Origin of the sequence: Mycobacterium sp. 2-64, from assembly GCF_035918375.1 — a bacterium.
Lineage (GTDB): Bacteria > Actinomycetota > Actinomycetes > Mycobacteriales > Mycobacteriaceae > Mycobacterium > Mycobacterium intracellulare.
Map to the genome: position 1 here is coordinate 455,418 of NZ_CP142361.1, position 224,909 is coordinate 680,326.

General features: G+C 68.8%; 216 protein-coding genes, 4 pseudogenes and 2 riboswitches (2 of these 222 cut by a window edge). Of the genes and pseudogenes, 122 read left to right on the plus strand and 98 right to left on the minus strand.

The features are described 5' to 3' along the window. Positions 1-283, plus strand: the 3' end of a protein-coding gene (gene rfbA / locus QGN31_RS02125) for a glucose-1-phosphate thymidylyltransferase RfbA (protein WP_014943052.1). Its footprint begins 593 nt before the window's first position; the window shows 283 of its 876 coding nt (coding positions 594-876); its start codon lies beyond the left edge, outside the window; its stop codon occupies positions 281-283. Here the strand turns inward: rfbA and QGN31_RS02130 are convergent. The 5 genes from QGN31_RS02130 to QGN31_RS02150 all read right to left on the minus strand — a co-directional run bounded on the left by QGN31_RS02130 (position 280) and on the right by QGN31_RS02150 (position 8,395). Further along, a complete protein-coding gene (locus QGN31_RS02130) occupies positions 280-1,545 on the minus strand; it encodes a YibE/F family protein (RefSeq protein ID WP_014943051.1) in 1,266 nt (421 codons plus the stop codon). The two genes, rfbA and QGN31_RS02130, sit on opposite strands and share 4 nt — an antisense overlap. Positions 1,546-1,577: 32 nt before the next feature. Next, the gene (locus QGN31_RS02135; protein WP_008261567.1) at positions 1,578-2,882 is read right to left on the minus strand and encodes a pyridoxal phosphate-dependent aminotransferase; all 1,305 of its coding nucleotides are present in this window, start codon (positions 2,880-2,882) and stop codon (positions 1,578-1,580) included. 32 nt (positions 2,883-2,914) lie between these two features. Beyond that, the gene (locus tag QGN31_RS02140; RefSeq protein ID WP_083863025.1) at positions 2,915-5,827 is read right to left on the minus strand and encodes a (Fe-S)-binding protein; all 2,913 of its coding nucleotides are present in this window, start codon (positions 5,825-5,827) and stop codon (positions 2,915-2,917) included. A gap of 249 nt (positions 5,828-6,076) precedes the next feature. Further along, the gene (locus QGN31_RS02145; protein ID WP_014943049.1) at positions 6,077-7,753 is read right to left on the minus strand and encodes an Hsp70 family protein; all 1,677 of its coding nucleotides are present in this window, start codon (positions 7,751-7,753) and stop codon (positions 6,077-6,079) included. A 96-nt stretch (positions 7,754-7,849) separates the two neighbouring features. Continuing rightward, positions 7,850-8,395, minus strand: a complete 546-nt coding sequence (locus QGN31_RS02150) for a hypothetical protein (protein WP_014381310.1) — start codon at positions 8,393-8,395, stop codon at positions 7,850-7,852. 505 nt (positions 8,396-8,900) lie between these two features. Here QGN31_RS02150 and QGN31_RS02155 point away from each other — a divergent pair. Beyond that, the gene (locus tag QGN31_RS02155) at positions 8,901-10,448 is read left to right on the plus strand and encodes a sugar porter family MFS transporter (protein ID WP_014943048.1); all 1,548 of its coding nucleotides are present in this window, start codon (positions 8,901-8,903) and stop codon (positions 10,446-10,448) included. Between the two features lie 47 nt (positions 10,449-10,495). Here the strand turns inward: QGN31_RS02155 and QGN31_RS02160 are convergent, their stop codons facing one another. The 5 genes from QGN31_RS02160 to QGN31_RS02180 all read right to left on the minus strand — a co-directional run bounded on the left by QGN31_RS02160 (position 10,496) and on the right by QGN31_RS02180 (position 14,448). Continuing rightward, positions 10,496-11,233, minus strand: a complete 738-nt coding sequence (locus tag QGN31_RS02160; RefSeq protein WP_014385939.1) for a hypothetical protein — start codon at positions 11,231-11,233, stop codon at positions 10,496-10,498. 19 nt (positions 11,234-11,252) lie between these two features. Further along, a complete protein-coding gene (locus QGN31_RS02165) occupies positions 11,253-11,972 on the minus strand; it encodes a hypothetical protein (RefSeq protein WP_014943047.1) in 720 nt (239 codons plus the stop codon). Then, positions 11,972-12,514 carry an LpqN/LpqT family lipoprotein gene (locus QGN31_RS02170; RefSeq protein ID WP_041785263.1) on the minus strand — a complete coding sequence of 181 codons (543 nt, stop codon included), beginning with the start codon at positions 12,512-12,514 and terminating at the stop codon, positions 11,972-11,974. Before QGN31_RS02170 ends, QGN31_RS02165 begins: the two co-directional genes overlap by 1 nt. Positions 12,515-12,524: 10 nt before the next feature. Then, on the minus strand, positions 12,525-13,742 hold the full coding sequence (locus QGN31_RS02175) for a putative alpha/beta hydrolase (protein ID WP_014385936.1): 1,218 nt from the start codon (positions 13,740-13,742) through the stop codon (positions 12,525-12,527). A gap of 112 nt (positions 13,743-13,854) precedes the next feature. Further along, complete coding sequence (locus tag QGN31_RS02180) at positions 13,855-14,448, minus strand: hypothetical protein (protein WP_008261546.1); 594 nt, start codon at positions 14,446-14,448, stop codon at positions 13,855-13,857. A 318-nt stretch (positions 14,449-14,766) separates the two neighbouring features. On the opposite strand from QGN31_RS02180, the gene dnaK reads away from it, so the two are divergent. Genes dnaK through QGN31_RS02200 form a run of 4 tightly spaced genes read left to right on the plus strand, consistent with a single transcriptional unit; the run spans position 14,767 to position 18,887 of the window. Further along, the gene (gene dnaK / locus QGN31_RS02185) at positions 14,767-16,626 is read left to right on the plus strand and encodes a molecular chaperone DnaK (RefSeq protein WP_014385934.1); all 1,860 of its coding nucleotides are present in this window, start codon (positions 14,767-14,769) and stop codon (positions 16,624-16,626) included. Then, positions 16,623-17,264, plus strand: coding sequence for a nucleotide exchange factor GrpE (gene grpE, locus QGN31_RS02190; protein ID WP_014943046.1), 642 nt, complete (start codon positions 16,623-16,625; stop codon positions 17,262-17,264). The genes dnaK and grpE overlap by 4 nt, the downstream gene beginning before the upstream one ends. Before the next feature lie 49 nt (positions 17,265-17,313). Then, positions 17,314-18,492 carry a molecular chaperone DnaJ gene (dnaJ, locus tag QGN31_RS02195; RefSeq protein WP_008261532.1) on the plus strand — a complete coding sequence of 393 codons (1,179 nt, stop codon included), beginning with the start codon at positions 17,314-17,316 and terminating at the stop codon, positions 18,490-18,492. Beyond that, complete coding sequence (locus QGN31_RS02200; RefSeq protein ID WP_008261523.1) at positions 18,492-18,887, plus strand: heat shock protein transcriptional repressor HspR; 396 nt, start codon at positions 18,492-18,494, stop codon at positions 18,885-18,887. Before dnaJ ends, QGN31_RS02200 begins: the two co-directional genes overlap by 1 nt. A gap of 138 nt (positions 18,888-19,025) precedes the next feature. On the opposite strand, the gene QGN31_RS02205 is transcribed toward QGN31_RS02200, so the two are convergent. From QGN31_RS02205 to QGN31_RS02215, 3 genes are read right to left on the minus strand one after another with little or no spacing between them, the layout of a single operon-like run. Beyond that, a complete protein-coding gene (locus tag QGN31_RS02205) occupies positions 19,026-19,937 on the minus strand; it encodes an aldose 1-epimerase (RefSeq protein WP_014943045.1) in 912 nt (303 codons plus the stop codon). A 2-nt stretch (positions 19,938-19,939) separates the two neighbouring features. After that, positions 19,940-21,130, minus strand: a complete 1,191-nt coding sequence (locus QGN31_RS02210; RefSeq protein ID WP_008261520.1) for an FAD-binding oxidoreductase — start codon at positions 21,128-21,130, stop codon at positions 19,940-19,942. Between the two features lie 32 nt (positions 21,131-21,162). Then, the gene (locus QGN31_RS02215; protein ID WP_420029136.1) at positions 21,163-21,597 is read right to left on the minus strand and encodes a DUF3060 domain-containing protein; all 435 of its coding nucleotides are present in this window, start codon (positions 21,595-21,597) and stop codon (positions 21,163-21,165) included. 133 nt (positions 21,598-21,730) lie between these two features. Between QGN31_RS02215 and clpB the strand changes: the two genes are divergently transcribed. The 9 genes from clpB (at position 21,731) to QGN31_RS02260 (ending at position 32,407) form a co-directional block, all read left to right on the plus strand. Continuing rightward, positions 21,731-24,277, plus strand: coding sequence for an ATP-dependent chaperone ClpB (clpB, locus tag QGN31_RS02220; protein WP_008261516.1), 2,547 nt, complete (start codon positions 21,731-21,733; stop codon positions 24,275-24,277). Positions 24,278-24,394: 117 nt separating this feature from the next. Further along, positions 24,395-25,678: an acyl-CoA dehydrogenase family protein gene (locus QGN31_RS02225; protein ID WP_009954035.1), complete on the plus strand. Its 1,284-nt coding sequence runs from the start codon at positions 24,395-24,397 to the stop codon at positions 25,676-25,678. A gap of 89 nt (positions 25,679-25,767) precedes the next feature. After that, complete coding sequence (gene ttfA, locus QGN31_RS02230; RefSeq protein ID WP_014385929.1) at positions 25,768-26,646, plus strand: trehalose monomycolate transport factor TtfA; 879 nt, start codon at positions 25,768-25,770, stop codon at positions 26,644-26,646. A 50-nt stretch (positions 26,647-26,696) separates the two neighbouring features. After that, positions 26,697-27,470 carry an SDR family NAD(P)-dependent oxidoreductase gene (locus tag QGN31_RS02235; protein WP_043955881.1) on the plus strand — a complete coding sequence of 258 codons (774 nt, stop codon included), beginning with the start codon at positions 26,697-26,699 and terminating at the stop codon, positions 27,468-27,470. Then, complete coding sequence (pyrE, locus tag QGN31_RS02240) at positions 27,457-27,996, plus strand: orotate phosphoribosyltransferase (protein ID WP_008261506.1); 540 nt, start codon at positions 27,457-27,459, stop codon at positions 27,994-27,996. Before QGN31_RS02235 ends, pyrE begins: the two co-directional genes overlap by 14 nt. A 226-nt stretch (positions 27,997-28,222) precedes the next feature. After that, entirely contained in the window at positions 28,223-29,125 is a 903-nt protein-coding gene (locus QGN31_RS02245; RefSeq protein ID WP_014943041.1) for a hypothetical protein, read from the plus strand. Continuing rightward, a complete protein-coding gene (locus tag QGN31_RS02250; RefSeq protein WP_014381302.1) occupies positions 29,122-29,769 on the plus strand; it encodes a TrmH family RNA methyltransferase in 648 nt (215 codons plus the stop codon). Before QGN31_RS02245 ends, QGN31_RS02250 begins: the two co-directional genes overlap by 4 nt. Before the next feature lie 152 nt (positions 29,770-29,921). Next, a complete protein-coding gene (locus tag QGN31_RS02255) occupies positions 29,922-31,061 on the plus strand; it encodes a glycoside hydrolase family 76 protein (RefSeq protein ID WP_014943040.1) in 1,140 nt (379 codons plus the stop codon). Next, positions 31,058-32,407, plus strand: a complete 1,350-nt coding sequence (locus QGN31_RS02260; protein WP_009957192.1) for a 3-oxoacid CoA-transferase — start codon at positions 31,058-31,060, stop codon at positions 32,405-32,407. Before QGN31_RS02255 ends, QGN31_RS02260 begins: the two co-directional genes overlap by 4 nt. Positions 32,408-32,422: 15 nt before the next feature. On the opposite strand, the gene QGN31_RS02265 is transcribed toward QGN31_RS02260, so the two are convergent. Further along, positions 32,423-33,115: a DedA family protein gene (locus QGN31_RS02265; protein ID WP_014943039.1), complete on the minus strand. Its 693-nt coding sequence runs from the start codon at positions 33,113-33,115 to the stop codon at positions 32,423-32,425. Between the two features lie 92 nt (positions 33,116-33,207). Between QGN31_RS02265 and fbaA the strand changes: the two genes are divergently transcribed. Continuing rightward, positions 33,208-34,239 carry a class II fructose-bisphosphate aldolase gene (gene fbaA, locus QGN31_RS02270; protein ID WP_014943038.1) on the plus strand — a complete coding sequence of 344 codons (1,032 nt, stop codon included), beginning with the start codon at positions 33,208-33,210 and terminating at the stop codon, positions 34,237-34,239. Positions 34,240-34,315: 76 nt separating this feature from the next. Here the strand turns inward: fbaA and QGN31_RS02275 are convergent, their stop codons facing one another. Next, complete coding sequence (locus QGN31_RS02275; RefSeq protein WP_009957195.1) at positions 34,316-35,197, minus strand: Rv0361 family membrane protein; 882 nt, start codon at positions 35,195-35,197, stop codon at positions 34,316-34,318. Between the two features lie 123 nt (positions 35,198-35,320). Here QGN31_RS02275 and QGN31_RS02280 point away from each other — a divergent pair, with 123 nt between their 5' ends. Next, a complete protein-coding gene (locus tag QGN31_RS02280) occupies positions 35,321-35,734 on the plus strand; it encodes a DUF3151 domain-containing protein (RefSeq protein ID WP_014381301.1) in 414 nt (137 codons plus the stop codon). Positions 35,735-35,738: 4 nt separating this feature from the next. Here QGN31_RS02280 and QGN31_RS02285 read toward each other — a convergent pair whose 3' ends face one another. From QGN31_RS02285 to QGN31_RS02295, 3 genes are read right to left on the minus strand one after another with little or no spacing between them, the layout of a single operon-like run. After that, positions 35,739-36,635: a cation diffusion facilitator family transporter gene (locus QGN31_RS02285; protein WP_014943037.1), complete on the minus strand. Its 897-nt coding sequence runs from the start codon at positions 36,633-36,635 to the stop codon at positions 35,739-35,741. Positions 36,636-36,675: 40 nt separating this feature from the next. Further along, the gene (locus QGN31_RS02290) at positions 36,676-37,458 is read right to left on the minus strand and encodes a site-2 protease family protein (RefSeq protein WP_009957199.1); all 783 of its coding nucleotides are present in this window, start codon (positions 37,456-37,458) and stop codon (positions 36,676-36,678) included. Between the two features lie 9 nt (positions 37,459-37,467). Beyond that, positions 37,468-38,115, minus strand: coding sequence for a hypothetical protein (locus QGN31_RS02295; protein ID WP_043955442.1), 648 nt, complete (start codon positions 38,113-38,115; stop codon positions 37,468-37,470). Positions 38,116-38,400: 285 nt separating this feature from the next. Here QGN31_RS02295 and QGN31_RS02300 point away from each other — a divergent pair, with 285 nt between their 5' ends. The 6 genes from QGN31_RS02300 (at position 38,401) to QGN31_RS02325 (ending at position 44,593) form a co-directional block, all read left to right on the plus strand. Next, positions 38,401-39,315 (plus strand): histidine phosphatase family protein, encoded by a 915-nt coding sequence (locus tag QGN31_RS02300; RefSeq protein WP_193375524.1) that lies wholly within the window; start codon positions 38,401-38,403, stop codon positions 39,313-39,315. 208 nt (positions 39,316-39,523) lie between these two features. Next, on the plus strand, positions 39,524-40,822 hold the full coding sequence (locus QGN31_RS02305; RefSeq protein WP_014385923.1) for an adenylosuccinate synthase: 1,299 nt from the start codon (positions 39,524-39,526) through the stop codon (positions 40,820-40,822). Beyond that, positions 40,819-41,466, plus strand: a complete 648-nt coding sequence (locus QGN31_RS02310; protein WP_009956038.1) for a PaaI family thioesterase — start codon at positions 40,819-40,821, stop codon at positions 41,464-41,466. Before QGN31_RS02305 ends, QGN31_RS02310 begins: the two co-directional genes overlap by 4 nt. 139 nt (positions 41,467-41,605) lie before the next feature. After that, a complete protein-coding gene (gene purT / locus QGN31_RS02315) occupies positions 41,606-42,802 on the plus strand; it encodes a formate-dependent phosphoribosylglycinamide formyltransferase (protein WP_014943033.1) in 1,197 nt (398 codons plus the stop codon). A gap of 116 nt (positions 42,803-42,918) precedes the next feature. Further along, positions 42,919-43,359: a rhodanese-like domain-containing protein gene (locus QGN31_RS02320; RefSeq protein WP_008261475.1), complete on the plus strand. Its 441-nt coding sequence runs from the start codon at positions 42,919-42,921 to the stop codon at positions 43,357-43,359. A gap of 7 nt (positions 43,360-43,366) precedes the next feature. Next, on the plus strand, positions 43,367-44,593 hold the full coding sequence (locus QGN31_RS02325; RefSeq protein WP_009952489.1) for an O-succinylhomoserine sulfhydrylase: 1,227 nt from the start codon (positions 43,367-43,369) through the stop codon (positions 44,591-44,593). Here QGN31_RS02325 and QGN31_RS02330 read toward each other — a convergent pair. The 6 genes from QGN31_RS02330 to QGN31_RS02355 form a co-directional block, all read right to left on the minus strand. Continuing rightward, positions 44,590-45,984, minus strand: a complete 1,395-nt coding sequence (locus tag QGN31_RS02330) for an NAD(P)/FAD-dependent oxidoreductase (protein WP_009952488.1) — start codon at positions 45,982-45,984, stop codon at positions 44,590-44,592. The genes QGN31_RS02325 and QGN31_RS02330 overlap by 4 nt on opposite strands. A gap of 809 nt (positions 45,985-46,793) precedes the next feature. Then, positions 46,794-47,420, minus strand: a complete 627-nt coding sequence (locus QGN31_RS02335) for a hypothetical protein (RefSeq protein WP_043955880.1) — start codon at positions 47,418-47,420, stop codon at positions 46,794-46,796. Positions 47,421-47,425: 5 nt separating this feature from the next. Continuing rightward, positions 47,426-48,097, minus strand: coding sequence for a TetR/AcrR family transcriptional regulator (locus QGN31_RS02340; RefSeq protein WP_014383403.1), 672 nt, complete (start codon positions 48,095-48,097; stop codon positions 47,426-47,428). A gap of 9 nt (positions 48,098-48,106) precedes the next feature. Beyond that, the gene (locus QGN31_RS02345; RefSeq protein ID WP_014943030.1) at positions 48,107-49,252 is read right to left on the minus strand and encodes an acyl-CoA dehydrogenase family protein; all 1,146 of its coding nucleotides are present in this window, start codon (positions 49,250-49,252) and stop codon (positions 48,107-48,109) included. Next, complete coding sequence (locus tag QGN31_RS02350) at positions 49,252-50,436, minus strand: acyl-CoA dehydrogenase (protein ID WP_014943029.1); 1,185 nt, start codon at positions 50,434-50,436, stop codon at positions 49,252-49,254. Before QGN31_RS02350 ends, QGN31_RS02345 begins: the two co-directional genes overlap by 1 nt. Positions 50,437-50,452: 16 nt before the next feature. Further along, positions 50,453-51,196 carry an SDR family NAD(P)-dependent oxidoreductase gene (locus tag QGN31_RS02355; RefSeq protein ID WP_043955439.1) on the minus strand — a complete coding sequence of 248 codons (744 nt, stop codon included), beginning with the start codon at positions 51,194-51,196 and terminating at the stop codon, positions 50,453-50,455. 70 nt (positions 51,197-51,266) lie between these two features. Here QGN31_RS02355 and QGN31_RS02360 point away from each other — a divergent pair, with 70 nt between their 5' ends. From QGN31_RS02360 to QGN31_RS02370, 3 genes are read left to right on the plus strand one after another with little or no spacing between them, the layout of a single operon-like run. Further along, entirely contained in the window at positions 51,267-51,638 is a 372-nt protein-coding gene (locus QGN31_RS02360; protein ID WP_043955437.1) for a DUF3054 domain-containing protein, read from the plus strand. 7 nt (positions 51,639-51,645) lie between these two features. After that, on the plus strand, positions 51,646-52,527 hold the full coding sequence (locus QGN31_RS02365) for an SAM-dependent methyltransferase (RefSeq protein WP_014943026.1): 882 nt from the start codon (positions 51,646-51,648) through the stop codon (positions 52,525-52,527). 7 nt (positions 52,528-52,534) lie between these two features. Then, positions 52,535-53,038: a GNAT family N-acetyltransferase gene (locus tag QGN31_RS02370; RefSeq protein WP_008261457.1), complete on the plus strand. Its 504-nt coding sequence runs from the start codon at positions 52,535-52,537 to the stop codon at positions 53,036-53,038. Positions 53,039-53,156: 118 nt separating this feature from the next. Here the strand turns inward: QGN31_RS02370 and QGN31_RS02375 are convergent, their stop codons facing one another. After that, on the minus strand, positions 53,157-53,906 hold the full coding sequence (locus QGN31_RS02375) for an MBL fold metallo-hydrolase (protein ID WP_014943025.1): 750 nt from the start codon (positions 53,904-53,906) through the stop codon (positions 53,157-53,159). 191 nt (positions 53,907-54,097) lie between these two features. On the opposite strand from QGN31_RS02375, the gene fgd reads away from it, so the two are divergent. The 3 genes from fgd to QGN31_RS02390 are packed head-to-tail and all read left to right on the plus strand — an operon-like array spanning position 54,098 to position 58,432. Beyond that, positions 54,098-55,108: a glucose-6-phosphate dehydrogenase (coenzyme-F420) gene (gene fgd / locus QGN31_RS02380; RefSeq protein ID WP_008261452.1), complete on the plus strand. Its 1,011-nt coding sequence runs from the start codon at positions 54,098-54,100 to the stop codon at positions 55,106-55,108. A gap of 11 nt (positions 55,109-55,119) precedes the next feature. After that, positions 55,120-57,279: a phosphate acetyltransferase gene (gene pta, locus QGN31_RS02385; RefSeq protein ID WP_014943024.1), complete on the plus strand. Its 2,160-nt coding sequence runs from the start codon at positions 55,120-55,122 to the stop codon at positions 57,277-57,279. Continuing rightward, positions 57,269-58,432: an acetate kinase gene (locus QGN31_RS02390; protein ID WP_014383396.1), complete on the plus strand. Its 1,164-nt coding sequence runs from the start codon at positions 57,269-57,271 to the stop codon at positions 58,430-58,432. Before pta ends, QGN31_RS02390 begins: the two co-directional genes overlap by 11 nt. Positions 58,433-58,507: 75 nt before the next feature. Here the strand turns inward: QGN31_RS02390 and QGN31_RS02395 are convergent, their stop codons facing one another. The 4 genes from QGN31_RS02395 to glnX all read right to left on the minus strand — a co-directional run bounded on the left by QGN31_RS02395 (position 58,508) and on the right by glnX (position 64,311). Next, on the minus strand, positions 58,508-59,371 hold the full coding sequence (locus QGN31_RS02395) for an endonuclease domain-containing protein (protein WP_036389707.1): 864 nt from the start codon (positions 59,369-59,371) through the stop codon (positions 58,508-58,510). 355 nt (positions 59,372-59,726) lie between these two features. Further along, positions 59,727-62,015 (minus strand): serine/threonine-protein kinase PknG, encoded by a 2,289-nt coding sequence (locus QGN31_RS02400; RefSeq protein ID WP_014943023.1) that lies wholly within the window; start codon positions 62,013-62,015, stop codon positions 59,727-59,729. Continuing rightward, entirely contained in the window at positions 62,015-62,992 is a 978-nt protein-coding gene (locus QGN31_RS02405) for a glutamate ABC transporter substrate-binding protein (protein WP_009952605.1), read from the minus strand. Before QGN31_RS02405 ends, QGN31_RS02400 begins: the two co-directional genes overlap by 1 nt. Next, a complete protein-coding gene (gene glnX / locus QGN31_RS02410) occupies positions 62,992-64,311 on the minus strand; it encodes a protein kinase G-activating protein GlnX (RefSeq protein ID WP_008261439.1) in 1,320 nt (439 codons plus the stop codon). Before glnX ends, QGN31_RS02405 begins: the two co-directional genes overlap by 1 nt. A gap of 153 nt (positions 64,312-64,464) precedes the next feature. Here glnX and QGN31_RS02415 point away from each other — a divergent pair, with 153 nt between their 5' ends. Beyond that, the gene (locus tag QGN31_RS02415; RefSeq protein ID WP_009952604.1) at positions 64,465-65,097 is read left to right on the plus strand and encodes an NUDIX hydrolase; all 633 of its coding nucleotides are present in this window, start codon (positions 64,465-64,467) and stop codon (positions 65,095-65,097) included. Here the strand turns inward: QGN31_RS02415 and thiE are convergent. Then, on the minus strand, positions 65,069-65,740 hold the full coding sequence (thiE, locus tag QGN31_RS02420; protein WP_009952603.1) for a thiamine phosphate synthase: 672 nt from the start codon (positions 65,738-65,740) through the stop codon (positions 65,069-65,071). The two genes, QGN31_RS02415 and thiE, sit on opposite strands and share 29 nt — an antisense overlap. A gap of 48 nt (positions 65,741-65,788) precedes the next feature. Continuing rightward, positions 65,789-65,907: riboswitch (TPP riboswitch) on the plus strand. Between the two features lies 1 nt (position 65,908). Between thiE and thiO the strand changes: the two genes are divergently transcribed. From thiO to QGN31_RS02440, 4 genes are read left to right on the plus strand one after another with little or no spacing between them, the layout of a single operon-like run. Next, a complete protein-coding gene (thiO, locus tag QGN31_RS02425) occupies positions 65,909-66,928 on the plus strand; it encodes a glycine oxidase ThiO (RefSeq protein WP_043955876.1) in 1,020 nt (339 codons plus the stop codon). Next, positions 66,928-67,137 (plus strand): sulfur carrier protein ThiS, encoded by a 210-nt coding sequence (thiS, locus tag QGN31_RS02430; protein WP_008261432.1) that lies wholly within the window; start codon positions 66,928-66,930, stop codon positions 67,135-67,137. The genes thiO and thiS overlap by 1 nt, the downstream gene beginning before the upstream one ends. Further along, positions 67,130-67,888: a thiazole synthase gene (locus QGN31_RS02435; RefSeq protein ID WP_014385911.1), complete on the plus strand. Its 759-nt coding sequence runs from the start codon at positions 67,130-67,132 to the stop codon at positions 67,886-67,888. Before thiS ends, QGN31_RS02435 begins: the two co-directional genes overlap by 8 nt. Next, positions 67,885-68,652, plus strand: coding sequence for an SGNH/GDSL hydrolase family protein (locus QGN31_RS02440; RefSeq protein ID WP_014385910.1), 768 nt, complete (start codon positions 67,885-67,887; stop codon positions 68,650-68,652). The genes QGN31_RS02435 and QGN31_RS02440 overlap by 4 nt, the downstream gene beginning before the upstream one ends. 3 nt (positions 68,653-68,655) lie before the next feature. On the opposite strand, the gene QGN31_RS02445 is transcribed toward QGN31_RS02440, so the two are convergent. Then, positions 68,656-69,177 carry a hypothetical protein gene (locus tag QGN31_RS02445; RefSeq protein WP_014381282.1) on the minus strand — a complete coding sequence of 174 codons (522 nt, stop codon included), beginning with the start codon at positions 69,175-69,177 and terminating at the stop codon, positions 68,656-68,658. Positions 69,178-69,237: 60 nt separating this feature from the next. Beyond that, the gene (locus QGN31_RS02450) at positions 69,238-69,768 is read right to left on the minus strand and encodes a hypothetical protein (RefSeq protein WP_008261424.1); all 531 of its coding nucleotides are present in this window, start codon (positions 69,766-69,768) and stop codon (positions 69,238-69,240) included. A gap of 336 nt (positions 69,769-70,104) precedes the next feature. On the opposite strand from QGN31_RS02450, the gene QGN31_RS02455 reads away from it, so the two are divergent. The 6 genes from QGN31_RS02455 to QGN31_RS02480 all read left to right on the plus strand — a co-directional run bounded on the left by QGN31_RS02455 (position 70,105) and on the right by QGN31_RS02480 (position 76,260). Beyond that, a complete protein-coding gene (locus QGN31_RS02455) occupies positions 70,105-70,437 on the plus strand; it encodes a CD225/dispanin family protein (RefSeq protein ID WP_008261422.1) in 333 nt (110 codons plus the stop codon). 15 nt (positions 70,438-70,452) lie between these two features. Beyond that, on the plus strand, positions 70,453-70,878 hold the full coding sequence (locus tag QGN31_RS02460) for a DUF2752 domain-containing protein (protein ID WP_026071162.1): 426 nt from the start codon (positions 70,453-70,455) through the stop codon (positions 70,876-70,878). A gap of 52 nt (positions 70,879-70,930) precedes the next feature. Beyond that, the gene (locus tag QGN31_RS02465; RefSeq protein ID WP_014383389.1) at positions 70,931-72,415 is read left to right on the plus strand and encodes a M28 family metallopeptidase; all 1,485 of its coding nucleotides are present in this window, start codon (positions 70,931-70,933) and stop codon (positions 72,413-72,415) included. Beyond that, complete coding sequence (locus QGN31_RS02470) at positions 72,412-73,884, plus strand: M28 family peptidase (RefSeq protein WP_014383388.1); 1,473 nt, start codon at positions 72,412-72,414, stop codon at positions 73,882-73,884. Before QGN31_RS02465 ends, QGN31_RS02470 begins: the two co-directional genes overlap by 4 nt. A 212-nt stretch (positions 73,885-74,096) precedes the next feature. Next, a complete protein-coding gene (locus QGN31_RS02475; RefSeq protein WP_014383387.1) occupies positions 74,097-75,080 on the plus strand; it encodes an NAD-dependent epimerase/dehydratase family protein in 984 nt (327 codons plus the stop codon). Between the two features lie 145 nt (positions 75,081-75,225). Next, entirely contained in the window at positions 75,226-76,260 is a 1,035-nt protein-coding gene (locus QGN31_RS02480; protein ID WP_225331013.1) for a hypothetical protein, read from the plus strand. Here the strand turns inward: QGN31_RS02480 and QGN31_RS02485 are convergent. The 5 genes from QGN31_RS02485 to QGN31_RS02505 all read right to left on the minus strand — a co-directional run bounded on the left by QGN31_RS02485 (position 76,244) and on the right by QGN31_RS02505 (position 82,528). Continuing rightward, complete coding sequence (locus QGN31_RS02485; RefSeq protein ID WP_014943021.1) at positions 76,244-77,464, minus strand: peptidoglycan DD-metalloendopeptidase family protein; 1,221 nt, start codon at positions 77,462-77,464, stop codon at positions 76,244-76,246. The genes QGN31_RS02480 and QGN31_RS02485 overlap by 17 nt on opposite strands. 25 nt (positions 77,465-77,489) lie before the next feature. Next, positions 77,490-78,413: a class I SAM-dependent methyltransferase gene (locus QGN31_RS02490; RefSeq protein ID WP_043955433.1), complete on the minus strand. Its 924-nt coding sequence runs from the start codon at positions 78,411-78,413 to the stop codon at positions 77,490-77,492. A 401-nt stretch (positions 78,414-78,814) separates the two neighbouring features. Continuing rightward, positions 78,815-80,071, minus strand: coding sequence for an HNH endonuclease signature motif containing protein (locus QGN31_RS02495; protein ID WP_043955875.1), 1,257 nt, complete (start codon positions 80,069-80,071; stop codon positions 78,815-78,817). Positions 80,072-80,133: 62 nt separating this feature from the next. Then, entirely contained in the window at positions 80,134-81,033 is a 900-nt protein-coding gene (locus QGN31_RS02500) for a class I SAM-dependent methyltransferase (RefSeq protein WP_014943017.1), read from the minus strand. Positions 81,034-81,097: 64 nt separating this feature from the next. Next, on the minus strand, positions 81,098-82,528 hold the full coding sequence (locus QGN31_RS02505) for a serine hydrolase domain-containing protein (RefSeq protein WP_233425342.1): 1,431 nt from the start codon (positions 82,526-82,528) through the stop codon (positions 81,098-81,100). A 277-nt stretch (positions 82,529-82,805) separates the two neighbouring features. Here QGN31_RS02505 and QGN31_RS02510 point away from each other — a divergent pair, with 277 nt between their 5' ends. Then, on the plus strand, positions 82,806-84,254 hold the full coding sequence (locus QGN31_RS02510; RefSeq protein ID WP_043955874.1) for a peptidase: 1,449 nt from the start codon (positions 82,806-82,808) through the stop codon (positions 84,252-84,254). A gap of 16 nt (positions 84,255-84,270) precedes the next feature. Here QGN31_RS02510 and QGN31_RS02515 read toward each other — a convergent pair whose 3' ends face one another. The 5 genes from QGN31_RS02515 to thiC all read right to left on the minus strand — a co-directional run bounded on the left by QGN31_RS02515 (position 84,271) and on the right by thiC (position 88,927). Continuing rightward, complete coding sequence (locus QGN31_RS02515; protein WP_014943013.1) at positions 84,271-85,146, minus strand: LLM class F420-dependent oxidoreductase; 876 nt, start codon at positions 85,144-85,146, stop codon at positions 84,271-84,273. Positions 85,147-85,164: 18 nt separating this feature from the next. Beyond that, positions 85,165-85,599 carry a MarR family winged helix-turn-helix transcriptional regulator gene (locus tag QGN31_RS02520; protein WP_014943012.1) on the minus strand — a complete coding sequence of 145 codons (435 nt, stop codon included), beginning with the start codon at positions 85,597-85,599 and terminating at the stop codon, positions 85,165-85,167. A gap of 46 nt (positions 85,600-85,645) precedes the next feature. After that, positions 85,646-86,281, minus strand: coding sequence for an alpha/beta hydrolase family protein (locus QGN31_RS02525; RefSeq protein ID WP_009952579.1), 636 nt, complete (start codon positions 86,279-86,281; stop codon positions 85,646-85,648). Continuing rightward, positions 86,281-87,108 carry a bifunctional hydroxymethylpyrimidine kinase/phosphomethylpyrimidine kinase gene (thiD, locus tag QGN31_RS02530; RefSeq protein ID WP_009952578.1) on the minus strand — a complete coding sequence of 276 codons (828 nt, stop codon included), beginning with the start codon at positions 87,106-87,108 and terminating at the stop codon, positions 86,281-86,283. Before thiD ends, QGN31_RS02525 begins: the two co-directional genes overlap by 1 nt. 178 nt (positions 87,109-87,286) lie before the next feature. Then, positions 87,287-88,927: a phosphomethylpyrimidine synthase ThiC gene (gene thiC, locus QGN31_RS02535; RefSeq protein ID WP_008261381.1), complete on the minus strand. Its 1,641-nt coding sequence runs from the start codon at positions 88,925-88,927 to the stop codon at positions 87,287-87,289. After that, positions 88,919-89,029, minus strand: a riboswitch (TPP riboswitch). (Overlaps the previous gene by 9 nt.) A 104-nt stretch (positions 89,030-89,133) precedes the next feature. On the opposite strand from thiC, the gene QGN31_RS02540 reads away from it, so the two are divergent. Beyond that, a complete protein-coding gene (locus QGN31_RS02540; RefSeq protein WP_014943011.1) occupies positions 89,134-89,817 on the plus strand; it encodes a PAS and ANTAR domain-containing protein in 684 nt (227 codons plus the stop codon). Positions 89,818-89,871: 54 nt separating this feature from the next. Here QGN31_RS02540 and QGN31_RS02545 read toward each other — a convergent pair whose 3' ends face one another. Then, on the minus strand, positions 89,872-90,147 hold the full coding sequence (locus tag QGN31_RS02545; RefSeq protein ID WP_008261377.1) for a hypothetical protein: 276 nt from the start codon (positions 90,145-90,147) through the stop codon (positions 89,872-89,874). Between the two features lie 72 nt (positions 90,148-90,219). On the opposite strand from QGN31_RS02545, the pseudogene QGN31_RS02550 reads away from it, so the two are divergent. Then, a pseudogene (locus QGN31_RS02550) lies at positions 90,220-90,288 on the plus strand (Rv1535 domain-containing protein); the annotation flags it as partial. Here QGN31_RS02550 and QGN31_RS02555 read toward each other — a convergent pair. The 5 genes from QGN31_RS02555 to QGN31_RS02575 all read right to left on the minus strand — a co-directional run bounded on the left by QGN31_RS02555 (position 90,269) and on the right by QGN31_RS02575 (position 97,625). Then, entirely contained in the window at positions 90,269-94,708 is a 4,440-nt protein-coding gene (locus QGN31_RS02555) for a cation-translocating P-type ATPase (RefSeq protein WP_014381267.1), read from the minus strand. The pseudogene QGN31_RS02550 and the gene QGN31_RS02555 sit on opposite strands and share 20 nt — an antisense overlap. Positions 94,709-94,729: 21 nt before the next feature. Further along, the gene (locus tag QGN31_RS02560) at positions 94,730-95,203 is read right to left on the minus strand and encodes a hypothetical protein (protein ID WP_014943010.1); all 474 of its coding nucleotides are present in this window, start codon (positions 95,201-95,203) and stop codon (positions 94,730-94,732) included. A gap of 127 nt (positions 95,204-95,330) precedes the next feature. Next, positions 95,331-96,137 (minus strand): exodeoxyribonuclease III, encoded by an 807-nt coding sequence (locus QGN31_RS02565; RefSeq protein WP_009952573.1) that lies wholly within the window; start codon positions 96,135-96,137, stop codon positions 95,331-95,333. 1 nt (position 96,138) lies between these two features. Next, on the minus strand, positions 96,139-97,032 hold the full coding sequence (locus QGN31_RS02570) for an N-acetylglutamate synthase, CG3035 family (RefSeq protein WP_014943009.1): 894 nt from the start codon (positions 97,030-97,032) through the stop codon (positions 96,139-96,141). After that, complete coding sequence (locus QGN31_RS02575) at positions 97,032-97,625, minus strand: peptide deformylase (RefSeq protein ID WP_008261364.1); 594 nt, start codon at positions 97,623-97,625, stop codon at positions 97,032-97,034. The genes QGN31_RS02570 and QGN31_RS02575 overlap by 1 nt, the downstream gene beginning before the upstream one ends. Positions 97,626-97,827: 202 nt before the next feature. Here QGN31_RS02575 and QGN31_RS02580 point away from each other — a divergent pair, with 202 nt between their 5' ends. The 7 genes from QGN31_RS02580 to QGN31_RS02610 all read left to right on the plus strand — a co-directional run bounded on the left by QGN31_RS02580 (position 97,828) and on the right by QGN31_RS02610 (position 103,064). Beyond that, on the plus strand, positions 97,828-98,136 hold the full coding sequence (locus QGN31_RS02580; RefSeq protein WP_008261362.1) for a DUF3263 domain-containing protein: 309 nt from the start codon (positions 97,828-97,830) through the stop codon (positions 98,134-98,136). A gap of 19 nt (positions 98,137-98,155) precedes the next feature. Beyond that, complete coding sequence (locus tag QGN31_RS02585) at positions 98,156-98,629, plus strand: LytR C-terminal domain-containing protein (protein ID WP_043955429.1); 474 nt, start codon at positions 98,156-98,158, stop codon at positions 98,627-98,629. A gap of 133 nt (positions 98,630-98,762) precedes the next feature. Next, complete coding sequence (gene sodC, locus QGN31_RS02590) at positions 98,763-99,446, plus strand: superoxide dismutase[Cu-Zn] (protein WP_009952568.1); 684 nt, start codon at positions 98,763-98,765, stop codon at positions 99,444-99,446. Beyond that, positions 99,436-100,566, plus strand: coding sequence for a glutamate--cysteine ligase (locus QGN31_RS02595; RefSeq protein WP_008261359.1), 1,131 nt, complete (start codon positions 99,436-99,438; stop codon positions 100,564-100,566). The genes sodC and QGN31_RS02595 overlap by 11 nt, the downstream gene beginning before the upstream one ends. Further along, positions 100,566-101,204 carry an LON peptidase substrate-binding domain-containing protein gene (locus tag QGN31_RS02600; RefSeq protein WP_009952566.1) on the plus strand — a complete coding sequence of 213 codons (639 nt, stop codon included), beginning with the start codon at positions 100,566-100,568 and terminating at the stop codon, positions 101,202-101,204. The genes QGN31_RS02595 and QGN31_RS02600 overlap by 1 nt, the downstream gene beginning before the upstream one ends. 22 nt (positions 101,205-101,226) lie before the next feature. Further along, complete coding sequence (locus tag QGN31_RS02605; protein ID WP_008261357.1) at positions 101,227-102,249, plus strand: TIGR03617 family F420-dependent LLM class oxidoreductase; 1,023 nt, start codon at positions 101,227-101,229, stop codon at positions 102,247-102,249. Next, positions 102,246-103,064, plus strand: a complete 819-nt coding sequence (locus QGN31_RS02610; protein WP_014385892.1) for an enoyl-CoA hydratase-related protein — start codon at positions 102,246-102,248, stop codon at positions 103,062-103,064. Before QGN31_RS02605 ends, QGN31_RS02610 begins: the two co-directional genes overlap by 4 nt. Before the next feature lie 5 nt (positions 103,065-103,069). On the opposite strand, the gene QGN31_RS02615 is transcribed toward QGN31_RS02610, so the two are convergent. After that, positions 103,070-103,990 (minus strand): SDR family NAD(P)-dependent oxidoreductase, encoded by a 921-nt coding sequence (locus QGN31_RS02615; RefSeq protein ID WP_014943007.1) that lies wholly within the window; start codon positions 103,988-103,990, stop codon positions 103,070-103,072. A gap of 109 nt (positions 103,991-104,099) precedes the next feature. Here QGN31_RS02615 and QGN31_RS02620 point away from each other — a divergent pair, with 109 nt between their 5' ends. Continuing rightward, positions 104,100-105,476 (plus strand): tetratricopeptide repeat protein, encoded by a 1,377-nt coding sequence (locus QGN31_RS02620; protein ID WP_233425293.1) that lies wholly within the window; start codon positions 104,100-104,102, stop codon positions 105,474-105,476. Here QGN31_RS02620 and QGN31_RS02625 read toward each other — a convergent pair. Together QGN31_RS02625 and QGN31_RS02630 are read right to left on the minus strand one after the other, a co-directional pair. Then, positions 105,418-105,981, minus strand: coding sequence for a hypothetical protein (locus QGN31_RS02625; protein ID WP_036454036.1), 564 nt, complete (start codon positions 105,979-105,981; stop codon positions 105,418-105,420). The genes QGN31_RS02620 and QGN31_RS02625 overlap by 59 nt on opposite strands. Further along, positions 105,978-106,373, minus strand: coding sequence for a hypothetical protein (locus QGN31_RS02630; RefSeq protein ID WP_014381261.1), 396 nt, complete (start codon positions 106,371-106,373; stop codon positions 105,978-105,980). Before QGN31_RS02630 ends, QGN31_RS02625 begins: the two co-directional genes overlap by 4 nt. A gap of 21 nt (positions 106,374-106,394) precedes the next feature. Here QGN31_RS02630 and QGN31_RS02635 point away from each other — a divergent pair, with 21 nt between their 5' ends. Continuing rightward, positions 106,395-106,991 carry a TetR/AcrR family transcriptional regulator gene (locus tag QGN31_RS02635; protein ID WP_009952557.1) on the plus strand — a complete coding sequence of 199 codons (597 nt, stop codon included), beginning with the start codon at positions 106,395-106,397 and terminating at the stop codon, positions 106,989-106,991. Here the strand turns inward: QGN31_RS02635 and QGN31_RS02640 are convergent. The 3 genes from QGN31_RS02640 to QGN31_RS02650 are packed head-to-tail and all read right to left on the minus strand — an operon-like array spanning position 106,965 to position 110,772. Further along, on the minus strand, positions 106,965-109,136 hold the full coding sequence (locus QGN31_RS02640) for an AAA family ATPase (protein WP_036455285.1): 2,172 nt from the start codon (positions 109,134-109,136) through the stop codon (positions 106,965-106,967). The genes QGN31_RS02635 and QGN31_RS02640 overlap by 27 nt on opposite strands. Before the next feature lie 56 nt (positions 109,137-109,192). After that, positions 109,193-110,053 carry a CDP-diacylglycerol--serine O-phosphatidyltransferase gene (pssA, locus tag QGN31_RS02645; protein WP_008261338.1) on the minus strand — a complete coding sequence of 287 codons (861 nt, stop codon included), beginning with the start codon at positions 110,051-110,053 and terminating at the stop codon, positions 109,193-109,195. Then, positions 110,050-110,772 carry a phosphatidylserine decarboxylase gene (locus QGN31_RS02650; protein WP_179945046.1) on the minus strand — a complete coding sequence of 241 codons (723 nt, stop codon included), beginning with the start codon at positions 110,770-110,772 and terminating at the stop codon, positions 110,050-110,052. The genes pssA and QGN31_RS02650 overlap by 4 nt, the downstream gene beginning before the upstream one ends. A 65-nt stretch (positions 110,773-110,837) precedes the next feature. Here QGN31_RS02650 and QGN31_RS02655 point away from each other — a divergent pair, with 65 nt between their 5' ends. After that, positions 110,838-112,055, plus strand: a complete 1,218-nt coding sequence (locus tag QGN31_RS02655; protein WP_043955426.1) for an MFS transporter — start codon at positions 110,838-110,840, stop codon at positions 112,053-112,055. 26 nt (positions 112,056-112,081) lie between these two features. Here the strand turns inward: QGN31_RS02655 and moeA are convergent, their stop codons facing one another. From moeA to QGN31_RS02670, 3 genes are read right to left on the minus strand one after another with little or no spacing between them, the layout of a single operon-like run. Continuing rightward, positions 112,082-113,287, minus strand: coding sequence for a molybdopterin molybdotransferase MoeA (gene moeA, locus QGN31_RS02660; RefSeq protein WP_014943003.1), 1,206 nt, complete (start codon positions 113,285-113,287; stop codon positions 112,082-112,084). A 19-nt stretch (positions 113,288-113,306) separates the two neighbouring features. Next, positions 113,307-114,257 carry an SDR family NAD(P)-dependent oxidoreductase gene (locus tag QGN31_RS02665; protein WP_014943002.1) on the minus strand — a complete coding sequence of 317 codons (951 nt, stop codon included), beginning with the start codon at positions 114,255-114,257 and terminating at the stop codon, positions 113,307-113,309. A 42-nt stretch (positions 114,258-114,299) separates the two neighbouring features. Next, positions 114,300-115,358, minus strand: coding sequence for an alpha/beta fold hydrolase (locus QGN31_RS02670; protein WP_014943001.1), 1,059 nt, complete (start codon positions 115,356-115,358; stop codon positions 114,300-114,302). Positions 115,359-115,449: 91 nt separating this feature from the next. Between QGN31_RS02670 and QGN31_RS02675 the strand changes: the two genes are divergently transcribed. Next, complete coding sequence (locus QGN31_RS02675) at positions 115,450-116,070, plus strand: TetR/AcrR family transcriptional regulator (RefSeq protein ID WP_043955424.1); 621 nt, start codon at positions 115,450-115,452, stop codon at positions 116,068-116,070. On the opposite strand, the gene QGN31_RS02680 is transcribed toward QGN31_RS02675, so the two are convergent. After that, complete coding sequence (locus QGN31_RS02680) at positions 116,058-116,549, minus strand: cupin domain-containing protein (protein WP_014385885.1); 492 nt, start codon at positions 116,547-116,549, stop codon at positions 116,058-116,060. The two genes, QGN31_RS02675 and QGN31_RS02680, sit on opposite strands and share 13 nt — an antisense overlap. A gap of 29 nt (positions 116,550-116,578) precedes the next feature. Between QGN31_RS02680 and QGN31_RS02685 the strand changes: the two genes are divergently transcribed. The 3 genes from QGN31_RS02685 (at position 116,579) to QGN31_RS02695 (ending at position 120,188) form a co-directional block, all read left to right on the plus strand. After that, on the plus strand, positions 116,579-117,271 hold the full coding sequence (locus tag QGN31_RS02685) for a M24 family metallopeptidase (RefSeq protein WP_014385884.1): 693 nt from the start codon (positions 116,579-116,581) through the stop codon (positions 117,269-117,271). A 175-nt stretch (positions 117,272-117,446) separates the two neighbouring features. Next, positions 117,447-119,072 carry a chaperonin GroEL gene (groL, locus tag QGN31_RS02690; RefSeq protein ID WP_008261313.1) on the plus strand — a complete coding sequence of 542 codons (1,626 nt, stop codon included), beginning with the start codon at positions 117,447-117,449 and terminating at the stop codon, positions 119,070-119,072. 291 nt (positions 119,073-119,363) lie between these two features. Further along, positions 119,364-120,188 carry an SDR family NAD(P)-dependent oxidoreductase gene (locus QGN31_RS02695; protein ID WP_043955423.1) on the plus strand — a complete coding sequence of 275 codons (825 nt, stop codon included), beginning with the start codon at positions 119,364-119,366 and terminating at the stop codon, positions 120,186-120,188. Here the strand turns inward: QGN31_RS02695 and QGN31_RS02700 are convergent. The 4 genes and pseudogenes from QGN31_RS02700 to QGN31_RS02715 all read right to left on the minus strand — a co-directional run bounded on the left by QGN31_RS02700 (position 120,177) and on the right by QGN31_RS02715 (position 123,669). After that, positions 120,177-120,740 carry a carboxymuconolactone decarboxylase family protein gene (locus QGN31_RS02700; protein WP_009953506.1) on the minus strand — a complete coding sequence of 188 codons (564 nt, stop codon included), beginning with the start codon at positions 120,738-120,740 and terminating at the stop codon, positions 120,177-120,179. The genes QGN31_RS02695 and QGN31_RS02700 overlap by 12 nt on opposite strands. 74 nt (positions 120,741-120,814) lie before the next feature. Continuing rightward, positions 120,815-121,216, minus strand: coding sequence for a hypothetical protein (locus tag QGN31_RS02705; protein WP_008261307.1), 402 nt, complete (start codon positions 121,214-121,216; stop codon positions 120,815-120,817). 170 nt (positions 121,217-121,386) lie between these two features. Next, positions 121,387-121,899 (minus strand): annotated as a pseudogene (locus QGN31_RS02710) (PPE family protein); the annotation flags it as partial. Positions 121,900-121,938: 39 nt separating this feature from the next. Next, positions 121,939-123,669 (minus strand): N-acyl-D-amino-acid deacylase family protein, encoded by a 1,731-nt coding sequence (locus QGN31_RS02715; protein ID WP_014712450.1) that lies wholly within the window; start codon positions 123,667-123,669, stop codon positions 121,939-121,941. Positions 123,670-123,716: 47 nt separating this feature from the next. Between QGN31_RS02715 and QGN31_RS02720 the strand changes: the two genes are divergently transcribed. The 3 genes from QGN31_RS02720 to QGN31_RS02730 are packed head-to-tail and all read left to right on the plus strand — an operon-like array spanning position 123,717 to position 125,482. Beyond that, positions 123,717-124,088: a VOC family protein gene (locus tag QGN31_RS02720; protein ID WP_014942998.1), complete on the plus strand. Its 372-nt coding sequence runs from the start codon at positions 123,717-123,719 to the stop codon at positions 124,086-124,088. Between the two features lie 10 nt (positions 124,089-124,098). Continuing rightward, positions 124,099-124,617, plus strand: coding sequence for a mycothiol transferase (locus tag QGN31_RS02725; RefSeq protein WP_009953511.1), 519 nt, complete (start codon positions 124,099-124,101; stop codon positions 124,615-124,617). Positions 124,618-124,627: 10 nt separating this feature from the next. Continuing rightward, positions 124,628-125,482, plus strand: a complete 855-nt coding sequence (locus QGN31_RS02730) for a hypothetical protein (RefSeq protein ID WP_014942997.1) — start codon at positions 124,628-124,630, stop codon at positions 125,480-125,482. A 9-nt stretch (positions 125,483-125,491) separates the two neighbouring features. Here the strand turns inward: QGN31_RS02730 and QGN31_RS02735 are convergent, their stop codons facing one another. After that, entirely contained in the window at positions 125,492-127,234 is a 1,743-nt protein-coding gene (locus QGN31_RS02735) for a cytochrome c biogenesis protein DipZ (RefSeq protein ID WP_014942996.1), read from the minus strand. 112 nt (positions 127,235-127,346) lie between these two features. Here QGN31_RS02735 and QGN31_RS02740 point away from each other — a divergent pair, with 112 nt between their 5' ends. From QGN31_RS02740 to QGN31_RS02750, 3 genes are all read left to right on the plus strand, one after another. Then, entirely contained in the window at positions 127,347-128,033 is a 687-nt protein-coding gene (locus QGN31_RS02740) for a TetR family transcriptional regulator (RefSeq protein WP_085976859.1), read from the plus strand. A gap of 77 nt (positions 128,034-128,110) precedes the next feature. Then, positions 128,111-128,659 carry an MmpS family transport accessory protein gene (locus QGN31_RS02745; RefSeq protein ID WP_008261293.1) on the plus strand — a complete coding sequence of 183 codons (549 nt, stop codon included), beginning with the start codon at positions 128,111-128,113 and terminating at the stop codon, positions 128,657-128,659. Beyond that, positions 128,656-131,586 carry an MMPL/RND family transporter gene (locus QGN31_RS02750; RefSeq protein ID WP_014942995.1) on the plus strand — a complete coding sequence of 977 codons (2,931 nt, stop codon included), beginning with the start codon at positions 128,656-128,658 and terminating at the stop codon, positions 131,584-131,586. The genes QGN31_RS02745 and QGN31_RS02750 overlap by 4 nt, the downstream gene beginning before the upstream one ends. Positions 131,587-131,619: 33 nt before the next feature. Here the strand turns inward: QGN31_RS02750 and nrdF are convergent, their stop codons facing one another. The 6 genes from nrdF to QGN31_RS02780 form a co-directional block, all read right to left on the minus strand. Further along, positions 131,620-132,588 carry a class 1b ribonucleoside-diphosphate reductase subunit beta gene (gene nrdF, locus QGN31_RS02755; RefSeq protein ID WP_014942994.1) on the minus strand — a complete coding sequence of 323 codons (969 nt, stop codon included), beginning with the start codon at positions 132,586-132,588 and terminating at the stop codon, positions 131,620-131,622. After that, positions 132,585-133,232: a superoxide dismutase gene (locus tag QGN31_RS02760; RefSeq protein WP_014942993.1), complete on the minus strand. Its 648-nt coding sequence runs from the start codon at positions 133,230-133,232 to the stop codon at positions 132,585-132,587. Before QGN31_RS02760 ends, nrdF begins: the two co-directional genes overlap by 4 nt. Positions 133,233-133,479: 247 nt before the next feature. Further along, the gene (locus tag QGN31_RS02765) at positions 133,480-133,932 is read right to left on the minus strand and encodes a DUF5078 domain-containing protein (protein WP_014383367.1); all 453 of its coding nucleotides are present in this window, start codon (positions 133,930-133,932) and stop codon (positions 133,480-133,482) included. Positions 133,933-134,011: 79 nt separating this feature from the next. Further along, positions 134,012-134,923, minus strand: coding sequence for a crotonase/enoyl-CoA hydratase family protein (locus tag QGN31_RS02770; protein ID WP_008261283.1), 912 nt, complete (start codon positions 134,921-134,923; stop codon positions 134,012-134,014). A 7-nt stretch (positions 134,924-134,930) separates the two neighbouring features. Then, the gene (locus QGN31_RS02775) at positions 134,931-135,242 is read right to left on the minus strand and encodes a hypothetical protein (protein ID WP_008261279.1); all 312 of its coding nucleotides are present in this window, start codon (positions 135,240-135,242) and stop codon (positions 134,931-134,933) included. 10 nt (positions 135,243-135,252) lie between these two features. Further along, entirely contained in the window at positions 135,253-137,433 is a 2,181-nt protein-coding gene (locus QGN31_RS02780) for a prolyl oligopeptidase family serine peptidase (protein WP_326544668.1), read from the minus strand. 65 nt (positions 137,434-137,498) lie between these two features. On the opposite strand from QGN31_RS02780, the gene exaC reads away from it, so the two are divergent. The 6 genes from exaC to QGN31_RS02810 all read left to right on the plus strand — a co-directional run bounded on the left by exaC (position 137,499) and on the right by QGN31_RS02810 (position 142,251). Further along, the gene (gene exaC / locus QGN31_RS02785) at positions 137,499-139,022 is read left to right on the plus strand and encodes an acetaldehyde dehydrogenase ExaC (RefSeq protein WP_008261276.1); all 1,524 of its coding nucleotides are present in this window, start codon (positions 137,499-137,501) and stop codon (positions 139,020-139,022) included. A gap of 28 nt (positions 139,023-139,050) precedes the next feature. Beyond that, positions 139,051-139,557: a DUF779 domain-containing protein gene (locus QGN31_RS02790; RefSeq protein WP_050782791.1), complete on the plus strand. Its 507-nt coding sequence runs from the start codon at positions 139,051-139,053 to the stop codon at positions 139,555-139,557. Positions 139,558-139,576: 19 nt separating this feature from the next. Continuing rightward, a complete protein-coding gene (locus tag QGN31_RS02795; RefSeq protein ID WP_026071173.1) occupies positions 139,577-139,855 on the plus strand; it encodes a putative holin in 279 nt (92 codons plus the stop codon). Continuing rightward, positions 139,848-140,420 (plus strand): hypothetical protein, encoded by a 573-nt coding sequence (locus tag QGN31_RS02800; protein ID WP_008261270.1) that lies wholly within the window; start codon positions 139,848-139,850, stop codon positions 140,418-140,420. Before QGN31_RS02795 ends, QGN31_RS02800 begins: the two co-directional genes overlap by 8 nt. Positions 140,421-140,564: 144 nt before the next feature. After that, positions 140,565-141,962: a dihydrolipoyl dehydrogenase gene (gene lpdA / locus QGN31_RS02805; protein WP_014383364.1), complete on the plus strand. Its 1,398-nt coding sequence runs from the start codon at positions 140,565-140,567 to the stop codon at positions 141,960-141,962. A 7-nt stretch (positions 141,963-141,969) separates the two neighbouring features. Further along, complete coding sequence (locus QGN31_RS02810; RefSeq protein ID WP_008261268.1) at positions 141,970-142,251, plus strand: hypothetical protein; 282 nt, start codon at positions 141,970-141,972, stop codon at positions 142,249-142,251. Here the strand turns inward: QGN31_RS02810 and QGN31_RS02815 are convergent. Both QGN31_RS02815 and ramB read right to left on the minus strand, forming a co-directional pair. After that, positions 142,246-142,806: a carboxymuconolactone decarboxylase family protein gene (locus tag QGN31_RS02815; RefSeq protein WP_008261267.1), complete on the minus strand. Its 561-nt coding sequence runs from the start codon at positions 142,804-142,806 to the stop codon at positions 142,246-142,248. The two genes, QGN31_RS02810 and QGN31_RS02815, sit on opposite strands and share 6 nt — an antisense overlap. Beyond that, positions 142,803-144,218: an acetate metabolism transcriptional regulator RamB gene (gene ramB / locus QGN31_RS02820; RefSeq protein ID WP_008261266.1), complete on the minus strand. Its 1,416-nt coding sequence runs from the start codon at positions 144,216-144,218 to the stop codon at positions 142,803-142,805. Before ramB ends, QGN31_RS02815 begins: the two co-directional genes overlap by 4 nt. A gap of 158 nt (positions 144,219-144,376) precedes the next feature. Here ramB and QGN31_RS02825 point away from each other — a divergent pair, with 158 nt between their 5' ends. From QGN31_RS02825 to QGN31_RS02840, 4 genes are all read left to right on the plus strand, one after another. Then, positions 144,377-145,174 carry an acyl-[acyl-carrier-protein] thioesterase gene (locus QGN31_RS02825; RefSeq protein ID WP_008261265.1) on the plus strand — a complete coding sequence of 266 codons (798 nt, stop codon included), beginning with the start codon at positions 144,377-144,379 and terminating at the stop codon, positions 145,172-145,174. A gap of 268 nt (positions 145,175-145,442) precedes the next feature. After that, a complete protein-coding gene (gene aceA / locus QGN31_RS02830) occupies positions 145,443-146,729 on the plus strand; it encodes an isocitrate lyase (protein WP_008261263.1) in 1,287 nt (428 codons plus the stop codon). A gap of 267 nt (positions 146,730-146,996) precedes the next feature. Continuing rightward, complete coding sequence (locus tag QGN31_RS02835) at positions 146,997-147,860, plus strand: 3-hydroxybutyryl-CoA dehydrogenase (protein WP_014381237.1); 864 nt, start codon at positions 146,997-146,999, stop codon at positions 147,858-147,860. Between the two features lie 99 nt (positions 147,861-147,959). Next, positions 147,960-148,820 carry a cyclopropane mycolic acid synthase family methyltransferase gene (locus QGN31_RS02840; RefSeq protein WP_009953526.1) on the plus strand — a complete coding sequence of 287 codons (861 nt, stop codon included), beginning with the start codon at positions 147,960-147,962 and terminating at the stop codon, positions 148,818-148,820. A gap of 60 nt (positions 148,821-148,880) precedes the next feature. Here the strand turns inward: QGN31_RS02840 and pcaA are convergent, their stop codons facing one another. Then, the gene (pcaA, locus tag QGN31_RS02845) at positions 148,881-149,747 is read right to left on the minus strand and encodes a cyclopropane mycolic acid synthase PcaA (protein WP_008261257.1); all 867 of its coding nucleotides are present in this window, start codon (positions 149,745-149,747) and stop codon (positions 148,881-148,883) included. Positions 149,748-149,928: 181 nt separating this feature from the next. Then, a complete protein-coding gene (locus tag QGN31_RS02850; protein ID WP_026071174.1) occupies positions 149,929-150,615 on the minus strand; it encodes a TetR/AcrR family transcriptional regulator in 687 nt (228 codons plus the stop codon). Between the two features lie 177 nt (positions 150,616-150,792). Here QGN31_RS02850 and QGN31_RS02855 point away from each other — a divergent pair, with 177 nt between their 5' ends. From QGN31_RS02855 to deoC, 6 genes and pseudogenes are all read left to right on the plus strand, one after another. Then, entirely contained in the window at positions 150,793-152,175 is a 1,383-nt protein-coding gene (locus tag QGN31_RS02855) for a DUF445 domain-containing protein (RefSeq protein ID WP_085978356.1), read from the plus strand. 82 nt (positions 152,176-152,257) lie between these two features. Then, positions 152,258-152,696: pseudogene (locus QGN31_RS02860) on the plus strand (helix-turn-helix domain-containing protein). Between the two features lie 189 nt (positions 152,697-152,885). Beyond that, positions 152,886-153,503, plus strand: coding sequence for a heparin-binding hemagglutinin HbhA (gene hbhA / locus QGN31_RS02865; RefSeq protein WP_008261246.1), 618 nt, complete (start codon positions 152,886-152,888; stop codon positions 153,501-153,503). A gap of 87 nt (positions 153,504-153,590) precedes the next feature. Then, entirely contained in the window at positions 153,591-153,878 is a 288-nt protein-coding gene (locus QGN31_RS02870) for a DUF2516 family protein (RefSeq protein ID WP_008261234.1), read from the plus strand. Positions 153,879-153,882: 4 nt separating this feature from the next. Beyond that, on the plus strand, positions 153,883-154,287 hold the full coding sequence (locus QGN31_RS02875; protein ID WP_008261232.1) for a DUF2599 domain-containing protein: 405 nt from the start codon (positions 153,883-153,885) through the stop codon (positions 154,285-154,287). Then, complete coding sequence (gene deoC, locus QGN31_RS02880; protein WP_008261230.1) at positions 154,284-154,961, plus strand: deoxyribose-phosphate aldolase; 678 nt, start codon at positions 154,284-154,286, stop codon at positions 154,959-154,961. The genes QGN31_RS02875 and deoC overlap by 4 nt, the downstream gene beginning before the upstream one ends. Before the next feature lie 19 nt (positions 154,962-154,980). Here the strand turns inward: deoC and QGN31_RS02885 are convergent, their stop codons facing one another. From QGN31_RS02885 to QGN31_RS02895, 3 genes are read right to left on the minus strand one after another with little or no spacing between them, the layout of a single operon-like run. Further along, complete coding sequence (locus QGN31_RS02885) at positions 154,981-156,036, minus strand: LmeA family phospholipid-binding protein (RefSeq protein WP_193375522.1); 1,056 nt, start codon at positions 156,034-156,036, stop codon at positions 154,981-154,983. Next, on the minus strand, positions 156,033-156,860 hold the full coding sequence (locus QGN31_RS02890; protein ID WP_008261221.1) for a carbon-nitrogen hydrolase family protein: 828 nt from the start codon (positions 156,858-156,860) through the stop codon (positions 156,033-156,035). The genes QGN31_RS02885 and QGN31_RS02890 overlap by 4 nt, the downstream gene beginning before the upstream one ends. Positions 156,861-156,894: 34 nt before the next feature. Then, complete coding sequence (locus tag QGN31_RS02895; protein WP_014385873.1) at positions 156,895-157,419, minus strand: DUF2505 domain-containing protein; 525 nt, start codon at positions 157,417-157,419, stop codon at positions 156,895-156,897. A 26-nt stretch (positions 157,420-157,445) separates the two neighbouring features. Between QGN31_RS02895 and QGN31_RS02900 the strand changes: the two genes are divergently transcribed. Continuing rightward, entirely contained in the window at positions 157,446-158,564 is a 1,119-nt protein-coding gene (locus QGN31_RS02900) for a UDP-N-acetylmuramate dehydrogenase (protein WP_014385872.1), read from the plus strand. A gap of 32 nt (positions 158,565-158,596) precedes the next feature. After that, a complete protein-coding gene (locus tag QGN31_RS02905; RefSeq protein WP_193375569.1) occupies positions 158,597-159,970 on the plus strand; it encodes a L,D-transpeptidase in 1,374 nt (457 codons plus the stop codon). Here QGN31_RS02905 and QGN31_RS02910 read toward each other — a convergent pair. Then, positions 159,954-160,703, minus strand: coding sequence for an SDR family oxidoreductase (locus QGN31_RS02910; RefSeq protein WP_014942985.1), 750 nt, complete (start codon positions 160,701-160,703; stop codon positions 159,954-159,956). The genes QGN31_RS02905 and QGN31_RS02910 overlap by 17 nt on opposite strands. Before the next feature lie 260 nt (positions 160,704-160,963). Between QGN31_RS02910 and QGN31_RS02915 the strand changes: the two genes are divergently transcribed. The 6 genes and pseudogenes from QGN31_RS02915 to regX all read left to right on the plus strand — a co-directional run bounded on the left by QGN31_RS02915 (position 160,964) and on the right by regX (position 167,085). Then, positions 160,964-162,214: an ROK family protein gene (locus QGN31_RS02915; RefSeq protein ID WP_233425341.1), complete on the plus strand. Its 1,251-nt coding sequence runs from the start codon at positions 160,964-160,966 to the stop codon at positions 162,212-162,214. Between the two features lie 22 nt (positions 162,215-162,236). Further along, the gene (mshA, locus tag QGN31_RS02920; RefSeq protein ID WP_014942983.1) at positions 162,237-163,511 is read left to right on the plus strand and encodes a D-inositol-3-phosphate glycosyltransferase; all 1,275 of its coding nucleotides are present in this window, start codon (positions 162,237-162,239) and stop codon (positions 163,509-163,511) included. Continuing rightward, positions 163,508-164,048, plus strand: a pseudogene (locus QGN31_RS02925) (YbjN domain-containing protein); the annotation flags it as partial. The gene mshA and the pseudogene QGN31_RS02925, both read left to right, overlap by 4 nt. A gap of 130 nt (positions 164,049-164,178) precedes the next feature. After that, positions 164,179-164,928, plus strand: coding sequence for a phosphoglyceromutase (locus tag QGN31_RS02930; protein WP_014942982.1), 750 nt, complete (start codon positions 164,179-164,181; stop codon positions 164,926-164,928). A gap of 153 nt (positions 164,929-165,081) precedes the next feature. Beyond that, on the plus strand, positions 165,082-166,311 hold the full coding sequence (locus QGN31_RS02935) for a sensor histidine kinase (protein ID WP_008261206.1): 1,230 nt from the start codon (positions 165,082-165,084) through the stop codon (positions 166,309-166,311). Positions 166,312-166,401: 90 nt separating this feature from the next. Continuing rightward, positions 166,402-167,085: a two-component sensory transduction protein RegX gene (regX, locus tag QGN31_RS02940; protein WP_008261205.1), complete on the plus strand. Its 684-nt coding sequence runs from the start codon at positions 166,402-166,404 to the stop codon at positions 167,083-167,085. Positions 167,086-167,088: 3 nt separating this feature from the next. On the opposite strand, the gene QGN31_RS02945 is transcribed toward regX, so the two are convergent. After that, entirely contained in the window at positions 167,089-167,892 is an 804-nt protein-coding gene (locus tag QGN31_RS02945) for a hypothetical protein (protein WP_008261204.1), read from the minus strand. Between the two features lie 119 nt (positions 167,893-168,011). On the opposite strand from QGN31_RS02945, the gene QGN31_RS02950 reads away from it, so the two are divergent. The 9 genes from QGN31_RS02950 (at position 168,012) to QGN31_RS02990 (ending at position 175,611) form a co-directional block, all read left to right on the plus strand. Next, entirely contained in the window at positions 168,012-169,028 is a 1,017-nt protein-coding gene (locus tag QGN31_RS02950) for a Ppx/GppA phosphatase family protein (protein WP_008261202.1), read from the plus strand. Next, positions 169,025-169,981 (plus strand): hypothetical protein, encoded by a 957-nt coding sequence (locus QGN31_RS02955; RefSeq protein ID WP_014942980.1) that lies wholly within the window; start codon positions 169,025-169,027, stop codon positions 169,979-169,981. Before QGN31_RS02950 ends, QGN31_RS02955 begins: the two co-directional genes overlap by 4 nt. 15 nt (positions 169,982-169,996) lie before the next feature. Beyond that, entirely contained in the window at positions 169,997-170,839 is an 843-nt protein-coding gene (locus QGN31_RS02960) for a sugar phosphate isomerase/epimerase family protein (RefSeq protein WP_020188428.1), read from the plus strand. Positions 170,840-170,864: 25 nt separating this feature from the next. Further along, positions 170,865-171,758, plus strand: a complete 894-nt coding sequence (locus QGN31_RS02965) for a thioesterase family protein (RefSeq protein ID WP_008261191.1) — start codon at positions 170,865-170,867, stop codon at positions 171,756-171,758. A 27-nt stretch (positions 171,759-171,785) separates the two neighbouring features. Next, the gene (gene proC / locus QGN31_RS02970) at positions 171,786-172,661 is read left to right on the plus strand and encodes a pyrroline-5-carboxylate reductase (RefSeq protein WP_172417541.1); all 876 of its coding nucleotides are present in this window, start codon (positions 171,786-171,788) and stop codon (positions 172,659-172,661) included. Positions 172,662-172,800: 139 nt separating this feature from the next. After that, on the plus strand, positions 172,801-173,058 hold the full coding sequence (locus QGN31_RS02975) for a cell division/environmental response transcriptional regulator (protein ID WP_026071177.1): 258 nt from the start codon (positions 172,801-172,803) through the stop codon (positions 173,056-173,058). Between the two features lie 146 nt (positions 173,059-173,204). Continuing rightward, entirely contained in the window at positions 173,205-173,306 is a 102-nt protein-coding gene (locus QGN31_RS02980) for a 30S ribosomal protein bS22 (protein WP_003402602.1), read from the plus strand. Positions 173,307-173,413: 107 nt separating this feature from the next. Continuing rightward, complete coding sequence (locus QGN31_RS02985) at positions 173,414-174,541, plus strand: SDR family oxidoreductase (protein WP_014385867.1); 1,128 nt, start codon at positions 173,414-173,416, stop codon at positions 174,539-174,541. Next, positions 174,523-175,611, plus strand: a complete 1,089-nt coding sequence (locus QGN31_RS02990; protein ID WP_172417540.1) for a lysophospholipid acyltransferase family protein — start codon at positions 174,523-174,525, stop codon at positions 175,609-175,611. Before QGN31_RS02985 ends, QGN31_RS02990 begins: the two co-directional genes overlap by 19 nt. Positions 175,612-175,700: 89 nt before the next feature. Here QGN31_RS02990 and QGN31_RS02995 read toward each other — a convergent pair whose 3' ends face one another. The 7 genes from QGN31_RS02995 to QGN31_RS03025 all read right to left on the minus strand — a co-directional run bounded on the left by QGN31_RS02995 (position 175,701) and on the right by QGN31_RS03025 (position 182,243). After that, positions 175,701-176,627, minus strand: coding sequence for a cyclopropane mycolic acid synthase family methyltransferase (locus QGN31_RS02995; protein ID WP_008261174.1), 927 nt, complete (start codon positions 176,625-176,627; stop codon positions 175,701-175,703). Then, entirely contained in the window at positions 176,628-177,149 is a 522-nt protein-coding gene (locus tag QGN31_RS03000) for an FAS1-like dehydratase domain-containing protein (protein ID WP_009955042.1), read from the minus strand. Between the two features lie 44 nt (positions 177,150-177,193). After that, positions 177,194-178,105 (minus strand): HAD family hydrolase, encoded by a 912-nt coding sequence (locus QGN31_RS03005; protein ID WP_008261172.1) that lies wholly within the window; start codon positions 178,103-178,105, stop codon positions 177,194-177,196. 275 nt (positions 178,106-178,380) lie between these two features. Then, positions 178,381-179,058 (minus strand): hypothetical protein, encoded by a 678-nt coding sequence (locus tag QGN31_RS03010; protein ID WP_232065623.1) that lies wholly within the window; start codon positions 179,056-179,058, stop codon positions 178,381-178,383. 27 nt (positions 179,059-179,085) lie between these two features. After that, complete coding sequence (locus tag QGN31_RS03015; protein WP_014942978.1) at positions 179,086-181,647, minus strand: TNT domain-containing protein; 2,562 nt, start codon at positions 181,645-181,647, stop codon at positions 179,086-179,088. 4 nt (positions 181,648-181,651) lie between these two features. After that, on the minus strand, positions 181,652-181,942 hold the full coding sequence (locus tag QGN31_RS03020; protein WP_014942977.1) for a WXG100 family type VII secretion target: 291 nt from the start codon (positions 181,940-181,942) through the stop codon (positions 181,652-181,654). Continuing rightward, on the minus strand, positions 181,935-182,243 hold the full coding sequence (locus QGN31_RS03025) for a WXG100 family type VII secretion target (RefSeq protein ID WP_014942976.1): 309 nt from the start codon (positions 182,241-182,243) through the stop codon (positions 181,935-181,937). The genes QGN31_RS03020 and QGN31_RS03025 overlap by 8 nt, the downstream gene beginning before the upstream one ends. A gap of 59 nt (positions 182,244-182,302) precedes the next feature. Between QGN31_RS03025 and QGN31_RS03030 the strand changes: the two genes are divergently transcribed. The 7 genes from QGN31_RS03030 to QGN31_RS03060 all read left to right on the plus strand — a co-directional run bounded on the left by QGN31_RS03030 (position 182,303) and on the right by QGN31_RS03060 (position 188,585). Next, positions 182,303-182,572, plus strand: coding sequence for a glutaredoxin family protein (locus QGN31_RS03030; protein ID WP_014712432.1), 270 nt, complete (start codon positions 182,303-182,305; stop codon positions 182,570-182,572). 115 nt (positions 182,573-182,687) lie between these two features. Beyond that, positions 182,688-184,067, plus strand: a complete 1,380-nt coding sequence (locus QGN31_RS03035) for a glutamyl-tRNA reductase (protein ID WP_008261158.1) — start codon at positions 182,688-182,690, stop codon at positions 184,065-184,067. Between the two features lie 13 nt (positions 184,068-184,080). Next, complete coding sequence (gene hemC, locus QGN31_RS03040; RefSeq protein ID WP_008261156.1) at positions 184,081-185,028, plus strand: hydroxymethylbilane synthase; 948 nt, start codon at positions 184,081-184,083, stop codon at positions 185,026-185,028. Positions 185,029-185,051: 23 nt separating this feature from the next. Then, a complete protein-coding gene (locus QGN31_RS03045; protein ID WP_014381218.1) occupies positions 185,052-186,707 on the plus strand; it encodes a uroporphyrinogen-III synthase in 1,656 nt (551 codons plus the stop codon). Between the two features lie 45 nt (positions 186,708-186,752). Then, positions 186,753-187,742, plus strand: a complete 990-nt coding sequence (gene hemB, locus QGN31_RS03050; RefSeq protein ID WP_083863023.1) for a porphobilinogen synthase — start codon at positions 186,753-186,755, stop codon at positions 187,740-187,742. A gap of 55 nt (positions 187,743-187,797) precedes the next feature. Then, positions 187,798-188,328 carry a DUF3093 family protein gene (locus tag QGN31_RS03055; RefSeq protein WP_008261142.1) on the plus strand — a complete coding sequence of 177 codons (531 nt, stop codon included), beginning with the start codon at positions 187,798-187,800 and terminating at the stop codon, positions 188,326-188,328. Further along, positions 188,325-188,585 carry a hypothetical protein gene (locus QGN31_RS03060; protein ID WP_008261140.1) on the plus strand — a complete coding sequence of 87 codons (261 nt, stop codon included), beginning with the start codon at positions 188,325-188,327 and terminating at the stop codon, positions 188,583-188,585. Before QGN31_RS03055 ends, QGN31_RS03060 begins: the two co-directional genes overlap by 4 nt. Here QGN31_RS03060 and QGN31_RS03065 read toward each other — a convergent pair. After that, positions 188,569-189,009: an STAS domain-containing protein gene (locus QGN31_RS03065; protein WP_043955401.1), complete on the minus strand. Its 441-nt coding sequence runs from the start codon at positions 189,007-189,009 to the stop codon at positions 188,569-188,571. The two genes, QGN31_RS03060 and QGN31_RS03065, sit on opposite strands and share 17 nt — an antisense overlap. Before the next feature lie 356 nt (positions 189,010-189,365). Between QGN31_RS03065 and QGN31_RS03070 the strand changes: the two genes are divergently transcribed. Together QGN31_RS03070 and QGN31_RS03075 are read left to right on the plus strand one after the other, a co-directional pair. Further along, positions 189,366-190,604: an acyltransferase family protein gene (locus QGN31_RS03070; protein WP_014381214.1), complete on the plus strand. Its 1,239-nt coding sequence runs from the start codon at positions 189,366-189,368 to the stop codon at positions 190,602-190,604. 90 nt (positions 190,605-190,694) lie between these two features. Further along, positions 190,695-191,381, plus strand: a complete 687-nt coding sequence (locus QGN31_RS03075; protein ID WP_026071180.1) for an Rv0518 family GDSL lipase — start codon at positions 190,695-190,697, stop codon at positions 191,379-191,381. Positions 191,382-191,572: 191 nt separating this feature from the next. Here QGN31_RS03075 and QGN31_RS03080 read toward each other — a convergent pair whose 3' ends face one another. Both QGN31_RS03080 and QGN31_RS03085 read right to left on the minus strand, forming a co-directional pair. Then, on the minus strand, positions 191,573-193,696 hold the full coding sequence (locus QGN31_RS03080; RefSeq protein ID WP_014942973.1) for an acyltransferase family protein: 2,124 nt from the start codon (positions 193,694-193,696) through the stop codon (positions 191,573-191,575). 49 nt (positions 193,697-193,745) lie between these two features. After that, positions 193,746-194,609, minus strand: a complete 864-nt coding sequence (locus QGN31_RS03085; RefSeq protein ID WP_179300164.1) for an alpha/beta hydrolase — start codon at positions 194,607-194,609, stop codon at positions 193,746-193,748. Positions 194,610-194,955: 346 nt separating this feature from the next. Between QGN31_RS03085 and QGN31_RS03090 the strand changes: the two genes are divergently transcribed. The 3 genes from QGN31_RS03090 (at position 194,956) to QGN31_RS03100 (ending at position 198,897) form a co-directional block, all read left to right on the plus strand. Beyond that, positions 194,956-196,101 carry an LLM class flavin-dependent oxidoreductase gene (locus QGN31_RS03090; RefSeq protein ID WP_014942971.1) on the plus strand — a complete coding sequence of 382 codons (1,146 nt, stop codon included), beginning with the start codon at positions 194,956-194,958 and terminating at the stop codon, positions 196,099-196,101. Positions 196,102-196,106: 5 nt separating this feature from the next. Continuing rightward, positions 196,107-197,459, plus strand: coding sequence for an MFS transporter (locus QGN31_RS03095; protein ID WP_014385860.1), 1,353 nt, complete (start codon positions 196,107-196,109; stop codon positions 197,457-197,459). A 79-nt stretch (positions 197,460-197,538) separates the two neighbouring features. Next, positions 197,539-198,897, plus strand: coding sequence for an amino acid permease (locus tag QGN31_RS03100; RefSeq protein WP_014942970.1), 1,359 nt, complete (start codon positions 197,539-197,541; stop codon positions 198,895-198,897). A 22-nt stretch (positions 198,898-198,919) separates the two neighbouring features. Here QGN31_RS03100 and car read toward each other — a convergent pair whose 3' ends face one another. From car to QGN31_RS03120, 4 genes are all read right to left on the minus strand, one after another. Next, positions 198,920-202,486 (minus strand): carboxylic acid reductase, encoded by a 3,567-nt coding sequence (gene car / locus QGN31_RS03105; RefSeq protein WP_014942969.1) that lies wholly within the window; start codon positions 202,484-202,486, stop codon positions 198,920-198,922. A gap of 71 nt (positions 202,487-202,557) precedes the next feature. Beyond that, the gene (locus QGN31_RS03110) at positions 202,558-203,475 is read right to left on the minus strand and encodes a ketopantoate reductase family protein (RefSeq protein WP_014942968.1); all 918 of its coding nucleotides are present in this window, start codon (positions 203,473-203,475) and stop codon (positions 202,558-202,560) included. Next, positions 203,472-204,653 carry an enolase C-terminal domain-like protein gene (locus QGN31_RS03115; protein ID WP_043955396.1) on the minus strand — a complete coding sequence of 394 codons (1,182 nt, stop codon included), beginning with the start codon at positions 204,651-204,653 and terminating at the stop codon, positions 203,472-203,474. Before QGN31_RS03115 ends, QGN31_RS03110 begins: the two co-directional genes overlap by 4 nt. A gap of 11 nt (positions 204,654-204,664) precedes the next feature. After that, positions 204,665-205,060, minus strand: coding sequence for a nitroreductase family deazaflavin-dependent oxidoreductase (locus QGN31_RS03120; RefSeq protein ID WP_008261103.1), 396 nt, complete (start codon positions 205,058-205,060; stop codon positions 204,665-204,667). A gap of 73 nt (positions 205,061-205,133) precedes the next feature. Between QGN31_RS03120 and QGN31_RS03125 the strand changes: the two genes are divergently transcribed. The 8 genes from QGN31_RS03125 (at position 205,134) to QGN31_RS03160 (ending at position 212,877) form a co-directional block, all read left to right on the plus strand. Beyond that, on the plus strand, positions 205,134-205,475 hold the full coding sequence (locus QGN31_RS03125; RefSeq protein ID WP_008261101.1) for a hypothetical protein: 342 nt from the start codon (positions 205,134-205,136) through the stop codon (positions 205,473-205,475). Between the two features lie 69 nt (positions 205,476-205,544). Beyond that, the gene (gene hemL / locus QGN31_RS03130) at positions 205,545-206,894 is read left to right on the plus strand and encodes a glutamate-1-semialdehyde 2,1-aminomutase (RefSeq protein ID WP_014942966.1); all 1,350 of its coding nucleotides are present in this window, start codon (positions 205,545-205,547) and stop codon (positions 206,892-206,894) included. After that, positions 206,894-207,502: a histidine phosphatase family protein gene (locus QGN31_RS03135; protein ID WP_008261096.1), complete on the plus strand. Its 609-nt coding sequence runs from the start codon at positions 206,894-206,896 to the stop codon at positions 207,500-207,502. Before hemL ends, QGN31_RS03135 begins: the two co-directional genes overlap by 1 nt. Positions 207,503-207,519: 17 nt before the next feature. Continuing rightward, on the plus strand, positions 207,520-208,104 hold the full coding sequence (locus tag QGN31_RS03140) for a TlpA disulfide reductase family protein (RefSeq protein ID WP_009952542.1): 585 nt from the start codon (positions 207,520-207,522) through the stop codon (positions 208,102-208,104). After that, positions 208,101-208,880, plus strand: coding sequence for a cytochrome c biogenesis CcdA family protein (locus QGN31_RS03145; protein ID WP_014942965.1), 780 nt, complete (start codon positions 208,101-208,103; stop codon positions 208,878-208,880). The genes QGN31_RS03140 and QGN31_RS03145 overlap by 4 nt, the downstream gene beginning before the upstream one ends. 47 nt (positions 208,881-208,927) lie before the next feature. Then, the gene (resB, locus tag QGN31_RS03150; RefSeq protein WP_008261091.1) at positions 208,928-210,523 is read left to right on the plus strand and encodes a cytochrome c biogenesis protein ResB; all 1,596 of its coding nucleotides are present in this window, start codon (positions 208,928-208,930) and stop codon (positions 210,521-210,523) included. Further along, positions 210,520-211,497, plus strand: a complete 978-nt coding sequence (gene ccsB, locus QGN31_RS03155; protein WP_014942964.1) for a c-type cytochrome biogenesis protein CcsB — start codon at positions 210,520-210,522, stop codon at positions 211,495-211,497. Before resB ends, ccsB begins: the two co-directional genes overlap by 4 nt. 72 nt (positions 211,498-211,569) lie before the next feature. Next, positions 211,570-212,877, plus strand: a complete 1,308-nt coding sequence (locus QGN31_RS03160) for a MinD/ParA family ATP-binding protein (protein ID WP_008261087.1) — start codon at positions 211,570-211,572, stop codon at positions 212,875-212,877. 21 nt (positions 212,878-212,898) lie between these two features. Here QGN31_RS03160 and QGN31_RS03165 read toward each other — a convergent pair whose 3' ends face one another. Next, positions 212,899-213,060 (minus strand): hypothetical protein, encoded by a 162-nt coding sequence (locus QGN31_RS03165; protein ID WP_014383339.1) that lies wholly within the window; start codon positions 213,058-213,060, stop codon positions 212,899-212,901. Positions 213,061-213,106: 46 nt separating this feature from the next. Here QGN31_RS03165 and QGN31_RS03170 point away from each other — a divergent pair, with 46 nt between their 5' ends. Further along, entirely contained in the window at positions 213,107-213,478 is a 372-nt protein-coding gene (locus QGN31_RS03170; RefSeq protein WP_009952547.1) for a DUF4229 domain-containing protein, read from the plus strand. Between the two features lie 4 nt (positions 213,479-213,482). On the opposite strand, the gene QGN31_RS03175 is transcribed toward QGN31_RS03170, so the two are convergent. Both QGN31_RS03175 and QGN31_RS03180 read right to left on the minus strand, forming a co-directional pair. Beyond that, positions 213,483-214,490 (minus strand): beta-ketoacyl-ACP synthase III, encoded by a 1,008-nt coding sequence (locus QGN31_RS03175; protein WP_008261082.1) that lies wholly within the window; start codon positions 214,488-214,490, stop codon positions 213,483-213,485. An 82-nt stretch (positions 214,491-214,572) separates the two neighbouring features. Beyond that, on the minus strand, positions 214,573-215,445 hold the full coding sequence (locus QGN31_RS03180; protein WP_014942963.1) for a 1,4-dihydroxy-2-naphthoate polyprenyltransferase: 873 nt from the start codon (positions 215,443-215,445) through the stop codon (positions 214,573-214,575). Between the two features lie 78 nt (positions 215,446-215,523). Between QGN31_RS03180 and QGN31_RS03185 the strand changes: the two genes are divergently transcribed. Continuing rightward, positions 215,524-216,300, plus strand: coding sequence for an S-methyl-5'-thioadenosine phosphorylase (locus tag QGN31_RS03185; RefSeq protein WP_233425292.1), 777 nt, complete (start codon positions 215,524-215,526; stop codon positions 216,298-216,300). After that, a complete protein-coding gene (locus QGN31_RS03190; RefSeq protein ID WP_043955394.1) occupies positions 216,297-217,325 on the plus strand; it encodes an NAD-dependent epimerase/dehydratase family protein in 1,029 nt (342 codons plus the stop codon). The genes QGN31_RS03185 and QGN31_RS03190 overlap by 4 nt, the downstream gene beginning before the upstream one ends. Before the next feature lie 4 nt (positions 217,326-217,329). Here QGN31_RS03190 and QGN31_RS03195 read toward each other — a convergent pair whose 3' ends face one another. Continuing rightward, complete coding sequence (locus QGN31_RS03195; RefSeq protein ID WP_014942960.1) at positions 217,330-219,039, minus strand: DUF7937 domain-containing protein; 1,710 nt, start codon at positions 219,037-219,039, stop codon at positions 217,330-217,332. A gap of 306 nt (positions 219,040-219,345) precedes the next feature. On the opposite strand from QGN31_RS03195, the gene QGN31_RS03200 reads away from it, so the two are divergent. From QGN31_RS03200 to QGN31_RS03210, 3 genes are read left to right on the plus strand one after another with little or no spacing between them, the layout of a single operon-like run. Further along, positions 219,346-221,067: a hypothetical protein gene (locus tag QGN31_RS03200; RefSeq protein ID WP_014942959.1), complete on the plus strand. Its 1,722-nt coding sequence runs from the start codon at positions 219,346-219,348 to the stop codon at positions 221,065-221,067. A 3-nt stretch (positions 221,068-221,070) separates the two neighbouring features. Further along, positions 221,071-221,733 carry a glycosyltransferase family 2 protein gene (locus QGN31_RS03205; protein WP_014942958.1) on the plus strand — a complete coding sequence of 221 codons (663 nt, stop codon included), beginning with the start codon at positions 221,071-221,073 and terminating at the stop codon, positions 221,731-221,733. Beyond that, positions 221,730-222,395: a TIGR04282 family arsenosugar biosynthesis glycosyltransferase gene (locus tag QGN31_RS03210; RefSeq protein ID WP_014942957.1), complete on the plus strand. Its 666-nt coding sequence runs from the start codon at positions 221,730-221,732 to the stop codon at positions 222,393-222,395. Before QGN31_RS03205 ends, QGN31_RS03210 begins: the two co-directional genes overlap by 4 nt. A gap of 152 nt (positions 222,396-222,547) precedes the next feature. Here QGN31_RS03210 and QGN31_RS03215 read toward each other — a convergent pair whose 3' ends face one another. Both QGN31_RS03215 and menE read right to left on the minus strand, forming a co-directional pair. Further along, positions 222,548-223,888 (minus strand): hypothetical protein, encoded by a 1,341-nt coding sequence (locus QGN31_RS03215; protein ID WP_014942956.1) that lies wholly within the window; start codon positions 223,886-223,888, stop codon positions 222,548-222,550. 35 nt (positions 223,889-223,923) lie between these two features. After that, positions 223,924-224,909, minus strand: partial view of an o-succinylbenzoate--CoA ligase gene (menE, locus tag QGN31_RS03220; protein WP_014942955.1) — the 3' portion only. The gene runs 100 nt beyond the window's last position; the window shows 986 of its 1,086 coding nt (coding positions 101-1,086); the start codon falls outside the window, past its right edge; its stop codon occupies positions 223,924-223,926.

The following is a 224,909-nucleotide window of genomic DNA, read 5'->3' on the forward strand; positions in this document are numbered from 1 at the left end:
GGTCAACCAGATCTATCTCAACCGGGGCCGGCTCTCGGTCGAGGTGATGGCCCGCGGCACGGCCTGGCTGGACACGGGCACGTTCGACTCGCTGCTGGACGCCAGCGACTTCGTCCGCACGCTGGAACGACGCCAGGGCCTCAAGGTCAGCGTGCCCGAGGAGGTGGCGTGGCAGCAGGGCTGGATCACCGATGAGCAATTGGCGCAGCGTGCGCACAGCCTGCTCAAGTCCGGGTATGGCTCCTATCTGCTGAACCTGTTGGAGCGGAGCCGGTTTCACTAGGCCGGTGGCGGCGGCCCGCTGCGCGCGGCTTCGCCGCGCTTGCGACCGCCGCTAGGCTTCGCCAGCACCGCCGCGATCCCCGTGGTCAGTGGCACCGACAGCGCCAACGCCATCCCGCCCACCGCCGAGCGGGCGATCTCGATGGCCACGCTCTCCCCGGTCAGCACGTCCGTCAGCGAGCGGTTGGCGACGCTGAACAGCAACAGCAGCGGCAGCGAACTGCCCGCGTAGGCCAGCACCAGCGTGTAGACCGTGCTGGCGATGTGATCGCGCCCCACCCGGATGGCGCCCACGAAGATCGCTCGCCGCGAGCCCCCGAGGCGGGCGAGCTCGAACACCGTCGAGGACTGGGTCACCGTCACATCGTTGAGCACACCCAGCGACCCGATGATGAAACCGGCCAGCAGCAGGCCACCGATCGACACGTTGCCCAGGTACGCGCTGACGGTGGTGTTCTGCTCGTCCGACAGACCGGTGAGATGCGCCAATTGTATTGCCGCCCAAGATAATCCGGCTGCAAGCAGCAGAGCCGACAGGGTGCCCAGCAGCGCGGCGCTGGTCCGCAGGCTGACCCCGTGGGCAAGATAGATGACCGCGTAGAGGATCGCCGCCGACGCCACCAGCGCCACCGGCACCGCGGGGGCGCCGTCCCGCAGGGCCGGCAGCAGAAACATGACCAGCACCACGAACGCGACCAGGATGCCCACCAGCGCGAGCAGCCCGCGCCAGCGCGCCACGGCCACGATCACCACCGCGAACGCGATCGCCAAACCGACCAGCGCCCAACCCCGTTCGAAGTCGTAGAACGCGTAGCTGGTGGCGCCCTGGTCGTCGACCTGGCGCACGACCCGAATGCGGTCGCCCACCGCGAATTTCGGTTGACCCGGCCCGGGGGAGGACTCGAGCAGGGTGGTGGCGCCCGCGTTGGGTCCGGAATCGACGGCGACTTGGGTCAACACGCAGCGCCCGGCGCCGGGCGCTGCGGGCTGGGGCGGGCCGGTGAGGACCTGACTGACCGACGGGCTGCCGCAGTCGCCCAACCCGCTGGACAGCACGTGCCCGGCCTGCGTGCTCACCGCGCCGCCGGACGCGTTCTGCAGCGGCATCGGGATGTCGACGCGCTGCCGACTGGGCCACAACAGGATCGCGCCGACGGCCACCGCCACACCGATCGCGACCAGCAGCCCGACAACGATCCTGGCGGGCAACGGATCGATGCCGGACGGGCCCGGCGGCAGGCTGTGCGAGTGGGAGTGCGTCACCCGGTCGAGCGTAGAGGCGGTTTCCTGGGTGCTTACTGGCGATAGGCGACGAGGAAGTTGCCCAGCCGCTCGATGGCCGCCGCCAGATCGCGGGCCCACGGCAGGGTCACGATGCGCAGGTGATCCGGTGCGGGCCAATTGAAGCCGGTGCCCTGGGTGACCAGAATCTTCTCCTGCAGCAGCAAATCGAGGACGAGCTGCTCGTCGTCGTCGATGTCGTAGACCTCGGGGTCCAGCCGCGGGAAGGCGTAGAGAGCGCCGTCCGGCTTGACGCAGGACACCCCCGGAATCTCGTTGAGCTTGGTCCAGGCGACGTCGCGCTGCTCGAGCAGCCGGCCGCCGGGCAGGACGAGGTCGTCGATGCTCTGGTAGCCGCCCAGGGCGACCTGGATCGCGTGCTGCGCCGGGACATTGGGGCACAGGCGCATGTTGGCCAGCAGGTTGATCCCCTCGATGAAGCTGCCGGCGTGGTCCTTGGGCCCGGTGATCGCCAGCCAGCCGGCCCGATACCCGGCCACCCGGTAGGCCTTGGACAGCCCGTTGAACGTCAGGCACAACATGTCCGGCGCCAGCGAGGCCAGGTTGATGTGCTTGGCGTCGCCGTAGAGGATCTTGTCGTAGATCTCGTCGGCGAGCAGCAGCAGCTCGTGCTTGCGCGCCAATTCGACGATCTGCGTGAGCACTTCGCTGGTGTACACCGCGCCGGTCGGGTTGTTCGGGTTGATCACCACCAGCGCCTTGGTGCGGTCGGTGATCTTGGACTCCATGTCGGCGATGTCGGGCTGCCAGCCCTGCGTCTCGTCGCACAGGTAGTGCACCGGGGTGCCGCCCGCCAGCGACGTCGACGCCGTCCACAGCGGGTAGTCGGGTGACGGGATCAGCACCTCGTCACCGTTGTCGAGCAGGGCCTGCAGCGTCATCGTGATCAGCTCGGAGACCCCGTTGCCCAGGTAGACGTCGTCGACGTCGAAGCGGGGGAATCCGTCGACCAACTCGTAGCGGGTGACCACCGCGCGGCGGGCCGGCAGGATGCCCTGCGAGTCGGAGTAACCCTGCGCGTACGGGAGGGCCTGGATCATGTCGCGCATGATCACGTCGGGCGCCTCGAAGCCGAACGGCGCCGGGTTGCCGATGTTGAGCTTGAGGATGCGATGACCCTCGGCCTCCAGCCGCGCGGCCTGCTGATGTACCGGGCCGCGGATCTCGTACAGGACGTCCTGGAGCTTCGACGACTGCGCGAAAGTGCGCTGCTGCCGGTGATGGGCCGACGGGTGCGGTGGCAGCTGATGGGGCAGCTGGTGGGTGGTCACATCACCAATGGTGCCATCACTGTCCACTGAAATTTGCTGTCAAGCGCAAAAACCGCAGGTCAGCGCTTGCCCGGGGGTCGCGCCCCGCGGGCGATGCCCAGGCCTTTGACCGGCGGCTGCGACGGTGCGTCGTCGCCGTCGGCCTGCTTTGCCGGCTCCGCTTTCGGTGCCGGCTCGGCCGGCGCCTGTTCGGCGGGCTCGGCTTCTGCTTTCGGCGCCTCGGCTTTCGGGGCCGCCTTCTTGGCGCCGGGTCGCTTGGCGCCCGCGGCCAGGCCCAGGCCCTTCACGGGCGTGGCGGCGGGTGCCTTGGCCTCGGGTTCGGCTTCCGGTGCCACTTCCGCCTCGGGTGCTTCGGCCTTGGGGGCCTCGGCCTTCGGGGCCGCCTTCTTGGCGCCGGGTCGCTTGGCGCCCGCGGCCAGGCCCAGGCCCTTCACGGGCGCGGCGGGCGCCTTGGCCTCGGTCTCGGCCTCGGGCGCGGCCGCTTCGGCAGGTGCCTCGGCCTTGGCCGGTGCCGCCTTCTTGGCCCCGGGTTTCTTGGCGCCGCCGGCGATGCCCAGCCCCTTGACCGGGGCGGCCGCTTCGGCCTTGCCTTCCGCGGCGGGCGCGGCTTTCTTGGCCCCGGGTTTCTTGGCGGCGCCGGCGATCCCGAGCCCCTTGACGGGAGCGGCGGGTGCGGTCGCCGTGGCCGTCGCGGCCTTGGGCGCCGCGGCCGCCCGCTTTTCGGCTTCCTTGGCGGCCGTGCCCTTTTCGGGCAGCGTCGCCTTGTCGTATTCGAGGGACGCGAGCAGGATCTGGGCGACGTCGAGCACCTCGACACCGCTGCGCCCGGCCTCCTCCTGCCGGTCGTTGACGCCGTCGGTGACCATCACCCGGCAGAACGGGCACGCGGTGGCGATGGTGGTGGCCCCGGTGGCCAGCGCCTCGTCGACACGCTCGTGGTTGATCCGCTTGCCGATGTGCTCTTCCATCCACATCCGCGCGCCGCCGGCGCCGCAGCAGAAGCTGCGCTCGGCGTGCCGCGGCATCTCGGTCAGGTTCGCCCCCGACGTACCGATCAGCTCACGCGGCGCCTCGTAGACCTTGTTGTGCCGGCCCAGGTAGCAGGGGTCGTGGTAGGTGATGTCCTGCGACACCGGCGTCACCGGCACCAGCCTGTTGTCCCGGACCAGCCGGTTGAGCAGCTGGGTGTGGTGCAGCACCGAGTAGTTCGCGCCGAGCTGGCGGTACTCGCGGCCCAGGGTGTTGAAGCAGTGCGGGCAGGTCACCACGATCTTGCGGTCGACGGTCTCGGTGCCCTCGAACAGCCCGTCCAGGGTCTCGACGGCTTGGGCGGCCAGCTGCTGGAACAGGAACTCGTTGCCCGAGCGGCGCGCGGAGTCGCCGTTGCAGGACTCGCCGGTGCCGAGCACCAGGTACTTCACCCCGGCGATGGCCAGCAGCTCGGCGACGGCCTTGGTGGTCTTCTTGGCCTTGTCGTCGTAGGCGCCGGCGCAGCCGACCCAGAACAGGTACTCGTAGCCGTCGAAGCTGTCGACGTCCTCGCCGTAGACCGGCACGTCGAAGTCGACCTCGTCGATCCAGTTGGTGCGGTCCGACGCGTTCTGGCCCCACGGGTTGCCCTTGGTTTCCAGGTTCTTGAACAGCACCGACAGTTCCGAGGGGAACTCGGACTCCATCATCACCTGGTAGCGGCGCATGTCGATGATGTGATCGACGTGCTCGATGTCCACCGGGCACTGCTCGACGCAGGCGCCGCAGGACACGCAGGACCACAGCACGTCGGGGTCGATGACGCCGCCCTGCTCCTCGGTGCCGACCAGCGGCCGGGCGGCCTGCTCCGGGCCGGAACCCATGACGCGGCCGAAGCCCGACTCGGGAACGTGGTGGGCCTCGGCGTGCTCTTCGCCGGACAGCTCCTCGCCGAGCCCCCCCGCCGGCGTGCTCTCCAGTGAGCTCTCCTTGTCACCCAGGATGTAGGGCGCCTTGGCCATCCAGTGGTCGCGCAGGTCCATGATGACGAGCTTGGGGGACAGCGGCTTGCCGGTGTTCCACGCCGGGCACTGCGACTGGCAGCGCCCGCACTCGGTACAGGTGGCGAAGTCCAGCATGGCCTTCCAGCTGAAGTCCTCGACCTTGCCGCGCCCGAATGTCGCGTCGTCGGGCGGGTTTTCGAAGTCGATCGGCTTGCCGTCGTGCTCGAGCGGCAGCAGCGGGCCGAGCCCGTCGGGCAGCCGCTTGAAGATGACGTTGATCGGCGCCGTGAAGATGTGCATGTGCTTGGAGTGCAGCACGATGATCAGGAAGGCCAGCATGACCGCGATGTGCAGCAGCAGGGCCACCGTTTCGATGATCTCGTTGGCGGGCTGCCCCAGCGGCCGCAGGATCGCGCCGAACAGTTGCGACAGGAAGGCCCCGTTGCCGTAGGGCAGCGTGCCGTTGTTGACCGCGGATCCGCGCACCAGCACGTAGGTCCACACGACGTTGAAGATCATGAACAGCACCAGCCAGGCGCCGCCGGTGTGCGAGCCGTAGAACCGGGATGAGCGGCCGATCTCCTTCGGGCTGCGCATCAACCGGATGACGGCGAAGGTGGCGATGCCGAGGAAGACGGCCGTGGCGAAGAAGTCCTGCAGGAAGCCCAGCGCGTCCCACCGCCCGATGAACGGGATGTGGAAGTTGTCCTGGAACAACAGCCCGTAGGCCTCGATGTAGACCGTGAGGAGGATGAAGAAGCCCCACATGGTGAAGAAGTGCGCCAGGCCGGGGATCGACCACTTCAACAGCTTGCGCTGCCCGAAGACCTCGGAGAGCTCGGCCCAGATTCGTTTGCCGGGTTCGTCGGTGTGCCCCGGGGCCGGCTTGCCGGACGTGATCAGCTTGAACAGCCACAGGACCCGTCGTGCGGCGAGCGCGGCCACGACCAGCGTCATGCCCATGCCCACGACCAGCCTGATGAGCATCTGCGTTGTCACAGAAGGTCTCCCCAATGCATAGATAATTCGGCCTGTGCTTTATTTGCCTGCTTAAGCCCCGCTCATAGTTACATCTTCGCGGCTTTCGGCGCGAGAAAGGCTGCCCTAACTTCGGGTTCGTCGGCGCCTCTGGCCTGCTAGTTGATACCCGCTCGCCGGGTGTGACGTTTGTCGGAGTGACCAGCGCCACCAAATTTCGTTAAATGACCCTTTTCGGAGCCCTTTTCCGGCCAGACGCAATCGTTCGCGTCAGCGCCCGAATGGGGGCTGGAAGATCGGCGGCAGGGGTCGCACCCGGGTGGTCGTCGTCGGCGCCGCGGACGTGGTGGTCGCCTGCGATGTCGTGGTGGGCGGCGCGGTGGTGGTCGTCGTGGTGCTCGGCGGGGGTGTCGTCGTCGTGGTCGACGGCTCCGGCGGCGGTGTCGTGGTGGTCGTGGTGGCCGGCGCCTCGCTGGACGGTGGCGGCGGAGCCGGAACGACGGTGACGGTGGTGCTGTCGTTCGGCCCGGTGATGGTCACCGTTTGTGGTGGTGGCGGTGGGTTGGGCGAGGACGTCGGGGGGGCCGGGGTGGACCTCGTCATCAACAGGCCGATCGCCAGCGCCGCGGCCACCAGCACCGCCACCCCCGCCCCAACGACGGTCAACACCAGCGCCGTGCGCTTGTACCAGGGCAGCCCGCCCTGCTCGGCGTACTCGAATTCCCGTGCCTCGCTGGCATATTCGCCGGTTGCGTCGCGGCCGGTATAGGGGACCGGCTCGTCGGAATCGGCGTCTTGCGACCACGCCAGGGCGTCATCCACATCGGTGGCCTGGGCGGCCCACGCGGCCTGGGTGGCCCCGATTCCCGCGGTGCCGACCATTTCGGTCGGCGTCTCCACGGCGGCGGCCGCGGTGGTTTCGGCGCCCCCCGCTGCGTACTGCGCACCGAGCGCCGCGGCGCCGAGTGCGGCGAGTGACGCCGGCTGCGCCGCGCTGCGGACCGGAACCCCGAAGCGCTGCGACAACCGCGCGGTGATCAGCGGGATGCTTGCGCCCCCGCCGACGATCGCCACGGCGCGCAGGTTGGTGTTCGGAATTCCGTTGCGCCGCAACGTGTCTTGCAGCGAGGTGACAAACCGGTCCAGCGGTGGGGAGATCAGTTGCTCGAACTCGGTGCGGGTCAGTTGGGTGGACTCCCCGGACGCCCCCGCGACGGTGCTCACCGCGGCGGTCGACAGTTGTTCCTTGGCGCGCCGGCAGGCGGCCAGCAGGCGGGTCTGCGATCCCATCCGCGCGCCGCCGCCCAGGACGGCGGTGCTGACATCGGAGGCCAGCAAGTGATCGACGATGAGCTGATCGATCGCGTCGCCGGAGAAGTCGGTGCGCCGCATGGCCGGGGCGACGGGTGCAAAGCCGGCATTGGCGTCCAGCACCGTGACGGTGGTGCCGCCGGCACCGAAGTCGCACAGCGCGACGACGCCGTCGGCGGGAAACCCCGGCGTGCCGCGCAGGGCCGCCACCGCGGCCGTGGCGTCGGAAACCAGCATCGGCGCGACCCCACCACGCGCGAGATCCGACTGGGCGAAGAACTCGTCGCGCAGCGCCGCGAACTGTTCGTCGGACCAGTAGGCGGGGACCGCGATGCTGATCGGTGTCCCGTAGCCGACCGTGCGGGCCATCGCCTCGATCGCCTCGACCGTCAGCGCCGCGCCCAGGTACTTGGTGCCGTCGGCCGCCACCAGCGGTGCCCGGTCGCCGACCCGCTCGACGAACCCGCGCAGCACCAGGCCGGGTGCGGTCAGGTTCGGATTCTCTTCCGGCAGGCCGACTTCGGTGGGACGGTGCTCGAACAGGGTGACCACCGAGCTGCGGGTGACCGGGGCGCTGCCGGCGCGGGCCGCCACCAGGTTGGCCACCCCGATCGATAGCCCGAGCGACTGGCTCATGTCCGCACCCCTGTGTCAGTAGTCCCGTGGATTGCAGCGAGTCTAGGGCGCCGCCGGCGCCGCGTCGCCGAGCGTGATCGGCCTGCCGCCGACTCGCTAACGCAGGCCCGGCGGAACCGTGATGACCGTCGGCACCTGCGGAATGGTGATCACCGGCGGCAGCTGCGGCAGATGGTGGCGATGCGTGGGCTGCTGCGTTTGTTGCCCGGTGGGCTGCTGCTGCGTCGGCTGCTGGGCCGGCGGCTGCTCTTCGGCGCTGCTGCTGGACTCAGTGGTGGTCGTGGTCGTCGTGGTCGACGGCGTCGTTGTTGTCGTTGTCGTGGTGGTGCTCGTCGTCGACTTGGGGACGTGGTTGACGGATTGGTCGTCGTGAATGAGCTCGATGATCCCGAAGACGATCAGGCCGATCAGGATGACGACGGAAATCAACCAGGCGATGAGCATCGCGGGCCTGCGGTACCAGGGCGTGGGCTCGGGTTCCTGGTCGAACGGGTCGAAGCCCTGGGGTTGCTCGAACCCGTGGGGCGGCTGGGGCGGGAAGTTCGGTGGCGGGACTTCACCGGTCGGCGGCTCGCTCATGCCGAAATCGGCATGCTGGGTCGGCCGATTGTGGAAGTCATCGCGTGGACCGTTGGATGCCACGGCACCGATGGTACTGACCGCACCTGCCAGCCTGCTGATGCCAACCCCTAAGGGGCGGTCGCGTCGCTCAGAAGGAGGGGTGCGGGTTCCCACACAGAGCGTGCACTCAGGGTCCACAGCCTACCGCCAGACTGTGGCGCTCAACACACCCGCCACACCATTTCCGGACGAATGATATTGCAGTACAGCACAGTTCGACCGCCCCATCGCTTTTGACTTACCAACATATTCGTGACAGTCTCTTTTCCCGAATCGATGTGGAGGTCGAACGGCAAGCCCACATCAACTGCGGCGCCTCCCGGGCTGGGCAGGCCGGCGAGTGAGCCGCCAGCGACCGACACGTACCCGCCGTCACAGCAGCGACGCCCGGTATGACATTGGGTCCTGGCGCCGCGGCGAGCGGCCATGCAATCCGAGCGCAGGGTAGGGAGGCGATCACGATGCCCGGCCGGCCCGCCCATGCGCCCCGGGTTCGTCGTCTCTGCTACAACGATCGGCCCTGCTAATGGCCGCCGATCCCACAGACCGCGAATGGTGGTCAGAAGCCGGCGACGACGCCCCGACCGCGGCGAGCCAGCACCGTCGCGCGGCGGAGTCGCCCGATGGGACCGACCCGGCAAAGTGCGCAGCTGCGGCTCACGAGGGAGCGTCGCAGCGTGCAGTCGGCGCCGTCGCGGAGGCGGGAAACCAACTGACGAGCGCCGTGGTCGTCATTGCGCTCGTCTCGGCGATCTCGGGCTTGCTCTACGGCTACAACACCGGTGTCATCTCCTGGGCCCTATTGCAGCTCACCGAGGAGTTCAACCTCACCGCGGCCTGGAAGCAGGTGGTCGCCGCCAGCATCCTGCTCGGCGCCATCGTCGGGGCCTTGGCGTGCAGCTGGCTATCCGACCGGTTCGGCCGGCGCGGCACGCTGTTGATGCTGTCGGTGCTGTTCATCGTCGGCGCGCTGTGGTGTGCCGACGCGCCGGATGTCGTAGTGCTGTCGCTGGGAAGGCTGGTCCTGGGCTTCGCCGTCGGCGGGGCGACCCAGACGGCCCCGATGTATGTCGCCGAGCTCTCGCCGTCGGCCTACCGAGGGCGGTTGGTGCTGTGCTTCCAGATCGCCATCGGGGTGGGCATCCTCGCCGCTAACCTCATCGGGGTCTTCGACTCGGTCTCCTGGCGGGGGCCGACCGGAATCGCGTGCGTACCCGCCGCGATCATGCTGTGGCTGTTGCTGCGCCTCCCGGAAAGTCCGCGCTGGCTGGTCAAGCAAGGTGATCGAAACGCCGCGCGAGCCGTGTTGGAGCGGGTCCGGCCCGACGGCTACGACGTGGGCGCCGAGCTGGACGAAGCGACCGAACTCGCGCGCATGGAACGCAAGGCCAGCACCCGCGGGTGGAGCGGGCTGCGCGACTCCTGGGTGCGCCCGGCCCTGGTCCTGGGTTGTGGCATCGCGGTGTTCACCCAGCTCAGCGGCATCGAGATGATCATCTACTATGCGCCGACCATCCTGACTGACGACGGCGTGTACCGGTCCGTGGCTCTGCTGGTGTCGGTGATGTTGGGTGCGACGTACGTGATCGCCCAACTAGTGGGGCTGGCCATTATCGACCGGGTCGGCCGGCGCCGGCTCACCCTCATCATGGTGCCGGGCGCGGCGATCAGCCTGTTCGCGCTCGGCCTGATCTTCGTCACCGCCGACAGCGGCCACGATGTGATCGCCTACATCATGATTTCCATGATCGCCTTCATGGTGTTCAATGCCGGCGGCCTGCAGCTGATGGGATGGCTGACCGGCTCGGAGACCTATCCGCTGGCGGTGCGACCGGAGGGCACCGCCGTGCATTCGGCGACGCTGTGGGGGACCAACCTGCTCATCACGCTGACGCTGCTGTCGCTCATCAATGCGATCGGGGTCGGACCCTCGATGTGGCTCTACGCGTTGTTCAACGTGGCGGCGTGGATCTTCGTATTCTTCCGCATGCCCGACCTCACCGGTAAAAGCCTGGAAGAAATCGAAAAGAACCTGGCGGAGGGGAAATTCCGACCGTCTGACTTCGCACGCTGACGAATACGCTTGCGCGGCACGTCTTTTCGGGCAGCAGTGCGGCGCGGTCACACGCCAGCCATTGACCGGCCCCGAAGGATCCGTTCGATCCGGTCGAGCAGCTCGCTGGGGTTGTCGTGGGCGCCGTTGTTCCAGGCCGCGAGGGCGTCGAGGAGGTTGCTCGGTTGAACACTCAGATACATCCCGAGCATCACCGTCGCGGTCGCCTCGCCGCTGACATCGGCTGGCTGGTAGGCGACTTCGACTTGCAACCGCTCGGTACCGGCCGCCACGCTCGGGACGAGCTTTGGCTCGATCGAACGGACATGCTCACGCCGGATGTCGGTCAACTCACTGCCGCGCTCTGCGATCCGCACGGTCAACGCCGCGGGGGTGATACGGAGAAGGGATCGGCGCCAGATCCAGAGGGAGACTCCCACCAATAAGGCAGAGATGGCCAGCAGAATGACCCCGCCGTACCACAGCCACGCCGGATTACCGGGTGCACATCCTGCGCCAATCATGGCGAACGCGATTAGGGGGAACAGCAAGGTCGCCATGTATGGGTTGCTCTCGTACCACGGAAGATAGCGGCAGACAATCTCCTGCCCGGTCCGCCTGACCCCGGCGCCGAAAATTCGGCGGCCGCTCCCATAAATGATGCCGACGCCGACCGCAGCGGCGCCGACAGGCAGATACCAAGCCGACCCAACCAGCACATTTATGCCCGCCAATAGGCACAGCGCGCCGCCGAAGGAATAGCGCAGCACGCGCCACCAACGGCCTTTTGCTTCGCCGCCGGCCATCAGTGACCGCCTCGTGTGGTCACTGTCGATTGCCCCGAAGGATCCCTTCGACCCGATCCAGTAGCTCGCACGGGTTTTCGTGGGCGCCGTCTTTCCAGGCGATTAGTGCGTTAAGAAGGTTAATCGGCTGGATGGTCAACTGCAGGCCGAGCAGCACAGTCTTGGACTCGCTGCTCAAACCCGTTGCGCGGTAGCTGATTGCGACTTGCAGCGACTGGCCGCTCACACCATTCGGGACGATCTTGGGCTCGATCGACACGACACACTCACGGCTTATTTCGGTCAACTCTTCTTTCGGCGCAGTCAGGCGCACCGTCAACACCGAGGGCGAAATGCACAGAAGGCACCGGCGCCACATACATACCGCGCTGGAAACGAAGATGGGCGTCAGAACCAGCAGAAGGATTCCGATGAACCGAAGCCACGCGGGATTGCCGGGTGCACTGCCCGCGCCGATACCTGCGACAGCGAGCAATGGGAACAGCACGTTCAAGACGTACACATTTCCCTCGTACCACGGGATGTATCTACAAATAATCTCGTCGCCCGCCCGGGTGACTCCCGCCCGAAAAATTCGGCGTCTTCCGAGGATGAACATGAGTGCCGCGCAGAATGCGATCAGGGACAGGTACCACTGAACTCCGACCGAAGTTGCTACCGCCGCAAGAAGGAGTAGAGCCGCGCCAAAGATGTACCGCAGTCCCCGCCGCCACTGGCCGCTCGTCTCGCCGTTGATCATCAGTGACGGTCTCGTGTTGCGGTGACGGGCGCCGGACCTGCCGGCGCGGCACCCAGTTGTACAGACAGCCAGACGTTTTCCCGCCGCACGGGTGAATCATCTAGCGCGGTCACCGTAAGTTGCGCAATCAGTGTCTCCTGTTCAGCCGAGATGATCCGCGATCGTGACACACTGTCGATGGCGCCGAGCTCATGGATAATCTTCATCGCCAGCAACCCCTGAATTCCGATGGATTCAGCTGCCGGGCCGAGTTCACGGCGCACCTCGTGACATCCCGGAGTCGACTGCAGCTGCTGCTCCACCAGCATCGCGAAAACTTCGGCGGGGTCCAAAGCGGCCTCGACACGATGCATCGTCAACACCGCGTTAGCGCCGAATGTGTCGATGCACGGGTCGGCGCGACAAACCCATACCCGGGCTCCGACTGCGGAATCGAACGGTTCCCAGCCCTGTGGTACCCCGACCTCCACGACAAGCCCGGCGAATCGGTCGACCGGGGATACTGCAACGCCGTGCTTCTCTATGAACTCATCAAATCGCATCGTCGCCGACCTACCCGAATCCGAAAACCGATTCCACGCCGTGCACCGCACTCCCGACCGCATCCGCGACCGGATGCCAGACTTCTCCGACCACCTTCGATCCACCCCAAGCGGCGATAGCTCCCACGCCCGCGCCCACCACCAGGCCAAGGGCCGTCCCCGCCCCCGGAATGACCGAACCGATCGCTGCACCAGCAGCCGCGTCTCCTGCCAATGTGCCCAGGCCCAGCCCTAACACGGTTCCGACAGACTCCCGGGTGACGGCCTCGGAAACCGAGTTGCCGTCATGGATGTCGGACATGACGGCGGGCACCGCGCTGGCCGCAGCGACCACCCCGCCGACGCGGGAGAAGCCTTTCAGCTCGATGCCGCCGATCTTCGGATCCTCGAACCATCTCAACAAGCCCGGATCAGCCTTGCCGGGACCCGTACCGGGGGACTCGGCGATCAATCTGGTCGTCGCCCCGCGCACACCGTCGGCGGTACCGCCGGCGATCGCGCCCGCGGCGCCGGTCAGCACCTCGCCCTTCGTCGGGGCCAACGCGGGACCGCCGCCGGGCTGCTCGGCCGCGCCGCCGCTGGGCTGCTCGGCCGCTCCCTGGGCGGGCCCGGCCTGGGGGGCCGTGAGGTCGTATCCGTCCGCGTGCAGGGTCCCCATTGCGTTCTGGAACGAGTTGGCGTAGCCGTTGCGGGTGGATTGCAGCTGGCCCAGCGCTGCTTTGGTGTCGCGGATGGCGTCGTCTTCGCGGCCGCTGATAAACGCATCCAGCGCGTGTCGGTCTTCCGCGGTCAGTGTGGGATCTTTTTCCAGCTCCACCGCTTGGCCGATGAAGCCGTCCAGCTGCTGCAACTGACTTTCTAGGGCCGCGATCTGCCCGGCCGCCGTCTTTTGCGCCTCGGCCAGATTGGCAGCGATGTTTTCCAGGTCCGCACCGATCTTGGGCAGCTGCAAGGACTGCGCCCCAAGGGATTTCGTCACGCGCTGCACTTCGGCGGAGCCGTTGATCGGATGATCCCCATTCTGATGGTTCCACGCGGCGTCGAAGCGGCTACGGGCCTGGTCGAACGCATTGGTGGCCTCGGCGGTGCATCGGCCCGCCTTGAGAAACGCCTCCGCCAGCTGAGCAATCTGAAACGGGCTACCGGCCTGCAGGCTCTGATTGATCGCCCACGGGTCGCCACCGGCTTCGGCGATCAGCGCCGCGACGCTGATGTAGCGCAGTTGCATGGAGTCGTGAGGTCTTCTTGGTTAGGCCGGGACTGAGCGAGCACCGGTAGCTGGTCGGCGACATCACGCGGCAGACCGATCCCCCCGCCACGCCGTCGACAAGGTTACCGCCCTAGAACGTGTTGACCTTGTCGATGCTGACGAACATGCCGTGCTTGGTCTGGTCGTTGGTGAAGCGGGTGCCGTCGACGTTGGCGATGATCGTCCAGCCCTGGGCGGCGTAGGTCTGGTAATCGATCTTGACGGTCGGGATGGCTCCGAGGTTGCCCAGCACCCACTGCACCTTGCCGCCGGTGGTGACGCTGACGCCGTTGGCGTGCTCACCGTCCTGCAGCGGGGAGTTGGTGAAGGGCGCCTCGCAGCCGACGGTGTCCTTGTTGATCTGGCAGCGCGTCACGCCGGATTTGGTCTCGATGAAGACGTAGCCGTTCTGGTCGGGCGGCAGGGGGATGGCGCCGGCCGGATTCGTGGGGCCCGTCGGCGCGGCCGGAGCCGTCGGGGCCGGAGCGGCGGTGGCCGACGGCGGCGACGGCGTGGATCGCGGCGTGGGGAAGGACGGTTCGCTCGCGCCCGCCCCGGGCGAAGCCACCGGCCGGCCGCCGATGACGGAGCTGCAGCCGGACACCAGCCCGGAGCCGGCGAACAGGGCTACGAGCAGCAGCGAACCACCGGCCAGGCTCCGCCGCGCATTATCCGAAAACCGCACCCGCCGCTCCCCAGACGATTCGAATGGCGGCACTCAGGTTACCCACCCTCCGACGACAGTCGCTGCACTCGAGTGCCTATCGATGCGGCGCCGATGGTGAAGCTTTACCGCCGCGTGACCGACTCGCGGGGCGACTGTGCGCCGCCACCGCTGGCCCCGGGAACAACACGGGACCGCGGGCCGTTAACATGATCGACAAGTTGAGTGAACCAGGCTCAAGACTGGGTTGACAGCCTATCGCCCTCAGGGGCAGGCTTGAGCGGGGTTCACTCAGCATAGTGGCACCAGACAAGCTCTACACAATCAGGAGGAATCACTATGGCTCGTGCGGTCGGTATCGACCTCGGGACCACCAACTCCGTCGTCGCAGTCCTCGAGGGCGGTGACCCCGTCGTCGTCGCCAACTCCGAGGGCTCGCGGACCACCCCGTCCATCGTCGCGTTCGCGCGCAACGGCGAGGTGCTCGTCGGCCAGCCCGCCAAGAACCAGGCGGTCACCAACGTCGACCGGACCATCCGTTCGGTCAAGCGGCACATGGGCACCGACTGGTCCATCGAGATCGATGACAAGAAATACACCGCCCAGGAGATCAGCGCCCGCGTGCTGATGAAGCTGAAGCGCGACGCCGAGGCATACCTGGGCGAGGACGTCACCGACGCGGTGGTCACCGTGCCGGCGTACTTCAACGACGCCCAGCGTCAGGCGACGAAGGAAGCCGGCCAGATCGCCGGCCTGAACGTCCTGCGCATCGTCAACGAGCCGACCGCCGCCGCACTGGCCTACGGCCTGGACAAGGGCGAGAAGGAGCAGACCATCCTGGTCTTCGACCTCGGTGGCGGCACGTTCGACGTGTCGTTGCTCGAGATCGGCGAGGGCGTGGTCGAGGTCCGCGCCACCAGCGGTGACAACCACCTCGGTGGGGACGACTGGGACGACCGTGTCGTCGACTGGCTCGTCGACAAGTTCAAGGGCACCAGCGGAATTGACCTGACCAAGGACAAGATGGCGATGCAGCGGCTGCGTGAGGCCGCGGAGAAGGCCAAGATCGAACTCTCGAGTTCGCAGAGCACCTCGATCAACCTGCCTTACATCACCGTCGACGCGGACAAGAACCCGCTGTTCCTCGACGAGCAGCTCACGCGCGCCGAATTCCAGCGCATCACACAGGATCTGCTGGACCGCACCCGTCAGCCCTTCCAGTCCGTGATCAAGGACGCCGGCATCTCGGTCTCCGAGATCGACCACGTGGTCCTGGTGGGTGGTTCCACCCGGATGCCCGCGGTGACCGAACTGGTCAAGGAGCTCACCGGCGGCAAGGAGCCCAACAAGGGTGTCAACCCCGACGAGGTGGTGGCCGTGGGTGCCGCTCTTCAGGCTGGCGTGTTGAAGGGCGAGGTGAAAGACGTTCTGCTGCTTGACGTTACGCCGCTGAGCTTGGGTATCGAGACCAAGGGTGGCGTGATGACCAAGCTCATCGAGCGCAACACCACCATCCCGACCAAGCGGTCGGAGACCTTCACCACGGCCGATGACAACCAGCCGTCCGTGCAGATCCAGGTGTACCAGGGTGAGCGCGAAATCGCTTCGCACAACAAGCTGCTCGGCTCCTTCGAGCTGACCGGCATCCCGCCGGCGCCCCGCGGCGTCCCGCAGATCGAGGTCACCTTCGACATCGACGCCAACGGCATCGTGCACGTCACGGCCAAGGACAAGGGCACCGGCAAGGAGAACACGATCAAAATCCAGGAGGGCTCCGGCCTGTCCAAGGAGGAGATCGACCGGATGATCAAGGACGCCGAGGCGCACGCCGAGGAGGACCGCCAGCGTCGCGAGGAGGCCGACGTCCGCAACCAGGCCGAATCGCTGGTCTACCAGACGGAGAAGTTCGTCAAGGACCAGCGCGAAGCCGAGGGCGGGTCGAAGGTTCCCGAGGACACGCTGTCCAAGGTCGACGCCGCGATCGCCGAGGCCAAGACGGCCCTGGGCGGCACCGACATCACCGCGATCAAGTCGGCGATGGAGAAGCTGGGCCAGGAGTCGCAGGCGCTCGGGCAGGCCATCTACGAGGCCACCCAGGCCGCGGGCGAACAGGCCGACGCGACCGGTGGCGGGCAGGCTGGCTCCGCTGACGACGTCGTGGACGCGGAGGTGGTCGACGACGACCGGGAGTCCAAGTGACAGAAGGAAACCCACAGGAACAGGTGACCGTCACCGACAAGCGGCGAATCGATCCTGAGACCGGTGAAGTACGGCAGGCCCCTCCCGGCGATACGCCGGGAGGGCCGGCCCCGGCCGACGAGCCGGCGGTTCAGGGCGAGGGCAAGCTCGCCGAGCTGACCGCCGATCTGCAACGCGTGCAGGCCGACTTCGCGAACTACCGCAAGCGGGCGCTGCGCGACCAGCAGGCCGCGGCGGACCGGGCCAAGGCCGCCGTCGTCAACCAATTGCTGGGCGTGCTCGACGATCTCGACCGGGCGCGCAAGCACGGCGACCTCGAGTCGGGCCCGCTGAAGGCGGTGGCCGACAAGCTGGAGGGCGCGCTGACCGGGCTCGGCCTGACGGCGTTCGGCGAGGAGGGCGAGGACTTCGACCCGGTGCTGCACGAAGCCGTCCAGCACGAGGGCGACGGATCTCGCCCGGTGATCGGCACCGTCATGCGGCAGGGCTACAAGCTCGGCGATCAAATCCTGCGCCACGCCATGGTCGGCGTCGTCGACACGGTCGACGACGAAGGCGACGAATCGGCCTCGGCCGGTGAGGCTGAGGAAACCGCGCCGGTCGAATCGGACGATAACGCCGGCACGTCCGGTGACTAGACCACACAATCAGCACAACGCAACGCCACAGGTGAGGGGGTGACGCGACATGGCCCAGCGTGAATGGGTCGAAAAAGACTTCTACAAGGAGCTGGGCGTCTCCTCTGACGCCAGTCCCGAAGAGATCAAACGCGCCTACCGCAAACTGGCGCGCGATCTGCACCCGGACGCCAACCCGGACAATCCCGCCGCCGGTGAACGATTCAAAGCCGTGTCGGAGGCGCACAACGTGTTGTCCGATCCGGCCAAGCGCAAGGAATACGACGAAACCCGAAGGCTGTTCGCCGGCGGCGGTTTTGGCGGGCGGCGGTTCGATACCGGCGGCTTCGGTGGCTTCAACGTCGGCGGCGACGGGGCGGAGTTCAACCTCAACGATCTGTTCGACGCCGCCGGCCGCAGCGGCGGCACCAACATCGGCGACCTGTTCGGCGGATTGTTCGGGCGCGGCGCCGGCGGCCGGCCCAGCCGGCCGCGCCGCGGCAACGACCTCGAGACCGAAACCCAGCTGGAATTCGTCGAGGCCGCCAAGGGTGTGGCGATGCCGCTGCGGCTGACCAGCCCGGCGCCGTGCACCAACTGCCATGGCAGCGGGGCGCGGCCGGGCACCAGCCCGAAGGTGTGTCCCACCTGCAACGGCTCCGGCGTGATCAACCGCAACCAGGGCGCGTTCGGTTTCTCCGAGCCCTGCACCGATTGCCGGGGCAGCGGCTCGATCATCGAGCACCCCTGCGAGGAGTGCAAGGGCACCGGGGTCACCACCCGGACCCGCACCATCAACGTGCGCATCCCGCCCGGCGTCGAGGACGGACAGCGCATCCGGCTGCCCGGCCAGGGTGAGGCCGGTCTGCGCGGCGCGCCGTCGGGCGACCTGTACGTGACGGTGCACGTGCGGCCGGACAAGGTGTTCGGCCGCGACGGCGACGACCTGACCGTCACCGTTCCCGTCAGCTTCACCGAATTGGCCTTGGGCTCAACCATTTCGGTGCCCACGCTGGACGGCAAAGTCGGTGTCCGGGTGCCCAAGGGCACGTCCGACGGCCGCATCCTGCGGGTGCGCGGACGCGGCGTGCCCAAGCGCAGCGGCGGCAACGGGGACCTGCTGGTCACCGTAAAGGTCGCCGTGCCACCGAATTTGGAGGGCGCGGCCCAGGAGGCGCTGGAGGCGTACGCCGCCGCCGAGCGCTCCAGCGGGTTTGACCCCCGGGCAGGATGGGCGGGTAATCGCTGATGGCCAAGGGCTCGAGTAATTCACGAAATGAGGATGCCCGAACGTTCCTGATCTCGGTCGCCGCCGAGCTGGCCGGCATGCACGCCCAAACCCTGCGCACCTACGACCGCCTCGGCCTGGTCAGCCCGCGCCGCACTTCCGGTGGGGGACGCCGCTATTCGGAGCACGACGTCGACCTGCTGCGTGAGGTGCAGCGGCTCTCGCAGGACGAGGGGGTCAACCTCGCCGGCATCAAGCGGATCATCGAGCTGACCAACCAGGTCGAGGCCCTGCAGGCGCGGATCAAAGAGTTGAACGAGGAATTGGCGCAGCTGCGCGCCAGCCAGCGCCGCGACGTGGCGGTGGTGCCCAAGAGCACCGCGCTGGTGGTGTGGCAGCCGCGCCGGGGGCGTTAATCGTCGGGAAGTTTGTCTTGCGCCCCAAGGGTTCCTGTCTCCGGAGCACACAACATTCGCAAAAGCGCTAGCGCATGTGCTAGCGCTTTTCGCATGCTCCTGGTGATCAGCAGACAGCGACTGCAGTGACCCAGGTGGTCACTGTGATCGCACCCGGATCGAAAACTGCGTCATCACCGGCTCACCCGGCGAAGCGCAGCGATAGCCGCCGCGGCGCAGCGCGTCGGTCGGTGCGGCCATCGGCTCGAAACAGATGATGGCCTTGGACGGATCGTCGACCGGCGGCGCGAAGATCTGCGCCGCCGGATAGCCCCGCTCGAAATGCACCTCGATGCGGCGTTCGCCCCCGGACACCGCGAACACCGCGCCCTCGGTGACGTCGTCGTATGCATCGTCAAAGGCCTTGTCGCGCAACGCCTCTTCGCGTGCCGGCTGCGGCTCGGACTCTCCGGTGGGCAGCCCCTTGTCGTCGAGACTCAGGTGCCGCAGCGCCGGCGTCTCGACGAGCCAGTCACCGCGGGGCACGCCCGGCAGCTGCAGGTAGGGATGAAACCCGAAGCACAGCGGCACCGCCGAGTCGCCGGTGGCGGCCACGGACGTCCGCACCGTCAGGGTGCGATCGGCCAGTCGCGCGGTCACCGTCAGCACATGCGGGTACGGGAAGCTGGCCAGCAGTCGTGGATCGGCACCGAAATCCACCAGAGCGGTCAGCTCGTTCGGGGACTCGTCCGTCACCCGCCAACCGGGATAGGCGGCCAGGACGCCGTGGATCGGCAACCCGTTGGGGTCGGCGCGCACCCCGTTCTCACCCGGCGTCAGGTCCACCGTCGCGCCCTGCGCGGTATACGTGTTCGCGCCCAACCGGTTTGCCCACGGATACAGGATCGGGATGCCCATCGTCTTGCCGTCGCTGACATAGGCGTCAAGACCGCGACGTTGGCCGAGCAACTCCGCGCCGGCGTCGCGCAGCGACGTGCCGATCATCCCCGCGTCCGGAACGAACTGGGCAACCAGTGGCGACGAAGGATCGCGCAGGGTGACGACGTGCATGGCTACCTCCAGAGCGGATCGTGCTGAATGCGTTCGGGCGGAGCGCCTTTGGCGAGTAGCGCGGACTTGGTGGCGCTGACCATCGCCGGCCCGCCGCAGATCAGGATCTGACGGTCGCCCCAGCCTCCGTACTTGGTCACCACGTCGGGCAGCCGGCCGATCTGGTGCACGTGCAGGCCCCGCGGCGGCGTGACGTCGGGATAGTCGGCGGCCCACGCCGGGTCGGCGCTGTACTCCGAGACCGGCGACACCGACAGCCACGGGTTGTGCGACGCGACCTGCCACAGGGTGGGCAGGTCGTAGAGTTCGCAGCGGTAGCGCGCGCCGAAGAACAGATGTATCCGCGGGTTGACCGCGTAGCGGGACAGGTCCATGATGAGCGCCCGCAGCGGCGCCAGGCCCGTGCTGCCGGCGACCATCAGCACGTCGCCGCCGTCTCGGTCGACGCCCAGGCCGCCGTGGGGGCTGGACAGCCGCCACCGGTCGCCGATGCGGGTTTCGTTGACGATCGCGGTGCTGACCAGGCCGCCGGGCACCAGGCGCACGTGGAACTCGATCCCGCCGCCGGGATCGGCGGGAATGGCGGGGCTCAGATACCGCCAGCGGCGCGGGCATTGCGGCACATGGGCGTTGACGTATTGCCCGGGGTGGTAGTGCATCGGCTGGTCGAGCTGCAGCCGAACGACCGCCAGGTCCCGCGACACCCGCAGGTGTTCGATGACGGTGCCGTCCCACCAGGCGGGTCCCTCCTCGGCGTCCGCGGCGCCGCTCATCACCCCGGTGATCAGGTTCAGCGACTGCCTGGCCGCGTCGTCGACCGCGCCGGTCCAGGCCGCACCCAGATGCGAGCGGAGCGTCGCCAGCAATGCGCGGCCCAGGGTGTCGTAATGGTGCGGCAGCACACCGTATTTGCGATGGTCCCGCCCGAGCTGGGCCAAAAACGCCACCGGCTCCCGCGCGCGCCGCGCGACCAGTTCGCCGTACACCCAGTGCATCGCGTGGCCGAAAGCGGCGCGCTGGGCGCTCATTTCGGGTGGGAAGAGATCGCGCACCGAGGCGTCGAGGGCGAACCAATGGGTGTAGAAGCGGTGCACCAGCTCGCCGGAATCACCCTGGGAGCCCGAGCGGCCCGCGCCGTCCGGTTCGAAGGCGTCGCGCAGCACGGCCAGCGCTTGGACGTCCTCGAGGCTCACGGGCCCCGATTCTAGGCTCGGATTCCGTGGATTCAGCCCTGCCGGACGACGTTGGCGGTCCCGGCGCTGACGATCTTGGGTGAACCCCAGTGGTAGACAACGACGTTGCCGGCTCCGGATGCGCTCAGCGCGTCCGTGCTGTCGACCGCGACGCGATTGTCGTTGCCGGAGACGGTGACGCTGGTGCAGTGGCCGGTGAGGGTGATCGTGTTGTTCTTTCCGCTCACCGACAGGTAGCCGGCGTGGCAGGGCAGCGTCTTCGTCGTACCGGCGCCGCTCAGCTGCAGCGTCCCGGCGTCGGGCACCTCACTGGACTGGCTGCCGTGGGCGAGGTCGGTATGCAGGCCGACCGAGACAAGGCCCGCGACCGCCACTCCGGCGAGGGCGGCCAGCCATAAGCCCCTGCCCCGGCGCGGGGTTCGGGTGGGGTCGGCGGCCTGATCGGGGTGTTGCATCGTCTGCGTCATCGCTACGGGGGTACCCCGTACGGCGTAGTGCCCAAAACTCGGTAGAGTTGAGCGGAACAGACTCAACATTGATGACGTTGAACAAGCAGACAAGCATTTTTGCCAGCTCCCTTTCGACCCGAATGGAGGCGTCGTGGACTCTTTCAACCCGACCACCAAGACCCAGGCGGCGCTGACCTCGGCGCTGCAGGCGGCCTCGGCCGCCGGTAACCCGGAGATCCGGCCCGCCCACCTGCTGATGGCGTTGCTGACCCAGGCGGACGGCATCGCCGCGCCGCTGCTGGAGGCCGTGGGGGTCGCGCCCGCCACCATCCGCGCCGAAGCCGAGCGCCTGCTCGAGCGGCTGCCGCAGGCCAGCGGCGCCAGCTCGCAGCCGCAGCTCTCGCGCGAGTCGCTGGCCGCCATCACCACCGCCCAGCAACTGGCCACCGAGATGGACGACGAATACGTCTCCACCGAACACCTGATGGTCGGCCTTGCCACCGGCGACTCCGACGTCGCCAAGCTGCTCACCGGGCACGGCGCGTCGCCGCAGGCGTTGCGGGAGGCGTTCGTCAAGGTCCGCGGCAGCGCCCGGGTCACCAGCGCCGACCCCGAGGCCACCTATCAGGCGCTGGAGAAGTACTCGACCGACCTGACCGCGCGCGCCCGCGAGGGCAAGCTCGACCCGGTTATCGGGCGTGACAACGAGATTCGCCGCGTCGTACAGGTGTTGAGCCGGCGCACCAAGAACAACCCGGTGCTGATCGGCGAGCCCGGCGTCGGCAAGACCGCGATCGTGGAGGGCCTGGCCCAGCGCATCGTCGCCGGCGACGTGCCGGAGAGCCTGCGCGACAAGACCGTCATCAGCCTGGACCTCGGCTCGATGGTCGCCGGCGCGAAGTATCGCGGCGAGTTCGAGGAACGCCTCAAGGCCGTCCTCGACGACATCAAGAACTCCGCCGGGCAGATCATCACCTTCATCGACGAGCTGCACACCATCGTCGGCGCCGGCGCGACCGGCGAGGGGGCGATGGACGCCGGCAACATGATCAAGCCGATGCTGGCCCGCGGCGAGCTGCGCCTGGTCGGCGCCACCACGCTCGACGAGTACCGCAAGTACATCGAGAAGGACGCCGCGCTGGAGCGCCGCTTCCAGCAGGTGCTGGTCGGCGAGCCGTCGGTGGAGGACACCGTCGGCATCCTGCGCGGGCTCAAGGACCGCTACGAGGTGCACCACGGCGTGCGCATCACCGACTCGGCCCTGGTGGCCGCGGCGACGCTGTCCGACCGCTACATCACCGCGCGCTTCCTGCCGGACAAGGCCATCGACCTGGTCGACGAGGCCGCCAGCCGGCTGAAGATGGAGATCGACTCGCGGCCCGTCGAGATCGACGAGGTCGAGCGCCTGGTGCGCCGCCTCGAGATCGAGGAGATGGCGCTGGCCAAAGAAGAGGACGAGGCGTCCAAGGAGCGGCTGGAGAAGCTGCGCTCCGAGCTGGCCGACCAGAAGGAGAAGCTCGCCGAGCTCACCACGCGCTGGCAGAACGAGAAGAACGCGATCGACGTGGTGCGCGAGCTCAAGGAACAGCTCGAGGCGCTGCGCGGGGAGTCCGAGCGCGCCGAGCGCGACGGCGACCTGGCCAAGGCCGCCGAGCTGCGCTACGGCCGCATCCCCGAGGTCGAGAAGAAACTCGACGCCGCGCTTCCGCAGGCCGAGGCCCGCGAGAACGTGATGCTCAAGGAGGAGGTCGGCCCCGACGACATCGCCGACGTGGTGTCGGCATGGACGGGCATCCCGGCCGGACGGATGCTCGAGGGCGAGACCGCCAAACTGCTGCGCATGGAAGACGAGCTGGGCAAGCGCGTCATCGGGCAGCGCAAGGCGGTGACGGCGGTGTCCGACGCAGTGCGGCGCGCCCGCGCAGGCGTCGCCGACCCCAACCGGCCGACCGGTTCGTTCATGTTCCTGGGCCCGACCGGTGTCGGTAAGACCGAGCTGGCCAAGGCGCTGGCGGAGTTCCTGTTCGACGACGAGCGCGCGATGGTCCGCATCGACATGAGCGAGTACGGCGAGAAGCACTCGGTGGCCCGGCTGGTCGGCGCCCCTCCCGGCTACATCGGCTACGACCAGGGCGGTCAGCTGACCGAGGCGGTGCGGCGGCGTCCGTACACGGTGATCCTGTTCGACGAGATCGAGAAGGCGCACCCGGACGTGTTCGACGTGCTGTTGCAGGTGCTCGACGAGGGCCGGCTCACCGACGGGCAGGGCCGCACGGTCGACTTCCGCAACACCATCCTGATCCTGACGTCCAACCTGGGCTCGGGTGGCACCGAGGAGCAGGTGATGGCCGCGGTGCGCTCGGCGTTCAAGCCGGAGTTCATCAACCGGCTCGATGACGTCATCGTCTTCGCCGGCCTGGAGCCCGGTGAGCTGGTGGCCATCGTCGACATCCAGCTGGCACAGCTGCAGAAGCGGCTGGCGCAGCGCCGCCTCACCCTCGAGGTGTCGCTGCCGGCCAAGCAGTGGCTGGCGCATCGGGGATTCGACCCGGTCTACGGCGCGCGGCCGCTGCGCCGGCTGGTGCAACAGGCCATCGGCGACCAGCTGGCCAAGCTGTTGCTGGCCGGCGACGTGCACGACGGCGACACCGTGCCGGTGAACGTCAGCCCCGACGGCGACTCCCTGATCCTGGGCTGAGCCGCGCTCGAACGTCGACTTGTTGTGGTGCTTTCCCCCGAAACCGCCCAACAAGTCGACGTTCGGCGTTTGGACGCGCATTGGTAGCGTCCCACCGACGGCAGATCGGAGGCCAACATGGCGTGGGACTTCAGCACCGAGCCGGATTTCCAGGCGAAGCTCGACTGGGTCGAGGATTTTTGCCGCGAGGAGATCGAGCCGCTGGACTTCGTGTTCCCCTACGCGGTGCGCTCGCCCGATCCCCGGGTGAAGGCCTACGTGCGCGGTCTGCAGCAGCAGATCAAGGACCAGGGGCTGTGGGCGATCTTCCTCGACGAGGAGTTGGGTGGCCCCGGTTTCGGTCAGCTCAAGCTGGCGTTACTGAACGAGGTCATCGGCCGCTACTCCCAGGCCCCGCAGATGTTCGGCGCCGCCGCACCCGACACCGGCAACATGGAGATGCTCGCCGCGTTCGGCACCGAGGAGCAGAAGAAGCGGTGGCTTGAGCCGCTGCTCAACCAGGACATGTTCTCGGCGTATTCGATGACCGAGCCACAGGGCGGATCCGACCCCAGCCTGTTCAAGACCCACGCCGTGCGCGACGGCGACGAGTGGGTCATCAACGGCGAGAAGTGGTTCACCTCGGCGGGACGGGTGGCCGACATCCTCTTCGTGATGTGCACCAACGGCATGTTCGTCGTGCCGCGCCGCACCCCGGGCGTCGAGATCCAGCCGGAGCCGCGCAACCACAACCACATCATCTACAACGACGTCCGGGTTCCGCTCGACCACCTGCTCGGCCCCGAGGACGGCGCCAAGACGCTGGCCCAGCGTCGGCTCGGCGGCGGCCGCATCCACCACGCGATGCGCACCATCGCCCAGTGCCGGCTCGCGTTCGACATGATGTGCGAGCGGGCGCTGTCGCGGGAGTCGCACGGCAAGGTCATCGCGGAGCATCAGATGGTGCAGGAGAAGATCGCCGACTCGTACGCCGCGATCCGCATGCTGCGGCTGCTGGTGCTCGAAACGGCGTGGAAGATCGACAATTCCAGCACCAAGGAGGCCCGCACCGACATCGCGACGGTCAAGTTCACGATGGCGAAGGTGCTGCGCGACGTGTCGTACAACGCCCTGCACATCCTCGGGTCACTCGGGACCACCGATCTGACGCCGCTGCAGGCGATGTATGCGAGCGCGCCGACGATGGGGCTGGCCGACGGCGCCGACGAGGTCCACAAGGCCACCGTCGCCCGGCGCCTGCTGCGCGACTACAGCCCGCAGCAGCATCCGTACTGGCCGACGGAGTACTTCCCGGCCAAGCGGGAGGCGGCGTGGGCGAAATTCGAGCCGAAGTTCCAGGCAGAACCCGAACTGCGGGCCGCGGCCGAGGACTCCAAGAAGTACTTCGCCCGCCGGCGCTGACGCCCGCCCGGGCCGCAATGCATCCTGTGATTGGGTTGTGACCTGGTCGCCTTCTGTGTTCCGGGCCAATAGCAGATACGCTGTTTTGGATGGTCCCCCTCTGGTTCACGCTCTCCGCGCTGTGCTTTGTCGGCGCGGGGGTGCTGCTGTACGTCGATGTCGACCGTCGGCGCGGACGCAGCAGGCGCCGTAAGTCGTGGGCGCGGTCGCACGGATTCGACTACGAGCGGGAATCGGCCGACATCCTCAAGCGCTGGAAGCGCGGCGTGATGTCGACGGTGGGTGACGTGACCGCGCAGAACGTGGTGCTGGGCCAGATCCGAGGCGAGGCGGTCTACATCTTCGACCTCGAAGAGGTCGCCACGGTGATCGCGCTGCACCGCAAGGTTGGCACCAACGTCGTGGTGGACCTGCGGCTCAAGGGGCTCAAAGAGCCACGGGAGAGCGACATTTGGCTGCTGGGCGCGATCGGGCCGCGGATGGTGTACTCCACCAACCTGGACGCCGCCCGCCGGGCCTGCGACCGCCGCATGGTCACCTTCGCCCACACCGCGCCGGATTCCGCCGAGATCATGTGGAACGAGCAGAACTGGACGCTGGTCGCCATGCCGATCACCAGCACCCGCACCGAGTGGGACGAGGGTCTGCGCACCGTGCGGCAGTTCAACGACCTGTTGCGAGTGCTGCCGCCGCTGCCGGAGGAGACCCCGCAGGAGTCCGGGGCACCGGCGGGACCGCGCAACGCGTCGCCGAGCCGCCCGTTGGCGCCGGCGGGCCGCGCCGAGTTGCCGCCCCGGCGCGCGCAGCAGGATGTGGCCGGCCTGCTCGGGCCCGACGCCGCGCCGGGCCGCCGCGCGGCCGAGCCGGTGCGCCGCGACCAGCCGCGACCGGAGCCGCGCCCCGATACGCTGCGCCGCCCGCCCCCGACCGGGCGCAACGGCCACCAGGCCACCAACTATCAGCGCTGACGGCGGGTAGCCGGGAGGCCGGTGGGGCCGCCGTCACTAGGATGGCGCTCATGCCCCGCCCCGTCGCCCTGATCACCGGGCCCACCTCCGGGATCGGCGCCGGGTACGCGCGACGCTTCGCCCGCGACGGCTACGACCTGGTGCTGGTCGCCCGCGACGCCGATCGGTTGAACCGGCTGGCGGACGAATTGAGGAGCACCGCAGGCGACGTCGAGGTTCTCCCCGCCGACTTGGGCGATGCGGCCGACCGGCAACGGGTGTCCGATCGCCTCGCCGCCGGAGTGCGCGTCCTGGTGAACAACGCCGGCTTCGCGACGTCCGGCGACTTCTGGTCCACCGACCCCGCCGTGCTGCAATCCCAGCTCGACGTCAACGTCACCGCGGTCATGCACCTGACCCGGGCGGCGCTGCCGGGCATGCTCGACGCGGGCGCCGGCACGGTCATCAACATCGCCAGCGTCGCCGGGCTGGTGCCCGGGCGGGGCTCGACGTATTCGGCGTCCAAGGCGTGGGTGATCTCGTTCAGCGAGGGCTTGTCCGTCGGGCTGCAGGGCACCGGGGTTTCGGTGCACGCCGTGTGCCCGGGCTACGTGCGCACCGAATTTCACGCCCGCGCCGGCATCGACATGTCCAAGTCGCCGTCGTTCATGTGGCTCGAGGTCGACGATGTGGTCAGCCAGAGCCTCGCCGACATCGCCCGCGGCAAGGTGATCAGCATCCCGGGTCTGCAGTACAAGGCGATCATCGCCGCCGAGCGGATGATCCCGCGGACCCTGATGCGGGCGGTCACCAAACGAGTCGGTGGTGGCCGTGGCCGAACCTGAGCGCGAGGAGCTGGCCGAACTGGTGCGCCGCCTGGCGGTGGTGCACGGCCGGGTCACGCTGTCGTCCGGCAAGGAGGCCGACTACTACGTCGACCTGCGCCGGGCGACCCTGCACCATCGTGCGTCGGCGCTGATCGGCAAGCTGATGCGCGAGCTGACCAGCGACTGGGACTACGCGGTGGTGGGCGGGCTGACCCTGGGCGCCGACCCGGTGGCCACCGCCATCATGCACGCGCCGGGCCGGCCCATCGACGCTTTCGTTGTGCGCAAGTCCGCCAAAGCCCATGGGCTGCAACGACTTATCGAAGGCTCCGAGGTCTCCGGGCAGCGGGTGCTGGTGGTCGAGGACACCAGCACCACCGGCAACTCGGCGCTCACCGCGGTGCGCGCCGTGCAGGACGCGGGCGGCGAGGTGCTGGGAGTGGCCACCGTGGTGGACCGCGCCACCGGCGCCGCCGAGGCCATCGAGGCCGAGGGGCTGCCGTACCGCAGCGTGCTGGGACTGGCCGAGCTGGGGCTGGGCTAGGTGCCGGCTTTTTCGATGCACCGATTGCCACACCCGCCGCAGCGGTCCCCGGCCGGGGCGATGTGCGTGGTGCCCGCCTCCCAGCGACAACGGCGTCGAGGCGCGCAGGCGCCCGACTCGTCGCTCGGAGGTGGGCATTTCGTCACTCCCTTCCGGCGGGGACTGCTGTGCCGCATGTGGCCCGCGTGGCCGATGCGTTCTGGTCCGACCCCGGGGCGCTAATTCAATGCGGACCATCCTTGCGATCGCCGCGTGCCTGGCGCTCTGCCTGGCCGGCTGCTCATCGACCAACCCCGCCGCCGCGCCCTACGGGGCCCAGGGCGCGCGGCTCGGCGAATCGCTGGCGCTGCTGGGCTGGAACATGTCCGTGTCGAACCTGCGCTGGGATGGCGACTATGTGCTGGTGGACGTCGACGCGAGTCCCGCCTCGACCAAGGACCCGCACGCCAAACCCGAGGACATTCGCTTCGGCCTGTACGGCGCGCTGGCCCACCCCATGGAGGCCGACGGCCTGGGCAGCTGCGAGAACGCGAAGACCGGCGTGCACGACATTCGCGCGCCGCTGTCCGCGCCGCCCGACCGGCTCACCGGCACGGTTTGCCTTGGGCCGCTGAAGGATCGGAGTCAGGTCCGCGGCATCTACGGCTACTCGCCGCGCGACCGCATCCCGAACAGCTCGTCGGCCTATCCGGTCGCCTTCCCGGTCGGCCTCCTGCCGACCAACCCCAACGACAGCGGCGGGCTGGCGGTCAAGACCGCCAGCCTCACGGCGTGGCGGGCCGACGGCAAACCGGTGACCAAGGCGCAACTGGGTGATCCGGGGGCGTTCACCGGCAACGGCTACATGCTGCTCGGGTTGGAGGCCACCGCCATCGCGGCCCGCTACCGCGACGAGTCCGCCAAGCGCGGCGGCCCGATGATGTTGCTGGCCTCGCCGACGCTGCCCGCCCCGGGACTCAACCCCGCCTGCGCGACCTACGGCTCGTCGGTGCTGATCCTGCCCGACGCGTCGCTGGACGCGGTGCACGTCAACGCCTCGCTGTGCACCCAGGGCGAGATCAACGACGCGCTGCTTTACGCGACGCTGGCCATCGACGGCACGCACGCCGGGGTGTGGACCCAGCGATGAGCGGACCCGGGCCCACCGAATGGTCCGCGACCCCGCCCGCCGGTGTCGGGCCGTGGCCGGGCGAACCGCCCGACGACCCGCGGTACGACCCGATCCTGTTGCGCGAGGGCGACACTCGCAACGTCGTCGACGCCTACCGGTACTGGACCCGGGAAGCCATCGTCGCCGACATCGACCGGCGACGGCATCCGCTGCACGTGGCGATCGAGAACTTCGGTCACGACGCCAACATCGGTTCGGTGGTGCGCACCGCCAACGCCTTCGCCGTGCACACCGTGCACATCGTGGGGCGGCGGCGGTGGAATCGCCGTGGCGCCATGGTGACCGACCGCTATCAGCGGCTGTGCCACCACGACAGCACCGCCGAGCTGTTCGACTTCGCGGCGGACGCCGGCCTGACCGTCGTCGCCGTCGACAACGTCCCGGGCGCGGCGCGGCTCGAGGAGACCGCGCTGCCGCGCGAGTGCCTGCTGGTGTTCGGTCAGGAGGGGCCCGGGATCACCGACGACACCCGCAGCGGCGCGACCCTGACGGTGTCGATCGCCCAGTTCGGCTCGACGCGCAGCATCAACGCCGGCGTCGCCGCGGGGATCGCCATGCACACCTGGGTGGAGCAGCACGCCGACCTGTCCCGCGCCTGGTGACACCCGCCGGGCGCGTTGAGTGTGAACCGGCGGCGTTGATTGTGCGCTGACGGCGGGCCAGCTCGGCGTGTCGCCGCCGCACATGCACACCGAAAGCCCTGCGTTCACACTCGACGCCGCGCGCTCACACGCATGGGGCAGGATCGGCAGGTATGGATCAGCTATGGGCCAACCGGGCGGCCAGCTGCGAAGCCGCTGTCACACAACGGCACCTGAAGCGGCTGTGGGGTCTACCCGCCACACAGCTCGGGGTGGTGGCCTGGCCGGCGCAGCGCAAAGACCGGCTGTTCGGGACCTGGCACTACTGGTGGCAGGCGCATCTGCTGGACTGCCTCATCGACGCCCAGCAGCGTGATCCCCAGCCCCACCGGCACACCGAGATCAACCGGCAGGTCCGTTCGCACCGGCTGCGCAACAACTTCTCGTGGATCAACAACTACTACGACGACATGGCCTGGCTGGCGCTGGCGCTCGAACGTGCCGCGCGCATCGCCGGCGTCGAGCGCCGAAAAGCGTTGCCCAAGCTGGCGAACCAATTCCTGACGGCGTGGTCGCCCGAGGACGGCGGCGGCATCCCCTGGCGCAAGCAGGACAAGTTCTTCAACGCCCCCGCCAACGGCCCCGCGGGGATCTTCCTCGCCCGGTACGGCGATCACCTGAAACGTGCCGAGCAGATGGCGAATTGGATCGAGGCGACGCTCATCGACCCCGAGACGCATCTGGTGTTCGACGGCATCAAGGCGGGTTCGCTGGTGCGCGCGCAGTACACGTACTGCCAGGGCGTGGTGCTGGGGCTCGAGACCGAGCTGGCCGCCCGCGCCGGGGCCGAGGTGAGGGCCCGGCACGCCGCGCGGGTGCATCGGCTGGTCGCGGCGGTGCGCGAGCGCATGGCCCCGGCGGGCGTGCTGGTCGGCGCTGGCGGGGGCGACGGCGGCCTGTTCGCCGGCGTGACCGCCCGCTACCTGGCGCTGGTGGCGACCACGCTGCCGGGGGATTCGCCGGAGGACGCGGTGGCGCGCGACACCGCCCGCCAGATCGTGCTGGCCAGCGCGAAGTCGGCGTGGGACTACCGCCAGACGGTGGACGGGCTGCCGGTGTTCGGCCCGTTCTGGGACCGCGACGCCCAGGTGCCCACCGCGGACGGCAAAGAGGCGGAGTTCGTCGAGGGCGCGGTGATGGCCTCCGAGGTCGCCGAGCGGGACCTGTCGGTGCAGCTGTCGGGGTGGATGCTCATGGAGGCCGCCTGTAACGTCTCCGCCGAATCGTCGCACGAGGACAGGAGCGCCCTGTGAAGAAAGTCCACCCCGACGCGGAGTCGGCGCTGCACGGCCTGCTGAAGGACGGCATCACCATCGCCGCCGGCGGCTTCGGCCTGTGCGGCATCCCGGAGAAGCTGATCCGGGCCCTGGTGGACAGCGGCATCAAGGACCTCACCATCGTCGGAAACAACGCCGGCGTAGACGATTTCGGCATGGGCCTGCTGCTCAAGGGCAGGCAGGTGAAGAAGGTGATCGCCTCCTATGTGGGGGAGAACAAGGAGTTCGAGCGGCAGGTGCTGGCCGGCGAGCTCGACCTCGCGCTCACGCCCCAGGGCACGCTGGCGGAGAAGCTGCGGGCCGGCGGCGCCGGGATTCCCGGGTTCTACACGCGCACGGCCTACGGCACCAATCTCGCCGAGGGCAAGGACACCCGGGTCTTCGACGGTACGGAATACGTTCTGGAAGAAGGCATCCGGGCGGACGTGGCGCTCGTCAAGGCGTGGAAGGGCGACACGGCGGGCAACCTCGTCTACCGCAAGACGGCGCGCAACTTCAACCCCATGATCGCCACCTGCGCGGCGGTCACGGTGGCCGAGGTCGAGGAGCTGGTCGAGGTCGGCGAGCTGGATCCGGACCTGATCCACACCCCCGGCATCTACGTGGACCGCATCATCGAGGGCACCGGCTACGAGAAGCGCATCGAGTTCCGCACCACCAGCGGCGGCGCAGCGCTGAAGAACGACAGCCCCATTCGCGAGCTCATGGCCCAGCGCGCGGCCCGCGAATTGCGCGACGGCTACTACGTGAACCTGGGGATCGGCATTCCGACGTTGGTGGCCAACTTCATTCCCGACGACATCAACGTCACGCTGCAGTCGGAGAACGGCTTGCTCGGCATCGGGGCCTACCCGAGCGAGGACAGCGTGGACCCCGATCTCATCAACGCCGGCAAGCAGACCATCACGAGCCTGCCCGGCTCCAGCTTTTTCAGCAGCGCCGACTCCTTCGCGATGATCCGCGGCGGCCACATCGACCTGTCGATCCTGGGCGCGCTCGAGGTGGCCGAGAACGGCGACCTGGCCAACTGGATGGTGCCCGGCAAGATGGTCAAAGGGCCCGGCGGCGCAATGGATCTCGTGTCGGGTGTCAAGCGGGTGATCGTCGTCATGGACCACACCGCGAAAGACGGCAGCCCGAAAATCCTCAAGCAATGCACGTTGCCGCTGACCGGCAAGGGCGTCGTCGACATGATCATCACCAACCTGTGCGTCTTCGACGTCGAGCCGGGGCAGGGGCTGGTGCTCACGGAACTGCATCCCGGGGTGACGGTCGAGGACGTCCGCGCCAAGACCGGCTGCGATTTCACCGTCGCGGTCTGAGCCGCGCGCGGGCCGCTACTCGGAGGCCGGCAGCTTCTCGGGTTCCCTGTCGGCGGTCTCCGTCGCGCGGCGGCGGCCCCGATAGCCGCGCCAGGCAGCGATGAACGCCGGGATCATCGACACGAACAGGATGGCGAGGATGATCTTTTCCAGGTTGTGGTGCACGAACGGCACGTTGCCCAAAAAGTAGCCCGCGAGGGTCGCGCCGCCGCCCCAGGCGATGCCGCCGACGATGTCGAACCCCAAGAACAGCGGATAGCGCATGTAGGACACCCCGGCGATCACCGGGACGAACGTCCGCACGAACGGCGCGAACCGGGCCAGGATGATCGCCCAGGGCCCGTACTTCTCGAAGAACGCGTGTGACTCGGTCACGTAGTGCTTCTTGAAGAACCGCGAGTCTTCCTTCTTGAACAGCGCGGGCCCGATCCGCCGCCCGATGAAATATCCGGTCTGATCGCCCAGGACCGCGACCGTGGCGACGCACGGCGCCAGCACCCAGATGCTGACCGGTGGGTGCGGATGCGCGGCCAGCAGGCCGCCGGTGAACAGCAGCGACTCGCCGGGCAACAACGGAAACAGCAGCCCGGTCTCGATGAAGACGATGACCAGGATCCCGGGCAGCACCGCCGACCCGAAGACGCCGTCGGCGCCCAGCCAATACATCGGGTCGAGGATGGCGGGCAGGGCCGTCACGGCGGTACTCATGATCCATCAACATACCGGCCCGCGCTGAGCCGCCCGCCGACCTGGACGATACTGGGTGGACCCGGCCGCAGAAGGGGCAGAAGGGAGTTGCCATGCCCATCGCCACGCCCGAGGTCTACGCCGAGATGCTGCGCCGCGCCAAGGAGCACTCGTACGCCTTCCCCGCGATCAACTGCACCTCGTCGGAGACGGTGAACGCCGCCCTCAAGGGCTTCGCCGATGCCGGCAGCGACGGAATCATCCAATTCTCCACCGGCGGAGCTGAATTCGCGTCCGGCCTCGGAGTCAAGGACATGGTCGCCGGGGCAGTGGCCTTGGCCGAGTTCACCCGATCCATCGCGGCCAGGTACCCGATCAACGTCGCGCTCCACACCGACCATTGCCCCAAGGACAAGCTCGACACCTACGTCCGCCCGCTGCTGTCGATCTCGGCCGAGTGGGTCAGCGGGGGCGGCGAGCCGTTGTTCGGATCACACATGTGGGACGGGTCGGCGGTGCCGATCGACGAGAACCTGGCGATCGCCCGGGAACTGCTCACCGAGGCGTCGGCCGCCAAGATCATCCTCGAGATCGAGATCGGCGTGGTGGGTGGGGAAGAGGACGGCGTCGCCAACGAGATCAACGACAAGCTCTACACCACGCCGGAGGACTTCGAGAAGACCATCGACGCGCTGGGCCACGGCGAGCACGGCAAGTATCTGCTGGCCGCCACGTTCGGCAACGTGCACGGCGTGTACAAGCCCGGCAACGTCAAGCTGCGCCCCGACATCCTGGCCCAGGGCCAGAAGGTGGCGGCGGCCAAGCTCGGGTTGCCCGACGACACGAAACCGTTCGACTTCGTCTTCCACGGCGGCTCCGGATCCGAGAAGTCGGAGATCGAGGAGGCCCTGCGTTACGGCGTGGTGAAGATGAACGTCGACACCGACACGCAGTACGCGTTCACCCGCCCGATCGCCGGCCACATGTTCACCAACTACGACGGCGTGCTGAAGGTCGACGGCGACGTCGGGGCCAAGAAGGTCTACGACCCCCGCAGCTACCTCAAGAAGGCCGAGGCGTCGATGTCCGAGCGGGTGGTCCAGGCGTGCACGGACCTGCACTGCGCCGGAAAGTCGATCGCCTGACCCGGTCGAGCGTCGACTTCTGGGGCTGAATCCGCCCCGTTTCGCGCAACAACTCCACGTTCGGCGGGCAGGGGCGTTAGCCGCTGGCGGACTGGCAGATCTTCCACTGGTCGTCGCGGTACTGCAGGTCCAGGCTGCGGGTGGAGCGCACCTGCGGGTCGTAGGCCATGAACGTGGTGACGTTGGCCTCGGCGTGCTGGCCGTTGACGACGACCTGGTCGATGCTGGCGATCACCGGATACTGCTTGGCCGCCGAGACCCGCCGGTACGTTTCGTCCCAGGAACGTTCGTCGTAATCGGCGTAGCCGTCGCGGGTGGTGCCGCAGGTGATGGTGCGCAGCGTGGTCAGGTCGCCCCGCTGAATCGCGACGTCGAAGTTGCCGATGGTGTGCCGGACCTGGTCTTCCTGCGAGACGCCGGTGTGTTTGCCCCGGGTGAGCAGCACCGTGCCCAGGATCGCGATCGCCGCGAGCGCCAGCACGATCACGACGATCGCCAGTATCCACCCCCAGTTGAATTGCCTGGAGGTGCGCAGCTTCCCGCCGAGCCGGGGTGGGATCGATTGCGGGACAGCGGCTTTGGGCGGGGCCCCGAACTGCGCGGTCCCGTCCTGTCCCGGCGTGGCGAAGACCTCGGTGGCGGGCTCCGGGGTGGTGGAGATGATGGTGGTCTCTTTCGCGTCAAACCCCGGGGCGGTGAAGCGACGCTCGCGCTGCGGTGCCTCCGGCACTTCCTGGGGACCGCTGCGCGGATCGGGTTTGTTGATCACCACGGTCTCGGTCTCGGCGTCGTTGGGGACCATGGGCACGCTCTCGGTGGCGTCGTCACCGGTCTCGAAGCCGGCTTCGGGGCCGGATTCGGCCCCCCACTCGTCGCTCGGATCGTTGCGAGACTCGCGTGGATCGAACCCGGGCCGGTTCGGCGGGCCGCCGCGGTCGGGCTCGGATGGGTTGGGCATGAGTACTACTGTCCTCCCGCTGTCGAGTGGGGTAGTTGCAGAGCTTAGCGACCGAGACCCCGGCCCGGGGCGATGGCCGAGGTGCGTCCTGCGGGCAAAACGGGCGAGCTGCAGAATAGAGCCATGACGCCGATGAAGGATCTGCTAGGGCCCGACCCGATCCTGCTGCCCGGGGACCCCGACACCGAGGCGGAGCTGCTGGCCGGCGAGAAGCCGGGCATCGTCGCCGCCGCGCATCCGACGGCGTCGCTGGCCTGGGCGGCGCTGGCCGAGCAGGCGCTGGCCGACGACCAGGCGATCACCGCGTACGCGTACGCCCGCACCGGCTATCACCGCGGCCTGGACCAGCTGCGGCGGAACGGCTGGAAGGGTTTTGGCCCCGTCCCGTATTCGCACGAGCCCAACCGCGGCTTCCTGCGCTGTGTGGCCGCGCTGGCGCGCGCCGCCGACACGATCGGCGAAACCGACGAGTACGCACGGTGCCTGGACCTGCTCGACGACTGCGACCCCGAGGCGCGCAAAGCGCTTGGGCTGTAACGCCTTAAAAGCTTTCTGAGCAATCGGTGTCGTCAGGGCAGTCGATCTGAACGGTGGCGTGTTCCAGCCCGCGGGCCGATAGCACCGCCCGCGCGTCATGCAGGACCCGGGCGGGGTCCCCGGTGCTGGTCAGGTGCGCCGTGCACATGTCTTTGCCCGGCGACAGCGTCCACACGTGCAGGTCGTGCACCCCGGTCACGCCGTCGACGGCGCCGAGGGCGCTGCGCAGCTCCTCGACGTCGATGTGGGTCGGCGACGACTCGGAAAGGATCCGCAGCGCGTCGCGTGCGAGCGCGATCGCCCGGGGCAGCACCCAGAGCGCGACCAGCACGGCCACCACCACGTCGGCGTAGGGCCAGTGCGTCGTCACGGTGACCACGCCGGCGACCAGCACGCCCAGGCTGCCCACGGTGTCGGCGACGACCTCCATGTAGGCGCCCTTGACGGCCAGGCTCCCCGACGAGTGGGACCGCAGCAGCAGCGCGACGGCGAAGTTGGCGGCCAGCCCGGCCAGCGCGACGACGATCATCGGCACGCCCGGGACGGCGGGCGCCTCGCTGAGCCGCCGGACGGCCTCGTAGAGGATGAACGCCGCCACCCCGATCAGCAGGCCCGCGTTGGCGACGGCGGTGAACACCTCGGCGCGATGCCAGCCATACGTGCGGGCCGGCGACGAGCTGCCGCGGCGGGCCAGCGTGACGGCGGCCAGCCCCATGAACACGGCGACAACGTCGGTCAGCATGTGGCCGGCGTCGGCCAGCAGCGCGATCGAGTTGATCAGCAGTGAGGTGGCCAGTTCCACGACGAAGAACGCCGCCAGGATCGCCGCGGCGGTGACCATGCGCGGGATCAGCCGAGCGTCGTCCGTCTCGGCCGGGGTGTGGTTGTGGCCGGCGCCCATGCCCGGAAATATATGCGTGACGACGCATATATGGCAAGGGTCAGAACCAGCGGCTCCAGAAGCGGGTCAGCCCGTTGCCCCAGCTCACCAGCACGTCCGGCACGCCGGACAGGTCGAACAGCGACAACACGATCCCGAAGAACCAGTGGTTGAGCACGGGCGCCAGGAGCAGGAACAGCAGGATGACGAAGCCCCACTGCTTGGCCGGGGCCAGCGCGCGCTGCGTCTCGGGGTTCAGGTGCGGTTCCAGGGCGTCGTAGCCGTCCAGCCCGGGGATGGGCAGCAGGTTCAGCACGACGGCGGTGAGCTGAAGGAATCCCAGGAACGCCACCGCGGCCCACAGCACCACGTGCGTCGGGTCGAAGAACAACCGGATCAGCGCCAGCAACAGCGCCGCCAGCACCAGGTTGGCCGCCGGCCCGGCCAGGCTGACCAGCGTGCGACGGGCCGGCGTCATGAACCACGTCCGCACGTAGACCGCCGCCCCGGGCAGGCCGATCCCGCCCAGCGCGACGATCACCAACGGCAGCACGAGCGACAGCGCCGGATGGGCGTAGCGGCGGGGATCCAGCGTCAGGTACCCGCGCACGGCCGCGTCGTGGTCGCCGAACCGCCAGGCGGTGACCGCGTGCCCGAACTCGTGCAGGCACAGCGACACCAGCCAGCCGGCGATCACGAAGATGAACACCCCGACATAGGCGAGCGGCCGCGCGCTGTAACCTGCCTGCCAGGCCAGTCCACCGCCGACCGCCGTCAACCCGAGCAGGGCCAAGAAGATCGGGCTGGGCCGGACCGATTCGCGCTGGGGCGAGGGGAAGCTCACCGCACGAAACTATCGGACCAGCAGCCAGCCCTCGATGTTGCGGTAGAACGCCGAGCGGCGGCCGGGCCGGGGGGCGGGGACGCCGTCGCGCAGCACGACGACGCCCGTGCTGCCGAGCTGGGCCGCGCGGCCGGTGACCCACCGGCGCCAGCGCCCCTGGAGCGAGGCCCGCAGGCCGGGCATGGCCAGCGTCGGCTCGACGAGCACACCGGCGGCGTCGCCGTCGAACAACATGGTGTCGTCGACGACCGCCTCGCCGTGGATCACCCGCTCGCCGTCCGGCGGCACCCAGGCGGCGCGCCCGACGACCACCGAGCCGGTCTCGTCGCGGATCAGCGTCACCCGTTGCGCCGAACCGCGGACGGCCCGGCGCGCCGCCCGGCGCCCGGCGGGCAGGCGATAGATCCGGGTCGCCCGGGTGCGCCGCCGCGGCACGTAGGCCACCTCGACGTCGAGCCGCTCCGCGCGCAGCAGCCGGGTCAACACCGCCGCCAGGTCGGCGTCGGCGCCCACCACGACCAGCCGCGGGAAGGGGCCTATCGCGGCGTCGAGGTCGGGTTCGCCGGCGATGCGGTGGGCGCGCAACCCCCGCAATGGGCCGTAGGTCCGCCCGTGCGTGAACAGCAGGACCGCGGCGGCCCGATCGTCTTGTGTCACAAGCTATCCAATCAAGCTGGTCCAATCTGTTTGACTTCCAACGACTCTGGCTCGATCAATGGGCCATAACGACACAGTCACAACATGGTGTCGGACTGCGAAAGTTGTTGCGGCGCCGCCTGGAAACACCCGGATACTTTACTCCTGCCACAGGGCCTACGTTGTGCGGAATCCCGCCAACGAGTGGCTGAGAGAACGGAGAACGACCATTCGCCGCCTCACCCCCATTTTCTCCGCCGTGCGGCCCGCGCCGCTCGGGTACGGCGCCGGCCCCGCCCGCCTCCGTTGCTGACGACGCACCTCGGTCGCGTTGGCGCCGTGCTGCTTTCGGCCGTCCTGCTGTGCCTCGCATCGGCGCGGGCGTCGGCCGACGAGTCGATCGTGATCGATTTGGTGCGCCACGGGCAGTCGGTGGCCAACGCCGCGAGTGTGATCGATACGGCGGTGCCCGGGGCCGCACTCACCGCGCTTGGCCAACAACAGGCGCAGGACGTCGCCAATGTGCTCGCGGCGAAGGGCCCGGTCGCCGCGATCTTCGCGTCGCAGTTGATCAGGACGCAGCAGACCGCGGCGCCGTTGGCGGCGGCGTTGGGGATGAATGTGCAGGTGCTGCCCGGGCTCAACGAGATCGACGCGGGCATCTTCAACGGGATGCCGCAGTTCAGCCTGGCGGGGCTGGCGTACCTGCTGGCACCGGTCGCGTGGTTGCTCGGGCTGCGCGTCGTGCCGATGCTCGCGCCGGGCTCGGCCGACCCCAACGGGTACGAGTTCCACAGGCGTTTCAGCGGCGCGCTCCAGACGATGTCCGGCAACGCGGCGACGACCGCGAGCGGCTTCAACGACATGCTCGCAAGGATGTACGGCAGCGCGTTGGCCAACCCGGTCCGCGCGTCCGACGGCAGGATCAGAGAGGTCGCGTTCTCCAGCGAATTCGACATCGGCATCGGGACGATGACGACCGTCAGAAACCCCGAACAGTTGCTCCTGCTTTTCGACCCGCTGCCCAACACCGGCATCGTCGAGATCCAGGGCAATCCCCACGATGGCTGGACGCTGGTCAGCTGGAACGGGAAACCGGCGTGGCCCGGTTGGGCGGCCAAGCGATACGACCGTGACGCCAACGGCCTGTGCCTGATGCTGGACGCGCCGTCGCGCAACGGCGTGTGCGCGGCGAAGCCGCCGGTGGCGGCAAGCCCCTGAGCACCATGCGAGGCCCGACGTCTAGGATCGCCACGTGAGCGCGGCAAGCAAAGACGCGTGCAGCTACGCGCACGGTCACGACGCGGCCAACCGAGGCGCCGTCACCCGACGGCAGTGCGAGCCATCGGGCGATGTCGAAAACCGTTGCAGCGGTGCAAGATCTGGCGTTCTGCCAGCAGAACCACAGTAGGCAGGCGGGAGCAAACTCATGCCGGCAATCGTCCTGATCGGCGCCCAGTGGGGCGACGAGGGCAAAGGTAAGGCCACCGACCTGCTGGGTGGGCGGGTGCAGTGGGTGGTGCGCTACCAGGGTGGCAACAACGCCGGGCACACGGTCGTCTTGCCGACGGGGGAGAACTTCGCCCTGCACCTGATCCCGTCGGGCGTGCTGACGCCCGGCGTCACCAACGTCATCGGCAACGGTGTGGTGATCGACCCCGGCGTGCTGCTCGACGAGCTCAAAGGCCTCGAAGACCGCGGTGTCGACACCTCGAGGCTGCTGATCTCCGCCGACGCGCACCTGCTGTTGCCCTACCACGTGGCCATCGACAAGGTCACCGAGCGCTACATGGGCAACAAGAAGATCGGCACCACCGGCCGCGGCATCGGGCCCTGCTACCAGGACAAGATCGCCCGGATCGGAATCCGCGTCGCCGACGTGCTCGACCGGGAGGTGTTGACCCACAAGGTCGAGGCCGCGCTGGAGCTGAAGAACCAGATCTTGGTCAAGATCTACAACCGCAAGGCGCTCGACCCGCACCAGGTGGTCGAGGCCCTGCTCGAGCAGGCGGAGGGTTTCGCGCACCGCATCGCCGACACCCGGCTGTTGCTCAACACCGCGCTGGAGTCCGGCGAAACCGTGTTGCTGGAGGGTTCGCAGGGCACCCTGCTCGACGTCGACCACGGCACGTATCCCTATGTGACGTCGTCGAATCCGACGGCGGGCGGGGCGGCGGTGGGTTCGGGGATCGGGCCAACCCGGATCACCGCGGTGCTGGGGATCCTCAAGGCCTACACCACCCGCGTGGGCTCCGGCCCGTTCCCCACCGAGTTGTTCGACGAGAACGGCGAATACCTGTCCAAGACCGGCGGCGAATTCGGCGTCACCACCGGGCGGCGCCGGCGGTGCGGCTGGTTCGACGCCGTCATCGCCCGCTACGCCACCCGGGTCAACGGCATCACCGACTACTTCCTGACCAAGCTCGACGTGCTGTCCAGCCTGGAAACCGTTCCCGTGTGCGTCGGCTACCAGATCGACGGGGCACGCATCCACGAGATGCCGATGACCCAAAGCGATTTGCACCGCGCCGAGCCGATCTACGAGGAGCTGCCCGGCTGGTGGGAGGACATCTCGCACGCCCGGGAGTTCGACGACCTGCCCGCCAAGGCCCGTGACTACGTGCTTCGGCTCGAAGAGCTTGCGGGAGCCCATGTTTCGTGCATCGGTGTGGGACCCGGGCGCGAACAGACCATCGTGCGCCGCGACGTCCTGGCGGCCCGCGCGTGACGGACCCGGAACCGAACCCGATCGACCTCGATCCCGAATACGAACACCACGGCGGCTTCCCGGAGTACGGGCCCGCCAGCCCCGGCCCCGGCTTCGCCCGGTTCGTCGCCTCGATGCGCCGGCTGCAGGACCTCGCCGTGTCGGCCGACCCGGGCGACGACGTCTGGGACGACGCCGCCGACCGGGTCGCGGCGCTGACCGAGCTGCTGGGGCCGTTTCAGGCCGAGGCCGAGGGCCAGGCGCCCGCGGGCCGCACCCCCGACCTGCCGGGCATGGGCAGCCTGCTGCTGCCGCCGTGGGTGCTGACGCGGTACGACCCCGAGGGCGTCGAAATGACCGGCCACTTCAGCCGCTTCCACGTCGGCGGCAACCACGCGGTGCACGGCGGCGTGCTGCCGCTGCTGTTCGACCACATGTTCGGCATGATCTCCCACGCCGCCAACCGGCCCATCAGCCGCACGGCCTTCCTGCACGTCGACTACCGCAAGGTCACCCCGATCGACGTGCCGCTGCTGGTGCGGGGCCGGGTCACCGGCACCGAGGGCCGCAAGGCGTTCGTCTCCGCCGAATTGGTCGACGAGGAGCAGACCGTGCTGGCCGAGGGCAACGGGCTGATGGTGCGGCTGCTTCCCGGTCAGCCCTAGCGCGGCGACGATGCGGCGCGGTGGCGCCGCTGAGGAGCCGGGCAGTCAGCCCTAGCGCGGCGACGATGCGGCGCGGTGGCGCCGCTGAGGAGCCGGGCAGTCAGCCCTAGCACTCGCCGAACCGACCTATCCTTGAGCCGTGACTGACGGCGTGACGGACGGACGCGACGACGAGACGACGGCGCTCGTCGTGCCCCCACCGGCCCCCGCCGACGCGCGCCCGACGGTGCTGCTGCTGGGTTCCGGCGAGATCAGCCGGGAGCTGGCGATCGCCCTGGGACGCCTCGGGGCCCGGGTGATCGCCGCCGACCGGTACCCCCACGCGCCCGCGCACGGGGTCGCCGACCAGGCGCTGGTGCTCGACATGACCGACGCCGACGAGCTGGCGCAGGCGATCGGGCGGCTGCAACCCACCCTCGTCGTCACCACCACCGACGCGGTCGCCACCGGGGCCCTCGACGCCCTCGACGGCGAGCTGGTGCCCAGCGCCCGCGCCGTGCGGCTCACCGCCGACCGCGAAGGGCTGCGCCGGCTGGCCGCCGACGAGCTGGGGCTGCCCACCGCGCCGTTCTGGTTCGTCGGATCGCTGGGCGAACTCGAGGCGGTCGGCGCGCACGCCGGGTACCCGCTGCTGGTCAAGCCGGTGGCCGGGCCGACCGGGCAGCGGCAGTCGGTGGTGGCGCGCCGCGAGGACATCGAACCCGCCTGGCGCCGCGCGGTGGGCGACCAGTCCTCCGCCCGGGTGCTGGCCGAAACCGTGGTCGAGGTCGAGTTCTACGTGACCCTGCTGGCGGTCCGCAGCGAGGGCCCGTCGGGGCCGGCCATCGAATTCTGCTCACCCATCGGGCACCGCGGGTCCGACGGGCAGGTGCTGGAATCCTGGCAGCCCCAGAAGATGAGCGCGGCCGCGACGGACGCCGCGAGGTCGATCGCCGCGCGGATCGTCAAGGCGCTGGGCGGGCGCGGCGTGTTCGGGGTCGAATTGATGGTCAACGGCGACGAGGTGTACTTCGCCGACGTCACGTCGCGCCCGGCCGACAGCGCCTGGGTGACCCTGCGCAGCCAGCGACTTTCGGCGTTCGAGCTGCAGGCCCGCACCATCCTGGGCCTGCCGGTGGACACCATGATGGTGTCGCCGGCCGCCGCCCGGGTGGCGGGCCCGGCCGATCCCCATGACCCCGCCGCGTTGATCGGCGCGCTGAGCGTGCCGGAGAGCGACCTGCGCGTCTCCGGGAGCGGGTTCCGGGCGTTGGCGACCGCGCCGGAGGTGACGGCGGCCCGCGAGCGCGCCGGCCAGGCCGCCGAACGGCTGGCCGCCCCGGCGCCCCGCGGCTGAGCCCCGAGATGCGCGCGGCGCCGGTCTCGATACGATCGCAGGTCAGGTAGCGCCGCGCGGGGGGCAATCTCGCCGGGGTGGCTGACGATGCGTACGAAGGACGAGGGAATACGAGCATGAGCACAGAGCGCGGACACTCCTACGCGGGCGACATCTCGCCCCTGGAGGCATGGAAACTGCTCAGCGACAATCCGAACGCCGTGCTGGTCGACGTGCGCACCGACGCCGAATGGCGATTCGTCGGGGTGCCCGATCTGTCCAGCCTCGGCCGCGAGGTGCTGTTCCTCGAGTGGAATTCCTCCGACGGCAGGCCCAACGCGAACTTCGCCGACCAGCTGCGCGAGCAGGTGGCGCCGGCCGAAACCGACGCGGATCGCCCGGTGCTGTTTTTGTGTCGCTCCGGAAACCGCTCCATCGGCGCCGCCGAGGTGGCGACCCAGCTGGGCATCACGCCGGCCTACAACATCCTGGACGGCTTCGAGGGCCAGCTGGACGCCAACGGTCATCGCGGCGAGTCGGGCTGGCGGGCGATCGGATTGCCTTGGAAGCAAGGTTGATCCGGGCATGACGCCCGCCGATCACGACTCGGTTCGCACTCCCGCACCGTTGCCCGAAGGCGTCAGCCAGGCGACCATCGGCGTGCGCGGTGGGCTGCTGCGCTCGGGGTTCGACGAGACCGCCGAGGCGCTGTACCTGACGTCGGGCTACGTCTACGAAACCGCGGCGGTCGCCGAGCAGTCGTTCACCGGCGAGGTCGACCGCTTCGTCTACTCGCGGTACGGCAACCCGACCGTGACGATGTTCGAGGAGCGGCTGCGCCTGCTCGAAGGCGCACCGGCGGCGTTTGCCACCGCGAGCGGCATGGCGGCGGTGTTCACGTCACTGGGCGCGCTGCTGGGCGCGGGGGACCGGTTGGTCGCGTCGCGCAGCCTGTTCGGCTCGTGTTTCGTGGTGTGCAACGAGATCCTGCCGCGCTGGGGTGTCGAAACCGTCTTCGTCGACGGCGACGACCTGTCCCAGTGGGAACAGGCGTTGTCGGTGCCCACCACGGCGGTGTTCTTCGAAACCCCGTCGAATCCGATGCAGTCGCTGGTGGACATCGCCGCGGTGACCGAGCTGGCCCACGCCGCGGGCGCAAAGGTGGTGCTGGACAACGTTTTCGCCACACCGCTGCTGCAGCAGGGCGTCCCGCTCGGCGTCGACGTGGTGGTGTACTCGGGCACCAAGCACATCGACGGCCAGGGCCGGGTGCTTGGCGGGGCCATCCTCGGCGACAAGGAGTACATCGACGGCCCGGTGCAGAAACTGATGCGGCACACCGGCCCGGCGATGAGCGCGTTCAACGCCTGGGTGTTGCTGAAAGGCCTTGAGACGATGGCCATCCGGGTCGAGCACAGCAATTCCTCGGCGTACCGGATCGCCGAATTCCTCGAGACCCATCCGGCGGTGAGCTGGGTGCGCTACCCCTATCTGTCCTCACACCCGCAATACGACCTGGCCAAGCGCCAGATGTCGGGCGGCGGAACGGTGATCACCTTCGCGCTCGACTGCCCGGACAGCAGGGCCAAACAGCGGGCCTTCGAGGTGCTGGACAAGTTGACGCTGATCGACATCTCCAACAACCTCGGCGACGCCAAATCCCTTGTCACACATCCCGCGACCACCACTCACCGGGCGATGGGCCCGGAGGGCCGCGCGGCGATCGGGCTCGGCGACGGCGTGGTCCGCATCTCCGTCGGCCTGGAAGGCACCGACGACCTGATCGCCGACATCGATCGGGCCCTGAGCTAGCCGGCCGCCTTCTGCTCGGCCGTCTCGGCGCGCTCGGCGGCCGCGAGCGTGCCTTCGGCGGCCTGCTGCTCCACCCAGTTCACCAGCGGCCGGGCGTAGATCATCTGGCTGGTGATGGCCATCTGGCCGCGGGTGCGGCCCAGGAACGAGATCCCCCAGGCGAACATGGCGGCCAGTCGGTTCCGGTGGCCGATGAGGTAGTACAGGTGCAGCACCAGCCACGCCAGCCAGGCGAAGAACCCGGCGAATTCCACCTTGCCGACCTGCGCGACGGCACTGTAGCGGGAGATGAGCGCCATGCTGCCCTTGTTCACGTACCGGAAGGGCTTGCGGTCGGCGGGATTGTCCTCACCCTTGAGCGCGTGCTTGATGACGGTGGCGGCGTATTTCGCGCCCTGGATCGCGCCCTGCGCCATCCCGGGCACGCCGGGCACCGACATCAGGTCGCCGACGACGAACACGTACGGGTGCCCTTTGACGGTGAGGTCGGGTTCGACGATCACCCTTCCGGCGCGGTCGGTTTCGGTTCCGTCGGACTGTTCGGCGAGCATCGCGCCCAGCGAGCTGGCCTGCACGCCGGCCGCCCACACCTTGCACGCGCATTCGATGCGGCGCTCGCCGCCGTCCTTCTCCTTGATCGTGATGCCCATGTAGTCGACCGCGGTCACCATCGCGTTGAGCTGGACCTCGACGTCCATCTTTTCCAGCCGCCGCTGGGCCTTGAGGCCCAGCTTGGTGCCCATCGGCGGCAACACCGCGGGCGCCGCGTCGAGCAGGATGACCCGGCATTCGCTGGGGGTGATCGTCCGGAACGCGCCGGCCAGGGTGCGCTCGGCCAGCTGGACGATCTCGCCGGCCAGCTCGACGCCGGTGGGCCCGGCGCCGACCACCACGAAGGTCAGGCGGCGTTTGCGCTCGGCCGGGTCGGTGGCGACCTCCGCGGCCTCGAAGGCGCCGAGGATGCGGCCGCGCAGCTCCAGGGCGTCGTCGATGCTCTTCATCCCGGGCGCGAAGGCGGCGTACTCGTCGTGGCCGAAGTAGGACTGCTGTGCGCCGGCGGCCACGATCAGGCTGTCGTAGGGCGTCACCGTCTCCATGCCCATCAGGTGCGATGTGACCGTCTTGGCGGTGAGGTCGATGGCGGAGACTTCGCCCCACAGCACCCGGACGTTGCGCTGCCGGCGCAGGATCAGTCTGGTGGTCGGCGCGATGTCGCCTTCGGACAGGATGCCTGTGGCCACCTGATACAGCAGCGGCTGGAAGAGGTGCGTTGTCGTCTTCGAGATCACGGTGACCTCGACTTCGGTGCCCTTGGGGGCGCGTTTGAGCGCCTTTGCCGCGGTCAACCCGCCGAAACCGCTTCCGATGATGACCACACGATGGCGCGACATGCCTCCACCGTACGACGCCGCACCCACGAAAGGCGAGGCCGACGTGCGCGCGGATGGGTGGCGCGTCGGAGCCACCGGGCTAGCAGAAGGAGCCGCAGAGGCCGAAAATGCGTGCGGCCAAGCCGATCTCGACGCCTCTGGGGACGCCATAACCCGAAATGGCGTGTGTGGTAACGGATCCCGGCCGGGGCCGCGGCGCGCATCAGAGCATGCTGTGGCCCCGGCCGATCACCTTGTGCTCTTCGCTACGCGAAGCGTGATGTGAGTGAACGGGCCCCAATTGAGCTCGGGGCCCGTTCGGTTACCGCTATCCGGTGCAGGTCAAACCGGGTCCACAGTCGATAACGAGCGGAATCGTGCATGCCGAGGTCATTGGCGCTGCGAAAGCCAGCACTACGGCGATGACGATTTTGCTAGTACGACGTGACATTAGAACCCCCTACGTCTGGGAGACGACATTCTAAGGCCCGATGTCGGCGAGCTTACGTTGTCAATCGCTCGCAGATAAGCGATTTCGCGAATATTTCCGACCAATTCGTCAAACGGATGACCGACGAACCCAGCTCGGATGCGACCGCCTGGCCGCGAACGGAATTCAGCAAAATCCGGTGGCCCGGTGAATGGGAATTATCCTGCGCGGGGCCTATGTCGCGGCTATATTGGATCGCTATTTACCCGCCGCTCGCCGGCGCGGCTGCGCAAATTGGATATGAATTCAAATAGGTCCCGAGCTCGCGCCGCCCGACGCGCGGCGAAACCGTCGGGATGGCAATTTGTTTCAGCGACGGGTGGGAGGGCATCGCTGCCGCTCAGAACGGCCACGCGCTGGCGTCGCTCTTGTACTTGGCGTTGAGATCGCTGCAGAAGTCGGCGGCGGTGCCGGCGAGCAGGATGTAATAGGTCTCGCCGCGGCGGCTGTCGTAGGACGTCGGCGTGGTCCAGCCGTTGTTGCACATGGCGGTTTCGCCGCCCGCGGCGGTCCTTCGCCAATTGGTCTTCACGCAGCCCACCAGGCCGTCGAGGCTCGGCGTCGCGCTCTTGGCCGCAACCAGCATCGCTCCGCCCCACTGCCCGTCGGTGCGCCGATAGGCGCGCGCCCCGAATCCAGAATTGTCGGTCTGGCACGCCAACGCCCGGCGCAGCAGCGAGAAGGGCCCCGCGAGTTGCGGGTTGGTGGCTCCCGCCGCGGACGTGATGAACTGCGCCGCGTCCGAGCCGTCGACCTCCTGCACGACGCTAGGATTGCCAAAGCTGAAGAGCTGCTGGGCGATTCCCTGCGCCGCCGCGGAGCCCCCGCCGATGATCGGCCCGCTGCCGCTGGACGCCATCGGGGGCAGCGCCGCGGCCGGATCGGCGCCCGCCGCGGGCAGGCCGGCGGCGGCTCCCAGGGCCAACAAGGCGATGGTGCCGCGGACGCGGCGTGCGGTGACTCCCATGCCCTTCATTCCAGCACGTGCGCGTAGTCGACGCGGCGGTCGTCGGCGATTAATCCGCCCAGCACGTGGCGGATCTGCAACGCGATGTATTCGTCGAGGGTGTAGGTCGGCCCGAAGTGCCAGTGCTTCAGCGCCCAACCGTGGGCCAGCAACATGATGTCGAACACGGTGAGGTCGACGTCGACCCCGCGGAATACGCCCTGGGCGACGCCGGCCTCGATCACCGCGCGCAGCGGTGCGGCCGTGGCGATTTCGAGGTCCTTGATCTGGGTGCGGCCGGGCGCCCCGAGGGTTCGGCTCTCCCGGTAGGTCAGGACCACGCCGTCGAGGTTCTCGTCGACGATCTGGATGTAGCGTCGGACCCCCGCGGTCAGCTGGTCCACGACGTCGTCGCCGGCGGCGGCGATGACCGGCGCCAGCTGATCGCGGAACGCGTCGAGGATGCGCACGATCGTGGCGAGCAGCAGGTCTTCCTTGCCGCCGAAGTATTTGTAGAGCAGGCCGACGCTGACCTCGGCCTCGGTGGCCAGGTCCTGCATGGACATCTGGTGAAACCCGGTCCTGCCCATGACTTTGACCGCGGCATCGAGCACCTGGCGACGCCGCGAGCTGACGCGGGCGGCGCGCACCGCCTCCTCGGCGGGAAGGGCGCTGTAGTCGGCGACGTCGGTGGCCATCGGCTGTCCCTACAGGCCCAGGTCCTTGGCGATGATCGTCTTCATGATCTCGTTGGTGCCGCCGTAGATGGTTTGGATGCGGGCGTCGACGAACGCGCGCGCCACGCTGTACTCGCGCATGTAGCCGTACCCGCCGTGCAACTGCAGGCAGCGGTCGGCGGTGCGCACCTGCAGGTCGGTGGTCCACCATTTCAGCCGGGCGGCCCGGGCGGCCGTCAGTTCGCCCTCGAGGTGCTCGGCGAGGCAGTCGTCGAGATACGTTCGCGCGACGTCGATTTCGGTGGCCAACTCGGCGAGCACGAATTGGCTGTGCTGGAAGCTGGCGATCGGTGATCCAAAGGCCGTGCGATCGCGGACGTAGTCGAGGGTTGCGGCCAGGATCGTTTCCGCGGCAGCCACCGCCCCGACACCGAGCGCGAGCCGCTCCTGGGGCAGGTTCTTCATCAACTGATAGAAGCCGCGGCCCTCTGATTCGAGCATGTTGTCCTTCGGCACCCGCATATCGGTGAAGGTGAGCTCGCTGGTGTCCTGGGCGTGCAGGCCGATCTTCTCCAGGTTGCGGCCGCGGGAAAAGCCCGGGGTGTCGGCGTCGACCACCAGAAGCGACAGTCCCTGATGGCGATCCGGCGAGGTGCGCACGGCGATGACGAACAGGTCCCCGACCTGACCGTTGGAGATGAACGTCTTGGCGCCGTTGACGACGTAGTCGTCGCCGTCTCGCACCGCGGTCGTGCGGATCCCGGCCAGATCGCTGCCGGTGCCGGGCTCGGTCATCCCGATGCCGAGCACGGTCTCGCCGGTGACCACGCCGGGCAGCCAGCGCTGTTGTTGCTCCGGGGTCGTCAAGTCGGTGAGATAGGGCAGCACCACGTCGTTTTGCAGCGTGAAGGCGATGGCCTCCGCGGCCGCCCCGGCCCGCTGCAACTCGTCGATCACGATCGCGTTGTAGCGGAAGTCGTCCACCCCCGGGCCGCCGAGATGCTCGGGCACCGAAAAGCCCAGCAGCCCAAGCTTGCCCGCCTCGATGAACAGCGAGCGGTCCCACTGGCCGTCGCGTTCCCAGCTCTCGTGGTTGGGCGCGACCGTCTGCCGCACGAAATCCCGTACCAGTTCCCGGAACTGGTGATGCTCGTGCGTGTAGGTCAGCCGGCTCATCAGCGGAAGGCGTCGCTGCCGGTGAACGCCTGGCCGAGGACCAGCTGATGCATCTCCGGTGTGCCCTCGTAGGTCAGCACCGATTCCAGGTTGACCATGTGCCGGATCACGGGATACTCCAGCGATATCCCGTTGCCGCCCAGTATCGTTCGGGCGGTCCGGCAGATCTCGATCGCCTCCCGGGTGTTGTTCAGCTTGCCGAAGCTCACCTGCTCGGGACGCAGGCCCACGCTGTCCTTGAGGCGGCCGAGGTGCAGCGACAGCAGCTGGCCCTTGTGCAGCTCGACGGCCATGTCGACGAGTTTGGCCTGGGTCAACTGGAATCCGGCGATCGGGCGGCCGAACTGGGTGCGCTGCGTGGCGTAGTCGAGGGCCGCCTGCCAGGCCGAGCGCGCCGCTCCCATGGAGCCCCAGATGATTCCGTACCGGGCCTCGGACAGGCACGACAGCGGCCCGCGCAGCCCCTTGGCCTCGGGCAGCATCGCCTCGGCGGGCAGCCGCACGTCGTCGAGCACCAGCTCGCTGGTGATCGAGGCCCGCAACGACAGCTTGTGGTGAATGGTGTTGGCGCTGAAGCCCGCCGTCTTGGTGGGCACGATGAAACCGCGGACCCCGTCGTCGGTGTTGGCCCACACGACCGCGACGTCGGCCACCGAGCCGTTGGTGATCCACAACTTGCGGCCGTTGATCACCCAGTCCGAACCATCCCGTCGCGCACGGGTTTTCATCGCGGCGGGGTCGGATCCGACGTCGGGCTCGGTCAGCCCGAAGCAGCCGAGCAGCTCGCCGGTAGCCATGCCCGGCAACCATTCCTGCTTCTGCTCCTCGGACCCGAAATTCCAGATCGCGAACATCGCCAGCGAGCCCTGCACCGAGACCATCGATCGAATGCCGGAGTCGGCGGCCTCGAGCTCGACGCAGGCCAGCCCGTAGTGCACGGCGGAGGCCCCGCCGCAGCCGTACCCGTCCAGGTGCATGCCCAGCAGCCCCAGCTGGCCGAACCCCTTGGCGAGTTCGCGGACCGGGAGGTCGCCGATCTCGAACCACTCCGCGACGTGGGGCAGGACGTGCTCGGCGCAGAATTCCCGGACGGTCTCGCGCACGGCGCGTTCGTCGTCGGACAGGGAGGCGTCCAGGCCGAGCGGGTCGTAGCGGTCGAAGGCGGGTGGCGTTTTGTTGTTCATAGACGTCAGCCTGCCACTAGCCGGCCATCGTCAAACCGCCGCTGACGCTGATCACCTGTCCGGTGATGAACGAAGCGGCCTCCGACGCGAAGAACAACACCGGCGCGGCGACCTCGTCGGGCCGGGCCAGGCGGCGGAACGGGATCGCCTTGACCAGTGCCTCCTTCAGCTTCTCGGGCTGCGCGTGAAACAGCGGCGTGTCGGTCGGTCCGGGGCACACGCAGTTCACCGTGATCTGGTGACGCGCCATCTCGCGGGCCAGCGACTTGGTCAGGGCGATCACCCCGCCCTTGGCGCCGGCGTAGATGCTCTCGCCCGCGCTGCCCACCCGGCCGGCGTCACTGGCCAGGTTGACCACGCGCCCGCCGTGCGTCTCGATCATCCCCGGCAGGAACGCCGAGCAGACATGCACCGGCCCCAGGTAGTTGATCGCGACCACCTTCTGCGCGAATTCCGCCGTGGCATTGAGGAATTGGTCAGTGCGGTCCCATCCGGCGGCGTTGACGACGATGTTGGGCACCCCGAGGTCGGCGTTGATGCGATCCCGCAGCGCGTTGACTTGATCCGGGTCGGCCACGTCCACCGGCAGCGCGGTGATCTTGTCGGGGTGTTCCCCGGCGGTGGCCGAGGCCGCCGCCTCGTCGAGGTCCGCGGCCACCACGCGGTCGCCGCGGGCGGCGAGTCCGAGCGCGATCGCCCTGCCGATGCCGGAACCGGCGCCGGTCACCACCGCGAGGCCATCAGGTGAATGGGTATTCATCGCTGACGAATCTAGGTTCACCGCGGCCGCCGGGTCAAGGATCGAGGCCCTGCCCCGGTAGTCTCGCTGCATGCTTAGGCTCCGATGGCTGGGCTGGCTGGCCGTGGACGTCGTCGGCGTGCTGGTGTTCTGCGCCCTGGGGCGCCGCAGTCATGACGAAGGGCTCAACCTCACCGGCATCGCCACGACGGCGTGGCCGTTTCTCACCGGCACCGCCGTCGGCTGGCTGGCCGCACGCGGCTGGCGGCGGCCCACCGCTTTGGCGCCCACCGGGGTCGTCGTCTGGTTGTCCACCGTCGTCGTCGGCATGGTGCTGCGCAAGGCGACGTCTGCGGGCGTGACCGCCAGTTTCGTCGTGGTGGCGACGGCGGTCACCGCGTTGTTATTGCTGGGCTGGCGAGTGGCCGTGGGGCTTACCCTGCGGCGCCGCTCCGACGTCTGAGCGCGCGATGGCACCGACGGCCGATGTGGAGGTGACCGCGACGTTCGGGGCCGCCGCGCGGGCCGTGGCCACCGACAAGGGCCTGCTGAACGACCCGTTCGCCGAGCCGTTGTTGTGCGCGGTCGGGATCGACTACCTCACCCGGGCGATCAAGGACCACGCGTTCGCGGCCGACGACGGCGACGACGCGGCGATGACGGCACTGATGGACGCGCTGGCGGCGCACACCCGCTTCGCCGACGAATTTTTGGCCGACGCGGGCCGGGCGGGCATTCGCCAGGTGGTGATCCTGGCGTCGGGCCTGGACAGCCGGGCCTACCGGCTGTGGTGGCCGCGGGGGACGACGGTCTACGAGATCGATCGGCCGCAGGTGCTCGACTTCAAGTCCGACGTGCTTCGGGGGCTGGACGCCACCCTGGCCACCAACCGATGCGCGGTCGGCATCGACCTGCGCGACGATTGGCCGGCGGCGTTGCGGCGGGTGGGTTTTGACGCCGCCCAGCCCACGGTGTGGGTCGCCGAGCAGTTGCTCGTCGGGTATCTGCCGCCCCAGGAGCAGAGCCGGTTGCTGCGCGGCGTCACCGCGGCGAGCGCCCTCGGCAGCCGGTTGGCCGCCGATCACATGCCCACCTGGAATCCGTTGCAGCTGGGGGCCGAACGCGCCTTCGTCGACGGCTGGCGGCGGCGCGGCCTCGACGTCGATCTGGCCAGCCTGACCTATCCGGGCGAATACCACTATGTCCCTGAGTATTTGGCGGCCCACGGCTGGGAAACGCGCGGGCGTGACATCGCCGACTTGCTGCGCACCATGGGGCTGGGCAAGCGGCGGCGCACCGGGCGCGGCGACGCGGAGTTCATCCCGGAATATGTCACCGCGACACGCGTTTGAGTTTTCGATGATGCCGGAATCCATTCCGCCAGACGGCCGGTTGCGGTTCGTCTCGGCGACCCACGACGATCCGCTGGCCCAACCTCTGTTGGCCGAGTTGGCCGTCGAGTACGCGGAGCGCTACGGCGGCACGCCGAGCACGCATCTGTCCTGGCTGCCCGTGCCGGAGGCCGAACTGGCACCGCCGGACGGCGGGTTGTTGATCGGCGTGGTGGGCGGAGTGCCGGTGACCGGCGGCGCGTTTCGCCGCTACGACGCCCACACCGCCGAACTCAAGCGGATCTGGACCGACGCCGCCCATCGGCGCCGCGGCTATGCGCGGGCGTTGCTGGCCGCGCTCGAGGCCGAGACCCTGGCGCGCGGGTACCGGCGGCTCTACTTGATCACCGGCAACCGGCAGCCCGAGGCCGAGGCGCTCTACGACGCGACGGGCTACACCCGGGTGGCGCCGGACCCGCTGCCGTCCTGGGGGCCGTTCATCCCGATCGCCTTCGAGAAGTGGCTGGCATAGCCGGCGCCGACGCCCAGACCGGGGCGATCGAGTTGACAACCGTCACAACGGATCTCAGGGCAATCAGAACCTTCACGGGCCGGTGTGGTCTCCGTGGCGATGATCTGGCCCCAGGCCATCAACCGCCGGCCAGCGAGATGGCCCGGGCCGTCGCCTCGCGGATCGGGCCGCGCCACACGTCGCCGTGCCCCGGCAGCAACACCTCGGTGTCGAGCAGGGCCAACGCGTCCAGGCTACGCAGCGAATTCTGCTGGCTGTGGCTGAACACCTCCGGCAGCAGCTGCGGCCCGTCGTGCTTGAGCAGGGGGTGGCCGGTGATCAGGGCGTCGCCGCTGACCAGGACCCCGTCGACCACGTACGAGCAGTGCCCGCTGGTGTGCCCCGGGGTGAAAACGGCCATCGGATGCCCGGGCAAGCCTGCGGCCACGTCGGCGGTCAGCGGCCGCGTCGACGGGATGCCGTCGCGGATCAGGCCGCCGCTGCGCACCACGTGCAACCCCCACGCCGCCCAGCGCGGCCGCCAAATGCGAACGGCGACATCGAAAACCGAGGCCTGCTCCAGGTATTCGCGCTTGGCGTGCCCCACCTCGTCGGCGTGGCAATACACGTCGGTGCCGTATTCGTTGGCGAACCAGATCGCCGAGCCCAGGTGGTCGATGTGGGCGTGGGTAAGCAGGATGGCACGCATGTCTCCGGCGTCGAAGCCCAGCTCGCGCAGCGACGCCAGCACGTCGGGGCGGTCCCCGGGATAGCCGGCGTCGATCAGCATCACGCCGGTGTCGTCGGCAACGATCGTCCAGTTGACGGCGTCGCCCCGGGCGAGGTGCACCGTGTCGGTGACTTGAACAAGAGTTGGCGCCGGTCCCATGCCCGCGAGTGTAGGTCTGACGCGCGGCGTAGCCGGGCGCGGCGGGTCGCGACCGTCAGCACAGGAGCGATCGCAAGCGCGGCGTAGCCGGGCGCGGCGGGTCGCGACCGTCAGCACAGGAGCGATCGCAAGCGCGGCGTTTCGCCGGGCGCGGCGGGTCGCGACCATCAGCACAGGAGTAGAAAGAACTCGTGGCTGAACTGAAACTCGGATACAAAGCGTCCGCCGAACAATTTGCACCGCGCGAGCTCGTCGAGCTTGCCGTCGCCGCCGAAGGTCACGGCATGGACAGCGCAACGGTCAGTGACCATTTCCAGCCGTGGCGGCACGAGGGCGGGCACGCGCCGTTCTCGCTGGCCTGGATGACCGCGGTCGGCGAACGCACGAAGCGGATCACGCTGGGCACCTCCGTGCTCACCCCGACCTTCCGCTACAACCCCGCCGTCATCGCGCAGGCCTTCGCCACCATGGCCTGCCTGTACCCGGACCGCATCTTCCTCGGGGTCGGCACCGGCGAGGCGCTGAACGAGATCGCCACGGGATACGAGGGCGACTGGCCAGAGTTCAAGGAGCGGTTCGCCAGGCTGCGCGAGTCGGTGCGGTTGATGCGCGAGCTGTGGCGCGGCGACCGCGTCGACTTCGACGGCGAGTACTACCGGCTCAAGGGCGCCTCGATCTACGACGTGCCCGAGGGCGGGGTCCCGATCTACGTCGCGGCCGGGGGCCCCGCGGTCGCCAAGTACGCGGGGCGCGCCGGCGACGGCTTCATCTGCACCTCCGGCAAGGGCGAGGAGCTCTACAAGGACAAGCTGATCCCCGCCGTCAAGGAGGGCGCCGCGATCAACGACCGCAACGTCGACGACATCGACAAGATGATCGAGATCAAGATCTCCTATGACCCCGATCCCAAACTGGCGCTGGAGAACACCCGGTTCTGGGCGCCCCTGTCGCTGACCGCCGAACAGAAGCACAGCATCGACGACCCGATCGAGATGGAGAAGGCCGCCGACGCGCTGCCGATCGAGCAGGTCGCCAAGCGCTGGATCGTGGCATCCGATCCCGACGAGGCGGTCGAAAAGGTCGGCCAGTACGTGAAGTGGGGCCTCAACCACCTGGTGTTCCACGCGCCCGGTCACGACCAGCGCCGGTTCCTGGACCTCTTCGAGAAGGACCTGGCGCCGCGGCTGCGGCGGCTGGCCTGAGGGGCGGACGAGTGGTCTCGGGCGCCGCAACGGCAATCTACATCGCCGCGCCCGAGCCGGAGACCGGAAAGTCGACGATCGCGCTGGGCCTCCTGCACCGGCTGACCGCGACGGTGGCGAAAGTCGGTGTGTTCCGGCCCATTACGCGTTCAGATGGCGGCGATCGCCAACGCGGCGAAGCCGGGCGCAGCGGGTCGCCGCAGGACCCGGAAAATCGCGACTACATCCTGGAACTGCTGCTGTCGCGCACCACGGCGGGCCTGTCGTACGAGCAATGCGTCGGCGTCACCTACCAGCAGCTGCACGCGGACGGCGACGCGGCGATCGCCGCCATCGTCGACGCCTACCACGCCGTCGCCGAGAAGTGCGACGTCGTGGTGATCGTCGGCAGCGACTATTCCGAACTCGGACAGGCGATTCGACCCGCGGAGCTTTCCACCAACGCGCGCATCGCGGTCAACCTCGGCGCGCCGCTGCTGCTGACGGTCAGCGGCAAGGGCCGCACCGCCGGTGAGGTGGCCGACGTCGTCAAGGTGTGCCTGGCCGAGCTGGACGCCCAGCACGCCCACACCGCGGCGGTGGTGGCCAACCGCTGCGAACCGGCCGAGCTGGACGCCATCCGGAAGAAGTTGGACGAGGCGCTGCGGCCGTCGTCCCTGCGCAGCTACGTCCTGCCCGACGAACCGCTGTTGTCGGCGCCGACGGTGGCCGAGCTTCAGAGCGCGGTGCGCGGGACGCCGGTCAGCGGCGAAGAGTCGCTGCGCGAACGCGAGGTCACCGGTGTGATGGTGGCGGGGATGACCGCCGACCACGTCCTGGAACGGCTGCGCGACGGAATGGCGGTCATCACACCCGGCGACCGCTCGGACGTGGTGCTCGCCGTCGCGAGCGCCCATGCCGCGGAAGGGTTTCCGTCCCTGTCGTGCATCGTCCTCAACGGCGGCTTCGAGCTGCACCCGTCCATCGCGGCCCTGGTCGCCGGGCTGCGGCTGCGGCTGCCGATCGTCGCCACCGCGCTGGGCACCTACGACACCGCCAGCGCGGCGGCCACCGCCCGGGGCAGGGTCACGGCGGCGTCGCAACGCAAGATCGACACCGCGGTCGAGCTGATGGACGGCCACGTCGACATCACCGATCTGCTGGCGCAGCTTGCCATTCCGATCCCCACCGTGACCACGCCGCAGATGTTCATCCATCAGCTGACGCTGCAGGCGCGTTCGGATCGCAGGCACATCGTGCTGCCCGAGGGCGACGACGACCGCATCCTGCGCTCGGCCGGGCGGGTGCTGCAACGCCGTGTCGCCGACCTGACCATCCTGGGCGACGAGGCCCAAATCCGCCAGCGCGCGGGCGAACTCGGGGTGGACCTGGCCGACGTAACGGTGATCGATCCGCGCGCCAGCCGGTTGCGCGACGAGTTCGCCGACCAGTATGCGCAGTTGCGCAAGGCGAAGGGGGTCACCGTCGAGCAGGCCCGCGAGATCATGCGCGACACAACGTACTTCGGCACCATGATGGTGCACAACGGGATGGTCGACGGCATGGTGTCCGGCGCCGCCCACACCACCGCGCACACCGTGCGGCCCGCGTTCGAGATCATCAAGACCGTCCCGGACGTGTCCACCGTGTCCAGCATCTTCCTGATGTGCCTACCCGATCGTGTCCTGGCCTACGGCGATTGCGCGATCATCCCCAATCCGACACCGGAGCAGCTGGCCGACATCGCAATCTCCTCGGCGCGCACCGCCGCACAATTCGGCATCGAACCGCGGGTCGCGATGCTGTCCTACTCGACCGGCGACTCCGGCTCCGGTGCCGACGTCGACAAGGTCAGAACGGCAACGCAATTGGTGCGTGAGCGCAACCCCGACCTGCCGGTGGAGGGCCCCATCCAGTACGACGCGGCGATCGAACCGTCGGTCGCGGCCACCAAGCTGCGCGACTCGCCGGTGGCCGGGCGCGCCACGGTGCTGATCTTCCCCGACCTCAACACCGGCAACAACACCTACAAGGCGGTCCAGCGCAGCGCCGGAGCCCTCGCCATCGGACCCGTGCTGCAGGGTCTGCGCAAGCCGGTGAACGACCTGTCGCGGGGCGCGCTGGTCGAGGACATCGTGAACACCGTTGCCATCACCGCGATTCAGGCACAAGGCGGCCCCGATGGGAAGTAGCAGCGCGCGCCTGGTGCTGGTGATCAACTCCGGCTCGTCGTCGGTGAAGTTTCAGCTGGTCGATCCCGATTCGGGCACGGCGCTCTCGACCGGCCTCGTGGAACGCATCGGCGAGGAGGGGTCTCCCGTCCCCGACCATGACGCCGCGCTGCGCCGCGCGTTCGACACGCTGGCCGACGACGGCATCGACCTCAAGACATGCGGCGTCGTCGCGGTCGGCCATCGAGTGGTGCACGGCGGCAACGCCTTCTACGAGCCCACCCCGCTGGACGACGCGGTGATCGCCCGGCTCGGCGAACTGTCGGACCTGGCGCCGCTGCACAACCCTCCCTCGCTCAAGGGAATCGAGGTCGCCCGGCGGCTGCTGCCCGACATTCCGCACATCGCGGTCTTCGACACCGGGTTCTTCCACGACCTGCCGCCCGCTGCCGCGACCTACGCCATCGACCGCGACCTGGCGCAGCGGCATCAGATCCGCCGGTACGGGTTTCACGGCACCTCGCACCGCTACGTCAGCGAGCAGGCCGCCGCCTTCCTGGACAGGCCGCCCGGCGACCTGAAACAGATTGTGCTGCACCTGGGTAACGGCTGCTCGGCCTCGGCGATCGCCGGCACCCGGCCGATCGACACCTCGATGGGCCTCACACCGCTGGAGGGGCTGGTGATGGGCACCCGCAGCGGGGACATCGATCCCAGCGTCGTCAGCTACCTGTCCCACACCGCCGGGATGGGCGTCGACGACGTCGAGACCATGCTCAACAAGCGATCCGGGGTGCTGGGCCTGTCCGGTGAGCGCGACTTCCGCCGGCTGCGAAGGATGATCGAATCCGGTGACGAGTCAGCGCAATTGGCCTATAGCGTGTTCACGCATCGGCTGCGCAAGTACGTCGGCGCCTACCTGGCGGTGCTGGGGCACACCGACGTCATCAGCTTTACCGCGGGGATCGGCGAGAACGACGCGGCGGTGCGCCGCGACGCGGTCGCGGGCATGGAGGAGCTGGGCATCGTGCTCGACGAGCGCCGCAACCTCGGTGGCGGCAAGGGTGCGCGGCAGATCTCCGCCGACGATTCGCCGATCGCCGTCCTGGTGATCCCGACCAACGAAGAGCTCGCCATCGCCCGCGACTGCGTAAACGTGCTGGCGGGCTCCTAGCGGGCGTCGAGTGTGCATCCTGGGCTTTGATCGTGAACCGTCGGCGGCGACACGCCGATAATCGACGCCGTAGGTTCACACCGAAAGCCCCAGGTTCACACTCGATTTCGCGAGCGCCTCGCGCACCCGGCGCAGGATGCTGGCCGGGCGATCCTCGGCGACCACCCGGACTATGGTCCAGCCCATCTCCTCGAGCATCTCCATGCGCCGGAGGTCTTTGACGAATTGGCGCCGGTCGGTGCGGTGGTGATCGCCGTCGTACTCGACAGCCACCAGCGATTCCTCCCAGCCCAGATCCAGGTAGGCGAACGGTAGGCCGTCGGCGCCCAGCACCGGGATCTGCGTCTGCGGCCGGGCCAGGCCGGCGTCGATGAGGAGCAGTCGCAGATAGCTCTCCCTGGGGGACTGAGCGCCGGGGTCGACCAGGTCGAGCGCGACCTCCAATCGCCGCACGCCGGGTGCGCGAGGATGCGCCGCCGCAACATCCAGCACGTCGTCGACCTTGAAACCCGTTGCCCGGGCGAGCGCGTCCAGCCTCACCACGGCCGAGCGCACCGCGCCGCGCCGTCCGATGTCGAAAGCGGTCCGCTCCGGAGTGGTGACGGCGAGCCCGTCGCGGATCTGGGTCTCGCCGGCGCACAGCGTTTCCCGGCGTGTCAGCACGCCGCGGGGAGGATGAGTGTTGGTGTGTATCAGCTCGACCGGGACGTTGTCGGGGATCCACTGGGCGCCATGCAGCGCGGCCGCGGCGGCTCCGCCGATGACCGCCCTCCGCCCCGACCACAGCCAGGCCGCCCGAATGCGCAATTCGAGCGGCACCTCGGCATGCGTCGGCACGTAGACGTTCGGAAACACCGCTCGGTAGGACATCCGCAGCTGGTGGCGGCTGAGACTTCCCGACGCCAACTCCTCGCTGCCGATGAACGGCACTCGTCTCATGCCGCGAACGATTGCACGTCAACCACGGTCGGCGAGTGCGTCTGTGCACAGGGCGGGCCACGCGACGGCAAGCCGCCGGACGGGCTGACGCCGGGTCCGCGAGGCCCCGGCTAAATCGACTGTGAATCACCGACTTTGAGTGTGAACTCACGGCTTTCAGTGTGAACCCACGTCGGGGTTTGTCGGCGTGTCGCCGCCCAGGGTTCACACTGAACGCCCAGGATTCACACTCGACGGCGAAGGGCCGACGCGGGAAAGGCCGACGCGGGAAAGACCGACGCGCGAAAGGCCGACGCGCGAAGGGCCGACACGGGAAAACCGCCAGGCGGCGCAAACCGGCAAACCCGCAAATACCTCAGAACGTGCTCGTGGGCCGCACCCGGTTGGCCATGTCCACCAGCTCGTAGCGATGCCGCTGCGTGGGGGCGACGCGGGCCAGATTGCGCAGCGCCGCCTCGACGCCCAGCCGCAGCCCGTGCTCGGTGAACGGGAAGCCCAAGATGTGATTAGTGCTGGCCTTGTTGTCCTCCAACCAGTCCATCGCGCAGCCCAGCACCAGCGCACGGATCTGCAACACGCGTGGTTCGGTGGGCGGCAGCGCCTCCACCCGCCGCGCCGCGTCCCGGATGTCCTCCTCGGTGATCTCGCTCTTGGACCGGCCGGACAGCAGCGTCACCGCGCTCGTCAGGCGCGCGGTGGTGAAGTGCCGGGAGGTGGCCGGCACCTCGTCCAGCGTGCGCACCGCGGCGGCCCGATCACCTTCCGCGGACAGCGATCTGGCCAACCCGAAGGCCGCCGAGATCACGCCGTCGTTGGTCTTCCACACCGTCTCGTAATGCTTGTGCTCGTCGACGTCGCCGGCCAGCTCGGCGGTGGCGGCCAGCGCCAGCTTCGGTGCGAGCTCACCCGGGAACGTGTCCAGCACCTCGGTGAAATGTGTTGTGGCCGAATCGTAATCACCGGTGAGAAGGTCGGCCACCGCCTTGTACCAGACCAGCCGCCACTGCCAACCCACCCGCTCGGCCAGGTCCTCGAGCTTGCGGGTGGCCTTGGCGACGTCGCCGAGATCCAGCAGCGCGCGCACCTCCATCAGCGGTAGCTCGACCGACTCGGACAGCTCGGCGCCGTCGGCGTCCAGCGTCCCGTGCCGGGCCGCGCGCAACGAGTCCAGCGTCTGCACCGGCTGCGACAACACCGTCGCCTGCAGCACCGACGCGGCGACGTCGGCCGGATTGACCAGCGGCACTTGCAGTGCGGTGACGATTTCGCGGGCGGTCAGCTTCTCCGAATGGACCTGCCCGTCCAGGTACACGTCGGTGTGCGCGACCAGCAGATCCACCCCGAACGTGGAGCGGCTGGGGGAGAAGATCGTCGACAGGCCGGGCCGCGGCACCCCGGTGTCGTGGGCGACCACCTCGCGCAGCACGCCGATCAACTGCGCCGACATCTCCTCGGTGCTGGCGAACCGGCGACGCGGGTCGGGATCGGTGGCGCGGCGCAGCAACCGGTGGAACGAGTCGTAGGTGGCCAGCACCGGGTCGTGCTCGGGCAGGCCGTCGACGTAGCGGCCGTTGCGGGTGCGCAGGTTGAGCGTGAGCGCCGCCAGCGTGCGGCCCACCGTGTAGATGTCGGTGGCGACCGTCGGGCCGGTGCGCACGATCTCGGGCGCCTGGAAACCCGGTGTGCCGTAAAGGTATCCGAACGAATTGATCCGCGACACCGCGCCCAGGTCGATGAGCTTGAGCTGCTCCTCGGTGAGCATGATGTTCTCCGGCTTCAGGTCGTTGTAGACCAGGCCGATGGAGTGCAGATAGCTCAGCGCGGGCAGGATTTCCAGCAGGTAGGCGATGGCCTCGGCGACCGGAAGCTTCTCGCCCTTCCCGTGCTTGAGCGACTGCCCGCCGACGTACTCCATGACGATGTAGCCGACCGGATTGCCGTGCTGGTCCTTGTGTTCGACGAAGTTGAAGATCTGCACGATCTGCGGGTGGACCACCTCGGCCAGGAACTGCCGTTCGGCCATCGCGATCGCCTGCGCCTCCGCGTCGCCGGAGTGGACGAGGCCTTTGAGCACGACCGGCCGGTCGTTGACGTTTTTGTCGACGGCCAGGTATACCCAGCCCAGCCCGCCGTGCGCGATGCACCCCTTGACCTCGTACTGGCCGGCGACGATGTCGCCGGGATTGAGTTGCGGCAGAAACGAATACGGGCTGCCGCAGGCCGGGCACCAGCCCTCCGACGTGCCCTTGCTCTTCTTGCTGGACCGGCCCACCGGCTTCCCGCAGTTCCAGCAGAAGCGCTTGGACTCGGGGACCACCGGGTTGGTCATCAGCGCTTCGCGGGGGTCGATGTCACGTCCCCGCGGGATCTCGACGAGTCCACCGCCGAGCTGTCGGACCGCGGGCAGCGCCCGCGTCGCCACCGTCATGCGGTCGCCGGTGTCGGTGTCCAGGGCGCCCAGCGCGATGTGCGGAAAGTCGTCGTCGTCATCGTCGAAGTCCGGTCGAAACAGCGCCTGCGTGGCCTGCAGCCGCCCCGTCGAGGCGCCGGTCTGGACCTCCGCCGGCTGGGTGCCGGGATTCACGTCTTCCACCGCTTCCGGGCCCGATTCCGGCTTCTCGGATTGCTTGTCCGGCTCGGCCATCAGTCCAGATACCTCGGTGTGGGCGGGGCCGGCGCGGGGCCCAGCACGGTCAACCACTTGCGGTACAACGTGTTCCACGTGCCGTCGCGGCGGATCCTTTCCAGGGTCCCGTTGACGAACCGCACCAGGGGAGTGTTGTTCAGGTTGATGCCGATGCCGTAGGGCTGGGTGGCCATGTTGGGGCCGACGATGTGCAGGTAAGGGTCCTCTTCGACCAGCCCGGCCAGGATCGAGTCGTCGGTGCTCACGGCGTCGATCTCGCGCTGCTGCATCGCGACCAGGCAGTCGGCCCAGTTGACCACCGACACGATGACCGGCGGCGGGTCGATCTGCCGGATGCGGTGCAGCGAGGTGGTGCCCTTGGCCACGCACACGCGTTTGCCCGACAGGTCGCTCACCTTGACGATCGACGAGTCGCGCGGGGCGAGGATGCGCTGGTTGGCGTCGAGGTAGACGGTGGAGAAGTTCACCAGCTTGCGCCGGTCGCAGGTGATGGTCATGGTCTTGACCACGATGTCGACCTCGCCGCGTTGCAGCGCGGTGACCCGCTCGTCCGACGACAGGATCCGGTACTCGACGTGGGACGGCGCGCCGAAGATGTCACGGGCGATCTCGCCGGCGAGGTCGACGTCGAATCCGGTGATCTCGCCGGTGATCGGGTCGCGGAAGCTGAACAGGTTGCTGCCGATGTCGAGCCCGACGATCAGCCTGCCGCGCGCGCGGATGTCGGCGACCGCGGCGTCGGCCTCGGCCTTGGTGGGGAAGGGCCGCAGGCTGGCCGTCAGGTCGCAGTCCTGATTGGGGCCGTCGGGCGGCAGCGGCGGCTGCGGCGGCAGCTGTTCCATGCCGACCGGGGTGGGCGGCGGCAACGTCGGGACGCTGGCCACATGCAGCGATTCCGTGTGCCCGCAACCCGCCAGCACGCAAACCGTGGCGGCCACGGTGCACGCCCGGCGCAGCAGGGGCAGGCGGATCATTATCGATACTCTTTCAGCCGCGGCCACAGGCCCAGAGCCACCGCGATGGCCGCCCCGAGGCTGAGCACCACGCCGCCCACCTGGGCGCCGGAGAGCCCGCTGCGCGCGTTGATGACGTCGTTGCGCAGGTGGATGCGGCCCTGGTCCATGGCCTTGACCAGCTCGTCTTCCAGCTTGTCGAACGCCGGGGTGGAATCCTCCTCGCTGCTGCCCAGCGCGACCTGGGTGGCGGCGCGGTAGTTCCCCACCGAGATGTACGAGCTGATCCGGTCATTGGCCTGACGCCAGCGCAGCAGCAGCTGGTCGGCGCCCTCGAGGTCCGGTTTGTCCACGGCGTCGCTGCGGGACATGTACTGGTCGAGCTGGCGGTGCATCGAGTCGATCCGCTGATAGAACGACTGCTTGCGCTTCTCCTCGTCCCCGCGGCGGATCAGCGACAGCGTCTCGTCGGCGCGCGCCTGCTGGGCGGTGATCGCGACGTTGGTGACGGTCTTGAGGGACTCCGCGGCGGTGTCCTTCGCGCTACGACTTGCCGTCGTAGAGATGGTTAGCGCAGTCCCGACCCACACCACCATGACGAGGATAGCGAGAGCGCCCACGACCAGGCCCGGGTTGATCCGGCGCCGGGTGCGCCGGGCCAGCCAGCGATGCGAGAAGGCGCCGAAGACGACGGTGGTGCCGACGACCATGATGACCGGCGCCGGAATCTGGGTCGACGCCGTGGTTTCGACGTCCACCCGCTCCGAGGTGGCCCGGTACAGCCGCGCCGCGTCGGGCAGGATCGTCGACTGCATCAGCCCCGATGCCTCCGACAGGTACGACGAACCGACCGGGTTGCCCGCCCGGTTGTTGGTTCGGGCGATCTCGATCAGGCCGGTATAGACGGCCAGCTGGGCGTTGATCCGGCCCAGCAGCTGCACCTGCGGCTCGTCGGTGAGCCCGCTGGAGGCCCTGGTCACGGCCACGGCCGCGTCGGTGATGGCCTGCTCGTAGCGCTGCCGCACGGGCGGCGGTTCGGCTTCGGCGATGAACGCCGTGGCCGCGGCGGCGTCGGCCACCGACAGCGTGGTGTAGAGCCGCCCGGCCGCGAACGACAGCGGCTCGGTGTGGTTGAGCACCGTGGTGAGCACCTGTTGCCGGTGGTTGATGGTGGTCGAGGTGGCGAAGGCGCTGATCCCGCCGAGGGCCGCCAGCACGATGCCGATGGTCAGGATGCGGCCCGGCGTCGTGGAGATGAACCACCAGCGGGGATGGGCTGGTTCGGCCGGTGACCGCGATCCCTGCGGCTCGGTCGACGGATGCGCCAGCTCAACCGTCACGTCTGATCAGCCCTCATCTCTTGGCCACTGGATTTCGCTGCACGGACCTCTATAAGCGAAGTCTAAGAGCATGTTCGGGTGGATGGGTGGAGGCCGACGCAATTGCCGACGCGCCGAAGACCGCCAAGAACCAAGTCTGCCTATCCTTGATCCGTGCAGGGCGACGGCGACGGTTGGGTGATCTCGGAGCGCGGCGCCCATTACTGGGGTCGGTACGGCGCCGCCGGTCTTTTGCTGCGCGCCCCCCAAGCCGACGGCACGCCCGCGGTGCTGCTGCAACATCGGGCGGTGTGGAGCCATCAGGGCGGGACCTGGGGGCTGCCGGGCGGGGCCCGGGACAGCCACGAGACGCCCGAGCAGACGGCGGTCCGCGAGGCGAACGAGGAGGCCGGGCTGCTCGTCGACCGGCTCGCCGTGCGCGCGACGCTGGTCACCGCCGAGGTCGCCGGGATCGGCGGCACGCGGTGGAGCTACACGACCGTCGTCGCCGACGCCGACGAGTTGTTGCACACCGTCCCGAACCGGGAAAGCGCGGAAATGCGGTGGGTGGCCGAGGACGAGGTGGCCGACCTGCCGCTGCATCCGGGCTTCGCGGCCAGCTGGCAACGGCTGCGCACCGCGCCGGCGCTGTTGCCGCTGGGCCACGGCGACGAACGCCGGCAGTATCTGCCCCGCACGATCGAGGTCGAGGCCGGCGTCTTCGTGTGGTGCATGCCGGGTGACGCCGACGAGGTTCCGTCGCAGCTGAGCCGACGGATCAGCTCGCTGCTGCCAGCGCCGAACTGAGCCGCCGGGCGGCCGCCCGCGGGTCGGACGCCGCGGTGATCGCTCGCACCACCACCACGCGGCGGGCGCCGGAGTCGAGCACCTCGGGCAGTCGCTGCGCGTCGATGCCGCCGATCGCGAACCACGGTTTGTCGGTCCCGAGCCCGGCGGCGGCGCGGACGAGTCCCAGGCCCGGCGCCGCGCGGTCCGGCTTGGTGGGCGTCGGCCAGCAGGGGCCGACGCAGAAGTAGTCCGCTTCGCTGACGGCCGCGGCGCCGGCCTGGTCGGCGCTGTGGCTGGAGAGCCCGAGCAGCACGTCCGGACCGACGATGTCGCGCGCGACGTCCAGCGGCAGGTCCCCCTGCCCGAGGTGCAGCACGTCGGCGCCCGCCGCGCGGGCGATGTCGGCGCGGTCGTTGACCGCGAACAGGGCGCCGTGCCGGCGGGCGGCGTCGGCCAGGATCTCGCAGGCGGCCAGTTCCTCGCGCGCCTCCAGCGGCCCGAACCGCTGCTCGCCGGCCGACCCCTTGTCGCGCAGCTGGATGATGTCCACGCCGCCGGCCAGGGCGGCGTCGGCGAACTCGGCCAGGTCGCCGCGCTCGCGGCGCGCGTCGGTGCACAGATACAGCCGCGCGGTGGCCAGGACGGAGAGTCGTCTATCCATGGGACGCTGCACACCGAGACGCTAGCGCGCTAGCGTGGAGCGCAGAGAATTACCAGACACGGGAGTCCCGGGAGCGGGGCTGAGAGTGGGCACAGCCGCGAGGACCTGCCCTTACCGTCACACCTGATCCGGATCATGCCGGCGAAGGGAGGCTCGACAATGACCGGGATGCCTTCGCGCCCACCGCTGGGGTCGCTGGCCGTCATCGGCGGCGGCGTCATCGGGCTGGCGGTGGCGCGCCGCGCCGCCCAGGCCGGCTGGTCGGTGCGGGTGCACCGCAGCGGGGAGCGGGGCGCATCCTGGGTCGCCGGCGGCATGCTGGCCCCGCACAGCGAGGGCTGGCCGGGAGAAGAGCGATTGCTGCGGCTGGGCCTGGAATCCCTGCGGTTGTGGCGCGACGGCGGTTTCCTCGACGGCCTGCCGGCCGGAGTGGTCACCGCCCGCGAGTCGCTGGTGGTGGCCGTCGACCGCGCCGACGCCGCCGACCTGCGCACCGTGGCGGACTGGCTGTCCGCTCAGGGACACCCCGTGGTCTGGGAGTCGGCCGCCCGCGACGTGGAACCCCTACTCGCGCAGGGCATCCGGCACGGCTTTCGGGCGCCCACGGAGCTGGCCGTGGACAACCGGGCGGTGCTCGACGCGCTCGAGGCGGAGTGCGAGCGTCTCGGGGTGCGGTGGGCGCCGCCGGTGCACGACCTGTCGGCGGTCGAGGCCGACGCGGTGGTGATCGCCAACGGCATCGACGCGCCGGCGTTGTGGCCCGGGCTGCCGGTGCGCCCGGTCAAGGGCGAGGTGCTGCGACTGCGGTGGCGCAAAGGCTGTATGCCGTTGCCGCGGCGGGTGATTCGCGCCCGGGTGCACGGCCGGCAGGTCTACCTGGTGCCGCGCGCGGACGGCGTGGTGGTCGGCGCGACCCAATACGAGCACGGGCGCGACACCGCCCCGGTCGTCTCGGGGGTGCGTGACCTCCTCGACGACGCCTGCGCGGTGCTGCCGGCGCTCGGTGAATACGAGCTAGCCGAGTGCGGGGCCGGGCTGCGCCCGATGACACCCGACAATCTGCCGTTGGTGCATCGCCTGGACGCGCGCACGCTGGTCGCCGCCGGCCACGGCCGGTCGGGGTTCCTGCTGGCGCCCTGGACGGCAGAACAGATCGTTTCCGAACTGGCACCGGTGGGAGCACACTAATGATCATCCTGGTGAACGAGAAAGAGGTCGACGTCGACGCGCACACCACGGTGTCGGCGCTGCTCGATTCCCTGGGCTTCCCGGACCGCGGCGTCGCCGTGGCGATGGACGACGCGGTGCTGCCGCGATCACGATGGGCGACAGAGCTTTCGGAGCTTCCCGGCGCTCCCGTGCGTCTCGAAGTGGTGACGGCGGTGCAAGGTGGCTGACTCGAAACTGACCATCGCGGACCGCAGCTTCGCCTCGCGGCTCATCATGGGGACCGGGGGAGCGAGCAACCTGGCGGTGCTGGAAGAGGCGCTCGTCGCGTCGGGCACGGAACTGACCACCGTCGCGATTCGCCGGGTCGACGCCGAGGGCGGCACCGGGTTGCTCGATCTGCTCAACCGGCTCGGAATCACGCCGCTGCCCAACACCGCGGGATGCCGCGGCGCCGCCGAGGCGGTGCTCACCGCGCAGCTGGCGCGCGAGGCGTTGAACACCAACTGGATCAAGCTCGAGGTGATCGCCGACGAGCGCACGCTGCTGCCCGACGCGGTCGAATTGGTGCGCGCGGCAGAGCAATTGGTCGACGACGGGTTCGTCGTGCTGCCCTACACCAACGATGATCCCGTGCTTGCGCGCCGGCTGGAGGACGCCGGATGCGCGGCCGTCATGCCGCTGGGATCGCCGATCGGGACCGGGCTGGGCATCACCAATCCGCACAACATCGAGATGATCGTCGCCGGGGCCCACGTCCCGGTGGTGCTCGACGCCGGCATCGGCACCGCCAGCGACGCCGCGCTGGCCATGGAATTGGGTTGCGACGCCGTGCTGTTGGCCTCCGCGGTGACCCGGGCCGCCGACCCCCCCGCGATGGCCGCCGCGATGTCGGCCGCCGTCACCGCCGGCTATCTGGCCCGGCGCGCCGGGCGGATCCCGAAGAGGTTCTGGGCGCAGGCCTCGAGCCCCCAACGATGAAACGCTATGTCGCGCTGGGCAGTTCGATGGCCGCCGGTCCCGGTATCCGGCCGCGCGCCGCGGGTGCCCCGCGCTGGTCGGGCCGATCCGCCCGCAACTATGCCCACCTGATCGCCCGGCGATACGGCTACGACCTTGTCGACGTCACCTTTTCCGGTGCGACCACCGCGAACGTGCTCGCCGAGCGTCAACGCGGCGCGCCGGCGCAAGTCGACGCCCTGGACGGTTCGGAGGGTCTGGTCACCATCACCATCGGCGGCAACGACGTCGGCTACGTACCGCTGTTGATGGCGGCCGCACTGCCGCGCCCGCTGCGGCGCGTGCCGCTGTTGGGCGACCGCATCCGCGAACTGCTCGATCCCGACGCGCGAGATCAGGCCCTCGACGCGGTGTTCGAATCGCTGTGCGCGGTGGGCCGCGCGGTGCGTCAACGATCCGCAGGGGCGCGGATCTTCTTCGTCGACTACCTGACGATGCTGCCGCCCGCGGGCACGCCTGCCCCACCGCTGTCGCCCGCGGACGCCGACCTGGGCCGGCACGTGGCCGCCACGCTGGAAAGGATGACTGCCGACGCCGCCGCGGCGGCCGGCTGCGGAATCGTCCACGCCGCCGCGGCCAGCCGCGAGCACCACGCCTGGTCGGCGGAGCCGTGGACGACGCTGCCGGCGCGCTACGGTGTTCCGCTACCGGGTCGCCCCGCACCGTTGCACCCGAATCCCGCCGGGATGTGCGCGGTAGCGGATTTGATTGCGGCTCAGCTGTAAACGTCAGCCGTTCGTGCGCCACCACTGGTAGAGCGCGTTGACGTCGGCGTTGGCCGCGGTCAGGTGACCCAGCACGTTCTTGGCGTCGGTGGTCCAGGTCAACGTCGCGTAGTTCTTGTAGGTGCCGCAGGCGATCTGGCCGCCGGTCTGGCCGTTCTGCTTCCACGTTCCCGGCGACTGCCCGGCGTCCCCGCACGCGGCCAGCGACACATCCTTGATGGTGGAACTGAAGGCAGAGCCCAGGTTCGTGCTGTTGGAGAAGAGCGCGTAGACGCCGGAGCCGGGTCCGCCGGAGTCGGGGCTCTGCCCGCAAAGCAGTTCGGCCAGTTCGCCGGTTTCGGTCAGCTCCTGCGGCTTGCAGTTGTTCAGGCCGTAGCCCTTCGACAGCGAAGCCGCCAGCGTGTTCATGTCCGTGGCGCTACCGGTGTTGGGTTCGGCGACCGCGGTGGCGCTGCCCGCGAGGACCAAACCGCCCGTGAAAGCTGCGGCCGACGCGACGCGCAGCGCGGTGATCAGATGTGACATTTTGACTCCCTGCGGTTGTGGGTGGTTGATGCAGAAACCCCTTGCCCCCCAAGAAGATTGTCAACCGTTGGCGCGCCACCACTGGTAGAGCGCGTTGACGTCGGTGTTGGACGCACGCAGGTAGCTCAGCGTGTTTTTCGCGTCCGTCGTCCAGATGATCTCGGCGGCGTTTTGGTATGTGCCGCACGCCGCCTGCCCGGCGTTGGCGGCCGAACCGTCCTTGTGCCAACTGGACGGCGACTGGTTGGCGTCCCCGCACGGCGTCAGGACGTCCTCCTTGATGGTGGCCCGAAACGCGGTGGCCAGGTTCTCGGCGCTGGTGAACAGGACGTACTTGGCCTGTGCCGGTCCTTTCGGATCGGGGCTTTGTCCGCACGTGAGTACGGCCAGTTGCCTGCCGCGGTCGATGTTCTGGGCGGTGCAGTTGTTCAAGCCGTAGCCCTTCGAGAGCGTGGCCGCGAGCGTGTTGATGTCCGACGAGTTGCCGGTGCCGGCGGGGTCGGCGGCCGCCGTGACGCCGCCCGCTAACGCGAAACCGGCCGTGAGCGCCATTGCCATCGCCGTCTTCAGCGCGTTGCTGAAATCAGACATGAATGGCTCCTTAACGGCCGTTGCTAACACGGATAGTAGGGCTATGTCGTGGTAATGCAACACGTTCCGGCGGCAATTGTCTGTGTGGGCATTAGTTCGGGGCGTCGCCCGCAAAGCCCCAGGGCAACGGACCGCAGGGGCATTTCGACGCGTCGAATATCGAATGACGTTGAGGCCGGGCGACAATCGGGTCTTCGGGCCGATGCGCCGACGCCGCCGATGCGCCGCGGTCGTCGTTGCGCGGATCGGATTTTTTCATTGCTAGTGCCGACGCGACGCCGAGCGGGTATGGTTAGCACCGCTTTACGCCAGCTAACTTCTCTGAGTGGAGAATCCATGACACAACCGCCGCCCCCGCCGCCGCCTCCCGGTTACCCGCCGCAGCAGCCGGCCGCCCAAGCGCCGAACAACTATCTGGTGTGGTCGATTCTGGTGACCCTGTTCTGCTGCCTTCCGTTCGGGATCGTGGCGATCGTCAAATCCAGCCAGGTCAACGGGTTGTGGGCGCAGGGCCGCTACGCCGAGGCGCAGGCATCGGCCGAGAGCGCCAAGAAATGGGCGATCTGGTCGGCGGCCATCGGCGTCGTCGTCGGCATCATCTACGTCATCTTGATGTCGGTCGGCGCGCTGAACACGAACACGAACGCGGCGCTCGCCGCGATGTTCTAAGCCCGGATCTCGATGTTGGTGACCCGCCGGGGGGCGGCGCACGCGGGCCTGGGTGCACCACTAGTGGTGGCCGCATCCACGACGTTGATGTGCGCCGCCATCTGGGCGGGTGACCCGACCACCCCGAACGGCCCGCTGCCGGTATGCCCCACCAAGGCGTTGTTGGGGATCGACTGTCCCGGTTGCGGCAGCCTGCGCATGCTGTATTCCCTCATGCACGGCAATGTGTTGGCGGCCGCCAGGTTCAACGCTCTGGGCCTGGCGGCGGTCGTGCTGCTGGTGTGGGCGTACCTGGCCTGGACCTACGGACACGTAGTGGGCCGGCGGGTCCGCAGTTGGCAACACCGCCGCTGGGCCGCCGCCGTGACACTGTCATTGGTGCTGGCGTGGTTCGTGGTGCGCAACATTCCCTTCGCCCCCTTCACTGCGCTGTATGTCTGATCCCGACGTGTCCTGATCCCGCCCGCTCGGACCGCGGTCTAACCTGGGCGCGATGGTGAACAAACTCGCGACGTTGCCGGCGGCGCTCGCCGTGATCGCCCTGACCGCATTCTCGACCGGTTGCTCCCACCGGTCCGGCTCGGAGCAAACGACGGGTGCGGCCGAGTTCGCGTCCGCGCTGAAGGGCAAGGTGACGACCGACGCCATGATGGCCCACCTGTCCAAGCTGCAAGACATCGCCAACGCAAACAACGGCACCAGGGCGGTGGGGACCCCCGGCTATGAAGCCAGTGTGGACTATGTGGTTAATACCTTGCGAGACAGCGGTTTTGACGTGCAGACGCCCGAGTTCTCGGCGCGAGTGTTCCATGCCGAGAAGCCGGAGCTGACCGTCGGCGGCAGGCCGGTGGAGGCGCGCGCGCTGGACTTCAGCCTGGGAACCCCCCCGGGCGGGGTGAGCGGGCCGCTGGTCGCCGCGCCGGCGAACAGCTTGGGCTGTGCGGCCGCCGACTACGGCGATCTCCCGGTGCGGGGCGCGGTGGTGCTCGTCGATCGCGGCACCTGCCCGTTCGCTCAGAAGGAAGACGCCGCGGCGCAGCGCGGGGCCGTGGCGATGATCATCGCCGACAACGTCGACGAAGAACAGATGGGCGGCACGCTCGGGCCGACCACCGAGGTGAAGATCCCGGTGCTCAGCGTGACGAAATCCACCGGGGTGCAGCTGCGCGGCCTGCCGGGGCCCACCACGATCAAGCTCGATGCCAGCGCGCAAAGCTTCAAGGCCCGCAACGTGATCGCACAGACCAAGACCGGTTCGGACGCCAACGTGGTGATGGCGGGGGCGCACCTGGACAGCGTGCCCGAGGGGCCCGGGATCAACGACAACGGATCGGGAGTGGCGGCGGTGCTGGAAACCGCTGTGCGGCTGGGCAGTTCGCCGCCGGTGCACAACAAGCTGCGATTCGGCTTCTGGGGTGCGGAGGAACTCGGGCTCATCGGGTCGCGGAACTACGTCGAGTCGCTGGACCTGGCCGCGCTCAAAAACATTGCGCTCTACCTCAACTTCGACATGCTGGCATCGCCGAACCCCGGCTATTTCACCTACGACGGGGACCAATCGCTGCCCATGGACGCCCGCGGCAAGCCGGTGGTCCCCGAAGGCTCGGCCGGCATCGAGCGCACGCTGGTCGCTTACCTGAAGTCGGCCGGCAAGACCGCGCAGGACACCTCCTTCGACGGCCGGTCCGACTACGACGGATTCACCCTGGCGGGCATCCCCGCCGGCGGCCTGTTCTCCGGCGCCGAGGGGAAGATGTCCGCGGACCAGGCCAAGCTGTGGGGCGGGACGGCGGACCAACCGTTCGACCCCAACTACCACCAAAAAGGCGACACCCTCGACCACATCGACCGCACCGCGCTGGGAATCAACGGCGGCGGGGTGGCCTACGCGCTCGGGTTCTACGCACAGGACCTCAGCGGACACAACGGGGTCCCGGCGATGGAAGACCGCGTCCGGCACGTCCTCGCCAAGTCATGAATCCCCGCTGGGGTGCAACGCTGTTGCTGATCGCGGCGCTCGTGGCCGGGTGTTCGTCGACGCGGCCCGCCCCGCACGCCGCGACACCCGACCTCGGGCACGGCCTCGCCAAAAAGATCACCGTCGAGGGCATGGTCACCCACCTGCGCGCCCTGCAGGACATCGCCAACGCCAACGGCGGCAACCGCGCGGACGGCACGCCGGGCTTCAACGCCAGCGTGGACTACGTCGCCAAAGCGCTGCGCGACAAGGGGTTTGACGTGCAGACGCCGCAGTTCGACCGGTTGTACACCGTGTCGATGGGTAAGCCGTCGCTGACCGTCGCGGGCCGCACCTATCCCGTCGACCAGGCCTCGCTGCTGGTCCAAACGCCGCCGGGCGGCCTGACGGGGCAACCGATCCGGCCGGCACAGCCATCGGGTTGTGCCGCCCACGACTACCCGGCCGCGATGCCCAAGGGCGCGATCGCCGTCGTCGACGACACCCGCTGCTCGGTCGTCGACAAGCAGAACGCCGCGCTGGCCAAGGGGGCGAGCGGGCTCATCGTGCTGAGCGCCCCCACCGGGCGAGGGGCGCCGCCCACGTTGTTCAGTCCCGGTTATTTCAAGCAGCTGACCGTGCCGGTTGCCGTCGTCAACCCGTACGGCGCCTCCGCGCTGACCGGTGTGACCGCACCGATCCGCCTGGTGCTCGACGCCGTCAACACCAAGATCACCTCCCGAAATGTCGTGGCACAGACCAAGACCGGTTCTCCGCACGACGTCGTCGTGGTGGGTGCGCAGCTCGACGGTTCACGCGCCGGACCCGGCATCAACGACGACGGCTCCGGGGTCGCCGCGGTGCTCGAGACGGCGCGTCAGCTGGGACCGCTGGCCCCGGTGAACAACGCCGTGCGGTTCGTGTTCTGGGGCGCCGAAGCCGAGGGGCTGAACGGGGTCATGGATTACGTGTTCGGCATGGACCGTGATCAGCTCAACGACATCGCGCTCTATCTGAACTTCACCATGCTGGGCTCGCCCAACGCGGGCTTCTTCACCGACGACGGCGATCAATCCGGCCCGCCCGGACCCGGAGTCTTCGCCGCGGACGTCCCCGAAGGCTCGGCGGGCATCGAGCGCACGCTGGCCGGCTATCTGAACCTGGCCGGCAAGCGTCCCGCGGACATGCCGCTGAATTCCCGGGCCGACTACCACCCCTTCATGGTCGCGGGCGTGCCGATCGGCGGGCTGACGACCGGTTCCTCCCAGACGAAGACCACCGTGCAGGCGCGCTTGTGGGGCGGCCAGGCCGGCGTGCCGTTCGATCCGAACTTCCAGAGCCCGCGCGACACCGTCGACAACATCAACCGGGAAGCCTTGGGGATCATGGGTTCTGGCGTCGGTTTCGCGGTCGGCAGCTACGCCGAGTCCATCGGCGGGGTCAACGGCGTGCCGTCACACGACAAGAGGCATCGCACCCGAATGCCGTAGGGGCGTTTTGTCGGACACTGCAAAATAATGCGCTGCGCCAAGCGCTATATCGCTCGCGGGAGTTTAGCAGGCGTCCGCGATCCCAGCAGCAGAATCATCGAACTCCTTTCCTGAGAACATAAGAGCTTCCACTATCAAGCCGGATCGCCCACCGAGCCCGCGCGTATCGATTAAGCTCTCGCCCTACCAGTAGCAGGCGAGGGACGAACCAGATGGAAATACTTGTCACGGGGGGCGCAGGCTTTCAGGGAAGCCATCTATGCGAGTCGCTACTGGCCGACGGGCATTGGGTCACCGTCCTGAATACGTCGTCGAAGAGCGCGAACCGAAACACCAATGACTTTCGTTCGCACCCGCGAGCGGCATTTATCTCCGGCTCGGTGACCGACGGCGAAACTGTCCATCGCGCGGTGCGGGAGCACCACGTCGTTTTTCATCTGGCCGCCAATATCAACGTGGACCAGTCTTTGGGTGATCCAGAGAGCTTTCTCGAAACCAACGTCATGGGTACCTACCGCGTGCTCGAGGCGGTAAGGCGCTATAAGAACCGGTTGATCTACGTGTCAACCTGCGAAGTGTACGGCGACGGACACAATCTGCGGGACGGCGAGCTTCTCGACGAGACAGCTGAGCTCAAACCGAACAGCCCCTACGGCGCCTCCAAGGCGGCGGCGGATCGGTTGTGCTACTCCTACTACCGCTCCTATGGGCTTGACGTCACGATCGTTCGGCCATTCAACATCTTCGGGGTGCGCCAGAAAACCGGGCGCTTCGGTGCGCTGATTCCACGACTCGTCCGGCAGGCCATCAACGGCGAAAACCTGACGATCTTCGGCGACGGTTCGGCAACGCGCGACTACCTGTACGTCAGCGATATCGTGCGCGCATACACCCTGGTATTGGAAAACAGCGCGCTTCGTGGACGGGCGATCAATTTCGCGAGCGGCATAAACACACGGGTGAAAGACATCGTCGAATATGTCGCGGGAAAGTTCGACGCCAAAATCGAACGTCGCGAAGCACGCGCCGGCGAAGTCGCTCGTTTCCCCGCCAACATCGACTTCGCGAAAAGCCTCGGATTCAAGCCCGAAGTCGGTATCTGGGAAGGCATCGACCGCTACATCCAATGGGCCAAGGATCAGCCACAATACTCGTACCAACAAGACGGGGTCAGCGGCGTCTTGTCGCCCCTATGAGTCCGGCGATTACCGATCTTTCAAAAAGTGCATCTTGCCCAGCACATCGCCGTTAGGCTGGTGAAAGCTTCCATCCCACAAATGGCTCGGTGTTACGTGTTCGCGGAGCAAGGACCTTGAAGTGAACAGTCCGGCTGAAGTGTCGATGCGTGGCGGCGAGTTTGATGGTGAGTTTTTGACGTCGCTGCGCCAGGAGGTCGACGCGTGGAGTGCGCATGACGCGCTGGCGCAGCTGGTTGCGATGTTCGGCGGAGTTCTCCCGCGGCACGCCAACCTGGCAGCCCGGTTGGCCGCCCTGGACGAGTTCAGTGAGGTATGGGATTACCGGGGCCATGCGAGGGCGCGTCGGGGCGGACAGCAGGTGCGGTGCCAAGACGCCGACGGCGGGGCGCGGTGGATGATCCCGCGCCTGGACCTGCCGGACCGGCAACTCGACACGATCACGACGCTGGCGCAACAGCTTGGCCTTACCGACGAATCACGGCGCACTGACGCAACGTTCGACTACATGCTGGTGATCGGCACCGGACGCTACTCGAACATGCTTCGGGCCCGGTGGGCGCGGAATCTGGCCGCCGAGAATCGCGTCGGTCATATCGTGCTGGCCGCCGCTTCTCGGCAGCTATTGCCGTCGGAACACGACGCGGCCGCGTCCTGCGCGCCGGGCGCGCGTACCGAATTCGAGTTGTTGGCGGCCGCTGCGACCGACGCGTTCGGGGTGGATACCCGCGAAGCGGTACGGCATGGGCGGCAGCGAGTCGGCGACCCGCATCGGGGCCAGATGGTCTGGCGCTTCAGCGAAGACAGCAACGACGTCGGGCTACCCATCACACTGCTCGAGGCGCCGTCGCCGGACCCCAACAACCGCCGCGCCACCTCCGCGGATACCTTCACCTTTACCGCGCGGAGCCTGGATATGCAGCGATCGAGTTGCCTACTGGTGACCGGTCAGCCGTTCGTCCCCTATCAGAACTTTGACGCGCTGCGAACTCTGACCCTGCCGTTCGGAATTGGCATCGAGACGGTGGGCTTCGGCATCGACCGCTACGAAGGACTGCACGACATGGACCTGCAGCACCCCGCCAAACTGCTGCAGGAGGTCCGCTCGACGATCCGGGCCGGCCGCAGCCTGCTGGAACGCGTCGAGGCCGCCCAACTCACCGCTACGCGTCGGCGGTGATTGTGCACGGTGTGGCGGGCGGGTAGTTGCCCGATACCGCGCGCAGCCGCCCCGGCGGCGGCCAGGGCCGCAGGCCCATGTTGCCCAGAAAGCGCAGCGGATTGACGTGTGCGCCCCGAACCCGCGTCTCGAAATGCAGGTAGCCGTCGGCTGATTGACCTTCCGCGCCGATGTTGCCGATTTGGGTTCCCGCATTGATTCGATCACCGACCGCGATGTGCGTGGCGTCACCTAACCGAAACACGTAGCGGATTTCGGAGTCGCCGTCCGAGATGGTCACCGAGCAAAGGTGATCGACTTCGCCTGTGCGGCAAACAGTTCCGGATATGACTGCGTAGATCGGGCTGCCGGGGTCAGCGGCGAAGTCGACCCCGGGATGGAAACCGTCCGCGCGGGGTCCGTATCCGCGCCCGATCGCGCGTGGCTCCGCCTCGATCGGCAGGCGCGCCCCCGGTTCGGTCCGGTCGAAGTCGCCACGCACCCGCCGCCGGTAGTCCGCTTTGAGGAGGTCGACCTCGTCGAGTGCGTAGCCGAACAGCAGGGATCGGTCATAGGCCACACCGAAGTTGTGCCGAAAATCGGGATCCAGCCGCATGTAGTGCCTGACGCGTGCGATCCGTTCCTCCAGCGTCGACCAGCCGTTGTGCGTCAAGCGGATTCCGTCCAGCCGCCCTATCCGGCCGTGGTCGGTGATGTTGGCCGGCCAGTGCGAATTGTGCATCAACTTGGAGCCCGCATACAGGCCCGGGTACCAACGCCAAAACGGCCCGCGCAGCGCCTCGGCGGTGCCCATCACCGGCACCATGTCCGGGTAGTCGGGGTCATCCCAGCGGGAAACCATCGGACACATCAGCGCCGCCACGTCCTGCGGTGTCCGGGCAAGAACTTCACGGATGTCGACGTCGATCTGGAAAACCCAGTCGGCGTCGACCATCACCATCCAGTCCGGGCGACAGAAATCGGCCATCCGGTAGAGCAGATCCAGGCCGGTGGACTCGGGGATCAACCATGGCGTGGACGGTAGATCCGCCCGGGCGCGAACAACATTGGTGACCGCGGGGTGGTTCGCGAGAATCGCGGCGGTGTCGTCGGTGCTGCGGTCGTCGATCGCGTAGATCTCGTCGCTGAAGGCGGCCAGCGAGTCCAAGGTATCGGCCAAGGTTTCCCCGGCATTGTGGGCGCGCGTTACCGCCAGAATCCGCATCCTGCTGTCCTCTACGTCGCGTCTATCACGCGAGAACCGAAATGTAGTAGCTGGGCTTGTCGGAAGGCGGGCGGTGATTGCCGGGCATCGCGGGCAGGCCGTGATCGGCCAGTAGCTGCGCGGCCGTGGTCCCCACCGAGCGCCACCCGTGGTTGTCGAGGTAGTCGGAAACGTCGCTGCGGGCCCCGGAATAGTTCAGCGACCAGATGTCGAGATGGAATCCATGGTCGCGCCAGCTGCGAGTCGCACCGCGGATGATCTCTTCGACCCGCTGGGAGTCCAGATCCGACGATCCCACGAACGTCTCCATGGCCATCTGGCTTCCCGGCGCGCTGAGATGGGTGACATTGTCCAGCAGGCGATCCTGGGCTTCCGGGGGCAGATAACCGAACAGTCCTTCGGCGATCCAGGCGGTCGGTTGCGCCGAGTCGAATCCGCTACGCAACAGCGCGGCCGGCCAGTCGTGGCGCAGGTCGGCCTGCACCATCCGCAGATGTGCCGTCGGCTCGGCGCCCAGCTGTGCCAGGGTTTCGGCCTTGAATGCCAGCACATCCGGTTGATCGATCTCGTACACCGTCATCCCGGGCGGCCACGACAGTCGGTAGCCGCGCGCGTCCAGGCCGGACGCCAGGATCACCGCCTGTCGGATTCCGGTGGCAGTGGCGTCCGCCAGGAACTGATCGAAGTAGCGGGTGCGGGCCACCAACTCGGTTGTCATTCGCTGTAGACCCCACGCCGCCTCGGGATCGTCGACGTCGGACGCGCGGAGCTCTCCGGTGGCCCATCTGATGAGGAATTCGATACCCACCGCGCGGACCAACGGTTCGGCGAACGGGTCCTCGATCAACGGCTCGGCCGAATTGGTGGCTCTGGCACGGCCTGCGGCCACCAGCGTTGCGGTTGCGCCGACATGGCTGGTCAGATCCCAGCTATCGTCGTCTCTCCGCACCGCCAATCCTCCCTTTTCGCTCGCGCCGCCATCCCCGGGAATTCGTCGACCAATCCGAACCTTTTCCTCCGCCGTTCCGCACCACTCTGGCCAAAGAATCGCATACAAACGAGGTGTTGGGTGGCGCTATTCGCCCGAAACTCAATGAGCCGAGGGCGACTGGACCGATTGGCAAGGGGCGCCGCCCTGCTCGCGAACCCCGGGGTATGTGGGATCCCGGATATCGGGAGTCTGCAATCGCGCCAACGCGAACCGGCGCCAACAAACGCAGGTCGACAACCACCACATTGGCGCGCACGCAGACCGTGGATGCTGATGAGGTGCACGACGAGCTAGGCGGCCGGGTGGTGTGAACGAATCCCGTTATGTCCCAGCCTGTTTGATCGCCAGCACTGACCGGGCTAGTTGTTTGTCGGTGGTGGTTGGGGTTGGAAGGGGTCATACCACCACCACTGGGCGCGTTCCCCGGTAGGACCGGGGCAGGGCGGCACCGCGGGCGGGGGTCGGGTGGGTGGGTGTGCCAGTGATCCCGGGTTCAGGATTTGGCCGTCGTCGCCGGTGACCACGAGAGCGTCTGCGGGTCCGGTGATGGTGATCAGGCCGCGGTGGTGCAATCGGTGGTGATAGGGGCAGACCAGCACCAGGTTGGCCAACTCGGTGGGGCCGCCGTCTTCCCAGTGCCGGATGTGGTGGGCGTGCAAACCACGGGTGGCCCCACAACCGGGCACCGCGCACATGGTGTCACGGTGCTCGAGCGCGCGGCGCAGCCGCCGATTGATCACCCGCGTGGTCCGGCCGGCACCGATGACCTCGCCGTGGCGCTCGAACCAGACCTCACAGGTGGCATCACAGGTCAGGTAGCGGCGTTCGGCATCGGGCAGCAGCGGACCCAGATGCAGCGCGGCGACGCGCTGCTCGATGTCGAGGTGTGCCACGACGGTGGTGTGCTGGCCATGCGGGCGGCGGGTGGCCTCGGCGTCCCAGCCCGCCTCGACCAGGCGCATAAACGCGTCGGCGGTGGTAGGCAACGGCGGCACCTGAGCACCGGCGTGCTCGCCATTGTCGTGGTCGCGCTTCCACTCGGCGATCAGCGCATCACGATGAGACGCCAAAGCGGCGTCGAACTTCGCCGCGTCGTGGTGCGGAAGTTTGATCCGGTAACAGCTGCCCGCCTCGTCGGTGGTCGTGGTGATCGAACGCTCGGGCCCAGGATCGGGGCGAGGTTCGGGTTGCGGTCGCGGTTCCAGCTTGACCGCGGTACGCAGCTGATTGACCGTGGCGACCGCGGCCAGCTGCGCGTAATGCTCATCAGACCCCTCGCCTGCGTGTGCGGCGATCACCCCGACCTGATCGGCCGACAGGCGGCCCTCTCGCAGGCCGGCGGCGCAGCGGGGAAACTCCTCGAGCCGGGCCGCGATCGCGGCGATCGTGTGCGCGTTGGCCGATGAACAGCCCAGCTTCCAGGCCACCAACGCCGGCACCGAGCGCGCCCCGGTCACACCGCACAATTGGTCGCGGTCGATCTCGGCGACGATCTCCACGATGCGCCCATCGATCGCATTGCGCTGACCCGCCAACTCCGCCAACTCCCCGAACAGCACCTCAAGGCGGTCACTCGCAGTGACCACCACGGCCTCAGCAGATGCGATCGACGACATGACCACATCATCACAGCGACCACCGACAACACCGGGCCGCCAATCCCGATACGTGAGCCAAGTCAGGCCAGAGCGCCGCTGATGAAGAGGGTGTCGTCGTCGTCTGGAGCGGGCGCATCGAGGCCGCTGCGCCGGAACAGTTCTGCCAGCGGCACACCTTCGAGCTGCCAGCCCTTGGCGCCGAGGTAGTCGAGGGCGTGGTTGCGCTGGCCGGTGTAGACCAAGGAAGCCAGGTCGATGTCGACGCCATGGTCGCGGAACGGGTTGGAGATCGTCCGCGCTCGCTCGGCGTCGAAATCCACGATGCTGGTGACGAATTCGGTGGCTACCCTGCTTCCTGACGCGCTGAGTGCCGTGATGTTGTCGAACAGCCGGTCCTGGTCTTCTGGCCTCAGATACATCAGTAACCCCTCGGCCAGCCACGCCGTCGGTGCCGCCGAGTCAAGGCCGGCGGCGCGCACCGCCGTCGGCCAATCCGCGCGCAAGTCGACGGACACGGCGCGCAGCGTCGTCAACGATCGGGCGCCGAGGCCGGCCAAGGTCGTCGCCTTGAACTCCATCACTTGTGGTTGGTCGATCTCGTACACCACCGCCCCGGTCGGCCACGGCAGACGGTAGGCCCGGGTGTCCAACCCGGACGCGAGGATCACCACCTGTCGAATCCCCCGGCCGGTGGCGTTGAGGACGTAGTCGTCAAAGTACTTCGTGCGGACCGCGTTTCCGTCGACCATCGCCCGGGCCACGGCCGGTGAGACATCGGCGATTGCCGACATGTCGAGCTCGCCGTCCATCAGCTTGGTGAACAGATCCAATCCCACCGCACGGACCAGAGGTTCGGCGAACGGATCGTTGATCAAACCGCGCGGATCCTTGGTGGCCATCGCGCGCCCGGCCGCGACAATCGTCGCGGTGACGCCGACGCTCGACGCCAGATCCCAGCTGTCGTCGTCGGTGCGCGGCATCAGGCCACCTTAGCCGTGGCCTCGTCGTCGGCTGTCTGCGTTGGGTGGATTCATCGGTGCGGTGCTATTGGCGTCGGAACAGGCGCCCATGCAGGGTGCAGAACCAGGCGATGTTGCCGTCCGGCCCGCGGACGAAGTTGGACCGACTGCCGGTGGGTTCGCCGTCGGGTCCGATGTCGATCCCGTAATCGGGCCGGTAAAAGGCGAGCCCCAATTCGGTGGTATCCGGGCCGTCCGGGTTGGCATCAGTCAGGGTTCCGGCGAGCTGGCCGTCCCTCGCCCGGAATTCGATGACCGTTTGCTCGAAACTGCCATTTTGCGAGACTTGCCCGGCGACGTACCGGCCCTCGTAGGGTGCCAGGTCGGCGGGGCCGAGGCGTTGCGGTGCGGCGGGCAGGTTGCTGATTCCTGCGAATCTTCGCAACGCCCAGTCGCGGGCGAAAAGGTCGTTGATCAGATGAAATCCGCCGTCGGAGTTGGTGAGTACGGTCATGGCGAAGTTGCGATCGGGCACCATGAAGAAACCGGAACGTTGCCCCTTCCAGGTACCGCCGTGCTCGACGATGGTCACATTCTCCGCGGACGGCCGCAGCATCCAGGTCACCCCCATCCCGGTCAGCTCGACCCAAAGCGTTCCGCCCGCGCCCGGGTTCGAGCGCATTGCCTCCAGCGACCGTCGGCTCAGAATCTGCTCGCCGTTCGGCGCCCTGCCGTCGCCGAGGTGGAACCGCGCGTAGCGCAGCTGATCTCGCGCCGTGGACATCAACCCACCGGTGGGATTACAGCTGCGTGGAAAAGCCCAAAACTCGCTTTCGACAATGGATCTTCCGCCGACCACGGCGTGCGGCGCCGCCACATTCAGACCGATGATCTGGTCGGAGAAGTAGTGGGTGTGGGCCAGCTGCAGCGGATCAAGTACCAACTTCTGCACGGCAGACTCGTAGGTTGTTCCCGTGACAAGCTCGATGATGCGCCCCGCCACCACGAGGCCCGAATTGTTGTACGCGAACGCGGTTCCCGGAGCCGTCAGCTGCGGTAAGTGTGTCATCGCGTCGACGTAGCGCGCCACCGCGTCATCGCCACGCCCAAAGTCCTGGCCGTTGCGGCCATCCCAGCCCCCGGTGTGATTGAGCAGCTGACGGACGGTCACCGTGGCGCCCACCGACTCGTCGGCCACCGCGAAGTCGTGGATGTAGCGGCGCACGGGTGAATCCAGGTCTACCTTGCCCTGCTCGACCAGGCGCATCATCGCGGTTCCTGTGAAAGTCTTTGTGGTGGAACCGATTCGGAAGACCGTGTCGCCGTCGACAGGCAACGGATGGTCGACATTGGTAACCCCGTAGCCCTTGACGAATTCTTGGCCGTCGACCCAGATAGCAACCGCGACGCCCGGAATCGCGTAGGCGTCCATGCCGGCGTTGATCTTGGCATCGAGTTCGTCGAACGTCACGCCAAGGTCCGCGCGCTGAGCGGTTTCAACCACTGCAGCGGCGATTTCGCGCGGCGGTCGATCCGAATGGCTTTGTGGTGTCTTCGGTCTTCAGTGGCACCGTCCACATGACCGTCAATATAGCCGGGCTTACGTAACCATCGCGAGGCCTTCGACACGCCGAGCCGTCAGCCGAAGGCGACGGCGAGCCACCGCCTTTCTAGCGCAGCCGCGTCCTGCCGGGGTTTGCTGGGTCTCTCGATTTCGCCCGCCGCGGACAGTCGGCACCTCTAGAATGAGTCCCCTTGGTGCTGCCGTGTCGCCGGTCGGGATGAGGTTGGTCATGAATAGCCATGCGCTCAGGTCGGCACTGGTCTGGGCGGCGGCGGTGCTGGTGGTGGCCGGCTGCACGACATTCGTCGACGGGCGCGCGCTGTCGATGCTCAACGACCCGTTCCTGGTGGGCGGGCTGCCCGCGACCAACGGGCCCAGCGGGATCCGCTCGAACGCACCCAGCCCCACCGGCAAGGTTCTCAACACCGACAACGGACCCATCGACAGGTTGGCGTTGCTCTCGGTCAACGACATCGAGGACTACTGGCAGTCGGCGTACAGCCGATCGCTCAAGGGCACCTTCGCTCCCGTCAGCAAGATGGTGTCCTACGACTCCAACGACCCGAGCAGCCCGATCGTGTGCCACAACGACACCTACAAGCTCGTCAACGCCTTCTACACGTCGCGCTGCAACCTGATCGCCTGGGACCGCGGCGTGTTCATGCCCGTCGCGCAAAAGTACTTCGGCGACATGTCCGTCACCGGCGTGCTCGCCCACGAATTCGGGCACGCGTTGCAGCAGATGGCGAAGCTGGTGACCAGACGGGACCCGACCATCGTCCACGAACAGCAGGCCGACTGCTTCGCCGGTGTCTATCTGTTCTGGGTCGCCGACGACAAGTCGCCGCGCTTCACGCTGAGCACCGCCGACGGCCTCGACCACGTGCTGGCCGGAATCATCACCACGCGCGACCCGGTGATGGACAGCGAGACCGAGAACGACGACGCACACGGCTCGGCCCTGGACCGGATCAGCGCCTTCCAAATGGGTTTCCTCACCGGCGCCTCGGCGTGCGCGGCGATCGACCGCAGGGAGATCGAGCAGCGCCGCGGCGATCTGCCGAACGCCCTGCGGGTCGACTTCAGCACCGGAACGCCGGAGACCGGCGAGGTCCCGATCAACCAGGACACCCTGTCGACCCTGATGGAACTGCTGGGCAAGATCTTCGCCCCGGCCAATCCGCCGGTGCTGTCCTACCAGCCCGCCAATTGCCCGGACGCCAAACCCACCCCACCGGCGTCCTACTGTCCGGGCACCAACACCATCGCGGTCGACCTGCCCAAGCTCGCCGTCATGGGCAGGGTCGCCGACGAGAGCGAACAGTCCCTGCCGCAAGGCGACGACACGGCCCTGTCCCTCGTGATGTCGAGATACGCACTGGCGGTGCAGCATGAGCGCGGCCTGCCGATGCAGAGCCCGTGGACCGCGCTGCGCACCGCATGCCTGACCGGCGTCGCGCACCGCAAGATGGCCGAACCCATCGAGCTGCCCTCGCACAACCAATTGCAGCTCACCGCCGGCGATCTCGACGAAGCGGTCGCCGGGCTACTCACCAATCACCTGGTGGCCAGCGACGCGGACGGCACCAGCGTGCCCGCCGGCTTCACCCGCATTGCCGCGTTCCGTGGTGGCGTGACCGGCAACGCGGACGCGTGTTACTCCCGTTATCCGGGATAACGAAAGACTCCGCGGATCAGCCTATTTCGGCGAGCCGGGGAATCACCTCGTCACCCAGGCGGCGGACGAACCCGACCGGGTCCGGGTTGCCCGGCAGCGGGCCGACATTGATCATGTCCACACCGAGCCTGGCGTAGCGTTCCGCGGTCTTCAGGTACTCGTCGATGTTCTCGAACGGGTCCGTCGTCGCGAGACCGCCGGACGTCTTACGAATGTCGGCGGGGTTCCTGCCCACGGCGTCGCAGTGCCGGTGCAGCACGTCGATCTTGTGCTCGAGCTCCTCGACGTCATTCGACATGCTGTTCCAGATGTCGGCATACTGCGCGACCAGGCGCAGCGTCTTCTTCTCGCCATCCCCGCCGATCAGGATCGGGGGACGCCGAATCGGTTGCGGCACACAGATCGTCTCGGCCAGCCGATAGTGCGCGCCTTCATACGGGCCGTCGTCGTCACTCCACATCTGCCGGCAGATCTGCAACGTCTCCTCGAGCATTTCGAAGCGCGCGCTCAGCGGCGGATACGGAATGCCCAGCGCGGTGTGCTCACGCTCGTACCAGGCCGCACCCAGCCCCAGCATCGATCGGCCTTGCGACAACACGTCCAGGGTGGTGACCGTTTTGGCCAACACGCCCGGGTGGCGGTAGGTGACCCCGGTGACCAGCAGGGTCAGGTCGATCGTGGCGGTCTGGGCGGCCAAGAACCCCAGCGACGTGTAGCCCTCGAGGAACGGGTCCTGGGCCGGGCCAAGCTCTTCCATTTGGAAGAAGTGATCGGCCAGGGTGAACAACGTGGCGCCGCTCTGCTCGGCGGCCTTGGCCGCGTCGGCCAGCGTCGGGCCCAGTCGCGCCGGGTCTCCGGGTAGAAAGTCGATGAAGTGCAATCCCAATTCCATTGCGATGACGCCCCTTTCTCAGTGTTCGGTCAAGCGCTCGAGTAGCGACAGCGCGTCGACGATGACGCGCCGCTCCGCCTCGGTGTAGCGCTCCTGGATGGTCCGGGCCAGCCATTCCTCCCGGGCCCGACGGTCGCTCTCGGCGCGCTTTCTCCCCGCCGGGGTCAGCGAGACCACCTGTCGCCGACCATCGTTCGGGTCCGGGGAGCGTTCGATGAGCCCCCGCTGCCTCAATCCGGCCAGGATGGTGGCCATCGACTGGGGACGCACCTGTTCCGCGCCGGCCAATGCGCTGGCCGACGACGGCCCCTCCTTCCAAAGCCTCGTGAGCACCGCCGTCTGCGACGGTGTCAAACCGTCGACCGCGATGTCCTTCAACCGGCGCCGCAGCCGGCTGAACACCACCCGGATATCGCGTGCCGCCGCTGCCGCGGAGTCGCTGATGCCATCCACGGCACCACTCTAAATTAGACAGCCAAAACTGTCCAGTTCGGACTGTCTATTCCCGGCCGAGCAGCTGGAGCGCGGCATCCACGGCCAGGGCCGGGACGTTCAGCGTCTTGGACCGCAGATCGTGTCGGGCGCTGGCGATCTCGACGACGGCGGTCGTTCCGCCGATCAGCGCGGCCGCGGTGCGCAGCTCGTCGGGCGTGCCGAAGGGATCCGAGGTTCCGTGGGTGAACACCGTCGGCACCGTGATGTCGGGCAGATGCTCGGTGCGCAGGCGCTCCGGCTTGCCCGGCGGGTGCAGCGGGTAGGAGAACAGCGTCAGCACGTCCACCGGGGCCTCGCCGGCGGCAACCACCATGGATGTCTGCCGGCCGCCGTAGGAATGCCCGCCGGCGATCAGCGGCCCGGGGGCGAGGTCGCGGCACACTGTGATCGCCTCGACGATGCCGGCGCGATCGGTGGCGGCCGACCCGGATGGCGGGCCGGTGGGGCGGCGGCGGCGGTAGGGCAGGTTATAGCGCACCGCCAGCCAGCCCCGTTGGGCCCATTCGTCGCAAACCTGTTGCAGCAGTGGAGAATCCCGGTTGCCACCGGCGCCGTGGGTCAGAACCACGACCCCTTCTGGGCGACTTGCATCGTCCGGTTCGTGCGCGATGCCCGCGATCTGATCGAGGGGGCGAGCCATCATGACAGCCTAAACAGCGGCGAGACGGGGCCGTGGCCGTGGCCCAGGGGATAGGAGGCACGCAGAGATTCGGTGACCCACCGCTTCCCGAAACCGACCGCTTCCGGCACGGTGAGGCCGTGCGCGAGTGCGCAAGCCGCCGCGCTGGCCAGGGTGTCCCCGCCGCCGTGGTCGTTGCCGGTCGCGATCCGCTCCGCGTCGAACTCGTGGTAGGAGGTGCCGTCATAGAGCAGGTCACAGCTGCGGTCCGACGAGCGCAGGTGGCCGCCCTTGACCAACACCCACCGCGGGCCGAGCGCATGCAGGGCCTTGGCCGCCGCCCGCTGCGACGCCGGGTCCACGACGTCGATGTCCACCAGCAGCCTTACCTCGTCGAGGTTCGGCGTCACCAGCGTGGCCAACGGAAACAATTGATTCCGAAGCGAATCCAGGGCCGCCGGCGCCATGAGCGCGTCGCCGTGCATGGAGGCCGCCACCGGGTCGACGACGAGCGGGACGGTCAGTCCGAGTCGGCGCCAGGTGGTGGCGACGGTGTCGATGATGCGTGGCGACGCGAGCATCCCGGTCTTGGCGGCCTGGATGCCGATGTCGCCGACCACCGCCTCGATCTGGCCGGCGACGACGTCATCGGGAATCTCGTGAAAGCTCTTGACTCCCACGGTGTTCTGCACGGTCACCGCGGTCACGGCGACGCACGCATGCACACCCAACAGCGCCATGGTGCGCATATCGGCTTGGATGCCCGCGCCGCCCCCGGAGTCCGACCCGGCGATCGACAACACCCGCAGGGGTGTCGTGCCCGGCGCGGGCAGCGGCAGGAAACTCACTGTTCTGGATGGCGGCGACCCGCTGCGCCCGGCTGTGCCAGTTGGTGGCGACCCGCTGCGCCCGGCTTCGCCAGTTGGTGGCGACCCGCTGCGCCCGGCTGTGCCGCGCTTGCGATCGCCACAGCCGCGCTTGCGATCGCCACAGCCGCGCTTGCGGTCACCGCAGCCGCGCTTGCGGTCACTGCTGTGCCAGCGGCAGATACACCCGGTTGCCGTGCTCGGCGAACTCGCGAGACTTCTCCGCCATGCCCTCGGACATGACCGCCTCGATCGCTTCCTCGCTGTCCAGGCCGTGTTCCGCCGCGTACGCCCGCACATCTGCGGTGATGCGCATCGAGCAGAACTTCGGCCCGCACATCGAGCAGAAGTGCGCGGTCTTGGCGGGTTCGGCGGGCAGCGTCTCGTCGTGGTACTCCCGCGCGGTGTCGGGATCCAGCGACAGGGCGAACTGGTCGTTCCAGCGAAACTCGAAGCGCGCCTGGCTCAATGCGTTGTCGCGCTCCTGGGCGTGCGGATGCCCCTTGGCCAGGTCGCCGGCGTGCGCGGCGATCTTGTAGGCGATCACCCCGTCCTTGACGTCCTTGCGGTCCGGCAGCCCCAGGTGCTCCTTGGGCGTCACATAGCACAGCATCGCGGTGCCGGCCTGGGCGATGATCGCCGCGCCGATCGCCGAGGTGATGTGGTCATACGCCGGGGCGATATCGGTGGCCAGCGGGCCCAGCGTGTAGAACGGGGCCTCCTCGCACCACTCCTCTTCCAGCCGCACGTTCTCGACGATCTTGTGCATCGGGACGTGGCCCGGGCCCTCGATCATGACCTGCACGCCATGGGATTTCGCGATCTTGGTCAGCTCACCGAGGGTGCGCAGCTCGGCGAACTGCGCGGCGTCGTTGGCGTCGGCGATCGAGCCCGGCCGCAGCCCGTCACCGAGGGAGAAGGTGACGTCGTAGCGGGCGAAGATCTCGCACAATTCCTCGAAGTTGGTGTACAGGAACGACTCCCGGTGATGCGCCAGGCACCAGGCGGCCATGATCGAGCCGCCACGCGACACGATGCCCGTGACGCGCTTGGCGGTCAGCGGCACGTAGCGCAGCAGCACACCGGCGTGCACCGTCATGTAGTCCACGCCCTGCTCGCACTGCTCGATCACGGTGTCGCGGTAGATCTCCCACGTCAGCTCGGTCGGATCCCCCTTGACCTTTTCCAGCGCCTGGTAGATCGGCACGGTCCCCACCGGCACCGGTGAGTTGCGCATGATCCACTCGCGGGTTTCGTGGATGTTCTTGCCGGTGGACAGGTCCATGATGGTGTCCGCACCCCACCGGGTGGCCCACACCATCTTGTCGACCTCCTCCGCGATCGACGACGTCACCGCCGAGTTGCCGATGTTCGCGTTGACCTTGGTCGCAAACGCCTTGCCGATGATCATCGGCTCGATCTCGGGGTGGTTGTGATTGGCCGGGATCACCGCGCGCCCGCGGGCGACCTCGTCGCGCACCAACTCGGCGGGCATGCCCTCGCGCGCGGCGATGAACGCCATCTCCGCGGTGATCTCGCCCGCGCGGGCGCGCTGCAACTGAGTGCCGCGGTCGCGAACCACACCCGGCCGCGCCGGCAGCCCGGCCGCCAGGTCGATCGTCGCGTCCGGATCGGTGTAGGGGCCCGAAGTGTCGTAAAGATCGAAGTGATCGCCATTGGACAGGTCGACCCGGCGGAACGGAACCCGTCCGCCGGCAACATCGCGATAGATCTTGTGGCTGCCCGCAATCGGGCCGGTGGTCACGGAGGGTGCAGCGGTTCCCGATAGGGTCTCGGTCATTTTTCATCTCCCTACGCCGGCATTACCCGGTCAGGTTCGTACGGTCGACGGCCCCGAGCCGTCCTCTCAGCGCACTCGGCATGCGCTCCCGCGTTGATGGATGGGTCCGCACGCGACGTTACCCCCACGCCGGAACACATGGCAGGGCGACGGCCCATCTTCCGGGGCGGTAGCCGAGGACGTCCCCCGAGTGGAAAGATGCAAACGTGCAAGCTGGCGACCCGTCCGCGAACGGCGATGGCGCGCGGTCCCGTGGGCCGTCCGAATACCTGAACATCGGCACCTTCCGCTTCTGGTTCGGGGGACAACGCTGGGAATGGTCCGACGAGGTCGCCAGGATGCACGGCTACGAACCCAACGACGTGGAGCCGACGACCCAACTGCTGTTGTCGCACAAGCATCCCGACGACCGCGCGCACGTCCAGGAGTTGCTGGACTACGCGCTGCAGTCGGAGGGATCGTTCTCGAGCCGGCACCGATTCCTCGACACCGCGGGCACGGTGCACGACGCGATCGTCGTCGCCGACCGCATGCTGGACGAGTCGGGCGCCGTGCTGGGCACCGAGGGCTATTACATCGACCTCACCGACACCCTCGACGAGACCCGCCAGGAGGTGCTCGACGAGGCGCTGCCGGATCTGGTCGAGAGCCGCGCGGCCATCGAACAGGCCAAGGGTGTGCTGATGTCCGTCTACCGGGTCAGCGCACAACAGGCCTTCCGCGTGCTGCAGTGGCGCTCGCAGGAGACCAACGTGAAACTGCGTGCGCTGGCCAAGCAGCTGCTCGACGAAATGGCCAACCTGCCGGCGCCGTCGACGGCCGTGCAAAGCCAGTTCGACCATTTGCTGCTGACCGTGCACGAACGGATTTCGTCCGAGCCCGCCGACTAGGATCTCGACGTCGGCTGCGGCGACAGGCCCGACGCTGTCGGTGGCGCTACGAGGTCAGACCTCCTCCATCGCCTCGCCGAGTTCCTCGAGAAGCTTGTTGTGGTGGTTGCTCGCCAGCAGGTGTCCGGCGGCGATCACGACGGCCACCGGCCAGTCGATGAGTTCGAACGCCGCCAGGGCGGCCAACCCCCCGAAGTAGGCCAGCTGCTCGGGCCGGGGAATCTGCACCTGGCCGATCGCCGGCAGGTTCACCACAAACGTTTCGCCCTCGCGGATCTTCTCCACCGCATCGCGCTGGGACGTCTGGCGCCGCGACTTCTTTTCCGCCATCATTTGCCTTTCGGTAACGAAGGGTTTCCCGCCTCGCTGGGTCACGCGTACAACGTCGGACCTATGTCGACGATGACAGGCACCGGGGGCGATCCGCTAGTTTCGTCGATTGCTTCGGTGCTCAGGGTGCCGTTACTGGAACTCTATGCGCTGTTGTGGCGCGCCGGGGTGGTCGAGATTCGGAACTCGGAGCGGGAGGCTCGGCGGGATCCGGCGGCGGCTCCGGGTTTGATTTGTCCCGACCCGTCAGCGCACGTGACAGAACGCCGGTCGCGACCGTCGCCGCCGCGGCGGCGCCCAGGCCCTGGGCCCAGCCGAACGGTCCGAGTGGCGTACAGCCGAGCAGCTGGCTGACGCCCGGCGTGCTGATCAGGACCCCCACCAGGCCGAGTGAACCCAGCGCGGTGAGCACCACCAGCGGGGCCTGAGACTCCACCAGCGTCTGGCCCAGTTCGGTCCCCACCAGCGCGACCAGCGCGACGGTCGAGGCGCGTTGCGGACTACTCAGCGGACCGGACAGGCCCGCCATCGCCCACGCCGCCGTCGTCGCCGCCGCCGTGGTGACGCCGCGGATGGTGACCGCCTGCCACAGCGCGGCCTGATCCGCGCCGCGCAGCCGCGGGTCGATCGGGCCGCTGGGCTTGCTGACCGCGAGCGCGGCGGCCGGCAGGGCGTCGGTCATCGTGTTGACCAGCAGCAGCTGGCGCGTGTTCAGGGGCGACGTGCCGGTGATCGCGCTGCCGATGATCGCGAAGATCACCTCGCCGGCGTTGCCGCCGAGCAGCACCGACACCGCCGACTGCACCCGCCGCCACAGCTGGTGTCCTTCCCGGATGGCCTCCATGAGCGCGTCGATCCTGCCGTCGACCAGCACCACGTCGGCCACCAGGTGCGCCGGGTCGCTGCCATGGGCGACCACGCCGATGCCGACCGTGGCGGACCGGATGGCGGCGGCGTCGTTGGCGCCGTCGCCGACCATCGCCGTCCGCACGTCCGCGTTCTCCAGCGCCTGGACAACCTGGACCTTGTTCTCCGGTGTCATGCGGGCGAAGATCACCCGCTCCGCCGCGACGCGCTCCTGGTCCTTGCGCGACAAGGCCTCCCATTCGGCGCCGCTGATGACCTGATCGGCGGTCACGTTGAGCCCCAGCTCGGCGGCGATGGCCTTGGCGGTGATCGGATGGTCGCCGGTGATCAGCTTCACGCCCACCCCGAGGCCGCCGAGGTCGGCGAGCAATTTCGCGGCCTCGGCGCGCGGGGTGTCGGATAGGCCGAGGAAGCCGGTCAACGTCAGCCCGCCGGTGCAGTACTCGGCGATGTCATCGGGGTTTTCCGCGATCGCCCGGGCCTGTTGGGCGGTCAGCTCGCGGCGCGCCACCGCGATGACGCGCAGGCCGCCGGCGGCGAGTTCGGCGACCGTGCCTTCCATCGCGCCGGTGTCCCCGCTGGCGGCCAGGACCACTTCGGGCGCGCCCTTGACGGTCAGCTCGGTGCCGGTCACCGAGGCGGAGAAGGACCTGCCGGAGCGGAACGGCAGGTGCGCGGTCGGCGGTGCGGACGCCGAGCCGTCAACGGCCGAACCGGCCTCGACGATGGCGACATCGGTGGCGTGCACCTGGGTGCCGCCGTTGGTCACCGGCGCGGCGTGCACGGCGCAGCGCAGCACCTCCTCGCGCGAGTACCCGGGCGCGGGATGGACCTGCGAGACGCGCAGGCGGTTTTCGCTGAGCGTTCCGGTCTTGTCGAAGCACACCACCTCGATGCGGCCGAGCGCCTCGACCGAGCGCGGAACCCGCACCAGCGCACCGAACTTCGTGAGCCGTCGCGCCGACGACGCCTGGGCCAGCGTGGCCACCAGCGGCATTCCCTCGGGGACGGCGGCGACCGCGATGGCGATGGCGCTGCCGACCGCGTGCTGCAGGGGGAGGCGGCGCAGCAGCCCGAGCGCGCCGACCAGCGCGCCGCCGGTGATGCTCACCGGGAGCGCCTTGGTGGTCAGCTGGCCGAGCTGGTGCTGCAGACCGATGTCGGAGGACAGCTCGCCGGAGATGAGGTCGGCGGCGCGGCGCTGCTGGGTGTCGGGCCCGACCGCGGTCACCAGGGCCAGGGCGGTGCCGGCCACCACGGTGGTCCCGGCGAACACCATGCAGCGACGCTCGGCGAGCGGCGCGCCGGGCGTCGCCTCGACCTGCTTCTCGACCGACAGCGATTCGCCGGTGAGCGCCGATTCGTCGACCTCGACGTCGACCTCTTCGATGACGCGGGCGTCGGCGGGCACCACCTCGTGCGTGCGCACCTCGATGACGTCGCCCGGCCGCAGTTGCGCGGCGTCGACGAGCGTGTACGTGCGCGCGCCGTCCGGGCCGACGATGACCTTCCGGGCGGGCGGAGTCTGTTGGGCCAGTAGATAACTCAACCGCTTCTCGGCGCGCAGCCGCTGCGCGGCGGCCAGGATCGAGTTGCCGGTGAGCACGGTGCCGACCAACATCGCGTCGACGGGCGAACCGAGCACGGCGCTGGCGGCCGAGCCGAGCGCCATCACCGGGGTCAGCGGGTCGGACAATTCGGCGCGCACCGCCTTGGCGAGCTGCCACACCGCCTGCGCGGGCGTCTCCGCCAGCCGCAGGGCCGCGGGGGTGCCTCGCTCCGTCGGGACGGGCGCCGCGGAATCCTGCTCGGGCAACGCCTTACGGACCTGCTCGACCGACATCGCGTGCCATTCGTGCATGGCCGCCGGGCGCGGGGTGTCCGCGCCCAGGACCCCGCGGGCGAGCAGGTACCCCGAGAGCAGACCGGCCGCCGCGCCGACGTTCACCGTTTCGGATCCGAGGTTGCCCCGCACGCCCGGGATCATGAACAGCGACCCCATCGCGGTGGCGCCGGCCGAAATCCCGATGCCGCGCTGGGTCGCCGCCGCGGCCGCGGGCAGCGCGTGCAGCACCCGCCAGGCGGCCTGAAGATCCGGCAACAGCAGATCGGCGTTCCACAGCGGGGCACCCACGCCGTCCTGCGGCAACACGCCGAGCGCCAAGTGCGCCGACGAAATGGCTTGTGCGGCAGTCGACGACAGCACGGCCACGGTGCGGCCGGCCTCCTGCAGGTCGTCCACCGCGGCGGCCAGCGCGTCGTCGATGGACTTGTCGGTCCCGCTCTTCAGCGGCCGGACCTCGTCGAACGCCGGCCGCAACTCGTCGAGCGACTCGTGGTCGACCGTCACCAGTTGCGCCCCGGCGCGGTTGGCCTCGCCGACGACGGCGGAGGCCAGCGGATCGTGGGCGGGCAGGAACAGCGCCTCGACCTGGGCACCGGACCGGCCGCTCGATATGCCGGACACCTTGCGCCAGCCGGCGCGCAGGCCGCTGTTCTCCAGCATGAGCTGGGCGCGATTCCACGCCGCGGGTAGCTCGCTGTCGTCCGCGCCGCGGATGCGGGACACCCGCAACGTGTCGGTACACAACACGCGGGGGTCGATGACGATGGTGTCGACCTTGTTCAGCCGGCGCAGGCTTTCGGGCCGCAACGGCAACACCGAATGTCGCTCGGCCAGGCCGCGGCCCAGCGTCGCGGCGAACGCCTCGGGGGTGGTCCGGTTGGCCTTGGGGGTGGTCACCTGCACCGCGGTGGCGGCCATGTTCAGGTTGCGGGTGCCGGCGCCGATCGCGCCGGCGCTGAGCGCCTGAAGGAGGGCGAAGCGACCGGGCGCGCGCTCCATGCCCCTCGACGGCTGCGGCCGCGGCGAGCGGTGGGCCAGCGGTTGGTCGGCGTGGCGCGCCAGCTCGGGCTCATGCTGCTCCCAGGCTCGTGCCTCGGCACGGCACTCGGCGACCTTCAGCGACTGCATCGTCAGCCCCAGCGACAGCGACGTCGGCGACTGCGAGAGCGTCTGGCTGGTCGCCTGCACCAGCGTCATCACCGTGTCGGTGGCGGGGCCGCCGATGCGGTCTTCGAGCCGACGGCGCAGCCAGGGCTGGTAGTCGAAGAACGTGATGCCCGCGGCGATGGTGACCGGCAGCCGGGGTAGCCGCGTGGCCCGGCCGAAGAGCGCGACGCCCAGCCCGGCCGCATTGGCGGCCACGGTGACCGCCCTGGTCGCCAGCACCAGGCCGTCGCCCGGCAGGCTCGCCGACACCGGTTGGCCGGCATCTTGCGTTGGCGGGCAACGGTTTTCGGCTTCCTCGACGACGCGGCAGAGGTCGCTCAGCGAGGTGTCCGGGTCGTCGAGGTCCACCACCACCCGGGACAGGGGACGATTCAGCTTTGCTGACGCCACGCCGGGATGGGCCAGGATCGCCTCGAGCACGGTCGGACCGAGTGGGCCGTCGGCCCCGTCCGCCAGCCCGCGCACCTCGATCCACGCGCGGCCGTTGCCACGCCAGCAATGCCGGCGCAACGTGGCGCGGGAGAGTTCGCCGGACAGCGCCTTGGCCCCCTCGCGCAGGGGGATCGTCGCGACGTCGATACCGGTTTCGATCCCGGCTCGCGCCAGCTCGGTTGTCGCCTGCAGGCCCGCAGAAATCAGTCGCGACGGCAGCGACCGTCGCAGAGACGTTGTGATACTCAAGGGTTCAGTAAGGATTCCGTGTCAGTTGGTGCTGCGCAGCGCGGCGCTGCCGGCGCGGCGGCCGGTGGCCTTCTTGGCCGGTTTACTGGCGGCCGCCTGCTTGGTGGGGGCCTTTTGCGGCGGCGATTTGCGCGTCTGGGGCTCGGGTTCGGGCTTGGTCGGCACCGTCGTCAGCTTTGCCCTGGACGGCGGGGCCGACTCCTTCTGCTGGCGGGCGATCCGCTGCAACACCAGCGCCCCGCCGCCGACCGCGAGCAGCACCGGCCACTCGATCAGGCCGATGGCGCCGAGCGCTCCCAGGCCCACCGCGGCGGCCGTCGTCGATTTGCTGCCCTTGCTGATGCCCTGCTGAATGCCGTCCGCGGCGCCCTTGATGCCGCCGACGACACCGTTCACCGCCGCTCCGCCGACCGCGCCGGCAGTGGAGGTGGTGACCGATGCCGCACGATTCAGTGTTCGCCCCACGCTGCGAACCGCTCCGTCGACGACACCCATGTTGACTCCCTGGCCCAATTTCGTATTCATGCAATTCGCGTTCGCTGTTTTCATGTATACCGTGGATCGCACAGTTGAGGGGATCTACGGAATTGCGCTGCCAGTTAGCCTACGCCGGGTCGCGGCGTCAGTCGACGCGCAGATCGACGAGCACGGGCGCGTGATCGCTGGCGGCCTTGCCTTTGCGTTCCTCGCGGTCGATCCGCGCGTCGGTCACGCGACTCGCCAATGCCGGTGAGCCCAGGATGAAGTCGATGCGCATGCCCTGCCGCTTCGGGAACCGCAGCCGGGTGTAGTCCCAGTACGTGTAGACGCCGGGCCCCGGCGCGAAAGGCCGTACCAGGTCGGTGAATTGCGCCTCGACGATCGCGTTGAACGCGCGGCGCTCCGGTGCGGAGACGTGCGTGGCGCCGGCAAAGAACTCCATGCTCCACACGTCGTCGTCCTGTGGAGCGATATTCCAGTCGCCGGCCAGCGCGATCGCGGCGCCGGGGTCGTCACGCAACCATCCTTCCGCCGAATCACGCAGCGCGGCAAGCCAATCGAGCTTGTAGGCGTAGTGCGGATCGCCCAGCGCGCGGCCGTTGGGAACGTAGAGGCTCCACAACCGCACGCCGCCGCAGGTGGCGGCCAGCGCGCGGGCCTCCGCGACGGCGGCGACCTCCGGCTTGCCGCTCCAGGTCGGCTGGCCGTCGAATCCGATCTGCACGTCGTCGAGGCCGACGCGGGACGCGATCGCCACGCCGTTCCACTGGTTGAAACCGACATGGGCGACCTCGTAGCCGAGTTCGAAGAACGGCAGGGTCGGGAATTGGCTGTCGGAACACTTGGTCTCCTGCATGGCCAGCACGTCGACGTCCGTGCGGGCCAGCCAGTCGAGGACGCGCGGCAGCCGGGAGCGGATGGAATTGACGTTCCAGGTGGCGATCCGCATTTCAGGCGCCCTGCCGGACCGGGAAGTAGCGGCGGTGGTGGTGCAGGCGGAAGCCCAGCCACCCGGTGTGGGCCTCGGCGTCGGGGACGGCGACGTAGCCGCGCGTGGCGCCGCGACCGGCGCCCCACGCCAACAACGCTTCGCACAAGGCCGTCGCGGCCCGGTCGTCGCCGCGGATCGCCGACAGCCCGATCCAGCGCGCGCCGTCGGGGGCGTCGGTCACCGCGGCACGCGCGACCGCCGCGCCGCCCAGTGTCCCGAACATGAGCTCGCCGTTGCCCACCGCGGTGAGCACGTCGACGTCGACCTCGGGCCCGAAAATCGACAGCCAGGCATCGTCGGGGCGCGCCGAGAGGCCGGCGGACGGGTCGGGTTCGCGCGCGGCCATTTCCGACACGTCGCGCACCAGCACGCTTTCGGGCTGTTCACCCGTCGAACCGGTCGGCACCGACAACAACCGATCGGGTATCGCCAGCCGCGGTGTCACGCCGCGGCGCTCGTACCAGTCCACGATCGCGGGTACGGTACCCAGGCGAGCCGAAAGATCCAGCGGCACCGCTGAATTCGCGGGCAGCTCGGTGTCCCTGCCGGTTGGGGAGCCGGCCCGCAGCAGCCAGCCCTCAAGCCAGGCGTGTTCGACGCCGGGCCAGGCCATGGCCGCCGCGTGCTCGAGCGCGCGGATGTCGGAGGTGCGCACCGGGGCGAAGGTCAGCACCCGCAGCATCACCACATCGGCGGGCGAACATTCGACGACCGCGCCCGTTTTCGTCTGCAGCCGCACCACCGGGTCGACCGCAAGCAGGTGCCCCACCGCGTCGGTCAACGGCGGTACCGATCCTTCGGCGAGCCGGTAACGAACCATCACCCGCGTTCCCAGGGCCGGCCACGAGATCATCAGTGACCGAACGGGTCCGGTCCCTCACCGGGCATCCACGAGAGGCCGGGGACGCCCCAGTTGTGGGATTTGACGGCGCGTTTCGCGCTGCGGGCATGCCGGCCGACGAGGCGATCCAGATACAGGAAGCCGTCGAGGTGTCCGGTCTCGTGCTGCAGCATGCGGGCGAACAGGTCGTTGCCCTCGAGGGTGACCGGGTTGCCGTCGGCGTCCAGCCCGGTGACCCGGGCCCACTTCGCCCGGCCGGTGGGGAACGACTCGCCGGGGACGGACAGGCAGCCCTCGTCGTCGTTGTCCGGGTCGGGCATGGTCTCGGGTACTTCGGAGGTCTCCAGCACCGGATTGACCACGACGCCGCGCCGGCGCTCGGTGCGCCCGCGTTCGTCGGCGCAGTCGTAGACGAAGACCCGCAAGCCGACCCCGATCTGGTTGGCCGCCAGCCCGACCCCGTGCGCGGCGTCCATGGTGTCGTACAGGTCGGCGATCAACGCCGGCAGCTCCGCGGGCAGCGAACCGTCGGCAGCGACGGGCACCGGCTTCGTCGGGGTATGCAGGACGGGATCTCCCACAATGCGGATCGGAACGACTGCCATGGTCGGCTAAGCTACCGCACGCCCGTGGGCTGCTCAGCCGCCGATCTTCGGGGTGGGCAATTGGGCCAATCGGCCGACTCGCGGGTCTGGATGACGGCTTGAGGGTTTGGGGCGTGTTTCAATATTCGCCGAAACACGCCCTTAGCTAAGTCAAGTCATTCGAGCAGTTCGGAATTCGCCGAAAGGGTCCAGGGGAAGCAATATGGACAGCGCCATGGCGCGGGCAAATCGATCGGGGGACGATTCTGAGGTCGCCGATGGCCTTACCCGCCGCGAACACGACATCCTGGCCTTCGAACGCCAGTGGTGGAAGTTCGCCGGTGTGAAGGAAGACGCAATCAAGGAGTTGTTCTCGATGTCGGCGACGCGGTACTACCAGGTGCTCAACGCGCTCGTTGACCGGCCTGAGGCGCTGGCGGCCGATCCGATGCTGGTGAAACGGTTGCGCCGGCTGCGCGCCAGCAGGCAGAAGGCACGGGCGGCGCGGCGTCTCGGCTTCGAGGTGACCTGACTCGTTACAGTAGGGCTCGATGAAAGAACGAGTTCCCGACTCCACTGGGCTGCCCCTGCGGGCCATGGTGATGGTGCTGTTGTTCCTCGGCGTCATCTTCCTGCTGCTCGGCTGGCAGGCGCTGGGCACCTCCGGAAGCTCTGACGACGATTCGGCGTCGCCGGTACCGAGCGCGACCGCCACCGCGTCGGCCACGTCGACGAGCAACAAGCCGGCCGCCACCCAGGCCGAGGTGCAGGTGTACAACATCTCCACCAAAGAGGGCGTCGCCGCGCGCACCGGAGACCAGCTGACGTCCGCCGGCTTCAAGGTCATTAAGGTCGACAACATGACCGTGCCCGACGTCTCGTCCACCACGGTCTACTACACCGACGCCGACGACGAACACGCCACCGCCGACGCGATCGGCAAGAAGCTGGGCGCCCCCGTCGAACCGCGCATTCCCGCCCTGAGCGGGGAGCCGCCAGGTGTCATCGTCCTCGTCGCCGGCTAGATAAGCGCCGGGTTTGATTGCCCGCCTCCTCAGCGAGCCGTTCCGGCTCGCATCGTCACCGGGCACGGTTCGATTGCCCGCCTCCTCAGCGAGCCGTTCCGGCTCGCATCGTCACCGGGCTAGGCTGCTGGCTATGGCTAAGCTGCCCCCCTCCCTGGTTCTGGCCGGTTGCGCCGCGCTGCTGGGCGCCTGCTCGACGCCGCAGTACGCGTCGTCCGTCCCGGGCACCACGCCCGCGATCTGGACGGGATCGCCGTCGCCATCGGGCGCCAAGGCCGCGGAGGCGGGGCCGGCGGAGGTGCCCACCGTCACCACGCACCTGAAGGCACCGGACGGCACCCAGGTCGCGATCGCCAAGTTCGAATTCAACAACGGCTACGCGACGGTCACCATCGAGACGACCGCCAACGGCGTACTCGCGCCCGGCTTTCACGGCGTCCACATCCACAAGGTGGGCAAGTGCGAGCCCAACTCGGTCGCCCCGAACGGCGGTGCGCCCGGCGACTTCCTGTCCGCCGGTGGGCACTTCCAGGTGCCCGGACACGCCACCGAACCCGCCAGCGGGGACCTGACCTCCCTGCAGGTGCGCAAGGACGGTTCCGGGACGTTGGTGACCACCACCGACGCGTTCGCCATGGAGGACCTGCTCACCGGGCAGAAGACCGCGATCATCATTCACGCCGACGCGGACAACTTCGCCAACATCCCCGCCGAGCGCTACAACCAGACCAACGGCACGCCGGGCCCCGACGAGACGACGAAGAGCACCGGTGACGCCGGCAAGCGGGTGGCATGCGGTGTCATCGGTGCCGGCTAAAAGGCGTGACGCGCGCATCGATTTCGCCCGTTCGTCACGGCCGACCATCGGGGTGGAGTGGGAGTTCGCGCTCGTCGACGCGCAGACCCGCGACCTGAGCAACGAAGCCACCGCGGTGATCGCCGAGATCGGCGAAAACCCGCGTGTGCACAAGGAATTGCTGCGCAACACCGTCGAGGTCGTCACCGGCATCTGCCAAACCGCGGGCGAAGCGATGGAGGACCTGCGGCAGACCCTGGGCCCGGCGCGGCGCATCGTGCGGGATCGGGGCATGGAGCTCTTCTGCGCCGGCGCACATCCGTTCGCGCAGTGGACCACCCAGAAGCTCACCGCCGGCGCGCGCTACGCCGAGCTGATCAAGCGCACCCAGTGGTGGGGACGGCAGATGCTGATCTGGGGTGTGCACGTGCACGTCGGGATCTCGTCGCCGAACAAAGTGATGCCGATCATGACGTCGCTGCTGAACTACTACCCGCACCTGTTGGCGCTGTCGGCGTCCTCACCGTGGTGGACCGGCGTGGACACCGGGTACGCCAGCAACCGGGCGATGATGTTTCAGCAGCTGCCCACCGCCGGGCTGCCGTTTCAGTTCCAGACCTGGTCGGAGTTCGAGGGGTTCGTCTACGACCAGAAGAAGACCGGCATCATCGACCACGTCGACGAAGTCCGTTGGGACATCAGGCCTTCCCCGCACCTGGGCACGCTCGAGATGCGGATCTGCGACGGTGTGTCCAACCTGCGGGAGCTGGGCGCGCTGGTCGCGCTCACGCATTGCCTGGTGGTCGATTTGGACCGCAGGCTCGAAGCCGACGAGTCGTTGCCCAGCATGCCGCCGTGGCACAACCAGGAGAACAAATGGCGCGCGGCGCGCTACGGCCTGGACGCGGTGATCATCCTGGACGCCGACAGCAACGAGCGATTGGTCACCGAGGATCTCGACGACGTGCTGAACCGGCTGGAGCCGGTCGCGAAAAAGTTGAACTGCGTCGACGAGCTCGCCGCGGTGGCCGAGATACCCCGGCAGGGCGCGTCCTACCAGCGCCAGCGCCGGGTGGCCGAGGAACATGACGGCGACCTGCGCGCGGTCGTCGACGCCCTGGTGTCCGAGCTGGAAATCTGATGATGGAATCCCTTGAGCTGGCGATGTTTCCGCTCGAGTCGGCGCTGCTGCCCGACCAGGACCTGCCGCTGCGGATCTTCGAGCCCCGTTACGGGGCGCTGGTGCGGCACTGCGTGGACACGGGCGACCCATTCGGGGTGGTGCTGATCTCGCGGGGGCGCGAGGTGGGCGGCGGTGAGGAGCGTTGCGACGTCGGCGTGCTGTCGCGGATCACCGAATGCGTCGACCAGGGCGCCGGCCGGTACGCGCTGCGCTGCCGGACCGGGGAACGGATCCGGGTGCGCGAATGGCTGCCCGACGATCCCTATCCGCGCGCGCGGATCACGTTATGGCCCGACGAGCCGGGACCCGAGGTCTCGCCGGCCCAGTTGCTCGACGTCGAAGACCGCGCGGTGGCCCTGTTCGAGCGGATCGCGCAGGCGCGCGGGATCACCCTGCCCGGCCGCGAGGTGCTGTTGGGTCACGACCCCCAGGCCCCGGCGGGGGAGCGCCTGTTCGCGTTGGCCTCGCGCATCCCGATCGGCACGGCCGACCGCTACACGGTGCTGGCGGCCCCGACGGCCGCCGAGCGCCTCGCCGCGCTGAGCGAAGCCGTGAACGCGGTCGCCGAGGTAGTCGAGTTTCAGCTCTCCGAATAGAACTGCGCGACAGGAGCTTACGATGAAGGTTCACCTGCAGGTGGACGGTTCACCGGCGGGTGCGGCGGCCAGCGCCGCCGACATCGCCGCCACGGGCGCGGATGGCCTGTTCACGTTCGAAGGCCAGCACGACGTCTTCTTCCCGCTGCTCCTCGCCGCCGGCACGACCGGCCTGGACCTCATGACGAACGTGGCGATCGCGCCGCCGCGCAGCCCGTTGCACCTGGCGCACTCGGCCTACGACCTGCAGTGCTACAGCGGCGGGCGGTTCCGCCTCGGCCTCGGCTCCCAGATCAAGGTGCACATCGAAAAGCGTTATGGCAGTAAATGGGACAAGCCCGCGGCCCGCATGGCCGAGGCCATCGCCGCGATCAAGGCGATCTTCGCCGCGTGGGAAAACCAGGGCCGCTTGGACTTTCGCGGCGAGTTCTACACGCACACCGTGATGGCGCCCAACTTCAACCCCGGGCCCAACCCGTTCGGGCCGCCGCCGGTGCTGCTGGGCGCGCTGGGACCGGTGATGACCCGTACCGCCGCCGAGGTCGCCGACGGATTGTTGGTGATGCCGTTCAACAGCGCCCGCCATTTCGCCGAACGCACCGTGCCCGCGATCGCCGAGGGGCTGCGCCGTTCGGGCCGGGCGTTCGGTGAGTTCACCGTCATCGCCCAGGCCATGGTTGCCGTCGGCCGCGACGAGGCGGATCTGGCGGCCGCGGTCAACGGCGTGGCGTCCCTCATCGCGTTTTACGGCTCGACGCCGGCCTACCTGCCGGTGCTGCAGGTCGAGGGCTGGGACGATGTCCAGCCCGAGCTCAACGCCCTGTCCAAGCAGGGCCGCTTCGCCGAGATGCGCCGGCTGGTCAGCGACGAGATGGTGGCCCGGATCGGGATCGTCGGAACGCCCGAGGAATGCGCGCGGCAGATCGCCGGCCGGTTCGGCGAGCACGCGGGGGAGGTGTGCTGTTACTTCCCCGGCTACACGCCGCGCGACGCCGACATCGCCGACCTGATCGGCGCCCTGCACCGGGCGCCGGCCCTGCCATGAGCGATGACCTGACGGTCGAAATCGACTCCGGCGTCGCGGTACTCACGCTCAACCGCCCCGAACAGCTCAACGCCTACACCGCCGAGATGGGCGCCCTGCTGAGCCGCGCGTACCGGGAGTGCGACGAGGACGACGACGTGCGGGCCATCGTGGTGACCGGGGCGGGACGCGCCTTTTGCGCCGGCGCCGACTTCTCCGGTGGCGCAAGCCCGTTCGATGCGCCCGCCGCCGACGGCACGTTCTCGGCGTCGCCGATCACCCCGGCGGCCTTCGAATTGCGCAAACCGGTGATCGCCGCGGTCAACGGCCACGCCATCGGAATCGGCCTCACGATCGCGTTACAGGCGGACATCCGGATCCTGGCCGAGGACGCCAAATACGGTGTGGTGCAGGTACGGCGGGGCGTGATCCCCGACTGCATGGCGCACTGGACGCTGACCCAGTTGACCACCCTGGGGGTGGCCGCCGACATCCTGCTCACCGGCCGGACGTTCGGCGGGGCCGAGGCCGTGACGCTCGGGATCGCCAATCGGGCCCTGCCCGGCGAGCGGGTCCTCGACGACGCGCTGACGGCGGCCCGCGACATCGCGGTCAACGTGGCCCCGATGTCGGTCGCGCTGTGTAAACGCCTGCTGTGGGACAGCGCGATCCATCACTACACACCGCGGCAGGTCGCCGCGCTGGAGACCCGGTTGCACGAGCGGGTGATGGGCGGCGCCGACGCCGCTGAGGGCGTCGCCGCCTTCCTGGACCGCCGCCCGCCGAATTTCACCGCGCGGCTGTCGCAAGATTGGACACCGCTTCCCGAACCGTGACCGAATCAGTGCGCGGCGCAAAGCCTTTCGGAGAGCTCCCACAGTTGCGCCGCGCGCCGCTCGTCGCGAGCGTGCGGCGCTGCCTCACCGATCCCGCAGTCCTGCAGGTAGAGGCCGCCGCGGCCGGCGAGGTCGGGGCTTACCGCGGCCCATACCTGCGTTGCCGCACCGTGTTCGGGCATGACGAAATCGAGGAAGCCGTCGGAGGGCTCGCGGCTGTTTTCGGCGACGAGGCTGCGCAGCGCGGAGAAGTCCGAGCGCGACATGTACCGCGCGAGCGCGGTCGCCACGGTGCCCGGATGCACGGCGTAGGCGCGAATTCCCGCGTCGCGCAGGCGCCGGTCGGCTTCGATCGCATGCAGGACGTTCGCCGTCTTGGAGGCGCCGTAGGCGGCGAACTTGTCGTATTCGCGACGCTCCCAGTTGGGGTCGTCGACGTCGACGTCACCCATCACGTGGCCACCGGACGACAGGATCACCACCCGGGCGGCGCCGGCGGCGGTGAGCTGGGGGATCAGCAGCCGGGTGAGCTCGAAATGCCCGAAATGGTTTGTCCCGATTTGCAGTTCGAAGCCGTCCCGGGTCCGGCCAAAGGGTGTGAACATCACGCCGGCGTTGTTCATCAACACGTCGACGACCGGCGTGATGCCGGCGACCGCGCTCGCCGCCGCGCGCACGCTGGACAGGTCGGTGAGGTCGAGCGATACCGTCGACGTCCGGGCAGCCGGAACCTCGGACGCGATCCACCGGGCCGTCTCCGCCAGCGCTTCGGGGTTGCGTGCGGCCAGGATGACGTGCGCGCCCCCGGCGGCCAGCGCCCGGGCCGACTCGCGGCCCAGTCCCGACGACGCGCCGGTGATCACACATGTCTTGCCGGACAAATCGATTCCCTCGACGATCTGAAGTGCCGTTGGATGCTCGGTCATGCGGTCCAACCTATCGACGCGGCTGGTTCGCGGCTGCGAAGTCCTTACCGCCGGTGACTGGCGGCGCGGGCTCGGGAGCCGGAGACTGGCATGACGAAAAGGAGTGCACATGTCTGACGGCCCAGATCAACCCGCCGACGCGGCCGATCCGGTTGCGCGCGCCGACACGGAATGGCGCTCGGCGCTTGCCACATTCGGGCCCCATCACGAGTCAACCTTGACCGCGCTGCTCGCGCTGGCGTCCGCGCGCTGGACCGCCGGGGACAGCCTCGGTGCCGTCCACGATGCCGGCCAGGTGCTGGCCGTCAGGCGCGAAACACTCGGAGACGAACATCCCTCCACCCTTGGCGTGGCGGGGCTGGTCGCGATTTGGCGCTACCACCGCGGCGACGAGGGCAGCGTCGATGAGCTGCGCGAGCTCGTCCCGGTGATGACCCGGGTACTCGGCGCCGAGCAAGCGGACACGTTGTGGGTCACCCACACTTTGGCCGCCGCCGAGGATGCCGGCGGTGATCCCGCCGCCCGGCTGCTGCGCTGGGTGCAGTTGTGCGGCGCCGAGACTCGGGTCTTCGGCCCCCGTAACGAATTGACCTTGGCGGCCGCCTTCGGGGTGGCACAAGCACGCCACGACCTCGGAGACCCCTTCGGCGCCAGCACCGACGCGTTGATCGTCGTCGGCTACCGCCGGCGTCTGCTCGGCGAGCATCATCCCCACACGCTGGCCGCGCAACTGTCGCGGCTGACGTGGCTGGGGGAGGCCGAGGGTATCAATGATCACACCCTCAACGAGTTCGACGAGCTGATCGTGGCCCTGCAGAACACGCTCGGCCACGACCACGAGCACACGCTGATCGCGCACTACAACCGCGCTGTCTGGACACCGGAGACTGCCGACGAGGTCGAGCGAGTTTCCGAATGGGAGGTCCTGGCCGAGGATCTCGCGCGCGTTCTCGGCGAGCAGCATCCCGTGACGGTCGAGGCTGCCCAGAGACTCGGCGCCGCCCGCGCCGAATGGGAGGACAGCGTCAACGAGACCCGCAACATTGCTTTCGATCTCTTCGTCGACGCCGAATCCGAAGACCGCGAGATCGATGTCATGCCCGGGCGGGACTGGATGGACCCGGGCAATCTCGACGACGACGCCGTGGCCAAAGTCGCCGAAGACGCCGACGAACAACGCTCCGAGCGCGTGGATCTCATGGAACACGCGGTGGAGGTGAAAAGGGCGCTCGCCCGCTGCGCCCGCACGCTGGGCAACGATCACATCGAAACGTTGCAATGGAGGTACTACCTCGCCTGGTGGCTATGGAACGGCCACGAATTCGACCCGGCCGCGGCGCGCACCCGAAAGCTCATCGATGACGGTGGTCGTGTGCTCGGTGAAGATCACCCACTCATCGATGCGACGCGGACCCTCGACCACCACATCACCAACCGGGTCTGGGGTGGGTTGAGCCCGTTCTGGGATGGGAGCGCGCTGGTGTGAGAGCTGGAATCCGACGGTGGCCGGCTTCGGTCTCGGCCAATGACTTCAGCGTGAGCAACTGCTTGCGCATCATCAGCAGGTCCCCCAGCGCCAGGGCCTGAGCGAGGAGCCGGGGCCCGGCGAACAACACGCGCGCATGCAGCCGCGAGCCCTCCCCTTCGGGGCGGATCGCATACGTGACGGCCACACCCTTGGACCGCAACGTGATCTGCCGACCGTCGAGAAACGACCGCAAGACGAAGATGGTCATGAATCGCTGCCCGACCGCAAGTCGCGTCAGCTCGGGGTCGCGCCGGCGGGGGCTGCGGCGCCCGAGGTTATCGAGGCTGTCGTAGCTGTAAGGCGCCACGCGCAACTGGCACAGCCAACCGAACACGATCGACGGGGGCGCGGCGATGCTGATCGCGCGGTCGGCCCGGACGCCGGCCGAGGGCAGGACGCCGTCGCAGGGCAGCGGTGTCGTTCGCTCCCAGGGCCTGACCCCCCACGTCAGGCCCGGCGTCACGGAACCGGCGTACTACGTGAATGAACCCTTGCCGCAACGCGTTTCAGCGTCCACCTTACGGCGACGCGGTGCGCGCCGGTGCCGATGACGAGCGCCCGATACGCCTTCCCGTGGATGCCCGGGAACGCGGCCCAGGTCGCCGCGCGCAGCCGGGTGCGGGCGGTGCCGTCGAGTTCGTCGAGCTCGAACACCCACCGGTAGATCGCGAACCAGTGGCGGCCCTTCAGCGCGAACCGCGCCGGTGCGCGCGCTTCGTCCAGGACGAAGCCGACCGGCACCGTCGTCGCGTCATGCGGGTCGCGGCACATCACCCGCAGCAGCGCCGACCACGTGTCTGCGCGGTTCGCGTCGAGGGTTATGGCATGCTCGTCGATATAGGGTAATCGTTCCATATAGAAGGACTGTACTAGATCATGGCGCCTCCGCGGAAGCATGAAACCGATGTGATCCTCGACGCCGCCCGGGCGCTGGTGCTCGACGGCGGACCGCGCGCGGCCAGCGTCGCCGCCATCGCGAAAACCAGTGGAGCACCGGCGGGCACGCTGTATCACCGCTTCGGCAACCGCGACGGCGTCCTGACGGCGGCGTGGCTGCGGGCGCTGGAACGCTTCCAGGCGCGGGCGCTGGCAGCCGACGGGGACACGCCGGCGGACACGGCCGTGGCGATGGCGGTGGCGGCCGTCGGCTTCGCGCGCGCCCTGCCCGAGGACGCCCGGCTGTTATTGACGATCCGCCCGGGCGACCTGCTCGACGAGGAGCCCGACGCGGCATTCCGGCAGACGCTCACCGCGATGAACGCCCCGCTGACCGAGCGGATCGCGGTGTTGGCCCGGCAGCTGTACGGGAACGCCAGGCCGCGCTCCGTCGACGCCGTCGCGCGCGCGGTCGCCGACCTGCCCTACGCGGTGGTGCGCCGCCACGCCCACGACGACCCGATGCCGTCCTGGCTCGAAAAGGACGTCGCCGCCTCGGCGCTGGCCGTGCTAAACAGCTTTGGCGAACGCCCGTAGGGACTCGACCTGCGCGGGATCCAATGAGGGGCGGACGGTTTCGCGCGCCGCCGCGAGATCGGCGGCCGTCACGTCGGTGGCATCGAGGGATCGGCGCATGGCCGTGAGGGCGGCCTCCCGCAGCAGCGCCACGCAGTCGGCGGCGCTGTAGCCGTCGAGCCCGGCGGCCACCTCGTCGAGGTCGACGTCGGCACTCAGCGGAACCGATTTGCCTGCGGTGCGCAGGATGTCGCGGCGGGCGGCGGCATCGGGGGGTTCGACGAAGACCAGCCGCTCCAGCCGGCCGGGACGCAGCAGCGCCGGGTCGATGAGATCCGGGCGGTTGGTGGCGCCCAGGACGACGACGTCGCGCAGCGGATCGACGCCGTCGAGCTCGGTCAGCAGCGCGGCCACCACCCGGTCGGTGACGCCCGAGTCGAAGCTCTGCCCGCGCCGCGGCGCGAGCGCGTCGACCTCGTCGAGGAAGACCAGCGAGGGCGCCGAATCCCGGGCGCGCCGAAACAGTTCGCGCACCGCCTTTTCCGAACTGCCCACCCACTTGTCCATCAGCTCGGAGCCCTTGACCGCGTGCACGGACAGCTGCCCGGTGCTGGCCAGCGCGCGCACGACGAATGTCTTGCCGCAGCCGGGCGGGCCGTACAGCAACACGCCGCGCGGCGGGTCGACGCCCAGCCGGGCGAAGGTGTCGGGATGCTGCAGCGGCCACAACACGGCCTCGGTCAGCGCTTGGCGGGCCTCGGCCATGTCGCCGACGTCCTCGAGGGTGATGTCGCCGACGCTGACTTCTTCACTGGCCGAACGGGACAGCGGCCTGATGACGCTCAGCGCGCCGACCAGGTCCTCCTGGTTCAGCTCGGGGGGCCGGCCGTCGGCGCTGGCCCGCGACGCCGCCCGCAGCGCAGCCTCGCGCACCAGCGCGGCCAGGTCGGCGACGACGAAACCCGGTGTGCGTGAGGCGATCTCGTCGAGATCCAGCCCGCCGGCGGGGACGTTCTTGAGCAGCGACTCCAGTAGCGCTTTGCGGGTGGCGGCGTCGGGCAGCGGCAGGCCCAGCTCGCGGTCACACAGGTCGGGCGCCCGCAGGCGGGCGTCGAGCTGGTCGGGTCGCGCGGAGGTGGCGATCAGCGCGACGCCGTCGCTGGCCACCGCGGTGCGCAGCTCGCCCAGAATCAGCGAGGCCACCGGGTCGGCGGCGGCCGGCAGCAGGGCGTCGACGTCGGTGATCAGCAGCACGCCACCGCCGTCGCGCACCGTCTGCACCGCCGAGGCCACCGCCTTGAGGCGGTCTTCGGCGGCCAGCGCGCCGACCTCCGGGCCGTCCAGCGTGACCAGCCGGCGATCGCCACAGACCGCGCGGACCAGCGTCACCTTGCCCACCCCGGCCGGGCCGGACACCAGCACCCCGAGGTTGGTGCCGGCGCCCAGGGTCTTGAGCAGGTGCGGTTCGTCGAGCGCGAGCTTGAGCCATTCGACGAGCTTGGCGGCCTGCGGCTGGGTGCCCTTGAGCTCCTCGACGACCATCTCCGGCCGGGCGACCTCGACCGAGATCCGCGACGGCGTCGCGGCGCCGGACGCGACATCGCCGGTGCCCCAGGTGACCAGCGAGTTGGGCTGCACGCTGACCGGCCCCACGGGGTCGACACCGGTGACGGTCAACAGCTCCGAGGTCCAGCTGATGCCCACCGCCGTGGCCAGCGCCCGGGTGGCGGCCGAGGTGGACGTGCCGGGTCCCAGGTCGCGGGGCAGCAGCGACACGGCGTCGCCCACCATGAGCACCTTGCCGAGCAGGGCCTGGCGCAGCGTGTCCGGCGTGATCGACTGGGTGGCCAGCGTCGAGCCGGACAGCGTCACCGACCGCGCGCCGTAGACCGTGACCGCGCCGACGACCACCGCGGACCCCTCCCGCAGCCCCGCGTTCGACAGCGTCACGTCGTCGAGCAACACGGTGCCGACCGGCGTGCCCGGGCCGGCCAGGCCCGCGACCGCCGCCGTGGTCCGCGACCCGATCAGCGACACCGCGTCCCACTCCCGAATCCCCAGGGCGGCAACGGCGCTCGGATGCAATCTGATGACGCCGCGGCGGGAGTCGACGGCCGAGGTGTTCAGCCGAGCCGTCAAGGTGAGCTGACGGGACGCGGGATTGATGGCTCCGCTCCTCAGCGGCCCGGAGCGGCCCGCATCGTCGCCGGACCCGCCGGCCGTCACGGCACGCGCCTGCCCGGCTTTCGCAGGCCCAGCCGCGCGACCGATCGACGGTTGGGCTGCGCCCGGCGGATCGCGCGGCGGGTGGCGCGACGCTGCTTGGGTTCGTCGTCCCACGCCTCGGGGTGGGCGGCCAGCCAGCGCTGGTTGCGGATGGCGAACGGCACGTGGCACAGGTAGGCGATGATGATCACCCAGATCAAAACGTAGGGCGCCAGCACCGCCGCGGCCGCGCAGATCGCGAGGATCGCCAGCAGCGGGGCGGCCCAACTCGGCGGCACCGCGACCGCGTGCATCTTGCGCATCGGGATCTTGCTGACCATCAGGATCGAGGTCCCGGTGATCCAGATGCACAGGAACAGCGGCGAGGTCCACCAGCCGTCACCGAACTGCAGCTTGAGCCCGATCAGGCCGATCATCGAGATCGCCCCGGCCGGCGCGGGCATGCCGACGAAGAATTCGTGCGTGTAGGCGGGCTGGCTGCCGTCGTCCTGCAACGCGTTGAACCGCGCCAGCCGCAACACGACGCAGACGGCGTAGAGCAGGATCACCACCCAGCCCGCCGGCGAGTTGGTCAGCAGCGTCACGTAGAGCACGATCGCCGGCGTCACGCCGAAGTTCACCGCGTCGGCCAGCGAGTCGATCTCCTCGCCCATCCGCGACTGGGCGTCCAGGATGCGCGCCACCCGCCCGTCCAGACCGTCGAGGATGGCCGCCGCCGCGATCAACGCCATCGCGGCCTTGGGCTGGTGTTCGAGGGCGAACCGGATCGAGGTCAAGCCCGCGCACACCGAGAGCACCGTCATCGCGCTGGGCAGGATCTGCAGGTTGACCGCCCGGCCGCGCGGCTTGCTGATCATGGCAGCTCGGCCAGCACGGTCTCGCCGGCGATCGCGCGCTGGCCGACTTTCACCAGCGGTTCGCAGCCGGCCGGCAGGTAGGTATCGAGCCGGGAGCCGAACCGGATCAGCCCATAGGTGTCGCCGATCGACAGCTTGTCCCCGACGTGCGCGTCGCAGATGATCCGCCGCGCCAGCAGCCCCGCGACCTGCACCGCGACCACGTCGGCACCGCCCGGGGTGCTGATGACCAGGCTGGTCCGCTCGTTCTCGGTGCTGGCGGCGGCCAGGTCGGCCGACCCGAAGCGGCCCGGCCGGTGCTGCACGGCGATCACCTCGCCGCTGACCGGTGCGCGCTGCACATGGGCGTCCAGCAGCGACAGGAAGATGCTGACCCGCGGCAGCGCCGCGTCGCCCATGCTCAATTCGGCGGGCGGGGTGGCGAAGTCGATCACGCAGATCTCGCCGTCGGCGGGGGCGACGACGGCCCCGGGCCGGGTGGGCGGCACCCGTGGGGGATGCCGGAAGAACCCCGCGCAGGCCCCCGCGGCCAGCAGGCCCGCCCGTCGCACCCAGCGGTGACGGCGGCCGGCCAGGGCCAGCGCCAGCCCGGCGCCGATGAACGGCCGCCCGGCCGGGTGCACCGGCGGGACGGCGGAGCGCACCAGCTCCAGCGCGTGTTGGGGGCTGAAGCCCGGGTCCGAAGCCGTGGGGCCGATAGTGCGGGGGCGTCGTGCCACGCGGCCATCTTACGGAGCCCGCGATTGATTCGTGGACGCCCGCAGAGGGAACGTTCACCTTCGACATGCAACCGCACAGTGCTGATCGGCGGGCGACACCGGTGCGTCGGGCGAAACGCGGTGTCACGGCCGCATTCATCGCCCACGGTCTGGTGTTTTCGTCGTGGGCCGCCCACATTCCGCGGGTCAAGGACGAGCTGGGCCTCTCCGACGCGGCGTTGGGAACGGCGCTGTTCGGCGCCCCGCTGGGATCGGTGGTGGCCACGCTGGCAAGCCACTGGGCGCTGCGCCGCTGGGGCAGCCACCGCCTGATCCCGGTCATGGTCGCCGGCTATGCGGTCGCGGGGACGACGGTGGGGCTGGCCAAATCCGGGGCCGCCCTCTTCGGCGCGCTGGCGTTGTGGGGGACGTTCCAGGGCGCGCTGGACGTCGCGATGAACACCCAGGCCGCGACCGTCGAGCGGGCCGCCCGGGCGCCGATCATGGCGCGGTTCCACGGCATGTGGAGCGTCGGGACGCTGGTGGGGGCCGTCATCGGCGCGGCGTGCGTCGGCGCGGGCATCGGGCTGACCGCCCAGCTGACGGTCCTCGGGGCGGTCGTGCTGATCGTGGTGGGAACGCTCACCCGTCGCCTGATCCCCGATGCGGCAGATGACTCCGACGCGTCTTCGGGACCCACCCCCCAAGGCCGGCGGGCCTGGATGACGCCGACGGTGGCGATCCTGGCCGCGGTCTCGTTCGCGTCGTTTCTGTGCGAGGGCGCGGCCACCGACTGGTCGGCCAACTACCTGCGCAACGTCGTGGGCGCCGGCCCGAGCGTCTCGGCGTTGAGCTACGCGGCCTACACGCTGACGATGGTGATCACCCGGTTCGGAGCGCCCCGGCTGCACGCGCGGGTGCCCAGTCGCCGGCTGCTGCCGGCCCTGGCGGTGGTGGCCGTGGTGGGCATGAGCGTGACGCTGGCGACCGCCAACGCGGCCGTCGGCGTGCTCGGTTTCGCCGCACTGGGCGTCGGCGTGGCGCTGCTGGTGCCCACCGCGTTCAGCGCGGCCTACGGCGCGAGCGAAGCGGGATCGGCGATCGCCATCGTGGCGGCGACGGGCTGGCTGGGCTACCTGCTCGGCCCGCCGCTGATCGGTCACCTGTCCGGCTGGGTGGGGTTGTCGGGGGCGCTGGCCACCATCCCGGTGATGATGTCGATCATCGGCATCGCGATCCGCTACAACCCGGCCTTCGACAAGGCCGACGAATTCCACCGGGACGTGGCCACGCCCGCGGGCTAAGTCACCAACGTCCCCGGTCAGTACAGCTAGCGCAGATCCCAGACCTGCAGCCGCGTTCCCTCGGGCACCTCGACGACGTCTTCGGGGATGTCGAGCAGCCCGTTCGCCGACGCCAGCCAGCGCAGGTGGTGCGAGGCCGGCGGCCCGTAGCTGGTGACCGAGCTCGCGTCGTCGCTGAGCACCGCGCGCCGGAACTGCCGCTTGCCCCGCGGCGAGGTCAGCGACTCGGCGAGCACGGCGGACCGGTGCGGGCGTTCGGGGTCGGGCAGGCCCATCGCCGTGCGCAGCGCCGGCCGGATGAACACCTCGAAGGACACCAGCGCGCTGACCGGGTTGCCGGGCAGCGTGACGATCGTCGCGCCCGCCACCCGGCCCACGCCCTGCGGCATCCCGGGCTGCATCGCAACCTTGACGAATTCCACGCCCTGATCGCCCTCGCGCCCGAAGGCGTCCTTGACCACCTCGTAGGCGCCGGCGCTGACACCGCCGCTGGTGATGATCAAATCGGAGTCGGCCGCGTACCGGTCGATGATCGAACTGAATTGGGCCACATCGTCTTCCGCGGTTGCGACGGCGACCAGATCGGCGCCCGCATCCCGGACCGCCCCGGCCAGCATGATCGAGTTGGACTCGTAGATCTGCCCCGGCCGCAGCGGGACGCCCGGGGTCACCAGCTCCGATCCGGTCGAGATCACCAGCACCCGCTGGCGCGGAATCACCGGCAGCTCGGCGATCCCCAGCGCGGCGGCCAAGCCGAGCACCGCCGGCGTCACGACCTGGCCGCGGCGCAACACGGTGGTGCCGGGGGCGACGTCCTCACCCGCGCGCCGGATGTGCTTGCCGGCCTCGCGGGGCTCGCGGATCGACACGACGTCCACCCCGCCGTCGGTGGCCTCGACCGGAACGATCGCCGTCGCCCCCGCCGGCAGCGGGGCGCCCGTCATGATCCGGTGCGCCGTACCGGGTTGCAGCGTCAGCTCGTCGGTGCGCCCAGCCGGAATGTCCTCGGCGACCGGCAACACCACCGGGTTTTCCGGCGTCGCGGACGCCGTGTCCTGGGCGCGCACCGCGTAGCCGTCCATCGCGGAGTTGTCGAAGACCGGCAGGGCCAGCTGGGCGATGACGTCCTCGGCCAGCACCAGGCCCTGGGCGTCGGTCAGCGCGACCGAAACCGGCGGCCGCGGACGAATCAAATCGGTGACGACGCGCTGATGTTCCGCGACTGATCGCATCGGGGCCATTATCCGCGCGTCAGACCGGGAAGCGGACGCCGGTGAGCTCTTCGGAGACGGCCCACAGCCGGCGTTGCAGTTCCGCGTCGTGGGACTGGGCGCTGGACTTGACGAGCTTCGGGTGGCCACGCTGCTCGAGGAATCCGTCCGGGCCGAAGTACTGCCCGCCCTGGACGTCCGGATCGGTGGCGGCCCGCAACGTCGGCAGCGCACCCATGGCCGCGCTCTGGAACAGCACCGGGCCCAGCGCCGCGGCGGCGGGCCGGAAGATCGCCGGCAGGTTGCGGGTCAGCTCGGTGTTGGAGCCGCCGGGGTGCGCGGCCACGGCGATGGTCTTCGCGTCGGGCGTGGCCGCCAGCCGGCGCTGCAGCTCGTAGGTGAACAGGAGGTTGGCCAGCTTGGATTGCCCGTAGGCGGCGATCCGGTCGTACCGGTGTTCCCATTGCAGGTCGTCGAAGTGGATCGCGGCGCGCAGCCGGTGGCCGAGGCTGCTGATGGTCACCACCCGCGAATCCCGCACGGGGAGCAGGTGGTCGAGCAGCAACCCGGTCAGCGCGAAGTGGCCCAGATGGTTGGTGCCGAACTGCAATTCGAATCCGTCCGCGGTGACCTGCTTGGGCGTCCACATCACCCCGGCGTTGTTGATCAGCAGGTCGATGCGCGGGTAGGCCACGCGCAGCGCGTCGGCGGCCGACCGGACCGCGTCCAGCGAGGTCAGATCCAGCTGCTGCAGCGTGACGTCTACTTCTCGGGACCCTTGCCCCCCGGCGGCGACGATGCGCGACAGCGCCGCGTTGCCCTTCTCGAGGTTGCGCACCGCGAGCACGACGTGGGCGCCGCGGTGGGCCAGCACGGCGGCCGCCTCATACCCGATGCCGGTGTTCGCGCCGGTGATGACGACGACGCGCCCGCTCTGATCCGGGACGTCACTCTCCGACCAGGCGCGGGTTTCTTTGTCGTTGGAAGCCATGGCCCAAAACATACTCACCCCGGCCGGATGTTGCCGGGCGCGTCATCGCTCGGTTGTCATCTGCGCGCGCAGCCAGGCGATGACCCGCGGCACCACCTCGGGCGCCTTGCTCATGGCGACATGGCCGGTGCCCTCGATGAGGTGCACCTCGGTGTCGGGGCGGCCCTGGAAGACGAGCGTGTCGGACTGCGGGACGAAGTAGTCGTCGGCGCCATTGATCACCAACATTTCCGAATTGCCTTGCCGGGCAAGCAGATCCCGTCGGTTGAGTCGGCTGAGGCCGGCGCTGAGCTCCTCGAGGGTGGGGGAGTGATCCCAGTGCATGGCGTTGCCCACGATGTCGCGCATTCCGTAGGGCAGCTTTGCGATGTTCTCGACGGCGAACGCGTCGACCACCGGGCCGCCGAGTTCGATTGCGGCGTCGACGATTCCGGTGAGCCCGGACATCGCGGCGAAGTTCCCGCCGAATGACGCGCCGAAGTGTGCGACCCGGCCGTCGCCCAGCGTCCGGGCGTAGCCGATGAGGCCCCGGATCACCTCGTCGGCGTGTTCATCGAGCGGGATGTCCGTCTCGCCGGTGCCGGGATGGTCGAAGGCCAGCGTGGTCACGCCCGCGCCCTGGGTGAATGCGACCCACCACGGGTGGATGTCCATCTTCCAGGTGTCCACACCGCCGCTGGCGATCAGCACCGCCCGGTCCGCGTATCGACCGTCGGCCGAATACAGGTGCACCGGCACCTCGACCGATCCGCCGCGGTACCCGACGGCGACGATGCGGCGCTCGAAGTGCACCGGAAAGCCGTTGGCCGCCAACTGAAATTGCTCGAGCTGGTGCTGCAACACCTTGACCCGGGCGGCGTCCGTCAGGCAGGGGAACTTGGCGCACCCGTACACCAGGGACGCCATCCGGTGGTCCCCGCGCTCGGCGTAATCCCTTGCCACCCGCGACCATTCGTAGACCCAGCCGCCCGGCGCGTCGGCCCACATGTCGTCGACGGCCGAGCGGACCCGCTCGATGTCCTCGAGTGGAACGCCGAACTTCGCGAACTGGTCGGTGCGGTCGTCGAACATGGCCGCGGCATCGATGTCGTAGGTGTACATGGGACCGCTCCTCAAGATTTTCAACGACCGTTGAGACTAGTCTCACGCTACGATGAAATTAGTTTCAACGCAAGGAGAAATTCACGCTACGATGAAACTCGTGGCGAAGACGGCGACGACGCCTGGACCCCGGGACGAAAGGGGGGTGCTCGCCGCGCGGATCGCCGCGGCGGCGCGCGACGAATTCGCCGTGCACGGCTGGGCCGGCACCACGATCCGGGCGGTCGCGCGGCGGGCCGACGTCGACCCGGCGCTGGTCTACCACTACTTCGGGTCGAAGGAAGGGCTGCTCGACGCCGCGACCAACCCGCCCCAGCAGTGGCTGGACCGCGTGGCCGAGGTGTGGGCCACCCCGGTCGAGCGGCTCGGCGCCGCGCTGCTGCAGCTGCTGCTGGTCAGCTGGGCCGACGACGAGATCGGGCCGACGCTGCGGGCCATCCTGCAGACCGCGGCGCACGACCCCGTCACCCGCGACAAACTCCGTCGAGTGGTCGAGGGCAGCCTGATGGGGGTCTCGGGGCTCGGCAGCGACGACCGGGACCGCTTGATCCGCAGCGGCCTCATCTCGTCACAGATGATGGGGTTCGCGCTGATGCGCTACGTGTGGAAGATCGAGCCCGTCGCCTCGATGACCGACGACGAGGCCATCGCCGCGATCGCCCCCAACCTGCAGCGCTACGTCGACGGCGACCTGGGCGGTCAGACCCAGTAGTTGTCGTGGCGGACGAACCACTCCCGGCGTTCCTCGTCGGTCATGTCGGCCAGCGCCGCGAAGCCTTCGAAGTAGGCCTCGCGGGGGGCGCCCGGCGCGAACAGCATCAGGATCGACGCCGGCTCGTCGGCCTCGTTGCGGAAGCCGTGGACGCCGCCCGGGGGGACATAGAGGAAATCGCCCTGGTGCCCGTCGGCCCACTCGGTGCCGTCGTAGAGCTTCATCGTCCCGGAGAGCACGAAGAAGGCCTCCGACATGGCCCGGTGGAAGTGAGCCGGGGGACCGCCGCCGGCCGGGGCGATGTCGACGCGATAGAGGCCGTAGTCGCCGGCGGTGTCCTGTTGGTTGGCCAGGTAGTGGTATTTGACGCCGGAGGTCTCGTAGTCCGGGGGCTGGTCGGCCCGCTTGAGCCAGGCGTTGATCTCCGGCTCTTCGGCGGTGTAGCGGGCCGGCGGGTAGGGCGGCACGACGAGGGACATGGCTCCAGTGTGCGCATAACATCGCGTGGATGGAGGCCGCGGAGGAACTGCGCGTGGAACGGCTGCTGGACGCCGAACGCAAAGCGGCGCAACTGTTCGACGAGATCGAGCGGCGGGCCATGATTCGGCCCGGGGTCGGGGAGAAGGAGCTCTCCGATGAGATCCACGATCTGGCCGGCGAAATGTTCGGCGTGACCCGGCACTGGCATCGGAGGATCGTGCGCGCCGGGGAGAACACGCTGCAACCGTTCCACGAGCGCCCGCCGGACCGGCTGATCGTCGACGACGACATCGTCTTCCTGGATCTGGGGCCGATCTTCGAGGAGTGGGAGGCCGACTTCGGCCGGACCTTCCTGTTGGGCGACGACCCACACAAGAGGGCCGTCCGCGACGCGCTGCCCCGCGTGTGGCAGGCCGGCCGCGACTACTTCGCCGGCAATCCCGACGTCACCGGCGCCGAGCTGTTCGACTTCGTCGTCGGGGCGGCCCACGCGGAGGGCTTCGCGTGGGCCAGCCGGATCGCCGGGCACCTGGTGGGGGAGTTCCCGCACAAGAAGATCGCCGGCCCCGGCATCGAGTGGTACATCATGCCCGGCTCGGACAAGCCGATGCGCCGCACCGACCCGCGCGGGCGCATCTGCCACTGGATCCTCGAGATCCATCTGGTCGACCGCCCGCGCGGCTTCGGCGGCTTCTACGAGCAGCTGCTCGACCTGCCCTGAGCCCCACTACTTCTTGCACTCGGCATAGGCGAGTGCTAAGAATGACTTGGCACTCGCGACCAGTGAGTGCTAGGTCGGGACGGTGAGACCAGGTCCAACGACAGCCCGGTCGTCCGTCGCGGGCACTGCACCCGGCCAGAACGTGTCATCCCCAATCCGGAGGAATCACTTCGCAATGGCCAAGACAATTGCGTATGACGAAGAGGCCCGCCGTGGCCTCGAGCGGGGGCTCAACGCCCTCGCCGACGCGGTAAAGGTGACGTTGGGCCCCAAGGGTCGCAACGTCGTCCTGGAGAAGAAGTGGGGTGCCCCCACGATCACCAACGATGGTGTGTCCATCGCCAAGGAGATCGAGCTGGAGGACCCGTACGAGAAGATCGGCGCCGAGCTGGTCAAGGAAGTCGCCAAGAAGACCGACGACGTCGCCGGTGACGGCACGACGACGGCCACGGTGCTGGCTCAGGCGTTGGTCCGCGAGGGCCTGCGTAACGTCGCCGCCGGCGCCAACCCGCTGGGTCTCAAGCGCGGCATCGAGAAGGCCGTCGAGAAGGTCACCGAGACCCTGCTCAAGTCGGCCAAGGAGGTCGAGACCAAGGACCAGATCGCTGCCACCGCGGCGATTTCGGCGGGCGACCAGTCGATCGGTGACCTCATCGCCGAGGCGATGGACAAGGTCGGCAACGAGGGCGTCATCACCGTCGAGGAGTCCAACACCTTCGGCCTGCAGCTCGAGCTCACCGAGGGCATGCGGTTCGACAAGGGCTACATCTCGGGCTACTTCGTCACCGACGCCGAGCGTCAGGAAGCGGTCCTCGAGGACCCCTTCATCCTGCTGGTCAGCTCCAAGGTGTCGACGGTCAAGGACCTGCTGCCGCTGCTGGAGAAGGTCATCCAGGCCGGCAAGCCGCTGCTGATCATCGCCGAGGACGTCGAGGGTGAGGCTCTGAGCACCCTGGTCGTCAACAAGATCCGCGGCACGTTCAAGTCGGTGGCCGTCAAGGCCCCCGGCTTCGGTGACCGCCGCAAGGCGATGCTGCAGGACATGGCCATCCTCACCGGTGGTCAGGTCATCAGCGAAGAGGTCGGCCTGTCGCTCGAGAGCGCCGATGTCGCCCTGCTGGGTAAGGCCCGCAAGGTCGTCGTCACCAAGGACGAGACCACCATCGTCGAGGGCGCCGGTGACTCCGACGCCATCGCCGGCCGGGTGGCCCAGATCCGCAGCGAGATCGAGAACAGCGACTCCGACTACGACCGCGAGAAGCTGCAGGAGCGCCTGGCCAAGCTGGCCGGCGGTGTTGCGGTGATCAAGGCCGGGGCCGCGACCGAGGTCGAGCTCAAGGAGCGCAAGCACCGCATCGAGGACGCCGTGCGCAACGCCAAGGCGGCCGTGGAGGAGGGCATCGTCGCCGGTGGTGGCGTGGCCCTGCTGCACGCCACCCCGTCGCTGGACGAGCTGAAGCTCACCGGTGACGAGGCGACCGGCGCCAACATCGTCCGCGTCGCGCTCGAGGCTCCGCTGAAGCAGATCGCCTTCAACGGTGGTCTGGAGCCCGGCGTGGTGGCCGAGAAGGTCCGCAACTCGCCCGCCGGTACCGGCCTGAACGCCGCCACCGGTGAGTACGAGGACCTGCTCAAGGCCGGCGTCGCCGACCCGGTGAAGGTGACCCGTTCGGCGCTGCAGAACGCCGCGTCGATCGCGGGCCTGTTCCTGACGACCGAGGCCGTCGTCGCTGACAAGCCGGAGAAGGCCGCCGCTCCCGTCGGCGACCCGACCGGTGGCATGGGCGGCATGGACTTCTAAAAAGTCGCCAACGAAAAAACCCGGCCCTCACAAGGGGCCGGGTTTTTTCGTGGCGATGGCGCCGAGCGTGAACTCACGGCGGGCTTTTCGCGATTCTCCCGCCCTGGTTTCACGTTCGGCGGGTAGGCCGCCGCGGCGCGCATCGAGTGTGAGCTCAGGGCTTTGGGTGTGAGCTCACGGCGAGCTTTTCGCGATTTTCCCGCCCTGGTTTCACCCGCGAAGCCCTGGCCTCACACTCGACGCCCAGAGTGCACACTCGAGGCGCCTGGCCGGCCTTGTACGTTTGAACGCGTGGCGCTTCCCGCTCCCTCACCTACCAGCACCGCCGTCGTGACGGGCGCGTCGTCGGGCATCGGCGCCGACATCGCCCGCGAGTTGGCCGACCGCGGCCACGGCGTGACGCTCGTCGCCCGCCGCGAAGACCGGCTGCGCGATCTGGCCGACGAACTCGCCGGCCGGGTGCGCGTCGAGGTGATCGCCTGCGACGTCGCCGATTCCGCCGCCCGCGCCGGCCTGTTCGACGAGGTCGAGCGCCGCGGCCTGACGGCCGACATCCTGGTCAACAACGCCGGCATCGGCACCATGGGCTCGGTGACGAAAATTCCCGTTGCCGACGAGATCGCGCAGGTGCGGGTCAACGTCGAGGCCGTTATCGACCTGAGCACCCGCGCGGTGCAGCGGATGGTGCCGCGCGGCCGCGGCGCGATCCTCAACGTCGGCTCGACCGCCGGCTACCAACCCTTCCCCGGGCAGGCCGGGTACGCGGCCACCAAGGCGTTCGTCAACAACTACACCCAAGGGCTGCGCGGTGAACTCGCCGGCACCGGCGTCACCGTCGCGCTGCTGTGTCCCGGCCCGGTGCGCACCGAGTTCGTGAAGAGCGCCGGCATGGACGAGCGCGACTTCGCCGACGCGTTCCCGAAGTTCATGTGGAAGCCGTCGCGTGAGGTGGCGCGCGCCGGGGTCGACGCGCTCGACCGCGACCGCCCAACCGTGATCCCCGGCCTGCCCAGCCAGATCAGCACCCGCCTGTTCCAGTTCATGCCGCGACGAGTGCTGCTGCCGCTGTTGAAGAATCAGCATCCGAGCCTGCGCAGGGACCGGTCAGCCGGCTGACCCCGGCCAGGGCCGCATCCAGCCCTCCACCGGAAGCGCGAGCGCGTTGCACAGCGTGCAGATCGTGCGGTACCAGCCGACGGCCGTGAGCAATTCGATGCGCTGCTCGTCGTCCAGAAAGTCGCCGAGCGCTTCCCACGTCGCCTCCGACCACGAGCCGGTGCGCTCGCACTCGTCGACCGCCGCGATCAGCGTCCGCTCGGCCGGGCCCCACCGAGGGTCGTCGGCCCCGGCCAACACCAGCGCGTCGCACTCGTCGTCGCTGACGCCGGCGATCGGACCCCAGAAGGCGGCCTGCCCGCCCCACTCGTAGGCGCAGCGCAGCAGCGCGCAGATGCGAAGGATGGCGATGGTCCGCGTCCGGGGCGGCAAAAGCGCTGCGGTGTAAAGGGATTCGCCGAGCTTGCGCAGCCGGGAGGCCAGCACCGGATGGCGCTGCAGGCAACGCACCAACAGCAGCGGCTCGTAGGTGCGGTCCGGGTGGCCCCAGCTGTTGATGCCGGCGGCATCCTCTTCGCTCCACGGCGGGGCGAGGGGCGCGATGCGGCTCACGGATGAGACTGTACGGCCCTAGGCAAATGGCGGCGACCCGCTGCGCCCGGCTAGGCCGATGGCGGCGATCGCTGCTAGGCCGGCAGCGAGAACACCACACAGTCGTGCAGGCAGCCCCTCGCCGCATCGGGGGAGTCGGCGTCGCGGTGCAGCAGCGCGCGGGTGGGCGTCACCGTGAGCCGCACCGCGTCACCGGCTCCGCCTTCGGGCGACACCTCGGCCGCGCCGTCGACGATCAGCGAGTAGCCGCCCGGTTCGGCCGGGGGCCACAGCAGGGTGACGTCGCGGCGCCGGGCCAGGTTCTGCTGCGTGCGGCCGCCGATGAGACCGACCTCGAGGGTCTGTCCGCGCAACTCGGGTTCGACCGTCACGGTGTGCGAGCGGTATTCGTCGTCGACGGTGATCAGGTACGCGTACGGGTAATCGACGAGCGCGTCGGCGAGCGCCGCGAAATCGACCTTCTTCTTGCTGCGCATGATGTCCCAGGATAGGCGCGAACCGATGCGGCCCCGCGCTACTGCGGCGCCGGGGGCGTGAGGAACCCGGCGATGCGCGACGTGTAGCCGCGGGCGACGGCGCCGGAACTGGCGGGCCGCGTGACCGCGGTGGTGGTGTTGGAGAACCCGAGGTTTTGCAGTACCTCGTTCCAGGGCGGCAACTTCGCCACGGCCGCCGACGCGTCGGCGTGATACCCGAACATCGCCGCCACGTCCGAGGCCCACATCTGGTCGTAGGCCGCCTCGATGTCGGCGATCGCCGGGGTGTTCTGGCCCAGATGATTGTTGGCCGCCAACGCCCGCACCAGGGCGCGGTTGGCCGCCACCACCGCGGGCTGCACCGTGGCCGCCAGCGCCACCTCGAACGCGGTGGCGATGGCCGAGGCCTGGTGGGACACCTCTTCCGCCTGCGCGGCCGCCGCGGAAAGCCAACTCACGTATTGGCTGGCGACCGTCATCATGGCCGCCGACGACGCGCCCTGCCACGACCCGCTGGCCAGATCCGACGTCACCGAAGAAAAGGACGACGCCGACGACGCCAACTCCCCGGCGAGCCCGTCCCACGCCGCCGCGGCAGCAAGCAGCGGCCCGGGACCAGGACCGGAGAAAATTAGTGCCGAGTTGACTTCCGGCGGCAACCACGCAAAATGCGGGTTCGTCACGGGACCCAACTTAGCTGGTATATGCCACTTTTGGTGGCGTTATTGCAAGGGCGCCGGAGCGGGCTGACGGCCCCGCACCAACTTGCCCGGACGGGCGGCGGTGGGGACGCCGTGTTCAGCGATGATTTCCCCGGACACGATCGTGGCGACATACCCGTCCGCCGTCTGGTCCAGGCGTCGCCCGCCGGCGGGCAGGTCGTAGGTGATGACCGGCTTGTGCAGGCGCAGGGCGGCGTGGTCGATGACGTTGAGATCGGCCTTGTAGCCCACGGCGATACGGCCGCGATCGCTCAGCCCGGCGATGCGCGCCGGCACCGAGGTGAGCTCGCGAACCGCCTCGGGCACCGTGAACCGTCCGGCCTTGCGGTCCCGCGCCCAGTGCGTCAGGAAGTACGTCGAGTAGCTGGCGTCGCAGATCATGCCGTAGTGCGCGCCGCCGTCGCCGAGGCCGAGCACCACGTCGTCGCGGTGCAACAGCTCCCCGACGGTGTCCAGCGAGTTGCCCTGCAGGTTGCTGGTCGCGACGAGCAGCATGGCTTTGCCGTCGTCGTCGAGCAGCCTGTCGTAGGCCTCCTCCATCGGCTCCACGCCCTTGGCGCGGGCGCGGGCACCGATGCTGGTCGACGGGTCGGGCTCGTAGTCGGGGTCCTCGCCCAGCGGGTAGATCCAGTCCCACATCTGGGCGACGTACAGGATCGGGTGGCCCTGCCCCGGCTTGTCGGCCAGGATGCGGGCGCGGACCTCGGGCTTGCGCATCTCGGCGACCCGCTCGGCCAGCGGCAGGTGCGCGATCTCGCGGTAGCTGGGGTAGAGCACGAAGGGGTTCGCCGACAGCTGCAGCCCGATGATCAACCCGATGGGCCGCGGCAACAGCTGCGCGGTGATGTCCCCGCCCGCGGCGTTGGCCTTCTCGATCATGGTGATGGCGTCCGGCCACGACGGGTCACCCGAATTGGCGACGACGAGGGTGAAGGTCAGCGGCAGCCCGACGTCCTCGGCAACGTCGAACACCGTCTGCAGCACGGGCTGGTAGCCGCCGGCCGGGATGTCGGGGACGAACTGCAGCAGGCCGCCGCCGCCGTCCACGACGCCGCGGGCGATCTGCTCGATCTCCTCGCGGGCGGCGTCGTAACTCGGTATGGGCGAACCACTTTCGGTCTTGTGGATGGTCAACCGCGACGAGGCGAAGCCCAGCGCGCCGGCCTCGATCGCCTCCTTGGCCAGCGCCCGCATCTTCGCCAGGTCGTCCTCGGTGGCCGGCTCGCGGTCGGCGCCGCGCTGCCCCATCACGTACACGCGCAGCGGCGAGTGCGGCAGGTACGCGGCCACATCGATGTCACGCTTGCCGGCATCGAGGGCGTCCATGTATTCGGGGAAGGTTTCCCACGTCCACGGCAGGCCGTCGGTCATCACGACGCCCGGGATGTCTTCGACGCCGGCCATCACGTCGACCAGGACGTCGTGGTCGGACTGGCGGCACGGCGCGAAGCCGACCCCGCAGTTGCCCATCACCACCGTCGTCACCCCGTGCGCCGACGACGGCGTCAGGCGCTCCGACCAGATGGACTGGCCGTCGTAGTGGGTGTGCAGGTCGACGAAGCCGGGCGTGACCAACAGCCCGGTGGCGTCGATCTCGCGGTTCGCCGCGGCGCCGTTCACGTCGCCGACCGCCTTGATGACGTTGTCGGCCACCGCCACGTCACCGACGTACGGCTCACCCCCCAGCCCGTCGACGATGGTGCCGTTGCGGATGATGAGGTCGTAAGTCATCCAAACAATCTACGACCGTGGCGGCGGCTCGTGCCAGGATCTTCTCCGTGATCGACCACGTGGGCATCAACTGCGCCGACTACGCAAAGTCCCAGCGGTTCTATGACGCGGTGCTGGAGACGCTGGGCTTCTCCCGGCAGCTGGATGTGGGCCCCGCCATCGGGTATGGCCGCGGGGGCGAGCCGACCTTCTGGATCTCCGGGGCGCTGGCCGGACCCAATCGCGAGGTTCACCTGGCGTTCGAGGCGCCCGACGAGGACGCGGTGCGCGCCTTCTACCGGGTGGCCGTGGAGTTGGGCGCCGAACCGCTGCACGAGCCGAGGCTCTGGCCGGAATACCACCCCGGCTACTTCGGCGCGTTCGTGCGCGACCCCGACGGCAACAACGTCGAGGCTGTCTTCCACGGCGCGCTCCCGTAGTGTCGCGAGTATGGCCCGCACCGACGATGCCGCCGTAATCCAAGACCTCCTGCGCGACGCCTTCACCCGGTTGATCGAACACGTCGACGAGATCACCGAGGGATTGACCGAGGAGGTGTCGTCCTATCGGCCGACCCCGGACGCCAACAGCATCGCGTGGCTGCTCTGGCACAGCGCGCGGGTGCAGGACCTCCAGCTGGCCGACGTGGCCGGCGTCGAGCAGGTCTGGCTGCGCGACGGGTGGGTGGACCGGTTCGGACTGGACCTGCCACAGGGCGACATGGGCTACGGGCATTCGCCCGACGACGTCGCCAAGGTTAAGGCGCCCGCGGACCTGCTGTCCGGCTACTACCACGCGGTGCACGAGCTCACCCTCGAATACCTCGGCGGGATCACCGCCGAGGAGCTGGCCCGCGTCGTGGACACCAACTGGGATCCGCCGGTGACGGCCAGCGCCCGGTTGGTCAGCATCATCGACGACTGCGCCCAGCACCTCGGGCAGGCCGCGTACGTGCGGGGGATTGCGTAGATTCGCAGGCGTGCGATTCGCGGCGAGCGTGCTGTTGTGGCTCATCACCACGCTGGCCCTGGCGGTGGCCATCCCCGCGGCGTGGACGCAGCTGCACGTCGTCGACGCCGACGGCTACGCCGCGCTGGCGCGCGGGGCGGCGGCCGACCCGGACCTGCAGTCCGCCATGGCGGCCGAACTGACCACGCGGGCAATGGCTCTCATCGCCGAACACGGCGGGGGCCGTTATCCCGTCGACAGCTCCGACGTGCACGATGCCGCCAGCGCTTTCACCGCCGGGCCGGCCTTCCCGCCGCTGTTCGCCCAGGCCAACCGCGCGGCGCACGGCTGGCTGTTCGGTGACCCGGGGGGCGGCGAGAACGGCGATCAGTGGGCGGTCGACGTCGCCCCGATGCTGGGCGACGACTCGATCCGGCCGCTGCTCAGCCGTTACAACGTGACTGTTCCCGCGAAACTGGCCGTCCCGCTGACGGTTTCGATGCCACAAGCGATGCGTCAGGGGCGGCTGAGCCGGCTGTCCACCTGGGGGCCGTGGGTGAGCGTGGGGGCGGCGGCGTTGTGCGGGGTCTGCGCGCTGCTCACGCTGGCCGCCGCGCGCCGGCGCGGCAAGGCGCTCAGCAGCCTGGGGGTGTCCGCCCTGCTGGTCGGCGCGGCCGGGTGGGCCGGCCTCGAGGTCGCCGGCCGCTACGTCGACAAGTCGCTCAACCGCACCACCGGCGACATCCGGCGCGTCGCCGAGGCGATGGTCGGACACGCCGAAGCCGGTGTGCACCAATGGCTCAACGTCACGCTGCTGGCCGGCGCCGCCCTGGTGGGACTCGGCGTGGTCGTCGCGATGGTCGGCAGTCTGTGGAAGAAGTCGTGAGCCGCCCCGCTAACCGAAGGTGAACGAGAAGACCCGCAGGCCCTTGCTGACCCGCATGTCCAGCTGGTCGCGGTGCGCGGAGTCGTCGGCGACGATCCGGTGCAACGTGGGCGCCCCGCCGATCGGTGTGGTGGTGGTCGTGCCGTCCCGGGTCACGGTGAGCGTGCCGGTGCCGCCGACCACGGCGTAGACGTCCTTCGCGGTGTAGTTCAGCCGGACGGTGGCGTCGTCGCCCTCGGCGGTGGCGCCCTGATCGTCCAGGGTCCAGCGCCCGCGCAGGGCGAACGTGTCGTCGGCCAGGGTCGGCGGAAAGCTCAGCGTGACGGTGCCCGACGTGTAATCGCCGGTGCCGCCGTAGTTTCCGGACCTTTCGACACCGAGGTAGGTTTCGGGCGTGAGCCGGGTCTGCGGGGTGGTGTCGGCCGAACTCGTCGGCGCGGGCAGCGGCGCGCCGGGGTGGGCGTCCGCGAGCAGTTGGCGGATCAGTTTTTCGGTGCCGTCGTAGTCGCCCTCCCCGAACTTCGTGTGCCGCACTTGCCCGTTCGCGTCGATCAGGTATTCGGCCGGCCAGTACAGGTTGTGGAAGTTGTTCCACGTCGCGTAGTCGTTGTCCAGGGCGATGGGGTAGGGGATGTGCAGGTCGGCGGCGCCGCTGGCCACGTTCTCGGGGACCCGCTCGAACGCGTACTCCGGCGTGTGCACCCCGATGACGATGAATCCGGCGTCGTGATACCTGTTGTACCAATCGATTACGTGTGGGATCGCGCGCTGGCAGTTGATGCACGAGTAGGCCCAGAAGTCGATCAACACGACCTTGCCGCGCACCTCGGCGGGGTCCAGCGGCTTGCCGTCCGGGGTGTTGAGCCACCCGGTGACGCCGGTCAGGGCGGGCGCGGGCCCGCACTGTTGCAGCTCGTCCGAACCGCTGGAGCAGTCGCTGAGCGCCCCCTCGACGGTGACGCTGGGCGGGCTCAGCGCCAGCCCGGTGCCGCGGTTCGGCTGCTGCGCGGGGGTGGGGTTTAGGCTGTGCCCGATGTCGTTGGCGCCCAGCTTGTTCTGCATCGCCGTCGTGTAATCGGGGACGGCCCGCTGCAGCATCGCCGGCAGGTTGAACACCAGCGCCACGGCCAGCACGATCATCGCGATACCGCCGGCGATCTGAATCGCACGCTGCCGTCGGCGGAACGCGGCGACGCGCTCGGCAACGCGGCGCCCGGCCAGCGCGAAGGCCAACAGCGGCACGGCATTTCCGAGGGCGAAGGTCGCGGTCAACACCAGCGCGCCCGGACCGATCGACGAGGTTCCGCCGGCGACCACGATCGCCGCGAGCACCGGACCGGCGCACGGCACGTAGAGGGCGCCCAACGTCAGACCGAGGCCGAAACCGTCTGCGTTGGCGCCGATTTGGCGCTGCGGGAGGTAGGCGAACGGCCGTTCGATCAGGTGCTGCACCGGCGGGAAGATCAGCCCCAGGCCGATGAGGGTCAACACCACCAGGGCGGCCCACCGGATCGCGTCCTGCGGCAGGTGCAGCGCCGTCAGCAGCGCGGAGCCGAGCAGGGTGGCCAGGCTGAAGCTGCACACCAGCCCCGCGATCACCAGATACGGGCGGGACACCGAACTCACGCGGCGGGAGTCGGCTCGGGTACCGCCCGCACCGGACAGCAGGATCACCGGGAGCACCGGCAGGATGCACGGCGAGATGCCGGTGATCAGCCCGCCGAGAAACCCGATCAGGGCGATGGTCTGCACGCGCTATTTCCAAGGACGCGACGGGAGCATGGTTCCACCTTTACCCGTTCGCGCCGCCGACGAGAGTGACCTCGCACAAATCACGCAACGTGCGTTATACAAATCACACGACGTGCGTTACGCTCTTCCGGTGGCGCAACTGACATTCCAGCGTGCCCGCACCGAGGAAAAGAAGCGCCAACGTGCGGAGGCCCTCGTGGAAGCCGCGCGCTCGCTGGCGATGGAGACGGGCGTCGCGTCGGTCACCCTGACCGCGGTGGCGAGCCGCGCCGGAATTCACTATTCGGCGGTGCGCCGCTACTTCACCTCGCACAAGGAAGTGCTGCTGCGCCTGTCCGCCGAGGGGTGGGTGCGGTGGTCGAACACCGTGTCGGACAAGCTGGCCGAGCCCGGCGCCAAATCGCCGTCGCGCATCGCCGGGACGCTGGCCGAGGCGCTGGCCGACGATCCGCTGTTCTGCGACCTGCTGGCCAACCTGCACCTGCACCTGGAGCACGAGGTGGACGCGGAGCGGGTCATCGAGGTCAGGCGCATCAGCACCGCCGCCACGCGCTCGCTCGCCGATGCCATCGAGAGGGCGCTGCCCGAGCTCGGGCGGTCGGGGTCGCTCGACATCCTGCTGGCCGCGTACTCGCTGGCGGCCACCCTGTGGCAGGTCGCGAATCCGCCGGCGGATCTCACCGACGTCTACGCCGAGGAGCCGGAAGTGGCTCCGCCGGAGTGGAATCTGGACTTCGCGACCGCGCTGACGCGCCTGCTGACTGCCACGTGCATCGGGCTCATCGCGGAAGCCGCATGAACTCAGGGAGGGAGGCCGGTAACGCTGTGGCTTGGCGATCTTCAACCGGTGAACACGGGAAGGGACTTGGAGCGCCCATGACGACGACTGAGCCAAGGACCGAGCCGCTGCAGCAGCAGGGCTCCGCCGGCGGGGAGGGCGAAAAGGCCGCTCCGCAGCGCGCCAAGAAAAAGGGGGTTTTGGGGCGTTTCTGGCTGGTGCTCACGATCGCGGCTGTCGTCGCGCTGTCGGGGTTCGTCGTGTACCGGTTGCACGGCGTGTTCGGCGTTCACCGCGGTTCGTTCGGTGGTGGCACCTCGGGTGAGGTCCTCGACGAGTTCAACGCCAAGACGATCACGCTCCAGGTCTGGGGCCCGCCGGGCAGCACGGCGACCATCAACTACCTCGACGAAAACTCCCATCCGCAGCAGGCGCTCAACGTGCCCTTGCCCTGGAGCAAAGTATTGAGTTCAACGAAGCCCGGCATCCCGGCAAACCTGGTGGCGCAAGGCGACGGCAGTTGGATCGCCTGCCAGTTCGTGGTGAACAAGCACGACGGGAGCGGTGACGTCATCAAGACGCCGAATCGCTCGGATCCCAACCAAACCGTGAACGCCTTCGTCTATTGCCTGGACAAGTCCGCATGAGCGAGCCGGGCGAGGTTCCGCCGCGCGTCGATCAGCCGCTGATCCCGCCGTTCCTGCCGCGGATGATCCACAAGCTGGCCCTGCCGATCGTCCTGGTGTGGTTGGGCATCGTGTTCGTCACCAACACCGTGGCCCCGCAGCTGGAGGTCGTCGCCAAAACCCACTCGGTGTCGATGAGTCCGACCGACGCGGCGTCCTTCCAGTCGATGATGAAGGTCGGGTCGACGTTCAAAGAGTTCAACTCCGACAACTCGGCCATGATCCTGCTGGAGGGCGACAAGCCACTCGGGGCCGAAGCGCACCGCTACTACGACGAGATCGTCAGGCGCGTCGAGCAAGACAAGAAACACGTCCAGCACGTCCAGGATTTCTGGAGCGATCCGCTCACGGCGGCGGGTTCCCAGAGCCACGACCAAAAGGCCGCGTACGTCCAGGTTTACCTCGCCGGCAACATGGGCGGCGGCCTGGCGAACGAGTCCGCCGCGGCCGTCCGCAAGATCGTGGACTCGGTACCCGCGCCGCCGGGAATCAAGGCATACGTCACCGGCGCGGGTCCGCTGTTCGCCGATCAATCTCACGCGGGTGAGAAGGGCGTAGCGAAGGTCACGCTCGTCACGTTCTTGGTGATCATCTTGATGCTGCTGTTCGTCTATCGGTCGGCGATCACCATGCTGATCATGCTCGTCATGGTGTTCATCGAACTGGCGGCGGCCCGTGGCGTCGTCGCGGTCCTGGGAAACTACGGGATCATCGGGCTTTCCACCTTCGCCAACAACATGCTGGTGCTGATGGCGATCGCCGCCGGGACGGACTACGCGATCTTCGTGGTCGGCCGCTACCACGAGGCCCGTGGTCTGGGCGAATCGCGCGAAAAAGCCTTCTACACCATGTTCCATAGCACCGCGCATGTCGTGCTCGGGTCGGGATTGACCATCGCCGGCGCGATGTACTGCCTGAGCTTCTGCCGGCTGCCGTACTTCCAGACGTTGGGCGTGCCGTGCGCGGTCGGCATGCTGGTGGCGGTTCTCGCGGCGTTGACGCTGGGCCCGGCGGTGTTGACGGTGGCGTCGTTCTTCAAGCTCATGGACCCGAAGCGCAAGCTGCAGACCCGGGGCTGGCGCCGCATGGGCACCGCGGTGGTCCGCTGGCCCGCACCCGTTCTCGCGGTGACCATCGCGGTCGCGTTGGTCGGTCTGCTCGCCCTGCCCGGTTACAAGACGGACTACGACAACCGCCACTTCCTGCCGGCGGACACCCCGGCCAATGTCGGTTATGCCGCCGCGGATCGGCACTTCGACCAGGCTCGGCTCAATCCCGAGCTGTTGATGATCGAGACCGATCACGACCTGCGTAACCCGGCCGACTTCCTGGTCCTGGACAAGGTCGCCAAGGCGGTCTTCCACATCCCGGGTATCGGCCGCGTGCAGACCATCACCCGGCCGTTGGGCACGCCGCTCGACCACAGCACCCTCGGGTTTCAGATGGGCGCGCAAGCCGCGGGGCGGATCCAGACCCAGCACTACCAAGAGGAGCAGGCGAACAATCTGCTCAAGCAGGCCGACGAGCTGCACAAGACGATGGCAACGCTGCATGAGCAGATGCAGGTGACCCAGGATCTCAGCAACACGACACACGAAACCACCAGGCTCACCAAGGAAACCGTGCAGATCACCGAGAAGTTGCGCGACGACATCGCGGACTTCGACGACTTCCTCCGGCCGATCCGCAGCTACTTCTACTGGGAGAAGCACTGTTACGACATCCCGGTCTGCTGGGCGCTCCGGTCGGTCTTCAACGCGCTCGACGGCATCGACCAGGTGGCTGAGAACATCGTCAACCTGAGCGCGAACCTCGACAAGCTGGATCGGATCCAGCCCAAACTGGTGGCGCTGATACCACCGCAGATCGAGAGCCAGCAGCGCAACCTCGACACCATCATGTCGAACTATGCGATCACACAGGGTCTCAACGAACAGGCGAGAGCGCAGTCCGACAACGCCACCGCGCAGGGCGATGCCTTCGACAAAGCGAAGAACGACGACACGTTCTACCTTCCGCCGGAGGCGTTCAAGAGCCCGGACTTCGCGCGGGGTCTCAAGCAGTTCATCTCGCCCAACGGGCACGCCGTCCGGCTGATCATCTCCCACGAGGGCGACCCGGCGACTCCTGAAGGCATCAACCACATCGAACCGATCAAGCAGGCCGTACACGAGGCGATCAAGGGCACCCCCTGGGAGGGCGCCAAGGTCTACCTCGGCGGCACCGCCGCGACGTACAAGGACATGCACGACGGGTCCAACATCGACCTGATGATCGCCGGAATCGCCGCAGCCACATTGATTTTCGTCATCATGCTGGTGATCACCCGAAGCGTCGTGGCGGCCTTCGTGATCGTCGGAACGGTGTTGCTGTCGCTGGGCGCCTCATTCGGACTCTCCGTGCTCGTGTGGCAGTACATCCTGGGCCTGAAGTTGCACTGGATGGTGCTGGCGATGGCGGTCATCCTGCTGCTGGCGGTCGGCTCGGACTACAACCTGCTGCTGATATCGCGGTTCAAGGAGGAGATCCACGCCGGGCTGAAGACGGGGACGATCCGCGCGATGGCCGGTTCGGGCTCGGTGGTGACCTCCGCCGGGCTGGTGTTCGCCGCCACCATGGCCACGTTCATGTTCAGCCCGCTGCTGGTGATGGCCCAGGTGGGTACGACGATCGCGTTGGGTCTGCTGTTCGACACCCTGATCGTGCGGTCGTTCATGACACCGTCGCTGGCCACCTTGCTCGGGCGCTGGTTCTGGTGGCCGCAGCACGTGCGTCCACGGCCGGCCAGCACGATGCTGCGACCGTACGGACCGCGTCCCGCCGTGCGCGAGCTGATCCTCAAAGACGTCGAGGAGCACCCGCCGGGCGGATTGGTACAGCCGCGCTGATCCTACGAAGCGTGAGCAGCCCGCCGCGGGTGGTCAGAAGTCCCAGTCCGCGTCCTCGGTGGCCTGGTGGGAGCCGATGACATAGGAGCTGCCCGACCCGGAGAAGAAGTCATGGTTCTCGCCGGCGCCGGGATCGAGCGCCGAGAGCACCGCTGGGTTCACCCGGCAGTCCGAGGGCCCGAACATCGGCTCGTACCCGAGGTTGGCCAGGGCCCGGTTCGCGTTGAACCGCATGTAGGGCAGTACGTCGTCGGTCCAGCCCAGGCCGTCGTACAGATCGTGGGCATAATCAATCTCGTTGGTGTACAACGCATTCAGCAGCTCGTAGGTGTACTCGCGGTGGCCGGACCGCTCTGATTCCGAAAGCTCGGCGAGTCCGCGCTGACACTTGTAGCCGATGTAGAAGCCGTGCACGGCTTCGTCGCGGATGATCAGCCGGATGATGTCGGCGGTGTTGGTGAGCTTGCCGCGCGAGGACCAGTACATCGGCAGGTAGAAACCGGAGTAGAACAGAAACGATTCCAGCATGACCGACGCCGCCTTGCGTTTGAGGGCGTCGTCCCCGCGGTAATAGTCGACGACGATCTGAGCCTTGCGCTGCAGGTGCGGATTGCGCTCGGACCAGTCGAAGGCGTCGTCGATCTGGCGGGTGGAGCACAGCGTTGAAAAGATCGAACTGTAGCTCTTGGCGTGGACCGATTCCATGAACGCGATGTTGGTCAGCACCGCCTCCTCGTGGGGCGTGACCGCATCGGCGATCATCGACACCGCGCCGACGGTGGCCTGCGTCGTATCGAGCAACGTGAGCCCCGTGAACACTCGCACGGTCGTCTGCTGCTCCTGCGCGGTCAGCGTCTGCCATGACGCCGAGTCGTTGGACAGCGGCACCTTCTCCGGCAGCCAGAAGTTGCCCGTCAGCCGCTCCCATACCTGCGCGTCCTTGGGGTCGGGCAGGCGATTCCAGTTGACCGCCCGCATTCGATCCACCGATCGGATGCTCATCGCGCGCCGCCGAACTCGTCGCTGCTGCGTAGCCCGGACAGGTCGCCGCGGCGAGCGGCCTCGAAGCGGACGGCGACGTCGGCCCAATTCACGATCGACCACAGCCTGTCGACGTAGTCGGCCTTGACGTTGCGGTACTGCAGGTAGAACGCGTGCTCCCAGGCGTCGAACACCAGCAGCGGAGTGCTGGTGATCGCCACGCTGATGTGGTGATCGTGAATCTGGTGCACGACCAGCCGACGCCCGATCGGGTCCCACGCCAGCGCGCCCCACCCCGAGCCCTGCACGCTGGAGGTGGCCCCGGTCATCTCGGCGCGGAACGCCTCGAATCCGCCGAAGAACTCGTCGATGGCGGCGGCCAGTTCCCCCTCGGGCCTTTCGGCGGCCTCCGGCGAGAGATTCGTCCAAAAGATCGAGTGCAAGGCATGGCCGGCGAGGTGAAACGCCAGCGTCCGCTCCAGGCCCGGCAAGTGGGCGAGGTTGCGCTCGGCACGCGCCTCGGCGAGCTGGTCGACGGTCGAGTTGGCGCCCTTGACGTAGGCGGCGTGATGCGCGTCGTGGTGCAGCTGCATGATCTCGCCGCTGATCGCGGGCTCGAGCGCACCGTAGTCATAGGTCAGGTCGGGCAGGACGTAGTGGGGCATGGCTCTCCCTCGTCGGTGTGGGCTGTCGTCCGAACATACCGGCGAGATTTCGGGTAGCCAAATAATTTGTTCCGAGGTACCGTAATTCGTGTCGGTGGGTGTACCGACAGCCACGCGGCCCGCACCGGTTCTCCGGTGCGGGCCGTACCTTTCAGTGGTGAAAACGGCAGGAGGGCACACCAAAAGACTCAGCGCCCAGGAGGAGATTCCTGGGCGCTGGGTTTGAATACCGCTTATGCCGTGAGGATTACGACCAGTTCCACACCGACATGTCGCCGGGCGGGTAGGTGTTGCAGATGTCGGTGGCCTTGGCGACCACGCCCTTGTTGTTCCAGAAGATCTTCATGTGGTTGGGCCAGGCCAACCACAACGGATCGGCCTGTGGCGCATAGAAGTTCTCGGAGTAGTTCCGGCGGTCGGCCGGCGACAACGCATAGAACCAGTGGGCCTTGTCGATGGCGGCCTGGTTCACGTTGGGGTGGTTGTTGAAGTCGATCATGTAGCGCTGGTAGTACACCGGGCTGGTGTCCCGGGTTGCCGCCAGGATCTGCTCGGCATCACATGTGGTGTTGATCATCCGGCGGGGGATCGGGAAGTCCTCCGTGGAGTCGGCTACCGCGGTCGACGGGAAGATCGCAGCGGTAACACCCAGAGCAAGGAACGCAGCGCCTGCACGCAGGCCGGTACTCAGCCGAGACATAGCAGTTACGGTAGCACTTTTTGGCCGGACGCGGATATTTCCCAGCTGACTGCCAGGGGATCTCTAGCCTGTCTCAGTATCAGTCCCGATCAGGGACGATGACGTGTGACGGGTCCGGCCGCAGCTCCGGCGGGGCCTGGCTGTAGTCCCCGAACGGGCCGTCGCGGCGCTCGACGGCGGCGCGCACGCCCTCGTCCTCCGCGATCTTGATGAAGCCCAGGGCGTCGGGCGTATTGCGCATCAGGCCGTCGAGGATGCCGCCCAGCGTCTGGGTGGAGGCCAGGCCCATGTTCTCGTAGGCCTGGTTGACGATCAGCTTTTGCGCCTGCAACTGCGACAAGGGGATCTGCGCCAGTTCGGCCGCGATCTCGGCCACCCGCGCTTCGAGGCGCTCGAAGGGCACCGCCTCGTTGATCAGCTCGATCTCCGCGGCCTGCACGCCGGTCAGGGGACGCCCGGTCAGCGAGTGCCACTTCACCTTGGCCAGGCTCAGCCGGTAGAGCCACATCCCGGTCAGGTACGCGCCCCACATCCTGCTGTAGGGGGTGCCGATCACGGCGTCCTCGCTGGCGATGACGAGATCGGCGCACAGCGCGTAGTCGCTGGCACCGCCCACGCACCAGCCGTGCACCTGGGCGATCACCGGTTTGGACGCCCGCCAGATGGCCATGAACTTTTGCGTCGGCCCGGTCTCGCGGGCGCTGACCATCGCGAAGTCCTTGCCGGGATCCCACTTTCCGTCGCTCATCATGGATTCGCCCCAGTGCTGGAAACCGCCGCCGAAGTCGTAGCCGCCGGAGAACGCCCGGCCCGCCCCGCGCAGCACGATGACCTTGACGGCCGGGTCGCGCTCGGCCAGGCCGACCGCGGCCTCGATCTCGTCGGGCATGGGCGGCACGATCGTGTTCAGCTGCTCGGGCCGGTTCAGCGTGATGGTGGCCACGGGGCCGGCCGTGCGGTAGAGCAGGGTCTGGAAGTCGCTGCTTGGCATGGCGTCCTTAGGGGTCGGGCTGCCGGTTTTCCGGTGACGAGGCGTAGATCCGCCCGGCGATCTTCAGATACGGCGTGGTGAGGTAGGCCGAGAAGGCGACGATGGCCGAAAAGATCGCCGCCACGACGACTCCGTTGGGCCACAGCTGGCCGGTCCCGACCGCGAAGCAGGCGATGCCGATGATCGCGGTCGCCCAGTAGAACCGCCGGCCCGCGCGACGGTCGTTGATGAAGCGGTACCGTGCCTGGGCCGCCGACGCCAGGATGAAGATCAGCCCGGTCGCCAACAGGGTGAGTTCGATGCGCTGCGCCGCTGACACGTCGTCGATCCTATGACTGCGTGCGCCCGCCCAGCATCTGCCATAGGAACGAGTAGGTCAGCGCCGACTTGAAGGCGACCTGCTCGTTGTCGGCCGCACCGGCGTGGCCGCCCTCGATGTTCTCGTAGTAGAACACCGGGTGGCCGGCGGCCTCGAGGGCCGCGGTCATCTTGCGGGCGTGCCCCGGATGCACCCGGTCGTCGCGGGTGGACGTGGTCATCAGCACCGGCGGGTACCGGCGCGTCGCCGAAATGTTTTGGTAGGGCGAGTATTCGGCGATGAATTTCCAATCGTCGGGGTTGTCCGGGTCACCGTACTCGGCCACCCACGACGCGCCGGCCAGCAGCAGGTGGTAGCGCTTCATGTCCAGCAGCGGGACGCTGCACACCAGCGCGCCGAATTTCTCCGGGTACTGGGTCAGCATGATGCCCATCAGCAGGCCGCCGTTGCTGCCGCCCTGCGCGCCGAGCTGCTCGACGCGTGTGATGCCGCGGTCCACCAAATCGGTTGCCACGGCGGCGAAGTCCTCGGCGACCTTGTGCCGGCCCTCGCGTATCGCCTGGGTGTGCCACTCGGGGCCGTATTCGCCGCCGCCGCGGATGTTGGCCAACACGTACGTGCCGCCGCGGGCCAGCCACAGCCGCCCCAGCACGCCGCTGTAACCGGGCGTGTTCGACGATTCGAATCCGCCGTAGCCGTAGAGCAGGGTGGGCGCCGGTCCGTCGGACGCCGGGCCGGCGGGCCGCACCACGAAGTAGGGGATCGGCGTGCCGTCCTTCGACTTCACGAAGTTCTGTGTCACGGAGATGTTTTCGGCATCGAAGAACGCCGGGGCGGACTTGAGCTGTTCGAGGGCCTCGTCGTCGGTGCCCCGCATCAGCCGGGACGGTGTGTCGAATCCACTGGAATCCAGGAAGAACTCGTCGCCGGTGTCGTCGGCGGAGACGACGACGGTGTTGGTGGCGGCCGGGATCCCGGCCACGGGTTCGCGGCGCCAGGATGCCCGTGACGATCGCAAGCGCGGCGGAGCCGGGCGCAGCGGGTCGTCACCCGATGCCCGTGACGATCGCAAGCGCGGCGGAGCCGGGCGCAGCGGGTCGTCACCCGATGGCCGTGACGGCGTGACGATCTCGACGCGACTGGCCACGTCCACCAGCGAGACGATCACCAGCCGGTCGCGGGTCCACGCGTAGTGGTTGAGCGCCGTGTGTTCGTCGGGTTCGAAGACCACCTGCAATTGCGCTGTGCCGCCGAGGAATTCCTCGTAGTCGGCGGCCAGCAGCGACCCGGCGCCATAGGTAGTGCCGCCGAAGAACCAATCGCTGCGCAGCTCGACCAGCAGCCATTCGCGGTGCAGGCTCACGCTGGCGTCGGTGGGGGTGTCGATGCGGATGAGTTCCGGCCCGCGCAGCTCGTAGAGTTCTTCGTTCCAGAAGTCCAGCGCCCGCCCGATCAGGGTGCGCTCGTACCCGGGGATCCGGCTGGCGCTGGCCGCCACGTTCACGTCGGAACGGGCGCCCTCGAAGACGGTCTCGGCCTCGGCCAGGGGTGTGCCCCGGCGCCACCGCTTGACCGCCCGCGGGTAGCCCGAATCGGTGAGCGTGTCGGGCCCGAAGTCGGTGCCGACCAGGACGGTGTCGGGGTCTTCCCAGCTGACCTGCGACTTGGCTTCCGGAAGTTCGAATCCGTCGGTGACGAATTCCCTTGTCAGCATGTCGAATTCGCGCACGATCGAGGCGTCCGAGCCGCCGCGGGAGAGGCTGACCAGCGCGCGGGTGTACTCGGGGTAGATGACGGCGGCGCCGGCCCACACCCATTTCTCGCCGTCGGCCCGGCCCAGTTCGTCGACGTCGATCAGCACGTCCCACTCGGGGGTATCGGTGCGGTAGCTGTCCAGCGTGGTGCGCCGCCACAGCCCGCGGGGGTTGGCCGCGTCACGCCAGAAGTTGTAGAGGTATTCGCCGCGGCGTACCACGTAGGGGATGCGGGCGTCGGTGTCGAGCACCTCGAGCGCCTCGGTGCGCATCCGCTCGAAATCGGTGTCGCGGAAGCGCGCCAGCGTCGGCTCGTTGCGCGCCCGCACCCAATCCAGCGCCTCGTCGCCGGTGACGTCCTCGAGCCAGAGGTAGGGGTCTTCGCTGTCCTGAGGGTCGGTGCGCGCGTGCGGCGTCGTGGAAGCGTTGGAAGCCATGGAAGCCATTGTGGCCACGGCGGTACTGTGAGGTGTATTACACAGCCGAACGAGGAGTGAGAGCAGTGACCGTTTTCGCACGTCCAGGTGCCGCCGGGGCGTTGATGTCGTATGAGTCTCGCTACGAGAACTTCATCGGGGGGCAGTGGGTTCCGCCGGCGCGGGGGCGCTACTTCGAGAACCCGACACCGGTCACCGGCCAGACGTTCTGCGAGGTGGCCCGTTCGGATGAGGCCGACGTCGACAAGGCGCTCGACGCCGCCCACGCGGCCGCGCCGGCGTGGGGTAAGACGGCGCCGGCCGAGCGCGCCGCGATCCTGAACAAGATCGCCGACCGCATCGACGAACACACCGCCGCGCTGGCGGTGGCCGAGGTCTGGGACAACGGCAAGCCGATCCGCGAGGCGCTGGCCGCCGACATCCCCTTGGCGGCCGACCACTTCCGGTACTTCGCCGCGGCGCTGCGCGCCCAGGAGGGCTCGCTGAGCCAGATCGACGACGACACCGTCGCCTACCACTTCCACGAGCCGCTCGGCGTGGTCGGGCAGATCATCCCGTGGAACTTCCCCATCCTGATGGGCGCCTGGAAGCTGGCGCCCGCGTTGGCCGCCGGCAACGCGGTGGTGCTCAAACCCGCTGAGCAGACGCCGGTTTCGGTGCTCTACCTGATGTCGCTGATCGGCGATCTGCTGCCGCCCGGGGTGATCAACGTCGTCAGTGGGTTCGGCGCCGAGGCCGGTAAGCCGCTGGCATCGAGCAACCGGATCGCCAAGATCGCGTTCACCGGCGAGACCACCACGGGGCGACTGATCATGCAGTACGCGTCGCAGAACCTGATCCCGGTCACCCTCGAACTCGGGGGCAAGAGCCCCAACATCTTCTTCTCCGATGTGATGGCCAAGGCCGACGACTATCAGGACAAGGCTCTGGAGGGCTTCACGATGTTCGCCCTCAACCAGGGCGAGGTGTGCACCTGCCCGTCGCGCAGCCTGGTCCAGGCCGACATCTACGACGAGTTCCTGGAGCTGGCCGCGATCCGCACCAAGGCGGTCCGGCAGGGCGACCCGCTGGACTCCGAGACCATGCTGGGGTCGCAGGCGTCCAACGACCAGCTGGAAAAGGTGTTGTCCTACATCGAAATCGGCAAGGACGAGGGCGCCAAGGTGATCACCGGAGGCGAACGCGCCGAGCTCGGCGGCGACCTGTCCGGCGGCTTCTACATGCAGCCCACCATCCTGGGCGGCGACAACTCGATGCGGGTCTTCCAGGAGGAGATCTTCGGGCCGGTGGTGGCGGTGACGTCGTTCTCCGATTACGACGACGCCATGTCGATCGCCAACGACACCCTCTACGGCCTGGGGGCGGGGGTGTGGAGCCGCGACGGCAACACCGCCTACCGGGCCGGGCGCGACATCCAGGCCGGCCGGGTGTGGGTGAACTGCTACCACGTCTATCCCGCCCACGCGGCGTTCGGCGGCTACAAGCAGTCCGGCATCGGCCGGGAGAACCACAAGATGATGCTGGACCACTATCAGCAGACCAAGAACATGCTGGTGTCCTACTCCGAGAAGGCGCAAGGGTTCTTCTGACGCGCCGGCGACGATGCAGAGCGAAGCGATGAGTGGAAGCGGCGCGAGGGGTCTCGCGCCCGCCGGAGTGGCCATCACCGCCCCGGCCGCCGAGGTACTGACGCGGCTGCAGGCGGCGCACGGCCCGGTGATGTTCCACCAGTCCGGCGGCTGCTGCGACGGCTCGTCGCCGATGTGCTACCCGCTCGGCGACTTCCTGGTCGGCGATCGCGACGTCCTGCTCGGCGTGCTCGACGTCGGACCCGACGGCGTGCCGGTGTGGATTTCGGGCCCGCAGTACGCGGCCCACTATCGCGACAAGCACACCCAGTTGGTGATCGACGTGGTGCCCGGCCGCGGCGGCGGGTTCAGCCTGGAGGCACCCGACGGCGTCCGGTTCCTGTCCCGCGGCCGCGTCTTCACCGCCGAAGAACAGGCGTCTTTGGCCGGCGCGCCGGTCATCACGGGCGCCGGTTACGAGCGGGGTGAACGGCCCGCGACACGCGGTCCGGTGGTGGCCGGCGCGGGCGCGCAGACATGCCCTGCGCCTCGGTGACCGCAGTACAGTCGAGAAAGTGATTCCCCTGCCCCGTCCCTGGTTACTGGCCGGCGCCATGCTGATCGGAAGCGCGGTCGGGGCCCTGGCGTGCGTGGCGTACACCGTCGTGGTCCACGCCAGCGTCCGCCCGGACATCGCGATCGCGTCGGTGGTTGGCATCCCCAGCGTCGTCGGGCTGACGATGATCCTGTTCTCCGGGCGCCGCTGGGTCACCGCGCTGGGCGCGTTCATCCTGGCGGCGGCGCCGGGCTGGTTCGGTGTGCTCGTCGCGTTGCGGGTGACCGCCGGTGCCTGACGACAAGGACGCCGCGAGCCCAGGGACCGAGGCCTTCGTGCCGGACTTCTCCGACGATGAACGCGAGACCGAGGACACCGGGACCCAGTCCTGGGTCCCCGATTTCGACGACGACTCCGACTCCGAGATCGCGGACACCGGCGAGCGGCCGGCGGCCACCGAGCCCGAACCCGGCGAGCCAGAACCGGAGGCCGCCACCGGATCCGCCGTCCCGGTGCAGTCGGTCACCGTCCCCGGTCGCTACTTCTACGTCAAGTGGTGGAAGTTGGCCCTGATGCTGCTGGGCGTGTGGGCCGCCGCGGCCGTGGTCGGGCTGGGTTTGTTCTCGTGGTGGTACGGCTCGATCGACAAGACTCCGGCGCTGTTCGCGGTGCTGGTCTACGTGGCGGTGTGCGTGGTCGGCGGCGTGATGCTCGCGATGGTGCACGGCAGGCCGCTGGTTTCCGCGCTGTCGGTGGCGCTGATGTCGGGGCCGTTCGCCGCCGTGGCCGGCGCGGCACCCCTGTACGGCTATTACTACTGCGAGCGAGTGGGCCACTGCCTGGTCGGCGTCATTCCGTATTGACCTGATTCCGAGGCGCCCCGCGAGTGTGGGGGTGAGGGACGAATTTCCGGCGTTTCCGGTACGTAGCGCCCACCCTCGGCGCGTTGGAAGCGGCGCGACTCACGGCGTTGTCCGCTGCGAGCCGGCGCCCACTAGGGTGGGCACGTGACTTCTCACTATGACGTCGTCGTCCTCGGGGCCGGCCCCGGCGGATATGTCGCGGCCATTCGCGCCGCACAACTCGGCCTTTCCACCGCGGTCGTCGAGCCGAAGTACTGGGGCGGGGTTTGCCTCAACGTCGGCTGCATTCCGTCCAAGGCGCTGCTGCGCAACGCCGAACTCGCGCACATCTTCACCAAAGAGGCTAAGACCTTTGGCATCAGCGGAGAGGCGACCTTCGACTACGGCGTCGCCTTCGACCGCAGCCGCAAGGTGGCAGAGGGCCGCGTCGCGGGCGTGCACTTCCTGATGAAGAAGAACAAGATCACCGAGATCCACGGCTACGGCCGGTTCACCGACGCGAACACCATCTCGGTCGAACTCAACGACGGCGGGACCGAGACGGTCACGTTCGACAACGCCATCATCGCCACCGGCAGCAGCACCCGGCTGGTTCCGGGCACCTCGCTGTCGGCCAACGTGGTCACCTACGAGGAACTGATCCTGTCCCGCGAGCTGCCTGAGTCGATCATCATCGCCGGTTGCGGAGCGATCGGCATGGAGTTCGGCTACGTGCTGCGCAACTACGGGGTCGACGTGACCGTCGTGGAGTTCTTGGCGCGCGCGCTGCCCAACGAGGACGCCGAGGTGTCCAAGGAGGTTGAGAGGCAGTTCAAGAAGCTGGGCGTCAAAATCCTCACCGGTACCAAGGTCGAGTCGATCTCCGACAACGGTGCCGAGGTGACTGTGGCCGTCAGCAAGGACGGCAACACCCAGGAGCTCAAGGCCGCGAAAGTGTTGCAGGCCATCGGTTTTGCGCCCAACGTCGAGGGCTACGGCCTCGAGGCCGCCGGGGTCGCGCTGACCGACCGCAAGGCCATCGGCATCACCGACTACATGCGCACCAACATCGAGCACATCTACGCCATCGGCGATGTCACCGGGAAGCTGCAGCTCGCCCACGTCGCCGAGGCCCAGGGCGTCGTGGCGGCCGAAACCATCGCCGGCGCAGAGACTTTGGCGCTCGGTGACTACCGGATGATGCCGCGCGCGACCTTCTGCCAGCCTCAGGTGGCCAGCTTCGGCCTCACCGAGGAGCAGGCCCGCGAGGAAGGCCACGACGTGGTGGTGGCGAAGTTCCCGTTCACCGCGAACGGCAAGGCCCACGGTGTCGGCGACCCGAGCGGGTTCGTCAAGCTGATCGCCGACTCGAAATACGGTGAGCTGCTGGGCGGTCACCTGGTGGGGCACGATGTCTCGGAGCTGCTTCCGGAGCTGACGCTGGCGCAGAAGTGGGATCTGACCGCCACCGAGCTGGCCCGCAACGTGCACACCCACCCGACCATGTCCGAGGCGCTGCAGGAATGCTTCCACGGGCTGACCGGACACATGATCAATTTCTGAGCCGCGCATGATTCGCACCGTCACGCCCCAGACGATCGCGGGCGCCGTCGCCGGCCTGGCGACCGGTTATGTCGTGTGGCTGCTCGGCATTTCGACCGGGGACAACGCGACGGCGGGCCAGTGGGGTCCGCTGGTCTTGCTGGCCTCGGTGGTGCTGGGAATCGGCGCCGCGATCTGGGGTGCCTGGCAGCGACGACGCGGGAAGCTGGGCTGGGCGGCGTTCGCCTTCGGCCTGCCGGTACTTCCCGTGGTCCTGACGCTGGCCATTTTGGCCGACGTCTACCTATAGCTGCTGCGGGTTGTCCAGCGGAATCTCGAGCGTCGCCATCGTCGCGGCCAGCCCATCGTATTGGCTTGCCAGCAAGCAGAATTCGATCAGCTGCCGCCGGTCCAGGTGAGTCGCCAGCTCGCGCCAGGTGGCGTCGGTGACGGTGCGGTCGTTGACGAACTCGTCGGTCGCCGCCAGCAGCGCCTGCTGACGCACAGTCAGGCGCCCCTCGACCGGGTCCAGCCGTTCCGGCCACGCGAAGATCGCGGCCTGCGCGTCGGCGTCGAGCCCGGCCTTGCGCGCCATCCGGCGATGGTGCTGCAGTTCGTATTCGCATGCCCGTAGGTGTCCGACCCGCAGGATCACCAGCTCGGTGTCGATGGTCGGCAGCTTCCCGCGCAGCAGCCGGCCCCCGTAGGCCAGCCACGTCCAAAACAGCAACTGGCGCTGGCCCAGGATGGTGAACAGGTGCATCTCCGGTGCGCGCACGGTGCGCGCGCCCAGCTTCGCGATCACCCAATTGATCGGTCCCAGTTGGCGGAATCGCCCCGGCGGGATGCGGCCGTCGGGACTCACGGTTGCGTCACCAGGTACGGGGACACCGTGCTGCGATGCTCGTCGAGATCGAGCGCGCGCCCGAGCGCCGGGAAGGCGCGCTGCGGACAGTTGTCGCGCTCACAGACCCGGCATCCCGCGCCGATCGGTGTGGAGATTTCCCCCGACAAGTCGAGTCCTTCCGAGTAGACGAGCCGGTGCGCGTGGCGAAGCTCGCACCCCAGGCCGATCGCGAAGGTCTTACCGGGCTGACCATACCGGGCCGCGCGTCGTTCCACGGTGCGGGCCACCCACATGTAGTTGCGGCCGTCGGGCATCTGCGCGATCTGGACCAGGATCTTGCCCGGGTTGGCGAAGGTTTCGTAGACGTTCCACAGCGGGCAGGTGCCTCCGCTGGAGGAGAAATGAAAACCGGTGGCGGACTGGCGTTTTGACATGTTGCCGGCGCGGTCGACCCGGACGAAGGAGAACGGCACCCCGCGCATCGACGGGCGCTGCATCGTCGAGAGCCGGTGCGCGATGGTCTCGTAGCTGATCGAGTAGAAGGAAGACAACCGTTCGACGTCGTAGCGGAAATTCTCTGCGACGTCGTGGAATTGGCGGTAGGGGAGCACGGCGGCCGCGGCGAAGTAGTTGGCCAGACCGAGCCGGGCCAGCGTATGCGACTCGTCGCTGGTGAACTTGCCCTGCGCGACCAGGTCATCGATCAGATCCCCGAACTCGAGGTAGGCCAGTTCGGCGGCCATCTTGAACACCTGCTGCCCCAGCGAGAGGTGATTGCTGATCTCCAGCGTCTTGGTGGCGGGGTCGTAGCGGTGCAGCACGGTGTCGCCGAGATCGATGCGGCGGTTGATGTGCACCCCGTGCACCTCGGTGAGCCGGCGCGTCAACTCCCGGGCCAGATCGCCGTGGTGCAACCGCATCTTGATGGTGAGCTCCTCGGCGGCGGTGTCCAGCTCGTGCAGGTAGTTCTGCCGTTGGTAGAAGTAGTCGCGCACCTCCTCGTGCGGCATGGTGATCGATCCGCTGCCGCTGCCGTCGGAGAACCGCTCCTCGGTGGCGGCCGCCAGCTGCGCGGTGGTGATCCGGTAACGGCGGTGCAGGTTGACCACCGCCCGCGCCAACCCGGGATGAGCGCTGACCATTTCGGCGACCTCGGTCGGGTCGACGTCGATGTCGAGGTCGCGGTCCAGGGTGACCTCGCGCAGCTCGGCGACCAGCCGGGTGTCGTCCTGTGAGGAGAAGAACGTGGCGTCCACCCCGAACACCTCGGTGATGCGCAGCAGCACGGCCACCGTCAGGGGGCGAACGTCGTGCTCGATCTGGTTGAGGTAGCTCGGGGAGATTTCCAGCATCTGAGCCAGCGCGGCCTGGGAAAACCCGCGCTCGTTGCGCAGCTGGCGGACCCGCGAGCCGACGAACGTCTTGGACACCTCACCGAGGTTACCGGCCTTGCGAAGCTTTGGTTCGCAGAGTTGGCAGCGGGTCTCGCGCGTCGCGATTGGTGTTCGATGGCCCTCGTTGGCATTATTCGACCGGGGCCTCGGGCCTTAACCTGGGGTAACCGCGAGGAGGAAACGGGGAGCGCACCGTGAGCCTGGATAAACAACTGATGCCGGTGCCCGACGGTCACCCGGACGTTTTCGACCGCCAGTGGCCGTTGCGGGTCGGGGATATCGACCGCACGGGCCGGCTGCGACTGGACGCCGCGTGCCGGCACATCCAGGACATCGGCCAGGACCAGCTACGCGAGATGGGTTTCGAGGAGACCCATCCGCTGTGGATCGTCCGGCGCACGATGATCGACCTGATCCGACCGGTCGAATTCAGCGACATGCTGCGGATGCGCAGATGGTGCTCGGGCACCTCCAATCGCTGGTGCGAGATGCGGGTCCGCATCGACGGCAAGCGCAAGGGCGGGCTCATCGAGTCCGAGGCCTTCTGGATCAACATCAACCGGGAGACCCAGATGCCCTCGCGCATCGCCGACGACTTCCTGGCGGGCCTGCACAAGACCACGTCGGTCGACCGGCTGCGATGGAAGTCTTATCTGAAGCCGGGCAGCCGGGACGACGCGGTCGAGATCCACGAGTTTCCCGTCCGGGTCACCGACATCGACCTGTTCGACCACATGAACAACTCCGTGTACTGGAGCGTGGTCGAGGACTACCTGGCCTCGCACACCGAGCTGATGCAGGCGCCGTTGCGCATCACGATCGAGCACGAGGCGCCGGTGGCGCTGGGGGACAAGCTGGAGATCATCTCGCACATCCACCCCGCCGGATCGACCGAGCAATTCGGTCCCGACCTGGCCGATCGCACTGTTACAACGCTCACATACGCCGTCGGCGACGAGACGAAAGCCGTCGCGTCGATCTTTGCTAGGTAACAGGACAAGCGTCCCGGTTAAATTGCCCTCTGACCTGCTGCTTTGGGGTTACTGACGGGTAGCTTCTGAAACGGTCAAGCAAGTTAGCAACTTAACAAGATTCGCAAATTTGCCCGTTCCCGTTGCTGAAATTGGCAATTGAAACGGGTGGACCGGCCCCCCTGAGCTGTGCCATCTTCGAGTTAGCACACCAGTGAAGTTGAGCCGCTAGCTACCGCCGGTGAGGCGTTCAGCAACCCAGTAGTGAAGATCGTGAAGGAGCATGCCCATGTCTGTTGTTGGCACCCCCAAGAGCGCCGAACAGATTCAGAAGGACTGGGACACCAACCCGCGGTGGAAGGACGTCACCCGCACCTACAGCGCCAAGGACGTCGTCGCCCTGCAGGGCACCGTCGTCGAGGAGGCCACCCTGGCCCGCCGCGGCGCCGAGGTGCTGTGGGAGCAGCTCCACGACCTCGAGTACATCAACGCGCTCGGCGCGCTGACCGGGAACATGGCCGTCCAGCAGGTGCGCGCCGGCCTCAAGGCCATCTACCTGTCCGGGTGGCAGGTCGCCGGGGACGCGAACCTGTCCGGGCACACCTACCCCGACCAGAGCCTCTACCCGGCCAACTCGGTGCCCCAGGTGGTCCGCCGGATCAACAACGCGCTGCTGCGCGCCGACGAGATCGCCAAGGTCGAGGGCGACACCTCGGTGAAGAACTGGCTGGCCCCCATCGTCGCCGACGGTGAGGCCGGTTTCGGTGGCGCGCTCAACGTCTACGAGCTGCAGAAGGCCATGATCGCGGCCGGTGTGGCGGGCTCGCACTGGGAGGACCAGCTGGCTTCGGAGAAGAAGTGTGGTCACCTGGGCGGCAAGGTGCTGATCCCGACCCAGCAGCACATCCGCACCCTGACCTCGGCCCGGCTGGCGGCCGACGTTTGCGACGTGCCGACCGTCGTCATCGCCCGGACCGACGCCGAGGCGGCCACCCTGATCACCTCGGACGTCGACGAGCGTGACCAGCCGTTCATCACCGGTGAGCGCACCAAGGAGGGCTTCTACCGGGTCCGCAACGGCCTGGAGCCCTGCATCGCCCGGGCCAAGGCGTACGCGCCGTACTCCGACCTGATCTGGATGGAGACCGGCACTCCGGACCTCGAGCTCGCCGCGAAGTTCGCCGAGGGCGTCAAGTCCGAGTTCCCCGACCAGATGCTGGCCTACAACTGCTCGCCGTCGTTCAACTGGAAGAAGCACCTTGACGACTCCACCATCGCGAAGTTCCAAAAGGAGCTCGGCGCAATGGGATTCAAGTTCCAGTTCATCACCCTGGCCGGCTTCCACGCCCTGAACTACTCGATGTTCGACCTGGCCTACGGCTACGCCCGCAACCAGATGAGCGCCTACGTCGAGCTGCAGGAGCGCGAGTTCGCCGCCGAGGAGCGTGGCTACACCGCCACCAAGCACCAGCGTGAGGTGGGTGCCGGTTACTTCGACCGCATCGCCACCACGGTCGACCCGAGCTCGTCGACCACCGCGCTGACCGGCTCCACCGAAGAGGGGCAGTTTCACTGAGCCCGAGCGGGCTTAGGCCGCGAGGACGAAGCGAAACCGACGGCTTGAGTCACTGAGCCCGAGCGGCGCATGCCGCGAGCGGCGCATGCCGCAAGCGCGCCGAGCGTGCATCGGTGGTGAGAATTCGGCCGAACTTTCGCCCTGAGTACACGCTCGTCGCACCGAAAATGAGATGAAGTAGCGTAGGCCCCGCCCAGGCCAACCCTGGGCGGGGCCTATTGCGGTGCAAGACGATACGGTCACCGCAGAGAACCGGAGAGAATTGAAGTGAGTGACGCAGCGATTCAGCGAGTAGGCGTGGTCGGGGCGGGCCAGATGGGATCCGGCATCGCCGAGGTCTCGGTCCGCGCCGACGTCGACGTGACGGTGTTCGAGACCACCGAGGCCCTCATCGCGGCGGGACGCAACCGCATCGTCAAGTCGCTGGAGCGCGGCGTCAGCGCGGGCAAGGTCACCGAGCGCGAACGTGACCGCGCGCTGAGCAAGCTCACCTTCACCACGGACCTGAACGACCTCGCCGACCGCCAACTGGTTATCGAGGCGATCATCGAGGACGACGCCGTCAAGGCGCAGGTCTTCGCCGAACTCGACCGGGTGATCACCGATCCCGACGCGGTGCTGGCGTCCAACACCTCCAGCATCCCGATCATGAAGATCGCCGCGGCCACCAAGAACCCGCAACGCGTGCTGGGTCTGCACTTCTTCAACCCGGTGCCGGTGTTGCCGCTGGTCGAGTTGGTCAGCACGCTGGTCACCGACGAGGCCGCCGCCGCGCGCACCGAGGAGTTCGCGAGCGCGGTCCTGGGCAAGCAGGTAGTGCGCTGCTCGGACCGGTCCGGCTTCGTGGTGAACGCGTTGCTGGTGCCCTACCTGCTATCGGCGATCCGCATGGTGGAGGCCGGATTTGCCACGGTCGAGGATGTGGACAAGGCTGTGGTGGCCGGGCTGTCGCACCCGATGGGCCCGCTGCGCCTGTCCGACCTGGTCGGCCTGGACACCTTGAAGTTGATCGCGGACAAGATGTTCGAGGAGTTCAAGGAGCCGCAGTACGGGCCGCCGCCGCTGCTGCTGCGCATGGTGGAGGCCGGCCGGCTCGGCAAGAAGACCGGCCAGGGCTTCTACAAGTACTGACCACTCGCGGGTGACATACCGCGGGGCGCCTGACACGCTGGCCGCTATGCCGTCGGCTAGTATGCGTGCGTTTAATACGACGAAAGGTATGTACCGCGGATGACGAGGCTTGAGCCGTATTACGAGGAGTCGCAGTCCATCTACGACGTCTCGGACGAATTCTTCGCATTGTTTCTCGACCCGACGATGGCCTACACGTGCGCCTATTTCGAGCGCGACGACATGACCCTCGAAGAGGCCCAGATTGCGAAATTCGACCTGGCGCTGGGAAAGCTGAACCTCGAGCCGGGGATGACCCTGCTGGACATCGGCTGCGGCTGGGGCGGCGCGCTCAAACGGGCCGTCGAGCGCTACGACGTCAACGTCATCGGAATCACGCTGAGCCGCAACCAATTCGAGTACAGCAAGAAGATGCTGGCCGGATTGCCGACGGACCGTAACATCGAAGTGCGCCTGCAGGGCTGGGAAGAGTTCGAGGACAAGGTCGACCGGATCGTGACGATCGGTGCCTTCGAGGCCTTCAAGATGGAGCGCTATCCCGCATTTTTCGATCTCGCCTATGACATCCTTCCCGACGACGGCCGGATGCTTTTGCACACCATTTTGATGTATCAGTGGCAGGAATATCCCGCGCTCGGCGTCACATTGACGATGAGCGATATCCGGTTCGCGCGATTCATCGGCCAGGAGATTTTCCCGGGTGGCCAACTGCCGGCGCAGGAGGACATTTTCAAGTTCGGCGAGGCCGCCGGATTCTCGGTCGAGCGGGTGCAGTTGCTGCAGGAGCATTACGCGCGGACCCTCAACATCTGGGCGGCGAATCTGGAAGCCAATAAGGAAAAGGCGATCGCCGTCCAATCCCAAGAGGTCTACGACAAGTACATGCACTATCTGACCGGGTGCGAGAATTTCTTCCGCAAGGGCATCAGCAACGTGGGGCAATTCACGTTGGTCAAATAGCCCAGTCGAATCAGCCCTGAACGGTGATCCGTTCGGGGCTGATTGTTTCCGTGGAGGGGGTTACTTCTTCTCCATCGTGAACTGGTTGACGTCGGTGTACCCATCCCGGAACAGCTCGGCGCAGCCGGTCAGGTACTTCATGTACCGGTCGTAGACCTCTTGGGACTGGATGGCGAGGGCCTCCTCGCGGTTGGCTTCGAGCGCCTCCGCCCACAGGTCCAGCGTCCTCGCGTAGTGCAGCCGCAGCGACTGGACGCGGGTGAGCTCGAAGCCCACCGTGACCCCGTACTCGCCGACGGTCTGGGGCGTCGGAAGCCAGCCACCCGGGAAGATCTCGGCCAGGATGAATTTCGAGAACTCGACGATCTCGTGGGTCAGGCTCAGGCCCTTGGCCCGGGCGTCCTTGAACGACGGCCGAACGATGGTGTGCAACAACATGATTCCGCCGGGCGGAAGCGCGTTGTAGGCCATCTTGAAGAAGCGCCCGTAGCGCTGGCGGCCGAAGTGCTCGAACGCGCCGATCGAGACGATGCGGTCCACCGGTTCGTGGAACTTCTCCCAGCCCTCCAGCAGCACCCGGCGGGTGCGGGTGGTGTCCATCTGGTCGAAGGATTTCTGCACGTGCTCGGCCTGATTCTCCGACAGCGTCAGGCCCACGACGTTGACGTCGTAGCGCTCGATGGCTCGCCGCATGGTGGCACCCCAGCCGCAACCGATGTCCAGCAGCGTCATTCCCGGCTCGAGCTTGAGCTTGCCCAGCGCCAAATCGATCTTGGCGAGCTGCGCCTGTTCCAGGGTCATGTCGTCGCGCTCGAAGTAGGCGCAGCTGTAGGTCTGGGTGGGGTCCAGGAACAGCCGGAAGAAGTCGTCAGACAAGTCGTAATGGGCTTGCACGTTTCCGAAATGCGGCGTGAGCTGCACAGACATGTCGACACGAGCCTTTCTTTTCGCGGAGGGGCAGGGGCGCACAGCCGAACAAGAACCCCGCTATGTCCCCCGACGCTTCCTGCATGCTAATCCCTGAGGCAGGTGAAGTCGTCCTACCCAGGGGTTGCGTCCCAGCCTCACATGAGACCGACAGGATTCCAAAAGCGCCGGCCGGGCCGTCTCAGCCGGCGGCCGCGTCGTCGTCGTCCCGGGGTGGGACGATCGGCGACGGGTGCGGCTCCTCGCGGAATTTCTCCAGCGACCCGCCGACCTCGACGATCCCCTTCAGCGCGTTCCAGCTCAGCATCGTCAGGTAGTCGATCAACTCGTCGCGAGTCATCCGCGGATAGGACATCCAGGAGTGGGTGGCCAGCTGCACGCCGCCGACGATCAGGTACGCCCACGGCTCCGCGCCCCCGGTGTCCATGCCCGCCTGTTGCATGCGCCGGCGCATCAGCACCGCGAGCATGCGGGCGATGATCCGCTCGGAGTCGGCGATGACCTTGCTCTTGCTGGCGGAACTGTTGGCCATCACGAAGCGATAGGGCTCGGGTTCGTTCGCGACCGTTTCGACGTATACCCGGATGACCTCGCGGGTCAGGTCGAAGCCGTCGAGGTTAGACGTCAGCGCCGCAGCCATATTCGGGATCAGCGTGGTCTGGGTGAACCGCATCATCACGGCGGTGGTGAGGTCGTTCTTGTCGACGAAATAGCGGTAGAGCACCGTCTTCGAGACGCCGATCTCGGCGGCGATCTCATCCATGCTCAGGGCGCCGCCGAGGCGGCGAATCGCGTCGATCGTGCCGTCAACGAGTTCGTTACGACGCTCCACCTTGTGCTGATGCCAGCGCCGCTTGCGCCCATCCATTTTGACGCGCACAACCGTGATTTGTTCTGTCACTGTCGCCGAGTTCCCATTCCCTAGACGCCCTCGATACTACGGCGTGGACAGGTCGGTTTGTGGCGCTGGCCGGGCATGTAGCGGCGTTTGAGGGGCTCGGCAACCAGTGTCGTCACACCAATCGCCGGGAACATAGATGATGAAGTGGTGGCACACAGAGCCTCGGTGCGAGGCGACGCATCCGGCCCGCCGACGGCGAGGCCGAGTTCGGCGACGCCGTTGACGGCCGCGGGCCGGGGACGCACCTCGTTGGCCGAGTCCTTCGCGGGCGCCGATCGTGAGGCTGACGCGCAGCGACGGGTGGCGCTGCGCCGGATGAAGATGGTCGCGCTGAGCTTTTTGATCGGTGCCACCGGCGTGTTCCTCGCCTGCCGGTGGGCCCAGGCGCATGCCGGCGCGGGCGTCTGGGTGGGTTATGTCGGTGCCGCCGCGGAGGCCGGGATGGTGGGCGCCCTGGCGGACTGGTTCGCCGTGACCGCGCTGTTCAGGCACCCGCTGGGCATACCGATCCCGCACACCGCGATCATCAAACGCAAGAAAGACCAGCTGGGCGAGGGCCTGGGCGCGTTCGTGCGGGAGAACTTCCTGTCGCCGGAGGTCGTGGAAGCCAAGCTGCGCGACGCCGAGGTGTCCGGCCGGCTCGGGAAATGGCTGTCGGAGGCCGCGCACGCCGAGCGGGTGGCGAGCGAGACGGCCACGGTGCTGCGGGTGCTCGTCGAGCTGCTGCGCGACGAGGACGTCCAGCAGGTGATCGACCGGATGATCGTGCGCCGCATCGCCGAGCCGCAATGGGGACCGCCCGTCGGCCGGGTGCTGGCGACGCTGCTGGCCGAGAACCGACAGGAGGCGCTGATCCAGTTGCTGGCCGACCGGGCCTTCCAGTGGTCGCTGAACGCCGGCGAGGTCATCCAGCGGGTGGTCGAGCGCGACTCGCCGACCTGGTCGCCGCGGTTCGTCGACCATCTGGTCGGCGATCGCATCCACCGCGAGCTGATGGACTTCACCGACAAGGTGCGCCGCAACCCCGACCACGAGCTGCGCCGGTCGGCGACCCGCTTCCTGTTCGAATTCGCCGACGACCTGCAGCACGACCCGGACACCATCGCGCGGGCCGACGCCATCAAAGAGCAGCTCATGGCGCGCGACGAGATCGCCAACGCCGCCGCGACGGCGTGGACGACGCTCAAACGCCTGGTGCTCGAGGGCGTGGACGACCCGTCCAGCACGCTGCGCACGCGGATCGCCGACACGGTCGTGCGCATCGGGGAGTCGCTGCGCGACGACGTCGACCTGCGGGACAAGGTCGACAACTGGCTCGTGCGGGCGGCCCAGCACCTGGTCTCGCAATATGGGGTGGAGATCACAGCGATCATCACCGACACCATCGAACGCTGGGATGCCGAGGAGGCCAGCCGGCGCATCGAACTCCACGTGGGCCGTGACCTGCAATTCATCAGGATCAACGGAACGGTGGTCGGCTCGTTGGCCGGCCTGGTGATCTACGCCGTCGCGCAGCTGCTTTTCTAGTAGTGCTAACAAGTGCTTGCAATAGCAAGCACTTGTTGTACCCTGGTGGCGTCAAGATCAACCGCCCGACCCAGGAGCACGCATGGCACCCGAGGAGAAGCTCTCCGCCAAGGTGTCCAACGCTGCCTCCGACATGGCCTCCGACATCGGCAGCTTCATCCGCAGCCAGCGTGAACTCGCGCAGGTTTCGGTGCGGCAACTCGCCGAGAAGTCCGGGGTCAGCAATCCATATTTGAGCCAGGTGGAGCGTGGATTGCGCAAACCCTCCGCCGACGTCTTGAACCAGATCGCGAAGGCCCTCCGGGTTTCCGCCGAGGTTCTCTATGTGCGCGCCGGGATTCTCGAGCCCACCGACAAGAGTCAGGTGCGAGACGCGATCGTCACCGACACTGCGATCACCGAGCGCCAAAAGCAGATCCTGCTCGACATCTACGCATCGTTCACCCAACAAAACGAATCCACCGATGAGGAGTGTTCGACCCAATCCGACACCGAGTGAACAGTCGCTCTCGGGTCGGTGATGTATAGACGACCGGCCGCCGGGGTTACCCCACAAAGAGGGATTTACCGATTCCAGCTCACGTGCTGGGCGAACTACCCCGGGTTCTGGCGGCCCCAGTTGCGAAGGAGACGTTTGCACCTAACTTCCCGACCAGACACCTGACAACGGAAAACACCAAATGCCAAACCACACCATGAAAGGAAAAACCATGGCGGAAAACTCGAACATCGAAGACTTGCGGGCTCCTTTGCTCGCGGCCCTGGGCGCGGCCGACCTGGCCCTGGCCACGGTTAACGACCTGATCGCCAGCCTGCGCGAGCGCGCCGAAGAGACCCGCGTCGAAACCCGCACCCGGGTGGAAGAGCGCCGCGCGCGCCTGACCAAGCTGCAGGAGGACCTGCCCGAGCAGTTCACCGAGCTGCGCGACCGGTTCACCGCCGACGAGCTGCGCAAGGCCGCCGAGGGCTACCTGGAGGCGGCGACCAGCCGGTACAACGAGCTCGTCGAGCGCGGCGAGGCGGCCCTGCAGCGGCTGCGCAGCCAGACGGCGTTCGAGGACGCCTCCGCGCGTGCGGAGGGCTACGTCGACCAGGCCGTCGAGCTGACCCAGGAGGCGCTGGGCACCGTCGCGTCGCAGACCCGCGCGGTCGGCGAGCGCGCCGCGAAGCTGGTCGGCATCGAGCTGCCCGGCAAGACCGAAGCGACCGCCAAGAAGGCCCAGAAGGCCGTCGGCAAGGCGCCCGCGAAGAAGGCGCCTGCCAAGAAGGCTCCGGCCAAGAAGGCTCCCGCCAAGAAGGCGGCGGCCAAGAAGGTCACCCAGAAGTAGTACGACGCTCACACGACGTTCGGCTCCGAGTCGCCCCCGGGTGACTCGGAGTCGACGTTTTGGAGGGTGCCCGCCTACGCTTGAGGCGTGAACCACCTCGTGGGTACCGTCATGCTGGTTTTGCAGATCGCCGTCTTGGTCACGGCGATCTACGCATTCGTGCACGCCGCGCTGCAGCGACCCGACGCCTACACCGCCGCCGACAAGCTGACCAAGCCCGTGTGGTTGCTGATTCTGGCCGGGGCCGTGGCCCTGACATCCATCCTGGGCTTCGTCTTCGGGGTGCTGGGCATGGCGATCGCGGCCTGCGCGGCCGGCGTGTACCTGGTCGACGTGCGGCCCAAACTCCTGGAAATTCAGGGCAAGTCGCGCTAGCGGGATGAGGCTGCTGCTGACGGCGCCGGCCGCCGCGCTCGTCGCGCTGTGCTGCCCGCCCCCGCATGCGATCGCCGCCCCCGAACCCTTGGTCGACCACACCGAATGGGCGCAGTGGCAGGGCCGTAGCAGCCTGCGGGTCTTCCCGACGCCGGCCGGCCGGACCGCCTCCCGCACGCCCACGAGCATGGCCTGGGGCGACGAGGCCTGGTCCGAGGTGCTCGCCCTGGCGCCCGACGCCGACACCCCCGGGATGCGTGCGCAGTTCCTGTGCCACTGGCAGTTCGCCGAACTGGCGCGGCCCGGCAAGACCAGCTGGAACCTCGAGCCTTGGCGGCCGGTCGTCGACGACGCCGAAATGGTTGCCTCCGACTGCAATCCGGGCGGTGGGGAAGAATCGTTCGGATGACCGGCCACCCCACCCGGGCGGAGTTGGCGGCGTTCGTCGACCACACCCTGCTCAAACCCGAAGCCAGCGCCGCCGACGTGACCGCCCTGGTCGCCGAAGCGGCCGAACTGGGCGTGTACGCGGTCTGCGTCTCGCCCTCGATGGTTCCCGTCGCCGTGCACGCCGGCGCCGGGGTGCGGGTGGCCAGCGTCGCGGGATTCCCGTCGGGCAAGCATGTTTCGGCGGTCAAGGCGCACGAGGCCGCGCTGGCCGTGGCGTCCGGCGCCTGCGAGGTCGACATGGTCATCGACGTCGGCGCGGCGCTGGCGGGCGACGTCGATGCGGTGCGCTCCGACATTCAGGCCGTGCGCGACGCCGTCGGCGGCGCGGTGCTCAAGGTGATCGTGGAATCCTCAGCGCTGCTGGCGCTGGCCGACGAGCGCACGCTGGCGCGGGTGTGCCGCGCGGCCGAAGACGCCGGCGCCGACTTCGTCAAGACCTCGACCGGGTTTCATCCGACCGGCGGCGCGTCCGCGCGGGCCGTCGCGCTGATGGCCGAGACGGTCGGTGGCCGGCTGGGCGTGAAGGCCAGCGGCGGCATCCGCACCGCCGCGGACGCGCTCGCGATGCTGGATGCCGGCGCGACCCGGCTGGGCCTCTCGGGAACCCGGGGAGTGCTCGACGGGCTCGGCTGAAACCGCCCGAGCCCGGCCATCAGAGGTTGGCGAAGCAGGGGTTGTTGTTGTCGCCGGCGGGAATGCTGGCGTTGCGTGTCGAGAAGTGGCTGGTCACACCCTTGTCGGTGACCTGCACGCTGTCGGCGTGAATGCCCAGCGGGTAGTTCTTGGTCAGGTTCGAGGTGAAGTCGTCCAGGGTCGACTGCACGGATTCCTTGGGCATCGTGAAGCCGAGCGCGTTGAAGCTGACGATCTGCAGCTTCAGCCCGGTGCCCTCCACCACCGGCTTGGCGGTGATGTTGTCCAACATGCCCTTGAGCTCGATCGTGCCGTCGGCGGGATGCGTGGTCACGGTGTTGGTGACGAAGGGCCCCAGCACCGGGATCGCGTTCTGCACCGATTCCTTGATGCCGTCACTCGTCCAGCTGATGGTCGCGTCCAGCGAGCCGATGGTGCCCTTCGAGTTGGCCGTGTCCTTGATCCGGACGTCGTTGATGTTGAGCGAGAGCTTCATGCCCTTGGCGTCGCGGATGTTGTTGCCGGCAGTCTGCACCGAGATGTTGGTGTAGTGCTTGGTCGCCTGCTGCCACAGCATCAGGGGCGTCACCCCGAAGGACGCGGTGGCCTGGTCCTTGACCTCGCAGGCCACTGCCTCGGCGACCTTGGTGTCCGCGACGTGGCGCACGTACAGCTCGGCCCCGATGAGCCCGGCGATGATCAGCGCGAAAACGATGATGAAGATCAGCAGGACCGAGACCGGATCACGACCGAAGCGGCGCTTCTTCTTCCCCGGCGTTGCGTCATCGCCGGGCGCAGTGGCCAGCCGCTCGGTCGGGCCGGCGGGCGGGGTGGTCGGCGGCGGGTAGCCGCGCTGCTGCATGTTGGGCTGGGGCGTCCCGAACCGCTCCGTCTGGCCCGGCGGGGGACCCTGAGCGGGCGGCGGTGGCGGTGCCGGCGGGGGCACGTGACCTGGGCCGCCTGTGCTGATCCGCTCGGTTGGCCGTTCCGTGGGAGGCTGCCCGAACGGTCCCTGGTTGGAGGGACGGGCCCACTTCGACGGGTCGTGGTTCGGGGGTCCTTGTGGGTTCGTCACCGTACCGATTCTGCCCTATCCACCTGAGCAAAGGCCGAGCGGTTGCTGAGGACTGCGATGGCTTTGCGCGCCTCGGCGACCCTGTCGACGTCGACGTCGGCGACCACGAGCTGCGGCTCCGCACCGGCCGACGCGACGACCTCGCCCAGCGGCGAAACGACCAGACTGCCGCCGACCCCGGTGGGTGCGCCCGATCCGGATTCCGCCTGCGCGGCACCGGGGTCCGCCTGACCGGCGGCGGCGACGTAGCTCATCGAGTCGAGCGCGCGGGCGCGGGCCAGCAGCGTCCACTGGTCGAGTTTGCCCGGGCCCGCTCCCCAGGACGCGCACACGGCGATCACCTGGGCGCCGCGGCGGGCCAGCTCGGTGTAGAGCTCCGGGAAACGGATGTCGTAGCAAACGGTCAACCCGACGCCGACGCCGTCGACCGTGATCACCACGGGTTCGTGTCCCGGCGCGACCGTCCGCGATTCGGTGAAGCCGAACGCGTCGTAGAGGTGGATCTTGTCGTAGTGGGCGCCCGACTGATCGGGTGCCGCCGCGAGCAGCGTGTTTTTCACCCGCCCGTCGCCGGCCGGGGTGAACATGCCCGCGACGACGGTGATCTTCGATTCGGCCGCGACGCTGCGCACCCCGTCGGCCCAGGGGCCGTCGAGCGGCTGCGCGACCGGGCCGAGCGGGACGCCGAACCGGCACATGGTGGCCTCCGGGAACACCACCAGCTTCGCGCCCGCATCGGCGGCCCGGCGGCTGTATTCGCGCACCAGCTGCAAATTTGCTGCGGGATCGGTGCCGCTGAGGATCTGCGCCAGGGCGATTCGCATGAAGGCCAGCTTAGAGCGAAGTCGCGGTGAGGGCTCAGGCCGTTTTGGCGATCCACTCCGTGGTGAAGCGCTGTTCGGCGGCGATCAGCTCGGCCAGGCGCGCGCCGATGATGTTCTCCAACTTGCCGCCGATGATCGGGACGCGCACGTGGACGGTGGCCCGGAACGTCAGCCGGGAGCCCTCGGCCCGTCCGATCGGTTCCAGCACCGCGGTGCCCTCCAGGCTCACGGGCGCACCCACGATCGAGCCCACGACCGACCCCGCCGCGGCCCCATCGGTCACCGGCCCCCACGTCTCCTCGCGCCGGATGCGCAGGTCGCCGCTGTGCAACTGCGTGACCATCCCGGGCAGCTTGTCGCTGCTGATCACCTGCAGGGTGACGACCTCGACGGTGTCGTCGTCGCCGGACTGCCCGCCGACCCGCATCGACTCCAGCGTGGCGACGTCGGCCCCGGATTCGGCCAGCCTGGCTCGCCAGTAGTTCGCATCGGTGAAGGCCCGGTGCACCTCGTCAACACTGCCGTCGTAGTCGGCCGACAAGTCGAATGAACGCGGCATAGCAGGTCAGGCTACCGTTACGGGCCATGAAATCCAGCGGTGCCGGTTCGGTGTTCGCCGGTGCGTCGGTGGCCGACTCGGCGCCACTGGCGCCGCTGACGACCCTGCGGATCGGGCCGATCGCACGGCGCCTCGTCACGTGCACCAACCGCGACCAGGTCGTCGCCGCGCTGGGGCACCTGGACGCGGAATCGCGTGCGGGACAAGGCGGCCCGGTGCTGGTGTTCGCCGGCGGCTCCAACCTGGTGATCTCCGACACGTGCGCCGACCTGACCGCCGTGAAGCTGGCCAACGACGGCATCACGGTCGACGGCAACCTGATCCGCGCCCAGGCGGGCGCGGTATGGGACGACGTCGTGCTCGCCGCCATCGAGCACGGCCTCGGCGGGCTGGAATGCCTGTCCGGCATCCCCGGCTCGGCCGGGGCCACCCCGGTGCAGAACGTGGGCGCCTACGGCGCGGAGGTGTCCGACACCATCACGCGGGTAAAGGTGCTCGACCGCGGCACCGGCGAGGTGCGCTGGGTGCCGGGCGGCGAGCTGGGCTTCGGCTACCGCACCAGCGTGTTCAAACGCGGTGGCGCCGGCGGCTTCGAAATCCCTTCCGTCGTACTGGAAGTGGAGTTCGCGCTGGACGCATCGGGGCGCAGCGCGCCACTGCGCTACGCGGAGTTGGCGGCGGCGCTGAACGTCGACGTCGGGGAGCGCGCCGAGCCGCGGGCGGTCCGCGAAGCCGTGCTGGCCCTGCGGGCGCGCAAGGGCATGGTGCTCGACCCGGCCGACCACGACACCTGGAGCGTGGGCTCGTTCTTCACCAACCCGGTCGTCGCCCCCGAGGTCTACGAGCGGCTGGCGGCGACCGTCGACGGGCCCGTCCCGAACTACCCGGCGCCCGACGGCGTGAAGCTGGCCGCCGGCTGGCTGGTGGAGCGGGCCGGCTTCGCCAAGGGCTATCCGGAGCCCGGACCGGGCGGACGCGAAGCGCCCTGCCGGCTGTCCACCAAGCACGCGTTGGCGCTGACCAACCGCGGGGGCGCCCGCGCCGACGACGTGATCGCACTGGCCCGCGCCGTCCGCGACGGCGTCGCGGACGTGTTTGGTGTCACACTGATCCCCGAGCCCGTCCTGCTGGGGTGCAGGCTGTAGCCGCAAAATTTGCCGACGCAGGCTAGACCCCGATTTGTCGCGGGCGGGTCGGCGGATTTTCCCCGGTATCTTTGATTTTCGTGACCCCGTCCCGCGCCCCGCGGCCGTTCAACCGGCGCGTTGCTTTGGCGACCCTCGGGCTCGGCGTGCTCGCCCCCAATGCGCTGGCCGCATGCGGTGGCACGTCCGCGAAACAAGCCGAGAAGAAGGAGCAGCCGGCGCTGCAGCTGAAGTACCAGCCCGCCGACGCCACCCAGAACGTGGTGCCGATCGCCCCGGTCAGCGTCCAGGTGAGCGACGGGTGGTTCCAGCACGTCACGCTGTCGAATTCGTCGGGCAAGGCCGTCGCCGGAACGTTCAACCAGGACCGGACCGTCTACACGACCTCCGAACCCCTGGGCTACGACATGACCTACACGTGGAGCGGCTCGGCCGTCGGGCACGACGGCAAGGCGGTCCCGGTTGCGGGGAAGTTCACCACGGTCTCGCCCAGCAAGAAGATCGGTGGGGCGTTCCAGCTGGCCGACGGCCAGACCGTCGGCGTCGCGGCGCCGATCATCCTGCAGTTCGACGCCCCGATCACCGACAAGGCCGCCGTCGAAAAGGCGCTGACCGTCACGACGAACCCGCCCGTCGAGGGCAGCTGGGCCTGGCTGCCCGACGAGGCGCAGGGCGCCCGCGCGCACTGGCGCACCCGCGAGTACTACCCGGCGGGCACCACCGTCAGCGTCGAGGCCAAGCTGTACGGCCTGCCCTTCGGCGACAGCGCGTACGGCGCCGAGGACATCTCGCTGAACATCCAGATCGGCCGCCGGCAGGTGGTCAAGGCCGAAGTCTCGTCGCACCGCATCCAGGTGGTCCGCGACGAGGGCGTCGTCATGGACTTCCCGTGCAGCTACGGCGAGGCCGACAAGGCGCGCAACGTCACCCGCAACGGCATCCACGTGGTCAGCGAGAAGTACGCCGACTTCTACATGTCCAACCCGGCGGCCGGCTACAACCACATCCACGAACGCTGGGCGGTGCGGATCTCCAACAACGGCGAGTTCATCCACGCCAACCCGGCGAGCGCCGGCGCGCAGGGAAACACCAACGTCACCAACGGCTGCATCAACCTGTCCACGGGCGACGCCGAGCAGTACTACCAGTCGGCGATGTACGGCGACCCGGTCGAAGTGACCGGGAGCTCGATCCAGCTGTCCTACTCCGATGGCGACATCTGGGACTGGGCCGTGGACTGGGACACCTGGGTGGCGATGTCGGCGCTGCCGCCGCCCACCGCGCACCCGCCGTCGACGCAGATTCCGGTCACGGCGCCCGTCACGCCGTCCAACGCGCCGACCCTGTCGGGCACCCCGACCACGACGACGCCCGCCACCACCGGTCCGGTTACCCCCGGCGGTTAAAGCGACTGGCCGACGCCTGGTCGCGCGGCTTCATCACGATCAGGTCCAGATCGACGTGGGCCGGGCGCGAGGCGACGAATCCGATCACCTCGGCCACGTCGGCCGCCACCAACGGGGTGATGCCGGTGTAGACGGCATCCGCGCGCTGTTGGTCGCCGTCGAAGCGCACCAGCGAGAATTCCGTTTCGACGGCCCCCGGGGCGATCTCGGTCAGCCGCACCGGTTTGCCCAGTAGCTCGCCCCGCAGCGTGCGGTGCAGCGCGCCCTGGCCGTGTTTGGCCGCCGTATAGCCGGCGCCGCCGTCGTAAACCTCAAGTGCCGCAACGGAAGTGACGGTGACGATCAGCCCGTCACCGGACTCGGTCAGCTTGGGCAGCAACGCGCGGGTGACCCGCAGCGTGCCGATCACGTTGGTCTCCCACATCCACCGCCAGTGGTCGAGGTCGGCATCGGCGACGGGTTCCAGTCCGCGGGCGCCGCCGGCGTTGTTGACCAGCACGTCGACGCGGCTCAGTTTGCTCGCCAGCGCGTCGACGGACGCATCGTCTGTGACATCGGCCACAATCGCGGTGCCGCCGATCTCCTCGGCCAGGTCGTGGATCCGGTCGGCGCGGCGCGCCACCGCGACGATGTGAAAGCCCTGCGCAGCCAGGGTTCGAGCGGTCGCCGCGCCGATTCCGGAGCTGGCTCCCGTGATCACCGCGACGCGTTCATTCCTGCCAGTTTCAACCATCGAAACAACCTTAGTGAACGTGCTAAATTTTCCGTGTGCTTCACAGCGCCCTGTCCGACATCACCACCGCCGCGTGTCTGTGCGCGGCGGGTGCGTGTTGTTGCTGCGCACTTTGCCGCTCCTGACCCCATGCCAGGTGTGGCCAAGATGGCCAGCAAAATTCGGACAAAAGGACGCTCGTGCCCACCAATACCCTCACCCATACCCATCTTTCGGCCGGCCGCGTCGTCGGCTATTCCGGCCAGAAGGGCCACCGCTCGGTGCGCCGGCAGATCGTGCCGCCGGCCTTGCGCATCCCCGACTCCGCGGCGGCCGCGGTCTTCCGGGCCGTCCGGCTGCGCGGTCCCGTCGGCCGTGACGTCATCGCCGGCGTCACCTCGCTGAGCATCGCGACGGTCAACCGTCAGGTCATCGCCCTGCTGGAGGCGGGCCTGCTGCGCGAGCGCGCCGACCTGGCCGTCTCGGGCGCGATCGGCCGCCCGCGCGTGCCGGTCGAGGTCAACCACGAGCCGTTCGTGACGCTGGGCATCCACATCGGTGCGCGCACCACCAGCATCGTGGCCACCGACCTGTTCGGCCGCACCCTCGACACCGTCGAGACCCCGACCCCGCGCAACCCGGCCGGGCCCGCGCTGGCGTCGCTGGCCGACAGCGCCCGGCGATACCTGCGGCGCTGGCATCGGCGGCGGCCGCTGTGGGTCGGGGTCGCCATTGGCGGCACCGTCGACGGCGCCACCGGCCAGGTGGACCACCCGCGACTGGGCTGGCGGCAGGCGCCGGTAGGCCAGGTGCTGGCCGACGCGCTGGGCCTCCCGGTTTCGGTGGCCTCGCACGTGGACGCCATGGCCGGAGCCGAGCTGCTGCTGGGCATGCGCCGGTTCCTGCCCAGCTCGCCGACCAGCCTGTACGTCTACGCCCGCGAGACCGTGGGCTACGCGCTGGTGATCGGCGGGCGGGTGCACTGCCCGTCCAGCGGGCCGGGCACCATCGCGAGCCTGCCGGCCCAGTCCGAGCTGCTCGGCGGCACCGGTCAGCTGGAATCCACCGTCAGTGACGAGGCCGTGGTGGCCGTCGCCCGCCAGCAGCGCATCCTGCCGTTCGCCGCGGCGAACCGCGCCAACGGGCCCGCCACCGGCATCGCCGACCTGTTGCGGGTGGCGCGCGCCGGCAACCAGCAGGCCAAGGATCTGCTCGCCGAGCGGGGCCGGGTGCTCGGGGAGGCGGTGGCGTTGCTGCGCGACATGCTCAACCCCGACGAACTGGTCGTCGGCGGCCAGGCGTTCACCGAATACCCCGAGGCGATGGAGCAGGTGGAGGCGGCGTTCGCCGCACGCTCGGTGCTGGGGCCGCGCGACATCCGCCTCACCGCGTTCGGCAACCGGGTGCAGGAGGCCGGCGCGGGGACCGTGTCGCTGTCCGGGCTGTACGCCGACCCGCTGGGCGCGATGCGGCGGGCGGGGGCGCTCGACGCCCGGCTGCACGAGGTCACCCGGGACGAGTCGTCCGCCTGAGCCGTCCTGTAAAGATGACAGGGTGCGCCACGATGACGTTTTCCGGCTGAACGAACCGCGCCGGGTCGCAGTGTTGGCGGTCCACACCTCCCCGCTGGCCCAGCCCGGCACCGGCGACGCAGGCGGCATGAACGTCTACGTGCTGCAGACCGCGTTGCATCTGGCGCGCCGGGGCATCGAGGTGGAGATCTTCACCCGGGCGACCGCGTCCGCCGACCCGCCGGTCGCGCGGGTGGCGCCGGGAGTGCTGGTCCGCAACGTGGTGGCGGGGCCATTCGAAGGGCTGGACAAATACGATCTGCCCACCCAGCTGTGCGCGTTCGCGGCCGGCGTATTGCGCGCCGAGGCATCCCACGAGCCCGGTTACTACGACATCGTGCACTCGCATTATTGGCTGTCCGGGCAGGTGGGGTGGCTGGCGCGTGACCGCTGGGCGGTGCCGCTGGTGCACACCGCACACACCCTCGCCGCGGTCAAGAACGCGGCGCTGGCCGAGGGGGACTCGCCCGAGCCGCCGCTGCGCACGGTGGGGGAGCAGCAGGTGGTCGACGAGGCCGACCGGCTGATCGTCAACACCGACGACGAGGCCAGGCAGCTGATCACGATTCACCACGCCGACCCGGCGCGGATCGACGTCGTCCATCCCGGCGTGGACCTCGACGTGTTCCGGCCCGGCGATCGTCGGGCCGCCCGGGCCGCGCTGGGCCTGCCACCCGACGAACCCATCGTGGCGTTCGTCGGCCGGATCCAGCCGCTGAAGGCCCCCGACATCGTGTTGCGTGCCGCGGCGAAACTGCCGGGGGTGCGGATCGTCGTGGCGGGCGGACCGTCGGGCAGCGGCCTGGCTTCCCCGGACGGATTGGCCCGCCTGGCCGACGAGCTCGGCATCATCGCGCGGGTGACTTTTTTGCCCCCGCAGTCGCGGTCGAACCTGGCCACCTTGTTCCAGGCCGCCAATGTCGTTGCGGTGCCGAGTTATTCGGAGTCCTTCGGCCTGGTCGCCCTCGAGGCGCAGGCCTGCGGCACCCCGGTGGCGGCGGCCGCGGTCGGCGGACTGCCGGTGGCCGTGCGCGATGGGGTCACCGGCACGCTGGTCGCCGGGCACGACGTCGATCGATGGGCGGCCGCCCTGGACGGGCTGCTGCGCAGGCCGGCGCCGGCGGCCGGGGAGATGGGCCGCGCGGCCGCCGCCCACGCGGCGACCTTCTCCTGGGATCACACCACCGATGCGCTGCTGGCCAGCTATCGCCGCGCGATCCGCGAGTACACCGCCGAGCGCCGCGAGGTGGGCGCATGAGTTCCTCTACCGATGTGTCACGGGTGATCGAGGATGCCCTGCGGGCAAGCGGGCTGAACTACTCGAAACACGCTGGCGCGCATGGCGGTCCGTCGGGGTTGGTGGTGGAACTGCCCGGTGAGCGCAAGCTCAAGACCAACACCATCCTGAGCGTGGGCGAGCATTCGGTGCGGGTGGAGGCGTTCGTGTGCCGCAAGCCGGACGAGAACCACGAGGGCGTGTACCGGTTCCTGCTCAAGCGCAATCGCCGGCTCTACGGCGTGGCCTACACGTTGGACAACGTCGGCGACATCTACCTGGTGGGCCGCATGTCGCTGCCGTCGGTGGACGCCGACGAGATCGACCGGGTGCTCGGCCAGGTGCTCGAAGCGGTGGACTCGGACTTTAATACGTTGCTGGAGTTGGGTTTTCGCTCGTCGATCCAGAAAGAGTGGGAGTGGCGCGTATCGCGCGGCGAGTCGCTGAAGAACCTGCAGGCGTTCGCCCACCTGATCGACGAAGACGACGATGCAGAGCGCGAAGCGCGATGAGGAGGAGTCGAGCTTTGAGCCGCGAAGACGACGATGCAGAGCGCGAAGCGCGATGAGGAGGAGTCGAGCTTTGAGCCGCGACGACGACGATGCGGACGACGACGACCGCTGAATGAGCGCGTGAGAGACTAACCGGCATGGGTGACTCCGCCACGCTGATCCTGCTCCGCCACGGTGAAAGCGAATGGAATTCGCTGAACCTGTTCACCGGTTGGGTGGACGTCGGGCTGACCGACAGGGGCCGCACCGAGGCGGTGCGCAGCGGCGAGCTGCTGGCCGAACACAATCTGTTGCCCGACGTCCTCTACACGTCGCTGCTCCGCCGGGCCATCTCCACCGCGCACCTGGCGCTGGACGCCGCCGACCGGCTGTGGATCCCGGTGCGGCGCACCTGGCGGCTCAACGAACGCCATTACGGGGCGCTGCAGGGCCTGGACAAGGCCGAGACCAAGGCGCGCTACGGCGACGACCAGTTCATGGCCTGGCGACGCAGCTACGACACGCCGCCCCCGCCGATCGAGAAGGGCAGCACCTACAGCCAGGACACCGATCCCCGCTACGCCGACATCGGCGGCGGGCCGCTGACCGAGTGCCTCGCCGACGTGGTCGTCCGTTTCCTGCCGTATTTCACCGACGTCATCGTCCCGGACCTGCGCAGCGGCAAGACGGTGCTGATCGTCGCGCACGGCAACTCGCTGCGGGCCCTGGTCAAGCACCTCGATCGGATGTCCGACGACGACATCGTGGGCCTGAACATCCCGACCGGCATCCCGCTGCGCTACGACCTGGACGCCGACCTGCGCCCGGTGGTGCCCGGCGGCACCTATCTGGACCCCGAGGCGGCCGCCGCTGGTGCCGCCGCGGTCGCCGGCCAGGGACGCGGCTGACGTTTGCGCCCGGCGCAATCCGTCGCGCGAACGCCCCGTTAGCCAAACATCACGTGAACGGGAGCGGAACACCTGTGACGCAAGGTGTGACTTGTCCGATTTTGGCCTCGTTCTGCTAGGGCAGCGTTCAGGAAGATTTGTAGGATTTGCTATGTGACTGTGTTCTCGGCGCTGTTGCTGGCCGGGGTGTTGTCCGTGCTGGCGCTGGCCGCAGGAGTGGCGGTCGGGGTCCGACTGTCGCCGCGCGCGATGCAGCGCCGGCAGCGGGTGAGCACCGAATGGACCGGGATCACCGTCGGGCAGATGCTGGAATGCATCGTGGCGCTGATGCCGGTGGGCGCGGCGGTGGTGGACGTCCACCGCGACGTCGTCTACCTCAACGACCGGGCCAAGGAGCTCGGCCTGGTGCGCGATCGTCAGCTCGATGACCAGGCCTGGGAGGCGGCGCAGCAGGCGCTGACCGGTGTCGATGTCGAGTTCGACCTGCAGCCCTCGAAACGGACGGGCGCCCGGTCCGGGCTATCGGTGCACGGGCAGGCCCGGTTGCTCAGCGAAGAGGACCGCCGGTTCGCCGTGGTCTTCGCCCACGACCAGTCCGACTACGCGCGGATGGAAGCGACTCGGCGCGACTTCGTCGCCAACGTCAGCCACGAGCTCAAGACCCCGGTGGGTGCGATGGCCCTGCTCGCCGAGGCCCTGCTGGCCTCGGCCGACGACTCCGAAACCGTGCGGCGGTTCGCCGAGAAGGTGCTCGTCGAAGCCAACCGTTTGGGGGACATGGTCGCCGAGCTGATCGAGCTGTCCCGGCTGCAGGGCGCCGAACCGCTGCCCAACGTCGTCGACGTCGACGTCGATAAGGTTGTGAGCGAAGCGATTTCGCGTCACAAGGTGGCCGCGGAGAACACCAAGATCGCGGTCCGCACCGACGCCCCCAGCGGGTTGCGGGTGCTCGGCGACGAAACGCTGTTGACCACCGCGCTGGCCAACCTGGTCTCCAACGCGATCGCTTATTCGCCGCCGGGTTCGCCGGTGTCGATCAGCCGTCGCCGCCGCGGCGAGAACGTCGAGATCGCCGTCACGGATCGCGGGATCGGGATCGCCCTGGAAGACCAGGAGCGGGTCTTCGAGCGCTTCTTCCGGGGCGACAAGGCGCGTTCGCGGGCCACCGGCGGCAGCGGGCTGGGCCTGGCCATCGTCAAACACGTCGCGGCTAACCACAACGGCACCATCGGCGTGTGGAGCAAGCCGGGAACCGGATCGACATTCACGCTGTCCATTCCCGCGGCCAAGCCGTCTCCTCGAGACGAGGGCGAATCCGAGCAAGCGCAGGGTCGCGACGTGCGGCCCGACAGGTCCCAACGAGAGGAAGAACTAAGTCGATGACCCGCGCGTACGACGATGCCGAGGAGGAATCGCGCTCATGACCCGCGCGTATGACGATGCAGAGCGTAGCGATGAGGAGGAATCGCGCTGATGACCAGTGTGCTGATCGTGGAGGACGAGGAGTCGCTGGCCGATCCGCTGGCGTTCCTGCTCCGCAAGGAAGGCTTTGAGGCCACCGTGGTGACCGACGGGTCGGCGGCGCTCGCCGAGTTTGACCGCGCCGGCGCCGACATCGTCCTACTTGACCTGATGCTGCCCGGAATGTCTGGCACCGACGTCTGCAAGCAATTGCGGGCGCGTTCCAGCGTGCCGGTGATCATGGTGACCGCCCGCGACAGCGAGATCGACAAGGTCGTGGGTCTCGAGCTGGGCGCGGATGACTATGTGACCAAGCCCTATTCGGCGCGCGAGCTGATCGCGCGGATCCGGGCGGTGTTGCGCCGCGGCGGCGAGGACGACTCCGAGATCAGCGATGGCGTGCTCGAGTCGGGCCCGGTGCGGATGGACGTCGAACGCCACGTCGTGTCGGTCAACGGCGACACGATCACCTTGCCGCTCAAGGAATTCGACCTGCTCGAGTACCTGATGCGCAACAGTGGCCGGGTGCTGACCCGCGGGCAGCTGATCGACCGGGTATGGGGCGCGGACTACGTCGGCGACACCAAGACGCTCGACGTCCACGTCAAGCGCCTGCGGTCCAAGATCGAAGCCGACCCGGCCAACCCGGTGCACCTGGTGACGGTGCGGGGCCTGGGCTACAAGCTGGAGGGCTAGCGGCTACTCGGCGATGCGAGTCGCCGGGTGCACCGCGATGAGTCCTAACTTGCTGCGGCGCTTGCACATTGCGGCCAGCTCCGCGTAGGCCTTGCCGCCCAGCAGTTCGGTGAGTTCGTCGGCCAGGCTTTCCCACACCTGCTTGGCGCCGACGTGGGCGGCTGGGTCGCCGGTGCAGTACCAGTGCAGGTCGGCGCCCCCGGAACCCCAGCCGCGGCGGTCGTATTCGGTGACCCAGGTCTTGAGGATCTCGGTGCCGTCGGGCCGGGTCACCCACTCCTGGCTGCGACGGATCGGCAACTGCCAGCAGACATCCGGCTTCATGGTCAGCGGCGGCACACCGAGCTTGAGGGCCTTGCTGTGCAGCGCGCAGCCGACGCCGCCCGCGAAGCCGGGCCGGTTGAGGAAAATGCACGCGTCCTTGTGTTTGCGGGTGCGGTACTGGGGCTGGCCCTCATGCTCGTCGAGCTCCAGATATCCCTTGCGGCCCAAGCCTTTTTCGCGATACTGCCAGTCGGCGGCGGTCAGCTTTTTCACCGCGTCGTCGAGGCGGGCGCGGTCGTCGTCGTCGGACAAGAACGCGCCATGTGAGCAACATCCGTCGTCGGGGCGGCCCTCCACCGTGCCCTGGCAGGCGGGCGTGCCGAAGACACACGTCCACCGCGAGAGCAGCCAGGTCAGGTCGGCGGCGATCAGGTGCTCGGGGTTGTCGGGGTCGTAGAACTCCACCCATTCGCGGGCGAAATCCAGTTCGACCTCGTGGCCCGGCTGTCCGGGTTCTGGGTGCGAATTCGCCACGGAGTCCACGTTAGACCACATTTCGGCGCGGCCGCGCCGCTGACACTCGCGGCCCGTATGGCCGTGATCACGGTGGGTTAACCGGGTCGCGCAAAAGCCTGCCGGCGACGCCCCGTTAGGTTGTCTACGTGCGATTGGGCGTTCTCGACGTGGGCAGCAACACGGTGCATCTCCTGGTGGTCGATGCCCACCGGGGCGGTCATCCGACGCCGATGAGTTCGACGAAGGCCACCCTGCGGCTGGCCGAGGCCACCGACAGCGCCGGCAAGATCACCAAACGTGGTGCCGAGAAGCTGATCTCCACAATCGACGAATTCGCCAAGATCGCCGACAGTTCGGGCTGCGAGGAGCTGATGGCCTTCGCCACCTCGGCAGTCCGTGATGCCGGCAACTCCGACGACGTGCTGAGCCGGGTGCGCAAGGAGACCGGCGTCGAGTTGCGGGTGCTGACCGGAGTCGACGAGTCGCGGCTGACCTTTCTGGCGGTGCGCCGCTGGTACGGGTGGAGCGCGGGGCGGATCATCAACCTCGACATCGGTGGCGGCTCGCTGGAGATGTCCAGCGGCCTGGACGAGGAGCCCGAAGTCGCGATGTCGCTGCCGCTGGGCGCCGGCCGGCTGACCCGCGAGTGGTTGCCCGACGATCCGCCCGGGCGGCGCCGGGTGGCGATGCTGCGGGATTGGCTGGACGCCGAACTCGCCGAGGCCAGCGCGAAGATCCTCGACGCCGGCAGTCCCGACCTGGCGGTGGCGTCGTCGAAGACGTTCCGCTCGCTGGCGCGGCTCACCGGCGCGGCCCCGTCGGGCGCCGGACCGCGGGTCAAGAGGACGCTGACAGCAAACGGCCTCAGGCAACTCATATCTTTCATCTCTAGGATGACGACCGCTGACCGGGCGGAACTGGAAGGAGTGAGCGCCGAGCGCGCCCCGCAGATCGTGGCGGGTGCGCTGGTGGCGGAGGCGAGCATGCGAGCGCTGTCGATCGAAGTGGTGGATATTTGCCCGTGGGCATTACGGGAAGGTCTCATTCTGCGCAAACTCGACAGTGAAGCCGACGGAACCGCCCTCATGGGCCCGTCGGTGCGTAATGCTGGAGGTCAGGTAGTTGATCGGAATCAGCACCGATCGAGAGGCGACAAACCATGACCGGACCGCACTCCGAGACCGAGAGCCCGGGCACTCGGCCGATCTCGGTGGCCGAATTGCTAGCCAGAAACGGAACCATCGGTGCCCCGGCGGTCACCCGGCGGCGCCGCCGTCGCCGCGGTGACAGCGACGCGGTGACCGTCGCCGAGCTCACCGGCGAAATCCCGGTGGTCCGCGACGACGACGACGCCGAACACGGCGCTACCGACACCATCGAGGCCGTCAAACCCGCCGATTCGCCCGCCGAGGACGTCGCCGCCGAGCCGGTGACCGAAGACAAGCCCAAGACCGCCTACTGGTCCGAGCCCGAGCCGCGCTGGCCCAAGTCGCCGCCGCAGCCCAAGCGGGTGCCGGGCCCCGAGCGCAGCGCATACCCGCGGCCCTTGGCCAACGGGACCGCCCGGCCCGAGGAGCCCTCCGGCGCCGAGGACATGAGTCCTGATCCGATGGACCATTACGCCGACATCCCCGTCGACGTGATGGATTCCGACGTGCGTGAAGCCGAACCCGCGCTGGAGGACTCCGCCTACGTGCGCTCCTACCTGCGGTCCTCGGGCTCGCTGGACGAGGATCTGGACGAGGACGGGGACGCCGCGCGCGCGGGGTCGCTCGACACCGGATTGCTCGGCCTCGAGGACGAGGACGCTCATGCGGAGGGCGCCGACGCTCACCCGGCGGAGGGCAGGCTCGACGCGCTGTGGCGCAGCGCCGTGGTTGTGCTGCAGTCGATCCTGGCGGTCGCGTTCGGCGGCGGGCTGTTCGTGGCCTTCGACCAACTGTGGCGCTGGAACAGCATCGTGGCGCTGGTGCTCTCGGTGCTGGTCATCCTCGGCCTGGTGGTCGGGGTTCGGGTGGTCCGCAAAACCGAGGACATCGCCAGCACGTTGATCGCGGTCGCGGTGGGTGCGCTGATCACCCTGGGGCCCCTGGCGCTGTCGTTGCAGTCGGGCTAGCGGCGCCCACATCCAGTGCGCCCAGCCATCAAAGTCGGCCTCTCCACGGCTTCGGTGTACCCGTTGCGGGCCGAGGCCGCCTTCGAGTACGCGGCCCGGCTCGGCTACGACGGCGTCGAGCTGATGGTCTGGGCCGAATCGGCGAGCCAGGACGTCGCGGCGGTCAAGAAGCTGTCCAGGCGCTATCGCGTGCCGGTGCTGTCGGTGCACGCGCCGTGCCTGCTGATCTCGCAACGGGTGTGGGGCCCCAACCCGATCCCCAAGCTGGACCGCAGCGTGCGCGTCGCCGAACAGCTGGGCGCGCAGACCGTCGTCGTGCATCCGCCGTTTCGCTGGCAGCGGCGCTACGCCGAGGGGTTCAGCGAGCAGGTGGCGAAGCTGGAAGCCTCGAGCGACGTGATGGTCGCGGTGGAGAACATGTTCCCGTTCCGGGCGGACCGGCTCTTCGGGGCCGGCCAGTCGCTGGAACGGATGCGCCGGCGCGGGGGCGGCCCCGGCCCGGCGATTTCGGCGTTCGCGCCCTCCTACGACCCGCTCGACGGCAACCACGCGCACTACACGCTGGACCTGTCCCACACCGCGACGGCGGGCACCGACTCGCTGGACATGGCCCAGCGGATGGGTGCCGGCCTGGTCCACCTGCACCTGTGCGACGGTAACGGTCTGCCCGCCGACGAGCACCTGGTGCCCGGGCGCGGCACCCAACCCACCGCCGAGGTGTGCCAGATGCTGGCCGGCGGCCAGTTCGCCGGGCACGTCATCCTGGAGGTGTCGACGTCCAGCGCGCGCTCAGCCAATGAGCGCGAAGCCATGCTCGCCGAGTCGCTGCAGTTCGCCCGCACGCATCTGCTGCGCTGATGATTCAGGAGACCCGCAAAAGTCCATGAACGCGTTATTCACCACCGCAATGTCGTTGCGGGAGGCCGGTTCCGGCGTTTACGAAGGAGAGCTCGACAAGCGCTGGACCATCGGCCCCAAGGTGCACGGCGGCGCGATGCTGGCCCTGTGCGCCAACGCCGCGCGCACCGCCTGCGGCGGACAGCCGGCCGGACCGGACCTGCAACCGGTCGCCGTGTCCGCGAGCTTCCTGTGGGCGCCCGATCCGGGGCCGGTGCAGTTGGTCACGTCGATCCGCAAGCGCGGCCGCCGGATCAGCGTCGTGGACGTCGAGCTCACCCAGGGTGACCGCACCGCGGTGCACGCCGTGGTCAACCTCGGCGAGCCCGAGCATTACCCGGTCGACGATGCGGGCCGTGAAGCGGCCCGAGGAGGAGCCGGGTCATCGAGCAGGCCGGTCGACGGCGCCGTGAAGCCGTTGCTGTCGGCCAACCCGGTGGCCGACCTGATGACGCCCGAACCACCCGACGACATCGAGCCGATCGGCCCCGGGCATCCGCTGGCCGGCCTGGTGCACCTGGGCGAGGGTTGCGACGTGCGGCCGGTGTTGTCGACGATGCAGGTCCGCGACGACGGGCGCCCGCCGGTGATCCAGATGTGGGCACGCCCCCGCGGCGTGGCCCCGGACGCGCTGTTCGCTCTCATGTGCGGCGACCTGTCGGCGCCGGTGACCTTCGCCGTGGACCGCACCGGTTGGGCGCCCACCATCCAGCTCACCGCCTTCCTGCGGGGGCTGCCCGCCGACGGCTGGCTGCGCATCATCGCGACCTGCACCGAGATCGGGCACGACTGGTTCGACGAGGACCACACGGTCGTCGACAGCCTCGGGCGCCTGGTGGTGCAGGCCCGCCAGCTGGCGTTGGTCCCTGCCGCTCGCTAGCCGGCGGTGTCTGCGATGCTGTCCGGCATGGCAAGAATCGCGATCATCGGTGGCGGCAGCATCGGGGAGGCACTGCTGTCGGGTCTGCTGCGCGCGGGCCGGCAGGTCAAGGACCTGGTGGTGGTCGAGCGGGTGCCCGAGCGCGCCAAGTATCTGGCCGACACCTATTCAGTGCTGATCACCTCGGTGGCCGAGGCGGTGGAAAACGCGTCGTTCGTCGTGGTCGCGGTGAAGCCCGCCGACGTGGAGTCGGTGATGTCGGAGGTCGCCCGGGCGGCCGCCGAGGCGGAGAGCGATACCGCCGAGCAGGTCTTCGTCACGGTCGCGGCCGGCGTCACCATCGCCTACTTCGAAGCCAAACTCCCGGCCGGGACGCCGGTGGTGCGGGCAATGCCCAACACCGCGGCGCTGGTCGGCGCGGGCGTCACGGCCCTGGCCAAGGGCAGGTTCGTCACCCCGCCACAGCTGGAGGGCGTCTCGGCCCTGTTCGACTCCGTCGGCGGGGTGCTGAGCGTCCCCGAGGGCCAAATGGATGCCGTCACCGCGCTGTCGGGCTCGGGTCCCGCGTATTTCTTCCTGATGGTCGAGGCGCTCATCGACGCCGGCGTTGCGGCGGGGCTGAGCCGCGAGGTGGCGGGCGATCTGACCGCGCAGACCATGGCCGGCGCGGCGGCGATGCTGCTGGAACGGATGGACGCCGATCGCCGGCTTTCCGAGGCCGAGGCGCCCGGGATGCGGGTGGACGCCACCGCGACGCAGCTGCGGGCGACCGTGACGTCCCCCGGCGGCACCACCGCGGCGGCCCTGCGTGAGCTGGAACGGGGAGGCCTGCGAGCGGCCGTGGATGCGGCGGTTCAGGCCGCCAAAATGCGCTCTGAGCAGCTAAGAATTACATCAGAGTAATCCAAGATTTTTGAACTGATTGTCCCCCACCAGTACCAGTAACCCCATCAGTCCCGCTATTCTCCTCTTTGTAAGCACGTGTCGGTGCCAGCGGAGGGGAAGCCGCTGGCATGCGCGTGCCTGACACGATTGGGTAGCGATGACGTCTACGAATGGGCCATCAACGCGAGATTCTGCAGGTAAGCCTCGGGACACCGGTTCCGTCGATGGCCAGCAGGGCAGGACGCAATTTCTCACCGTCGCCGAGGTGGCCGCGTTGATGCGGGTCTCCAAGATGACGGTCTACCGGTTGGTGCACAACGGCGAACTACCCGCGGTCCGGGTGGGTCGGTCCTTCCGGGTGCACGCCAAGGCCGTCCACGACATGCTGGAGACGTCCTACTTCGACGCGGGCTGACCCGAACCGGTGGCCGCTCGCGGGCGGCACCTGGCTTCGCGGCTCCGCGGCGATCACGCGACGCGGTTTGGCGTTGGGTGCGTCCGGCTGGGTAAAGTGTCCGGGTCCAATCTTTGAAGCAGGTCTCGGTCTAGATAGCGGAGTTCATGGGTTCAGTAATCAAGAAGCGGCGCAAGCGTATGTCGAAGAAGAAGCACCGCAAGCTGCTGCGTCGCACCCGGGTGCAGCGCAGAAAACTCGGCAAGTAACTCCCGCGGCGGCCTTCCTAAGGCCGCCATAAGGCCACCGTAAAAAGGCCCTAACTGGTCGCTTCGCGCCATAGTGCCGCCGTCCCGCCGACCGCTAGGCTGACCGGGTGGATGGGTCGAATGGGGAGAACACCGGGCCGGACGACACCGCCGGCAACGCGGCGCATTACCCCAAAATCGTGCTGGTCACCGGTGCCTGCCGGTTTCTGGGCGGCTACCTGACGGCTCGGCTCGCGCAGAACCCGATGATCAAAGGGGTCATCGCGGTGGACGCGATCGCCCCCAGCAAGGACATGCTGCGCCGGATGGGGCGCGCCGAGTTCGTCCGCGCCGACATCCGTAACCCCTTCATTGCCAAGGTGATTCGCAACGGCGACGTCGACACGGTGGTGCACGCGGCGGCCGCGTCGTACGCTCCGCGGTCCGGCGGCACCGCGGCGTTGAAAGAAATCAACGTGATGGGCGCGATGCAGCTGTTCGCGGCCTGTCAAAAGGCGCCCTCGGTGCGCCGCGTGGTGCTCAAGTCGACGTCGGAGGTGTACGGCTCGAGCGCCCACGATCCGGTGATGTTCACCGAGGACAGCACCAGCCGTCGTCTGTTCCGCGACGGTTTCGCCAAGGACAGCCTCGACATCGAGGCCTATGCGCGCGGATTGGGGCGGCGCCGGCCCGACATCGCCGTGACGATCTTGCGGCTGGCCAACATGATCGGCCCGGCGATGGACACCACGCTGTCGCGTTATCTCGCCGGGCCTTTGGTGCCGACGATGTTCGGCCGCGACGCCCGGCTGCAGTTGTTGCACGAGCAGGACGCCCTCGGCGCGCTGGAGCGCGCGGCCATGGCCGGCAAGGCGGGAACCTTCAACATCGGCGCCGACGGGATCATCATGCTGTCGCAGGCGATCCGTCGGGCGGGCCGAATCCCTTTGCCCGTACCGGGTTTCGGCGTCTGGGCCCTGGACTCGTTGCGCCGCGCCAATCGCTACAACGAGATCAGTCGCGATCAGTTCGATTATTTGAGTTACGGCCGCGTCATGGACACGAGCCGGATGCGCTCGGAACTCAACTACCAGCCGAAATGGACGACGGCGGAGGCCTTTGACGACTATGTTCGCGGCCGAGGCCTGACTCCCATAATCGACCCATATCGGGTACGCTCCTTGGAGAGTCGCGCCATATCTCTAGCCCAGCGCTGGGGTAGCCGAAATCCAATTCCGTGGGGTGGGGTCAGGTAGGTATCGTGGCGGGTGAAACCAGAGCGAATGTCATTCCACTGCATACGAATCGGGGCCGTGTCGCAGCGCGTCGGAGAGCCGACCAGAGGGCAGAGTCGGCCCGCCAGCACCCCTCGTTACTGACCGATCCGCGCGGCCGCGCCTCGGCGGAGCAGATCGCCGCGGTGGTTCGCGAAATCGACGAGCACCGCCGTGCCACGGGGGCATCGCCCGGCGAGGCGCCGCTGAATGAGCTGGCGCAGCGCGTCGCGTCGGTGGCCGCATTCCTCCGCCAGCGGCTGACGGGTGACTACAGCGTCGACGAGTTCGGTTTCGATCCGCACTTCAACAGCGCGATCGTCCGGCCGTTGTTGCGGGTGTTCTTCCGGTCGTGGTTCCGGGTCGAGGTGAGCGGGATCGAGAACCTGCCCGCTGACGGCGCCGCGCTGGTGGTCGCCAATCACGCCGGGGTGCTGCCGTTCGACGGGCTGATGCTGTCGGTGGCCGTGCACGACGAGCACCCCGCGCACCGCGAGCTGCGACTGCTCGCCGCCGACATGGTGTTCGACCTGCCCGTGGTGGGCGAAGCGGCCCGCAAGGCCGGCCACACCATGGCCTGCACGACGGACGCGCACCGGCTGCTCGCCGCCGGCGAGCTCACCGCCGTGTTCCCCGAGGGCTACAAGGGGCTGGGGAAGCGCTTCGAGGACCGCTACCGGCTGCAGCGGTTCGGCCGCGGCGGATTCGTCACCGCCGCGCTGCGGACCAAGGCGCCGATCATCCCCTGCTCGATCATCGGTTCCGAAGAGATCTACCCGATGCTGACCGACGTCAAGTTGCTGGCACGGCTGTTCGGGCTGCCGTACTTCCCGATCACTCCGTTGTTCCCGTTGGCCGGGCCCATGGGCCTGGTGCCGCTGCCGTCGAAATGGCACATCGCCTTCGGTGAGCCGATCTACACCGACGACTACGCGGCCTCCGACGCCGACGACCCGATGGTCACTTTCGAGCTGACCGATCAGGTGCGCGAGACGATCCAGCAGACGCTCTACCGGTTGCTGGCCGGCCGTCGCAACATCTTCTTCGGCTGACTTCGGCTGACTTCGGCTGAACGGCGGCGCGCCCAAAAGGAAACGCCACCACGGAAACCCGTGGCGGCGTTGACCTTTGAAGTAGTCGACTACTTCACCATGGTGAACTGGCAGACGTTGGTGTAGCCGTCGCGGAACAGATCCGAGCAGCCCCTCAGGTACTTCAGGTAGATGTCGTAGGTCTCCTGCCCCTTGAGGGCGATCGCCTCTTCCTTGTGCGCTTCGAGCGCATCGCCCCAAGCGGTCAGGGTCGGCACGTAGTTCTTGCCGATGAAGTGGTGTCGCTCGATCTTGAAACCCGCGTCCGTCGCGTACTTGTCAACCAGGTCGACCTGGGGCAGTTTTCCGCCGGGGTAGATCTCCTTCAGGATGAAGCTGATGAACCGCAGCAGGGTCATGTTGACCTTCAGGCCCATCGCGTTGCCCTCTTCGCGGGTGGGGACCACGATCGAGTGCAGCAGCATGCGGCCGTCGTCGGGCAGCAGGTCGTAGTACTTCTTGAAGAAGGTGGCGTAGCGCTCGTACCCGGCGTCACCGGCGCCGTCGGCGAAGTGCTCGAACGCGCCCAGCGACACGATCCGGTCGATCGGCACGTCGCCGGGGAATTCCTCCCAGCCCTGGATCCGCACCTCTTTACGGCGGGGGCTGTCCATCTTGTCGAACTCGGCCACGCAGTGGGCGTACTGGTTCTCGCTCAGCGTCAACCCGATTACGTTGACGTCGTACTCCGCCACCGCGTGCCGCATCGTCGAGCCCCAGCCGCTGCCGATGTCGAGCAGCGTCATGCCGGGCTCGAGGTTCAGCTTGTCCAGCGCGAGCTTGCGCTTGGCGTACTGCGCCTCTTCCAGCGTCTTGGTCAGATTCTGTGGGTCTGGGTTTTCGTCGAAGTAACCGCAGCTGTAGGTCATCGACGGGTCAAGCCACAGCTTGAAGAACTCGTTCGACTTGTCGTAGTGCGATCGCACCGCCTCGACCGGCGGGTGCAGCTGCGTTCCGGTTTCCCCCTGTAGTGACATTTACAACGCCCCTAACTTTCCTGCGGATATTGATGCGACCGCCGCGGCGGTTGCCTCGGTCTCGGCTTGGCTTGCGGCTTCCCCCAGCATTGTGACAACGCTGGTGACGATCGGCTTTCCATCGGCATCGGTCACTTCGCTGCGGATTTCCGCCAGCACGGTGCCGTGGGACTCGATCACCGAGTCTAGGTAGGTGTCGAAGAAAAGCCTATCGTGAGCCAGGATCGGGCGGTGGAACTTGAACTTCTGGTCACGGTGAATGACCCTGGCGATGTTGATGGGGATGCTGAACTTCGTGAAGATCTCCAACTGAACGCGGCGCCCGGCGATCGCGAGGAACGTCAACGGCGCCACCATGTCGGTATACCCGGCCCTCCGGGATTCATTCTCGTCGAAATGCGCCGGGTGGTCGTCTTTGATCGCCAGGGCGAACTCACGGATCTTTTCGCGCCCGACCTCGAAGTAGTCCGGTGCGCGGTAATGGCTGCCGATGAGTCCTTCGGCTTCTTTGGGGACTGTCATGCCGCTGTGCTCTCCGCTCGAATATGTCTGCGCGGCGCAGCCTATCAGCGTGATTGCCGTCGAGAGGCCACCGCGGCCAGCGCACCGCCGGCCGCGCCCAGCGCCAACGCCGACGGCACCCCGATCCGGGCCGCTTTGCGGGCGGTGCGGAAGTCGCGAATCTCCCATCCGCGCTCCCGTGCCAGCGCGCGCAGGCGGGCGTCGGGATTGATGGCGACCGCGGTCCCCACCAGCGACAGCATGGGCACGTCGTTGTAGCTATCGGAGTAGGCGGTGCAGCGTTTCAGGTTGAGCCCCTCGCGGATTGCCAGCGACCGCACCGCGTGCGCCTTGCCGGTGCCGTGCAGGATGTCGCCGACCAGCCTGCCGGTGAAGACGCCGTCGACCGATTCCGCGACGGTGCCCAGCGCGCCGGTCAGGCCGAGCCGTCGCGCAATGGTCGCGGCGAGCTCGTAGGGCGTGGCGGTGATCAGCCACACCTGCTGGCCGGCGTCCAGATGCATTTGAGTCAGCTCGCGAGTGCCGGGCCAGATCTTGTCGGCGATGATCTCGTCGTAGATCTCCTCGCCCAGGGCCACCAGCTGCTCGACCGACCGGCCTTCGATGAAGGCGAGCGCCTTGCGCCGGCCCGCGGCGACATCGTTGCTGTTTTCCTTGCCGAGGACCTGAAACTTGGCCTGGGCGTAGATGAATCCGATCACATCGCGATAGGTGAAGTAGTTGCGCGTGGCCAGCCCACGGCCGAAATGCACCGCCGAGGAGCCCTGCACCAAGGTGTTGTCGACGTCGAAGAAGGCGGCGGCGGTGAGGTCGACCGGGGGTTGCGGACGGTCCGGGGCGGCGGCGGCTTCCTCCTGCATGCCCTCGATCGCGCGGGCCGCGCTGGCGTCCGCGCCCAGCGACTCCAAGTCAACGTAACCGGTGTGGTCTGCGTTGACCGGGTCAGAGGAAGTCATCGCCCAACCTCCTAGATCGCTGTGGTGCCTGGTGACCCGGCGGGTGCCCGATATCCAACCCTATCGGGCAGTTGGCGTGGGGGCGGGTATGGCTGCCGGGCTGATGCCCCGGGCTGCCGAGCTGCCGGGTTGCCGGGCTGCCGGGCTGCCGGGCTGATGCCCCGGGCTGCCGAGTGTGACGCTGGCGTCACGTTCGACGCCGAGTGTGACTGCAGCGTCACACTCGTGGCTGGGCAGGCCAGGTTGGTCGGGCGCGATGACCGCGTAGGGAAGCCCTACTGTCGCCAGCGCGTAACCTGCGAGGTGATGCTGTCCGGCATGTCCTCGAGCAGAGCTGCGGTTAGCTCATCGAATGACAATGCAAGAACTTCCATATTAGTTTGTTCGGCGGGCACCGCGAATCCGTATGAGCCAGGATCGTCCCTCAGCGTGTAACGCTTGAGATGTTGTGCGGTGTCTCTGTTGAGGGCAGGGATTTCGTTGGCCAATAAATCGATCACCCCTGAGTCGGCTGGCTCGACTGCTAATCGCGGGTTGAGACCCCGGTCGTCCCACCTGATAAATAGTGTCTCCAGCCTGAGATGACTGCGTAGGCTATCTCCCATTTGCAATATTATGTATTTCCCGGCGTCCACCGAGCGGGAAAACACGGCCTCTATACTTTCGGATCGCTGCGAAGCGCGTTCGTGCTTTAGGGAACGCAAGACGCAAAAGTACCCATTGGAAGTGGGAGCGATAATCCAAGCGGCCCAGTCGCCAAGCCTGGCCCATTCCGGCCATTCTCTCAGTTTTTCTCGATAATCAGAGCGGAAATATAACCGGCCAGCTTCCCAGTCGGCTTCTTCGTATGGCCCGCTGGCAGCAGAGTTAGCAAGCTTGCGCCACAGGTTGTAATAGCGGATCACCGCTGAGAAGCCACTATCGACGACTGGGCCGCCAGCATCCGTACTCATAGGTCGATATTCCTCCCTTACCTGCCCCTAAGACCGGCGCAGATAACCGCGTCTAAGCAAAGTCTCAATCAGCACTGTCTTTTTCTCGACGGTGTCAAATACTACCCACTGAGTTCCTCCGCCGGGCCAACCAAACGCTTCACCGACCTTTCCGAATCTAACTTCCCAACCCTGCGGCAATTGCTTTCCTGTACCTTGAAAAGCATGGTAGTCGCCAGATGTTCCGGGGGCCAGTCCACGGTGGGAATATGGGTCGCCGACGTTCCCCATAAAATCCCCACTCTTGGCGCTCACCTCTCCGATCCTATCTAGCCAAACATTTGGAGAGATGCTCCGTGCTGTTTCCCATTTCCCGTCCGCGAAGCCGTTAACTTTTGGCCAGTCCCATGTGCCTTCTTTGGGGTCCCAAAATCTGTCCAAGATATCCTGCGCCGTCATTCCCGAATATGGGCTATGCAAAGCGGATTTGGCGATATCCGGAGGGCATCCGTGATCTATGAGATCTTGCATGAGCTGCTCGGGCGACTGCGCGAGCGCTAATTGCGCTTGCCGCCAGGGCGGCAAGTCTGACGGGTCCGTGTGTCCGGGAAGGTCCGCGTCGGACCCGTCGTCCGACAGCGGTGTGTGGTCGTGCGGCTGATGGGACCCCGGCGGTTCGTTGCCATCGCCAGGGGGACGCGGGCCACCGCCATCGCCCGGCGGATGCGGGCCACCGCCATCGCCGGGCGGATGTGGTCCGCCACCATCCCCGGGTGGGTGGGGGCCGCCGTCACTGGGATGAGGCGGCCCGGGCGGATGGGCAGGAGGTTCTCCGCTATGTGGCACCTCGCCGAGGCCGGGAGGCGCTTCGGCGGGGAGGCCGCCCGCCGGGACAGAGGGAAGCGACGGCGGCTCCGGCATCGACGGCATCGAAGGAGCCGAGGCCGCCGGCATCGAAGCAGCGGGCGCCGAAGCGGCGGGCGCGACCGCTGCCGGCTCCGCAGGTGGGACCCGCGTGGGGGCAGGCTCGTGCGGCGGCGGGTGGGGTGGTGGTGTGCCTTCTGCGGGGGCCGATACCGGTGGCTTGCCGCCCGATTCTGGTGGGATCGCAATTGGTTTCGGCTCGCCGCTGTGAGGTGTCCCGCCGATTGGCGGCTTGGATTCGGTAGGACTGTGCGGCAGTGGACCATCAGCGGGACCTGGCGCCGGTTGGCCCGATCCTGGCGGCTTCGGAGCCGCCGGGGGTGATTCTGCCGGAGGCTTAACGGCCGGGGTTTTGGGAAGTCCGGGCTTTTTGACGTCTTTCAGCGCATCGGCGGCGGCGCGACTCACCTTTCCGAGTTTGGAAAGCGGCCCGCCGGGGATGGGTAACGTCAGCACATCAAAAGCTGTTCGTCCGAGTGCGTCAAGCGGGTCTTTACTCCACTCGTCCCAGTGGGTGACTTCTTTGCCAAGCGCCATCCATGACTCTTGCCAGCCGGGGCCACCGTCGGGTCCCAATCCCACGAGCGGCGCAGCGCCTTGGGCCATGCCAGCGAGCTCTTTGCCATAACCGATCGGATCGAGCACGGCGCGGACCTGGCTGATGCTGTACAGGCCTTTCAGAACTCCCCAGCCCTCTTTGCCCACCCCACCAAGGATCTTGCCCACTCGGTGGAGGGTTGCCTTGTTCAAGGCGACGAAGTGGTCCCACTCCTTACCCGCCCAGTGGGCCATATCTTCTGCCGCGGTGGCCGCCGCCGACATGGTGGCCTCGATCTGGCCGCCCAGCCTTTCGGCTTCCCGGGAAAAGCTGTCGACCACCGTTTTGATGTCGTCGGCGATCCTTTTGATCTCGTCTTCGTCTTCATCGGTCAGGAGGTCCCACACTTCTTTGATCCCGGTCATCGGGTCGCAGATGCGGGACAACAAATCCAGGATCGCCGCGTGGACCTTGTCGATCTGGGCCGCGTAGCTGTTGAGTTGCGCGGCAATCGTTTGGCATTGCTGCGCAACGCTGGCCGTGGCTCCCGACGCATCGGCCAACGCTTTGTTGATGGCCGCGGCCTCGGGAATCTGCTGCGCGGCAATGGCGGCCATGCTCCCGCCGCCGGCCGCGATCTCGGTCGTCATGAAGTTGACGCCCGCCGTCGTCCACGCCGCCGCGGCGGCACGCAACTTCGCCGAATCGCCAGTGGGCCAGATCATTCCGATATACGGCGCAACCCAGCTCCAGCCCGCCGGGGCACCGCTACCGGCGCCCACCGCCGACGGCGGATGCGACGGCGCGGTCAATGGCGCGGTCACTGGCGGCGTCGGCAAGCCTTCGGCGCGGCCCGTCACATCCGACATCGCCTCGGCATGCGCATAGTTGTGTGCCGACATCCGCACGCCGTCGCCGATGCTGCAGAGTCCATTGCGGGTACTGGTCATCGCCTCGATGACCTTTGCCGCTGCGCCGTTGTACGTGCGGCCCAGCGCCGCACCGACGGGATCGTCACCGGCCATGCCCGCGCTGCCCGCGAGCGCCGTGGTCAGGGCCGAAATCACCGATCCCAGCGACTCGCCGGTGGACAGTACCGTGGCGCCAGCGCGATCTAGGGCAGTCGGGTCACACGCCAGCGGCGCCATGTATTCACGACCACATACCGAGATTCGTCGACATCGCGCCGGTGTAGTTGCCGTGCGCTGTCGTGGCCACCTTCTCCAGTTGCCCCAGCGCCTCGCGCATCATCGCCTCACCGCGCACCCAGTGCTGATGCGCCTCGGCGTGGGCCGCCGCGGCCTCACCTGTCCACGTCCCATGCAAACGCGTTACGCGAGAATCGATTTCGGCAATCATGTCTTCGGCGTAGCGCTGAAACGCCGCCATCCGCTGCACCGCGTCGGCCAACGCCTGCGGATCAACCCGAAACGCCTCAGCCATCGCGCACCGCCCGCTCGGCCTGGGCGGACGCGGCCTCGTTGCTGTGATACGCCCCGCCGGCCTCGCCGACCAGATGCGCCAGGATCGACAACCCGAGCTCGACCTCCCGGGCGCCCTTGTGCCACAGCTCCCATGCCGAGGCATAGGCACCCCCGGCCGCCCCCTGCCAACCACCCAGCATCTGACCCACCTGATCGTCGAGCTGGGACAGCTGGGCCGAAAGATGCTCGGCCGCACCGCTCAGCGAGACGGCGGCGCCCTGCATCACCACCGGATCGACCCGCACCGTGTTGTCGGCCATAGCCGGAACATAACTCCTGGTAGACGCCCCCACAAGTCGCTGATGACACACTGATTCCCATGACCCGAGCGACCGGCCGCCCGCAGGTGGAGTTGTTGACCCGCGACGGGTGCACCATCTGCGAGCGCATCCACGCCCGGCTGGTCGTTTTGGCCGGTGAGCTGGGCTTCGATCTGTCGACGACCGACGTCGACGCCGCGGCCGCGGACGGCGACCCCGCGCTGCGCGCCGAGTTCGGTGACCGGCTGCCGGTGGTCCTGCTCGACGGGCGCGAACACAGCTACTGGGAGCTCGACGAGCCCCGGCTGCGCGCGGATCTCGCCCGCTGACGAGGCGGCCGGGTGGCCGCGGGGCAATTATTTGGTAGCCCAGCTGATAAACGTTTACCGTGGACAGCAGTTCAGTTACTGGAGGATGCAAGGGAGCTGGCCAGGTGATGCTGCCGTGAGCGTCTTGCTCTTCGGGGTTTCGCACCGCAGTGCGCCGGTTTCCGTCCTGGAACAACTCAGCATCGACGAGTCCGATCAAGGCAAGATCGTCGACCGGGTGCTGCAGTCGCCGCTGGTGACCGAGGCGATGGTGCTGTCGACATGCAACCGGGTCGAGGTCTACGCGGTGGTGGATGCGTTCCACGGCGGGCTCGCGGTGATCGGACAGGTGCTCTCGGAGCATTCCGGGATGTCGATGACCGACCTCACCAAATACGCCTACGTCCGGTACAGCGAGGCCGCCGTCGAGCATCTGTTCGCGGTAGCCAGCGGCCTGGATTCGGCGGTGATCGGAGAGCAGCAGGTGCTCGGTCAGGTGCGCCGCGCGTACGCCACCGCCGAGACCAATCGCACCGTCGGCCGCGTCCTGCACGAGCTGGCCCAACGCGCGCTCTCGGTCGGCAAGCGGGTGCATTCCGAGACCGCCATCGACGCTGCCGGCGCCTCCGTGGTGTCGGTTGCCCTGAACATGGCCGAACGCCGGCTGGGCGGGCTGTCGGGCCGGACCGCCGTGCTGGTCGGCGCCGGGGCGATGGGCGCCCTGGCCGCGGCGCATCTGTCTCGCGCCGGCATCGCCCAGGTTCACGTGCTCAACCGGTCGCTGTCCCGGGCGCAGCGCCTGGTCCGCAAGATCCGCGAAACCGGTGTGCGGGCCGACGCGCTGCCATTGGAGCAGCTGACCGACGTCCTGGCGGGTGCCGACGTGGTGGTGAGCTGCACCGGGGCGGTGAGCCCGGTGGTCTCGCTGGCCGACGTGCACCACGCGCTCGCGGCCGCGAACCGCTCGATCGTCGATGAGACCACCGACCCCTTGGTGATCTGCGACCTGGGCATGCCGCGCGACGTGGACCCGGCGGTGGCCGGCCTGCCCGGCGTGTGGGTCGTCGACGTGGACCGCGTGCAGCACGAGCCCTCGGCCCACGCCGCGGCCGCCGACGTCGACGCGGCCCGCACCATCGTGGCCACCGAAGTTGCCGCCTACCTGGCCGGCCAGCGGATGGCCGAGGTCACCCCGACGGTGACGGCGCTGCGCCAGCGCGCCGCCGATGTGGTCGAAGCCGAGCTGCTGCGCCTGGACAACCGGCTCCCCGGGCTCGCCAGCGCGCAGCGCGAAGAGGTCGCCCGCACCGTGCGGCGGGTAGTGGACAAGCTGCTGCACGCCCCTACTGTGCGCATCAAGCAGCTCGCCAGCGCCCCCGGCGGCGACAGCTACGCCGAGGCGTTGCGCGAGCTTTTCGAACTCGACCAGACCGCCGTCGACGCCGTGGCCGCGGGCGAATTGCCAGTCATAGCAAACGGTTTCGACGCGGGCACCCCGCAGCAACCTGCCGAGTAGCCGATTGGCGAACGTGATCCGGATAGGCACGCGGGGCAGCCTGCTGGCCACCACCCAGGCCGGCGTCGTCAGAGACGCCCTCATCGCGCTGGGTCACCCGGCGGAGCTGGTGACCATCACCACGGCCGGGGACCGGTCGTCGGGACCCATCGAATCCTTGGGGGTGGGTGTCTTCACCACCGCGCTGCGCGAGGCCATGGAAGAGGGCCGCGTGGACGCCGCGGTGCACTCCCACAAGGACCTGCCGACGGCCGACGACCCGAGGTTTGCTGTGGCCGCCATACCCGTGCGCAACGACCCGCGTGACGCGGTGGTAGCCCGGGACGGACTGGTGCTGGGGGAGTTGCCACCGGGTTCGCTGGTGGGTACCTCCTCGCCGCGGCGGGCCGCGCAGCTTAGAGCATTGGGTCTCGGTTTGGAAATCCGCCCCCTACGAGGCAACCTAGATACCAGGTTGAACAGGGTAAGCAGTGGTGATCTTGACGCGATCGTGGTGGCCCGGGCGGGCCTGGCCCGACTCGGTCGCCTCGATGACGTCACCGAGACGCTAGAGCCGGTGCAGATGTTGCCAGCACCGGCTCAGGGCGCGCTCGCCGTCGAATGCCGTGCCGGTGACACCCGGTTGGCGGCGGTGCTGGCGGAGCTGGACGACGCGGACACGCGCGCGTCGGTCACCGCGGAGCGAACTCTGTTGGCCGAACTGGAGGCCGGCTGCTCCGCACCGGTGGGCGCGATCGCTGAAGTGGTCGAGTCCATCGATGAGGAAGGCCGGATCTTTGAAGAGCTGTCGCTGCGTGGCTGCGTGGCGGCGCTGGACGGGTCCGACGTGATCCGCGCGTCCGGCATCGGCACTCCCGGTCGAGCACGAGAGCTTGGGCTTTCGGTTGCCGCGGAGCTGTTCGAACTTGGCGCCCGGGAGCTGATGCGCGGAGCGCGGCAAGACCCGACGCGAGGAAATTAAGTGCGAGTTACGTGGGAGCGACAATGACGACGCGAGGGCGTAAGCCGACACCCGGCCGCATCACGTACGTGGGCTCCGGCCCCGGTGACCCGGGACTGTTGACGACCCGGGCCGCGACGGTGCTGACGAACGCCGCTCTGGTGTTCACCGACCCTGACGTGCCCGAGCCGGTGCTGGCGCTGATCGGCAAAGACCTGCCGCCGGTTTCCGGCCCGGCCCCGGCCGACCCGGCCGCCTCCAGCGGCGAGGGCGCCGACCAGGGCCAGACGCAGCCCGCGGTGATCTCCGGTGGCCCCGACATCCGCCCGGCGCTGGGTGACCCCGCCGAGGTGGCCAAGACCCTGACCCACGAGGCGCGGACGGGCGTCGACGTGGTCCGCCTGGTGGCCGGTGACCCGCTGACGGTCGACGCCGTCATCACCGAGGTCAACGCCATCGCGCGGAGCCACCTGCACATCGAGATCGTGCCGGGGCTGGCGCCCACCAACGCCGTCCCGACGTACGCGGGGTTGCCGCTGGGCTCCTCGCACACGGTGGCCGACGTGCGCGGCGACGTGGACTGGGAGGCGTTGGCCGCGGCGCCGGGACCGCTGATCCTGCAGGCCACGTCGTCGCATCTGGCCGACGCGGCGCGCACCCTGATCGAACACGAGCTCGCCGAGAACACGCCGTGCGTGGTGACCGCGCAGGGCACCACCTGCCAGCAGCGTTCCATCGAGACGACGCTGCACGGCCTGACCGACTCGGCCGTGCTGGGCGGCACCGACCCGGCGGGCCCCCTGACGGGTCCGCTGGTGGTGACCATCGGCAAGACGGTGTCGAGCCGGGCGAAGCTGAACTGGTGGGAGAGCCGCGCCCTGTACGGCTGGACCGTGCTGGTGCCCCGCACCAAGGACCAGGCCGGCGAAATGAGCGAGCGGCTGACGTCCTACGGCGCGCTGCCGATCGAGGTGCCGACCATCGCCGTCGAGCCGCCACGCAGCCCCGCGCAGATGGAACGGGCCGTCAAGGGATTGGTCGACGGCCGCTTCCAGTGGGTGGTGTTCACCTCCACCAACGCGGTGCGTGCGGTGTGGGAGAAGTTCGGCGAGTTCGGGCTGGACGCGCGCGCGTTCTCCGGGGTGAAGATCGCCTGCGTGGGCGAGTCGACCGCCGACCGGGTCCGGGCGTTCGGGATCAGCCCCGAGCTGGTGCCGGCCGGTGAGCAGTCCTCGCTGGGTCTGCTCGACGACTTCCCGCCCTACGACAGCGTTTTCGATCCGGTAAACCGGGTCTTGCTGCCGCGGGCCGACATCGCCACCGAGACGCTGGCCGAGGGCCTGCGCGAACGTGGTTGGGAGATCGAGGATGTCACCGCCTACCGGACGGTGCGGGCCGCGCCGCCGCCGGCGGAGACGCGGGAGATGATCAAGACCGGCGGGTTCGACGCGGTGTGCTTCACGTCCAGCTCGACGGTGCGCAACCTGGTCGGTATCGCCGGCAAGCCGCACGCGCGGACGATCATCGCCTGCATCGGCCCCAAGACCGCCGAGACCGCCGCCGAGTTCGGTCTGCGGGTCGATGTCCAGCCCGAGACCGCCGCGGTTGGTCCGCTGGTCGACGCTTTGGCCGAACACGCCGCGCGGTTGCGCGCCGAGGGCGCGCTGCCACCGCCGCGCAAAAAGAGCCGCAGGCGCTAGTGGCGATCGCCAGCGCGGCGGAGCCGGGCGCAGCGGGTCGCCACGATGAGCGGTAGCGCCTACCCGCGGCAGCGTCCGCGTCGGCTCCGCTCAACCCCGGCGTTGCGCCGTTTGGTCGCGCAAACGTCGCTGGAGCCAAGGCATTTGGTGCTGCCGATGTTCGTCGCCGACGGCATCGACGAGCCCCGGCCGATCGCCTCGATGCCGGGGGTGGTCCAACACACCCGCGATTCGTTGCGCGCCGCCGCCGCCAGCGCCGTCGCCGCCGGGGTGGGCGGGCTGATGCTGTTCGGTGTGCCGCGTGATGAGGACAAGGACGCGGTGGGGTCGGCCGGCACCGATCCCGACGGCATCCTCAACGTCGCCCTGCGCGACCTGGCCAAGGACCTCGGCGAGGCCACCGTGCTGATGGCCGACACCTGCCTGGACGAGTTCACCGACCACGGCCACTGCGGCGTCCTCGACGACCGCGGTCGGGTCGACAACGACGCGACCGTAGCCCGATATGTGAAACTCGCTGTGGCGCAAGCGGAATCGGGCGCGCACGTGGTAGGTCCGAGCGGGATGATGGACGGTCAGGTGGGCGCGATTCGCGACGGGCTGGACGCGGCCGGCCATACCGACGTGGCGATCCTCGCCTACGCCGCCAAGTTCGCATCGGCGTTCTACGGTCCGTTCCGCGAAGCTGTCAGTTCCAGCCTCTCCGGCGACCGGCGCACCTATCAGCAGGAGGCGGGCAATTCCCGCGAGGCTCTTCGCGAGATCCAGCTCGATCTGGACGAGGGCGCCGACATTGTGATGGTGAAGCCGGCATTGGGTTATCTGGACGTGGTGTCCGCGGCGGCCTCGATTTCGCCGGTGCCGGTGGCCGCCTATCAGGTGTCGGGGGAGTACGCGATGATTTGCGCTGCGGCCGCGAACAATTGGATCGACGAGCGCGCGGCGGCCCTGGAATCATTGACGAGCATCCGGCGGGCCGGAGCCGATATCGTTCTCACCTATTGGGCCGCGGACGCGGCAGGGTGGCTTTCGTGAGACGGGGCTTACGTTGACGTCAGAGACGACCAGAAGCGATACCCAACCGAAGCCGTTGTTCTACGAACCCGGCGCCACCTGGTGGTGGGTGGCGTGCGGCCCGGCCTCGGCGGCGGCCATGGTCCTGATCGAAATCTGGAGCGGTGCCAAGGTGTCGCTCGTGGTCCCCGCGATCTTCTTCGTCCTGGTGTCGGCGTTCGTGGGGTTGCAGGTGAAGGCGGCGCGGATCCACGTCTCGGTCGAGCTGACCGAAGACGCCCTGCGCCAAGGCACCGAGACCATCTTGGTCCGCGAAATCGTCAGGGTTTATCCCGAGCCCGAGAACCACGAAGCCTCCGGCAAGGAGCTGGCGCGCTGGCAGTCGGCGCGGGCGCTCGGCGAGTTGGTCGGGGTGCCGCGCGGACGGATCGGCATCGGCCTCAAGCTCACCAACGGCCGCACCGCCCAGGCGTGGGCGCGCCGTCATCGCCAGCTGCGCGCGGCCCTGACCCCGCTGGTCCAAGAGCGGGTGGAGCCCACCGGGACCGACGTCATCGATGGCGATCCGGACGACCCCGCCGGCGATCAGGCCGGGCCCGCGCAATGATCGCCAGCTACCGGGCGCTGGTCGAGCTCGCCGTGGCGGTTGCCGCCCTGGCGGGCTCGGGATATAGCTGGACGCGCTCGCATCACACGGTGGCCGTCGCACCCATCGCGGAGGGTCAGCCCTTTACGACGTCGGTGGTCTATGACCCGCAGCTGTTGCTTCTGACACTCGTGCTGTTGACGAGCGCCGGCGTGCTGGTGGTCGTCGGCGCGGCCAGGCTGCGGCGTGCCCGCTCCGGCGCTACGACGTCTTCCTGACCAGCGGCAACGCCATCGTGCGGCGGACCCTGATGGCGTCGGCCCGGTCGCGCAGTGCCTCCTGAACCGAGCGCATCAGCGGGAAATTGGCGTCATGACCGGTGTCTTCGAGCACCGCGATGACCGCCGAGCTGGCCACCAGCGTCCAATCCACACCGACGGCCCGACAATCGGCATCGAACGCATACAAGAGCGAAATACCGGCCTCAGCAAATTGACCGACATCGGCGACATCGAGCACCACAGGGTTTTCCCCGAGCGTGAAACGCCGAATGTGGCGACTGACGCGGTCGACATTGGCGTCGTCGATTTCGCCCCGGATATGCACCACTGTCGCCAAGTGGCGGTAGTGCGCCCGCACCTGAGCGCCATCGCACTCAAAGACGCAGTTGTCGTGGCGACTCCCGGTGCCTGCGATCGTCATGAGGACCCCTCACTCTCCGTGTCGCTCGCGCGTGGCCTTGGGGCGCGCCTCCCCGCTCACCAAAGCTGCCTTAAACGCTAGGCCGCAAGCCTAAGGACACCGGTAGCCGCGCCTAACGCTTTGCTAAGAAGCAAAATGCGATTTCGCGGCGAGCAAACCTCCGTAATCGGCGTCGCGCATTCCGGGCGGCCCTGAAGGCCGTGTGCCACACCACAACCGTCCCCGCATGTCGGCGATCGCGCTGCTAGGCTGCCATGGCTGCCGGTTGCTAGTCGGGGGGCTTGCGAAATGGCGAGATCGCCCGCTCAGCCGATAGCAGGAGAACGGAACGGCAGGATCCAGACGGGAAGAGCAGCGTGCGGGGCGGAGAGATCCGGGGCGAAATCAAGGCCCTGACGGGACTCCGTATCGTCGCCGCGCTCTGGGTGGTGCTGTTTCACTTCCGGCCGATGCTCGGGGATGCGTCGCCCGATTTCCGCGACGCGCTGGCCCCCGTCCTCAACTGTGGCGCCCAGGGCGTCGACCTCTTTTTCATCCTCAGCGGCTTCGTGCTGACGTACAACTACCTCGACCGGATGGGCCGGTCCTGGTCGACCCGCGCCACCCTGCACTTCCTGTGGCTGCGGCTGGCCCGGGTATGGCCGGTGTACCTGGTCACATTGCACCTCGCCGCCCTGTGGGTGATCTTCACCCTGCACGTGGGCCACGTGCCGTCGCCGGACGCCGCCTCGCTCACCGCGGTCAGCTACGTGCGGCAGATCCTGTTGGTGCAGTTGTGGTTTGTGCCGTTCTTCGACGACTCGAGCTGGGACGGACCGGCCTGGTCGATCAGCGCCGAATGGCTGGCGTACGTGCTTTTCGCCCTGCTGGTGTTGGTGTTGTTGCGGATGAAGCAGGCGACGCGGGCGCGCAGCCTCATGGTGCTGGCATTCGCGGCGTCGTTGCCGCCGGTGGTGATGCTGCTGGCCAGCGGCCACTTCTACACGCCGTGGAGCTGGCTGCCGCGGATCGTCACACAGTTCACCGCCGGGGCGCTGGCCTGTGCCGCCGTGCGCAGACTGCGGCTGACCGACCGCGGCCGCCGCGTCGCGGGGTACATCTCGCTGCTTCTGTTGGCCGCGATGGTGGGCGTGCTGTATTGGTTTGGCGCACACCCGATATCCGGGGTGGTGGAAAACGACAGCGGCGGCGTCGTCGACGTGTTGTTCGTTCCGCTGGTGATCTCGCTGGCCGTCGGCCTGGGGAGCCTGCCCAGGATGTTGTCGACGCGGGTGATGGTGTACGGCGGTCAGATCTCGTTCTGCCTGTACATGGTTCACGAGCTGGTGCACACGTCCTGGGGTTGGGCCGTGGAACAATTCGAGCTCGCAACGCAGGACAATCCGTGGAAATGGAACGTCATCGGCCTGCTCGCGATTGCCGTGGTCCTTTCGATCGCGTTGTATCACGCCGTCGAAGAGCCCGCCCGCCGCTGGATGCGCAAGATGGTCGACGTCCGGGCCGTGAACGCGAGGAGCGATCCCGGCGAGTCCACGAACGGCAAGCCGCATCCGATCGACCGTCCGCTGGAAGCGATTTCGGTCCGCGCGGTGTGATGGCTGCTTTTGCGTCCGGCCGCGAGTCACGGGCAATATTCGATGAGAACACGGCGGCACCCGACCATGCCGTTGACAGTGGAGGTATGAGTGAGTCGTCTGGCCACCTTTCTCATTGGGTTGAGTTTTCTGGGGGGCGTGGGCATCGCATACCCACCGCAGGTGCGCACTTACGCGACGCTGACGCTGGACTTCCGGCTCAATCACCTGGCGGTCATCGGGGATTCGTACACCACCGGTACCGATGAGGGCGGCCTCGGCGCGCGGTCATGGCCGTCGCGCGCGTGGCAGGCGCTCGGTGCGCGGGGCTCGCGGGTTTCGGCCGATGTGGCGGCCGAGGGCCGCGCCGGTTACGCCGCGCCCGGTGACCACGGCAGCACCTTCGAGGACCTGACCGCCAGGGCCGTCCACCCCGATGACGCGCTGGTGGTGTTCTTCGGCTCCCGCAACGACCAGGGTATCGATCCCCTGCTGCTGACCGAAAAGACCCACGCCGCTTTGGATCTGGCGCGCCGGTTTGCGCCGGCCGCGCGCTTGCTGGTGATCGGCCCGCCGTGGCCGACCGCCGACGTTCCGCCATCGATGTTCCTGATTCGCGACGTCCTGGGCGGCGCGGCGGGGGCCGCCGGGGCGACGTTCATCGACCCGATCGCCGAACACTGGTTCGTCGGCAGGCCCGACCTGATCGGCCCCGACGGCGTGCACCCGAACGACGCGGGGCACCAGTACATGGCCGACAAGATCGCGCCGCTGATCCGTACTCAGCTCTCGACGTGACGGGCCGCCTAGTCCTCCGCGTGGCGCTCGTAGTCCCACCGCTCCAGGCGATCTTGCAGGTGTAGCAGGCCGACTCCGGCGAAGGGTGCGGCGACCGCGATGCAGACCAGCAGCAGTGGAGACATGAGCTAAACCCTCCAAAAACCCTTCACTGATCTGACGTTCGTCCGCCGCGAGAAGTTCATCGCCGTTCACCCGTCCGCCACGGCGCGGTCCACCAGCACACCCATCACCGGCGCCAGCAGCCGCGCGTACTGCGTCGTCACATGGTTGTCGTCGCGGAACACCAGGGTGTTGCCGACGATCAGCGGGCAGCGGTCGGGGGCGCAGAACAGGTCGGTCAGGTCCGCGTAATGCCCGCCGTTGCCGACGGTCGCGGCGCGCTCGGCGGCGATCCCATCGTCGTTGACGGCCGCGGAACGCGTTGGCGCACAAGCGGTTGCGTCGTCGAGGTGGGCGGACAGGCAGGTCGGGGCGGGCGAGTGCGGATCGGCGGCGGGCCCCAGCACCAGGACGGTGGCGCCGGTGGCGCGCAATTGCGCCACGGTGCGTCCCAGGGTGTCGATCCACGCCGGATCGTAGGAGGTGAAGCCGAAGTCCCCGCCGTAACGCCGGCTCATGTCCAGCACGACCAGGCGCGGGTGTTCGGCGTTCATCCGGCCCATGATGTCGGCGCGCCACTGCTCGCATTCGGTGTACTCGCGGCCCAGATACGGGCTCACGATGTGCAGGTCCTGCAGCGGGCATGTCACCTTGGCCAGGGTCTCCAGCCGCCAGTGCCGCTGCTCGGCGAGCTGCTCGAACGCCGGGTTCCACATGGCGGCGTGCGAGTCGCCGATCAGGGCCACGGTGGTCGGCGAGGCGGTATCGCCGGTCGCGCATTCGCTTTGGCCGACGTCGCGCCAGGACCGCACGCAGCCGTTGACGAACACGGCGGCCTTGTCGGCCGGCGCCTTGTCCAGCGGGGGGTCGAGGTTCGACGGGACGGTGCGCAGACCGGCCGCGCTTGCGAGCACGACGCGCGCCTGGTCGAAGGCCTGACGGACCGCCGATTCCTGCGGGCTGACGGCGGCGACGCCGGCCGGGGGCGCCGCGACGATGTTGGCCCGGGGCGCCGCGACGCCGTGGCCCACCGGCGCGGGGATCACGTTCAGCAGCAGCATGCATGCACACGCCGTGGCGGCGCTGGCCCCGCCCGCCACGGCCAGGCTGACCTTCGCCGAGCGGCGCAGGGCCGCGGCGAAGCGGCCCGGGTTTTCCACCAGATGCAGGGTGATGACGGCCAGCCCGGCGGACACGGCCGTCGCGCTCAGGCGGGCCGGCAGCCCGGCGGGCTCGCCGAGCAGCGCCGGCATCAACAGCAGCACCGGCCAGTGCCACAGGTACCAGGAGTAGGAGATGCGGCCGATGGCGCGCATCGCCGGGCGGCACAGCAGCCGGCCGGGCCCGAGCCCGCCGGTGACGGCTCCGCCGCCGACGATCAGCGCGGTGCCCAGCACGGGCAGCAGCGCCTCGACGCCGGGGTAGGGGGTGTGGGCGCCCAGCTGGGTGCAGGTCAGCAGGATCAACACCAGGCCGCCCCACCCGGCGATCGACGCGGTCAGCAGCGACAGGCGCCGCCACTGCTGGAGCGACAGGGCCACCAGGCCGCCGGCCGCCAGTTCCCAGGCCCGGGTCGGCAGCGAGAAGAACGCCCACGACGGCGACGTCCGGGTCCACAGCGCGCCGGCCGTCAACGACGCGACGGCGACCACCGCGAGGACCGCCGCGTACGGCGCCGCCCGCTTTGCGGCGCCGCGCAGGAGCGGGACGCGCTGGACCAACCACGCGGTGGCGATGATCAGCACCGGCCACACGAGGTAGAACTGCTCCTCGACGCCCAGCGACCAGTAGTGCTGGAACGGCGACGGCGCGTCGGTGGTCAGGTAGTCGGTGCCGCGCAGGGCGAACCGATAGTTACCGACGTACAGGGCGCTGGCGATGCCGTCGAGGAACACGCTGCGGGCCTGTAGCGGCGGCAGCACCGCGGCGGCGGCGATGGCCGTGACGGTGCCGACGATGGCCGCGGCCGGCAGCAGCCGCCGGGCTCGCGCGCCGTAAAAGCGGCCCAGCGCAACGGTATTCGTGGCGGCCGCCTCCCGGAAGAGCAGCCCGGTGATGAGGAAGCCGGAGATGACGAAGAAGACGTCCACCCCGATGTAGCCGCCGCTGACCCCGGGGATGCCGGCGTGGTAGAGCACGACGGCGATCACCGCGACGGCGCGCAGCCCCTCGATGTCGGGCCGGAATCCCCTTCGGGAAGTCCGCCGCTCCACGCGGTGTGGGCTGCCGGCGACTGATTCCTCCCGAAGTGTCATCGTTGGCTCAGGTCGCCATCCAGGCCAGTTCGCCGGGTAGTTGGCTGCGCCAGTAGGCGACGTCGTGACCGCCGAGCGAGAAGCTGCCCGCGGGCGGCGTCTTCAACTGGTAGACGAATTGCTTTGTGGCGAAATAGAAGCGGTCGAAGTTGCCGCAATCCACGCGCAGCGGAATGGAATTCAGCGCCGGCACACCCATCACGCTGTTCTGCACGAAGTCCTCGTTGCTGTCGAACGCGCCCGGGGCGCTCGTCGCGTACGACGTGTACAGGGCCGGGCTGATGGCGCAGATTCCGGCGGTCCGGGACGGGCCCAACTTGGCGCCCAAACGAAGCGCCCCGTATCCGCCCATCGACCACCCCATGAAGCCGACCCGGGACGTGTCGAAACCCATCGTGGACAGCATGGGCAGCAGCTCGTCGAGCACCATCGCGCCCGAGTCCTCGCCGGAAGTCCTTTTGTGCCAGTAGGTGTTGCCCCCGTCGACGCCGACGACCGCGAACGGCGGCTTGCCCTCCTTGGCCAGCCGGGCCAGCCCGTCGGGCACGCCCATGTCGATCATCTGGTTGGCGTCGCCGTCCACACCGTGCAGCGCGATCACCGGACGCAGCATCTTGCTCTGGCCGGGCGGCATGGCGATCACGTAGTTGGTCTTGATGCCCCCACGGGCCGCCGACACGAACGACCCGGTCAGCCTGTTCGGCAGGGCGCTGCCCGCCGTCGGCGGCTCGAACGGGGCGGGAGCTTGCGGCAGCGTCGCGGCCTGCGACGTCTCCGCGGCCAGCAGCGAGCTGAACGCGTACACGCCGGCGGCTCCGAGGCTGGCACCGGCGCCCATCCGGAGCACCGCCCGGCGTGTGAGGTCAGGCATGATCGCAATGATGCCGCCCGTAGCGGGGATTACCCGCCGAGCCACGCCGTATTGGAAGCATTGTGTGATCTGGCGTGACCTTTCGGTCACGATGCGGTGATCTTTACGGGCGACACGGACGGCCCGGCGGGAGGGGGCCTCCGCGACGGGTTGCGGCGTCGGCTCACATCGTAGCGGTGGCGACGAGTCTTGCCACCACCGGAAACATTGCGATCGTATTGCCTTCTGGCGCAGCGGCAGACCCCCGCGCCGGGAATGCAATCTCGAAGGTTTCAACCCTCGCCCGACGGCTGCGGATTGCGAAGGATGGAGCTTTCTGTGCACAGGGGCGAAAGAGGATTGTGACGTGAGTCTCGCGTTTCATTGGTTTCTGCCGACCTACGGCGATTCGCGGAATCTGGTCGCGGGCGGGCACGGCACGCCGATGTCCGGCGACCGGCCCGCCACGCTGCGGTACCTGCACCAGATCTGTACGGCCGCCGAAGACAACGGGTTCGAGGCGGTTCTCACCCCCACCGGATTGTGGTGTGAGGACGCGTGGTTGACGACGGCGATGCTGGTCGAATCGACCGCGACCCTGAAATTTCTGGTGGCTTTTCGGCCCGGGCTGCTCAGTCCCACCCTGGCGGCCCAGATGGCCGGGACCTTCCAGCGGCACTCGGCCGGACGCCTGCTGCTCAACGTCGTCACCGGTGGCGAACCGCACGAGCAGCGCGCCTACGGGGACTTCCTGGACAAGCAGGCGCGCTACGCCCGCACCGCCGAGTTCTTGCACGTGGTGCGGCAGCTGTGGACCTCGAGGGAGCCGGTGACCTTCTCCGGCGAGCACATCCGGGTCGAAGGCGCGCAACTGAACAACCCGCCCGATCCGATACCGGCGGTGTTCTTCGGCGGGTCGTCGGCGGCCGCGGGGCCGGTGGCGGCCAAGCACTCCGACGTGTATCTCACCTGGGGCGAGCCGCTGACCGCGGTCGCCAAGAAGTTGGACTGGGTCCGTGGGCTGGCCGTTGACGCCGGACGAATCCTGCGGTACGGCTTGCGGATTCACGTGATCAGCCGTGACACGTCCGCGCAGGCATGGGCGGAGGCCGACCGGTTGCTGGCCGCCATCGACCCCGCCGACATCGCACGGGTTCAGGACAGCCTGGCACGCAGCGAATCCGAGGGCCAGCGCCGGATGCGGGAGCTGCACGGCGGCGACAGCAGCAAGTTGCTGATCGCGCCGAACCTGTGGGCCGGTGTGGGCCTGGTGCGTGGGGGAGCGGGCACCGCACTGGTCGGGTCGCACGCCGAGGTCGCCGAACGGCTGGCCGAATACGCCAATTTGGGGATCACCCAGTTCATCTTGTCGGGATATCCGCATCTGGAGGAGGCCTACTGGTTCGGCGAGGGCGTGCTGCCGATTCTGGAGCGGATGGGCCTGTGGCGTCACCCCAACCGCCAGTCGCATCCGGCCGCGGCGACGCCCTTCGCGGTCGCGTCGGCGCACTAAGGGCCATGGCCGCCACGTTGCCCGCATCGGCACCCGCCGCCGGGCTGGCCGATGCGTATCCGGTCGCCGAGCGATCCGACCAGCGGCGTCGGCGGTTGCGCATCGTCGTCGCGGCGAGCCTGTTGGGGACCACGGTCGAGTGGTACGACTTCTTCCTGTACGCCACCGCGGCCGGACTGGTCTTCAACAAGGTGTTCTTTCCGAATGAAAGTTCCTTGGTGGGGACACTATTGGCATTCGCCACCTTCGCCGTCGGGTTCGTCATGCGGCCCATCGGGGGCGTGGTGTTCGGTCACATCGGTGACCGGATCGGTCGCAAGCGCAGCCTGGCCTTGACGATGCTCATCATGGGCGGCGCGACGGCATTGATCGGGCTGTTGCCGACCGCTACGCAGATCGGGGCGTGGGCACCGGTACTGCTGCTGGTGTTGCGCGTGCTGCAGGGTTTCGCGCTCGGCGGCGAGTGGGGCGGCGCGGTGCTGTTGGCCGTCGAACACAGCCCCGACGACCGGCGCGGCCGCTATGGTGCCGTCCCACAAGTCGGGCTGGCGCTCGGACTGGCCATGGGTACGGGCATATTCGCGTTCTTGCAGATTGTGTTGGGGCCGAACCGATTCCTCGCGTACGGCTGGCGCATCGGGTTCCTGCTGAGCCTGCTGTTGGTGGTGATCGGCATCGTGGTGCGGTTGCGGGTCGACGAGACTCCCGCGTTCCGGGAGCTGCAAGACCTGCAGGCCGCGTCCACCGTGCCGCTGCGGGACATCGTTCGCGAGCCCCGCTCGCGGCGCAACACGCTGCTCGGGTTGCTGTCGCGCTGGGCGGAAGGCTCGGCCTTCAACACCTGGGGCGTGTTCGCGATCAGTTACGCGACGGGAGCGTTGGGGCTGAACCGGGTGTCGGTCCTGGTGGCCGTGACCATCGCCGCGTTGTTGATGGCTGTGCTGCTGCCGATTTCGGGACGATTGACCGAGCGCTTCGGTGCGCGACGGGTGTACCTGGTGGGCATCGCCTGCTACGGCCTGACGGCCTTCCCCGCCTTCGCCCTGTTCGGCACCAAGAAGCTGCTGTGGTTCGGCCTGGCGATGATCATCGTCTTCGGCGTCGTGCACGCGCTGTTCTACGGGGCGCAGGGCACGCTGTACTCCGCGCTGTATCCCACGAGCACCCGCTACACCGGGCTGTCGTTCGTCTACCAGGTCTCGGGAATCTACGCCTCCGGGGTCACCCCGATGATCCTGACCGCGCTGATCGCCGCCCTCGGCGGTGCGCCCTGGCTGGCCTGCGGGTATTTGGTTGCGACAGCGGTCATTAGCGTGGTCGCCACGGCGCTGATCCGCGAGCGCGACTTGTATCTTTAGGGGCGCGGACCTGGTGTCGCGGCGCTTGATGTGCTGTGGTTGATGACCAACACCGGATGCGCGCAGGGGGTGGCTGGTCATGGCTGGCACTTCGCAACTGCGCCAAGGGCTGTCGCAGCGCCAACTGAGCATGATCGCCCTTGGCGGCGTGATCGGTGCCGGCCTGTTCGTCGGATCCGGCGTGGTGATCAAGGACACCGGGCCGGCCGCATTCCTCACCTACGCCCTGTGCGGCCTGCTCGTCGTCCTGGTCATGCGGATGCTGGGCGAGATGGCGGCCGCGAACCCGTCGACGGGTTCGTTCGCCGACTACGCGGCCCGCGCCCTGGGCCGCTGGGCGGGGTTTTCGGTCGCCTGGCTGTATTGGTACTTCTGGGTGATCGTGGTGGGCTTCGAGGCGGTCGCCGGCGGTAAAGTCCTCACCTACTGGTTGCACGCGCCCCTTTGGGCGCTGTCGCTGGGTTTGATGGTGTTGATGACCGCGACCAACCTCTTCTCCGTGACGTCGTTTGGGGAGTTCGAATTCTGGTTCGCCGGAATCAAAGTCGCGGCCATCGCGATCTTCCTCGCCGTCGGCGCGGTGTACGTCCTGGGCCTGGTGCCGGGGCATCCCGGGGGCCTGGCCAACCTGCACGCACACGGCGGGTTCTTTCCCCACGGTGTGGGCGCGGTGTTCGCCGCGATCGTGGTGGTGATCTTCTCGATGGTGGGCGCCGAGATCGTCACCGTCGCCGCGGCCGAAAGCCGCGACCCCGAGCTCGCGGTCCAAAGGGCGACCAGATCGGTCGTGGTGCGCATCGGCATCTTCTTCGTCGGTTCGGTCTTCCTGCTCGTCGCGATCCTGCCGTGGGACTCGGGACAACTCGGCGGCTCGCCGTACGTGGCCGCGCTCAAGCACATGGGGTTGCCCGGAGCGGATCAGGTGATGAACGCGGTCGTGCTCACCGCGGTGCTGTCGTGTTTGAACTCCGGGCTGTACACGGCGTCGCGCATGCTGTTCGTCCTCGCCGATCGGGGGGAGGCGCCGATGCGGTTGGTCAAGCTGAGCGGCCGCGGCGTCCCCCATCTCGCGATCCTGTGTTCGTCGGCCGTCGGATTTGGGTGCGTCATCATGGCGCGGGTCGCGCCCCACACGGTATTCCTGTTCCTGCTCAACTCATCTGGCGCGGTCATCCTGTTCGTCTACTGGCTGATCGCGCTGTCGCAGATCGTCCTGCGCCGCCGCACGCCTGCGGACAAGCTGACGGTGAAGATGTGGTTCTTCCCGGTGCTGTCCATCCTCACCCTGGCCGGGATCACCGCGGTGCTGGTGCAGATGGCGTTCGATCAGCGGGCGCGCAGTCAGCTGTGGCTCGGCCTGCTGTCCTGGGCGGTGGTGATCGGGCTCTACGTCGTTGCCCGGCGGCGCGGACGCGTCGGCGTGGCTCCCGGCGACTGAGCACACACCGGCGCGCGGTCCCTCATCCCGCGTGCGCTCCGGCACGGGTGCGCAACAATCCCAGCCGCTGCAGATCGGCGACGTATTTGTCGATCAACGCCTGCGTGACGTGCGGGACATCCCGGGTGGCGCCGATCCCCGCGGATTGCACTGCCGCGCGGAACTTTTCGGCGGGCATGCCGGTGCCGTGCGTCGGCTGGCCCGGCTTGGCGTAGGCGCTCATCAGCGGCAGCAGGGAACTCTTCCGTTGGTTGTCCGGCAGCGACTTCATCGCCGCGGTGAATCTGGCCAGCCACTCGTCGTAGTCGTCGACCCGTTCGATCTTGTGCCCGTCGGCGATGAGCCAGTCCACGAACGTATCCAACGACACGCCGTCGTCATGGGTGTTGAGCACGTTGTAGGTGTGGTAACCCTGCCGGGTGCGCGCGCCCAGCGTGGTGATGGCCTCGGCGGTGAAATCGGCTGGCAGCCCGTCGTAATGGGCGCGCTGCCGGTTGCCGGACGCGTCGAGTTGATAGAAGGATCGCGGCGCGATCCCGGTCGCCACCAGGCTCAAGATCAGCCGGGTGAACATGTCCGGCACGTTGAGCTGACCGGCGAAATCGCTGTGCGCCAGGATCATGTCGGACCGGAAGACCGCGACCGGCACGCCGCACAGGTCGTGGGCCTCGCGCAGCAGCACCTCGCCGGCCCATTTGCTGGTCGCGTACCCGCTGGCATACGACTCGTCGAGGGAGCGCGAGGGGCTGGCCGAGCGCACGTCGGCGTCCTCGCCGATGAAGCTGCCATCCGGCAGCGTCGTCACGGCCACGGTGGAGATGTAGTTGATCGGCTTGAGGCGCTCGCTGATCGCCAACTTGACGATCTCGGCCGTGCCCACCACGTTCGGGCCGAACAGCTGGCTGTACGGCAGCACGTGGTTGACCAGGGCGGCCGAATGCACGACGAGGTCCACCGATCGCGCCAGGCGCTGGTAGGTGGGCGTGTCCAGTCCGAGGTTGGCGGCGCCCACGTCACCGACGAGCACCTGAAGATGTTTGTCGGCCAATTGGCAGAAACGCCGCGACAATTCGGCGTCGCCGCTGTCGATGGCCGCCTCGATGCGCTGACGCCCGGCGGTCGGGTCCGCCCCGCGGGCGAGGCAGATCACCGTGCCGCCCGTGGGGGCCAGGCGCTCCAGCCAATCCAGGCACAGAAAGCGCCCGAGGTAGCCGTTGGCCCCGGTCAGCAGCACGGTGTTGACGGCGCCGGTCGGCGCCGGCAGGTGGGGCGCGGCGGCCAACGTGTCGTCGTCGATGAACTTGGCCAGCGTCAGATCCGCGGCGCGGGCGACGGTGGCGCCCCGGCCGTGCACCGAGGCGAACGTCGGCCGCGTCGATTCCGAAGTCCGTTCGCCGTCAACGTAGTTCGCGATGGTGGCCAGGGTCGCGGTGGGGCTGACGATGGTCTGCACGGGCACGTCGATGTGGAAGATCTCCGACAGGAGCGTGGCGAAGGAGAACGCCGACAGCGAATCACCGCCCAGCTCAATGAACTTCGCGTCGCCGCGCAGCGCGGCGTCCGCCGGCAGGCCCAGGGTTGCCGCCGCCGCCCGCCGCACCGTGTCGATGGTGGGCAGCTCGCGGCTCGCGGAGCGCAGCTCGTCGAGCTGGTTGCCGTGGCTGGCCTCGATCTCGTCGTACATGGCGTCGAGGCGCTCGCCGTAGCGCGCCTTGAGGGCCGGACGCAGCAGCTTGCCCACCCCGGACAGCAGGCCGTTGTCCCGGGTGAAACGCTGCGGCTCCAGCAGGAAGTCGCGCGGGACCTCGTACGGGTGCAGGTAGGAGTCGGCGGCGATCTGCTGCAGCGACTCCGCGATCAGGGCGCGCGCGTCGCCGCCGCCGACGGCGTCGACGTTCGGCACGATCACCGCGAGCAGGAACGGTTGCTCGCTGCTGCCGTACAGGAAGATCTGGCGGATGTAGGGGCTGGTGGAGAAGGTGGCCTCCAGCTGGGAGACGGCGACGAATTCACCCTGCGAGAGTTTGATGACGTTGTTGCTGCGGTCCAGATACATCAGGTGGTCGGGCCCCAGCTCGGCCATGATGTCGCCGGTCTTGTAGAACCCCTCGTCGTCGAAGATCTGCGCCGACAGCTCCGGGTGCTTGAAGTATCCGGGAATCACGTTGCTGGCCTTCAGGTGTAGCTCGCCGCGCGGGTAGGGCTTGTCGGTGGTGAGGTAGCCCAGCTCGGGGACGTCGACGAGTTTGTAGTCGGTGACGGGCGGGCGCCTGATCCGGCCGCTGCGCATGATGCCGCCGCCGGTCTCGGTCGCGCCGTAGCCGTCGGCCACGGTGACGTCGAGCAGCGACTCCATGAAGGCGTGCATCTGCTTGGACAGCGGCGCGCTGCCGCACATCGCCGAGATGACCCGCCCGCCGATGAAGTCTTGCCGCAGTTCGGCTTTCACCGCCTCGTCGCGCTGTTCGGCGGTGAGGCCGTCGCCGGCCCGTTGGTCGAGCTCCTTGCGGTAGCGGCGAAAGAACATGTCGCACACCCGGGGGACGAGGTTCAACGCGGTGGGCCGGACCAAGCCGATGTCGTCGAACAGGGTGGACATGTCGCTCTTGGCGGCGAAGTAGCCGATGCCGCCGGAGGACAGGGTGGCGATCAGCCATTCCAGCCCGTACACGTGCGACAGCGGCATGTACTGCAGGTGGATGGCCGGGATCACCCGGCCGATGTCCACCGAGGGGCTGTGCGGGCGCTGCCAGATCCGGGTCATCATGTCGGCGGTGTACATCGCCCCCTTGGGGGTGCCGGTGCTGCCGGAGGTGTAAATCAGTGTGGCCAGCGGGTTTTCGCCCTGGCCCGGAACGTGGGCCTCCGGCGCCGGGCGCTCGCGACCGGACGCGAGCTCGGCGGCGAGCGCCACCATCTCGGCGCCGTGCCCGGCGTCGCGCAGGCGCGCGCGGGCGTCGTCGTAGCGGCCGCGCTGTTCGTCGTCGTCGCTGGTGTAATCGAACACCACCAGGCGCTGGACCGACGGTGCCTCGAGGACGACATCGACCGCGGTGGCGAGGGACTCGACGCTCACGGCCAGGATGCGCGGTGCCGTCTCGGCGACGATCGGGGCGAGTTGTGCCGCCGTCGAACTGGTCTGCAGCGGCACGAACACCGCGCCCAGCCGGATGCACGCCAGGTAGTGCACGACGTAGTCGATGCTGGTGAAGCCCAGGACGCCGACGAAGTCGCCGGGGCGCAACCCGCCGGGCAGGCCGGAGCGCCACGCGGCGGCCAGCGCCGCGACCCGGTCACCCAGCTCGCGGTAGGTGATGGTCTCGAACCCCGACAGCAGGGACGTCGCCGCGCGCCCGGTCGCCGGATCGCGCGCCACCTCGCAGGCGCGCTGGCCGAGCGCGGGCCGATCGGCATAACCGCTCAGGTAGATGTCGACGACCTCGGCCAGCCGCAGTCCCGCGCGGTGCGCGGCCTCGGTCACCTCCGGCGACGGCGCGGCGGCCCGAAACTGCGGGTCGTTGGCGTACAGCTGTTCGACGCGCTCGGTCAGGCGCTGCTCGCGGCCCGAGTCGGTGACGGTGTCGGTCATCGGCGGCTTCCTCTCATCGCGGCGCGTGCCGGTGCCGTATACCCGTCCTGGCCCGTTCTAGCGGAGCCCGGTCAGCCCCACTGCCGTTCGATCGCTTTGATCAAGGCGGTCAGCGTCGCGTTCACCGGCGCCGCGACGCCGACCCGTGCGCCCTGGCGCGGCACCGCGCCGTTGATGACGTCGATCTCGCTGACGCGGCGGGCCTCGTGGTCCAGCAGCGCCGACGGTTTGGCGTCGGGCATCTGCGCGCCGAAGGCGCGTACGTGGGCGACGGGGTCGGTGACGGCCACCGCGATGCCGGACGCGCGGGCGACGGTCCACGCCTCGGTGGCGGCGGCCCGGCTGACCGGAGCCATCTCCGGATCGTCCATCACCTGGCCGACGGTCATGCCGGTCAGCGCGCACGGCGCGCTGTAGGCGGCGTTGCAGATGAGCTTCTCCCACTGCATGGCGGCGATGTCGGTGACCGCGGCGGCGTCGAATCCGGCGTCGGTCCAGGCCCGCGCGATCGTTTCGACCGTCGCATGCGGCAGCGACGAGTGGGCGCCGAAGCGCATCGCCCGCATGGCGTTGTGATGCACATGGCCGGGGGCCACCCGCGACGCCCCGAACCCGCTGGCGATGCCGACGGCGACGCGCTCGGCGCCGACGATGCCGGCGACCGTCTCCGCCGATCCCAAACCGTTCTGGATGGTCAGCACCGGTGTGGCCGGCCCCAGCATCGGAAGGGCTTGGCGCGCACCGACTGTCACGTCGGCCGCCTTGACCGCCAGCACGATCAGATCCATCGGCTCGTCCGGCGCGGTGGTGCTGGCCCGCAGCGGCACCACCCGGTCGTAGCCCGGGCCGGTGACCCGCAGGCCGTCGCGGCTGATCCGTTCGATGCTGGGCTCGTGGCGGTCGATGGCCAGCACGTCGTTACCCGCGGTCGCCAGCCGGGCGGCGTAAATGGACCCCATTGCCCCGCAACCGATTACCGCGATCTTCATCCGCACCCTCCGGTCAGCTCCGCGATCAGTTCGGCCAGTCCGGCCTTCTCCTCGAGGCCGAACCCGGCTGCGTCCGTTGGCGCGATCCGGCCGCCCGAGACCACGCAGGCATCGGAATAGCCGCCGAACGGCGCGAACACTCCCGGGTAAGCCTCACACCCGCCCAGGCCGAGCCCGGCGGCGACGTGCAGGTTGATCAGGTGCCCGCCGTGCGGAAACGCGAACCGGCGATCGAAACCATGAGCCTCCAGGACGTCGAGCATCCGCATGTACTCGCCCAGCCCGTAGCTCAGCCCCGGATCCATTTGGAAGACATCACGATTCGGCCGCATGCCTCCGTAGCGAACCAGGTTTGTGACGTCCGGCACCGAGAACAGGTTTTCGCCGGTGGCCACCGCGCCGTCGTAGCGGTCCGTCACCGCGCGGTGCAGCGCGTAATCGAGGGGATCACCCGGCTCCTCGTACCAGCGCAGGCCGTAGGGGGCCAGCGCGTCCGCCCAGCGGGTGGCCTGTGCGCGGTCGAAGCGGCCGTTCGCGTCGACCGCGACCCGTCCCGCGTCGCCGACGGCGTCGACGACGGCCTCGATCCGCGTCAGGTCCTCGCCCAGCGCGGCGCCGCCGATCTTCATCTTGACCGCGTCATAGCCGAGGTCGAGGTACCCGCGCATTTCGCGGCGCAGCCTCTCGACGCCGCCCTCGGCGTAGTAGTAGCCGCCGGCGGCATACACCGGCACCGCCGGCGCGGGATCCCGCCCGGCGTGGCGGGCGATCGTCACGCACGCGGGCTCGTCGCGCAGCTTGGCGTTGAGGTCCCAGCACGCCAGTTCCAGCGCTCCCGCTGCGGCCGCCCGGTCCCCATGACCGCCGGGTTTCTCGTCGGCCAGCGCGCACGCCACGACCGCGGCCGGATCGAGGAACCCGGACGCATCCAGCAGCCCATCGGGGGAGGCGGCCAGCACCCGCGGGATCATCCGGTCGCGCAGGATCCCGCTCTGCGCAAACCGCCCGATCGAGTTGAACGCCACGCCCGCCACGGGCCGCCCGCCCCGGATCACGTCGGCGATCACCGCGACCAATGAGACGGTGTGACCGGAGAAGTTGACCACCGCGTTGGCGGGCCCGCCGCGTCGACCGCCCTCGAGGCCGACCGCCCGCTCGACGATCGCCGCGATCCGCATCACCCGCGCGTTCAGGACGTCAGGGTGAGCAATACCGCCTGCTCGAACGGCAGCCTGGCGAAAACCCGTCGCACGCCGCGGGACACGTGCGCCGCCGCCTCGGCCTTGGAGACCACGCGCGGATCGGCGACACCCACGGTTTTGCCCCGGGTGCGTAGGCGCCCGCCGCCCGCCGCGGTCAGGTTCTTCAGCCAATCCCGGTCGGGGCCATACGTCAGCAGGATCGCCACCCCGGGTTTGCCGTCGACCTCGGTGCGAAACACGTTCACTGGTGTGCGGTACGGCTTGCCCGAGCGCCGCCCCACGTGCTCCAGGATCCCGAAGGACGGGAGCCAACCGGCCCACATCCGCTGGATCGGGTTGGTGACGTGACGGTTGAACCGGGCAAGTCCTTGGGGGAGTTGCATCCTCCCATCCAACTCGCAGGTCCCCGGCCAGGACAACCCGATCTTTGTGGGGCCACGGGTCTAATGTCGTCTCATGGGGCAGGCGGCAGGTAACGAGGCCGCCCGGCGCGCGGAGGAGCTGGTGCGCCGGGGGGAGGAACTCGCCGCGGGCAAGGCCGTCACCGTGGACGACGCGCGCCGCGCCGCCGAGCGCGCCGAGGCGTCTCACGAGCGCGACGAGGAGGCTCACCGCCGCGGAGTGCAGCGCCACTACGACGCCGCCGTCGCGCACGAGCGGGCCGCCGAAGTCCATGAGCGCGCGGTCGCCCAGCGCCTCGGCGATGTCGCCGCGCACCAGCGCGCGGCGGAAAAGGAACGCGACGCCGCGCGCCACGACTATCAAAAGGCGCAGGAAGCCGAGCGGCAAGGGGCCTGACCGGCCGACCGGCCTGCCCTGCTACACCCTGTAGTTGGACGGGCCGCGAAGGCTGGGACACTAGTCGTCATGGGAAGCAGTGATCGGGCGACCGCGCACGCCACCGGAGCCCCTCGGGCCACGGCGGCCTCGGCGCGGCTGTTCGAGGACGCCTGCGCCGTCATTCCGGGCGGCGTGAACTCTCCCGTTCGAGCGTTCACCGCGGTGGGCGGGACGCCGCCGTTCATCACGCAGGCGCGCGGCTGCTGGCTGACCGACGCCGACGGCAACCGCTACGTGGACCTGGTCTGCTCGTGGGGCCCGATGATCCTGGGCCACGCCCACCCCGCCGTGGTCGACGCCGTCGCGAAGGCCGCCGCCTCGGGCCTGTCGTTCGGGGCGCCCACGCCTGCGGAGAGCGAGCTGGCCGCCGAGATGATCGGGCGGGTGGCACCGGTCGACCGGGTCCGCCTGGTCAACTCCGGCACCGAGGCCACCATGAGCGCGGTGCGGCTGGCCCGCGGCTTCACCGGCCGGGCCAAGGTCATCAAGTTCTCCGGCTGCTACCACGGCCATGTCGACGCGCTGCTCGCCGACGCGGGCTCCGGGGTGGCGACGCTGGGTCTGCCGTCCTCACCGGGCGTCACCGGGGCGACGGCGGCCGACACCATCGTGTTGCCCTACAACGACATCGAGGCCGTGCGCGAGACCTTCGCCCGGTTCGGCGACCAGATCGCCGCGGTGATCACCGAAGCCAGTCCCGGCAACATGGGGGTGGTTCCCCCCGCGCCCGGCTACAACGCGGCACTGCGGACCATCACCGCCGAACACGGCGCACTGCTGATCATCGACGAGGTGATGACGGGCTTCCGTGTCAGCCGAAGCGGTTGGTACGGAATCGATCCCGTCGACGCCGACCTGTTCACCTTCGGCAAGGTGATGAGCGGCGGGTTGCCGGCCGCCGTCTTCGGGGGGCGGGCCGAGGTGATGGAGCGGCTGGCGCCGCTGGGCCCGGTGTATCAGGCCGGCACGCTGTCGGGAAACCCGGTCGCGATGGCCGCCGGGCTGGCGACACTGCGCAACGCCGATGCCGCCGCCTACACGACCCTGGACGCCAACGCCGACCGCCTGGCCGGGCTCTTTTCCGACGCGTTGACGAATGCCGGTGTGGCGCACCAGATTCCGCGGGCCGGCAACATGCTCAGCGTGTTCTTCTCCGACACTCCGATCACGGACTTCGGCTCCGCGCGCGCCAGCCAGACCTGGCGTTATCCACCGTTCTTTCACGCGCTGCTGGACGCGGGCGTCTACCCGCCGTGCAGCGCCTTCGAGGCGTGGTTCGTCTCGACCGCGCTCGACGACGGCGCCTTCGACCGCATCGCCGAGGCGCTGCCGGGCGCCGCGCGGGCCGCCGCCGAAGCCGAGGAGGGGAAGTCCTGATGGCCGAGCAGACCCGGGTGCACGTCGTGCGGCACGGCGAGGTATACAACCCGAGCGGCGTCCTCTACGGGCGGCTGCCCGGGTTTCACCTGTCCGAGGCGGGCCGGGCGCAGGCGGCCGCGGTGGCCGACGCCCTCGATCACCGCGACATCGTCGCGGTGATCGCCTCGCCCCTGCAACGCGCCCAGGAAACCGCCGCGCCCATCGCCGCCAAGCACGGCCTCCCCGTCGACACCGACCCGGACCTCATCGAATCCGCCAACTTCTTCCAGGGCCGGCGCGTCAGCCCCGGCGACGGCGCCTGGCGCGACCCCAGGGTGTGGTGGCAGCTGCGCAACCCGTTCCGGCCGTCGTGGGGGGAGCCCTACACCGAGATCGCGGCCCGGATGGAGACGGCGGTGGACAAGGCCCGCGCCCGCGGCGCCGGCCACGAGGTGGTGTGCGTCAGCCACCAACTGCCGGTGTGGACGCTGCGCCTGCACCTGACCGGTCAGCGGCTGTGGCACGACCCGCGGCGGCGGCAATGCGGCCTCGCGTCGGTGACCACCCTGGTCTACGACGGCGACCGGCTGGCCGGCGTCGAGTACTCCGAGCCGGCGGCCCCTTGAACATACGAGGGCTGGCGATGACCGGGGCCGCGCTGGCGACCCTGGTTTCCGGCCTGCTCGCCGGCTGTTCCTCGGGCCACGACGCGGTCGCCCAGGGCGGCACCTTCGAGTTCGTCTCGCCCGGCGGCAAGACCGACATCTCCTACGACCCGCCGTCCAGCCGTGGCCGCCCCGGCCCCCTGGCGGGCCCCGACCTGGCCGACCCCGCGCACACGCTGTCGCTGGACGATCCGATCTTCGCCGGCCGGGTGGTGGTCATCAACATCTGGGGGCAGTGGTGCGGGCCGTGCCGCGCCGAGGTCACCCAGCTGCAGCAGGTGTATGACGCCACCCGCGGCGCCGGGGTGTCGTTTCTCGGCATCGACGTCCGCGACAACAACCGGCAGGCGGCACTGGACTTCGTCAACGACCGCCACGTCACGTTCCCGTCGATCTACGACCCGGCCATGCGCACGCTGATCGCGTTCGGCGGCAAGTACCCCACCACCGTGATCCCCTCCACGCTGGTCCTGGACCGTCAGCACCGCGTCGCGGCGGTCTTCCTGCGCGAGATGCTGGCGGGCGACCTGCAGCCGGTGGTGCAACGATTGGCCCACGAGTGACCGGTTTCACCCAGATCGCCGCCGCCGGACCGCTTTTGGTGGCGCTCGGCGCGTGCCTGTTGGCCGGGCTGGTGTCGTTCGCCTCGCCCTGCGTGGTGCCACTGGTGCCCGGCTACCTGTCGTACCTGGCCGCCGTCGTCGGCGTGGACGAACAACCGCCCCCCGGCGCCGTGAAAGCCCCGCCGGGCGCGCGCTGGCGGGTCGCGGGATCGGCGGCGCTGTTCGTCGCCGGATTCACCGCGGTGTTCGTCCTGGGCACCGTCGCCGTCCTGGGCATGACGACCACGCTGATCACCAACCAGCTGTTGCTGCAGCGGGCCGGCGGCGTGCTGACCATCGTGATGGGCCTGGTGTTCGTCGGGCTCATCCCGGCCCTGCAGCGCCAGGCGCGGTTCAGCCCGCGGCAGCTGACGACGGTCGCCGGGGCGCCGGTGCTGGGCGCGGTGTTCGCGCTGGGCTGGACGCCGTGCCTGGGGCCGACGCTGGCCGGCGTGATCACCGTCGCCTCGGCCACCGACGGCGCCAGCGTGGCGCGCGGCATCGTGCTGGTGATCGCGTACTGCCTGGGGCTGGGGATCCCGTTCGTGCTGTTGGCATTCGGCTCGGCGGGCGCGGTGGCGGGCCTGGGCTGGCTGCGCCGGCAAACCCGGGCCATCCAGGTGTTCGGCGGCGTGCTGCTCATCACCGTCGGCGCCCTGCTGGTCACCGGGGTGTGGAACGACTTCGTCTCCTGGCTGCGCGACGCGTTCGTGTCCGACGTGAGGCTCCCGATTTGAGGCAACTCCTCGCGTGGGGGCGCAACACGTGGCGCGCGCTGACCTCGATGGGCACCGCGCTGGTGCTGCTGTTCCTGCTCGCGCTCGGCGCCATCCCCGGCGCCCTGCTGCCGCAGCGCAACCTCAACGCCGGCAAGGTCGACGACTACCTCAAGGCCCACCCGGTGATCGGGCCCTGGCTGGACCGGCTGCAGGCGTTCAACGTGTTCTCCAGCTTCTGGTTCACCGCCATCTACGTGCTGCTGTTCGTGTCCCTGGTCGGCTGCCTCACCCCACGGATGATCGAGCACGTCCGCAGCCTGCGGTCCACCCCGGTCGCCGCCCCGCGCAACCTGGCCCGGCTGCCCAAGCACGCCAGCCACCAGATCCGGGCCGGCGCCGAGGAGCTCAACACCCTGGCCAACGCGATCACCGACCGGCTGCGCGGCTGGCGCACCGCCATCCGCCACGAAGACGGCGCGGCTTCCGACGTCGTGGAGGTATCCGCCGAAAAGGGCTACCTCCGCGAATTCGGCAACATCGTCTTCCACTTCTCGCTGCTGGGCCTGCTGGTCGCGGTGGCCGTCGGCAAGCTGTTCGGCTACGAGGGCAACGTGATCGTCATCGCCGACGGCGGCCCCGGCTTCTGTTCCGCGTCGCCGGCCGCGTTCGACTCGTTCCGGGCCGGCAACACCGTTGACGGCACCTCGTTGCACCCGCTGTGCATCCGGGTCGACGACTTCGCGGCGCACTACCTGCCGTCCGGGCAGGCCACCTCGTTCGCGGCGAACATCGCCTACCAGTCCGGCGAGGACCTGACCGCCAACACCTGGCGCCATTACCGGCTCGAGGTCAACCACCCGCTGCGGCTCGGCGGTGACCGGGTGTACCTGCAGGGGCACGGCTACGCGCCCACCTTCAGCGTCACGTTCCCGGACGGGCAGGTCCGCACGTCGACCGTGCAGTGGCGACCCGACAATCCGCAGACCCTGCTCTCCTCGGGCGTGGCCCGCATCGACCCGCCGGCCGGCACCTATCCCACCCCGGCGGAGCGCCGCGCGCACCAGATCGCGATCCAGGGCCTGCTCGCGCCGACCGAGCAGCTGGACGGCACGCTGCTGTCGTCGCGGTTCCCGGCCCTGAACGCCCCCGCGGTGGCCGTCGACATCTACCGCGGCGACACCGGCCTGGACACCGGGCGGCCCCAGTCGCTGTTCACCCTCGATCCCCGGCTGATCGAGCAGGGCCGGCTGACCAAGGAGAAGCGGGTCAACCTGCGCGCGGGCCAGGCGGTCCGGATCGACCAGGGGCCGGCCGCCGGCACCGTGATCCGCTTCGTCGGCGCCGTTCCGTTCGTCAACCTCCAGGTCTCCCACGACCCCGGCCAGACCTGGGTGCTCGTCTTCGCGATCACGATGATGGGCGGTCTGGTGGTGTCGCTGCTGGTGCGCCGCCGCCGCGTGTGGGTCCGTCTGACGCCCGACGCCGGCGGGGCACCCGGTACGGTGAACGTCGAGCTGGGCGGGCTGGCGCGCACCGACAACTCCGGGTGGGGCGACGAGTTCGAGCGATTGACCGAGCGGTTGCTGGACGGATTGGGCGGGGCCGGCCGCGCCGAGACGCCCCCCGCGTCCCAAAGGAGTTCTCAGGTGGACGTCACATGAACACGCTGCACGTCAACGTCGAGCTGGCGCGCTACTCCGACTGGGCGTTCACGTCGGCCGTCGTCGCGCTGGTCATCGCGCTGCTGCTGCTGGCCTTCGAGCTGGCGTACGCCGGCGGGCGCCGCGCGGACCAGCGCGCCCGGGTGCTGGCCGGCGCGGTGAGCGCCGACTCCGCCACCCCCGGGGTGGTCGAACAGCCGGCCCAGCGCCCGCTCGACGAGCGCGTCGGGCGGGCCGGGTTGTCCGTGGTGTACCTGGGCATCGGCCTGCTGTTCGCCTGCCTGGTGCTGCGCGGCCTGGCCACGGTGCGGGTGCCGTGGGGCAACATGTACGAATTCATCAACCTGACCTGCCTGTGCGGGTTGATCGCCGGGGCCGTCGTGCTGCGCCGCCCCCAATACCGTCCCCTGTGGGTCTTTCTGCTGCTGCCGGTGCTGATCCTGCTCACGGTGTCGGGACGCTGGCTCTACACCAACGCCGCTCCCGTGATGCCCGCGTTGCAGTCCTACTGGCTGCCCATCCACGTGTCCGTCGTCAGCCTGGGATCCGGGGTGTTCCTGGTCGCCGGGATCTCCAGCATCCTGTTCCTGCTGCGCACCTCGCGGCTGGGGGATCCCGATACCGACAGCGCCGTGGGGCGGCTGGTGCGGCGCTTCCCGGACGCGGAAACCCTGGACCGCATTGCCTACCGCACGACGATCTTCGCGTTTCCGGTCTTCGGGTTCGGGGTCATCTTCGGGGCCATCTGGGCCGAAGAGGCCTGGGGCAGGTATTGGGGCTGGGACCCCAAAGAGACCGTGTCCTTCGTCGCGTGGGTGATATACGCCGCCTACCTGCACGCCAGGTCGACCGCCGGATGGCGGGACCGCAAAGCCGCGTGGATCAACGTCGCGGGCTTTGTGGCGATGGTCTTCAATTTGTTCTTCGTTAATCTGGTGACTGTCGGCCTGCATTCGTATGCGGGCGTCGGGTGAGAGCGAACAACCGCCCCGAATAACGCACACAACGGAATAGCGCACGACAAGCGCACAACAAGGGGGAATGCAGTGTCCGAGCATCCAACGGCGGGCGTGGGGGCGCCCGAACAACCGACCACGCAAATTCCCCCACAGACGTCATCGGCGCCCGCCCAGCAGGACGCGGGCGAACCGCAACCGGAGTCGGGCGGGGACGCCCCGACTCGCGCCTTCGCCGGATTCCGCACCGAGCGCCGCGTCCCCACCCCCGAACACCAGCAGGCGGCCCCGCCCACCGCGCCGCGGCCCGGCGCCATGCCGCCGTGGGACTCCACCCCGGTCACCGGCATCCCGCGCGTCGACCCGACCGCCTACGGCGCCTATTACGCCGGGCCGGACGCCCCGCCCACCCAGATGCAGGGGGCGCCGCAGCGCCCCGAGCACCTCCCGCATACGCCGTATCCGGAGCTGTCCACCGGCATGTTGCTGCGGCCGGTCCAGCCGCCGCCGTCCGACGGGTGGCGGCTGCTGCTGTACAAGATGTCCGGCGGGCTGATCAACCTGGGCGAAAGTCCCCGCGCCAGCCGCTACAACAACCTGGTCGCCCAGGTGAACCGGCCGTTGCGCGGCTCGTACCGGGTGGCGTTCCTGTCGCTGAAGGGCGGTGTCGGCAAGACGACGATCGCGGCGACGCTGGGCGCCACCTTCGCCTCCATTCGGGGCGACCGCGTGGTGGCCGTGGACGCCAACCCCGACCGCGGCACGCTGAGCCAGAAGATCCCGCTGGAGACCGCCGCGACCGTGCGTCAGCTGCTGCACGACGCCGGAACCATCGAGCGCTACAGCGACGTGCGCCGCTACACCTCGAAGGGTCCCAGCGGCCTGGAGGTGCTCGCCTCGGAGACCGACCCCGCCATCTCGGAGGCCTTCAGCGCCGAGGACTACGGGCGGATCCTGGACATCCTGGAGCGGTTCTACGGCCTGGTGCTCACCGACTGCGGCCCCGGCCTGCTGCACTCGGTGATGAAGTCGGTGCTCGACAGGGCCGACGCCCTGGTCGTGGTCAGCTCGGCCTCCATCGACGGCGCGCGCAGCGCGTCGGCCACGCTGGACTGGCTGGACGCCCACGGCCACGAAGACCTGGTCCGCAATTCGATCGCGGTCATCAACGGGGTGCGCCCGCGCCCCGGCAAGGTCGACATGAACAAGGTGATCGAGCACTTCTCCCGGCGCTGCCGCGCGGTCCAGCTGGTGCCGTTCGACCCGCACCTGGAAGAGGGCGCCGAGATCGACCTGGAGCGGCTGCGGCGGCCCACCCGCGAAGCGCTCACCGAGCTGGCCGCCATCGTCGCCGACGGATTCCCCGGCGACCAGCGCAACCCGGGAGTCCTGGGCTAGCGGCGGTCGCTATCCAGCTAGCTAGTGCGGGTTGTTATCGCCGTGGCCCAGCCGCCGCAGGAAATCCGGATCGTCGTCGGGTCCGATGACGCGCGTCTTCGGTCGGTGGACCTGGGATCGCGCGGCACGCCAACCGACGTAGATCAGCGTTCCCAAAATCACGACGAGCAGCAGGTAGACCACACAACACCTCCTTCGGGCGAATATACCCGCGCCGTAGGCTTTGGCTGTGTCACACGAAGGTAGCGACAACACCATCGGGGGCCCGGGAAACGGCGCGGGCGGCGAGAGCGCCGAAAACCACGTCGTCGTCCCCGTTTTGGCATACATGGCGGCGCGGTTGCTGCTGGCGGTCGTGCTCACCGCCGTGATCTACGGCGTCGCGCGGTTGGCGGGCATCACGCAGTTCCCCCTCGTGGTGGCCGCGCTGTTCGCGCTGATCATCGCGATGCCGCTGGGCATCTGGGTGTTCGGGCCGCTGCGCCGGCGCGCCACCGCGGCGCTGGCGATCGCCGGCGAACGGCGCCGACGGGAGCGCGAGCTGCTGCAGGCCCGGCTGCACGGGGACGCCCCGCCCGACGAGGCGCGCGAGGACGGGTGAGGGCTCAGCCGTTGGGCAGCCGGACGACCTGGGCGGCATAGCTCAGGCCGGCGCCGTAACCGATCAGCAGGGCCAGGTCGCCGGCCTTGGCCGCCCCGGTCGCCAGCACCTCGGCCATGGCCAACGGGATGGACGCCGCCGAGGTGTTGCCGGTGTGCTCGATGTCGTTGGCGATCACCGCGTCCGGCCGCAACTCGAGGCTCTTGGCCAGAATCTCGTTGATTCGGCTGTTGGCCTGGTGCGGCACGAAGACGTCGATCTCGTCGGGCCGGATCCCCGCCGCGTCCATGGCCTGCTGGCCGACCTTGCCCATCTCGAAAGCCGCCCAGCGGAAGACCGCGCTGCCCTCGAGCCGCAGGAAGGGGCGCGGGCCGGTGGGATTCTCCAGGTAGTCGAGCCAGTCGATGTCCTGGCGGATGGCGCTGGCCTGGTTGCCGTCACTGCCCCAGACGGTCGGCCCGATGCCCTGCGTGGGCGTCTCGCCCACCACCACGCCGGCCGCGCCGTCGGCGAAGATGAAGCAGTTGCTGCGGTCTTGCATGTCGATCGTGGGGGACAGCTTCTCCGAGCCCAGGACCAGCACCCTCGCGGCGGTCCCACCGCGGATCATGTCGGCCGCGACGCCCAGCGCGTACCCGAACCCGGCGCAGCCCGCCGAGATGTCGAAGGCGGGCACGCCGGTGGCGCCCAACGCCGCCGCGACCGCGGGCGCGCACGCGGGGGTCTGCAGGAGGTGGGTGCTGGTGGCCACGATGACGCAGTCGATGTCGGAGGCCTCGAGGGAGGCTTTGGCGATCGCCTCGCGCCCGGCCTCGGTCGCCATCGAGGCGGCGGATTCGTCGCGTGCGGCGAACCGGCGCGTCTTGATCCCGGTGCGCGAATAGATCCACTCGTCGGAGGAGTCGATGTTTTCGCAGAGCTCGTCGTTGGTCACCACGCGTTCGGGGCGGTATGACCCGACGCTGAGCAAGCCGATGTTGGTGGGCCCGCTGGTCGCGGAAATCTGCTTCATTGCGGTCCTTCGCTATCCCCGGGGCAGACGCAAAAGTACCCCACCAGCGCCGTTTTCGGGGGCCTTTGCCTCTGCTCGCACTCTAGGTACCTATCGCCAGCGCGGCCGCCACCGCGATCGCCCACACCACCATCGCCAGCCCGGTGTCGCGCAGCACCGGGATCAGCTCCGGGCCGCCGCGCCCCGATCGCACCGGGGCCATGGCGCGCAGGGCCAGCGGCGTGGCCACCAGTCCGGCGGCACACCACGGGGTGGCCACCATCAGCGCCAGCGTCAGCACACCGGCGGCGCCCAGCAGCGCCTGATACAGGACGCGGGTGCGGGCGTCGCCCAACCGCACCGCGAGGGTGATCTTCCCCGACCGCGCGTCGGTGGGGATGTCGCGCAGGTTGTTGGCCACCAGCACCGACGACGACAGCGCCCCGACCGACACCGCCAGCAGCAGCCCCACCCAGTCCACCCGCAACGCCTGCGTGTACTGGGTGCCGAGCACGGCGACCAGCCCGAAGAACAGGAACACCGCGACCTCGCCAAAACCGGCGTAGCCGTAGGGTTTCGAGCCGCCGGTGTACAGCCACGCCCCGGCGATGCAGGCCGCGCCCACCGCGATCAGCCACGGCGCGCTGAACAGCGCCAGCACCACCCCGGCGAGCGCCCCGATCGTCAGGCTCGCGACCGCGGCGCCCAGCACCGCCCGCGGGGCCGCCAGCCGCGAGCCGACCAGGCGCACCGGACCGGCCCGGTCGTCGTCGGTGCCGCGGATGCCGTCGGAGTAGTCGTTGGCGTAGTTGACGCCCACGGTCAGCGCGAGCGCGACGGCCAGCGCCAGCAGCGCCTTCCACCACACCGCGGATCCCAGCCAGGCCGCGGCGCCGGTGCCGGCGACGACCGGCGCCACCGCGTTGGGCAACGTCCGCGGCCGCGCACCCGAAACCCACTGCCCGAGATTGGCCACAACGCCATCCTGCCAGGATGCGGGCCGCCGCTCCCCAGGCCCCGCGATCACCGCGTGGTCATGCACCACAATGGTCGGATGCTCGGAGTCATCGGCGGCAGCGGCTTCTACACCTTCTTCGGAGCCGACGCCGACGACGTCACGGTCGACACCCCCTACGGAGCGCCCAGCGCCCCGGTCACCGTGGGCGCCATCGAGGGACACGACGTCGCCTTCCTGCCCCGCCACGGCGCCAAGCACGAATTCTCCGCGCACACCGTGCCGTATCGGGCCAACATGTGGGCCCTGCGCAAACTCGGGGTGCGGCGGGTGCTCGCGCCGTGCGCGGTCGGCAGCCTCAAACCCGAACTCGGTCCGGGCTTCATCGTGGTGCCCGATCAGCTGGTCGACCGCACCCGGGGCCGCGCCGACACCTATTTCGACTCCGGCGGGATCCACGTCGACTTCGCCGATCCGTACTGCCCGACGCTGCGCGCGGCGGTCACCGACCTCCCCGGCGTGGTCGACGGCGGCACCATGGTGGTGATCCAGGGGCCGCGCTTTTCCACCCGCGCCGAAAGCCGGTGGTTCGCCTCCGCCGGGTTCTCGCTGGTGAACATGACCGGATACCCGGAGGCCGTGCTCGCCCGCGAGCTCGAAATCTGTTACGCGGCAATCGCTTTGGTGACCGACCTGGACGCCGGCGTGAGCGCCGGGGAGGGCGTGCGGACCGTCGACGTGTTCGCCGAATTCGAACGCAACATCGGGCCGTTCAAGGCGTTGGTGCGCGCGGCCATCGGCCGGGTCGCCGCCGACCGCACCTGCACCCACTGCCTGCCGCACACCGGGGTGACGCTGCCCATCGAGCTGCCATGAGGGTGTTGTTGACCGGCGCGGCCGGGTTCATCGGCTCGCGGGTGGGCGCCGCGCTGCGCGCCGCGGGCCACGACGTCGTCGCCGTCGATGTCCTGCTGCCCGCCGCGCACGGCCCGAACCCGGTGTTGCCGAAGGGATGTCAGCGCGTCGACGTGCGCGACGCCGACGCGCTGGCCCCGCTCCTGGACGGCGTGGACGCGGTGTGTCATCAGGCGGCGATGGTGGGCGCCGGGGTGGACGCCGCCGACGCGCCCGCCTACGGCGGCCACAACGACCTGGCCACCACGGTGCTGCTGGCGCAGATGTTCGCCGCCGGGGTGCGGCGCCTGGTGCTGGCGTCCTCGATGGTCGTCTACGGGCAGGGGAACTATCACTGCCGCCGGCACGGGCGCGTGGACCCGCTGCCGCGCCGGCGCGCGGACCTCGACGCCGGGGCCTTCGAGCACCGGTGCCCGGTCGGCGGGGAGGAGTTGGCGTGGCGCCTCGTCGACGAGGACGCCTGCCTGCGCCCCCGCAGCCTGTACGCGGCCAGCAAGACCGCGCAGGAGCATTACGCGCTGGCCTGGTCGGAGGCCACCGGCGGCTCGGTGGTGGCGCTGCGCTACCACAACGTCTACGGCCCCGGCATGCCGCGCGACACCCCGTATTCGGGCGTGGCGGCGATCTTCCGGTCTTCGCTGGAAAAGGGCGAGCCGCCAAGGGTTTTCGAGGACGGCGGCCAGATGCGTGACTTCGTGCACGTCGATGACGTGGCCGCCGCCAACGTCGCGGCGCTAGCGCACGACGACGGTTTCCTCGCGGCCAATGTCTGCTCGGGGCAGCCGATTTCGATCTTCGAGGTGGCCGCGGCGCTGTGCGACGCGCGGGGCGGTTCGCTGTCGCCGGTGGTCACCGGTGAATATCGCAGTGGCGACGTGCGCCACATCGTCGCCGACCCGTCCCGGGCGGCCGAGGTGCTGGGATTTCGCGCTTCGGTCTTACCGGGTGACGGGTTGCGCGAGTTCGCGTTCGCGCCCCTTCGGTGAACCCCTACGTTTGCGGCGGGCGGAAGATCTGGGGCCCCCGCACCGGTATCTGCCGCGTGCCGGAGTCGTCGCCGCGAAAGATCCGGGGCGAGCCGGCCAGCGGCGGGATCTCCGCGGTGGGCGGGTCGCTCTCCGCGCCGGGCCCCCCGGTGGGCATGCGGGTGGTGGCCGCGGCCGACGGCCCGGCGGCCTGGCCCACGCGGACCCGGGTGGTCGGCGCCGCCGCATTCGCGTCGGCCGCGCGCTTGCGGGCGGCGCGGCGAGCCAGGCGCCGCCCGTGCAGTTGCCCGGCCACGACGGCGGCCGCCAGGATGCCCAGCGCCAGCCCGCACAGCGTCACGTCGAAGGCGCTGGTGATCTGCTGGGCGAGGTCGTTGCCGTAGACAGGTTGCCGCGCGGGCGAATTGGGCGAGTCGGCGAACCGCGGCGCCAGCGCGACGCCGACGATCACGCGGGCGACGCTGAGGGCGGCGACGAGCCCGCACAGCGACGTGACCAGTCGCGCCGAGATTCCGGCCAGGCGGCGGCGCAGCCAGATCGCCAGGGCCGCGGTCACCAGGTCGAACGCGGCCAGCACCATGCTGTCGTACCGGGAGAACGGATAGTTCAAGGCGATGCCGACGACAAGGTCGGTGAGCCGCATCGCGATCGACCCCACGGCCCAGACGGCGATGAGCAGCAAGCCATTTCGGGTCGCGGACCGCCACGCGGATTCCTCCGCCGGCGACGGGTTGGGGTGACCGAACAGGGCCCGCGGCGCGAAGATGGCCGCCCCGGCCGCCCAGGCGAGGTAACCCTCGAAACCGACCCCGGCGGTCGAGGTGTTCTGGGCGATGCCGTGGAACGCATCGAGGTCGCGGCCGACGGGCAGGATCCACACCAGGACCCCGGCGGCCAACGCCGACGCACCCAGTGCGACGGTGGTCAGCCGGCTTGCCCGGGTGCGCTGCAGCAGCCACCTGGATGCGACCAGGACCGCGACCAGCGCCACCACCCCGTACACCACCGCCGTGGCGATCACCGCGATGTTCTGCTTGCCGAATTCCGCCGCGCCGTTGGTGCTTTGCAGCGCGTAGCGCACCCGCCAGTACAGGTTGAACCCGAAGCTGAGCACCGCCGCGAGCATCGACAGCGCGCCGATCGTCCGGGCGGAGCGATGCCAGCCCGTGTACTCGTCGTCGGCCGGGACCGGCCCGGCCGGCACCGCCTGGGCGCTGAGCAGCGAGCCGGCGACGCCGACCCACGCCCCGGGCCCCACTCCGCCGGGCACGGTGACCGTGCCCCCGAACCGGACGGTCTCGTACGCGTCGAACGCGATGACGGCGAGCACCAGCAGCAGATAGGGGGCGTTGAGCGCCAACCGAAGCCGCGCCGCGGACGCCGGGTTGAACCGCTCGCCGCCCGACCGCCAGGAACCGGCCACCGCGACGGCGGCGACGGCCAGCACCGTCACGACGAGCAGCACCGCGAACAGGGCCTGACTGCTGCCGGGAATCCCGACACCGAAGTACAGATTCCACGGCAAGAACACGGCGAGCACCAACAGCACCACCGCGGTCGCGTCGCTGACGATGGCCCGGCGCCGTCCCGTGCCCCCGGCAACGGGTGTCGTGCTGCCGGTGGCGTGCGGGCGGATGATGCGGGGCGCGGGCGCCTGCTGGGCCCGGGCCCCGATGGGGCCGGTTGGCGTGTCGTCGCTGCTCTGGCTCACCATGCCCCCCGGGATTCAAGGACGACTACTTTCGGCGCAGCTGCCGGTGTCCGGCGGGGGAATGCCCTGCCGAGCCACACGCACCGCTCGCTTGCGAACATATTCTCCGTTCGGCTGCCGTGGCAGTGGCTGGGACGGCCCGCTGGGCGGAGGCGATTCCGCGGCGACCGTCCTGTCCTTCGAAAAGCTGGTTACGCTGCGCTAGTGGCGAACCTTGTCGCCGAATGACTGATACTGCCGACGGTATCGCAAGTGTAATGATGCCGGGACATTGCTGGTGCGGGGTGGCCAGGGTGAAGGAGAAGCGGGATGGACGTCGTTTTGGGGGTCGCGGTCACCGGTCCCGTCGCCCGCCTGGCGCTCCTGGGGTCGGGCGCCCAGGGCGCCGACGTGATCGACCAATCCGTCGTCGATCTCGCCGACAACCCGCTCGGCACGCTCACCGAGACCGTGGTCGGAACCAATCGCTTGTTGGCCGACGAGAACCACCGGTTGGTCGGCACGCGCCTGTGCTGGTCCGACGAGCCACGGGCTGACCAGCTGCGGCGGGCGCTGGAGGACTCCGGCGTTCACAACGTCGCGGTGCTCTCGGAGTCCCAGGCCGTCGCCTCCCTCATGCGGGCGGCCGGGCGGCCCGGCGCCGCGCTCGTGATGGACGACGCGACGGCCACCCTGTCGGTGGTGGGCCCGGACGCCGGGGACCCCGACGCGCCGCCGACGGTGTTGGCCAGCCAGCCGCTGACCGGCGCCACGGGCCCGGACGCTACCGCCGCGTTCCAGACGATGATGGCGAACCTCGGCACGCATCCCGACGCGCCGGGGGAGGTGTATCTGCTCGGCGCCTCGCCCGACCTCAACCGGGTCGCCGACGAATTGCGCGACGCGTCCACCATGCGGGTGCAGGTCGCCGAGGACCCCACGTTTGCGCTCGCGCGCGGCGCCGCGATCGCCGCGGCGGCGGCGTCCGCGCCGGACGCGACTGCCATGGCGCCGGCCGTCGGCCTGACCGGTGACGCGACCGCGATGGCCCCCGCCGCCGGGGACGCGACCGCGATGGCCCCCGCCGCCGGCCTCACCGGGGACGAGACGACGGTCGTGCCCGCGCCGGACGCCGAGGAGCCGCAGCTGGCGTACTCGATGGCCGATGAGGGCGGGATCTATCCGGGCGAGATGGACGAGTACGACCCCGAATTCGACGACTACGACTACGGCCCGGAGTTCGGCGACGACGCCGAGGCCGTCGAGGACGCGCCGACGAAGCTGTCGCGGCGATCGCTGGTGATCGGCAACGCCGTCATCGCCTTCGCGGTCATCGGATTGGCGTCGCTGGCCACCGCGATCGCGGTTGCCGTTCGCCCGACCGCCGCCCAGCAGCCGGTGGTGGGCGTGCAGAACGGCACCCCGGGCAAGTTCATGCCGATCTTGCCGAGCCAGCAGCAGGCGCCGCTGCCCCCACCGCCGCCCGAGGCGCCCAACGCCGGGTTCCAGGGCGGCACCGTCCCGGCTCCCGAACACGTCGCGCCCCCGTCCGGAGGGGGTCCGCAGGTCGCTCCCGTTCCCGAGGCGCCGAGCAACCCCGGTGTCGTGCCCAACCCCGATCCGGGTTGGGCGCCGCGGCCGAATCCTATTGTGCCGGTTCCTATTCCGATTCCCATTCCGATCCCGGGGTGGCAACCGCCCTACAACCCGCCGTACAACCCGACGACGCCCTACACGCCGCCGACCATCACGACGTCCCAGCCGCCGACGACGACGTATTCGCCCCCGACGACGACGTATTCGCCGCCGACGACCACGTACTCGCCCCCGACGACGACGTATTCGCCCCCGACGACGACGTATTCACCCCCGACGACGACGTATTCACCCCCGACGACCACGCACGCACCCCCGACGACGACGTATGCGCCGCCGAGCACCAAGGCGACCACCCAACCGCCGGTGCAGACGCACACCCAGCAGACCGCGCCGCCGACGCACTCGCAGCAGCCGCTGTTCCCGCAGGAGCCCCGCACCCACCGCGGGTTCTGACGCGTGCCCGACGCCGACGGCCTGGTCACGGTGGTCCTGCCGTGCCTCAACGAGGAGGAGTCGCTGCCGGCCGTGCTGGCCGCCATTCCGGCCGGCTACCGGGCGCTGGTGGTCGACAACAACAGCACCGACGGCACCGCCGGCGTCGCGGCGCGCCACGGCGCCCGGGTCGTCGCCGAACCGCGGGCCGGGTACGGCGCCGCCGTGCACGCGGGCGTGATGGCCGCGACGACCCCGATCGTGGCGGTCATCGACGCCGACGGCTCGATGGACGGCGCGGACCTGCCGCGGCTGGTCGCCGCGCTCGAGCAGGGCGCCGACCTGGTGACCGGCCGGCGCCGGCCGGTGCCCGGCCTGCACTGGCCGTGGGTGGCCCGCATCGGCACCGTCGTCATGAGCTGGCGGCTGCGCACCCGCCACGGCCTGCCGGTGCACGACATCGCGCCCATGCGAGTGGCCCGGCGCGAGGCGCTGTTGGCGCTGGGCGTCGCCGACCGCCGATCCGGTTATCCGCTCGAGCTTTTGGTGCGCGCCGCGGCCGCCGGCTGGCGCGTCGTCGAACTCGACGTCAGCTACGGCCCGCGCACGGGCGGCAAGTCGAAGGTCAGCGGATCGCTGCGCGGCAGCATCACCGCGATCCTCGACTTCTGGAAGGTGATTTCGTGACCGCCCTGCCGGTGACGCTGCTGGTGGTCGCCAAAGCGCCCGAGCCGGGCCGGGCCAAGACGCGGCTCGCGGCGAGCGTCGGCGACCGCGTCGCCGCCGAGATCGCCGCCGCCGCACTGCTCGACACGCTGGACGCCGTGGCCGACGCGCCGGTGGAGGCGCGGGTCGTCGCGCTCACCGGGGACCTGGGCCGCGCGGCGAGCGCCGCCGATATCCGGCGGCGACTGGCGTCCTTCACCGTGATCGCCCAGCGCGGCGACGATTTCGCCGCACGGCTCGCCAACGCGCACGCCGACGCCTCGTCGGACGGGCTGCCGGTGCTGCAGATCGGGATGGACACCCCCCAGGTCACCGCCGAGCTGTTGACCGGCTGCGCGCGCCGGCTGCTCGAGGCGCCGGCCGTGCTCGGGCCGGCCCGCGACGGCGGCTGGTGGGTGCTGGGTGTTGGCGCACCGGCGATGGCCCAGTGCCTGCGCACCGTGCCGATGTCGGCGCCCGACACCGGGGAACTGACGTTGAAGGCGTTGCGCGACACGGGCATCGACGTCGCGACGGTGCAGACGCTGGCCGACGTCGACGTCGTCGACGACGTCGCCGCGGTGCGCGAGGCCTGCGGGCCCGACAGCCGCTTCGCGCGGGTCACCCGCGCGGCCGGCCTGTGAGCGCGGAATCGGCGGTGCGTCTGGCGCTTCGAGTGTGAATCGTTGGATTTGGGAGTGCAGCCAGGCGGAGAAATCGCTCAAATCCCGCCGCTCCTTCACACTCAAAGCCTAGGATTCACACTCGTTGCCCTCAGCTCACACTCGAACCGGACCTACCAGTTCGTCAGGATGATCGTGTTGAGCGCAATGGCGCCGGCGGCGTTGAGCGCCAACCAGATCCGGTGCGAGCGCACCGGCAGCAGCGCGGCCGCCGCGGTGAGCCAGATGGTGAACGGCAACCAGATGCGTTCCACCTCGGCCTTGCTGAGCATGCTCAGGTCCGCGCACACGACGGCGGCCAGCACGCCCAACAACAACAGGTGAAGACCGGAGCGGCGACGGACGGCGGCCCCGTCGAACACCCGCCCGAGCCCGGCGACGCCGCCCAACCCGATCGCGCACACCACGCACGCCAGGTTGGCCCAGCTCCAGTACTGGAACGGCCGGTCCTTGGCGATGCCCTGCCAATAGCGTTGCTGCACAAGGTGATAGCCGTCGAACCAGTAGAACCCCGCGACGGCGAAGGTCACCGCAACGCCGATCGCCGCCAGCGCCGCCGGACCGAGCGCCCGCAGGATCGCCCTCCAGTCCGCCGCGGACGCCAGCACCGCCGCCGCCGGCAGCCCCATCAGCATCAGGCCGTAGTTGCAGAACACCCCCCAGCCCAGCAGCAGCCCGGCCGCGGCGGCGGTCAGGGCGGGGAACCGGACCGGGCGGTGCACCGCCACGGCCAGCAGCGCGATGCCCCACGCGGTCACGCCGGCGAAGTATCCGTCGGCGGAGACGGCCACCCAGATCGCCGTCGGCGCCAGCGCCACGAACGGGGCTACCCGCCGCGCGGTGGACTCGTCGGCCAGCGCGCGCACGCCGACCACCACCGCGGCGGCGGCGCTCGAGCCGGCCAGCAGGCACAGCAGCCCGGCCCAGGCGCCGCCGTGCAGACCGATCCGGTCCAGCCAGACGAACGTCAGCAGCGCCCCGGGCGGATGACCCGACACGTGGGTGGTCCACGAATGCGGTTGGTAGTCCACGATCCGGCCGGCGAATGTGCGCAGCGTGGCTGGAATGTCGGTGATGCCCGGCACCTGCGACAGGTATTCGTCCCGGGTGGTCAGCCGGCCGGCGAAGCCGCGCTGCCAGCCGTCGATCATCGCCAGCGCGAACGCCCACCCGCCGGCGACGGCCCAGCTGCCCAGCGTCAGCGCCCGCCACGAAAGTCGTTGCGCCAGAGTCGGTCCCCACGCGACGACGGCGACGGCGAGGGCAATGGCCGGGCCGGTGCCCCAGCCGGCGTGGATCAGCCACTCGCCGAAGATCGGCGCCGAGCCGGCGTGGGTGGCGAACTTTTCCGCCCCGACATCCAGGCGCGGCCGGACCCCCAGGTTCATCCGCGGCAGCACGAACGCCGCCGCCACCAGCGCCGCGCCGATCGACACCGCGACGGCGTCGCGCACCGCCTGCCGTCGACCCCGCCTCACGGACGCACAGCCTATTGATCGCTCGCGCCGGCGAAGCGGCGCACCAGCGCCGCGCGGTCGACCTTGCCGATGCCGCGGCGCGGCAGCGCGTCGACGACGTGCACCTCGCGCGGCGCCGCGGTGGCGTCGAGGGCGCGCGTCACGTGCGCGCGCAGCGCCTCCACGGTCGGCGCCGCGCAGCCGTCGTGCACCACGATCGCGGCGACCACCCGCTGCCCTAGTCGTTCGTCGGCCACCCCGAACACCGCGCAATCGCGGACTGCCGGGTGGCTGCACAGCGCCGCCTCGACCGGCTGCGGCAACACGGTCAGCCCGCCGGTGCTGATCGCGTCGTCGGCGCGGCCCAGGACCGTCAGCACGCCCGCGCCGTCGATGGCGCCGAGGTCGTCGGTCACGAACCAGCCGGGCTCGGCGAACGGGTCGGGGTCGACGGGGTCGCGGTAGCCCTTGGCCACCGTCGCGCCCCCGATGACGATGCGCCCGTCGGCCACCCTCAGCCGCACCCCGGCCAGCGGGACGCCGTCGTAGACGCACCCGCCGGCGGTCTCACTCATGCCGTAGGTGCGCACGACGGTGATTCCGGCCGTGGCCGCGGCGTCCAGGACCGGACGCGGCGCGGGCCCGCCGCCGAGCAGCACGGCGTCGAGTTCGGCGAGGGCGGCCGCGGCCGCCGGGTCGGCGAGCGCCTTGGCCAACTGCGCGGCGACCAGCGAGGTGTACCGCCTGCCGGGGCCCAAAGCGCCGATGGCCCTGGGCAATTCGGTTTCATCGAAGCCGCCGGTGACATCCATCTCGACCGGCGACGTGCCGGCGAGCAGGCTGCGGACCAGCACCTGCACCCCGGCGATGTGGTGTGGCGGCAGGGCGAGCAGCCAGCTGCCCGGGCCGCCCAGGCGGTCATGGGTGGCCGCGGCGCTGGCCCGCAGGGCGGCCGCTGTCAGCAGGGCGCCCTTCGGGTTGCCGGTGGTGCCCGACGTCGCCGCCACCAGGGCCACGT

What these genes read in the sequence shown, in the direction of transcription:
- QGN31_RS02900 (WP_014385872.1), top strand. Translation starts at nt 157,446, where the DNA reads ATGAAATCCAGCGGTGCCGGTTCGGTGTTCGCCGGTGCGTCGGTGGCC.
- QGN31_RS02745 (WP_008261293.1), top strand. Translation starts at nt 128,111, where the DNA reads ATGACGACGACTGAGCCAAGGACCGAGCCGCTGCAGCAGCAGGGCTCC.
- QGN31_RS02715 (WP_014712450.1), bottom strand. Translation starts at nt 123,669, where the DNA reads ATGACTTACGACCTCATCATCCGCAACGGCACCATCGTCGACGGGCTG.
- QGN31_RS02790 (WP_050782791.1), top strand. Translation starts at nt 139,051, where the DNA reads ATGAGTGGAAGCGGCGCGAGGGGTCTCGCGCCCGCCGGAGTGGCCATC.
- QGN31_RS02465 (WP_014383389.1), top strand. Translation starts at nt 70,931, where the DNA reads ATGGTGAACAAACTCGCGACGTTGCCGGCGGCGCTCGCCGTGATCGCC.
- QGN31_RS02320 (WP_008261475.1), top strand. Translation starts at nt 42,919, where the DNA reads ATGAGCACAGAGCGCGGACACTCCTACGCGGGCGACATCTCGCCCCTG.
- deoC (WP_008261230.1), top strand. Translation starts at nt 154,284, where the DNA reads ATGACCGGCCACCCCACCCGGGCGGAGTTGGCGGCGTTCGTCGACCAC.
- QGN31_RS02670 (WP_014943001.1), bottom strand. Translation starts at nt 115,358, where the DNA reads ATGTACACCTACGACATCGATGCCGCGGCCATGTTCGACGACCGCACC.
- QGN31_RS02165 (WP_014943047.1), bottom strand. Translation starts at nt 11,972, where the DNA reads ATGATCAACGGCGAGACGAGCGGCCAGTGGCGGCGGGGACTGCGGTAC.
- QGN31_RS02975 (WP_026071177.1), top strand. Translation starts at nt 172,801, where the DNA reads ATGACGTCTACGAATGGGCCATCAACGCGAGATTCTGCAGGTAAGCCT.
- QGN31_RS02655 (WP_043955426.1), top strand. Translation starts at nt 110,838, where the DNA reads ATGCAACCGCACAGTGCTGATCGGCGGGCGACACCGGTGCGTCGGGCG.
- QGN31_RS03095 (WP_014385860.1), top strand. Translation starts at nt 196,107, where the DNA reads ATGGCCGCCACGTTGCCCGCATCGGCACCCGCCGCCGGGCTGGCCGAT.
- QGN31_RS02215 (WP_420029136.1), bottom strand. Translation starts at nt 21,597, where the DNA reads ATGACGCAGACGATGCAACACCCCGATCAGGCCGCCGACCCCACCCGA.
- QGN31_RS02475 (WP_014383387.1), top strand. Translation starts at nt 74,097, where the DNA reads ATGGAAATACTTGTCACGGGGGGCGCAGGCTTTCAGGGAAGCCATCTA.
- QGN31_RS02705 (WP_008261307.1), bottom strand. Translation starts at nt 121,216, where the DNA reads ATGCGCAGCAAGAAGAAGGTCGATTTCGCGGCGCTCGCCGACGCGCTC.
- QGN31_RS02365 (WP_014943026.1), top strand. Translation starts at nt 51,646, where the DNA reads ATGGCACCGACGGCCGATGTGGAGGTGACCGCGACGTTCGGGGCCGCC.
- dnaK (WP_014385934.1), top strand. Translation starts at nt 14,767, where the DNA reads ATGGCTCGTGCGGTCGGTATCGACCTCGGGACCACCAACTCCGTCGTC.
- QGN31_RS02255 (WP_014943040.1), top strand. Translation starts at nt 29,922, where the DNA reads ATGGATCAGCTATGGGCCAACCGGGCGGCCAGCTGCGAAGCCGCTGTC.
- QGN31_RS02910 (WP_014942985.1), bottom strand. Translation starts at nt 160,703, where the DNA reads ATGGTTGAAACTGGCAGGAATGAACGCGTCGCGGTGATCACGGGAGCC.
- QGN31_RS03030 (WP_014712432.1), top strand. Translation starts at nt 182,303, where the DNA reads ATGACCCGAGCGACCGGCCGCCCGCAGGTGGAGTTGTTGACCCGCGAC.
- QGN31_RS02680 (WP_014385885.1), bottom strand. Translation starts at nt 116,549, where the DNA reads ATGTCCCTCGTCGTGCCGCCCTACCCGCCGGCCCGCTACACCGCCGAA.
- QGN31_RS02335 (WP_043955880.1), bottom strand. Translation starts at nt 47,420, where the DNA reads ATGGGAGTCACCGCACGCCGCGTCCGCGGCACCATCGCCTTGTTGGCC.
- QGN31_RS02455 (WP_008261422.1), top strand. Translation starts at nt 70,105, where the DNA reads ATGACACAACCGCCGCCCCCGCCGCCGCCTCCCGGTTACCCGCCGCAG.
- QGN31_RS02250 (WP_014381302.1), top strand. Translation starts at nt 29,122, where the DNA reads ATGAGCGGACCCGGGCCCACCGAATGGTCCGCGACCCCGCCCGCCGGT.
- QGN31_RS02875 (WP_008261232.1), top strand. Translation starts at nt 153,883, where the DNA reads ATGAGGCTGCTGCTGACGGCGCCGGCCGCCGCGCTCGTCGCGCTGTGC.
- QGN31_RS02560 (WP_014943010.1), bottom strand. Translation starts at nt 95,203, where the DNA reads ATGGGTGTCGTCGACGGAGCGGTTCGCAGCGTGGGGCGAACACTGAAT.
- QGN31_RS02725 (WP_009953511.1), top strand. Translation starts at nt 124,099, where the DNA reads ATGGCCCGCACCGACGATGCCGCCGTAATCCAAGACCTCCTGCGCGAC.
- QGN31_RS03045 (WP_014381218.1), top strand. Translation starts at nt 185,052, where the DNA reads ATGACGACGCGAGGGCGTAAGCCGACACCCGGCCGCATCACGTACGTG.
- QGN31_RS02375 (WP_014943025.1), bottom strand. Translation starts at nt 53,906, where the DNA reads ATGGGACCGGCGCCAACTCTTGTTCAAGTCACCGACACGGTGCACCTC.
- QGN31_RS02675 (WP_043955424.1), top strand. Translation starts at nt 115,450, where the DNA reads ATGAAACTCGTGGCGAAGACGGCGACGACGCCTGGACCCCGGGACGAA.
- QGN31_RS02930 (WP_014942982.1), top strand. Translation starts at nt 164,179, where the DNA reads ATGGGTGACTCCGCCACGCTGATCCTGCTCCGCCACGGTGAAAGCGAA.
- QGN31_RS02330 (WP_009952488.1), bottom strand. Translation starts at nt 45,984, where the DNA reads ATGTCGCGCCATCGTGTGGTCATCATCGGAAGCGGTTTCGGCGGGTTG.
- QGN31_RS02750 (WP_014942995.1), top strand. Translation starts at nt 128,656, where the DNA reads ATGAGCGAGCCGGGCGAGGTTCCGCCGCGCGTCGATCAGCCGCTGATC.
- QGN31_RS02995 (WP_008261174.1), bottom strand. Translation starts at nt 176,627, where the DNA reads ATGTCACTACAGGGGGAAACCGGAACGCAGCTGCACCCGCCGGTCGAG.
- QGN31_RS02770 (WP_008261283.1), bottom strand. Translation starts at nt 134,923, where the DNA reads ATGCCAAGCAGCGACTTCCAGACCCTGCTCTACCGCACGGCCGGCCCC.
- QGN31_RS02395 (WP_036389707.1), bottom strand. Translation starts at nt 59,371, where the DNA reads ATGAGACGAGTGCCGTTCATCGGCAGCGAGGAGTTGGCGTCGGGAAGT.
- QGN31_RS02760 (WP_014942993.1), bottom strand. Translation starts at nt 133,232, where the DNA reads ATGCCCCACTACGTCCTGCCCGACCTGACCTATGACTACGGTGCGCTC.
- fbaA (WP_014943038.1), top strand. Translation starts at nt 33,208, where the DNA reads ATGCCCATCGCCACGCCCGAGGTCTACGCCGAGATGCTGCGCCGCGCC.
- pssA (WP_008261338.1), bottom strand. Translation starts at nt 110,053, where the DNA reads ATGATCAGCAAGCCGCGCGGCCGGGCGGTCAACCTGCAGATCCTGCCC.
- aceA (WP_008261263.1), top strand. Translation starts at nt 145,443, where the DNA reads ATGTCTGTTGTTGGCACCCCCAAGAGCGCCGAACAGATTCAGAAGGAC.
- QGN31_RS02810 (WP_008261268.1), top strand. Translation starts at nt 141,970, where the DNA reads ATGATTCGCACCGTCACGCCCCAGACGATCGCGGGCGCCGTCGCCGGC.
- QGN31_RS02610 (WP_014385892.1), top strand. Translation starts at nt 102,246, where the DNA reads ATGAGCGATGACCTGACGGTCGAAATCGACTCCGGCGTCGCGGTACTC.
- QGN31_RS02605 (WP_008261357.1), top strand. Translation starts at nt 101,227, where the DNA reads ATGAAGGTTCACCTGCAGGTGGACGGTTCACCGGCGGGTGCGGCGGCC.
- QGN31_RS02360 (WP_043955437.1), top strand. Translation starts at nt 51,267, where the DNA reads ATGCTTAGGCTCCGATGGCTGGGCTGGCTGGCCGTGGACGTCGTCGGC.
- QGN31_RS02485 (WP_014943021.1), bottom strand. Translation starts at nt 77,464, where the DNA reads ATGCGGATTCTGGCGGTAACGCGCGCCCACAATGCCGGGGAAACCTTG.
- QGN31_RS02565 (WP_009952573.1), bottom strand. Translation starts at nt 96,137, where the DNA reads ATGCGGATCGCCACCTGGAACGTCAATTCCATCCGCTCCCGGCTGCCG.
- QGN31_RS02235 (WP_043955881.1), top strand. Translation starts at nt 26,697, where the DNA reads ATGCCCCGCCCCGTCGCCCTGATCACCGGGCCCACCTCCGGGATCGGC.
- hemB (WP_083863023.1), top strand. Translation starts at nt 186,753, where the DNA reads ATGAGCGGTAGCGCCTACCCGCGGCAGCGTCCGCGTCGGCTCCGCTCA.
- QGN31_RS03140 (WP_009952542.1), top strand. Translation starts at nt 207,520, where the DNA reads ATGACCGGGGCCGCGCTGGCGACCCTGGTTTCCGGCCTGCTCGCCGGC.
- QGN31_RS02510 (WP_043955874.1), top strand. Translation starts at nt 82,806, where the DNA reads ATGAATAGCCATGCGCTCAGGTCGGCACTGGTCTGGGCGGCGGCGGTG.
- QGN31_RS03020 (WP_014942977.1), bottom strand. Translation starts at nt 181,942, where the DNA reads ATGGCTGAGGCGTTTCGGGTTGATCCGCAGGCGTTGGCCGACGCGGTG.
- QGN31_RS02345 (WP_014943030.1), bottom strand. Translation starts at nt 49,252, where the DNA reads ATGAGCCGGCTGACCTACACGCACGAGCATCACCAGTTCCGGGAACTG.
- groL (WP_008261313.1), top strand. Translation starts at nt 117,447, where the DNA reads ATGGCCAAGACAATTGCGTATGACGAAGAGGCCCGCCGTGGCCTCGAG.
- QGN31_RS02850 (WP_026071174.1), bottom strand. Translation starts at nt 150,615, where the DNA reads ATGGATGGGCGCAAGCGGCGCTGGCATCAGCACAAGGTGGAGCGTCGT.
- QGN31_RS02515 (WP_014943013.1), bottom strand. Translation starts at nt 85,146, where the DNA reads ATGGAATTGGGATTGCACTTCATCGACTTTCTACCCGGAGACCCGGCG.
- QGN31_RS02400 (WP_014943023.1), bottom strand. Translation starts at nt 62,015, where the DNA reads ATGGCCGAGCCGGACAAGCAATCCGAGAAGCCGGAATCGGGCCCGGAA.
- thiC (WP_008261381.1), bottom strand. Translation starts at nt 88,927, where the DNA reads ATGACCGAGACCCTATCGGGAACCGCTGCACCCTCCGTGACCACCGGC.
- QGN31_RS02895 (WP_014385873.1), bottom strand. Translation starts at nt 157,419, where the DNA reads ATGCCGCGTTCATTCGACTTGTCGGCCGACTACGACGGCAGTGTTGAC.
- QGN31_RS02620 (WP_233425293.1), top strand. Translation starts at nt 104,100, where the DNA reads ATGTCTGACGGCCCAGATCAACCCGCCGACGCGGCCGATCCGGTTGCG.
- nrdF (WP_014942994.1), bottom strand. Translation starts at nt 132,588, where the DNA reads ATGAGCATCCGATCGGTGGATCGAATGCGGGCGGTCAACTGGAATCGC.
- pcaA (WP_008261257.1), bottom strand. Translation starts at nt 149,747, where the DNA reads ATGTCTGTGCAGCTCACGCCGCATTTCGGAAACGTGCAAGCCCATTAC.
- QGN31_RS02495 (WP_043955875.1), bottom strand. Translation starts at nt 80,071, where the DNA reads ATGTCGTCGATCGCATCTGCTGAGGCCGTGGTGGTCACTGCGAGTGAC.
- QGN31_RS02390 (WP_014383396.1), top strand. Translation starts at nt 57,269, where the DNA reads ATGGGAAGTAGCAGCGCGCGCCTGGTGCTGGTGATCAACTCCGGCTCG.
- QGN31_RS02355 (WP_043955439.1), bottom strand. Translation starts at nt 51,196, where the DNA reads ATGAATACCCATTCACCTGATGGCCTCGCGGTGGTGACCGGCGCCGGT.
- QGN31_RS02780 (WP_326544668.1), bottom strand. Translation starts at nt 137,433, where the DNA reads ATGGCTTCCAACGCTTCCACGACGCCGCACGCGCGCACCGACCCTCAG.
- QGN31_RS02965 (WP_008261191.1), top strand. Translation starts at nt 170,865, where the DNA reads ATGAACGCGTTATTCACCACCGCAATGTCGTTGCGGGAGGCCGGTTCC.
- QGN31_RS03085 (WP_179300164.1), bottom strand. Translation starts at nt 194,609, where the DNA reads ATGCCTGACCTCACACGCCGGGCGGTGCTCCGGATGGGCGCCGGTGCC.
- QGN31_RS03000 (WP_009955042.1), bottom strand. Translation starts at nt 177,149, where the DNA reads ATGACAGTCCCCAAAGAAGCCGAAGGACTCATCGGCAGCCATTACCGC.
- hemL (WP_014942966.1), top strand. Translation starts at nt 205,545, where the DNA reads ATGGGAAGCAGTGATCGGGCGACCGCGCACGCCACCGGAGCCCCTCGG.
- thiO (WP_043955876.1), top strand. Translation starts at nt 65,909, where the DNA reads ATGCCTTCGCGCCCACCGCTGGGGTCGCTGGCCGTCATCGGCGGCGGC.
- QGN31_RS02145 (WP_014943049.1), bottom strand. Translation starts at nt 7,753, where the DNA reads ATGAGCCAGTCGCTCGGGCTATCGATCGGGGTGGCCAACCTGGTGGCG.
- QGN31_RS02450 (WP_008261424.1), bottom strand. Translation starts at nt 69,768, where the DNA reads ATGTCTGATTTCAGCAACGCGCTGAAGACGGCGATGGCAATGGCGCTC.
- QGN31_RS03065 (WP_043955401.1), bottom strand. Translation starts at nt 189,009, where the DNA reads ATGACGATCGCAGGCACCGGGAGTCGCCACGACAACTGCGTCTTTGAG.
- QGN31_RS03185 (WP_233425292.1), top strand. Translation starts at nt 215,524, where the DNA reads ATGCTCGGAGTCATCGGCGGCAGCGGCTTCTACACCTTCTTCGGAGCC.
- ttfA (WP_014385929.1), top strand. Translation starts at nt 25,768, where the DNA reads ATGGTCCCCCTCTGGTTCACGCTCTCCGCGCTGTGCTTTGTCGGCGCG.
- QGN31_RS02440 (WP_014385910.1), top strand. Translation starts at nt 67,885, where the DNA reads ATGAAACGCTATGTCGCGCTGGGCAGTTCGATGGCCGCCGGTCCCGGT.
- QGN31_RS02285 (WP_014943037.1), bottom strand. Translation starts at nt 36,635, where the DNA reads ATGGGCGCCGGCCACAACCACACCCCGGCCGAGACGGACGACGCTCGG.
- QGN31_RS02350 (WP_014943029.1), bottom strand. Translation starts at nt 50,436, where the DNA reads ATGAACAACAAAACGCCACCCGCCTTCGACCGCTACGACCCGCTCGGC.
- QGN31_RS02205 (WP_014943045.1), bottom strand. Translation starts at nt 19,937, where the DNA reads ATGCACGTCGTCACCCTGCGCGATCCTTCGTCGCCACTGGTTGCCCAG.
- QGN31_RS03005 (WP_008261172.1), bottom strand. Translation starts at nt 178,105, where the DNA reads ATGACTTCCTCTGACCCGGTCAACGCAGACCACACCGGTTACGTTGAC.
- QGN31_RS03015 (WP_014942978.1), bottom strand. Translation starts at nt 181,647, where the DNA reads ATGGCGCCGCTGGCGTGTGACCCGACTGCCCTAGATCGCGCTGGCGCC.
- QGN31_RS02405 (WP_009952605.1), bottom strand. Translation starts at nt 62,992, where the DNA reads ATGATCCGCCTGCCCCTGCTGCGCCGGGCGTGCACCGTGGCCGCCACG.
- QGN31_RS02980 (WP_003402602.1), top strand. Translation starts at nt 173,205, where the DNA reads ATGGGTTCAGTAATCAAGAAGCGGCGCAAGCGTATGTCGAAGAAGAAG.
- QGN31_RS03135 (WP_008261096.1), top strand. Translation starts at nt 206,894, where the DNA reads ATGGCCGAGCAGACCCGGGTGCACGTCGTGCGGCACGGCGAGGTATAC.
- car (WP_014942969.1), bottom strand. Translation starts at nt 202,486, where the DNA reads ATGACCGACACCGTCACCGACTCGGGCCGCGAGCAGCGCCTGACCGAG.
- QGN31_RS02615 (WP_014943007.1), bottom strand. Translation starts at nt 103,990, where the DNA reads ATGACCGAGCATCCAACGGCACTTCAGATCGTCGAGGGAATCGATTTG.
- regX (WP_008261205.1), top strand. Translation starts at nt 166,402, where the DNA reads ATGACCAGTGTGCTGATCGTGGAGGACGAGGAGTCGCTGGCCGATCCG.
- QGN31_RS02635 (WP_009952557.1), top strand. Translation starts at nt 106,395, where the DNA reads ATGGCGCCTCCGCGGAAGCATGAAACCGATGTGATCCTCGACGCCGCC.
- QGN31_RS02840 (WP_009953526.1), top strand. Translation starts at nt 147,960, where the DNA reads ATGACGAGGCTTGAGCCGTATTACGAGGAGTCGCAGTCCATCTACGAC.
- QGN31_RS02225 (WP_009954035.1), top strand. Translation starts at nt 24,395, where the DNA reads ATGGCGTGGGACTTCAGCACCGAGCCGGATTTCCAGGCGAAGCTCGAC.
- QGN31_RS03195 (WP_014942960.1), bottom strand. Translation starts at nt 219,039, where the DNA reads ATGGTGAGCCAGAGCAGCGACGACACGCCAACCGGCCCCATCGGGGCC.
- QGN31_RS03200 (WP_014942959.1), top strand. Translation starts at nt 219,346, where the DNA reads ATGGACGTCGTTTTGGGGGTCGCGGTCACCGGTCCCGTCGCCCGCCTG.
- QGN31_RS02545 (WP_008261377.1), bottom strand. Translation starts at nt 90,147, where the DNA reads ATGGCGGAAAAGAAGTCGCGGCGCCAGACGTCCCAGCGCGATGCGGTG.
- resB (WP_008261091.1), top strand. Translation starts at nt 208,928, where the DNA reads ATGGGCACCGCGCTGGTGCTGCTGTTCCTGCTCGCGCTCGGCGCCATC.
- QGN31_RS03110 (WP_014942968.1), bottom strand. Translation starts at nt 203,475, where the DNA reads ATGAAGATCGCGGTAATCGGTTGCGGGGCAATGGGGTCCATTTACGCC.
- QGN31_RS02570 (WP_014943009.1), bottom strand. Translation starts at nt 97,032, where the DNA reads ATGATCTCGTGGCCGGCCCTGGGAACGCGGGTGATGGTTCGTTACCGG.
- QGN31_RS02245 (WP_014943041.1), top strand. Translation starts at nt 28,223, where the DNA reads ATGCGGACCATCCTTGCGATCGCCGCGTGCCTGGCGCTCTGCCTGGCC.
- QGN31_RS02665 (WP_014943002.1), bottom strand. Translation starts at nt 114,257, where the DNA reads ATGGCTTCCAACGACAAAGAAACCCGCGCCTGGTCGGAGAGTGACGTC.
- QGN31_RS03190 (WP_043955394.1), top strand. Translation starts at nt 216,297, where the DNA reads ATGAGGGTGTTGTTGACCGGCGCGGCCGGGTTCATCGGCTCGCGGGTG.
- QGN31_RS02685 (WP_014385884.1), top strand. Translation starts at nt 116,579, where the DNA reads ATGGAGGCCGCGGAGGAACTGCGCGTGGAACGGCTGCTGGACGCCGAA.
- QGN31_RS02470 (WP_014383388.1), top strand. Translation starts at nt 72,412, where the DNA reads ATGAATCCCCGCTGGGGTGCAACGCTGTTGCTGATCGCGGCGCTCGTG.
- QGN31_RS02600 (WP_009952566.1), top strand. Translation starts at nt 100,566, where the DNA reads ATGATGGAATCCCTTGAGCTGGCGATGTTTCCGCTCGAGTCGGCGCTG.
- QGN31_RS02305 (WP_014385923.1), top strand. Translation starts at nt 39,524, where the DNA reads ATGCCGGCAATCGTCCTGATCGGCGCCCAGTGGGGCGACGAGGGCAAA.
- QGN31_RS02170 (WP_041785263.1), bottom strand. Translation starts at nt 12,514, where the DNA reads ATGCGATTTGATGAGTTCATAGAGAAGCACGGCGTTGCAGTATCCCCG.
- thiE (WP_009952603.1), bottom strand. Translation starts at nt 65,740, where the DNA reads ATGGATAGACGACTCTCCGTCCTGGCCACCGCGCGGCTGTATCTGTGC.
- moeA (WP_014943003.1), bottom strand. Translation starts at nt 113,287, where the DNA reads ATGCGATCAGTCGCGGAACATCAGCGCGTCGTCACCGATTTGATTCGT.
- QGN31_RS02275 (WP_009957195.1), bottom strand. Translation starts at nt 35,197, where the DNA reads ATGCCCAACCCATCCGAGCCCGACCGCGGCGGCCCGCCGAACCGGCCC.
- QGN31_RS02575 (WP_008261364.1), bottom strand. Translation starts at nt 97,625, where the DNA reads ATGGCAGTCGTTCCGATCCGCATTGTGGGAGATCCCGTCCTGCATACC.
- QGN31_RS03175 (WP_008261082.1), bottom strand. Translation starts at nt 214,490, where the DNA reads ATGAAGCAGATTTCCGCGACCAGCGGGCCCACCAACATCGGCTTGCTC.
- QGN31_RS02370 (WP_008261457.1), top strand. Translation starts at nt 52,535, where the DNA reads ATGATGCCGGAATCCATTCCGCCAGACGGCCGGTTGCGGTTCGTCTCG.
- QGN31_RS03060 (WP_008261140.1), top strand. Translation starts at nt 188,325, where the DNA reads ATGATCGCCAGCTACCGGGCGCTGGTCGAGCTCGCCGTGGCGGTTGCC.
- QGN31_RS02890 (WP_008261221.1), bottom strand. Translation starts at nt 156,860, where the DNA reads ATGCGAATCGCCCTGGCGCAGATCCTCAGCGGCACCGATCCCGCAGCA.
- QGN31_RS02525 (WP_009952579.1), bottom strand. Translation starts at nt 86,281, where the DNA reads ATGGCTCGCCCCCTCGATCAGATCGCGGGCATCGCGCACGAACCGGAC.
- QGN31_RS02265 (WP_014943039.1), bottom strand. Translation starts at nt 33,115, where the DNA reads ATGAGTACCGCCGTGACGGCCCTGCCCGCCATCCTCGACCCGATGTAT.
- QGN31_RS02280 (WP_014381301.1), top strand. Translation starts at nt 35,321, where the DNA reads ATGACGCCGATGAAGGATCTGCTAGGGCCCGACCCGATCCTGCTGCCC.
- QGN31_RS03025 (WP_014942976.1), bottom strand. Translation starts at nt 182,243, where the DNA reads ATGGCCGACAACACGGTGCGGGTCGATCCGGTGGTGATGCAGGGCGCC.
- QGN31_RS02585 (WP_043955429.1), top strand. Translation starts at nt 98,156, where the DNA reads ATGAAAGAACGAGTTCCCGACTCCACTGGGCTGCCCCTGCGGGCCATG.
- QGN31_RS03115 (WP_043955396.1), bottom strand. Translation starts at nt 204,653, where the DNA reads ATGCGGATCGCGGCGATCGTCGAGCGGGCGGTCGGCCTCGAGGGCGGT.
- QGN31_RS03100 (WP_014942970.1), top strand. Translation starts at nt 197,539, where the DNA reads ATGGCTGGCACTTCGCAACTGCGCCAAGGGCTGTCGCAGCGCCAACTG.
- QGN31_RS03010 (WP_232065623.1), bottom strand. Translation starts at nt 179,058, where the DNA reads ATGAGTACGGATGCTGGCGGCCCAGTCGTCGATAGTGGCTTCTCAGCG.
- QGN31_RS02765 (WP_014383367.1), bottom strand. Translation starts at nt 133,932, where the DNA reads ATGTCTCGGCTGAGTACCGGCCTGCGTGCAGGCGCTGCGTTCCTTGCT.
- dnaJ (WP_008261532.1), top strand. Translation starts at nt 17,314, where the DNA reads ATGGCCCAGCGTGAATGGGTCGAAAAAGACTTCTACAAGGAGCTGGGC.
- QGN31_RS02955 (WP_014942980.1), top strand. Translation starts at nt 169,025, where the DNA reads ATGACCGGACCGCACTCCGAGACCGAGAGCCCGGGCACTCGGCCGATC.
- QGN31_RS03125 (WP_008261101.1), top strand. Translation starts at nt 205,134, where the DNA reads ATGGGGCAGGCGGCAGGTAACGAGGCCGCCCGGCGCGCGGAGGAGCTG.
- hbhA (WP_008261246.1), top strand. Translation starts at nt 152,886, where the DNA reads ATGGCGGAAAACTCGAACATCGAAGACTTGCGGGCTCCTTTGCTCGCG.
- QGN31_RS02480 (WP_225331013.1), top strand. Translation starts at nt 75,226, where the DNA reads ATGCGTGGCGGCGAGTTTGATGGTGAGTTTTTGACGTCGCTGCGCCAG.
- QGN31_RS02445 (WP_014381282.1), bottom strand. Translation starts at nt 69,177, where the DNA reads ATGTCACATCTGATCACCGCGCTGCGCGTCGCGTCGGCCGCAGCTTTC.
- QGN31_RS02500 (WP_014943017.1), bottom strand. Translation starts at nt 81,033, where the DNA reads ATGCCGCGCACCGACGACGACAGCTGGGATCTGGCGTCGAGCGTCGGC.
- QGN31_RS02200 (WP_008261523.1), top strand. Translation starts at nt 18,492, where the DNA reads ATGGCCAAGGGCTCGAGTAATTCACGAAATGAGGATGCCCGAACGTTC.
- QGN31_RS03120 (WP_008261103.1), bottom strand. Translation starts at nt 205,060, where the DNA reads ATGCAACTCCCCCAAGGACTTGCCCGGTTCAACCGTCACGTCACCAAC.
- proC (WP_172417541.1), top strand. Translation starts at nt 171,786, where the DNA reads ATGGCAAGAATCGCGATCATCGGTGGCGGCAGCATCGGGGAGGCACTG.
- QGN31_RS02155 (WP_014943048.1), top strand. Translation starts at nt 8,901, where the DNA reads ATGGCCGCCGATCCCACAGACCGCGAATGGTGGTCAGAAGCCGGCGAC.
- QGN31_RS02630 (WP_014381261.1), bottom strand. Translation starts at nt 106,373, where the DNA reads ATGGAACGATTACCCTATATCGACGAGCATGCCATAACCCTCGACGCG.
- QGN31_RS02340 (WP_014383403.1), bottom strand. Translation starts at nt 48,097, where the DNA reads ATGGCCACCGACGTCGCCGACTACAGCGCCCTTCCCGCCGAGGAGGCG.
- ccsB (WP_014942964.1), top strand. Translation starts at nt 210,520, where the DNA reads ATGAACACGCTGCACGTCAACGTCGAGCTGGCGCGCTACTCCGACTGG.
- sodC (WP_009952568.1), top strand. Translation starts at nt 98,763, where the DNA reads ATGGCTAAGCTGCCCCCCTCCCTGGTTCTGGCCGGTTGCGCCGCGCTG.
- QGN31_RS02580 (WP_008261362.1), top strand. Translation starts at nt 97,828, where the DNA reads ATGGACAGCGCCATGGCGCGGGCAAATCGATCGGGGGACGATTCTGAG.
- QGN31_RS02175 (WP_014385936.1), bottom strand. Translation starts at nt 13,742, where the DNA reads ATGCAACTGCGCTACATCAGCGTCGCGGCGCTGATCGCCGAAGCCGGT.
- QGN31_RS02325 (WP_009952489.1), top strand. Translation starts at nt 43,367, where the DNA reads ATGACGCCCGCCGATCACGACTCGGTTCGCACTCCCGCACCGTTGCCC.
- thiS (WP_008261432.1), top strand. Translation starts at nt 66,928, where the DNA reads ATGATCATCCTGGTGAACGAGAAAGAGGTCGACGTCGACGCGCACACC.
- QGN31_RS02160 (WP_014385939.1), bottom strand. Translation starts at nt 11,233, where the DNA reads ATGGCCGGCGGCGAAGCAAAAGGCCGTTGGTGGCGCGTGCTGCGCTAT.